At 72.6% G+C, this 228,117-nt stretch carries 205 protein-coding genes, 1 tRNA gene and 2 pseudogenes (2 of these 208 running past the window's edge); 129 read left to right on the forward strand and 79 right to left on the reverse strand.

The window, feature by feature from the left end; all coding sequences use genetic code 11:
• Window positions 1-703, reverse strand: the 5' portion of a protein-coding gene (gene nadA, locus ABZ780_RS14330) for a quinolinate synthase NadA (protein ID WP_357486238.1). It extends 497 nt beyond the left edge of the window; only the first 703 of its 1,200 coding nucleotides appear in the window; it begins with the start codon at window positions 701-703; the stop codon falls past the left edge of the window.
• A gap of 68 nt (window positions 704-771) precedes the next feature.
• Between nadA and ABZ780_RS14335 the strand changes: the two genes are divergently transcribed.
• The 3 genes from ABZ780_RS14335 (at window position 772) to ABZ780_RS14345 (ending at window position 3,627) form a co-directional block, all read left to right on the forward strand.
• A complete protein-coding gene (locus ABZ780_RS14335; protein WP_357486239.1) occupies window positions 772-1,911 on the forward strand; it encodes a glycerate kinase in 1,140 nt (379 codons plus the stop codon).
• A gap of 181 nt (window positions 1,912-2,092) precedes the next feature.
• Window positions 2,093-2,461, forward strand: a complete 369-nt coding sequence (erpA, locus tag ABZ780_RS14340; RefSeq protein ID WP_357010816.1) for an iron-sulfur cluster insertion protein ErpA — start codon at window positions 2,093-2,095, stop codon at window positions 2,459-2,461.
• 188 nt (window positions 2,462-2,649) lie between these two features.
• A complete protein-coding gene (locus tag ABZ780_RS14345) occupies window positions 2,650-3,627 on the forward strand; it encodes a carbohydrate kinase family protein (protein ID WP_357486241.1) in 978 nt (325 codons plus the stop codon).
• A gap of 133 nt (window positions 3,628-3,760) precedes the next feature.
• Here ABZ780_RS14345 and ABZ780_RS14350 read toward each other — a convergent pair whose 3' ends face one another.
• Window positions 3,761-3,994 carry a sulfurtransferase TusA family protein gene (locus tag ABZ780_RS14350; RefSeq protein ID WP_357486242.1) on the reverse strand — a complete coding sequence of 78 codons (234 nt, stop codon included), beginning with the start codon at window positions 3,992-3,994 and terminating at the stop codon, window positions 3,761-3,763.
• On the reverse strand, window positions 3,991-5,142 hold the full coding sequence (locus ABZ780_RS14355) for an aminotransferase class V-fold PLP-dependent enzyme (RefSeq protein ID WP_357486243.1): 1,152 nt from the start codon (window positions 5,140-5,142) through the stop codon (window positions 3,991-3,993). The genes ABZ780_RS14350 and ABZ780_RS14355 overlap by 4 nt, the downstream gene beginning before the upstream one ends.
• A gap of 288 nt (window positions 5,143-5,430) precedes the next feature.
• Between ABZ780_RS14355 and coxB the strand changes: the two genes are divergently transcribed.
• Window positions 5,431-6,402, forward strand: coding sequence for a cytochrome c oxidase subunit II (coxB, locus tag ABZ780_RS14360; protein WP_357010824.1), 972 nt, complete (start codon window positions 5,431-5,433; stop codon window positions 6,400-6,402).
• A gap of 9 nt (window positions 6,403-6,411) precedes the next feature.
• Window positions 6,412-6,837 carry a cytochrome c oxidase subunit 4 gene (locus tag ABZ780_RS14365; RefSeq protein WP_357010826.1) on the forward strand — a complete coding sequence of 142 codons (426 nt, stop codon included), beginning with the start codon at window positions 6,412-6,414 and terminating at the stop codon, window positions 6,835-6,837.
• 166 nt (window positions 6,838-7,003) lie between these two features.
• On the opposite strand, the gene ABZ780_RS14370 is transcribed toward ABZ780_RS14365, so the two are convergent.
• The 4 genes from ABZ780_RS14370 to ABZ780_RS14385 all read right to left on the reverse strand — a co-directional run bounded on the left by ABZ780_RS14370 (window position 7,004) and on the right by ABZ780_RS14385 (window position 10,010).
• Window positions 7,004-7,210 carry a hypothetical protein gene (locus ABZ780_RS14370; protein ID WP_357486244.1) on the reverse strand — a complete coding sequence of 69 codons (207 nt, stop codon included), beginning with the start codon at window positions 7,208-7,210 and terminating at the stop codon, window positions 7,004-7,006.
• A gap of 172 nt (window positions 7,211-7,382) precedes the next feature.
• Window positions 7,383-8,426, reverse strand: a complete 1,044-nt coding sequence (gene trpD, locus ABZ780_RS14375; RefSeq protein WP_357486246.1) for an anthranilate phosphoribosyltransferase — start codon at window positions 8,424-8,426, stop codon at window positions 7,383-7,385.
• Window positions 8,427-8,515: 89 nt separating this feature from the next.
• On the reverse strand, window positions 8,516-8,911 hold the full coding sequence (locus tag ABZ780_RS14380; RefSeq protein WP_357486248.1) for a hypothetical protein: 396 nt from the start codon (window positions 8,909-8,911) through the stop codon (window positions 8,516-8,518).
• A gap of 109 nt (window positions 8,912-9,020) precedes the next feature.
• The gene (locus ABZ780_RS14385; RefSeq protein WP_357486250.1) at window positions 9,021-10,010 is read right to left on the reverse strand and encodes a cytochrome c oxidase assembly protein; all 990 of its coding nucleotides are present in this window, start codon (window positions 10,008-10,010) and stop codon (window positions 9,021-9,023) included.
• A gap of 108 nt (window positions 10,011-10,118) precedes the next feature.
• On the opposite strand from ABZ780_RS14385, the gene ABZ780_RS14390 reads away from it, so the two are divergent.
• The 5 genes from ABZ780_RS14390 (at window position 10,119) to ABZ780_RS14410 (ending at window position 15,292) form a co-directional block, all read left to right on the forward strand.
• Window positions 10,119-10,718, forward strand: a complete 600-nt coding sequence (locus ABZ780_RS14390) for a heme-copper oxidase subunit III (protein WP_357010836.1) — start codon at window positions 10,119-10,121, stop codon at window positions 10,716-10,718.
• A 72-nt stretch (window positions 10,719-10,790) separates the two neighbouring features.
• The gene (locus tag ABZ780_RS14395; protein ID WP_357010838.1) at window positions 10,791-11,627 is read left to right on the forward strand and encodes a cytochrome c; all 837 of its coding nucleotides are present in this window, start codon (window positions 10,791-10,793) and stop codon (window positions 11,625-11,627) included.
• Window positions 11,628-11,691: 64 nt separating this feature from the next.
• Window positions 11,692-12,780 carry a Rieske 2Fe-2S domain-containing protein gene (locus ABZ780_RS14400; protein ID WP_357010840.1) on the forward strand — a complete coding sequence of 363 codons (1,089 nt, stop codon included), beginning with the start codon at window positions 11,692-11,694 and terminating at the stop codon, window positions 12,778-12,780.
• Complete coding sequence (locus ABZ780_RS14405; RefSeq protein ID WP_357486252.1) at window positions 12,777-14,408, forward strand: cytochrome b N-terminal domain-containing protein; 1,632 nt, start codon at window positions 12,777-12,779, stop codon at window positions 14,406-14,408. The genes ABZ780_RS14400 and ABZ780_RS14405 overlap by 4 nt, the downstream gene beginning before the upstream one ends.
• 194 nt (window positions 14,409-14,602) lie before the next feature.
• A complete protein-coding gene (locus ABZ780_RS14410) occupies window positions 14,603-15,292 on the forward strand; it encodes a DUF4142 domain-containing protein (protein ID WP_357010844.1) in 690 nt (229 codons plus the stop codon).
• 91 nt (window positions 15,293-15,383) lie between these two features.
• Here ABZ780_RS14410 and ABZ780_RS14415 read toward each other — a convergent pair whose 3' ends face one another.
• The 5 genes from ABZ780_RS14415 to ABZ780_RS14435 form a co-directional block, all read right to left on the reverse strand.
• Window positions 15,384-15,671 (reverse strand): Lrp/AsnC ligand binding domain-containing protein, encoded by a 288-nt coding sequence (locus ABZ780_RS14415; RefSeq protein WP_357010846.1) that lies wholly within the window; start codon window positions 15,669-15,671, stop codon window positions 15,384-15,386.
• 83 nt (window positions 15,672-15,754) lie between these two features.
• A complete protein-coding gene (locus tag ABZ780_RS14420; protein ID WP_357486254.1) occupies window positions 15,755-16,609 on the reverse strand; it encodes a sugar phosphate nucleotidyltransferase in 855 nt (284 codons plus the stop codon).
• Complete coding sequence (locus ABZ780_RS14425) at window positions 16,606-17,148, reverse strand: NUDIX domain-containing protein (RefSeq protein WP_357010850.1); 543 nt, start codon at window positions 17,146-17,148, stop codon at window positions 16,606-16,608. The genes ABZ780_RS14420 and ABZ780_RS14425 overlap by 4 nt, the downstream gene beginning before the upstream one ends.
• Window positions 17,149-17,201: 53 nt before the next feature.
• The gene (locus tag ABZ780_RS14430; protein ID WP_357486407.1) at window positions 17,202-18,995 is read right to left on the reverse strand and encodes an HD domain-containing protein; all 1,794 of its coding nucleotides are present in this window, start codon (window positions 18,993-18,995) and stop codon (window positions 17,202-17,204) included.
• 128 nt (window positions 18,996-19,123) lie between these two features.
• Entirely contained in the window at window positions 19,124-20,878 is a 1,755-nt protein-coding gene (locus tag ABZ780_RS14435; RefSeq protein WP_357010852.1) for a DEDD exonuclease domain-containing protein, read from the reverse strand.
• 127 nt (window positions 20,879-21,005) lie between these two features.
• On the opposite strand from ABZ780_RS14435, the gene ABZ780_RS14440 reads away from it, so the two are divergent.
• From ABZ780_RS14440 to ABZ780_RS14455, 4 genes are all read left to right on the forward strand, one after another.
• Complete coding sequence (locus tag ABZ780_RS14440) at window positions 21,006-22,439, forward strand: NYN domain-containing protein (protein ID WP_357486256.1); 1,434 nt, start codon at window positions 21,006-21,008, stop codon at window positions 22,437-22,439.
• Window positions 22,440-22,642: 203 nt separating this feature from the next.
• Complete coding sequence (locus ABZ780_RS14445) at window positions 22,643-22,861, forward strand: hypothetical protein (RefSeq protein ID WP_357010856.1); 219 nt, start codon at window positions 22,643-22,645, stop codon at window positions 22,859-22,861.
• A gap of 188 nt (window positions 22,862-23,049) precedes the next feature.
• The gene (locus tag ABZ780_RS14450; RefSeq protein WP_357486258.1) at window positions 23,050-24,309 is read left to right on the forward strand and encodes a M48 family metallopeptidase; all 1,260 of its coding nucleotides are present in this window, start codon (window positions 23,050-23,052) and stop codon (window positions 24,307-24,309) included.
• Window positions 24,306-25,430 carry a glycosyltransferase family 4 protein gene (locus ABZ780_RS14455; RefSeq protein ID WP_357010860.1) on the forward strand — a complete coding sequence of 375 codons (1,125 nt, stop codon included), beginning with the start codon at window positions 24,306-24,308 and terminating at the stop codon, window positions 25,428-25,430. The genes ABZ780_RS14450 and ABZ780_RS14455 overlap by 4 nt, the downstream gene beginning before the upstream one ends.
• Window positions 25,431-25,437: 7 nt before the next feature.
• Here the strand turns inward: ABZ780_RS14455 and ABZ780_RS14460 are convergent, their stop codons facing one another.
• The 7 genes from ABZ780_RS14460 to ABZ780_RS14490 form a co-directional block, all read right to left on the reverse strand.
• The gene (locus tag ABZ780_RS14460) at window positions 25,438-26,106 is read right to left on the reverse strand and encodes a lysophospholipid acyltransferase family protein (protein WP_357010862.1); all 669 of its coding nucleotides are present in this window, start codon (window positions 26,104-26,106) and stop codon (window positions 25,438-25,440) included.
• A gap of 22 nt (window positions 26,107-26,128) precedes the next feature.
• A complete protein-coding gene (locus ABZ780_RS14465; protein WP_357010864.1) occupies window positions 26,129-26,713 on the reverse strand; it encodes a TetR/AcrR family transcriptional regulator in 585 nt (194 codons plus the stop codon).
• Window positions 26,714-26,791: 78 nt separating this feature from the next.
• Window positions 26,792-28,450 (reverse strand): bifunctional diguanylate cyclase/phosphodiesterase, encoded by a 1,659-nt coding sequence (locus tag ABZ780_RS14470; RefSeq protein ID WP_357011225.1) that lies wholly within the window; start codon window positions 28,448-28,450, stop codon window positions 26,792-26,794.
• A 79-nt stretch (window positions 28,451-28,529) separates the two neighbouring features.
• On the reverse strand, window positions 28,530-29,339 hold the full coding sequence (locus ABZ780_RS14475; RefSeq protein ID WP_357010866.1) for an SAM-dependent methyltransferase: 810 nt from the start codon (window positions 29,337-29,339) through the stop codon (window positions 28,530-28,532).
• Window positions 29,340-29,522: 183 nt separating this feature from the next.
• Window positions 29,523-30,191, reverse strand: a complete 669-nt coding sequence (locus ABZ780_RS14480) for a response regulator transcription factor (RefSeq protein WP_007072219.1) — start codon at window positions 30,189-30,191, stop codon at window positions 29,523-29,525.
• Window positions 30,192-30,198: 7 nt separating this feature from the next.
• The gene (locus ABZ780_RS14485; protein ID WP_357010868.1) at window positions 30,199-31,890 is read right to left on the reverse strand and encodes a GAF domain-containing sensor histidine kinase; all 1,692 of its coding nucleotides are present in this window, start codon (window positions 31,888-31,890) and stop codon (window positions 30,199-30,201) included.
• Window positions 31,891-31,904: 14 nt separating this feature from the next.
• Window positions 31,905-33,719: an AMP-binding protein gene (locus tag ABZ780_RS14490; protein ID WP_357486260.1), complete on the reverse strand. Its 1,815-nt coding sequence runs from the start codon at window positions 33,717-33,719 to the stop codon at window positions 31,905-31,907.
• 187 nt (window positions 33,720-33,906) lie between these two features.
• On the opposite strand from ABZ780_RS14490, the gene ABZ780_RS14495 reads away from it, so the two are divergent.
• The 6 genes from ABZ780_RS14495 to ABZ780_RS14520 all read left to right on the forward strand — a co-directional run bounded on the left by ABZ780_RS14495 (window position 33,907) and on the right by ABZ780_RS14520 (window position 39,271).
• Window positions 33,907-34,362 (forward strand): SRPBCC family protein, encoded by a 456-nt coding sequence (locus ABZ780_RS14495; protein ID WP_357010872.1) that lies wholly within the window; start codon window positions 33,907-33,909, stop codon window positions 34,360-34,362.
• A gap of 31 nt (window positions 34,363-34,393) precedes the next feature.
• On the forward strand, window positions 34,394-35,086 hold the full coding sequence (locus ABZ780_RS14500) for a hypothetical protein (RefSeq protein ID WP_357486262.1): 693 nt from the start codon (window positions 34,394-34,396) through the stop codon (window positions 35,084-35,086).
• Window positions 35,087-35,157: 71 nt separating this feature from the next.
• Window positions 35,158-36,105 carry an ROK family glucokinase gene (locus ABZ780_RS14505; RefSeq protein WP_357486264.1) on the forward strand — a complete coding sequence of 316 codons (948 nt, stop codon included), beginning with the start codon at window positions 35,158-35,160 and terminating at the stop codon, window positions 36,103-36,105.
• 10 nt (window positions 36,106-36,115) lie between these two features.
• A complete protein-coding gene (locus tag ABZ780_RS14510) occupies window positions 36,116-36,820 on the forward strand; it encodes an endonuclease/exonuclease/phosphatase family protein (RefSeq protein ID WP_357010878.1) in 705 nt (234 codons plus the stop codon).
• Between the two features lie 114 nt (window positions 36,821-36,934).
• The gene (locus ABZ780_RS14515; protein ID WP_357486266.1) at window positions 36,935-38,341 is read left to right on the forward strand and encodes an NAD(P)-binding domain-containing protein; all 1,407 of its coding nucleotides are present in this window, start codon (window positions 36,935-36,937) and stop codon (window positions 38,339-38,341) included.
• Window positions 38,342-38,476: 135 nt separating this feature from the next.
• Entirely contained in the window at window positions 38,477-39,271 is a 795-nt protein-coding gene (locus tag ABZ780_RS14520) for an alpha/beta fold hydrolase (protein ID WP_357011227.1), read from the forward strand.
• Between the two features lie 18 nt (window positions 39,272-39,289).
• Here ABZ780_RS14520 and ABZ780_RS14525 read toward each other — a convergent pair whose 3' ends face one another.
• Together ABZ780_RS14525 and ABZ780_RS14530 are read right to left on the reverse strand one after the other, a co-directional pair.
• A complete protein-coding gene (locus tag ABZ780_RS14525) occupies window positions 39,290-40,774 on the reverse strand; it encodes a trehalose-6-phosphate synthase (RefSeq protein ID WP_357486268.1) in 1,485 nt (494 codons plus the stop codon).
• 158 nt (window positions 40,775-40,932) lie between these two features.
• The gene (locus tag ABZ780_RS14530) at window positions 40,933-41,793 is read right to left on the reverse strand and encodes a DUF308 domain-containing protein (protein WP_357010884.1); all 861 of its coding nucleotides are present in this window, start codon (window positions 41,791-41,793) and stop codon (window positions 40,933-40,935) included.
• Between the two features lie 277 nt (window positions 41,794-42,070).
• Between ABZ780_RS14530 and ABZ780_RS14535 the strand changes: the two genes are divergently transcribed.
• Window positions 42,071-42,379, forward strand: coding sequence for a hypothetical protein (locus ABZ780_RS14535; protein WP_357486270.1), 309 nt, complete (start codon window positions 42,071-42,073; stop codon window positions 42,377-42,379).
• Between the two features lie 123 nt (window positions 42,380-42,502).
• On the forward strand, window positions 42,503-43,195 hold the full coding sequence (locus ABZ780_RS14540) for a lysophospholipid acyltransferase family protein (protein WP_357010888.1): 693 nt from the start codon (window positions 42,503-42,505) through the stop codon (window positions 43,193-43,195).
• 7 nt (window positions 43,196-43,202) lie between these two features.
• On the opposite strand, the gene ABZ780_RS14545 is transcribed toward ABZ780_RS14540, so the two are convergent.
• Window positions 43,203-46,727: an adenylate/guanylate cyclase domain-containing protein gene (locus ABZ780_RS14545; protein WP_357486272.1), complete on the reverse strand. Its 3,525-nt coding sequence runs from the start codon at window positions 46,725-46,727 to the stop codon at window positions 43,203-43,205.
• A gap of 161 nt (window positions 46,728-46,888) precedes the next feature.
• Here ABZ780_RS14545 and ABZ780_RS14550 point away from each other — a divergent pair, with 161 nt between their 5' ends.
• Window positions 46,889-47,086, forward strand: a complete 198-nt coding sequence (locus ABZ780_RS14550; RefSeq protein ID WP_357010892.1) for a hypothetical protein — start codon at window positions 46,889-46,891, stop codon at window positions 47,084-47,086.
• Between the two features lie 93 nt (window positions 47,087-47,179).
• Here ABZ780_RS14550 and ABZ780_RS14555 read toward each other — a convergent pair whose 3' ends face one another.
• Window positions 47,180-47,872: a Crp/Fnr family transcriptional regulator gene (locus ABZ780_RS14555; RefSeq protein ID WP_030337710.1), complete on the reverse strand. Its 693-nt coding sequence runs from the start codon at window positions 47,870-47,872 to the stop codon at window positions 47,180-47,182.
• A gap of 296 nt (window positions 47,873-48,168) precedes the next feature.
• Here ABZ780_RS14555 and ABZ780_RS14560 point away from each other — a divergent pair, with 296 nt between their 5' ends.
• The 5 genes from ABZ780_RS14560 (at window position 48,169) to ABZ780_RS14580 (ending at window position 51,739) form a co-directional block, all read left to right on the forward strand.
• Window positions 48,169-48,666, forward strand: a complete 498-nt coding sequence (locus tag ABZ780_RS14560) for a polyadenylate-specific 3'-exoribonuclease AS (RefSeq protein WP_357486409.1) — start codon at window positions 48,169-48,171, stop codon at window positions 48,664-48,666.
• Window positions 48,667-48,743: 77 nt separating this feature from the next.
• Complete coding sequence (locus ABZ780_RS14565) at window positions 48,744-49,247, forward strand: pyridoxamine 5'-phosphate oxidase family protein (protein WP_357486274.1); 504 nt, start codon at window positions 48,744-48,746, stop codon at window positions 49,245-49,247.
• Between the two features lie 170 nt (window positions 49,248-49,417).
• Window positions 49,418-50,446: a 6-phosphofructokinase gene (locus ABZ780_RS14570; protein ID WP_053658323.1), complete on the forward strand. Its 1,029-nt coding sequence runs from the start codon at window positions 49,418-49,420 to the stop codon at window positions 50,444-50,446.
• Window positions 50,447-50,520: 74 nt separating this feature from the next.
• Window positions 50,521-51,339 (forward strand): pyrroline-5-carboxylate reductase, encoded by an 819-nt coding sequence (gene proC / locus ABZ780_RS14575; protein ID WP_357010896.1) that lies wholly within the window; start codon window positions 50,521-50,523, stop codon window positions 51,337-51,339.
• A 49-nt stretch (window positions 51,340-51,388) separates the two neighbouring features.
• Window positions 51,389-51,739, forward strand: coding sequence for a DUF2203 domain-containing protein (locus ABZ780_RS14580; RefSeq protein WP_357010898.1), 351 nt, complete (start codon window positions 51,389-51,391; stop codon window positions 51,737-51,739).
• A 12-nt stretch (window positions 51,740-51,751) separates the two neighbouring features.
• Here ABZ780_RS14580 and ABZ780_RS14585 read toward each other — a convergent pair whose 3' ends face one another.
• Together ABZ780_RS14585 and ABZ780_RS14590 are read right to left on the reverse strand one after the other, a co-directional pair.
• Complete coding sequence (locus ABZ780_RS14585) at window positions 51,752-52,423, reverse strand: class F sortase (protein ID WP_357010900.1); 672 nt, start codon at window positions 52,421-52,423, stop codon at window positions 51,752-51,754.
• On the reverse strand, window positions 52,396-53,244 hold the full coding sequence (locus ABZ780_RS14590; protein ID WP_357010902.1) for a DUF4397 domain-containing protein: 849 nt from the start codon (window positions 53,242-53,244) through the stop codon (window positions 52,396-52,398). Before ABZ780_RS14590 ends, ABZ780_RS14585 begins: the two co-directional genes overlap by 28 nt.
• 213 nt (window positions 53,245-53,457) lie before the next feature.
• On the opposite strand from ABZ780_RS14590, the gene ABZ780_RS14595 reads away from it, so the two are divergent.
• On the forward strand, window positions 53,458-55,059 hold the full coding sequence (locus ABZ780_RS14595; protein ID WP_357010904.1) for a glycosyltransferase 87 family protein: 1,602 nt from the start codon (window positions 53,458-53,460) through the stop codon (window positions 55,057-55,059).
• Window positions 55,060-55,087: 28 nt separating this feature from the next.
• Here the strand turns inward: ABZ780_RS14595 and ABZ780_RS14600 are convergent, their stop codons facing one another.
• Window positions 55,088-55,762 (reverse strand): NADPH-dependent F420 reductase, encoded by a 675-nt coding sequence (locus ABZ780_RS14600; RefSeq protein ID WP_357010906.1) that lies wholly within the window; start codon window positions 55,760-55,762, stop codon window positions 55,088-55,090.
• 403 nt (window positions 55,763-56,165) lie between these two features.
• The gene (locus tag ABZ780_RS14605; protein WP_357010908.1) at window positions 56,166-56,657 is read right to left on the reverse strand and encodes a glutathione peroxidase; all 492 of its coding nucleotides are present in this window, start codon (window positions 56,655-56,657) and stop codon (window positions 56,166-56,168) included.
• A 201-nt stretch (window positions 56,658-56,858) separates the two neighbouring features.
• On the opposite strand from ABZ780_RS14605, the gene ABZ780_RS14610 reads away from it, so the two are divergent.
• The 4 genes from ABZ780_RS14610 to ABZ780_RS14625 all read left to right on the forward strand — a co-directional run bounded on the left by ABZ780_RS14610 (window position 56,859) and on the right by ABZ780_RS14625 (window position 61,765).
• Complete coding sequence (locus ABZ780_RS14610; protein WP_357010910.1) at window positions 56,859-58,484, forward strand: glycosyl hydrolase family 18 protein; 1,626 nt, start codon at window positions 56,859-56,861, stop codon at window positions 58,482-58,484.
• Window positions 58,485-58,662: 178 nt separating this feature from the next.
• Window positions 58,663-59,169 (forward strand): nuclear transport factor 2 family protein, encoded by a 507-nt coding sequence (locus ABZ780_RS14615; protein ID WP_357486276.1) that lies wholly within the window; start codon window positions 58,663-58,665, stop codon window positions 59,167-59,169.
• Window positions 59,170-59,257: 88 nt separating this feature from the next.
• On the forward strand, window positions 59,258-60,664 hold the full coding sequence (locus ABZ780_RS14620) for a class II 3-deoxy-7-phosphoheptulonate synthase (protein ID WP_357010914.1): 1,407 nt from the start codon (window positions 59,258-59,260) through the stop codon (window positions 60,662-60,664).
• Window positions 60,665-60,733: 69 nt separating this feature from the next.
• Window positions 60,734-61,765, forward strand: a complete 1,032-nt coding sequence (locus tag ABZ780_RS14625; protein ID WP_357486278.1) for a GntG family PLP-dependent aldolase — start codon at window positions 60,734-60,736, stop codon at window positions 61,763-61,765.
• 171 nt (window positions 61,766-61,936) lie between these two features.
• Here ABZ780_RS14625 and ABZ780_RS14630 read toward each other — a convergent pair whose 3' ends face one another.
• Both ABZ780_RS14630 and pknB read right to left on the reverse strand, forming a co-directional pair.
• Complete coding sequence (locus ABZ780_RS14630; protein ID WP_357486279.1) at window positions 61,937-62,803, reverse strand: deoxyribonuclease IV; 867 nt, start codon at window positions 62,801-62,803, stop codon at window positions 61,937-61,939.
• Window position 62,804: 1 nt separating this feature from the next.
• Window positions 62,805-64,790, reverse strand: coding sequence for a Stk1 family PASTA domain-containing Ser/Thr kinase (gene pknB / locus ABZ780_RS14635; protein WP_357010920.1), 1,986 nt, complete (start codon window positions 64,788-64,790; stop codon window positions 62,805-62,807).
• A gap of 199 nt (window positions 64,791-64,989) precedes the next feature.
• Between pknB and ABZ780_RS14640 the strand changes: the two genes are divergently transcribed.
• A complete protein-coding gene (locus ABZ780_RS14640; RefSeq protein ID WP_357010922.1) occupies window positions 64,990-65,379 on the forward strand; it encodes an Rv2175c family DNA-binding protein in 390 nt (129 codons plus the stop codon).
• 71 nt (window positions 65,380-65,450) lie between these two features.
• Here ABZ780_RS14640 and ABZ780_RS14645 read toward each other — a convergent pair whose 3' ends face one another.
• The gene (locus ABZ780_RS14645; protein ID WP_357010924.1) at window positions 65,451-66,533 is read right to left on the reverse strand and encodes a polyprenyl synthetase family protein; all 1,083 of its coding nucleotides are present in this window, start codon (window positions 66,531-66,533) and stop codon (window positions 65,451-65,453) included.
• Window positions 66,534-66,542: 9 nt separating this feature from the next.
• Window positions 66,543-66,926: a helix-turn-helix domain-containing protein gene (locus tag ABZ780_RS14650; RefSeq protein ID WP_357010926.1), complete on the reverse strand. Its 384-nt coding sequence runs from the start codon at window positions 66,924-66,926 to the stop codon at window positions 66,543-66,545.
• Between the two features lie 245 nt (window positions 66,927-67,171).
• On the opposite strand from ABZ780_RS14650, the gene metF reads away from it, so the two are divergent.
• A complete protein-coding gene (gene metF, locus ABZ780_RS14655) occupies window positions 67,172-68,089 on the forward strand; it encodes a methylenetetrahydrofolate reductase [NAD(P)H] (RefSeq protein ID WP_357010928.1) in 918 nt (305 codons plus the stop codon).
• Window positions 68,090-68,133: 44 nt separating this feature from the next.
• Window positions 68,134-68,823, forward strand: coding sequence for a CDP-alcohol phosphatidyltransferase family protein (locus ABZ780_RS14660; RefSeq protein ID WP_357010930.1), 690 nt, complete (start codon window positions 68,134-68,136; stop codon window positions 68,821-68,823).
• Between the two features lie 10 nt (window positions 68,824-68,833).
• Here the strand turns inward: ABZ780_RS14660 and crtI are convergent, their stop codons facing one another.
• The 6 genes from crtI to ABZ780_RS14690 are packed head-to-tail and all read right to left on the reverse strand — an operon-like array spanning window position 68,834 to window position 74,096.
• Complete coding sequence (gene crtI, locus ABZ780_RS14665; RefSeq protein ID WP_357010932.1) at window positions 68,834-70,321, reverse strand: phytoene desaturase family protein; 1,488 nt, start codon at window positions 70,319-70,321, stop codon at window positions 68,834-68,836.
• Window positions 70,322-70,332: 11 nt separating this feature from the next.
• Window positions 70,333-71,460, reverse strand: coding sequence for a glycosyltransferase family 2 protein (locus tag ABZ780_RS14670; RefSeq protein ID WP_357486281.1), 1,128 nt, complete (start codon window positions 71,458-71,460; stop codon window positions 70,333-70,335).
• The gene (locus ABZ780_RS14675) at window positions 71,457-72,314 is read right to left on the reverse strand and encodes a carotenoid biosynthesis protein (protein WP_357486283.1); all 858 of its coding nucleotides are present in this window, start codon (window positions 72,312-72,314) and stop codon (window positions 71,457-71,459) included. Before ABZ780_RS14675 ends, ABZ780_RS14670 begins: the two co-directional genes overlap by 4 nt.
• On the reverse strand, window positions 72,311-72,862 hold the full coding sequence (locus ABZ780_RS14680) for a GNAT family N-acetyltransferase (RefSeq protein WP_357486285.1): 552 nt from the start codon (window positions 72,860-72,862) through the stop codon (window positions 72,311-72,313). The genes ABZ780_RS14675 and ABZ780_RS14680 overlap by 4 nt, the downstream gene beginning before the upstream one ends.
• Window positions 72,859-73,611 carry a monooxygenase gene (locus tag ABZ780_RS14685; protein WP_357486286.1) on the reverse strand — a complete coding sequence of 251 codons (753 nt, stop codon included), beginning with the start codon at window positions 73,609-73,611 and terminating at the stop codon, window positions 72,859-72,861. The genes ABZ780_RS14680 and ABZ780_RS14685 overlap by 4 nt, the downstream gene beginning before the upstream one ends.
• The gene (locus tag ABZ780_RS14690) at window positions 73,608-74,096 is read right to left on the reverse strand and encodes a YbaK/EbsC family protein (protein ID WP_357010942.1); all 489 of its coding nucleotides are present in this window, start codon (window positions 74,094-74,096) and stop codon (window positions 73,608-73,610) included. The genes ABZ780_RS14685 and ABZ780_RS14690 overlap by 4 nt, the downstream gene beginning before the upstream one ends.
• A 430-nt stretch (window positions 74,097-74,526) precedes the next feature.
• Between ABZ780_RS14690 and ABZ780_RS14695 the strand changes: the two genes are divergently transcribed.
• The 9 genes from ABZ780_RS14695 to ABZ780_RS14735 all read left to right on the forward strand — a co-directional run bounded on the left by ABZ780_RS14695 (window position 74,527) and on the right by ABZ780_RS14735 (window position 85,359).
• Window positions 74,527-74,976, forward strand: coding sequence for an SAV_6107 family HEPN domain-containing protein (locus ABZ780_RS14695; RefSeq protein ID WP_357486287.1), 450 nt, complete (start codon window positions 74,527-74,529; stop codon window positions 74,974-74,976).
• An 87-nt stretch (window positions 74,977-75,063) separates the two neighbouring features.
• Entirely contained in the window at window positions 75,064-75,789 is a 726-nt protein-coding gene (locus ABZ780_RS14700; RefSeq protein ID WP_357486289.1) for a hypothetical protein, read from the forward strand.
• Window positions 75,786-77,690, forward strand: a complete 1,905-nt coding sequence (locus ABZ780_RS14705; protein ID WP_357486291.1) for a DNA polymerase Y family protein — start codon at window positions 75,786-75,788, stop codon at window positions 77,688-77,690. The genes ABZ780_RS14700 and ABZ780_RS14705 overlap by 4 nt, the downstream gene beginning before the upstream one ends.
• Window positions 77,691-77,837: 147 nt before the next feature.
• Window positions 77,838-81,272 carry an error-prone DNA polymerase gene (locus ABZ780_RS14710; protein WP_357486293.1) on the forward strand — a complete coding sequence of 1,145 codons (3,435 nt, stop codon included), beginning with the start codon at window positions 77,838-77,840 and terminating at the stop codon, window positions 81,270-81,272.
• A gap of 93 nt (window positions 81,273-81,365) precedes the next feature.
• Window positions 81,366-81,542, forward strand: a complete 177-nt coding sequence (locus ABZ780_RS14715) for a hypothetical protein (protein ID WP_357010952.1) — start codon at window positions 81,366-81,368, stop codon at window positions 81,540-81,542.
• A 55-nt stretch (window positions 81,543-81,597) separates the two neighbouring features.
• Window positions 81,598-82,365, forward strand: coding sequence for a methyltransferase domain-containing protein (locus ABZ780_RS14720; RefSeq protein WP_357010954.1), 768 nt, complete (start codon window positions 81,598-81,600; stop codon window positions 82,363-82,365).
• Window positions 82,362-83,522, forward strand: coding sequence for a nucleotide pyrophosphatase/phosphodiesterase family protein (locus tag ABZ780_RS14725; protein WP_357010956.1), 1,161 nt, complete (start codon window positions 82,362-82,364; stop codon window positions 83,520-83,522). The genes ABZ780_RS14720 and ABZ780_RS14725 overlap by 4 nt, the downstream gene beginning before the upstream one ends.
• A 62-nt stretch (window positions 83,523-83,584) precedes the next feature.
• Complete coding sequence (locus ABZ780_RS14730; protein ID WP_357010959.1) at window positions 83,585-84,844, forward strand: DNA polymerase IV; 1,260 nt, start codon at window positions 83,585-83,587, stop codon at window positions 84,842-84,844.
• A gap of 116 nt (window positions 84,845-84,960) precedes the next feature.
• A complete protein-coding gene (locus tag ABZ780_RS14735) occupies window positions 84,961-85,359 on the forward strand; it encodes a DUF3040 domain-containing protein (RefSeq protein WP_357010961.1) in 399 nt (132 codons plus the stop codon).
• A 204-nt stretch (window positions 85,360-85,563) separates the two neighbouring features.
• Here the strand turns inward: ABZ780_RS14735 and ABZ780_RS14740 are convergent, their stop codons facing one another.
• From ABZ780_RS14740 to ABZ780_RS14750, 3 genes are read right to left on the reverse strand one after another with little or no spacing between them, the layout of a single operon-like run.
• Window positions 85,564-88,032, reverse strand: a complete 2,469-nt coding sequence (locus ABZ780_RS14740; protein WP_357010963.1) for a DUF3488 and transglutaminase-like domain-containing protein — start codon at window positions 88,030-88,032, stop codon at window positions 85,564-85,566.
• A gap of 16 nt (window positions 88,033-88,048) precedes the next feature.
• Window positions 88,049-89,347, reverse strand: coding sequence for a DUF58 domain-containing protein (locus tag ABZ780_RS14745; protein WP_357010965.1), 1,299 nt, complete (start codon window positions 89,345-89,347; stop codon window positions 88,049-88,051).
• Window position 89,348: 1 nt separating this feature from the next.
• A complete protein-coding gene (locus ABZ780_RS14750) occupies window positions 89,349-90,401 on the reverse strand; it encodes a MoxR family ATPase (protein ID WP_357010967.1) in 1,053 nt (350 codons plus the stop codon).
• Between the two features lie 424 nt (window positions 90,402-90,825).
• Here ABZ780_RS14750 and leuS point away from each other — a divergent pair, with 424 nt between their 5' ends.
• A complete protein-coding gene (gene leuS / locus ABZ780_RS14755; protein WP_357010969.1) occupies window positions 90,826-93,666 on the forward strand; it encodes a leucine--tRNA ligase in 2,841 nt (946 codons plus the stop codon).
• Window positions 93,667-93,974: 308 nt separating this feature from the next.
• On the opposite strand, the gene ABZ780_RS14760 is transcribed toward leuS, so the two are convergent.
• From ABZ780_RS14760 to ABZ780_RS14770, 3 genes are read right to left on the reverse strand one after another with little or no spacing between them, the layout of a single operon-like run.
• A complete protein-coding gene (locus ABZ780_RS14760) occupies window positions 93,975-94,661 on the reverse strand; it encodes a VTT domain-containing protein (RefSeq protein WP_357010971.1) in 687 nt (228 codons plus the stop codon).
• The gene (locus tag ABZ780_RS14765; RefSeq protein WP_357010973.1) at window positions 94,658-95,377 is read right to left on the reverse strand and encodes a glutamine amidotransferase; all 720 of its coding nucleotides are present in this window, start codon (window positions 95,375-95,377) and stop codon (window positions 94,658-94,660) included. The genes ABZ780_RS14760 and ABZ780_RS14765 overlap by 4 nt, the downstream gene beginning before the upstream one ends.
• A complete protein-coding gene (locus tag ABZ780_RS14770) occupies window positions 95,367-96,614 on the reverse strand; it encodes a MurT ligase domain-containing protein (protein ID WP_357011231.1) in 1,248 nt (415 codons plus the stop codon). Before ABZ780_RS14770 ends, ABZ780_RS14765 begins: the two co-directional genes overlap by 11 nt.
• Window positions 96,615-96,970: 356 nt before the next feature.
• Between ABZ780_RS14770 and mraZ the strand changes: the two genes are divergently transcribed.
• The 25 genes from mraZ (at window position 96,971) to ABZ780_RS14895 (ending at window position 123,785) form a co-directional block, all read left to right on the forward strand.
• The gene (gene mraZ, locus ABZ780_RS14775) at window positions 96,971-97,402 is read left to right on the forward strand and encodes a division/cell wall cluster transcriptional repressor MraZ (RefSeq protein WP_357010975.1); all 432 of its coding nucleotides are present in this window, start codon (window positions 96,971-96,973) and stop codon (window positions 97,400-97,402) included.
• A 203-nt stretch (window positions 97,403-97,605) separates the two neighbouring features.
• Window positions 97,606-98,646, forward strand: coding sequence for a 16S rRNA (cytosine(1402)-N(4))-methyltransferase RsmH (rsmH, locus tag ABZ780_RS14780; RefSeq protein ID WP_357010978.1), 1,041 nt, complete (start codon window positions 97,606-97,608; stop codon window positions 98,644-98,646).
• 59 nt (window positions 98,647-98,705) lie between these two features.
• Window positions 98,706-99,311, forward strand: coding sequence for a hypothetical protein (locus ABZ780_RS14785; RefSeq protein WP_357010980.1), 606 nt, complete (start codon window positions 98,706-98,708; stop codon window positions 99,309-99,311).
• A gap of 3 nt (window positions 99,312-99,314) precedes the next feature.
• Window positions 99,315-101,531 carry a penicillin-binding protein 2 gene (locus ABZ780_RS14790; RefSeq protein WP_357010982.1) on the forward strand — a complete coding sequence of 739 codons (2,217 nt, stop codon included), beginning with the start codon at window positions 99,315-99,317 and terminating at the stop codon, window positions 101,529-101,531.
• Between the two features lie 52 nt (window positions 101,532-101,583).
• Window positions 101,584-103,146, forward strand: a complete 1,563-nt coding sequence (locus tag ABZ780_RS14795) for a UDP-N-acetylmuramoyl-L-alanyl-D-glutamate--2,6-diaminopimelate ligase (protein WP_357010984.1) — start codon at window positions 101,584-101,586, stop codon at window positions 103,144-103,146.
• Window positions 103,143-104,537: a UDP-N-acetylmuramoyl-tripeptide--D-alanyl-D-alanine ligase gene (murF, locus tag ABZ780_RS14800; protein WP_357010986.1), complete on the forward strand. Its 1,395-nt coding sequence runs from the start codon at window positions 103,143-103,145 to the stop codon at window positions 104,535-104,537. The genes ABZ780_RS14795 and murF overlap by 4 nt, the downstream gene beginning before the upstream one ends.
• A complete protein-coding gene (gene mraY / locus ABZ780_RS14805) occupies window positions 104,534-105,658 on the forward strand; it encodes a phospho-N-acetylmuramoyl-pentapeptide-transferase (protein WP_357010988.1) in 1,125 nt (374 codons plus the stop codon). The genes murF and mraY overlap by 4 nt, the downstream gene beginning before the upstream one ends.
• Window positions 105,659-106,193: 535 nt before the next feature.
• On the forward strand, window positions 106,194-107,603 hold the full coding sequence (locus ABZ780_RS14810; RefSeq protein ID WP_357486411.1) for a putative peptidoglycan glycosyltransferase FtsW: 1,410 nt from the start codon (window positions 106,194-106,196) through the stop codon (window positions 107,601-107,603).
• On the forward strand, window positions 107,603-108,709 hold the full coding sequence (murG, locus tag ABZ780_RS14815) for an undecaprenyldiphospho-muramoylpentapeptide beta-N-acetylglucosaminyltransferase (protein ID WP_357486295.1): 1,107 nt from the start codon (window positions 107,603-107,605) through the stop codon (window positions 108,707-108,709). The genes ABZ780_RS14810 and murG overlap by 1 nt, the downstream gene beginning before the upstream one ends.
• Window positions 108,706-110,256: a UDP-N-acetylmuramate--L-alanine ligase gene (gene murC / locus ABZ780_RS14820; RefSeq protein WP_357010992.1), complete on the forward strand. Its 1,551-nt coding sequence runs from the start codon at window positions 108,706-108,708 to the stop codon at window positions 110,254-110,256. The genes murG and murC overlap by 4 nt, the downstream gene beginning before the upstream one ends.
• Complete coding sequence (locus tag ABZ780_RS14825; protein WP_357486297.1) at window positions 110,253-111,071, forward strand: FtsQ-type POTRA domain-containing protein; 819 nt, start codon at window positions 110,253-110,255, stop codon at window positions 111,069-111,071. Before murC ends, ABZ780_RS14825 begins: the two co-directional genes overlap by 4 nt.
• 245 nt (window positions 111,072-111,316) lie before the next feature.
• Window positions 111,317-112,432 (forward strand): cell division protein FtsZ, encoded by a 1,116-nt coding sequence (gene ftsZ / locus ABZ780_RS14830; RefSeq protein ID WP_357010996.1) that lies wholly within the window; start codon window positions 111,317-111,319, stop codon window positions 112,430-112,432.
• A gap of 9 nt (window positions 112,433-112,441) precedes the next feature.
• Window positions 112,442-113,185 carry a YggS family pyridoxal phosphate-dependent enzyme gene (locus tag ABZ780_RS14835; protein WP_357486298.1) on the forward strand — a complete coding sequence of 248 codons (744 nt, stop codon included), beginning with the start codon at window positions 112,442-112,444 and terminating at the stop codon, window positions 113,183-113,185.
• Window positions 113,186-113,375: 190 nt separating this feature from the next.
• Window positions 113,376-114,071 (forward strand): cell division protein SepF, encoded by a 696-nt coding sequence (sepF, locus tag ABZ780_RS14840; RefSeq protein WP_357486300.1) that lies wholly within the window; start codon window positions 113,376-113,378, stop codon window positions 114,069-114,071.
• A gap of 30 nt (window positions 114,072-114,101) precedes the next feature.
• Window positions 114,102-114,407, forward strand: coding sequence for a YggT family protein (locus tag ABZ780_RS14845; RefSeq protein WP_355593008.1), 306 nt, complete (start codon window positions 114,102-114,104; stop codon window positions 114,405-114,407).
• A 44-nt stretch (window positions 114,408-114,451) separates the two neighbouring features.
• On the forward strand, window positions 114,452-115,255 hold the full coding sequence (locus ABZ780_RS14850) for a DivIVA domain-containing protein (RefSeq protein ID WP_357011002.1): 804 nt from the start codon (window positions 114,452-114,454) through the stop codon (window positions 115,253-115,255).
• An 80-nt stretch (window positions 115,256-115,335) separates the two neighbouring features.
• Window positions 115,336-116,094, forward strand: a complete 759-nt coding sequence (locus ABZ780_RS14855; protein WP_357486302.1) for a hypothetical protein — start codon at window positions 115,336-115,338, stop codon at window positions 116,092-116,094.
• An 11-nt stretch (window positions 116,095-116,105) separates the two neighbouring features.
• Window positions 116,106-116,411 carry a DUF167 domain-containing protein gene (locus tag ABZ780_RS14860; protein ID WP_357011007.1) on the forward strand — a complete coding sequence of 102 codons (306 nt, stop codon included), beginning with the start codon at window positions 116,106-116,108 and terminating at the stop codon, window positions 116,409-116,411.
• Window positions 116,412-116,433: 22 nt separating this feature from the next.
• Window positions 116,434-117,933: a potassium/proton antiporter gene (locus tag ABZ780_RS14865; protein WP_357011009.1), complete on the forward strand. Its 1,500-nt coding sequence runs from the start codon at window positions 116,434-116,436 to the stop codon at window positions 117,931-117,933.
• 226 nt (window positions 117,934-118,159) lie between these two features.
• Complete coding sequence (locus tag ABZ780_RS14870) at window positions 118,160-118,579, forward strand: TraR/DksA C4-type zinc finger protein (RefSeq protein ID WP_357011011.1); 420 nt, start codon at window positions 118,160-118,162, stop codon at window positions 118,577-118,579.
• Between the two features lie 65 nt (window positions 118,580-118,644).
• On the forward strand, window positions 118,645-119,262 hold the full coding sequence (gene lspA, locus ABZ780_RS14875; RefSeq protein WP_357011013.1) for a signal peptidase II: 618 nt from the start codon (window positions 118,645-118,647) through the stop codon (window positions 119,260-119,262).
• Window positions 119,259-120,203 (forward strand): RluA family pseudouridine synthase, encoded by a 945-nt coding sequence (locus tag ABZ780_RS14880; protein ID WP_357486304.1) that lies wholly within the window; start codon window positions 119,259-119,261, stop codon window positions 120,201-120,203. Before lspA ends, ABZ780_RS14880 begins: the two co-directional genes overlap by 4 nt.
• Window positions 120,204-120,245: 42 nt before the next feature.
• A complete protein-coding gene (locus ABZ780_RS14885; RefSeq protein WP_357011017.1) occupies window positions 120,246-121,259 on the forward strand; it encodes a hypothetical protein in 1,014 nt (337 codons plus the stop codon).
• A gap of 74 nt (window positions 121,260-121,333) precedes the next feature.
• On the forward strand, window positions 121,334-122,917 hold the full coding sequence (locus tag ABZ780_RS14890; RefSeq protein ID WP_357011019.1) for an AAA family ATPase: 1,584 nt from the start codon (window positions 121,334-121,336) through the stop codon (window positions 122,915-122,917).
• Between the two features lie 70 nt (window positions 122,918-122,987).
• A complete protein-coding gene (locus ABZ780_RS14895; protein WP_357486306.1) occupies window positions 122,988-123,785 on the forward strand; it encodes a DUF2567 domain-containing protein in 798 nt (265 codons plus the stop codon).
• Here the strand turns inward: ABZ780_RS14895 and ABZ780_RS14900 are convergent.
• On the reverse strand, window positions 123,700-124,404 hold the full coding sequence (locus ABZ780_RS14900; protein WP_357011023.1) for an LON peptidase substrate-binding domain-containing protein: 705 nt from the start codon (window positions 124,402-124,404) through the stop codon (window positions 123,700-123,702). The two genes, ABZ780_RS14895 and ABZ780_RS14900, sit on opposite strands and share 86 nt — an antisense overlap.
• A 106-nt stretch (window positions 124,405-124,510) precedes the next feature.
• Here ABZ780_RS14900 and hisD point away from each other — a divergent pair, with 106 nt between their 5' ends.
• From hisD to hisF, 12 genes are all read left to right on the forward strand, one after another.
• Window positions 124,511-125,833, forward strand: coding sequence for a histidinol dehydrogenase (gene hisD, locus ABZ780_RS14905; protein ID WP_357486308.1), 1,323 nt, complete (start codon window positions 124,511-124,513; stop codon window positions 125,831-125,833).
• Window positions 125,830-126,939 (forward strand): histidinol-phosphate transaminase, encoded by a 1,110-nt coding sequence (locus ABZ780_RS14910; protein WP_357486310.1) that lies wholly within the window; start codon window positions 125,830-125,832, stop codon window positions 126,937-126,939. Before hisD ends, ABZ780_RS14910 begins: the two co-directional genes overlap by 4 nt.
• A complete protein-coding gene (hisB, locus tag ABZ780_RS14915; RefSeq protein ID WP_357011029.1) occupies window positions 126,936-127,547 on the forward strand; it encodes an imidazoleglycerol-phosphate dehydratase HisB in 612 nt (203 codons plus the stop codon). The genes ABZ780_RS14910 and hisB overlap by 4 nt, the downstream gene beginning before the upstream one ends.
• Window positions 127,547-127,717, forward strand: coding sequence for a hypothetical protein (locus ABZ780_RS14920; RefSeq protein WP_357011031.1), 171 nt, complete (start codon window positions 127,547-127,549; stop codon window positions 127,715-127,717). Before hisB ends, ABZ780_RS14920 begins: the two co-directional genes overlap by 1 nt.
• A 7-nt stretch (window positions 127,718-127,724) precedes the next feature.
• Window positions 127,725-128,357, forward strand: coding sequence for an imidazole glycerol phosphate synthase subunit HisH (hisH, locus tag ABZ780_RS14925; RefSeq protein ID WP_357011033.1), 633 nt, complete (start codon window positions 127,725-127,727; stop codon window positions 128,355-128,357).
• Window positions 128,358-128,393: 36 nt separating this feature from the next.
• Entirely contained in the window at window positions 128,394-128,717 is a 324-nt protein-coding gene (locus ABZ780_RS14930) for a hypothetical protein (RefSeq protein WP_357011035.1), read from the forward strand.
• Between the two features lie 14 nt (window positions 128,718-128,731).
• Window positions 128,732-129,457 (forward strand): bifunctional 1-(5-phosphoribosyl)-5-((5-phosphoribosylamino)methylideneamino)imidazole-4-carboxamide isomerase/phosphoribosylanthranilate isomerase PriA, encoded by a 726-nt coding sequence (priA, locus tag ABZ780_RS14935; RefSeq protein ID WP_357486312.1) that lies wholly within the window; start codon window positions 128,732-128,734, stop codon window positions 129,455-129,457.
• On the forward strand, window positions 129,454-129,843 hold the full coding sequence (locus ABZ780_RS14940) for a RidA family protein (RefSeq protein ID WP_357011039.1): 390 nt from the start codon (window positions 129,454-129,456) through the stop codon (window positions 129,841-129,843). The genes priA and ABZ780_RS14940 overlap by 4 nt, the downstream gene beginning before the upstream one ends.
• Window positions 129,844-129,927: 84 nt before the next feature.
• Window positions 129,928-130,374, forward strand: coding sequence for a MarR family transcriptional regulator (locus ABZ780_RS14945; protein ID WP_357011041.1), 447 nt, complete (start codon window positions 129,928-129,930; stop codon window positions 130,372-130,374).
• A 5-nt stretch (window positions 130,375-130,379) separates the two neighbouring features.
• Window positions 130,380-130,811 carry an organic hydroperoxide resistance protein gene (locus ABZ780_RS14950; RefSeq protein ID WP_357486413.1) on the forward strand — a complete coding sequence of 144 codons (432 nt, stop codon included), beginning with the start codon at window positions 130,380-130,382 and terminating at the stop codon, window positions 130,809-130,811.
• 46 nt (window positions 130,812-130,857) lie between these two features.
• A complete protein-coding gene (locus tag ABZ780_RS14955) occupies window positions 130,858-131,856 on the forward strand; it encodes an NADP-dependent oxidoreductase (RefSeq protein WP_357486314.1) in 999 nt (332 codons plus the stop codon).
• A gap of 76 nt (window positions 131,857-131,932) precedes the next feature.
• On the forward strand, window positions 131,933-132,700 hold the full coding sequence (gene hisF, locus ABZ780_RS14960; protein ID WP_357011045.1) for an imidazole glycerol phosphate synthase subunit HisF: 768 nt from the start codon (window positions 131,933-131,935) through the stop codon (window positions 132,698-132,700).
• Between the two features lie 6 nt (window positions 132,701-132,706).
• Here hisF and ABZ780_RS14965 read toward each other — a convergent pair whose 3' ends face one another.
• Window positions 132,707-133,168: a hypothetical protein gene (locus tag ABZ780_RS14965; protein WP_357486316.1), complete on the reverse strand. Its 462-nt coding sequence runs from the start codon at window positions 133,166-133,168 to the stop codon at window positions 132,707-132,709.
• A gap of 377 nt (window positions 133,169-133,545) precedes the next feature.
• Window positions 133,546-134,133: pseudogene (locus ABZ780_RS14970) on the reverse strand (hypothetical protein); the annotation flags it as partial.
• 59 nt (window positions 134,134-134,192) lie between these two features.
• On the opposite strand from ABZ780_RS14970, the gene ABZ780_RS14975 reads away from it, so the two are divergent.
• Window positions 134,193-135,650: a PLP-dependent aminotransferase family protein gene (locus tag ABZ780_RS14975; RefSeq protein ID WP_357011051.1), complete on the forward strand. Its 1,458-nt coding sequence runs from the start codon at window positions 134,193-134,195 to the stop codon at window positions 135,648-135,650.
• Between the two features lie 94 nt (window positions 135,651-135,744).
• Here the strand turns inward: ABZ780_RS14975 and ABZ780_RS14980 are convergent, their stop codons facing one another.
• The 3 genes from ABZ780_RS14980 to ABZ780_RS14990 form a co-directional block, all read right to left on the reverse strand.
• Window positions 135,745-137,571, reverse strand: coding sequence for a long-chain fatty acid--CoA ligase (locus ABZ780_RS14980; RefSeq protein ID WP_357486317.1), 1,827 nt, complete (start codon window positions 137,569-137,571; stop codon window positions 135,745-135,747).
• Between the two features lie 136 nt (window positions 137,572-137,707).
• A complete protein-coding gene (locus tag ABZ780_RS14985; protein WP_357011055.1) occupies window positions 137,708-138,463 on the reverse strand; it encodes a terpene synthase family protein in 756 nt (251 codons plus the stop codon).
• Window positions 138,464-138,785: 322 nt separating this feature from the next.
• Window positions 138,786-139,418, reverse strand: a complete 633-nt coding sequence (locus tag ABZ780_RS14990) for a TIGR03085 family metal-binding protein (RefSeq protein ID WP_357486319.1) — start codon at window positions 139,416-139,418, stop codon at window positions 138,786-138,788.
• A gap of 161 nt (window positions 139,419-139,579) precedes the next feature.
• On the opposite strand from ABZ780_RS14990, the gene ABZ780_RS14995 reads away from it, so the two are divergent.
• The 3 genes from ABZ780_RS14995 to ABZ780_RS15005 all read left to right on the forward strand — a co-directional run bounded on the left by ABZ780_RS14995 (window position 139,580) and on the right by ABZ780_RS15005 (window position 144,249).
• The gene (locus tag ABZ780_RS14995; RefSeq protein WP_357486321.1) at window positions 139,580-141,469 is read left to right on the forward strand and encodes an ABC transporter ATP-binding protein; all 1,890 of its coding nucleotides are present in this window, start codon (window positions 139,580-139,582) and stop codon (window positions 141,467-141,469) included.
• Window positions 141,470-141,642: 173 nt separating this feature from the next.
• Complete coding sequence (locus ABZ780_RS15000; RefSeq protein WP_357486323.1) at window positions 141,643-143,424, forward strand: ABC transporter ATP-binding protein; 1,782 nt, start codon at window positions 141,643-141,645, stop codon at window positions 143,422-143,424.
• 75 nt (window positions 143,425-143,499) lie between these two features.
• Window positions 143,500-144,249 carry a DUF2470 domain-containing protein gene (locus ABZ780_RS15005; protein ID WP_357011063.1) on the forward strand — a complete coding sequence of 250 codons (750 nt, stop codon included), beginning with the start codon at window positions 143,500-143,502 and terminating at the stop codon, window positions 144,247-144,249.
• 33 nt (window positions 144,250-144,282) lie between these two features.
• Here the strand turns inward: ABZ780_RS15005 and ABZ780_RS15010 are convergent, their stop codons facing one another.
• The 6 genes from ABZ780_RS15010 to ABZ780_RS15035 all read right to left on the reverse strand — a co-directional run bounded on the left by ABZ780_RS15010 (window position 144,283) and on the right by ABZ780_RS15035 (window position 148,427).
• Window positions 144,283-145,140 carry an RNA polymerase sigma-70 factor gene (locus tag ABZ780_RS15010; protein WP_357011065.1) on the reverse strand — a complete coding sequence of 286 codons (858 nt, stop codon included), beginning with the start codon at window positions 145,138-145,140 and terminating at the stop codon, window positions 144,283-144,285.
• Window positions 145,141-145,211: 71 nt separating this feature from the next.
• A complete protein-coding gene (locus ABZ780_RS15015) occupies window positions 145,212-145,583 on the reverse strand; it encodes a sigma factor (RefSeq protein WP_357011067.1) in 372 nt (123 codons plus the stop codon).
• Between the two features lie 4 nt (window positions 145,584-145,587).
• Complete coding sequence (locus ABZ780_RS15020; protein WP_357011069.1) at window positions 145,588-146,022, reverse strand: hypothetical protein; 435 nt, start codon at window positions 146,020-146,022, stop codon at window positions 145,588-145,590.
• 232 nt (window positions 146,023-146,254) lie between these two features.
• On the reverse strand, window positions 146,255-146,851 hold the full coding sequence (locus tag ABZ780_RS15025) for a TetR family transcriptional regulator (protein ID WP_357011071.1): 597 nt from the start codon (window positions 146,849-146,851) through the stop codon (window positions 146,255-146,257).
• A gap of 53 nt (window positions 146,852-146,904) precedes the next feature.
• Window positions 146,905-147,660 (reverse strand): ABC transporter permease, encoded by a 756-nt coding sequence (locus ABZ780_RS15030; protein WP_357486324.1) that lies wholly within the window; start codon window positions 147,658-147,660, stop codon window positions 146,905-146,907.
• Window positions 147,657-148,427 carry an ABC transporter ATP-binding protein gene (locus ABZ780_RS15035; protein ID WP_357486325.1) on the reverse strand — a complete coding sequence of 257 codons (771 nt, stop codon included), beginning with the start codon at window positions 148,425-148,427 and terminating at the stop codon, window positions 147,657-147,659. The genes ABZ780_RS15030 and ABZ780_RS15035 overlap by 4 nt, the downstream gene beginning before the upstream one ends.
• A gap of 29 nt (window positions 148,428-148,456) precedes the next feature.
• On the opposite strand from ABZ780_RS15035, the pseudogene ABZ780_RS15040 reads away from it, so the two are divergent.
• The 4 genes and pseudogenes from ABZ780_RS15040 to ABZ780_RS15055 all read left to right on the forward strand — a co-directional run.
• Window positions 148,457-149,287: pseudogene (locus ABZ780_RS15040) on the forward strand (hypothetical protein); the annotation flags it as partial.
• Between the two features lie 168 nt (window positions 149,288-149,455).
• On the forward strand, window positions 149,456-149,887 hold the full coding sequence (hisI, locus tag ABZ780_RS15045) for a phosphoribosyl-AMP cyclohydrolase (RefSeq protein ID WP_357011237.1): 432 nt from the start codon (window positions 149,456-149,458) through the stop codon (window positions 149,885-149,887).
• Between the two features lie 58 nt (window positions 149,888-149,945).
• Window positions 149,946-151,499 (forward strand): anthranilate synthase component I, encoded by a 1,554-nt coding sequence (locus ABZ780_RS15050; RefSeq protein WP_357486327.1) that lies wholly within the window; start codon window positions 149,946-149,948, stop codon window positions 151,497-151,499.
• Between the two features lie 114 nt (window positions 151,500-151,613).
• Entirely contained in the window at window positions 151,614-152,213 is a 600-nt protein-coding gene (locus ABZ780_RS15055) for a Trp biosynthesis-associated membrane protein (protein ID WP_357486329.1), read from the forward strand.
• Window positions 152,214-152,263: 50 nt separating this feature from the next.
• Here the strand turns inward: ABZ780_RS15055 and ABZ780_RS15060 are convergent, their stop codons facing one another.
• Window positions 152,264-152,536: a hypothetical protein gene (locus ABZ780_RS15060; protein ID WP_357011081.1), complete on the reverse strand. Its 273-nt coding sequence runs from the start codon at window positions 152,534-152,536 to the stop codon at window positions 152,264-152,266.
• Between the two features lie 487 nt (window positions 152,537-153,023).
• Here ABZ780_RS15060 and trpC point away from each other — a divergent pair, with 487 nt between their 5' ends.
• The 3 genes from trpC to trpA are packed head-to-tail and all read left to right on the forward strand — an operon-like array spanning window position 153,024 to window position 155,908.
• Window positions 153,024-153,827 (forward strand): indole-3-glycerol phosphate synthase TrpC, encoded by an 804-nt coding sequence (trpC, locus tag ABZ780_RS15065; protein WP_172862221.1) that lies wholly within the window; start codon window positions 153,024-153,026, stop codon window positions 153,825-153,827.
• A 37-nt stretch (window positions 153,828-153,864) separates the two neighbouring features.
• Window positions 153,865-155,103 (forward strand): tryptophan synthase subunit beta, encoded by a 1,239-nt coding sequence (trpB, locus tag ABZ780_RS15070; RefSeq protein WP_357486331.1) that lies wholly within the window; start codon window positions 153,865-153,867, stop codon window positions 155,101-155,103.
• A gap of 1 nt (window position 155,104) precedes the next feature.
• Window positions 155,105-155,908 carry a tryptophan synthase subunit alpha gene (gene trpA / locus ABZ780_RS15075; RefSeq protein ID WP_357011085.1) on the forward strand — a complete coding sequence of 268 codons (804 nt, stop codon included), beginning with the start codon at window positions 155,105-155,107 and terminating at the stop codon, window positions 155,906-155,908.
• A gap of 144 nt (window positions 155,909-156,052) precedes the next feature.
• On the opposite strand, the gene ABZ780_RS15080 is transcribed toward trpA, so the two are convergent.
• Window positions 156,053-156,604 carry an NUDIX hydrolase gene (locus tag ABZ780_RS15080; RefSeq protein WP_357486332.1) on the reverse strand — a complete coding sequence of 184 codons (552 nt, stop codon included), beginning with the start codon at window positions 156,602-156,604 and terminating at the stop codon, window positions 156,053-156,055.
• Window positions 156,605-156,704: 100 nt separating this feature from the next.
• Between ABZ780_RS15080 and lgt the strand changes: the two genes are divergently transcribed.
• Both lgt and ABZ780_RS15090 read left to right on the forward strand, forming a co-directional pair.
• The gene (gene lgt, locus ABZ780_RS15085) at window positions 156,705-157,889 is read left to right on the forward strand and encodes a prolipoprotein diacylglyceryl transferase (RefSeq protein WP_357486334.1); all 1,185 of its coding nucleotides are present in this window, start codon (window positions 156,705-156,707) and stop codon (window positions 157,887-157,889) included.
• Between the two features lie 16 nt (window positions 157,890-157,905).
• Entirely contained in the window at window positions 157,906-159,093 is a 1,188-nt protein-coding gene (locus tag ABZ780_RS15090; protein WP_357011091.1) for an FAD-dependent monooxygenase, read from the forward strand.
• 13 nt (window positions 159,094-159,106) lie between these two features.
• Here ABZ780_RS15090 and ABZ780_RS15095 read toward each other — a convergent pair whose 3' ends face one another.
• The gene (locus ABZ780_RS15095; RefSeq protein ID WP_357486336.1) at window positions 159,107-159,952 is read right to left on the reverse strand and encodes a GNAT family N-acetyltransferase; all 846 of its coding nucleotides are present in this window, start codon (window positions 159,950-159,952) and stop codon (window positions 159,107-159,109) included.
• Between the two features lie 146 nt (window positions 159,953-160,098).
• On the opposite strand from ABZ780_RS15095, the gene gltB reads away from it, so the two are divergent.
• From gltB to ABZ780_RS15110, 3 genes are all read left to right on the forward strand, one after another.
• Window positions 160,099-164,835 carry a glutamate synthase large subunit gene (gene gltB / locus ABZ780_RS15100; RefSeq protein ID WP_357486338.1) on the forward strand — a complete coding sequence of 1,579 codons (4,737 nt, stop codon included), beginning with the start codon at window positions 160,099-160,101 and terminating at the stop codon, window positions 164,833-164,835.
• Window positions 164,828-166,363: a glutamate synthase subunit beta gene (locus ABZ780_RS15105; protein ID WP_357486339.1), complete on the forward strand. Its 1,536-nt coding sequence runs from the start codon at window positions 164,828-164,830 to the stop codon at window positions 166,361-166,363. Before gltB ends, ABZ780_RS15105 begins: the two co-directional genes overlap by 8 nt.
• 173 nt (window positions 166,364-166,536) lie before the next feature.
• Window positions 166,537-167,934: an MFS transporter gene (locus ABZ780_RS15110; RefSeq protein WP_357486341.1), complete on the forward strand. Its 1,398-nt coding sequence runs from the start codon at window positions 166,537-166,539 to the stop codon at window positions 167,932-167,934.
• A gap of 175 nt (window positions 167,935-168,109) precedes the next feature.
• Here ABZ780_RS15110 and ABZ780_RS15115 read toward each other — a convergent pair whose 3' ends face one another.
• Window positions 168,110-169,642 carry a M1 family metallopeptidase gene (locus ABZ780_RS15115; protein WP_357011102.1) on the reverse strand — a complete coding sequence of 511 codons (1,533 nt, stop codon included), beginning with the start codon at window positions 169,640-169,642 and terminating at the stop codon, window positions 168,110-168,112.
• Window positions 169,643-169,843: 201 nt separating this feature from the next.
• On the opposite strand from ABZ780_RS15115, the gene ABZ780_RS15120 reads away from it, so the two are divergent.
• From ABZ780_RS15120 to ABZ780_RS15135, 4 genes are all read left to right on the forward strand, one after another.
• A complete protein-coding gene (locus ABZ780_RS15120; RefSeq protein ID WP_357011104.1) occupies window positions 169,844-170,641 on the forward strand; it encodes an SGNH/GDSL hydrolase family protein in 798 nt (265 codons plus the stop codon).
• A gap of 157 nt (window positions 170,642-170,798) precedes the next feature.
• Window positions 170,799-173,354 (forward strand): FtsK/SpoIIIE domain-containing protein, encoded by a 2,556-nt coding sequence (locus tag ABZ780_RS15125; RefSeq protein WP_357011106.1) that lies wholly within the window; start codon window positions 170,799-170,801, stop codon window positions 173,352-173,354.
• A 2-nt stretch (window positions 173,355-173,356) separates the two neighbouring features.
• Window positions 173,357-174,274 carry a hypothetical protein gene (locus ABZ780_RS15130; protein ID WP_357011108.1) on the forward strand — a complete coding sequence of 306 codons (918 nt, stop codon included), beginning with the start codon at window positions 173,357-173,359 and terminating at the stop codon, window positions 174,272-174,274.
• 101 nt (window positions 174,275-174,375) lie between these two features.
• Complete coding sequence (locus ABZ780_RS15135) at window positions 174,376-174,639, forward strand: DUF6244 family protein (protein WP_357486343.1); 264 nt, start codon at window positions 174,376-174,378, stop codon at window positions 174,637-174,639.
• A gap of 176 nt (window positions 174,640-174,815) precedes the next feature.
• On the opposite strand, the gene ABZ780_RS15140 is transcribed toward ABZ780_RS15135, so the two are convergent.
• Window positions 174,816-175,802 carry an SEC-C domain-containing protein gene (locus tag ABZ780_RS15140; RefSeq protein WP_357486345.1) on the reverse strand — a complete coding sequence of 329 codons (987 nt, stop codon included), beginning with the start codon at window positions 175,800-175,802 and terminating at the stop codon, window positions 174,816-174,818.
• A gap of 104 nt (window positions 175,803-175,906) precedes the next feature.
• Window positions 175,907-177,373: an MFS transporter gene (locus ABZ780_RS15145; protein WP_357486347.1), complete on the reverse strand. Its 1,467-nt coding sequence runs from the start codon at window positions 177,371-177,373 to the stop codon at window positions 175,907-175,909.
• Between the two features lie 220 nt (window positions 177,374-177,593).
• On the opposite strand from ABZ780_RS15145, the gene ABZ780_RS15150 reads away from it, so the two are divergent.
• Both ABZ780_RS15150 and ABZ780_RS15155 read left to right on the forward strand, forming a co-directional pair.
• On the forward strand, window positions 177,594-178,172 hold the full coding sequence (locus tag ABZ780_RS15150; RefSeq protein ID WP_357011116.1) for a helix-turn-helix domain-containing protein: 579 nt from the start codon (window positions 177,594-177,596) through the stop codon (window positions 178,170-178,172).
• 198 nt (window positions 178,173-178,370) lie between these two features.
• Complete coding sequence (locus ABZ780_RS15155; protein WP_357011118.1) at window positions 178,371-179,156, forward strand: alpha/beta fold hydrolase; 786 nt, start codon at window positions 178,371-178,373, stop codon at window positions 179,154-179,156.
• Between the two features lie 57 nt (window positions 179,157-179,213).
• On the opposite strand, the gene ABZ780_RS15160 is transcribed toward ABZ780_RS15155, so the two are convergent.
• Window positions 179,214-180,086, reverse strand: coding sequence for an aldo/keto reductase (locus ABZ780_RS15160; RefSeq protein ID WP_357011120.1), 873 nt, complete (start codon window positions 180,084-180,086; stop codon window positions 179,214-179,216).
• 277 nt (window positions 180,087-180,363) lie between these two features.
• Here ABZ780_RS15160 and ABZ780_RS15165 point away from each other — a divergent pair, with 277 nt between their 5' ends.
• The 3 genes from ABZ780_RS15165 to ABZ780_RS15175 all read left to right on the forward strand — a co-directional run bounded on the left by ABZ780_RS15165 (window position 180,364) and on the right by ABZ780_RS15175 (window position 183,419).
• The gene (locus tag ABZ780_RS15165; protein ID WP_357011122.1) at window positions 180,364-180,729 is read left to right on the forward strand and encodes a YciI family protein; all 366 of its coding nucleotides are present in this window, start codon (window positions 180,364-180,366) and stop codon (window positions 180,727-180,729) included.
• A 360-nt stretch (window positions 180,730-181,089) separates the two neighbouring features.
• The gene (gene pyk, locus ABZ780_RS15170) at window positions 181,090-182,538 is read left to right on the forward strand and encodes a pyruvate kinase (protein WP_357011124.1); all 1,449 of its coding nucleotides are present in this window, start codon (window positions 181,090-181,092) and stop codon (window positions 182,536-182,538) included.
• A complete protein-coding gene (locus ABZ780_RS15175) occupies window positions 182,535-183,419 on the forward strand; it encodes an acyl-CoA thioesterase II (RefSeq protein WP_357486349.1) in 885 nt (294 codons plus the stop codon). The genes pyk and ABZ780_RS15175 overlap by 4 nt, the downstream gene beginning before the upstream one ends.
• Before the next feature lie 80 nt (window positions 183,420-183,499).
• On the opposite strand, the gene ABZ780_RS15180 is transcribed toward ABZ780_RS15175, so the two are convergent.
• Window positions 183,500-184,162 carry a YceI family protein gene (locus ABZ780_RS15180; RefSeq protein WP_357011128.1) on the reverse strand — a complete coding sequence of 221 codons (663 nt, stop codon included), beginning with the start codon at window positions 184,160-184,162 and terminating at the stop codon, window positions 183,500-183,502.
• Window positions 184,163-184,421: 259 nt separating this feature from the next.
• Here ABZ780_RS15180 and ABZ780_RS15185 point away from each other — a divergent pair, with 259 nt between their 5' ends.
• Together ABZ780_RS15185 and ABZ780_RS15190 are read left to right on the forward strand one after the other, a co-directional pair.
• The gene (locus ABZ780_RS15185; RefSeq protein ID WP_357011130.1) at window positions 184,422-184,886 is read left to right on the forward strand and encodes an Rrf2 family transcriptional regulator; all 465 of its coding nucleotides are present in this window, start codon (window positions 184,422-184,424) and stop codon (window positions 184,884-184,886) included.
• A 150-nt stretch (window positions 184,887-185,036) separates the two neighbouring features.
• Window positions 185,037-185,954, forward strand: a complete 918-nt coding sequence (locus ABZ780_RS15190) for a sulfite exporter TauE/SafE family protein (protein WP_357011132.1) — start codon at window positions 185,037-185,039, stop codon at window positions 185,952-185,954.
• 429 nt (window positions 185,955-186,383) lie between these two features.
• On the opposite strand, the gene ABZ780_RS15195 is transcribed toward ABZ780_RS15190, so the two are convergent.
• Window positions 186,384-187,820, reverse strand: coding sequence for a pyridoxal-dependent decarboxylase (locus ABZ780_RS15195; protein WP_357486350.1), 1,437 nt, complete (start codon window positions 187,818-187,820; stop codon window positions 186,384-186,386).
• Between the two features lie 259 nt (window positions 187,821-188,079).
• Here ABZ780_RS15195 and ABZ780_RS15200 point away from each other — a divergent pair, with 259 nt between their 5' ends.
• Entirely contained in the window at window positions 188,080-190,371 is a 2,292-nt protein-coding gene (locus ABZ780_RS15200; RefSeq protein ID WP_357486352.1) for a cellulose binding domain-containing protein, read from the forward strand.
• Window positions 190,372-190,570: 199 nt separating this feature from the next.
• Here the strand turns inward: ABZ780_RS15200 and ABZ780_RS15205 are convergent, their stop codons facing one another.
• Both ABZ780_RS15205 and ABZ780_RS15210 read right to left on the reverse strand, forming a co-directional pair.
• Complete coding sequence (locus ABZ780_RS15205; RefSeq protein WP_357486354.1) at window positions 190,571-191,581, reverse strand: LLM class flavin-dependent oxidoreductase; 1,011 nt, start codon at window positions 191,579-191,581, stop codon at window positions 190,571-190,573.
• Window positions 191,582-191,653: 72 nt separating this feature from the next.
• A complete protein-coding gene (locus ABZ780_RS15210; RefSeq protein WP_357486356.1) occupies window positions 191,654-192,133 on the reverse strand; it encodes an Lrp/AsnC family transcriptional regulator in 480 nt (159 codons plus the stop codon).
• 83 nt (window positions 192,134-192,216) lie between these two features.
• Here ABZ780_RS15210 and ABZ780_RS15215 point away from each other — a divergent pair, with 83 nt between their 5' ends.
• A complete protein-coding gene (locus tag ABZ780_RS15215) occupies window positions 192,217-193,395 on the forward strand; it encodes an aminotransferase class I/II-fold pyridoxal phosphate-dependent enzyme (RefSeq protein ID WP_357486358.1) in 1,179 nt (392 codons plus the stop codon).
• A gap of 352 nt (window positions 193,396-193,747) precedes the next feature.
• Here the strand turns inward: ABZ780_RS15215 and ABZ780_RS15220 are convergent.
• Window positions 193,748-193,830: transfer RNA gene (locus ABZ780_RS15220), tRNA-Leu, on the reverse strand.
• 82 nt (window positions 193,831-193,912) lie between these two features.
• Between ABZ780_RS15220 and ABZ780_RS15225 the strand changes: the two genes are divergently transcribed.
• The 8 genes from ABZ780_RS15225 (at window position 193,913) to polA (ending at window position 204,001) form a co-directional block, all read left to right on the forward strand.
• Complete coding sequence (locus ABZ780_RS15225) at window positions 193,913-194,533, forward strand: response regulator (RefSeq protein ID WP_357011144.1); 621 nt, start codon at window positions 193,913-193,915, stop codon at window positions 194,531-194,533.
• Window positions 194,534-194,589: 56 nt separating this feature from the next.
• Window positions 194,590-195,786, forward strand: coding sequence for a hypothetical protein (locus ABZ780_RS15230; protein ID WP_357486359.1), 1,197 nt, complete (start codon window positions 194,590-194,592; stop codon window positions 195,784-195,786).
• Between the two features lie 368 nt (window positions 195,787-196,154).
• Window positions 196,155-197,306: a branched-chain amino acid ABC transporter substrate-binding protein gene (locus ABZ780_RS15235; RefSeq protein ID WP_357011148.1), complete on the forward strand. Its 1,152-nt coding sequence runs from the start codon at window positions 196,155-196,157 to the stop codon at window positions 197,304-197,306.
• A gap of 66 nt (window positions 197,307-197,372) precedes the next feature.
• Window positions 197,373-198,356 carry a branched-chain amino acid ABC transporter permease gene (locus tag ABZ780_RS15240; protein WP_357011150.1) on the forward strand — a complete coding sequence of 328 codons (984 nt, stop codon included), beginning with the start codon at window positions 197,373-197,375 and terminating at the stop codon, window positions 198,354-198,356.
• Entirely contained in the window at window positions 198,353-199,531 is a 1,179-nt protein-coding gene (locus ABZ780_RS15245; protein WP_357011152.1) for a branched-chain amino acid ABC transporter permease, read from the forward strand. The genes ABZ780_RS15240 and ABZ780_RS15245 overlap by 4 nt, the downstream gene beginning before the upstream one ends.
• Complete coding sequence (locus ABZ780_RS15250) at window positions 199,524-200,465, forward strand: ABC transporter ATP-binding protein (RefSeq protein ID WP_357011154.1); 942 nt, start codon at window positions 199,524-199,526, stop codon at window positions 200,463-200,465. The genes ABZ780_RS15245 and ABZ780_RS15250 overlap by 8 nt, the downstream gene beginning before the upstream one ends.
• Window positions 200,452-201,165, forward strand: coding sequence for an ABC transporter ATP-binding protein (locus ABZ780_RS15255; RefSeq protein ID WP_357011156.1), 714 nt, complete (start codon window positions 200,452-200,454; stop codon window positions 201,163-201,165). Before ABZ780_RS15250 ends, ABZ780_RS15255 begins: the two co-directional genes overlap by 14 nt.
• 136 nt (window positions 201,166-201,301) lie before the next feature.
• Window positions 201,302-204,001, forward strand: coding sequence for a DNA polymerase I (gene polA / locus ABZ780_RS15260; RefSeq protein WP_357486361.1), 2,700 nt, complete (start codon window positions 201,302-201,304; stop codon window positions 203,999-204,001).
• 1 nt (window position 204,002) lies between these two features.
• On the opposite strand, the gene ABZ780_RS15265 is transcribed toward polA, so the two are convergent.
• The 4 genes from ABZ780_RS15265 to ABZ780_RS15280 all read right to left on the reverse strand — a co-directional run bounded on the left by ABZ780_RS15265 (window position 204,003) and on the right by ABZ780_RS15280 (window position 206,124).
• On the reverse strand, window positions 204,003-204,350 hold the full coding sequence (locus ABZ780_RS15265) for a DUF3140 domain-containing protein (RefSeq protein WP_357486363.1): 348 nt from the start codon (window positions 204,348-204,350) through the stop codon (window positions 204,003-204,005).
• Complete coding sequence (locus ABZ780_RS15270; protein ID WP_357486365.1) at window positions 204,337-204,558, reverse strand: DUF2945 domain-containing protein; 222 nt, start codon at window positions 204,556-204,558, stop codon at window positions 204,337-204,339. Before ABZ780_RS15270 ends, ABZ780_RS15265 begins: the two co-directional genes overlap by 14 nt.
• Window positions 204,559-204,610: 52 nt before the next feature.
• Window positions 204,611-205,213 (reverse strand): Uma2 family endonuclease, encoded by a 603-nt coding sequence (locus ABZ780_RS15275; RefSeq protein WP_357486367.1) that lies wholly within the window; start codon window positions 205,211-205,213, stop codon window positions 204,611-204,613.
• 104 nt (window positions 205,214-205,317) lie between these two features.
• Window positions 205,318-206,124, reverse strand: a complete 807-nt coding sequence (locus tag ABZ780_RS15280) for a class I SAM-dependent methyltransferase (RefSeq protein WP_357486369.1) — start codon at window positions 206,122-206,124, stop codon at window positions 205,318-205,320.
• Window positions 206,125-206,515: 391 nt separating this feature from the next.
• Here ABZ780_RS15280 and rpsA point away from each other — a divergent pair, with 391 nt between their 5' ends.
• Together rpsA and coaE are read left to right on the forward strand one after the other, a co-directional pair.
• A complete protein-coding gene (rpsA, locus tag ABZ780_RS15285) occupies window positions 206,516-208,024 on the forward strand; it encodes a 30S ribosomal protein S1 (protein WP_357486371.1) in 1,509 nt (502 codons plus the stop codon).
• Window positions 208,025-208,265: 241 nt separating this feature from the next.
• The gene (gene coaE / locus ABZ780_RS15290) at window positions 208,266-209,447 is read left to right on the forward strand and encodes a dephospho-CoA kinase (RefSeq protein ID WP_357486373.1); all 1,182 of its coding nucleotides are present in this window, start codon (window positions 208,266-208,268) and stop codon (window positions 209,445-209,447) included.
• A 34-nt stretch (window positions 209,448-209,481) separates the two neighbouring features.
• On the opposite strand, the gene ABZ780_RS15295 is transcribed toward coaE, so the two are convergent.
• The gene (locus tag ABZ780_RS15295; RefSeq protein ID WP_357486375.1) at window positions 209,482-211,245 is read right to left on the reverse strand and encodes a hypothetical protein; all 1,764 of its coding nucleotides are present in this window, start codon (window positions 211,243-211,245) and stop codon (window positions 209,482-209,484) included.
• Window positions 211,246-211,545: 300 nt separating this feature from the next.
• Between ABZ780_RS15295 and uvrB the strand changes: the two genes are divergently transcribed.
• Both uvrB and ABZ780_RS15305 read left to right on the forward strand, forming a co-directional pair.
• Window positions 211,546-213,654 carry an excinuclease ABC subunit UvrB gene (uvrB, locus tag ABZ780_RS15300; RefSeq protein WP_357011172.1) on the forward strand — a complete coding sequence of 703 codons (2,109 nt, stop codon included), beginning with the start codon at window positions 211,546-211,548 and terminating at the stop codon, window positions 213,652-213,654.
• 195 nt (window positions 213,655-213,849) lie between these two features.
• On the forward strand, window positions 213,850-214,707 hold the full coding sequence (locus tag ABZ780_RS15305; protein ID WP_357011174.1) for a helix-turn-helix transcriptional regulator: 858 nt from the start codon (window positions 213,850-213,852) through the stop codon (window positions 214,705-214,707).
• A 139-nt stretch (window positions 214,708-214,846) separates the two neighbouring features.
• Here the strand turns inward: ABZ780_RS15305 and ABZ780_RS15310 are convergent, their stop codons facing one another.
• The gene (locus tag ABZ780_RS15310; protein ID WP_357011177.1) at window positions 214,847-215,140 is read right to left on the reverse strand and encodes an antibiotic biosynthesis monooxygenase family protein; all 294 of its coding nucleotides are present in this window, start codon (window positions 215,138-215,140) and stop codon (window positions 214,847-214,849) included.
• 330 nt (window positions 215,141-215,470) lie between these two features.
• Between ABZ780_RS15310 and ABZ780_RS15315 the strand changes: the two genes are divergently transcribed.
• Window positions 215,471-216,469 carry a TerC family protein gene (locus ABZ780_RS15315; RefSeq protein ID WP_357486377.1) on the forward strand — a complete coding sequence of 333 codons (999 nt, stop codon included), beginning with the start codon at window positions 215,471-215,473 and terminating at the stop codon, window positions 216,467-216,469.
• Between the two features lie 37 nt (window positions 216,470-216,506).
• Here ABZ780_RS15315 and ABZ780_RS15320 read toward each other — a convergent pair whose 3' ends face one another.
• Together ABZ780_RS15320 and ABZ780_RS15325 are read right to left on the reverse strand one after the other, a co-directional pair.
• The gene (locus ABZ780_RS15320; protein ID WP_357011181.1) at window positions 216,507-217,424 is read right to left on the reverse strand and encodes an NlpC/P60 family protein; all 918 of its coding nucleotides are present in this window, start codon (window positions 217,422-217,424) and stop codon (window positions 216,507-216,509) included.
• 58 nt (window positions 217,425-217,482) lie between these two features.
• Window positions 217,483-218,580 carry a dipeptide epimerase gene (locus tag ABZ780_RS15325; RefSeq protein ID WP_357011183.1) on the reverse strand — a complete coding sequence of 366 codons (1,098 nt, stop codon included), beginning with the start codon at window positions 218,578-218,580 and terminating at the stop codon, window positions 217,483-217,485.
• 44 nt (window positions 218,581-218,624) lie between these two features.
• Between ABZ780_RS15325 and ABZ780_RS15330 the strand changes: the two genes are divergently transcribed.
• The gene (locus ABZ780_RS15330) at window positions 218,625-219,422 is read left to right on the forward strand and encodes a tyrosine-protein phosphatase (RefSeq protein WP_357011185.1); all 798 of its coding nucleotides are present in this window, start codon (window positions 218,625-218,627) and stop codon (window positions 219,420-219,422) included.
• On the opposite strand, the gene ABZ780_RS15335 is transcribed toward ABZ780_RS15330, so the two are convergent.
• The 3 genes from ABZ780_RS15335 to typA all read right to left on the reverse strand — a co-directional run bounded on the left by ABZ780_RS15335 (window position 219,391) and on the right by typA (window position 222,994).
• Window positions 219,391-220,092: a lysoplasmalogenase gene (locus ABZ780_RS15335; protein WP_357486379.1), complete on the reverse strand. Its 702-nt coding sequence runs from the start codon at window positions 220,090-220,092 to the stop codon at window positions 219,391-219,393. The genes ABZ780_RS15330 and ABZ780_RS15335 overlap by 32 nt on opposite strands.
• Window positions 220,093-220,146: 54 nt before the next feature.
• A complete protein-coding gene (locus ABZ780_RS15340) occupies window positions 220,147-221,007 on the reverse strand; it encodes a serine hydrolase (protein WP_357486380.1) in 861 nt (286 codons plus the stop codon).
• Window positions 221,008-221,125: 118 nt separating this feature from the next.
• Window positions 221,126-222,994, reverse strand: coding sequence for a translational GTPase TypA (typA, locus tag ABZ780_RS15345; protein WP_357011192.1), 1,869 nt, complete (start codon window positions 222,992-222,994; stop codon window positions 221,126-221,128).
• Between the two features lie 133 nt (window positions 222,995-223,127).
• Here typA and ABZ780_RS15350 point away from each other — a divergent pair, with 133 nt between their 5' ends.
• Window positions 223,128-224,525: a DedA family protein gene (locus ABZ780_RS15350; RefSeq protein WP_357011194.1), complete on the forward strand. Its 1,398-nt coding sequence runs from the start codon at window positions 223,128-223,130 to the stop codon at window positions 224,523-224,525.
• A 33-nt stretch (window positions 224,526-224,558) separates the two neighbouring features.
• Complete coding sequence (locus tag ABZ780_RS15355; protein WP_357011196.1) at window positions 224,559-225,443, forward strand: transglycosylase SLT domain-containing protein; 885 nt, start codon at window positions 224,559-224,561, stop codon at window positions 225,441-225,443.
• Between the two features lie 58 nt (window positions 225,444-225,501).
• On the opposite strand, the gene ABZ780_RS15360 is transcribed toward ABZ780_RS15355, so the two are convergent.
• The gene (locus ABZ780_RS15360; protein ID WP_357486382.1) at window positions 225,502-227,619 is read right to left on the reverse strand and encodes an efflux RND transporter permease subunit; all 2,118 of its coding nucleotides are present in this window, start codon (window positions 227,617-227,619) and stop codon (window positions 225,502-225,504) included.
• Between the two features lie 119 nt (window positions 227,620-227,738).
• On the opposite strand from ABZ780_RS15360, the gene ABZ780_RS15365 reads away from it, so the two are divergent.
• Window positions 227,739-228,117, forward strand: partial view of a MarR family transcriptional regulator gene (locus ABZ780_RS15365; protein WP_357011241.1) — the 5' portion only. Its footprint extends 137 nt past the window's final position; 379 of the gene's 516 nt are visible here — the first part of the coding sequence; it begins with the start codon at window positions 227,739-227,741; its stop codon lies beyond the right edge, outside the window.

Consider the following 228,117-nt stretch of genomic DNA (forward strand, 5'->3'; position numbering starts at 1 on the left):
TGAGCCCGCCACCGGGCTTGTGCGGGTCGTAGAGCACACAGTCGTCCAGCGACAGGCCCATCTCCAGCACGGCCGTGTTGCGGCCCAGGTGCTGGTCGGGCAGGAAGAGCACCTTCGACCCCTGCTCGAACGCCCAGTCCAGGGCGCGCTTGGCGTTGGAGGAGGTGCAGACCACGCCGCCGTTGCGGCCCACGAAGCCCTTGATGTCGGCCGACGAGTTCATGTACGTCACCGGAACCGTGTCACCGGCGATGCCCAGCTCGGTCAGCGTGTCCCAGGCGGCCTCGACCTGACCCAGCACGGCCATGTCCGCCATCGAACAGCCCGCCGCCAGGTCGGGCAGGATCACCCGCTGGGCGTCGGTGGTGAGGATGTCGGCGCTCTCGGCCATGAAGTGCACGCCGCAGAAGACGATGTACTCCGCGTCCGGGCGGGCCGCGGCCTCCCGGGCCAGCTTGAACGAGTCGCCGGTCACGTCCGCGAACTGGATCACCTCGTCGCGCTGGTAGTGGTGCCCCAGCACGAAGACCTTGCTGCCCAGCTTCGCCTTCGCCGCCGTGGCCCGGGCCACCAGATCGGGATCGCTGGGCGCCGGCAGATCGCCCGGACATTCCACGCCACGCTCGGTGTCGGGGTCGCTGCCCCGGCCGAGCAGCAGCAGAGCCGTCGCCGTGTTCGAGGGTTCCACCCAGGTCGAAGTCACGTGATCCATGGTCCCACAGCGCGAGCACGGCGCAGCTCCGCTCGGTGTGGGCTGCCACACTGCTCGGCATGCGTGTGCTGCTCTGCCCAGACAAGTTCGCCGGCACCCTGCCCGCGCCGGAGGTTGCCGCCGCGGTGGCCGCCGGGTGGCGCACCGTCGCCGCCGAGGATGACCTGCTGATCCGGCCCCTCGCCGACGGTGGGCCGGGCTTCGTGGAGGTGCTCGCCGATGCCCTCGGCGGCCGGCGGGTGCCGGTGCCGACCGTCGACCCGCTGGGCCGGCCGGCGGCCGGTGAGATCCTGCTCACCGTCGACGGCGCGACCGCCTACCTGGAGAGCGCCCAAGCCTGCGGCCTGCACCTGCTCGCCCCTGCCGAACGCGACCCGAAGACCACCACGTCGTACGGGCTGGGCCTGCTGGTGACCGCCGCGGTGGAGAGCGGCGCCCGCACGGTGGTGATCGGGCTGGGCGGCTCCGGCACCAATGACGGTGGCGCCGGCATGCTGGCCGCGCTGGGCGTGACCCCGCTCGACGCCGCCGGCGCCGCGCTGCCGTACGGCGGGTCCGCGCTGGCCGCGGTCGACGCGTTGGATGGCGCGCCCCGGCTGCGCGGTGCCCGGCTGGTCGCCGCCACCGACGTGGACAACCCGCTGCTCGGCCTGCACGGCGCGAGCAACGTGTTCGGCCCGCAGAAGGGTGCCGACCGGGCCGACGTGCTGCTGCTCGACGCCGCGCTGGAGCGTTTCGCGGCAGTGCTGGAGCGGGACCTGCCCGGCTGCCCGGCAGGGCTCGGCGCGCTGCCCGGCGGCGGGGCGGCCGGCGGCCTCGGCGCGGCCATCCTCGCGCTCGGCGGCGGCTGCGAGTCGGGCATCGGCCTGGTCACCCGGGCCACCCGGCTGGACGCCGCGCTGGACAACGCCGACCTGGTGATCACCGGTGAGGGCTCCTTCGACCACCAGTCGCTGCGCGGCAAGGTCGTCGCCGGGGTGGCCGGTGCCGCCCGCGACCGGGGGGTGCCCTGCGTGGTGGTGGCCGGCCAGGTCAGCACCGGCCGGCGGGAGGCTGCCTCGGCGGGGGTGACCGACGCGTACAGCCTGGTCGAGCACTTCGGCGGGGAGGAGGCCGGTGGGCTGGACGCCGCGCTCAGTCGGCCCGCGGACGGGCTGCGCGAGCTGGGCGCCCGACTGGCTCGGCAGTGGAGCCGCTGAGCGCTCCGCGGGCCCGGTCGACACCGCCGCGTCCGGGGCGACCTGCGGTGCCGGTCCCGCCACGCGGGTGAGTCCGGCCGGGGCGGCGTACGATCGGAACTGGACCACAACCGGGAATCACTGGACGGCGCGCGGCGTTGGCTAGTGCGTCCGGACCCAAACCGCGCAGGGAGACTTCCACGTGACCACGCCAGCGCAGACCGAGTCGACCGAGGCCCAGGCCCCTACTTCCGTCGTCCTCACCGACGTCGCGGCGCAGAAGGTCAAGGCTCTGATCGAGCAGGAGGGCCGCGACGACCTGCGGCTCCGCGTCGCGGTGCAGCCGGGTGGCTGCTCCGGCCTGCGGTACCAGCTCTTCTTCGACGAGCGTTCGCTCGACGGTGACGTCGTCACCGACTTCGATGGCGTCGGGGTCGTCGTCGACCGGATGAGCGCCCCCTACCTGTCCGGCGCGACGATCGACTTCGCCGACCGGATCGACGCCCAGGGCTTCACCATCGACAACCCGAACGCGGGCAACTCCTGTGCCTGCGGTGACTCGTTCAACTGAGTCGCGCCACACACCAGCACGAGGCGGGGCCGTCCTTCGGGGCGGCCCCGTCGTCGTGTCGGGGTGCCGGTGGGAGCGGTCCCGGCTCGCCGGTTACCGGCGGGTTGCCGTTGTCCGACCGAGCGGACACCACGGGGTTGCCGGGCCGGTAGGCTGACCGCGCCCTGCTCCCGACCCCGAGGGTTGACATGAAGATCGCCGTGACCGGCTCGATCGCCACCGATCACCTGATGAGCTTCCCCGGCCGGTTCGCCGACCAGCTCATCGCCGATCAGCTGCACAAGGTTTCCCTCTCCTTCCTGGTGGACGACCTGGTGCTCCGCCGTGGCGGGGTGGCGGCGAACATCTCCTTCGGCATGGCGCAGCTCGGGCTGCGTCCGGTGCTGCTCGGTGCGGTGGGCGCCGACTTCGCCGACTACCGCTCCTGGCTGGAGCGGCACGGCGTGGACTGCGACTCGGTGCACATCAGCGAGGTGGCGCACACGGCCCGGTTCGTCTGCACCACCGACACCGACATGTGCCAGATCGCCTCGTTCTACGCCGGCGCGATGAGCGAGGCGCGCAACATCGAGCTGGCTCCGGTCGCCGAGCGGATCGGCGGCCTGGACCTGGTGCTGGTCAGCGCCAACGACCCGGAGGCGATGCTGCGCCACTCGGCCGAGTGCCGCACCCGCGGGTACGCGTTCGCCGCCGACCCCTCCCAGCAGCTCGCCCGGATGCCGGGCGAGGACGTGGTGGCGCTGATCGAGGGCGCCGAGTACCTGATGACCAACGACTACGAGAAGTCGTTGCTGCAGAGCAAGGCCGGGCTGAACGACGACCAGCTGCTCGACCTGGTCAAGGTGCGGGTCACCACGCTGGGCAAGGACGGCGTCGAGATCGCCGGGCGGGGCATCGACCCGATCCACGTGCCGATCGCCCGGGAGATCCGCGCGGTCGATCCGACCGGGGTGGGCGACGGATTCCGCGCAGGCTTCTTCACCGCGCTCTCCTGGGGCCTCGGCCTGGAGCGGGCCGCCCAGGTCGGCTCGCTGCTCGCCACGCTGGTCCTGGAAACCGTCGGGACCCAGGAGTACGACGTCCGCCGCGACCTGTTCGTCAAGCGCCTGGCCGAGTCCTACGGCGACACCGCCGCCGACGAGATCCGCCCCCACCTCCTGCCCTGACCCACCAGCCCCACCCCGGTCACCCCGGTCACCCCGGTCACCCCCGCGATCTTGCACTTTGTGACGCTGATACGCGCGTTATGCCCTTTTTGCCCGGGCAGAAACTGCAAGATCGCGTGGGTGGGTAGGGCGGTTAGTGGGTTCGGCGGATGTCGTAGGCGGGGCCGTCGGGGCCGGTTATGGCCGCGAGGAACTCCTGGCCGCGCATCCGGCACCACGCGGGAAGGTCCACCGCTGCCGCCGGGTCGTCGGCGAGCACCCGCACCACCGTGCCCACCGGCACCTCGGGCATCCGTCGGGCCGCCGCGATCACCGGCAGCGGGCAGCGCTGGCCCCGGCAGTCGAGCACCTCGTCGGGCATCGTCACAGCCCCACCACCCCGGCCTCGGCGCGCAGCCCGGCGACGATCCCGGGCAGCTCGGCGAGGAACCGCTCGACGTCCGCCTCGGTCGTCTCGCGGTGCAGGCTGACCCGGACGTTGCCGTGCGACAGCACCCCCATCGCCTCCAGCACGTGCGACGGCCGCAGCGTCGACGAGGTGCAGGAGGAACCGGACGACACCGCGAAGCCACGCCGGTCCAGCGCGTGCAGCAGCGTCTCGCCGTCGACGTACAGGCAGGAGAACGTCACCAGGTGGGGCAGGCGCAGCACCGGGTCGCCGACCACCTCCACGTCGGGCACCTCCGCCGACACCCGCTCCCGGATCCGGTCCACCAGCGGTGCCAACCGGGCCTGCTCCGCCGCCGCGTCGGCCGCCGCCGCGCGCAGGCTCGCCGCCGCCGCCACCACCGCGGGCAGGTTCAACGCCCCGGGGGTACGCCCACCCTCCCGCTCGTCGGCCGGCCACGGCGACTCCCAGCGGGTGCCCTTGCGCACCGCGAGCACCCCCACCCCGGGCGGGCCACCCCACTTGTGCGCGCTGGCGGTGAGCACGGACCAGCCGGCCGGCAGCGGCACCCGCCCGACCGACTGCGCCGCGTCGACGTAGAGCGGCACCCCGACGTCAGCGCAGGCGGCCGCCGCCTCGGCGACCGGTTGCACGGTTCCCACCTCGTGGCTCGCGGTGATCAGCGCGGCCAGCGCGACACCGGGCACCCGGACGGCGTCCGACCAGGCAGCCAGATCCAGCCGGCCCCGCCGGTCGACCGGCACCGGGTTGGCGGTGCCACCCGCCGCGACGTGCCGCTCGGCGGCGTGCAGGACGGCGGAGTGTTCGATCGCCGAGTGCACCAACGTCGACCCCGACCGGCGCCGCCCCGCCAGGCCACCGAGCACCGCCGCGTGTGCTGCCGTCGTACCGCTGGGGGTGAAGGAGACCTCGTCGGCGCGGACGCCGAGCGTCTGCGCGGTGGCCTCGCGGGCGGCGTCGAGCAGTTGCCGAGCGCGACGAGCCTGGGTGTAGAGCTTGCCCGGATCGGCCCAGCCGTCCTCGAGGGCGGCCAGCAACGCCTGCCGGGCGACCGGATGCAGCGGCGCGGCGGTCGCCGCGTCGAGATAGACCGGGGACGCGCTCACGGTCTCGCCTTTGTTCGCGGCTGCGGGGCTCGCAACCCCGGCTCGCTCCTCGCGCTCACGGTTCTGCCTTTGTTCGCGGCTGCGGGGCTCGCAACCCCGGCTCGCTCCTCGCGCTCACGGTTCCCAACGCTATCGCGGCGGTATGCGCAGGATCCCCCCGATGGGGGCGGAGAGTGACCCCACCACGGCCGAGCCCGTCATGGTCGAGTAATCTGCGACCGTCGGTGACGCCTTTGCCGCCGGTGCTGACGGAAGACGCATCGCGGCGCGCTAGGGAGGCAGGACCAGGTGGTCGCAAGGAGTTCGGAGGTACGGCCGTCGGCCGTACGGCACAGCGCTTCCCCAGGGGTAAGTGGACGCCGGGGACGTGGTGCTGGTCGGTTGGCCGGGCTCGGTCTCGGTGGCGTGGCGCTGCTGGTCCTGCTCACGGGTTGTGACGTGGGCCGGACGTTCGGCGGCTTCGGTTGGCCGCAGGGCGGCATCACGCCGGAGTCGCGGCGGATGTACGACCTGTGGATCGCCTCCTGCATCGCCGCGCTCGTGGTCGGGGTCTTCGTGTGGGGCCTGATCTTCTGGTGCGTCGTGCGCTACCGCAAGCGGGGCAACGCGCTGCCGGTGCAGACCCGCTACAACCTGCCGATGGAGTTCCTCTACACCATCGCGCCGATCCTGATCGTCTCCGTGCTGTTCTACTACACGGCGATCGTGCAGACCGACGTGGACAAGCTGTCGAAGAACCCGGACGTCACGGTCGAGGTCGTCGCGTTCAAGTGGAACTGGCAGTTCAACTACCGCGACGGGCAGGGCCCGGACGCCCGCACCACGGCGTCGACGCTCGGCACCAGTGACGTCATCCCGGTGCTGGTGCTGCCGACCAACCGGTCCATCCGGTTCGAGGAGACCAGCCGCGACGTCATCCACTCCTTCTGGGTGCCGGAGCTGCTGTTCAAGCGGGACGTCTTCCCGGGCAACGTCCGCAACGTGTTCGAGGTTTCCAGCCTGGACGCCGAGGGCGCGTACGTCGGCCGCTGCGCCGAGCTGTGCGGCAGCTACCACGCGTTCATGAACTTCGAGCTGCGTGTGGTCTCGCCGGAGAAGTACGACCAGTTCCTGGCGGCCAAGCAGGGTGGCAAGTCCACCCAGGACGCGCTGTCCGAGATCGGTGAAGAGCCGTACGCGGAGACCACGCGACCGTTCGACACCCGGCGGACGCAGAGCAACTTCAACCCGGACGACGCTCCGGCCTTCCCGGGAAGCTGAGGCAGCCGCATGAAGACCGAGTGGCGTATCTTCCTGATCATCGCCGGGTTCCTCTTCGGCGCCACCATCCTCTACGGCGTCTGGACCCACGGTGAGTCCGGCGGCGTCGAGTGGGTGGGCACGGTCGCCCTGCTGCTGTCGTTCCTGCTCTGCACGATGTGCGGTGGGTTCTTCTGGTTCGTCTCCCGCCGCATCGACCTGCGCCCGGAGGACCGCCCGGACGCCGAGATCGCCGACGGCGCCGGTGAGGTGGGCTTCTTCAGCCCGGGTAGCTACTGGCCGTTCGGCCTGGCGATGGCCGCCTCGATCGCCGCGCTGGGCCTGGTGTTCTGGCAGTACTGGCTGATCGGCGCCGGCATGCTGGCGGTCATCTTCGCCGTCTGCGGGCTGCTGTTCGAGTACTACACCGGCACCCGGCGTACCGCAGAGCACTGATCCATCCGGCCGCGCTCGCGGCCGACCCGTACCGCCACGAAGGCCCGCACCCCGATGGGGGAGCGGGCCTTCGTCGTGATCAACTCCACCTCGGCGATGCGGGGGTGACAGCGCGGCGGGATGCCCCCACGTCGGCGATCTGGCGTCGATCGCGACGCCGCACACCTCAGGCGGCGTGGCGGCGGGTGCGCTGGGGGCGTTGGCGGTCACCCAGGCGGGTGACACGGGAGGCGAACGTGGCGAGGACCACGGCGGCGCCGCAGTTGGTGCAGATCAGCTCGGGACAGTCGGTGCCGTGGCCGTCGACGCAGGGCGGCGCCTCGAACAGCGTCACGCCCTCGCAGACGTCGCAGTGGAGCTCGCGGTGCGACACGGGCGTCTCCTTTTCAGTCCAGGTGAACCGCCCCGGATGCGACAGCGGCGCACAGCGGAAACGGAGAACTACTCGGCTGTAGTTTCACACGCGGGTACGACAAATCCCCACGCACCGTCGCCGGAAGCAGCAAGGGTCACGAGTCGAGAGCGACCGGGCCGCCAGGCGCGCGTCAGGCGGTGGCGGTCTCGATCCAGCGGTCGAGGGTGGCCGCCGCCGCACCGGAGTCGATCGACTCGGCGGCGCGGTCCAGGCCGGCGCGCAGCGCCTCGGTCAGGTCGCCCTCCAGCGAACCCTGGGTGGCCAGTGCCGCCGCCGCGTTGACCAGCACCGCGTCGCGCACCGGACCGGTCTCGCCGGCCAGCAGGCGACGGGCCACGTCGGCGTTGTACGCGGCGTCACCGCCGCGCAGGTCACCGAGGGTGGACCGGGGTACCCCCAGGTCCGTCGCGTCCAGCACAGCCTCACGTACGGTGCCGCCCTGAGCCGCCCAGACGCGGGTCGGCGCGGCGGTGGTGAACTCGTCCAGCCCGTCCTCGCCGCGCATCACCAGCACGGAGTCGCCACGAGCGGCGAACACGCCGGCCATCACCGGCGCCATCCGCGTGTCGAAGCAGCCGACGGCACCGGCGCGAGGCCGGGCCGGGTTGGTCAGTGGGCCGAGGAAGTTGAACACGGTGGGGACGCCCAACTCCCGGCGTACCGGCCCGGTGTGCCGCATCCCGGGGTGGAAGCGGGCCGCGAAGCAGAACCCGATGCCGGCCTCGGTGACGCAGCGCACGATCGCGTCCGGGTCGAGGTCGAGCGGGATGCCGAGGAATTCCAGCAGGTCGGCGGTGCCGCAGGAGGAGGACGCGGCCCGGTTGCCGTGCTTCACCACCCGGACGCCGGCGCCGGCCACGACCAGCGCGGCCATGGTGGAGATGTTGACCGTGTGCGCGAGATCACCGCCGGTGCCGACCACGTCCAGGGCGGTCGAGCGCAGCTCGTCGGGGAGGTCGACCGGGACCGCCCGGCTCAGCATGGTCTCCACCAGACCGGCCAGCTCAGCCGAGGTCTCGCCCTTGGCCCGCAGCGCCACCGCGAAGCCGGCGACCTGTGCGGCGCCCGCCGAGCCGGCCATGATCTCGCCCATCGCCCACGCCGTGTCGGCGGTGGACAGCTCCTCGCCGCGCAGCAGCGAGGTGAGCAGGTGCGGCCAGGTCCGATCGCCCATGACGGGCCTCCCGAGCGTACGAAGTGCGGGTGGGCTGGAACCGGCGCCGATCTCTCCGGCGCCGTGTCGGTGCCGGAGAGCGGGGGACGTCAGGCGGGTGCGTGCGTCCGCAGCAGCTCGGCCACCGTGCTGCCGGTGGTCACCGGGTCGAGCGGGTGCACCAGCGTCGCGTCGACCTCGGCGTACGCGGCGAGCCATCGGTCCGCGGCGCGGGCGATCACCAGGCAGGTCGGCGGCGCGTCGTCCCGGTCGTCCTTGATCTGCCGGGCGATGCCGATGCCGCCGCCCGGGCTCGCCTCACCGTCGAGCAGCAGCAGGTCGATCTCGTAGTCGTCGACCAGGCGGATCGTCTCGGCGTAGGTCGACGCGTCCACGAACTCGACCTGCAACCCGGGTGCGGGCCGGGTGCCGACAGCGAGCCGCATCCGGTCACGGACCTGCGGGTCGTCGCTGTAGAGCAGGACGGTGCAAACTCGATCGCTCATGTGCCGGCACTCCGCTTCCACCTCGTAGCTGCCCGCAGATCGTACCGGTCCACGTGACGTAGCCGACACGCCGCCCGCCGCCGCCCGTCCGGCGTACCGTCGGCGCAGCTCAGGCGGTCGCGGCGTCGGCGGCGCGGTCGCGGGCCTCCTGGCGGTCCAGCTCGCGGTCGAGTCGGCGGGCCTCCCGCTCGGACTGTTTGATCCACTGCACGACCAGCACCGCGATCATCGTCACGCTGACGAATTCGCCACCCGCCCACAGGATGCCGCCGGCCAGCACCTGGTCGGCCTTGGGGTCGGCCCAGCCCAGGTTGAGCGACGGGTACCAGTCGCCGCCGAAGAGCGTGCTGCTCTGCATGATGGTGAGCCCGAGCACGGTGTGGAACGGCACGGAGAGCAGCATCAGCAGCGCGCGTGCCGGGTACGGCCAGCGGCCGGGCAGGGGGTCGAGGCCGAGCAGCGGCCAGAAGAAGACGCAGCCGGTCATGATGAAGTGCGCGTGCACCAGCTCGTGTGCCCAGGCGTGTTCCAGCGTGTAGCGGTACAGGTCGCTGAAGTACAGCACGAACGGGTTGACCACGAAGATGGCGAACGCCACCAGCGGGAAGCTGTAGACGCGGGCGACGCGGCTGTGGACGATCGCCAGGAGGCGCTTGCGCGGCCCGACCGGCAGCGTCCGCAGGGCCAACGTCATCGGCGCGCCCAGCGCGAGGAAGATCGGCGACACCATGGAGAGCACCATGTGCTGGACCATGTGCACCGACAGCAGCGCGGTGTCGTAGGCGTGCAGCCCGCTGACCGTGACCAGCGCGATGCCGCCCAGGCCCGGACCGAGGAAGAACGCGGTACGCGCGATCGGCCAGCGGTCGCCGCGGACGCGCAGCCGGTGCACCCCGTAGAGGTAGAGGCCGGCGGCGAGCACCAGGCCGAGGGCCAGCCAGCTGTCCAGCCGGGTCTCGGTCAGGACCGTGCCGACGGTGAACGGTGGCGGGGTCGCCTCGGCGCTGGCGGCCAGGGTGGACGAGCCCGCCGGGGTGGCCGCGAGCACAGCGGCCGGGACGGCCGAGGTGGCGGCGAGGATCGGATCGACGTGCAGCACGCTTTTCAGGCTAGGCCAGGCGAACCGGACCCTGACGGTCGGCCCACGGAAGGCGCAGGTTTGCCACCCCGCTGATCGCCGCCCCCGGTCAGGGGCAATAATGACGGCGTGACTGCGGCCCCAGCCATTGACAAGAGCCGGATCCACTCTCTGACACGACCCAACATGGTCAGCGTCGGGACGATCGTGTGGCTCTCCAGTGAACTCATGTTCTTCGCGGCGCTCTTCGCGATGTACTTCTCCATCCGCGCGGCAGCGCCGGAGCAATGGGAGAAGCACACCGAGGTGCTGAACATCCCATACGCGACCACCTTCACGGTGATCCTGGTCCTCTCCTCGGTGACGTGCCAGCTCGGCGTCTTCGCGGCGGAGAAGGGCGACGTGCACGCGCTACGGCGCTGGTTCACCGTCACGTTCGTGATGGGCCTGATCTTCGTGCTCGGCCAGCTGAACGAGTACCGCGAGCTGGTCCACGAGGGCATCAAGATCAACGCCGACGGGTACGGCTCGATGTTCTACCTGACGACCGGCTTCCACGGCCTGCACGTGGCCGGTGGTCTGGTCGCCTTCGTCATCTTCATGGTCCGCACGACCATGGGCCGGTTCACTCCGGCGCAGGCGACCTCGGCGATCGTCGTGTCGTACTACTGGCACTTCGTCGACGTCGTGTGGATCGGGCTGTACGCCATGATCTACTGGCTTCAGTGATCTTGGCGCGTCACGAACCGCGCCGCTGCTTCGTCCCCTGAGACAAGGTCCAACCGGTTAAGGACACCGCTCATGACTTCTGACAACGACCGCCGACGCGGCCTGCTCGCGCGGTTGCGCGAGCGGCCCGCCGCGCGCAGCAGGGGCCGCCGCCGGCTGGGCGCCGCAGTCCGGCTGATCGCCGCGCTGATGCTTGCCGGCGGTGCCTACACCGTCTTCGCCCCCGGTGCGCAGGCGCAGGACAACCCGCCGATGACCGGCGCCGCTGCCGAGGGCAAGGCGCTGTTCGACGTGAGCTGTGTGACCTGCCACGGACGCAACGCCCAGGGCGTCGAGGGTCGCGGGCCGAGCCTGGTCGGCGTCGGCGGGGCCTCGGTCGAGTTCCAGGTCAGCTCCGGCCGGATGCCGATGGCCCGGCAGGAGGCGCAGGCGCACCGCAAGCCCCCGCTCTTCACCGACGAGCAGACCCGTCAGCTCGCCCAGTACGTCCAGGAGCTCGGCGGCGGTCCGGTCGTTCCGGAGGGCGACGTGCTCCGCGACGGCGCCAACGTGGCGGCCGGCGGCGAACTGTTCCGGATCAACTGCTCGCAGTGTCACGCCTTCGGCGGCGGCGGTGGTGCCCTCTCCTCGGGCAAGTTCGCCCCGAGCCTGCACCCGGCGACCGACCGGCAGATCTACGCGGCGATGTTGAGCGGCCCGCAGAACATGCCGGTGTTCGGCGACAACCAGCTCCGGCCGGAGCAGAAGGCCGACATCATCGCCTACATCCAGGAGACGCTGAAGCACGACCAGGACCCGGGCGGGTTCAACCTCGGTCGGTACGGGCCGTCCACCGAGGGCCTGGTGATCTTCCTGGTTGGCATCGTGGCGCTCGTCTTCGCCAGCCTCTGGATTGCGGGCAAGTCGTGACCGAGCGGACCATCAGATTCCGTGCCGTGGTGCCGCTCGGCGCCACCCGTAGCGAGGTGACGGCATGAGCACCCACACCGAGCACCAGGCCTCGCAGGGCCCGGAGCCGCTCGACCTGAACGACCCCAGGCTGACCCGGTTCGACATCGTCCGCGAGGGCGCTCGTCGGGACGACATCGAGATCGTCCACTACGAACCGCAGGTGCTGCCCGGCACCAAGGCCGAGCGTCGGCTGACCCGGGTGGTGGCCGCGTTCTTCCTGATCACCGGCCTGGCGGCCACCGCGTTCCTGGCCATCTACATCTGGTGGCCGTGGCAGTACGAGCCGGGCCGCGGTGGCGACAAGCTCTACACGCCGCTGCTCGGCGCCACCCTCGGCGTGGCGCTGCTCGCCGTCGGCTTCGGCATCCTGACCTGGGGCAAGAAGTTGCTGCCCAAGGAGGTCTCGATCCAGGACCGGCACGAAGGCCAGGTGGACGCCGAGGGCCGCACCATCACCGGGCAGACCATGCTCTACATGGCCGACGAGCTGGGTGTGAAGCGTCGCCCGCTGCTGGGCATCTCGCTGCTGGCCGGTCTCGCGCCGGTCGCCGCGGTCGCCGCGGCGCCGCTGGTCGGTGGGTTGATCTCCAACCCGCACAAGAACAACCAGATGTTCCGCACCGGCTTCTCTCCCGCGGAGGGTGGCCAGCGGATCCGCCTCGTCCGCGAGGACGGCCGGCCGATCCGTCCGGCTGACGTCAGCGCCGGCGGTCAGCTGACCGTCTTCCCGGGCATCGACCACGGCGTGAGCAACCTGCACGCCGACTCGCCCACGCTGCTGATCCACCTGCGGGACTCCGACGCGCAGGAGTCGCGCCGGGCCAACGAGCGGATCGGCCACGGCGACTACATGTGGGGCAACTACGCGGCGTTCTCCAAGATCTGCACGCACGCCGGCTGCCCCGCCAGCCTGTACGAGCAGCAGACCAACCGGCTGCTCTGCCCGTGCCACCAGTCCCAGTTCCTGATCACCGACAACGCCAAGCCCGTCTTCGGCCCTGCCAGCCGGCGGCTGCCGCAGCTGCCGATCGAGGTGGACTCCGAGGGTTTCTTCGTGGCGAAGTCCGACTTCACCGAGACCGTCGGGCCTGATTTCTGGGAGCGGCCATGAAGCGTCGAAAGCTTGACCTTGCGGCGACGCCGGGCAAGGCCGCGGTGGGAGTGGACGACCGCTTCCAGGTGGCCACCCCGCTGCGCAAGCTGCTGAACAAGGTCTTCCCGGACCACTGGTCCTTCCTGCTCGGCGAGATCGCGCTGTTCTCGTTCGTCGTGCTGCTGCTGACCGGTGTGTTCCTCACCTTCTTCTACGAGCCGGCGATGACCGAGGTGGTCTACAACGGCAGCTACGCCCCGTTGCAGGGCACCCCCATGTCCGCCGCGTACGCCTCCAGCCTGGACATCTCGTTCGACGTCCGCGGTGGCCTGGTGATGCGGCAGATGCACCACTGGTCGGCGCTGCTGTTCATGGCCGCGATCGTCGTGCACATGCTGCGGGTCTTCTTCACCGGCGCGTTCCGCAAGCCGCGCGAGACCAACTGGATCATCGGCTCGCTGCTGTTCTGGGTCGGCTTCCTGGCCGGCTTCACCGGCTACTCGCTGCCGGACGACGGCCTGTCCGGCACCGGCCTGCGGATCGCCTCGGCGATCATGCTGTCCATTCCGGTGATCGGCTCCTGGGTCACCTCGTCGGTCTTCGGCGGCGAGTTCCCCGGCACGATCATCATCAGCCGGTTCTTCATCGCCCACGTCCTGCTCGTCCCGGGCCTGCTGGTCGCGCTGATCAGCGTCCACCTGGGCCTGGTCTTCAAGCAGAAGCACACCCAGTGGCCCGGCCCCGGCCGGACCAACAACAACGTGGTCGGCGAGCGGATGTTCCCGCGCTACGCGTTGAAGCAGGGCGGCTTCTTCATGGTCGTCTTCGGCGTCATCGCGCTGATGGGCGGTCTGTTCCAGATCAACCCGATCTGGCTGTTCGGCCCGTACGAGGCGTGGGTGGTTTCGGCCGCCAGCCAGCCCGACTGGTACGTCATGTTCCTCGACGGCTCGACGCGACTCATGCCGGCCTGGGAGATCAACATCCCGATCGGTGACGGGTACGTCATCCCGCCGCTGTTCTGGCCGACGGTGGTGCTACCCGGCATCCTGGTGGGCCTGTCGACGATGTACCCGTTCCTGGAGGCGCGGCACCTCAAGGACCGCAAGAGCCACAACCTGCTCCAGCGTCCCCGCGACGTTCCGGCCCGGACCGCGCTCGGCGCCATGGCGGTGTCGTTCTACATCGTGCTGACGCTCTCCGGCGCCAACGACGTGATCGCCGACAAGTTCCAGATCAGCTTGAATGCGATGACCTGGGCCGGCCGGATCGGCCTGCTGATCCTCCCGCCGCTGGCGTACTACGTCACCTACCGGCTCTGCCTGGGTCTGCAGCAGCACGACCGGGAGGTGCTCGCGCACGGCGTGGAGACCGGCATCATCCGGCGTATGCCGGACGGTCGGTTCGTCGAGGTGCACCAGCCGCTCAGCGCGGCGAACGGGCACGGCGACGGCCACGGCGAGCTGGAGTACGTCGGCTGGGTGGTGCCGAAGAAGATGAACCGGCTCGGGGCCCTCGGCCCGGCGGTCCGGGGCTTCTTCTACCCGATCGAGAAGCCGGTCGAGGCGCCGGTTTCGCCGGGGCACCCGCCGGTCGAGGCCCGACCCGAGCACGAGGAGATCGGCAGCGGCGAGAGCCGTCGCTGACCCCCCGAACGCTGCGTCACGTGGCGCCCGCCGGACTCCGGCGGGCGCCACGCCGTTTACCGGCCTTCGTCGCCCAACCGGCCAGGAGTCGGACGGCCGACGCGGGACCGGTCGACCCCGCGCGACGGGCGATCGCAGGAATAACCCCGGTGAGCCGGGTATCCGTGCGGTCCAACGTCTCTAGGGGGGGAAGCATGTTGGGTATCAAACGCCTCGGCCTGTTGGCCGCGCTGGTACTGGTCGGCGTCGCGCCGGCTGCGGCCGCGCAGGCCGCGGCGCAGCCGTCGACGCAGGACACCCAGTATCTGCAGGCGCTGCACCAGGTGAACCTGTTCGAGATCACCGCCGGTGGCCTGGCCGAGCAGAAGGGCCAGGACCAGGGGGTGAAGGACCTGGGCGCGATGTTGAAGACCGACCACACGTCTCTGGACCAGACGGTGCAGCAGACCGCGTCGCAGCTCAGCGTCGAACTGCCGAAGGAACCCACCGCCGACCAGCAGGCGGTCATCGACAAGCTGAACAACGTCAGCGGCGCGGAGTTCGATCGGCTCTGGGTGACCAGTGAGCTGGCTGGCCACGTCCAGGCCATCCAGGCCACCCAGACGGAGATCTCGCAGGGCTCCGACCAGTCGGTGGTCCAGTTGGCCCAGACCGCCCTGCCGACGCTGCAGGCGCACTATGACGAGCTGGTCCAGCTCGCCAACCAGTTGGGTATCCCGGTCCCGCAGACCAGCGCCAGCGGTACGCCCAGCCCGGGTGGCACCGGCACTGAGTCGCCGGCTCCGGGTGGCACCGGCACCGAGTCGCCGGCCCCGGGTGGCACCACCGAGTCGCCTGCGCCGGGCGGCGGCACCACCGAGACGCCGGCTCCGAGCGTGAGCTGACGTAGCGGCAGCAAGGACGGCCGGTTCACCCGCTCGGGTGGACCGGCCGTCGTGTGTCCGGGTCGGCCCGGGCCGTGGAACGCCGACGGCGTCAGTCGGCGCTGGCCAGGCCGATCGCGAAGGCCTGCTCCAGGTCGTGCTGGGAGTACGCCCGGAACGCGATGTGCGACTCGGTGTTCAGCACGCCCGGCACCTTGGAGATGCTGCCCGCGATGACCTGGGCGATCTGGTCGAACTCGCGGACCCGGACGATGGCGATGAGGTCGACGTGCCCGGCCACCGAGTAGACCTCGCTGACGCCGGGAACGTTGGCCAGGGTCTCCGCCACCTCGGGGATCGCGTCGGTGGCGCAGTCGATCAGCACGATCGCGGTGATCACGGCACATTGCTCCGTTCGTTGGCGTCGTCGCCCATGCTAGATGTTTTCCCACCGGGTCGAGCCGGGGGTGGAGCCATCGGGGCTCAGCAGGGCACGGTCAGGTCGTCGCCGGCCCGGACCACGTCCCGCAGCCGCTCGCCGTCGCGCACGGTCGCGCCGGGCCACACCACCGTGCGGCACACGTCGCCGTCCACCCGCGCACCGGCGCCGACCACCGATTCCACACAGCGACCGGTGACCGTCGCCGAGGGGTCGACCAGGACGCCACCGGCGGCGGCGTGCAGGTTCGCCCTCAGGTAGTCGGCGGGGGTGCCGGTGTCGTAGAAGGTGCCCCGGTAGGGCACCACCTCCAGCGCGCCGGCCGCCTCGGCTGGCCGCCAGACGGCGTGTACCAGGTCGGAGAGGACCACCGGCAGGTCACGGACCAGCCGCCAGGGCAGCAGCGACAGGCCGGTGAAGCAGTGCCCGGCGAAGGTGCCAGGTGCCGCCGGGTCGGCGGCGGGCTGACCGAGCAGGCGTACGGTGTGCCCGTCCCAGCCGTCCAGCATCGCGGCCACGTCCGGGCCCGGGGGAGCGGCCGGGTCGGCCAGGTACGCGTCCGCGTTGCCGACCAGCACGGGCCGTCCGTCGATCCAGTCCCTCAGGTTGGCCAGGCCGCCCGCGGTGCCGAGCGGGTCACCCGGCTCTACCGACAGGTGAGCCCGGTCGTCGACGTGCGCGACCACCTGGTCGGCGAGGTAGCAGGCGTTCACCGCGACCCGGGCCGGGCCGGCCAGGCCGAGCCCCGCCAGCCGGGTCAACGCGTGGTCCAGCAGTGGCACGTTGCCCACCGGGCAGAGCGCCTTGGGCACCCGTTCGGTGAGCGGGCGCAGCCGGGTGCCCTCGCCGGCGGCCAGCACCACCGCGCAGACGTCCGCCGGCCCGCCCGCCCCGGTCATGGCGCGGTGTCGGGGATCGGTGGCGGGAACTGCCCGGCCAGCGGCCCGATGTCGTAGTAGGCGAGCAGTCGGGCGGTGGGCCAGGTCAGCTTGGGCAGGTCGTCCAGCGGGTGCCACGCGGCCTCGAAGACCTCCGCGCCGTCGACCGCCAGCGCGGTGTCGGACGCCGGCACCTCCGTCTCGAAGACCATGTCCACCCAGCCCTTGGCGTGCACGATCGCGTTCGGCACCGCCGGGCGCAGCCGCGACGGTGGGAGCCGGATGCCGGACTCCTCGAACAGTTCGCGCGCCGCGCCCACCACCGGCGCCTCGGCCCGATTGAGCAGGCCGGCGGGGAGCGACCATCCCCGGCCGGGCGGCTGACGCAGCAGCAGCAACCGGCCCGCGCCCGTGGCCTCGGCGTCGCGGACCAGGGTGACCGCGCCGACGATGTACTTCGGCACGGCCAGCCGGACCAGGCGCCGGCGCACCGGCAGCGGCAGCCGGTAGAAAGCCTGGTAGAAGATGGCCCGACCAGTGGCGCGGGAACGGGGGATCATGACCCCAGGCTAGTGGTCACGAATGTCCCTCGGATGCCGTGGGGCCCGGCCGGTCACTGCCGATGGTCGACCAGGTCGATGAGCTGGCGCACCACGGTGTCGGGTTCGAGCACCCGGTCGAAGACCGCGACCAGCAGGGTCTCCAGGTCGGGGTAGCCCAGCTCCTCGGAGAGCCGCAGCAGCGGCAGGTCGCTGGCGAGGCCACGGTTGTGCTGGCGCAGGGCCAGCCCGATGGTGGCCCGACCCAGGCGGACCTTGTCGCTGATCGTGATGCCCGGCTCGGTGTGCTCGGCGAACCAGCGGTTGATCTGCATCTGGGCGTGCGGCGACTTGACGAAACTGAGCCATTCGCGGCGCGGGCCCCGCCGTTCCTCACCGGCCTCGAAGCCGCTGTCGCCGTCGTTCTCGGTGAAGATCTCCACCACGTCGCCCTCGTCCAGCTCCGAGCTCAGCGGCGCGAGCCGGCCGTTGATCCGGGCGGCGAGGCAGCGGTCGCCCCGCTCGCTGCCCAGCTCGTAGGCCACGTCGACAGGCGTGGCACCGGCCGGCAGCACCACCTGACGCCCGTCGGCGAAGACCTGGATCTGACCCTCGGCGAGGTCGCAGCGCAGCGACTCGTAGAACTGCGCCGGGTCGGCGGCGTCCGGCTCCCAGTCGAGCACCCGGCGCAGCCAGTCCAGCTGCTCGGCGCGGGCCGCCGCGCCGCCCCGGCCCGAACGCGGAAAGCGGAAGTCGGCGGCGATGCCGTACTCGGCCGACCGGTGCATCTCCTCGGTGCGGATCAGCACCTCGACCGTGCGGTTCTGTGGGCCGCAGATGCTGGTGTGCAGTGAGCGGTAGAGGTTGTTCTTCGGTGAGGCGATGAAGTCCTTGAAGCGGCCGGGGACCGGTCGCCAGGTGCCGTGGATCGCGCCCAGGGCGGCGTAACAGTCGGTGGCCGGGCCGTCGACCACCACCGAGATGCGGGGCAGGTCGTACGGGGCGGTGTGACCGCCGGCGACGGTGTCCTTCCAGATCGAGTAGAGGTGCCGGGGGCGCGGGGACACCTCGGCGTCGACCCGGCTGCGGCGCAACGCCACCCGGGTCCGGGTCACCACCGAGTCCAGGTACGCGTCCCAGCCGGGCCGGTCGTGCACGTGCCGGGCCAGCCGGGCGTGCTCGTCGGGCTCCAGGTGCAGCAGCACCACGTCGTCCAGCTCACGCTTGAGGCTCTGGATGCCCAACCGGTCGCAGAGCGGGACCAGCACCTCCTGGGTCTTGCGGGCGATCCGTTCCCGCGACGCGGCGGAGCGCACACCGAGGGTCCGCATGTTGTGCAGCCGGTCGGCCAACTTGATGATCAGCACCCGGACGTCCTTGGCGGCCGCGACGATCATCTTGCGGATCGTCTCCGCCTCGGCGGCCTTGCCGTAGAACGCCTTGTCGAACTTGGTCACCCCGTCGACCAGGTGGGCCACCTCGCCGCCGAAATCCTCGGAGAGCGCCTGGAGCGTGTAGCGGGTGTCCTCGACGGTGTCGTGCAGCAGCGCCGCCACCAGGGTGGTGGTGTCCATGCCCAGCTCGGCGCAGATCTGCGCCACCGCGAGCGGATGGGTGATGTACGGTTCGCCGCTCTTGCGGAACTGCCCGCGGTGCATGTTCTCCGCGATGGTGTACGCCCGGCGCAACACCGCCGGGTCGGTGCCGGCGTGGATGCTCCGATGGGTGCGAACCAGTTGGGTAACCGGGTCGGAGTCGGTGGTCGGCCAGGTGAGTAACGACCGCAGGCGGCGGGTCAGTGGCAGCTCACCCGACTGGGTCGGCAGGGCGCCCCCCAGGGCGGCGCCGTGTCCGGCGTCGACGTCCACGAGGGACACCTCCTCACCCCGGCTCCGCGCCCGCCGGACCCGGCGGACGGGAGCAGGCCCACGAAACGGGCAGGACTGCACTCCTCTAACAGCCTAAGCGAGCCGACGTAGTCCGATCGGACACTTGGTCATGAGCGTTCGGTCGAGAGTTGGTGGGATGCTCCGCTCTCGGCCTTCGCCAGCAGGTCACGGAAGCGGCCCGCGCCACCGGCTGGCGAGGACCATCCGGAGGACATCTCGACGAGCCGGGTCTCCGATCGCTCCAACCAGGACAGGATGCGTTCGGACTCCTCCGCCGTGGCCGACGGCACCGGGCCGTGCCCGCCCGGCACCGTCTCGGCGGTGGCCCGGATGGTGGTCAGCGTGGGTCGCGGGTGAACGCCCGGCGGGGACACTCCCGCGCCGGCCAGCCGGCCGTGCCGGACCAGGGCCAGCTCCCAGCCGCCCCGAGCGGCCGGCCGGGCGGCGGCCAGCTCGGCGATCCCGGTCAGCGCGGCCAGCCGTTGCATCCGCAGGGTGGCGCGCAGCACCGCGGCCAGCCGGGACCGCGTCACGGCGGCCTCCTCGTAGCGCTGGTCGCGGGAGAGCACCTCGATCCGGGCGAGCAGCGCGTCCACCACCACCTGCGGGTCGCTGGCGGTCGCGGTGCGAAACGGCGCCGCCGCGCGGTCGTCGTACTCGTCGGGGGTGATCTTGTGCTCGCAGGGTGCCGGGCAGCGACCCAGCTCGGCCAGGGCGCAGGCCGGCGTGACGGTGCGCAGCGAGAGCCGGTGCGTGCACTGGCGCAGCGGCACGGCGTCGTGGAAGCCGGCGGCGGCCAGCTCAGCGGACCGCCGGGAGGTGAAGGGCCCGAGATAGGCGGTGTCCGCGGGGGAGATCTCACGGACGATCGACAACCGGGGGTACGGGCCGTCGGTCAGCTTGAGCCAGACCATGCGCTCCGGGTATTTCGACCGCCTGTTGTACGGCGGCGCGTGCGCGGCGATCAACCGCAGCTCGCGGACCTCCGCCTCCAGCGAGTGCGCGCACTCCAATGCCTCGACCCGCTCGGCCGCGGCCAGCATCTCGGAGATCCGGGCGCGCTTCTCGCCGGCGGTGAAGTAGCTGCGCACCCGGGTCGCGATGTCGCCGGAGGTGCCGACGTAGAGCGGCCGGTCGTCGGCCGCCCGGAAGATGTAGACCCCGGGGACCTTCGGCAGCCCCTCGGCCAGGTGGCGCTTGCGGCGCTGGGTCGGGGTGACGGCGCGGGCGAACTCGATGGCGTCGCCGACGGTGTCCACCCGGTGGCCGCCGAGCCGGCCGATCAGCCCGTGCAGCACGTCGACGGTGGCCTTCGCGTCGTCGAGCGCACGGTGGGTGGGCTGGGTGGCGGTGCGGAAGTAGGCCGCCAGGGTGCCCAGCTTGCGGTTGGGCACCTCGTCGCGGGTCAGGACCCGACGGGCCAGCGCGGCCGTGTCCAACACGCGGGGACTGGGCCAGCGGTAGCCGTGCTTCGCGCAGGCGGCCTTGAGGAAGCCCACGTCGTAGGGGGCGTTGTGGGCCACCAGCACCGCGTCGGCGATGAACTCCAGAAAGCTCGGCAGCACCTGCTCGATCGGCGGCGCCGGCACCAGCATGGCCTGGGTGATCCCGGTCAGGACGGTGATGAACGGCGGGATCGGCTGCCCCGGGTTGACCAGGGTGGCCAGCACGCCCAACTGCTCGCCCCCGCGCACCTTGACCGCGCCGATCTCGGTGATGCCGCCGCCGTCGGGCGCTCCACCGGTGGTCTCCAGGTCGACCACCACGAAGGTGGTCGCATACAGGGGCAGTGCCGGGTCCACCCCGCCCGCCGCCGGGTCGAGACCGGCCAGTGACTCCTGGACGTACTCCGCCTGTGCCATCGGCGGCACGCTAGCGCCCCGGTCCGACACTCCCGGCACAGCGGCCTCACCAGTAACCATGGGGCTAGGATGAGAGATCGGCTCACTCACCGGGCGGTGGGCCCACCAACGGTGGGAGACTTGCCACATGCCCCTCACCGAGCCGTACGACGACCACCTCCCGCAGGAGGATCCGGTCGTGGGCGACGGTGCCGTGGGCGACCCGGACATCAGCGAGGATTCCGCCGAACCAGCCGGTGGTGAGCCGGCGGTCGAGCCGGAGCCCACGTTGCCCGAGCCGGTCCGACAGCGGATCGTGGCGCTGACCGCCGCCGTGCTGCCCGCCCTGCCCGCCGACGAGGTTCCGGTGGCGCTGCGCCGGGTGGCCAAGTTCGCCCCGAACCGGCGGGCCCGGCTCGGCGCGCCGGCCATCGCCGCCCAGCTCGCCGCTGATCCGCTGTTCCGGCAGCGGGTCACCGCCCGGGTGCTGACCGACGCCGGCGACCTCGGCGCGGCCGTGATCGAGGGCACCGCGCCGGCCGCCGCCGACCCCGTCGAGGTGGCCGCGCTGGCCTACCTGGCCCGGCCCCGCGGCTGGCGCCAGTTGATCGATGCCAGCGGCGCGGCGGTTCGCGCCGAGGCCGACAGCGCGGTCGTCGCCGAGCTGGTCCGCGAGGCCGAGCAGCGGGCCACCCGCGCCGAGCACGACCGGGCGGTGGCCCGGGTCGAGGCCGAGAAGCTGCGCGACGAGCTGTCGCGCGTCCGTGAGGAGCTGGGCCAGCTCCGCGAGGAGTCCCGCCAGCTGGCCCGTACCCTGCGGGAGACCCAGGCCCGCGAGCGCAAGGCCACCGAGCTGCTGGCCACCGAGCGGGGCCGGGCGGCGCGGGCGAGCGCCGACGTGGACGCCGAGCTGCGTCGCGCCCGAGCCCGGCTCGCCGAGGCGGAGGCGGCGGCCGGGGTGGCCCGCGCCAGCGCCAAGGAGGCGCGCTCGGTCGACGACGCGCGGCTCTGGCTGCTGTTGGAGACCATCGGTCAGGCCGCCGTCGGGCTGCGCCGCGAGCTGGCCCTCGACCCGGTGGACAAGCTCCCCGCCGATTTCGTGGCCGACGCGTTCGCCGAGCAGCCGGGCGCCGCCCCGGCCGGTCCGGCCGCGCGTGCCCGCGACACCGACGATCCGGCCCGGCTGGACCAGCTGCTCGCCCTGCCCCGGGCGCACCTGGTGGTCGACGGCTACAACGTCACCAAGCGCGGCTTCGGCGAGATGTCCCTGGAGCAGCAGCGCAAGCGTCTGATCACCGGGCTGGGCGGGATCGCCGCGCAGACCGGCGACGAGGTCACCGTCGTGTTCGACGGGGCGGAACGGATGCACGGGCTGCCACCGGCGCCGCGCGGCGTCCGGGTGCTCTTCTCCCGCAAGGGCGAGACGGCCGACGAGCTGATCCGACGGCTGGTCCGCGCCGAACCGGCGGGTCGGCCGGTCGTGGTGGTCTCGTCCGACCGCGAGGTGGCCGACGGGGTCCGCCGGCACGGCGCGTACCCGCTGGGGGCCGACTCGCTGCTGCGGCGGCTCGCCCGCTCCTGACCTCGACCCCCGGCGTTGTCGACACGGTCGGGGTGTCGGACCGGCCGGGATACCCCGATATCGCTGATCTGGAGTGGATCTCGCCCGCAACGGTCGGTGCGGACGGTTCTGTCGTACCCGGTGGATAGCGTCGATGTGACCGACGGTGCTCGGCCGGCGACGACAAGGCGCGGGCCGGCATCGCGAGCCGATCAGGAGGCGTGATGCTCATCGACTGCGACGGGTGCGCGAAGCGGGGCACGGGCTGCTCCGGCTGCCCGCTGGCCGCCCTGTTCGACGAGACGTCCCCGGCGGCCGGGCTGGTCGCCGCCGAGGTCGAGGCGATCGAGGTGCTCGCCCGAGCCGGCTTCGACGTGGAGGTGCTGGCCGCGCCCGCGCGCCCCGGCACGGCCCGCCGCCAGGCCCGCCGCCGGGTCGCCTGAGCGCGGCACGCCGGGCGTCCGGCGCGGGACCGCCGCCACGCCGCCCGCCCGGTCGGCTGAGCGCGACACCGCGCCCGGTGCGGGGTTTTCGCGGGCCATAGGATGGGCGGTCACGGCGGGAGGAGCGGCGGCATGAGCGGGGTACGACGCGGCGGCAGCCAACCCGTCGGCGGCGCGGCGGTGCCCCGGTGACACCGCGCGGCTGGGCGCTGCTGACCCTCGCCGGGTTGACCGTGGCGCTGGTGGTGATCGCCGCGCTGCTCATCCCGTGGCACCGGCCGCCGGCACCCCGCGCCGACCAACTGGCCGCGCTGCGCGACCTCCCGGCCGAGCAGGTGGCCCGGGGGCGGGAGTTCCGCGCCGCGCTGCGCCCGGGCGGGTACGCGGCGCTCGCCGTCGGTCTGCTGATCGCCCTCGCCCTCGGCCTCACCCCGCTGGGCAGCCGCCTGGTCGAGCTGGTGGGCCGGCCGTTCGGTGGGCACTGGATCGCGCAGGCGGTGCTCGGCGGGCTCGCCGTGGTGCTCGTCGCCGACCTGCTCACCCTGCCGTTCTCCGCCTGGCGGCAGAGCGTGCTGACGCGGTACGGGCTGAGCACCAACGGCTGGAGCGGTTGGGCCGTCGACCTGCTCAAGTCGTACGCCGTGAGCGCGGTGATCGGCGCGGTCGCCCTGTTCGGCTTCTACGCGGTCATCCGGCTCGCGCCGCGCGGGTGGTGGGCGGTCGGCGCGGCCGGCGCCGCACTGCTGGTGGTGCTGCTCTCGTTCGTGCTGCCGGTGCTCGTGGAGCCGGTGTTCAACCGGTTCACCCCGATGGAGCAGGGGCCGCTGCGCACCGAGTTGATGAGCATGGCCGCCCGCGACGGGGTGCCGGTGCGCGACGTGCTCGTCGCCGACGCCTCCCGGCGCACCAGGGCGGTCAACGCGTACGTCTCCGGTCTCGGGCCGACCCGGCGGGTGGTCGTCTACGACACGCTGCTGCGCGAGGCCACCCCGGCCGAGGTCACGGCCGTCGTGGCGCACGAGTTGGGGCACGCGAAGGACTCCGACGTGGCGGTGGGCACGCTCACCGGGGCGTTGGGCGCGGCGGCGGCGGTGGTGGCGCTCTACCTGCTCGGTTCGTGGGGGCTGCTGCTGCGGCTGGCCGGCGTCGATTCGGTCGCCGATCCGCGCGCGTTCCCGCTGCTGGTCGCCCTGGTCACGGTGGCCGGTCTGGTCGCGGCGCCGGCGCAGGCGCTGATGTCCCGCCGGGTGGAGGCGCGGGCCGACGCGCACGCGCTCGCGCTCACCCGTGACCCGGTTGCCTTCGAGTCGATGCAGCGTCGCCTCGGCTCGGTCAACCTCGGCGATCCCGATCCACCGCGCTGGGAATACCTCTATTCGGCCTCGCATCCGTCCACCGTGGAGCGGATGGCCGCCGCCCGCGCGTACGCCCGGGAGGCCGGCCGATGAGCCGCACGTTGCTGATCACCAACGACTTTCCGCCCCGCCCCGGCGGGATCCAGTCCTTCGTGCACAACCTGGCGGTGCGTCAGCCGGCCGGCTCGGTGGTGGTGTACGCGTCGAGCTGGCGGGGGGCGGCGAAGTTCGACGCCGACCAGCCGTTCGAGGTGGTCCGGGAACGCACCCGGGTGCTGCTGCCCACCCCGCTGATCGCCCGGCGGGCGGCCCGGCTGGCCCGCGCGTACGACTGCGACACGGTGTGGTTCGGCGCGGCCGCGCCGCTCGGGCTGCTCGCCGCGGGTCTGCGCCGCCGGGCCGGGGTGCGTCGGGTGGTCGCGCAGACCCACGGCCACGAGGTCGGCTGGGCGGCGTTGCCCGCCGCGCGTCCGGCGCTGCGCCGGATCGGCCGGGGCGTCGACGTGACCACCTACCTCGGGGAATACACCCGCAGCCGGTTGGCCCGGGTGCTCGACGGCGTGACCGACCTGCGCCGGTTGGCGCCCGGGGTGGACGTGGACACCTACCACCCCTCGGTGGATGGTGAGCCGGTCCGCGTCCGGCTGGGGCTGGCCGACCGGCCGGTGGTGGTCTGCGTGTCCCGGCTGGTGCCGCGCAAGGGGCAGGACATGCTGATCCGGGCACTGCCGGAGATCCGCCGCCGGGTGCCCGACGCGGCGCTGCTGATCGTGGGCGGCGGGCCCTACCGGGCGACGTTGGAGAAGTTGGCCCGGCAGGCCGGGGTGGAGCGGGACGTGGTCTTCACCGGCTCGGTGCCGTCGGCCGAGCTGCCGGCGCACTACGCGGCCGGCGACGTGTACGCGATGCCCTGCCGCACCCGCAACCGTGGCTTGGACGTGGAGGGGCTCGGCATCGTCTACCTGGAGGCGTCCGCGACCGGTCTGCCGGTGGTGGCGGGCGACTCCGGGGGCGCGCCGGACGCGGTCCGCGAGGGGGAGACCGGGTTCGTGGTCCCGGGGCGGGACGTCGCCCAGCTCGTCGATCGTGTGTCCCGGCTGCTCGCCGACCGCGATCTGGCCCGCCAGTTGGGCGCGGCGGGCCGGGCGTGGGTGGAGCGGGAATGGCGCTGGGAGGCGCAGGCGCAGCGGATGACGGCCCTGCTCGCCGGCTGACCGCCGCTCAGGTGCGGGCCGGCCGTGGCGGGGCGTGGTGGGGCACGTACTCCTGGCCGGTGAGTTGCTGGATCGCGGCCATCACCTCGTCGGTGATGGTCCGGATGTCGCGTGGTCCGTTGATCCGGTCGGCGACGGAGATCGGCGGGCCGAACCGCAGGCTGATCGGGTGTCGGCGGGGCAGCCGGGCGTCGACGGGCAGCACCTCGGCGGTGCCGAGCACGCCGACCGGGATGATCGGCACTCCGGCGTCGCGGGCCAGTCGGGTCATGCCGGTCCGGCCTCGGTAGAGCCGTCCGTCCGGGGAGCGGGTGCCCTCCGGATAGATGGCGACGAGGCCGCCGGCACGCAGCACCGGCACGGCGGCGTCGAGGGCGCTGAGGGCCGCCCGACCGCCGCCGCGTTCGACCGGGATCGCGCCCATGCCGTGGACGATCCGTCGGTTGAGCCAGCCGCCCGGACCACGCCCGGTGAAGTACTCGGACTTGGCCCAGAAGGTGACGTGCCGGGGTGCCGCGGTGACCAGGAACAACTCGTCGGCGACGGACAGGTGGTTGCCGGCGAGGATCGCGCCGCTGTGCCGGGGCAGGTGCTCCAGCCCGTGCACCTGGGGTCGCCAGCCCAGCCGTAGGGCGGCGCCGACGGTCAGCTTGGTGAGGTCGTACAGCAGGGGCACGGGTTCTCCGGGTGGTCGGGGTTCAACTGGTGGCGGGGCCGAGGTGTGCGTCGAGTGCGGCGTGCAGCAGGGCGTCGTCGTCAGTGGTGTCGGTGGCCAGCGGCAGGCTGCCCCACGCCCAGAGTTGGGCGATGCCGTGCAGGTTGGCCCAGAGGGCGCCGGCCAGCACCGGGACGGGGGCGTCCGTCGGCCGGCGTACCTGGGCCACCAGGTCGGCCAGGTCGGCGAAGAGCGGCAGGCTCGTCTCGCGCAGCCGCAGGCGGCCGCTGGCCAGCAGGTCGTGCCGGAACATCAGCTCGAACATGCCGCGGTGCTCCGCCGCGAAGTCCAGGTACGTCCGGCCCAGGGCCACCAGTCGGGTACGCGGGTCCGGGCCGGCCTCGCGCATCGTCTGCTCCACCCGTGCGGTGAGGTCGGCGAAACCCTCGCGGGCGATGGCGGAGAGCAGGTCGACGTGGGTGGGGAAGTAGCGACGTGGGGCGCCGTGGGACACCCCCGCCCGGCGGGCGATCTCCCGAAGCGACACCGCCGACTGGCCCTCGCGCAGCACCAGGTCCACCCCGACGGCCACCAACCGGGCCCGCAGACTCGCGTCCTCCACGCTCATAGACAGTGTCTACCAGTTTGCGTAGACACTGTCTATGAGCGTGCGGGGGAGATGTCACACAGCGTCCGGCCAGGCCGGTCAGCGGATGCGGGCAAGAATGCGGTCGGCGGGGGCGGGCGGGCCGAAGTGCCAGCCCTGCGCGGCGTCGCAACCGATCGCCCGCAGCCGCTCGGCCTGCCCGGCGGTCTCCACCCCCTCGGCGGTGACCGTCAGGTCCAGCGCGTGCGCCAGCGAGACCAGCGACGCGAGAATCCGCTCGTCGGTGCGCCCGACCGCCGGCGACCGCAGGCCGGCCACGAACTCCCCGGCGACCTTCAGCTCGGTGACCGGCAGGTCCCGCAGGTACGCCAGATTGCTGTAACCGGTGCCGAAGTCGTCGATGGCGATCCGCACCCCGAGGTCGGCCAGCACCCGCAGCGCGCGTACCGGCTCCTCGGCGGTGCTCATCATCGTGCTCTCGGTGATCTCCAGTTGGAGCCGCTCCGGCGGAAGCCCGGTCTGCCGGAGCAGGGCGAGCACGTCCTGCACCAGGCCGGGCCGGTGCACCTGCCGGACGGCCAGGTTGACGCTCACGAACGGTGCCTGCGCGCCGCCGGCCGACCAGGCCTCCGCCTCCCGGCACGCCTCGGCCAGCACCCAGCCGCCCAGTTGCACGATCAGGCCGGTCTCCTCGGCCAGGCCGATGAAGCTGTCCGGCCGCAGCACGCCCAGCTCCGGGTGGCGCCAGCGGACCAGCGCCTCCACGCCGAGCAGCCGGCCGTCGCGCAGCGAGGTCAGCGGCTGGTAGTCGAGGTAGAACTCGCCACGGTCGAGGGCTGCCGGGATGGCCGCGGAGAGGGCGTACCGGGCCAGCTCGCGGCGGTTGCGCTCGGCGTCGTAGAGCGCCCAGCGCGCCCCGCCGGCCGCCTTCGCCCAGTGCAGGGTGCTGTCGGCGGCCCGCATCAGGTCACTGGGGTCGGCCCCGGCGACCTGGCGCTCGACGATGCCGATGCTCGCCGAGACCTGCAACTCGTGCCCGTCGACCGACCTCGGTGCCCGGACAGCCGCCAGAGCCGCCTCGGCCACCTTCACCATGTCGTCGGTGCCCCCGCTGCCCTCCACCAGGATGACGAACTCGTCCCCACCGAGCCGGGCCACCAGGTGCTCGCCGAGGGTCTGGCGCAACTGCTCGGCCACCATGGTCAGCAGCTGGTCGCCGACCTGGTGCCCCAGGCTGTCGTTGACGACCTTGAACCGGTCCAGGTCGAGGAAACACACCCCGACGCGCTGGGCGCCCCGACCCGGCTCGTTGAGCGCGGCGGTGAGCCGCTCGGTGAACAGCGTCCGGTTGGGCAGGCCGGTGAGCGGGTCGTGGGTGGCCTGGTGGCGAAACCGCGCCTCGCTGGCCCGCAGGGCGCGCTCGGCCTGCGTCCGGGCCATCATCGCGGCCCGGCGGATCGACTCCTGCTCGTCGAGCGTCCGGTCCCGCAAGGCGCGGGCGTAACCGGTCGCCACGGCGGCCAGCAGCCGCGCCATCCGGTCCTCGACGTCCTCGGCCACCAACCCCAGGTCACGCACGAGCCGCAGCTGGATCACCTCGACGGTACGACCCAGCCCCTCCGCGGAGGCGATGTGCGCGGCGACCAGCTCGGCGCCGACCCGGTGCCCGGCTCGCAGGTCGAACGGCTCGGCGAGCAACGCGCCGGCCAGTTGCCCGGTGAGCCGCTGCAGCAGGGCCTCGAGCTGGGCCTGGGTCATCGGCAGGTAGCTCGTGCCGGAGACCGCCTTGGCCCAGGCACGGGCGAAGGTGCCCGGGTGGGTGTCCGCCCCGGGCGACTCACTCACCGAGTCGCCCGACGCCGCCCATGAAGACCGCACGCTCGGCGTCCTCTGCGCTCTCCGGAGTGTCCGGTCGCCACTGCGGCACCCAGACCACGCCCGGGTCGACCAGCTCGAAGCCGTCGAAGAGCGCGATCAGCTCGGCTCGGCTGCGGACCGAGAGCGGATTGTCGGTGCGCTGGTAGACCCGCTCCGCCTCGGCCCGCTCGTCGGCGCTGCGTCCGTCGTCGCTGGCCTGCGACAGCACCAGGTAGCTGCCGGGGGCCAGCGCGTCGCGCAGGGTCCGCAGCAGCTCCGCCGGCCGGTCTTCGTCGGGGACGAAATGCAGCACGGCCACGATCATCACGGCCACCGGCTGACTCAGGTCGAGCAGCTTGCGAATGTCCGGGTGGGCCAGGATCCGCTCCGGGTGCCGCAGGTCCTCCTGCACCACCACGGCGCGGTCGTTGCCGGCCAGGATCTCCCGGCTGTGCGCCACCGCGACCGGGTCGACGTCCACATAGACCACCCGAGACCGCGGGTCGATCCGCTGGGCGATCTCGTGCACGTTGCCGACCGTGGGGATGCCCGAGCCGATGTCCAGGAACTGTCGAACGCCGGCCTCGGCGAGGTGGCTCACCGCGCGACGCAGGAACGCCCGGTTGGCCTGGGCCATCAACGGCGCCTGCGGGACGGCGGCCACCATCGCCTGAGCCGCCGCTCGGTCGACGGCGAAGTTGTGCGAGCCGCCGAGGTAGTAGTCGTACATCCGCGCGACGCTCGGGCGCTCGATGTCGATGGTGTCGGGTGCCCAGTCCGGCCGCTGCATGCGCTCACCCCTTGAGTCCGCGATGCGGGCGTCGCCCGCGCGGGTATTGTGCCCCCGTCGGGACCGCCAGACCATAGCCTGCCGCCAGGTTGCCCTCAACAGCGGTCGATACGCGAAGTCCGCGCCGGCGGGAAGCGGGCGCGGACTTCGGGCGGAGCGTTCCGCTCGACGAGCGGGTGGGGGTCAGAACTTCGGGGCGTCCGGTGCCTCAAGCAGGCCCAGCCGCAGCGCGGTCATCAGCGCCTGCGCCCGGTTGGCGGCCCCGAGCTTCTCGTAGAGCTTGGAGATGTGCGTCTTGGCCGTCGACTCGCTGACGAACAGCTGCTTGGCGATGCCCGCCACGCTCATCCCGTCGGCCAGCAGTCGCAGCACCTGCCCCTCGCGGGGGGAGAGCTGCGGACCGGACGGCGCGAGTCGACGCTTCATCGCCTCGGCCAGGTCGGCGGCGGTGAACGCGCTGGGGGAGGAGGCGGCGTGCCGCGCGGCGGCCACCACCTCGTCGGCCGGCGCGGTCTTCGGCACGAACGCGCTCGCGCCGGCCTCCAGAGCCCCGAAGAGCTGGTCGTCGCCGGCGTACATGGTCAGCACCACGATGCCCATCGACGCGCTGGACTTGCGCAGCGCCCGGGTTGCCTCCAGGCCGCTGCCGTCGGGCAGCCGCAGATCCATGATCACAACGTCCGGCTGTAGGGCACCGGCCTGGCGTACCCCCTCCGCCGCCGTGGCGGCCTCACCGACGACCTCGAACTGGCGGTCGCGCTCGAAGGCGTGCCGCAGGCCCTTACGAATGAGGTCATGATCGTCGACAAGGAGGACCTTGGTGCGGGTGGCCGGTGTCGGACTTGTGGTCATCCTTGGGTTACTCCCCTTCTGATGCTGCGCTACCGCGCACGTTATCGCGCCGGGACGAGGTGCCAAGAACCACCGCCACGGTCGTGCCGCTGGGCTGCCGCGGCCTGATCTCCAACCGGCCCCGGATACGTTCCGCCCTCTCGGCCATGATCGCAAGACCGTACCGCCCGTCGGGGCGCTGGTCAGCCATCCCCTGACCGTCATCCGACACTTCAATTTGCGCGTAGGGGGGATCAACCTCACATGTGACCCAGAGGTTGGACGCCCCCGCGTGCTTGCGTGCGTTGGTCACCGCCTCCTGGGCGATGCGCAGCAGTTCGGCCTCGGTGGCGGCCGGGAGCCGAGCGGTCGACTCGTCCAGCGACAGGTGCACCCGCAACCCGCCGGAGGCACCCACCGTCCGAGCGTACTCGGCGATCGCCGCGGCCAGCCCACCCTGGCGGTCCACCTCACTGCGCAGCTCGAACAGGCTCAGCCGCAGCTCGGTGATCACCCGCGTCACCTCGGCGCGCAGCGTCCGCAGCGCCTCAGCGGTCTCGTCCGCGTCGTCGAAGACGGTGGCCAGGGCGTTGTCGATGCCGTAGCCGACCATCACCAACTCCTGTGCCACCCCGTCGTGGATCTCCCGGGCCAGCCGCTGGCGCTCCTCGTTGGTGGCCAGCGAGCGGACCTCGTCGAAGAGCAGCGCCGCCTCCAGCCGCAGCGCCGCCGGCTGGGTCAGCCCGGTCACCCGGGACACCACCGGGGGCGGGTACGCGTGCGCGGCGTCGGCCTCCAGCACCACCAACCCCACCGTGCGTACCCCGGCGACCAACGGGACGATCAGCGCGGAGACGTCACCGCCCCGGTGCGAGCGGGACTGCGACCGCGCCGCCGTCTGCGCCTGCTGACTGGCCCAGGCGTCGGCGATCGCCGAGTCCGCGTCGAGCGTCGTCTCCCAGTCCACCCGGTCCACACCGGCCTGGGCGAGCACCACGAGCCGCCCGCCTCCGCTGGCCGACAGCACCGCGCCCCGGTCCGCCCGGGCGACCGTGCGCAGCTCCTCCAGCAGGTGCTCGGAGATGCCGCCCGGGTCCAGGGTCGCGCCGGGCAGTTGCCGGGCCACCGTACGCAGCTGGGTCAGCAGCCGGGTCGCCTCGGCGTACGGCTGCGGCTTGCTCTCGGCGCGTACGGCGATCATCCGGTGCAGGGTGCTGGCGGCGTAGAGCCCGAACGTGGCCAGGACCAGCCACTGCGCGCAGACCGCGAGGTAGCCGACCTGGCCGAGTTGACGCCCGTCGCCGACCTCCGTCAACGCGCCGCTGACCAGCAGCGTGGCGGCGGCCACCACGAGCAGCGCGGCGCTCTCGGCGAAGCGGCGACGCAGCGCGGTGACGGTCACCGGCACCGCCAGGTAGGGGAGCACCGCCGAGGCGCCGAGCCCGCCGACCGTGCCGTCGGTCGACGCGACCGCGGCCACCTGGCTCGCGGCCAGCCCCAGCACCACGACCTCGGCCATCCGGCTCAGCGGCCCGATCAGCCGGTGCTGCGGGGCCAGCAGCGCGGGCAGCCCGGCGACCGCCAGCAGCGCGATCCACCACAGCTCGGCGACGTCGCTGGTGGCGAACAGGGTCAGGATCGCCACCAGCGCCAGCATCACCAGGCGGGCGGCCAGGGCCAGGGGATGCGGCTGTGGTGCGGCTGTTGTGGATGCGGGCACGTGACGGATGGTAGTCAGCCTCGATAGATATCGGCGATTTCCGCCGCGTACGTCTTGTGCACGACCTGTCGCTTGACCTTCATCGACGGCGTCATTTCACCGGTGGCCTCGGTGAAGTCCTGGGGCAGGATCCGGAAGACCTTGATCGCCTCGGCCTTGGAGACGGCCTGGTTCGCGGTGTCGATGGCGGACTGGATCTCCGCCCGCAGGGCCTCGTGCTCGCGCAGCTGGTCGACGGGGGTGCCGGGGGCCAACCCGGCGCTCTCCAGGAACGCCGGCAACGCCTCCTCGTCGACGGTGACCAGCGCCGCGATGAACGGTTGGCGGTCGCCGACGACGACGCACTGGCTGATCAGCGGATGTGCCCGGACCAGGTCCTCCAGCACGGCCGGGGCGACGTTCTTGCCCGCGGCGGTGACGATCAGCTCCTTCTTGCGGCCCGTGATGGTGAGGTAGCCGTCGTTGTCGAGCTGGCCCAGGTCGCCGGTGCGGAACCAGCCGTCGGGGCTGAGCACCTCGGCGGTCGCCACCTCGTTGTGCCAGTAGCCCTGGAAGATCAGCTCGCCGGCGATCAGGATCTCGCCGTCGTCCTCGATCCGCACGGTCACGCCGGGCAGCGGCCGGCCGACCGTGCCGATCCGGGTGCCGGTGGGCAGGTTCGCGGCGGCCGCGGGCGAGGTCTCGGTCAGCCCGTAGCCCTCCAGGATCGTCACGCCGATGCCGCGGTAGAAGTGACCGAGCCGGGCGCCCAGCGGCGCGCCGCCGGAGATGGCGTCGCGGCACCGGCCGCCGAGCGCCGCGCGCAGCTTGCGGTAGACCAGCCGGTCGAAGACCGCGTGCTGGGCGCGCAGCGCCAGGCTGGGCCCGCGCTGCGTCTCCAGCGCCTCGCTGTACGCGATGGCGACCTGCTCGGCGCGGGCGAAGATGCCGCCCTTGCCGCTGGCCTCGGCCTTCTGCTTGGCCCCGTTGTAAACCTTTTCGAACACCCGGGGTACGGAGAGCACGAAGGTGGGCCGGAAGTCCTGTAGGTCGGCGACCAGGTTCTTGGTGTCGGCGCAGTGGGCCATGGTGGCGCGGGCCTGCACCACGCCGATCTGGATGAGCCGGGCGAAGGCGTGCGCCAGCGGCAGGAAGAGCAGGGTGGCCGCGCCGGCGTTGAACAGGTTCGGCAGCACCGGCACCGCGTTGGCGATGTCGGCGTACATGTTGCGGTGGGTCAGCATGCAGCCCTTGGGCCGGCCGGTGGTGCCGCTGGTGTAGATGATGGTGGCCAGGTCGCTGGCGCGGACGCCCTTGCGTCGCTGCTCCACCTCAGCCAGCTCGACGGCGGCGCCGGTGTCGACAAGTTCGTCGACCGCGCCCAGCTCGATCTGCCAGACGTGGTCCAGCTCGGGCACCCGGTCGCGTACTCCGGCGATGAGGTCGGCGTGCACGCTGGTCTCCACCACCACGGCGACCGCGCCGGAGTCGGCGAGGATCCAGGCGGCCTGCTCGGCGCTGGAGGTTTCGTAGATCGGGACGGTGACCGCGCCGGCCGTCCAGATGGCGTAATCCAGCAGCGTCCACTCGTAGCGGGTGCGGCTCATCAGCGCGACCCGGGAACCGGGCTGGATGCCAGCGGCGATCAGCCCGCGGGCCACCGCCGTCACCTCGTCGCGGAACTGCAGACAGGTCACTTCCGCCCAGGTGGTGCCGGTGCCGTCGGCGGACGGGGTGGCGCGGGCGAACTGGACTGCGTCCGGTGCGACCTCGGCGTTGTCCCAGACCGGGTCGGTGAGGTTGGCCGCCTCGCCAACGGTGACGATCGGCGGAACAGAGAACTCGCGCACCTGCACTCCTTCGTGCTCGCACTGGCCAGGCGGCCAGCCGCCCGGGGGTGGCGGCACTGTCGAAACTACCCGGCGGGCGGAACGGATGGCACAGGCAGGATGCCTGTTGGGGCTCGTGGCGGCCGGTTCGGCGGGTGGTCGGGGGCGGCGCGGCGCGCGGGAGGTACCCGCCGGGTAGCCTTCGCCCATGGCGGACTCCTCCACCCAGTCGATCATCATCGGCGCGTCACCGGACCGGGTGGCGGCGGTCATCTGTGACTTTTCGCGGTACCCGGAGTGGACCGAGGCGGTGCGGCACGCCGAGGTGATCGAGGAGTACGAGGACGGCTACGCCAGCCAGGTGCGTTTCACCATCGACGCCGGGGTGATGGCCGACGAGTACGTGCTCGCCTACGAGTACGCCGAGGACATCTCGCGCATCGAGTGGCAGCTGGTCGCTCCCTCGAAGATGCAGAAGAGCCAGCGCGGCTCGTACGACCTGGTGGCCAACCCGGACGGCAGCACCACGGTGACCTACACCCTGGAGGTCGAGCTGTCCGTGGGGATGCTCGGCATGTTCCGGCGCAAGGCCGAAAAGATGATCATGGACACTGCGTTGAAGCAGCTCAAGCGCCGGGTAGAAACACCCGGTGCGGCGCAATGACGTGTCCGGCAGCACGGTAGGGGAGCCGAGGGTGGGGGAAACGGATCCGGGTTCGGCCCGGGAAGAGGCGGAACGGCTTGTCGCCACCCTGCTGGCGGGGGCGCGACTGGCCTCCAGCGGGGCGGCGGGTGGTGCGTTCGGCCCGTTGGGCGGGATGTTGTCCGGTGTCCTCGGTCACAGTGCCGCACCGGGCGGCGGCTCCGGCGTCGGCGGTGGTTTCGCCACCGGTTCGGCCGAATGCTGTGTCTGCCCGGTCTGTCGCGGCATCGCCGCTTTACGTGACCCGAGTCCGGAATTCGCCGAGCGGCTCGCGACCGGAGCCGGCGACCTCGCGGCCGGCGTGGCCAGCCTGCTCCGCGCGTTTGCCCCGAGCGAGTCGCCCGCGTCGCCCTCCGCGCCGACCCCGCCGGCACCTGCGGGAACGGCCGCCCCGAGCAGCGGCGGCGAGGCGCCGCAGGCCGACCCGGCCGACCGGCCCGGCACCTCCGATGACGATCACGTGTGGCGCGATGCCACCCGCAGCGGGCATGATTCTCAGCCGGCGCCGGAGCGAGATGTCTGGTCGGTCGCCACCCGGACGGCGGACGCACCCGCCCCGGCCGCCGCAGCACCCGTCGACGAGGCCGGGTCGGTGGCCGCACCGGCACCGACCAGCCGACCCGTGGTGCCCGCATCGCGGGTGCCCGACGACACCGGTGCGGACGCACCGGGCGACGTCGCCTGAGCGCGGGACAACCTGACCCGGACCGGCGTGCCGTCGGCGCGTGGGCCGGACAGCAGAGGGGAGCGGCAGCGGTGACGCTGACCATCGGAGTCGACGTCGGTGGCACGAAGGTGGCCGGCGGTGTCGTGGACGACACCGGCAAGGTCCTCGTGCAGGCCCGACGGGACACTCCCGCCGATGACGTCGGCAAGACCCGCGACGTCATCATCGAACTGGTCAGCGAGCTGGCTGCCGAGCACACGGTGGAGGGCGTCGGCATCGGTGCGGCAGGCTGGATCGACGCCCACCGCTCCACCGTGCTCTTCGCCCCCAACCTGGCCTGGCGCGACGAGCCGCTGCGCGAGTACGTCAGCAGCGCCGTCGGCCTGCCGGTGATCGTGGAGAACGACGCCAACGTGGCCGCCTGGGCCGAGTTCCGCTACGGCGCCGCCCAGGCCGCCGACGACTCCATGGTCATGTTCACCATCGGCACCGGCGTCGGCGGCGGCATCGTGCTCGGCGGTGACCTGGTCCGTGGCGCGCACGGCATCGCCGCGGAGCTGGGCCACATGCTTGCCGTGCCGGACGGCCACCAGTGCGGCTGCGGGCGGCTGGGCTGCATCGAGCAGTACGCCAGCGGCAGCGCCCTGGTCCGCTTCGCCCGGGCCGGCGCCCGACAGGAGCCCCAGCGTGCCGCCGCGCTGCTGGACCTGGCCGGTGGCGAGGCCGAGGCGATCACCGGCCCGATGGTGACCGCCGCCGCGCAGGGCGGCGACCCGGTCTCCGCCGAGGCGTTCGCGCAGATCGGCCGCTGGCTGGGCACCAGCCTCGCCGACATGGCGCAGATCCTCGACCCGCAGGCCCTGGTCGTCGGCGGTGGCGTGATCGACGCCGGTGACCTGCTGCTCGGCCCGACCCGCCGCTCCTACCTCGACTCGCTTGCCCAGCGGGGCCGCCTGCCGGTGGCCGAGGTGCTCCCCGCCGAGTTGGGCAACAGCGCCGGGGTGATCGGCGCGGCCGACCTGGCCCGGCGGATCTGAGGCGGTCGGGATGGGCCAGGGCTCGGGCGTACCACTGCGGGTGGTGTCGTACAACATCCACAGCCAGCGCGACGACACCGCCGCGTTGGCGGCGGTGGTCCGGGCCGCACGGCCGGACGTGGTGATCGTGCAGGAGGGGCCGCGCCGGTTCCGGTGGCGGCAGAAGTCCGCCTCGCTGGCCGAGTCGTTCGGCCTGGTGGTGGCCGCCGGCGGGCTCCCCGCGTTGGGCAACCTGCTGCTGACCAGCCTGCGCGTCCAGGTGTCGGGCACCAGGTGTCAGCGCTTCCCGCTGACCCCGGGCCGGCACCTGCGCGGCGCCGCGTACGCGCAATGCCGGGTCGGCGACGCCCGGTTCACCCTCGCCGGCTCGCACCTGTCCACCGACCCGGCCGAACGTCCCGGGCAGGCCGCCGAGTTCAAGCGCGGGCTGGACGCGGCGAGCGGCCCGCTGGTGGTCGGGGCCGACCTGAACGAGGGGCCCGACGGGCCGGCCTGGGCCACGGTGGCGCACGGGTTGACCGACGCGGCGGTCGCGGCCGACCGGGCGGACCGGCTCACCTACTCGTGCGCGGACCCGCGCCGACGCATCGACGCGCTCTTCGTCGACCCACGGATCGCCGTGGTCGACTACGACGTGGTGGACACCCCGCAGACCCGGCGGGCCAGCGATCATTTTCCGGTCCTGGTGGACCTGCTGCTGCCCAGCTCCGGCTGACGCCTCGCCCGCAGGACCCGCCGATCGGTCCGCGTCGGGGCTGGACATCCGGCTCCGATGTGGGGAGGATTTCGCGGCGACCGGCACCCGTGCCGCACAAAAGGAGATGTCCCGGTGTCCACCTCCACCGACCACGGCCGGCCCGACCCGGAGGCGACCCCGTCCGCGCACAGTCGCGACGACCGCCCGCTCTCCGACCGGGGCGACACGGTCTGCGTCATCGGGGCCGGGGCCAGCGGCCTGACGGCCATCAAGAACCTGCGTGAGCACGGCTTCGGGGTGGACTGCTACGAACGGGAGACCGGGGTCGGCGGCGCCTGGAACTGGCGGCACGACCGCAGCCCGGTGTACGCCAGCACCCACCTGATCTCGTCGAAGCCGTTCACCCAGTTCCCCGACTTCCCGATGCCGGACTCCTGGCCGGACTACCCGCACCACAGCCAGCTGCTCTCGTACTTCGAGCGGTACGCCGACCACTTCGACCTGCGGTCGCACATCTGGTTCGGCACCGAGGTGGTGCGGGTCGAGCCCGCCGAGGGGGACCGCTGGGACGTGACCACCCGCTCCACCGGCGGGTACGGGCCGGAGCGCACCTCCCGCTACGCGGCCGTGCTGATCGCCAACGGGCACAACTGGTCACCGAAGCTGCCCCGCTACGAGGGGCTCGAAGAGTTCCGTGGCGAGATCATGCACGCGTCGTCCTACAAGGACCCGGCGCAGTTGCGCGGCAAGCGGGTGCTGGTGGTCGGCGCCGGCAACACCGGGTGCGACATCGCCGTCGAGGCCGCGCAGCAGGCGTCGCGCTGCTGGCACTCCACCCGGCGCGGCTACTGGTACGCCCCGAAGTACGTCGCCGGTCGCCCCGCCGACCAGGTCAACGACTCCCTGCTGGCGCTGCGGGTGCCGCGGCGGGTCCGCCAGTGGCTCTACCACTGGACGCTGCGGCTGACCGTGGGCGACCTGACCCGTTTCGGCCTGCCCAAGCCCGACCACCGGGTGTACGAGACGCACCCGATCGCCAACAGCCAGCTCGTCTACTACGTGGGCCACGGCGGGATCGGCCCGGTGCCCGACGTGGCTCGGTTCCACCCGTACGCGGTGGAGTTGGCCGACGGCCGCGAGATCGACCCCGAGCTGGTCATCTTCGCCACCGGCTACCTGCCGCGCTTCGAGTTCCTCGACGCGTCGGTGTTCGGTGACAGCGCCGGCACGGGCCGGCCCACGCTGTGGCTCAACGCCTTCACCCCGGGGCATCCGACGCTGGCGGTGGCCGGCCTGGTGCAGCCGGATTCGGGGATGTTCACGCTGGCGCACTGGCAGACGGTGCTCTTCGCCCGGCTGCTGCGGGCTCGGCGGGACCGGCCGGAGCGGGCTGCGGCGTTCGCGCAGCGGACGCGTGACCGGGCCGGGGAGCGCTACTCCGGACAGGTCAAGGAGAGCAGCCGGCACTGGTTCGAGGTCGGCCACGCCGACTACCTGCGCGCCGTCCAGCGCGCCCTACACGACCTGGAGGGCAAGTGAGCGCGAGGAGTGAGCTTGCGTGCCCCGCAGTCGCGAACGAAAGGCTGGGCCGGTGAGCGCGAGGAGTGAGCTTGCGAGCCCCGCAGTCGCGAACGAAAGGCTGGGCCGGTGAGCGCGAGGAGTGAGCTGCGGATCATGCGGGGCCGGGAGTGGTCCCGTCCGGTCCGGCCGGCGCGGCGTGAGGTGGTCAGCGCCGTTCCGGAGCTGGAGCAGGGGCGGCCTCCGTTGCTCTTCGTGCCGGGTTTCGGGCACGGCGCGTGGGCGTTCGCCGAGCACTGGTTGGGGCACGCCGCGTCGCGGGGCTTTCCGGCGTACGCGATGAGTCTGCGGGGGCACGGCGGCAGCGAGCCGGCGCCGGAGGCGACGCTGCGGGCGTACGCCCACGATGTGGTCCAGGTGGCGGCGGGCCTGCCGCGCCAGGCGGTGCTGGTGGGGCACGGCGCCGGGGCGTTGGTGGTGGCGCACGCGCTGGCCCGTTACCCGGCGCGCGGCGCGGTGCTGGTGGCGCCGGTCTTCGGCGGCTGGGGGATGTTCGGGACGGCGGTGCGCCGCAACCCGGCCGGCACGCTGCCGGCGGTGTTCGGGGGGCCGCTGCGGCTCAGCCGCGGGCAGCTGTTCAGCCGCGAGTTGCCCGACGAGGAGGCGCGGCGGTACACGGCGCGGCTCGGCCGGGCGGGCCGGCGGGCGCAGTGGGCACTGCTGGGCGAGCCGGAGGCGGAGCCGCCGGTGGGTGCGCCGCCGGTGCTGGTGCTGGGCAGCCCGGACGACCGGGTGGTGCCGTCGTCGACGTTGACCCGGGTGGCCCGCCGCTACGGTTCGGCGCCGCTGCTCTTCCCCGGGATGGGGCACGACCTGATGCTCGACGTGCGGTGGGCGGAGCCGATCGACGCGATCCTGGACTGGTTGGAGAAGGAGCCGGTGGCGCGCTGAGCGAGCGGCGGCCGCGGGTCAGCCGGTGGTGTGCTGGGTGGCCCGGTCGGCGGGCCGGGGCACCCGGGCGGTGCCGTCCGGTGTGCCGTCGGTGCTGGTCAGGCGACCGACCAGGGCGCCGTTCTCGTCGAGGGCGCTGAGGTAGGAGCGGGCCCAGGCTCGGATGTCGTGCTCGTGCAGGTGGGCGCGCATGGCCCGCATCCGTTCGGTGACGTCGGTCGGGCTGGCCCGCAGGGCCGTGCACAGCGCCTGCTTGAGCCCCTCCAGGTCGTGCGGGTTGACGAGGTAGGCCTGGGAGAGTTCGGCGGCGGTGCCGGCGAACTCGCTGAGCAGCAGTGCGCCCGTGTCGTCGACCCGGGCGGCGACGTACTCCTTGGCGACCAGGTTCATCCCGTCGCGCAGCGGGGTCACCGCCATCACGTCTGCGACCCGGTAGAGCGCGGCCAGCTCGGCCCGGTCGAAGGGCTGGGTGAGGTAGTGGATGGCCGGTTCGCCGACCCGGCCGAACTCGCCGTTGATCCGGCCCACTTCGCGTTCGATCCGTTCGCGCAGGATCTGGTACTGGCCGACTCGTTCCCGGCTCGGCATGGCGACCTGGACGAGCACCGTGTCGCGAACCTTCACGTCGCCACTGGCGAGCAACTCGCTGTAGGCCTTGAGCCGCTGCTCGATGCCCTTGGTGTAATCCATCCGGTCCACGCTGAGGATGACCTGCCGGGGGTCGCCGAGGTCCTGGCGGAGCCGGCGGGCCCGGGCGGCCACCTCGGGGCGGGCGGCGAGGGCGGCCATCTCGGTGGTGTCGATGGAGACGGGGAACGCCCCGATGCGGACCACCCGGTTGTCGATCCCGATCCGGCGGTCGGTGGCGGGCAGTTCCAGCACCCGGGTGACGAGTTGGGCGAAGTTGTGCGCGGCCTGGGCGCGCTGGAAGCCGACCAGGTCGGCCCCGAGCATGCCCCGCAGCAGCTCGGCCCGGCGGGGGAGCTGCATGAACAGCTCCGGCGGGGGGAACGGCACGTGCAGGAAGAACCCGATGCGCAGGTCGGGTCGCAGGGCGCGCAGTTGCCCGGGGACCAGTTGCAGGTGGTAATCCTGCACCCAGACCACCGCGCCCGGCTCGGCCACCTCGGCGGTCGCCTCGGCGAAGCGCTGGTTGACCCGCTGGTAGGCCTCCCACCACCGGCGGTGGTGTTCCGGCTGCTCGACGGCGTCGTGGTAGAGCGGCCAGAGGGTGGCGTTGGAGAACCCCTCGTAGTGGTCGCGAAGGTCTTCGTGGCTGAGTGGGACGGTGTGCATCCGAACGCCGTCCACGTCCGGCAGCGTGGGGGCCGGCCCGGTGCCGCCGGCCCAGCCGACCCAGGTGGCCGGGGTGTGTCGCAGCAGCGGGTGCAGCGCGCTGACCAGCCCACCGGGGCTGCGGCGCCACTCGCAGGCCCCGTCCGGCGCCTGGTTGTCGTCGATGGGGAGGCGGTTGGCCACCACCACGAGGGAACTCTGTCGCATCTCGGGCATTCCGATCAGCAGAGGACTGACCGCCACGAGCAAGGAAAAACCGGTCAGTCAGCGGGGGAAGTGACGTACAACGGTATTCCTACTGACAGTAAGTTACACCATTGTTACGCCCCGGGCGGGGCGGGGTCGTCCCGGGATGCGGTCGGGCGTCAGACGACGGCGCCGTTGCCCGGATCGTCGTCGTCCTCGTCACCGGGGCGCAGTCGCCAGATCAGCGTGACGAAACCGGCCAGGATGCCGGTGAAGCCGAACAGGGTGACCGCCGAACGGTCGATGGGGAGCAGCCACGGGAAGAGGAAGAGCACGAACCCGACGACCACCGCGAGCGTGCCGATCACCGCGTACTTGGAGAACCGGGGCAGCGGCGGCGGTGGCGGCGGGTGGTAACCCTCGTCCTCGTCGTCGTCGGGCAGGTCGGCGCCGAAGGTGTCCAGCCCGTCCAGCAGCGACGGCTCGTCCGGCCGGGGGCCCCGCCCGACCGAGATTCCGGAGAAGTCGGTGGCCGACGGCAGTCGGCGGACGTCGGTGGCGGTCGGCCCGGCCTCGTCGGTGCCGGCACGGGCGAGTGGGCCGGCGGCTGGTTCGTCCCGGGTCTTGCGGTCGTCCCGGTCGTCGACGTCCTCCGCGGCCGGCCACGGGTGGTCGCCGGCCGTCGAGGCGGTGTGGAAACCGGCCACGATCCGGGCCCACTCGGCGTCGATGTCCGGCTCGTCGCGGGCTGGGGGCTGCTCCGGGGCCGTCTCGTCGGCGAGCTGGGTGAGGTAGTCGCGTGCGGTGGTCAGGTGCGACCGGTCGACGTAGAGCCGGTCGACCGGTCGGGCCGGAACGGTGGTGGTGCGGGTGACCGGGTTGAGGTCGGCAGACGGTTGCAGGTAGGCGGCTATCCCGCCGGCGGCCAGCACGTCGAGCAGGTGCTCGCCGACGCGCGGATCGACGTCGCCGACGACGGCGTACTCGCTCGCGTCGAGCCCGTTGTCCCGCCGTCCCCGGCGGGCCCCACCCGCTGACACCCGGACATCCTCCTCAACGCGCCGTGCGGCGCGGCCGGCCCTGCCCCCTCGGCGTCCGTCCGCACGCCGTGCTCTGAATCGTGACACGTCAGGGGTCGGTTCCGGGAGTGCGTTGTGTCGCGTCTTCCAAAGTCACGGCCGCTGCCGCAGGTCGCGGCAGGGCGCCAATGTCCGTTCTTGCGCGACCAGTGCTATCTCGACGATCGTTGACGCGGGCAACTCGACACGCCGAGCCCGCCCTGCCGAGCTGTCATCGAACGGGACTGGGGAGGCGCACGTGGCTGCTGATGAGTACGAGGAACTGGACATTCCGCCGCAGTTCCAGACCTTCGCCGACCGCCACCACCTGGAGTACCGGCAGACGCCACCCGGCATCGCCCTCTATCTGGGCCTCGCCGCGATTTTCGTGGGGGCGCTGTTCAGCGCGGCCCCGAAGGTCGCCGACGACCGGATCATCGGTTACCTGTTGCTGGGCGGCGGCGCCGTGCTCCTCGTCGCCTCCCGGGTGCTGCACAAGCGCAAGCAACGGCGGGAAGATGCGCTGTACCGCGAATACCTACAGTGGAAGAAGGAGCAGGGCGGGTAGCCGCGTGCGAGGTGCCCACTTGGTCCGTTGTGGTGCGGCTCCGGGCTTCGTAGGCTCGACCGTGACGGGCGACGCTTGCGGGCATGGCGCGCCGTCGCGGGCCCACCACGGGAAAGGACGCCGGTGCTCTACTGGCTGCTGAAGTACGTCATCCTCGGTCCGCTGCTCAAGCTGATCTTCCGTCCGCAGGTGGAGGGTCTGGACAACGTGCCGGCGACCGGCCCGGTGATCCTGGCCAGCAACCACCTCTCCTTCTCCGACTCGATCTTCACCCCGCTGATCACCCGGCGGAAGGTCACCTTCGTGGCCAAGGCCGAGTACTTCACCGGAAAGGGGATCAAGGGCTGGCTGACCAGGATGTTCTTCGTCGGCACCGGCACCATCCCGGTGGACCGCTCCGGCGGCCGGGCGGCCCGTGCCGCACTGGACACCCAGTTGCAGGTGCTGCGCGCCGGGGGAGTGGCCGGCATTTACCCCGAGGGCACCCGCTCCCCGGACGGGCGGCTCTACCGGGGCAAGACCGGGGTGGCCCGGCTCGCGCTGGAGAGTGGCGCGGTGGTGGTGCCGGTGGCAATGCTCAACGCCGACCAGATCCAGCCGCCCGGCAAGCTCATCCCCAAGATCGCCCGGGTGCGGATCCGCTTCGGCGCCCCCCTCGACTTCTCCCGCTACGAGGGGATGGCCGGTGACCGGTTCGTCGAGCGCGCGGTCACCGACGAGATCATGTACGAGCTGATGGAACTCTCCGGCCGCGAGTACGTCGACATCTACGCGCAGAAGCTCAAGCAGCTCGCCCCCGCGCCGGTGGCCGCCTGACCCACGCTCAGCAGGCCACCGCCGGCCCGGTCGGGCTGATCGGCCGCCCGGCCAGCGCGAGCAGACCCGGGGCGTTGTTGCGCAACGCGAAGGTGCCGACCTCGGCACGCGCCACCCGGGCGGCTGCCGGCTCGCCGGCGCGGGTCAGCTCGGCCGCCGCGAGCGCCAGCGCCAGCGCCCGGTCACTGGCGTCCGGGATCCGGCCGTACGTCTCGGCGGCGGCCAGGTGCAGCTCGGCCGCGCGCCGGTGGTCGCCGTCGGCCGCGGCCACCGCCGCCGTCACGGTCCGCAGCGCCGCCTCCGACCACGGCGTGCGATGACCCACCCGGTCCAGCATCGCCCGGACCCGCACCGAGGCGTCCCGCCCGGCCAGGGCGGCGGCGTACGCGGCAGCGGCGATCCACTCCCCGCTGGCCAGGGCCGGCACCTCCGACCAGGACCGATCCAGCTCGTCGATCAGCTCTGCCGCCTCGGCGCCACGGTCCTGCAACGCCCGGCAGAGCGCCGCCATGCCCAGCATCGTCCAGCGCAGGCGGTGGAACCCGCTGCGTCGCGCGGTGTCCAGCGCGTCGACCAGGTCGCTCGGATCATCGTCGTCGCGCAGCACCAGCAGGCAGCAGCGCAACCCCCGCACCTGCATGTCCCAACTGCCGGTCGGAGTGTCCACGAACGCCTCCGCCGCCGCGAGCAGCCGGCCGAAGTCACCCTCGAACCAGGCCCGCATCGCCTCCGCCGAATAGCTGGTGGTCAGCGTCTGGCCGCTGGCCGTCCGGGCCGGCGCTGCCGAGAGCAGGGCGTCCGAGCGCAGCCAGTCACCCTCCTCGCGGATCGCCCAGGCGAGGTTCTGGGTGGCCCGGGGCAGCGCGAGCAGCTGACCGGCCCGCGCGAACTCGACGACCGCGTGCAGCTCGTCCAGGCCGATCCGGTCGCCGGCCTGGTAACGGGCGGTGGCGGCGGTGATCCGGGCGTTGGTGCGGGTCTCGGTCAGGCCCAGCCGCTCCGCGATCTCCGCCGCCGTGTCGGCCGCCGCCACGGCCAGGTCCCGCTCGTAGTTGAGCATGTGCAACCGGCCCAGCTCGGCGTACGCGTCGGCCTTCTGCGAGCTGTCCGGCAGCGGCTCGAACAACTGGACCGCGCGGTCGAGGCAGACCAGCGCGTCGGCGCGGTCGGCGCGCAGCCAGGCCGCCTGGCCGAGCAGCGTCCACGCCCGGGCGGCGCAGGCGTCGTCGCCGTGCGCCAGCAGCCGGTCGGCGAGCGCGTGCACCTGCTCGGGCCCACCGCCGGAGAGGAACCCGTTGCCGTCGCGGTAGAACGAGATCTCCGTGCTGAGCAGCTCCAGTTGGAGCCGGCCCACCGGGTCACCGTCGTCGGCCAGGCCGAGCGCCCGGCCCGCGTGGCTCGCCGCCGCGTCCAGCCCGTGCAGGGCGTACGCCCGGCGGGCTGCCCGGTGCAGCGCCTGCCGCGCCGGCGCCGCATAACGGCGGACCTGCATGCCGAGCGAGCGGGCGATCTCGTGGGCCGCCCAGCGGTGGTGGGCGAGCACCTCCGCCAGGTCGGTGTCGCGGCTGTGCGACAGCGCGTCGAGCCAGTCCGCCGCCCGCTCGTGTCGCGCGACCCGCTCGGTGCGCGGCAGCCGCTGGTAACAGACGTCGCGCACCAGCACGTGCCGGAACCGGAACTCCGCCTGCCCGGCCATCGTCGACGCCGCCTGCTCGTGCACGAAGTCGCGCTGCTCCAGGCGGCGGAGCGAGCGTTCGACCGACTCGACCGGCTGCCCCAGCGCCGCCGCCACCGCACCCGGCCAGAACTGCACCCCGACCACCGAGGCGGCCAGCAGCACCGCCCGGTCCTTGGCGTCCAGCAGGTCCACCCGGTTGGCGATCACCGCGTGCACGCTCTCCGGCATGGTCAGTTCGAGCTGCTTGTCCAGCGACCACCCCCGCCCGGACTGGCGCAACGCGCCCTGCTCGATCAGCATCCGGACGTACTCGTGGGCGTAGAGCGGATTGCCGCCGGCCACCTCGATGAGCGGGCTGAGCATGTCGGCGGAGAACGCCGCCTGGCCGAACAGGTGCGCGTACAGGGCGGCGATGCCGGTGTCGCGTAGCGGCGGCAGGGTGATGGTCACCGAACCGGTGATCGTGCCGGCCCAGCTCGGATCCCGGTCGACCAGCTCCGGGCGGGCGGTGCAGAGCAGCAGCAGCGGCACCTCCCGGGCCGCCGCCCCGAGCAGCTCCACGAAGCGCAGCATCGCGTCGTCGGCCCAGTGCAGGTCCTCGAAGACCAGCACGGTGGGGCGCCGGGCGGCCAACGCCAGCAGGAAGCGCCGCCACGCGGACTCCGCCTCCTCGGCCGGCAGCGGCGTGCCGGGCAGCCCGACCAGCGGGCGCAGGGCGTCCACCACCCGGTCCCGTTCGCCCGGCCCGATCAGCTCACCGACGGCGGTGGCCAACCGCTGGGCCGCGCTGCCGGCCGGGTCGGTGTCCAGGATGCCGGCCTCGGTCTTGACGATGTCGGCGAGCGCCGCGAACGTGACGTTCTCCCCGAACGGCGGGCATCGCCCGGTCCGCCAGGTCAGGGGCTCGTCGACCAGCCGGCCGGTGTGCCGGTAGAGCTCCCGCAGCAGCCGGCTCTTGCCGATGCCGGCTCGGCCGAAGATCGTCACCACCTGCGGCAGCCGGTCCCGCAGCGACCGGTGCAGGGCGTTGACCAGCATGCCCAGCTCGTGCTCCCGGTCGACCAGCGGCGTGGTGTCCGGCTCCCGATCGGTGGGCTGGCGGCGCAGCGGAGACAGGGCGAGCCACACCTCGGTCGGCGACGACCGACCGCGCAGCGTGACTGGGGGCTGCTCCTCGTAGCGGATGGCGTCCTTGGTCAGCGCGTGCGTGTTGCCGCAGACCAGCACTCCGCCCGGTGGCGCGACGGACTGCATCCGCGAGGCGGTGTTCACCACGTCGCCGGCCACGATCGCCTGCCCGCCGTCGCGGGCGGCGGCCACGTCGACCAGCGCCTCGCCGGTGGCCACCCCCACCCGGAACCGCAGCTCGGTGCTGCCGGTCGGCGCGAACCGGGTGAGCACCCGTTGCAGCTCCAGCCCGGCGCGTACGCAGCGCAGCGCGTCGGTCTCGGTGGCGATCGGCGCGCCGAAGAGCGCCATCACCGCGTCGCCGATGTACTTCTCCACCACCCCGCCGTACTGGCCGACGACCCGGCGGGCGGCGGAGAAGAAGCCGGTCTGCATGCCACGGACCTGCTCCGGGTCGGCCCGCTCGACGTACGGGGTGAAGTCGATCAGGTCGACGAAGAGCACACTCACCCGCCGGCGGTCCTCCTGGGGGGTGACGGCGGCGGGTCGGTCCGCTCCCGGCCGAGGCGACCCGCACGAGGTGCAGAACGTGACGTCCGAGGCGAGCGGGCGCAGGCAGTGGGGGCAGACGGCGCCCAGCTCGGCGCCGCAGCCACCGCAGAAGCGGTCGCCGTCGGCGGCCGTGCGTCCACAGCGCTCACACTGCGCGGCGATGACACCCTCCACTGGCGGACCGGTCGACGCCAAGGGCGTCCCGTCAGACGGAGTATCACCGTCGGGACCGCTGTCGGGTACCGGCCTGTTGGCTTGTGGACAGTCCACACGGGGGATTCGCGGACTACATTCAGTCAGCCAATCTCGATCAGCGACCAGAGGGGGACAGGTCAATGGTGTACGTCAAGTTGGAGAGCGACTGGACCGACGGCAACGGGGTCAGCCACTCCGCGGGCGAGTCGGTGGACGTCGACGCCGCCACGCTCGCCACGCTCCAGGCCGAGGGCATCGTCATCGAGCAGTCCCACGGCCCGGGTGGCGACGGCAAGGGTCCGGACAAGTGGGCCGGGCCGGGCAGCTCCGGAGTCTGATCCGGCGCCGGTGACACGACGACGCGGCCGGGTCGCCCTCGGGTGACCTGGCCGCGTCGTGTTCGTCTCTGTGTGCTGCCCGCTCCCGGCGGGTCAGCGGTCGTTCATGCCGGCACGGCGGCGCAGCGCGGCCACGTCGGTGACCACGATGCGGCGGCCCTCGGTGCGCAGCCAGCCGCGGCTGGCGAACGAGCCGATCGCCTGGTTGACGCTCTGCCGGGAGCCGCCGGCCATCTCGGCCAACTGGCTCTGGTTGAGCTCGATCGTGATCATCGGGGCCTGACTCTCGCCGGCCAGCCGCACCAGCGTCTTGGCCACCCGGCCGGGCAGGTCCAGGAAGACGTGGTCGGCGTTCTGCTCGGTGAGCCGGCGGATCAGCCCGCCCAGCGAGCGCATCACCGCGTCCAGGATGCGCGGGTTGGAGTGCACCAGCTCCATGAACGCCCCCCGGGAGAGCGCGAGCGCCGCGCAGTCCTCGATGGCCTCGGCCGAGGCGGACCGGGTGGAGGCGTCGAGCAGGGAGACCTCACCGAGCACGTCCGGTGGACGGATCACCGACAGCACCGCCCGCTCGCCCGTGGGTGCGGTGCGGAAGACGGCCACGGCGCCCCGGCGCAGGACGATCAGCGACTCACCCGGGTCGTTCTCCACGAAGAGCAGTTGGCCCTTGCGGTAGGTACGGGGGACGGCGGCGGCGATCACGCGCTGCCGCACCTCGGGTTCCAGTCCAGCGAACATTTCGACACCCGTGAGCGCATCACCCGGCTCTGGCAGGCGAACCTCCACGGCCCAACCCCTCCCCGGTCAAGGACCACAAATTCGCTCACCGGGCGAAACCTGATGGCCCAGACAAGGTGAACTGACACCGATTTGGCGTCCGGTTAGCGATACACATCAGATCATGACGGTCCGGTCGCTTGCTGTACACCCCTCGAAGCACTTCCGTGACCGTCTCGACCTGCGGCGTACCTCCGTTGTGGGTGCCGGCCGTGGTCCGTGGCCCGGATCGCCGCTGAGCTGCGGTGATCCGTCTGCGGGCCCCGCCGGGAGGCGTCCGACGGCGGTGGGCGAGGATGGCCGGAATGGTGTACCGCTACTTTTACGACTGCGAATTCATCGAGGACGGGCGGATCGTCGATCTCGTCTCGATCGGTGTCGTCGACGAGTACGGCCGCGAGTTCTACGCGGTCTCCACCGAGTTCGACGACTCCCGAGCCGTGCCCTGGGTCCGGCGCAACGTGCTGGACAAGTTGCCCTCGCCCGCGGACCGGGCCTGGCGTTCCCGCGAGCGCATCCGCGACGACCTGTACGACTTCCTCGTCGAGCCGGTTCGGGACCGGCCGGGGGAGCAGCTGGAGCTGTGGGCCTGGTACGCCGCGTACGACCATGTGGTCCTCGCCCAGCTCTGGGGTGCGATGCCGGCGCTGCCCCGGGAGATCCCCCGGTTCACCAAGGATCTGCGCCAGCTCTGGGACGACCGGGGTCGGCCGCCCCTGCCGGACGCGGACGCGGCCCGGCACGACGCCCTGGTCGACGCCCGGCACAACCTGGCCCGCTGGCGGGCGATGACGACCCGCTGAGAGTCGTCGTACCTTTGCAGGTTTGACCGGTTCTGTCCCGGGCATCGGTCCGACGAGTCGAGCCGAGGGAGACCGCCATGAGCAACGAGCCGACCAACGCCACCGAGGCCCGCGCCCGGGTCACCGAGCTGGTCCGCGACGCCCGGATCTGCATGCTGACCACGATCGCCCTGGACGGCCGGCAGGTGAGTCGACCGATGGGGCTGCAGGAGGCCGAGTTCGACGGAGACCTGTGGTTCTTCGCCTCCGCCGACTCGGCCAAGGTCCGTCAGATCCGGGTGAACCCGGAGGTCAATGTCGCGTTCTCCGACCAGAAGCGCAGCGCCTGGGTGTCGGTCTCGGGCACCGCCACCGAGGGGTTCGACCGGGCCCGCGCCGAGCAGTTGTGGAATCCGGTGTTCAGGGTGTGGTTCCCGGACGGGCTGGACACCCCCGGTCTGACGTTGATCAAGGTGCACGCCAGCTCCGCCGAGTACTGGGACTCGCCGAGCAGCACCGTGGTCAACCTGTTCGGGTTCGCCAAGGCCGTCGTCACCGGCCAGCCGCCAGCGCCCGGCGAGAACCACGAGGTGACCTACTGATCCGCGGCTGGCGTGGAGCCGCCCGGGGCGCGCTGTCATCGCACAGGCAGGCCGACTACAGTGCGCAGTGACGGCCCGCCCCGGGCCGGCAACGGCGCCGATGGTCTGACCTGACACATATCCTGGGGCAAATCGGGCTTTACCTGATGCTCCAGGAGGATGAGCGGATCATGCGTATCGGCGTGCTCACCGGCGGCGGCGACTGCCCAGGTCTCAACGCGGTCATCCGGGCGGTGGTCCGCAAGGGCGTCGCCACTTACGGTCACGAATTCGTGGGCTTCCGGGACGGTTGGAAGGGCCCGCTGGAGGGTCTGTCCCGTCCCCTGGAGATCGCGGACGTCCGCGGCATCCTGCCCCGCGGCGGCACCATCCTCGGCTCGTCCCGCACGAACCCGTTCAAGATCGAGAACGGCGTCGAGCGGATCAAGGACAACCTCGCCAGCCAGGGCGTCGACGCGCTCATCGCGATCGGCGGCGAGGACACCCTGGGCGTGGCCACCAAGCTCTACGAGCTGGGCGTGCACGTCATCGGCGTACCCAAGACGATCGACAACGACTTGGGCGCCACCGACTACACCTTCGGCTTCGACACCGCGGTCAACATCGCGATGGAGGCCATCGACCGGCTGCACACCACCGCGGAGAGCCACCACCGCACCCTGGTCGTCGAGGTGATGGGCCGGCACGCCGGCTGGATCGCCCTGCACGCCGGCTTGGCCGGCGGCGCCAACGTGATCCTGCTGCCCGAGCGGCAGTTCGACGTCGACCAGGTGGCCGGCTACGTCGAGAAGCGCTTCCAGCACCAGTACGCCCCGATCGTGGTGGTCGCCGAGGGCGCCCAGCCGCTCGACGGCCAGATGGTGCTCGCCAACCAGGAGCTGGACTCGTTCGGCCACGTCCGCCTCGGCGGCATCGGCCAGTGGCTGGCCGAGCAGTTGGAGGCCAAGACCGGCAAGGAGGCCCGCACCGTGGTGCTGGGCCACATCCAGCGCGGTGGCACCCCGACCGCCTTCGACCGGGTCCTCGCCACCCGCCTCGGCCTGCAGGCCATCGACGCGGTCCACGAGGGCGACTGGGGCAAGATGGTCGCGATGCAGAGCACGGACATCGTCCGGGTGCCGCTGGCCGACGCCACCCGTGAGCTGAAGACCGTGCCGCTGGAGCGGTACGCCGAGGCTGAGGTCTTCTTCGGCAGCTGATCAACACCTACGGCGGCGCGACGGGCCCACGGGTCCGTCGCGCCGCGACCCGAGGCGAGGGGAGTACGGCCGAGATGTCAGCCGGGGTGCACACGGTCGCGGTGATCGGCGCGGGCAAGATCGGTGAGCTGATGCTCTCCGGGCTGCTGCGCTCCGGATGGCCGGTGGACCGCCTGCTGGCCACCGCCCGCCGGCCGGCCCGTGCGGAGGAGTTGACCGCCCGCTACGGCGTCCGGGTGGTCGACAACCTGACCGCCGTGGACGAGGCGGCAGTGCTCGCGGTCTCGGTCAAACCGCAGGACGCCGGCGCTCTGCTGGACGAGATCGGCCCCAAGGTGCCCGCCGACAAGCTGGTCATCTCACTCTGCGCCGGGCTGCCCAGCAGCTTCTTCAACCGTCGGCTGCCCGAGGGCACCCCGGTGGTCCGGGTCATGACCAACACCCCGGCGCTGGTCGACGAGGCGATGACGGCCATCTCGGCGGGCACGTACGCCACCGGGGCGCACCTGGCGCTGGCCGAGGAGATGTTCAAGCCCCTCGGGCAGACGATCCGGGTGCCCGAGTCACAGCAGGACGCGGTCACCGCGCTCTCCGGCTCCGGCCCGGCCTACTTCTACCTGCTGGTCGAGGCCATGATCGACGCCGGCATCCTGCTCGGGCTGCCGCGCCAGGTGGCGCACGAGCTGATCGTGCAGACCGCGATCGGCTCCGCCGTGATGCTGCGCGACTCCGGCGAGCACCCGGTGAAGCTGCGCGAGGCGGTCACCTCGCCGGCCGGCACCACCATCTCGGCGATCCGCGAGCTGGAGAAACACGGCGTACGGGCGGCGCTGCTCGCCGCGCTGGAGGCCGCCCGGGACCGCGCGCGGGAGCTGGCCGCCCAGGCCGACTGACGTCCGCGCGGGACCGTGCGCGACGGGTGCGTGCCGCATACTGGCGGGCGTGTTCACACTCGCCCAGGCCCGGCACCTGGTGGCCACCCTGCAGCCGCGTGTCGACGAGTTGATCCGGCTCCGCGCCGACCTGGCCGAGCTGCGCGTCGACCTGGCCGACCACGGCGTCAGCGCGCTCGGCGGAATGGCCGAGGTGAAGGGGCTGGAAGCCCGCCTGCACGGCGTCGTCGAGGAGCTGCACTCCCACGACATCCAGGTCAAGGGCATCGCCCCGGTGCTGCTCGACTTCCCCGGCGAGCGGGCCGGCCGCGCCGTGCTCTGGTGCTGGCTGGAGGGCGACTCCGACGTGCGCTGGTACCACCGGGCCGAGTGCGGCTTCGCCGGCCGCCGCCCAATCTGACGCCACGGCGGCTCAGCCGATGGCGGCCTCACTCACCGCGAACACCACCACATTGTCCCGGTAGTGCCCGCGCCGCCGGTCGAACTCGCCCCCGCAGGTGACCAGGCGCAGCTCCGGGCCGGGCGTCGGCCCGTAGACGGTGGCCGTGGGGAACCCGTCCTTGCGGGTGCGCAGCGACCCGGTCACCCGGAACGACAGCCACCGCCCGCCGCGCCACACCTGCACCCGGTCGCCGGGGCGCAGCTCGCCGAGCCGGGCGAAGACCGCCGGGCCGCGCCGCGAGTCCAGGTGCCCGGCGAGCACCGCCGGGCCGGTGTCGCCGGGCGCCGGGCCGCCGCCGTACCAGCCGGCGGTGTCGAAGTCGGCCGGCGGGACCAACGCGCCGCTGCCGTCCAGCCCCAGCACCGTGAGCGGCGAGTCGACGCCGATGCGTGGCACGCGTACCCGCGTGGGTGGCCCCTGTGACGCGGGCCCGGCGGCCGCCGACGGGCAGGCGTCGGCGCAGCCGGGGTGCCAGCTCGCGGTGGGCGGCGGTGGGCCGGTGGTGGCCAGCCCGACCCCGGTGCCGGCGGCCAGGCAGACCGCCGCGCCGGCCGCGACCAGCGCGACCAGCGGCACCCGACGGTCGCGGTGCCGTCGGATCGCGGACCCGGTGCTCACCAGGTGGTGCGCCGCCGGCGCCACAGCAGCAGGCTCGCGGCCGCGGCCGCCGCGGCCAACCCGCCGGCCACCAGGGGGTACGCGCCGAACCCGGCGGTGCCGCCCGCGCCGGTGTCCACCCCACCGGCGGGTACGACGGTGCCGCCCTCGGCGTCGCGGCGCAGCTCGGCGGTGAGACCGCCCTGCTTGCCGTCGAGCACCAGCAGTGAGTAGACCGCGCCTCCGGTGAGCTGCACCTCGGCGTCGGTGCTCGGCCCGCCGGCGCCGGTCAGCCGCAGCCGCCAGGCACCCGGCTCGACCTGCTGGTACTCGGTGGTCGTGGCGAACTGCACGCCGTTGGCGATCATCGGTCCGTCGGCGGCGGCCACGTCGAGCACCGGGGTCCGCACCGACGCCTGCACGACGCGGACCTTGGCCCGGCCCTGAGTGGGCGCGCTGAGATCGTCGTGGAGCACGCGCAGCCCCAGGTCGGCGTGGCGGCCCACACCGGCCACCGTGTACGCCTCGCCGCTGCTCACCGCGACCTCGGTGGTGAGCACCGGGGGCTCGCTGGCGGGGGTGCCGGCCTCGCGCATCGCCACCGCGTAGCGGCCGGGCGCCAGCGCCAGGTAGTCGGAGACCACGCCATAGCCGACACCGGGGAAGACCTGCGGCTTCGCGGCGTCGGGGGCGGCCAGGTAGACGTCCACGGCGGGGGTATCGGGGGAGAGGTGGGCGAGCCGGACGTAGCCGACGGTGTTGGCGCTGGCCGCCGTCGGCGTGCCGGCGGCGGCGAGGGTGGCGCCGAGCAGGAGCGCGCCAGCGCCGGCCAGCAGCCGGCGGGGCACGGTGCGGAGCGTGTGCATGTGGCCTCCGGGGGCACGTTCGGTGAGCGGGCAGCAACCCAGGGAAACAGAGTCCCGTGTACGGGACTGCGGCGCAAGTTGTGCGCGCGAAGTTTCTTGCCGCTGCCGCTGCCGCTGCCGCTGCCGCCGCTGCCGCCGCCGTCGCTCGGCGCGTTACCCGCACCGGGCGGGCACGGGACTGCTGGCGGCGTCGCGCCCGATTATCATCGGTCGATGCGGGATCGCCGGGTGGCGCTGGCGTGGTCGGCCTTCGTGGTCGTCGCGCTGGTGTCCTGTGTGCTCGTGCTGCGGCGCCCGGACCGCCTCTCCGACCTGCACATCTACTACGGCGCGCTGTCCGATCTGCACGCCGGTCGACCGCTGTACGGGTACGTGGCGGCGAACGGCGGCCCGTTCACCTATCCGCCGTTCGCCGCGCTCGTGCTGGGGCCGATCACCGCCGTCAGCGAGGGCGTACTGCAAGGGATCTGGCTGGTGGCGACCTGCGCGGCGGTCGTCGCCATCGCGGGGTCGGTCGGCGTCGCGTTGACCACCAGACGGTCCCGGCGCCCGCTCGTCGTGGCGGTGGCGGCCACGGTGCTGATGCTCTCCGCGCCGGTGCAGAGCAACCTGCGCTTCGGCCAGGTCAGCGTCTTCATCGTGCTGATGGCCCTGCTCGACGGGATGGGCGTCGTCCCACCCCGACTGCGCGGGGTGCTGGTCGGGATTGCCGCGGCGATCAAGCTGACGCCGCTGCTGTTCGTGGTGTATTTCCTCGCCACGGGCCGCTACCGCGACGCCGGTCGTGCCGCGGCGACGTTCGTGGCCTGCGCCGGGCTCGCCGCGATCGTGCTGCCCGGGGAGAGTTGGACGTACTGGACCGAGGCCGTGCGGCAGACCTCCCGGATCGGCAATCTGGCCTCGCTGGGCAACCAGTCCGTGCACGGGATGCTGCTGCGCGTCGGCGTCGACGAGTCGACGCTGCCCCTGCTCTGGGCCGGCCTGGTGGCGCTGATCTGCGCGGTGGCGCTGCTGCGCGCCCGGCAGTTGACGACGCAGGGCCGACCGGCGCACGGCGCGGTGCTCGTCGGCTGCGCCACCGTGGCCGCGTCCCCGGTGTCCTGGACCCACCACCAGGTGTGGCCGGTGCTCGCCGCGATGCTGCTGATCGGTGCGTCCGGGGTGACCCGGCGGGTAGCCGGGGCGGCGCTGCTCGGCACGATGGTCGTCTCGTTGGGCGCGGCCCTCAGCCCGGTGTCGGTGCGGCCGGGCGTGCAGTTCCTGTTCGAGAACGCCCGCGCTCTCGGGGTGTGCCTGCTGTGCCTGGCCGGCTTCGGGGGCGTCGCGGTGGCCGCCTCCCGGACGACCCGGCGACCCGCCGCCGGCCGAGCCTGGCTGCGGGTGGGCATCACGGCCACGGTGGCGCTCGCGTTCTTCGCCGTGCAACCGCTGCCCGCCGGAGCGGACCCGACCTTCAAGGCGTACACCCTCGGCGACGTGGTCAACCCGCGATACTTCTTCGTCTGCCGTGGCCCGGCCGAGTGCGCCGCCTACGCCACCGACGCGCCGGTCACCTTCGGCACCCGCGCCGAGAAGACCAAGGTACGGGTCAACGGCGTGGTCTCCCCGGAGGTGGCCCGGTTGGAGTACTACTCGGCCCCGGGCGGGGCGCCCCGGGCCATCCCGCTGCTCGACGCGTACCCGGGAACGCGCACGTTCTCGTTCCGGTCGGCGAACATGGCCCAGGGGCGGCTCGTCGCGTACGCCTCGGACGGTCAGCCGATCGCCAGCTACGACGAGGAGTTGGCCGCCGCCCTCCGCACGACCACCCGGTAGGCGGTCACACGGAGGGCGGCGGTGCTGCTCAGCGGGTGGCGGCGGCCAGCAGGGTCCGCAGCTTCTCGGCGTCGGCCGGGGCCGGGTGTTCCCAGTTGGCCGGGTCGGCGGAGTAGAGCGTGCCGTAGGCCGGGGTGTCCGGCTGGTAGCGCCACCCCTCGTCCAGCGACCCGGCGTCGACGGCGTCGTAGCCGATCCGGTCCAGGAAGGCGGTGACCTCGGCCTTCGCGGCGGCGTCGTCACCGGCGATGGCGAGGGCGCTGCGGTCGGCCGCGCCGGCCGGCCGGGCCAGCGAACCCAGGTGCTTGAAGAAGATGTTGTTGAAGACCTTGACCACCCGAGCCTCGGGCAGGTGCTGCTGGAGCAGTTCGCTGCTGGTGATCTCGCCGGCGTCCAGCTCCGGCATGGTGCCGTCGCGCTGCGGGTAGTAGTTGTTGGTGTCGATGACGACCTTGCCGGTCAGCGGCTCCACGGGCACCGCCCGGTACGCCTTCAGCGGCACGCTGACCACCACCAGGTCACCGACCTGCGCCGCGCCCTGTGCCGTGCCGGCGCTGGCGTGCTCGCCCAACTCCTCGACCAGCCCGGTGAGCGTCTCGGGCCCCCGCGAGTTGCTCAACACGACGTCGTAGCCGGCGGCCACCGCCAACCGGGCCACTGTGCCGCCGATGTTGCCACTGCCGATCAGTCCCACAGTTGTCATGCTGGTCCCCAACTCCGTCCACCCGTGACACATTCCCGACCGGCGCGGTGGGTAATTCGGTTGCCGGGGCGTCGACAGTCCCCCACAGGCCCTCGGAATGCGCTGCCTCGCCGAGGATCGCGCGACCTTCACCGCCAGCACGGACGCATGGCTGCGCCGCGACCCGGTCCAGCACAACGTACTGCCCGAGCTGGCCAAGAATCGGCTCCCCGGTGACGTGCCACCCGTCCGGTAACGAGCGCCCCGCCCCGCCCCCCGCCCGTGCCCCCGCCCCGGCCGCGCCCCGCGCCCGCGCCCCGCCCCCCGCTCGCGTCGATCATGGAGTTGTGGTGGGGGAGGAGTCCGGCAAGATATCGCATACCGGGCACCACAAGTCCATGATCGACGCGGTCGGGAGGGTTGGTTACACCTCGGCGGGGAGCACCTTGTTGATGGCCGCGCGCAACTCGTCGGCGTCGGGTTCGACCGTCGGGGCGAACCGGGCGGCGACCGTGCCGTCGGGGGCCACCAGGAACTTCTCGAAGTTCCAGCGGACGTCCCCGGTGTGCCCGTCGGCGTCCGGGGTGTCGACCAGTGCGGCGTAGAGCGGGTGCCGGTCCGATCCGTTGACGTCGACCTTCTCGGTCAGCGGGAAGGTGACGCCGTAGTTGACCTGGCAGAAGTCGCTGATCTCGGCGGCGGTGCCCGGCTCCTGCCCGGCGAACTGGTTGCACGGCACGCCGAGGACCACCAGGCGCTCGGCGTAGGTGTCCGCGAGGGCCTGGAGCCCGGCGTACTGCGGGGTGAGGCCGCAGCGGGAGGCGACATTGACCACCAGCAGCGCGCGGCCCCGGTACTGGGCGAGGTTGGCGGGGCCGCCGTTGAGGGCGTCGATCGGGATGTCGAAGACGGTCATGGACCCGAGGCTACGCGCGGCGCATCGAGGTCGCCGGGAAGGGCGGGCGGCGGGCCGGCGGGCATCCGGCGAGGGTCCGGCGAGTGCAGTCCACGCACCAAGGGAAATCGAAACATGCACATCTTGACGAAGTGATGACCTCGTGAGTACGGTCTCAGCAATCTCTTTTGGAAAGTTTCCTAACAGTTCGGGAGACGCCTCATGAAAAGATCGCTCCGCCGGGCCCTCTGGGCCGGTGCCGTGGTCGCCGTGACCGTCGCAGCGGTGCCGATGACCACCGCGTTCGGCGCCGGCACGGTCACCACCACGTTCACCAAGGTGCAGGACTGGGGGACCGGTCACGAAACGAGGGTGACCGTCACCAACGGGTCGAGCGCCAGCGTCAGCACCTGGCGCATCGAGTTCGACCTGCCGTCGGGCACCACCATCAGCAGCGCCTGGGACGCCGACGTGACCAGCAGCGGCAACCACTACGTCGCGGTCAAGAAGAGTTGGGCCGGCGCGCTCGCCCCGGGCGCCTCGTTCAACTGGGGCTACAACGGCGCCGGCGCGTACAAGGCGCCGCTGAACTGCACCATCAACGGCGCACCGTGTGGTGGCGGCACCCCGACCACCCCGCCGACCACGGCACCGCCGACCACCACCCCACCCACCACGGCGCCGCCCACGACCGCTCCGCCCACCACGCCACCGCCGACCACCACCCCGCCGGGTGGCAAGAAGGTCGTCGGCTACTTCGCCGAGTGGGGCGTCTACGCCCGCAACTACCACGTCAAGAACATCCAGACCAGCGGCTCCGCCGCCAAGCTGACCCACATCCTGTACGCCTTCGGCAACACCACCGGTGGCCGCTGCTCGATCGGTGACAGCTACGCCGACTACGAGAAGGCGTACACGGCGGCGGACAGCGTCGACGGTGTCGCCGACACGTGGGACCAGCCGCTGCGCGGCAGCTTCAACCAACTGCGCAAGCTCAAGCAGATGAACCCGCACCTCAAGGTCATCTGGTCCTTCGGTGGCTGGACCTGGTCCGGCGGGTTCACCCAGGCCGCACAGAACCCGGCCGCCTTCGCCGAGAGCTGCTACAACCTCGTCGAGGACCCGCGCTGGGCCGACGTCTTCGACGGGATCGACGTCGACTGGGAGTACCCGAACGCCTGCGGCCTGACCTGTGACAGCAGCGGTCCGAACGCGTTCAAGAACGTGATCAGCGCGCTGCGGACGAAGTTCGGCTCCAACGCCCTGGTCACCGCCGCCATCACCGCGGACGGCAGTAACGGCGGCAAGATCGACGCTACCGACTACGCCGGGGCCATCGGCAACCTCAACTGGCTGATGCCGATGACCTACGACTACTTCGGTGCCTTCGCTGCCCAGGGTCCGACCGCCCCGCACTCGCCGCTGACCTCGTACACCGGCATCCCGCAGCAGGGCTTCAACTCCGACGCCGCGATCCAGAAGCTCAAGAGCAAGGGCGTACCGGCCAACAAGCTGCTGCTCGGCATCGGCTTCTACGGTCGGGGCTGGACCGGGGTCACCCAGGCCGCACCGGGTGGCAGCGCCACGGGCGCGGCACCGGGCACCTACGAGGCCGGCATCGAGGACTACAAGGTCCTCAAGAACACCTGCCCGACCACCGGCACGATCGCTGGCACCGCATACGCCAAGTGCGGCAGCAACTGGTGGAGCTACGACACCCCGTCGACCATCAACGGCAAGATGACGTACGCGAAGAACCAGGGCCTCGGTGGCGCGTTCTTCTGGGAACTCTCCGGTGACACCAGCAACGGTGAGCTCATCGGCGCCATCAAGGGCGGTCTCGGCTGAGCCGAGGGCCGACGCACCACCCACACGGCGGGGAGGGACCGCACCGTCTCTCCCCGCCCGTGACGAAGCGGCCCGGTCGACGCAACGCGTCGGCCGGGCCGCCGGCATTGGGCGGTTCCGCCCGGATGTGGCAGACTCGCGGCTCGGCACGTCTCGATCCCCGTCGACGGAGGTGGTCATGCGCCCGATCCACCGCAGGCTGGCGGCGACCGCCGCCGGGCTCGTCCTGCTCCCGGCCGCCCTGGTCGGTTGCGGGATGGGCGGCGACGAGGACGAGGCGGCCAAGCCCGAGCGGGCCCCCGCCGAGGAGGCGGCCACGCGGTCCCGCGAGCGTGTGCAGGCGTACCTCGACGCGATGACCGCCAAGGACGTGGCCGCCGGCCGGAGTCAGCTCTGCGCGCTGCTGCACGACGGCTTCGACGTCGCGGCCACCGGCCCCAACGGCGACTTCGCCGACCACTTCACGGTGCCCGAGGCGACGATCACCGACGTCCGGTCCGGGCCGCGTGGTCAGGAGGTCAGCGTGTCGGTCTCGATCACCGCGGGCAAGAGCAAGATCACCCGGCCGTTGGTGTTCACCGTCACCCGTGACGGTGGCGACTGGTGCATCGCCGAAGAGGCGCCGGGCGGCGCACCGGCCGCCGGTGCGACGCCGCAGGGCGCCGTTCCGTCCCCCGTGTCCTGATTCGCGGTCGCCGGGATCGACCTCCCAACGTGCGGAACCGTCCCCCTCGGCGCTCGGCCGCACCGGGGGTCGCCGTACGCTTTCTGTCATGCGCCATGAGTGGCATCAGCTGAGCCATCCCGGGTTTGGTAACCCGGGTCTGCAGACCAGTCGTCCGACCGCGGACTCCGCCGAGGACGCCGCCCTCGGCCTGGACCGATGGCGGGAGCTTCCCCGCGAGCAGGTCCCGCCGTGGTCCGACCCGGCCGCCGTCGCCGAGGTCTGCAAGGTCCTCGACACCGTGCCGTCGGTCGTCGCGCCCTACGAGGTGGACCAGCTCCGGCAGAAGCTGGCCCTCGTCTGTGAGGGCAAGGCGTTCCTGCTCCAGGGCGGTGACTGCGCCGAGACCTTCGCCGACAACACCGAGAGCCACCTGCTGGCCAATGCCCGCACCCTGCTCCAGATGGCGATCGTGCTCACCTACGGCGCGTCGCTTCCGGTGGTCAAGGTCGCCCGGGTCGCCGGCCAGTACACCAAGCCCCGCTCGCTGCCGACCGACGCCCGTGGCCTGCCCGCCTACCGCGGCGACATGATCAACTCGCTGGAGGCCGACCCGGTCGCCCGGGTCGCCGACCCGCAGCGCATGATCCGGGCGTACGCCAACTCGGCGGCGGCGATGAACATGCTGCGGGCGTACCTCGCCGGTGGCCTCGCCGACCTGCACGCGGTGCACGACTGGAACAAGGGCTTCGTGAAGAACTCCCCGGCGGGGGAGCGCTACGAGGCGATCGCCCGGGAGATCGACCGAGCGCTGGCCTTCATCCGGGCCTGCGGGATGACCGACGACGAGGCGCTGCGGACCGTCACCCTCTACTGCTCCCACGAGGCCCTCGCCCTGGAGTACGACCGGGCGCTCACCCGGGTCTCCGACAGCCGGGCGTACGGGCTCTCCGGGCACTTCCTGTGGATCGGCGAGCGCACCCGACAGATCACCGGCGCGCACATCGACTTCATCTCCCGGATCGCCAACCCGATCGGCGTCAAGCTCGGCCCGACCACCTCCCCGGACGAGGCGATCGAGCTGTGCGAGAAGCTCAACCCGGACAACATCCCCGGCCGGCTCACCCTGATCAGCCGGATGGGCAACCACCGGGTACGCGACGCCCTGCCGCCGATCGTGGCGAAGGTGACCGCCGCCGGCGCCAAGGTGGTCTGGCAGTGCGACCCGATGCACGGCAACACCCACGAGTCGTCCAACGGCTACAAGACCCGGCACTTCGACCGCATCGTCGACGAGGTGCTCGGCTACTTCGAGGTGCACCGGGGCCTGGAGACCCACCCCGGTGGCCTGCACGTCGAGTTGACCGGCGAGGACGTCACCGAGTGCCTCGGCGGCGCCCAGGGCATCGAGGACCTCGACCTGCCCGACCGGTACGAGACCGCCTGCGACCCGCGACTGAACACCCAGCAGTCGCTGGAGTTGGCCTTCCTCGTGGCGGAGATGCTCCGTGGCTGACGCTGCGGACCCCTCTGTCGGCAGCCGAGAAGAATGACCGACCCGCAACCGGCGGTCGAAAGGATGACTGTGGCTGATCTTGTTGACCTGCGCTCCGACACGGTGACCCGGCCCACTGCCGGGATGCGGGAGGCGATGGCCACCGCCGAGGTCGGCGACGACGTCTACGGCGAGGACCCGACCGTCAACGCCCTCGAAGCCGAGGTGGCCGCGCTGTTCGGGCACGAGGCGGCGCTGTTCGCCCCGAGCGGGTCGATGGCCAACCAGATCGCCCTGCAACTGCTGGTGTCGCCCGGCGACGAGCTGCTCTGCGACGCCGACGCGCACGTGGTCACGTACGAGATCGGGGCCGCCGCCGCGTACGGTGGCATCTCCTCGCGGACCTGGCATGCGGTCGGCGCGGACATCGACCCGGAGGTGGTGGCCGGGATGATCCGGCCGGACGGCTTCTTCGCCGTCCCCACCCGCGCGATCGCCGTCGAGCAGACCCACAATCGCGGCGGGGGTGGGGTGATCCCGCTGGCCACCCTGCGGGATCTGCGCGCGGTCGCCGACGACGCGGGCCTAGCGCTGCACTGCGACGGCGCCCGGATCTGGCACGCGCACGTCGCCGACGGGGTGCCGCTGATCGAGTACGGCCGGCTCTTCGACACGCTGTCGGTGTGCCTCTCCAAGGGCCTCGGTGCGCCGGTCGGCTCGCTGGTCGTGGGCAGCGCGGAGAAGATCGAACGGGCCCGGATGATCCGCAAGCGGATGGGCGGCGGCATGCGTCAGGCCGGCATCCTCGCCGCCGCCGGTCGGTACGCGCTCGCGCACCACGTCGACCGGCTGGCTGACGATCACGCGAGGGCGGCCCGGCTCGCCGAGGCGGTCGCGCCGTTCGGTGTGCTGGCCACCACGGTCCGTACCAATCTGGTCGCGCTGGATCTGACCAAGCACGCCCTGGACGCCCGCGCCCTGGCCGCCGCCGCGCGGGCCGAGGGTGTGCTGATCTCAGTGCTCGGCCCCCGCACCGCCCGCCTGGTAACCCACCTGGGCCTCGACGACGAAGGCCTGGACCGAGCGCTAAAAGCCCTACCCCGCATCCTGGCCGCCGCCTAACCCCACCCCGCCCCCCGCCCTGCCGCCCGCCCTGCCGCCCCCTCGCCCCTCCCTGTTGATCATGAAGTTATTGCCACTAGTGCCGGCGGGTCATGGCAATAACTTCATGATCAACGGGCGGAGCAACGGGCGGAGCGACGGGCGGAGTTGGGGTGGGGGCGGGGTCGGGGGCTAGCGGGACAGGCGGGTTAGGGTCTGGATGTCGGCTGTGTGGCCTACGTGCTTTTCGCTGGGGGTCTCCACGACCATCGGGACGCCGGCGGTGGCCGGGTGGGCCATCAGTTCGGCGAAGGCGGGCTCGCCGATGGTGCCCTTGCCGATGTTCTCGTGCCGGTCCCGGGTGGAGCCGCACAGATCCTTCGAGTCGTTGGCGTGCACCAACCGCAGCCGGTCCGCACCCACCGTGGCCACCAGCGTGTCCAGGGTCGCCGTCATGCCACCCTCGGCGGCCAGGTCGTGCCCGGCGGCCCAGGCGTGGCAGGTGTCGAAGCAGACCCCGAGCATGGGGTGCCGGTCCACCGCGTCCAGGTAGGGCCCGAGGTGCTCGACCCGTGAGGCGAGCGACCGGCCGCCGCCCGCGCTCGGCTCCACCAGCAGCATCGGCCCGCCGGCCTCGGCGGCCCAGTCGAGCAGGGGCAGCAGCTCTTGGCGGACCTGCCGCATCGCCGTCTCGGCGTACCCCTCGTCCACCGAGCTGCCGGCGTGGAACACCACCGCCCGGGCACCGATCGCCACGCCCCGGCGTAGCGCGTGTGCCAGCGTCTGTGCCGACTTCTCGACCGTGGCCGGCGTGGGGGAGCCCAGGTTGACCAGCAGCGAGGCGTGGATGAACGCCGGGATGCCCCGCTCGGCGCAGCCGTCGCGGAACAGCGCGTCCTGCGTCGGATCGCCCGAGGGCAACGCCCAGCCCCGCGAGTTGGAGACGTAGACCTGCACCACCTCGGCGCCGGTCGCGTCGAGGTACGGCAGGGCGGCTCTGGCGAGCCCACCGGAGGTGGGGGTGTGCGCGCCGACCGGGCGGGAACGGGTCACCGGCATGTCAGAGGCACCCGATGGTGACCTGGGTGCCCGGCGGCACCTGCGAATTCTCGCCCGGGTTCTGGAAGCGCACGGTGGCGTTCGGGTTGAACTGGACCGCCACCGGGAAGCCCTGGCCCTCCAACACCTGCTTGGCCTGCTGGCAGGGCAGGTCGACGACGCGGGGCACGACGACCAGCGGCGGCCCCTTGCTGACATCCAGCTTGACCTGGGCGCCCTTCTCCACGCCGGTGCCGTCGGCCGGGCTCTGGCCGAGGATCTCGTCCTTGGGCTTGTCGGAGTCCTTGGGGGTCTCCACCGGCACCAAGCCGAGCCCGGCCAGGGTGGCACGGGCCTCGGTCAGGCTCTTGCCGACCAGATTCGGCACCGACACCGGTGCCCGGCCACGGCTCAGAATGAGGGTGATCTTCGTGCCCGGCTTGACCTCGGCGCCGACCTTCGGGTTGCTGTCCAGGACGACGCCGGCGGGCAGGGTGTCGTCGTAGCGGGCGGTGCCCTTGGCCACCACCAGCTTCGCGTTGACCAGGTCCGCCTCGGCCAGCTCGTACTCCTTGCCGATCACGTCCGGCACCGGGAAGCGCTCCGGGCCGAGGGAGAGGGTCAGGGTGATCACGCCACCCTTGACGATCTTGGTGGTCGACGCGGGGCTCTGCTCCAGCACGCTGTCCTTCGGGGCCGTCTCGTCAAAGCGCGGCTCCCCGTACGCCAGGGTCAGACCGGCACGCTCGGCCTGCGCCTGCGCGTCGGCCTTGCTCAGGCTCACCAGTTGCGGTGCGGCCGTGTAGCGGCCGGAACCGAACCACCAGCCGCCGATCGCGGCCACCAGCCCCAGCGTCACCACCACGGCCGCGACGGCCAGCCGGCCCCGCGGGTTGCCCATCACCGTGCTGCGCAGCGCGGCGAGTCGGGCACCCAGGCCCTCGGACGGCTCCGGGGCGGCCCGCCGTCGACCCGGCCCCTGGCCACCGCCCTCGGGCAGGCGGGCCCAGGCCGGACGCTCGGCCGGGCGGACCGTGGCGACCATCATCGTCGGCTGGGAGACCGGCGTCTCGTCGGCCACCCGGTGGATCACGGCGGTGCTGCTGTTGACGTCGCCCAGTTGGTCCCGGGCGAACTGCACCTCGGCCAGCAGGGCCCCGGCGTCGGCGGGCCGGGCGTCGGGATCGCGCCGGGTGGCCCGCTGAACCAGGCCGTCGAGGACCGACGGCAGGCCGGGCACCAGCGTCGAGGGCGCCGGTACGTCGCGGTCGACGTGCTGCCAGGCGACGTCCACCGGGCGGTCCCCGTCGTAGGGCACCCGGCCGGTGAGCATCTCGAACAGCACGATCCCGGCGGAGTAGACGTCCGTGCGCGGGTCGGCCCGACCCTCGGTGACCAGCTCCGGGGCGACGTACGCCACGGTGGCCATCAACTGGTTGCCCTGCTCGTCGTCGGCGCTCGCCTCGACGGCGCGGGCCAGCCCGAAGTCGGCCACCTTGACGACGCTGTCGACCAGGTTGGCGACGCCGCCGGTGGGTGCCTCGGCGACCAGCACGTTCTCCGGCTTGACGTCGCGATGCACCAGGCCGGCCCGGTGCGCGGCGGCGATCGCGGCGAGCATCTGCTCGACGATGGCCAGGGCCTCGTCCGGGTTGAGTCGGCGTCGCTCGGCCAGCACGTCGCGCAGCGTGCGACCGCGGACGTACTCCATCACCAGGTATGGCAGGCCGGCGTGGGTGCCCTGGTCGTAGACCGCCACCACGTTCGGGTGGGTCAGCCGGGCGATGGTCTTCGCCTCGTCGGTGAACCGGGCCACGAAGTTGGCGATGCGGGCCCGCGCCTCGGACGCCTGGGTCGGGTGAATGATCTTGACAGCGACGGTGCGCTCAAGGCGTTCGTCGGTTGCGGTGTACACGGTCGCCATGCCGCCACGGGCCACGCGACCGCGAATGCGGTAGCGCCCGTCGATCAGCGAGCCCAGCAACGTGTCGGCGACCTGTGTGTCCATCGGCAGGGAGTCTATGTGTCCAGGGGGCGAAGGTTGAACAGGATGCTACAGGCCGGGGTCACACCCGGGCCGTCCTGTCGAGGTCGGGGCGCTCGGTCCGGCCCTGATCCGCTGCTCATGCCGGGTCCCGGATCGGGCGCGGACGGGCCGTTCGGGGTGCCGGTGGCTCCCCGCGGCGGCGGCGTGGCAGGGTGATCGGGTGACCGAACCCGTACCCGATGAGGCCGTGCCCGGCCCCGAGCTCGCCGGCCCCACCGACCCGGCCGGCTGGCTCACCCTGCCCGACGTCGCCGAGCGCCTCGACGTGTCAATCAGCAAGGTGCACCAGATGATCCGCGACCGGGAGCTGCTGGCGGTCCGCCGCGACGGCATCCGCCGGGTGCCGGCGGAGCTGGTGGCCAACGATGTGGTGCGCAAGCACCTGCCCGGCGTGCTCAACCTGCTCTCCGACAACGGCTACGACGACGAGGCGGCGCTGCGCTGGCTCTACGAGCCGGACGACACCCTGCCCGGCGCCACCCCGGCCGCCGCCCTCTCCGGCGACCAGGCCCGCGAGGTCAAACGCCGAGCCCAAGCCCTCGGCTTCTGACCCCTCTCATCCCCGTTGATCATGAGGTTGGCGGCACCCGCGCCGGCAATCTCATGATCAACCGGAGGGGGTTAGTCGGTGCGGCGGGTGGCGGCTATGGCCAGGTCGACCAGGGCCTGGCGGGCCTCGGTGTCGAGGTCGACAGCGGCGAGAGCCGCCAGCGCGGTGTCGGTGAGTGTGACGATCCGTTGCTCGGTGCGGGCCAGTGCCCCGCTCGCGGTGATCAGCTCGCGGAGCCGGGTCACCCCCTGCTCGTCCAGGGCCGGGTCGCCGAGCCGGTTCAGCAGCAACTCCCGGCCCGCGTCGTCGGTGGCCTCCAGGGCCGCCGCCACCAGGTAGGTGCGCTTGCCCTCGCGCAGGTCGTCCCCGGCCGGCTTGCCGGTCTGCGCCGGGTCGCCGAAGACCCCCAGCACGTCGTCGCGCAGTTGGAACGCCTCACCCAACGGCAGCCCGTACGCCGAGTAGGTTGTCCGTACGTCGTCCGTCGCGTCGGCCAGCGCGGCGCCGAGCAGCAGCGGCCGTTCGACCGTGTACTTCGCCGACTTGTACCGGGCGACCTTGCTGGCCCGTTCCACCGACGTGTCCCCGGTGACCTGGGTCAACACGTCGAGGTACTGCCCGACGGTGACCTCCGTGCGCATCTCGTCGAAGACCGGCCGGGCACGGGCCACCGCCCGTAGATCCAGACCGGCGGAGTGCAGCAGCTCGTCGGACCACACCAGGCAGAGGTCGCCGAGCAGGATCGCGGCCGAGTCACCGAACCCGTCCGGGTCACCGCCCCAGCCGGCCGCCCGGTGCTGGGTGGCGAACCGCCGGTGCACCGCCGGCTCACCGCGGCGGGTGTCGGAGCGGTCCATCAGGTCGTCGTGGATCAGGGCGCTGGCCTGCACGAACTCCAGCGCGGCCAGGGCGGTGAGGACCTGGTCGGAGTCCACCCCGCCGGCACCCCGGAACCCCCAGTACGCGAAGGCCGGCCGCAGGCGCTTGCCGCCGCCGAGCACGAACGCCTCGATGGCCTCCGCCACCGGGTTGAGGGCCTGGTCCACCCGGGTCAGCCGCGCCCGCTGGCCGGCCAGGAACTCGGTGAGGGCCTTGTCGACCCGCTGCCGCAGGTCGGCGCGGTCGACGGGGGACACGGGAGCAGCGTGGGTCACGCCACGACGCTAGCGGGTCGCCACGGCCCGCGTTGTACCGGCACGTGGTCCGTTTTGCGCGGACCGGGCCCGCCCGCCCGGCCGTGTGCCCGCCGTGCCGGCCCGGCCCGGCCCGGCGGCCCGCGCCGGACCGGCTCGTCGGGCGCTCGCGGCGGCCTCGGCGAGCACCACCAGCGGCACGTCCAGCACGACGGCGAGCCAGCCGAGCCAGAACCCTCCCGGTATGCGTCGTTGCCGCTCCCACCGGGACACCTCGTGCCTGCTCAGGGTCGGCACGCCGGCGGCGGCGCACAACTCGGCGGCGGTGCGCTGCTGGCTCCAACCCCGGGCGAGTCGGCACCGGGCCAGGAGCGGCCCGAGCGGGGTGGGGCGCGGTGGTGTGGGCGAGGTCATCGGGCCTCCCGGCGGGGCGTCGGCGCGGCGGCACCCGCTCGCCCACGGGCGAGACCGGAGCCACTCTCGGCTGTGCGACCCCCGCGCCGGATCTCGGGCCGCCCCCGCCGCCCCTCCCGCGCCACCCCTTCCTACCCCGGGGGTACGACGGCTTTCCCCCGCCGGACCGGCACGCGCCCGCCGAACTGTGGGAGGCGGTGGGAAGCACCTGGGTGTCGATGGCCCCGCCAGCTAGAGTCGGGGACGTGGCGCTCGGTCTTCCCTCGGTCCTCCCCAATCCCCAGCCGGCGATCGGGGAGCTCATCCGTGACCGTCAGCCGACCTTCTCGTTCGAGTTCTTCCCGCCCAAGACCGAGGCGGGAGAGCTGCTGCTCTGGCAGGCCATCCGCGAGTTGGAGTCGCTGCGCCCGTCGTTCGTGTCGATCACCTACGGGGCGGGCGGCTCGACCCGGGACACCACCGTCGCGGTGACCGAGCGGATCGCCACCGAAACCACCCTGCTGCCGATGGCCCACCTCACCGCCGTCGACCACTCCGTGGCCGAGTTGCGGCACGTGATCGGCCGGCTCGCCGGGGTGGGGGTGCGCAACGTGCTGGCGGTGCGTGGTGACCCGCCCGGCAACCCGGGCGGCGAGTGGGTCCGGCACCCCGAGGGCGTCGACTACGCCGAGGACCTGGTGCGCCTGGTACGCGACTCCGGCGACTTCAGCGTGGGCGTGGCGGCCTTTCCGTACAAGCACCCCCGCTCGGTCGACGTGGCCAGCGACACCGCGCACTTCGTCCGCAAGTGCCGGGCCGGCGCCCAGTTCGCGATTACGCAGATGTTCTTCGACGCCGACGACTACCTGCGGCTGCGTGACCGGGTGGCCGCGGCCGGCTGCGACACCCCGATCCTGGCCGGGGTGATGCCGGTTACCCAGATCCGCACCATCGAGCGGTCGGTGCAGCTGTCCGGGGCGCCCTTTCCGACGGCGCTGGCGGCCCGCTTCGAGCGGGTCGCCGACGATCCGGAGGCGGTCCGCCAGCTCGGCATCGAGCAGGCCAGCGAGATGTGCCGTCGGCTGCTGGACGAGGGCGTGCCGGGCATCCACTTCATCACCCTCAACCGGTCCACGGCGACCCGCGAGGTCTGGCAGAACCTCAAGGCCGGCGCGCGGGTGTGAACACGGGGTCCGCGACACCTGATGCTCGGCACGACGGTTGATCCGTGGTGGGCACACAGCTGAACTGGGACCAGTACGCCACGGCGTGGGCGCGGCTGCACGGCGGGTTCGACCCTCGGGCCGCCGCGCCGGTGGTCCGCGCCTGGCTGCGGTTCTCCTACCACGTCGGGTATGTGCTGGGCCGGCTGCGGGTCGGCCCCACCGCGGTCACCGTGGCCGGGGTGCTGCTCTGCTTCTGCGTACCGTTGCTGGCCACCCGGCCGGCGGACGGGCCGTTCCTCGGCGCGCTGTTCGTGCTGCTCGCCGCGGTGGCCGACAGCGTTGACGGGGCGGTGGCGGTCGCCACCGGCCGCACCACCCGGCTCGGCTACGTCTACGACTCGGTCGCCGACCGGCTCGGCGAGGTGGCCTGGCTGCTGGCGTTCTGGCTGGTCGGCGCGCCGGGCGCGCTGGTCGTCGCGGGCGGCGCGTTGTCCTGGCTGCACGAGTACGTCCGTGCCCGCGCGGTCTCCGCCGGGATGCGCGAGATCGGCGCGGTGACCGTCGGCGAACGACCCACCCGGGTGTCGGTCGCGCTGGCCGGGCTGCTGATCGCCGGGCTGGCCGGGTTGATCGAGCCGGATCTGGCCGCTGGCACCATCACCATGGCGACCGCGGTGTGGGTGCTGCTGGCCGGCTTCGGTTTGGGGCAGTTGCTCTCCACGGTCCGCCGCGCGCTGCTCGACGCCGGCTGAGCGACAGGGCTTACCAGGCGGGGCCGATCTCGTCGGCGACGATCTGCGCGGAGAGGGTCACCATCGGCAGGCCACCGCCCGGGTGGCTGGAGCCGCCCACCAACCACAGGCCGTGCGCCGGACCCCGGTTGGCCGGGCGGAGCAGCCCACCGGCGGTCCCGTAGATCACGCCGCCGGGCGCTCCGGTCGCCGCGTCCAGGTCGGCCGGGGTGCGGACCTCGCGGAACAGCAGCCGGTCGCGGACGTCCACGCCGCGCTGCGCCAGCACCTCCAGGATCCGGTCGGCGTACGCGTCGGCCAGCCCCGGGCGTCGCCAGTCGACAGCGCCACCGGAGGTGCCCTGCCGAGCGGCGTTGACCAGCACGAACCACGCCTCGTGCCCGGCCGGGCGGACCATCGGGTCGTCGGCGACGGTGACGAACACCGTCGGGTCGACCGCCGGCCGGGCCCGTACGCCCCGCCCCGGATCACCGAAGACCGCGTCGAACTCCGCGTCGTAGTCGCGCGGGAAGAAGACGTTGTGGTGCGCCAGCCCGGTGCTGCCGGAGACGCCGAGCAGCAGCACGAAACCGGCCAGGCTGCGGTCGCTCAGCCCGGCCAGCCGACGCGCGTGCGGCAGCAGATCACGGTAGACGGTGAGCGCGTCCACGTTGGCCACCACCACGTCGGCGGGCACCGGCGCGGCGATGCCGGCGAGGCGTACCCCGTGCACCCGGCCGCCCGCCGCGTCGATCCGGGTCACCGTGGCGCCGGTCTGCACGACCACGCCGAGGTCCAGGCAGCGGGTCAGCAGCGCGTCGGCGAGCGTGCCCAGCCCGCCGCGCAGGTACCAGCCGCCGAAGGTCAACTCGGCGTAGGGGACGGCGACCAGCGCCGCCGGCGCGCGGCGCGGGTCGGCGCCGGTGTAGGTGGCGTACCGGTCCAGCAGCATCCGCAGCCGCGGGTCGGACAGGTGCCGGCGGCCCAACCCGCGCAGGGTGCGGCCCGGCGCGATGGCGGCCAGGTCACCGACGCGCCAGGCCAGCGACGCCAGGTCGCGGGGGGAGTCGACGGCGCGGCGCAGGATGTCCCGCGAGGAGGCGTTCCACACCCGGGCGGCCCGGCGCCACAGCCGCTGCCAGTCGGCCGCCGCCCGGTCACCGAAGGCGGCCCCGATCCGGTCGGCGAACTCCACCGGATCGGCGCAGGAGTCCAGCGCGGGACCGTCGCCTCCGAAGACGTGCCGGACGATCGGGTCCAGCGGCGCCAGGTCCAGGTATTCGTCGAGCTTCGCCCCGGTCGCCTCGAACAGGTCGTGGAAGACCTCGGGCAGGGTGAGCAGGCTCGGCCCGGTGTCGAAGTGGAACGACCCGGCCGGGGTGTCGTGCACGTACCGGCCGAGCTTGCCTCCGACGGTGTCGGCGGCCTCGAAGACGGTCACCTGGTGCCCGGTTGCGGCCAGCCGGGCGGCGGTGGCCAGGCCACCCACCCCGGCGCCGACGACCACGATCCGCGCCATGCCGCGTCCTCCTAGCTGACCGGGCGGCCCCGCCAGGTCAGGCGGTGTCGCTTTCGCAGATGGTACGACCGCAGGGTCAGCCAACCGAGGACCACGACCGACACGGGGTGTGCGAGCGCGTCGGGCCACCACCGGCCCCCCGTCGACCGGGCGGTGAGCACCCGCCCGGCCACCCCGAGCAGGTAACCGGCCAGGCCCACGGCGGCCACCCCCGGCGCGCCGGCCACCACGCCGGCCAGCGCGACCAGCGGCGGGGCGGTGTAGAGCAGGAGCAGCATCGCCACCACGACGGCCGCCGCGCCCGGATGCCCGAACGTCGCCCACAGCGACTTCGAGTACCCGTCGCGCAGTTGCGGCCAGTCGTCGTACATCCGGCAGGTGGCCAGGCGGGAGCCGTCCGCCAGGGCGATCCGCCCACCGGCCCGCTTGACCGCCCGGGCCAGCTCGACGTCCTCCAGGATCTTGTCGGCGACCGCGACGTGCCCGCCGGTGGCGGTGTAGCCGGCCCGGTCCAGCACCAGGAACTGCCCGCCCGCGGCGGCCAGCGACGGCCGCCGCGAGCGTTCCATCGCGCGCAGCGGCAGGAACGTCAGCCAGAGCCACTGGAGCAGGGGCTGCACCAGCCGGTCGGCCGCCGTCGCCACCACGATCCGGGGGTACGGCGACAGCAGCGTCGCGCCGGCGGCGCGCAGTTCGGTGACGGCGGCGGCCACGGCGTGCGGGGCGAGCACCACGTCGGCGTCGACGAAGACCAGCACGGTGGCGGCCGGGTCGGCCCGGGTGGCCAGCTGCCAGCAGGCGTGTGGTTTGCCCAGCCAGCCCGGCGGCGGGGCGACCCCGCTGAGCAGGGTGACCCTCGGGTCGTCGCCGACCACCGCGCGGACCACGTCGGCGGTGCCGTCGGTGGACCCGTCGTCGAGGACAACGATGCGCAGGTCGGGCACGCCCCGCTGGGCGAGCAGGGCGCGCAGGCAGTCGGTGACCCGGGCCGCCTCGTCGCGCAGCGGCAGCAGCACGGCCACCGGCTCGTCGATCTCGTCCGGCCGGTCGGTGGGCCGGCGCAGCCAGCGGGCGGCGTTGAGCCAGGTGTGCCCGGTCAGCGCGGCAACGGCGACCAGCAGGACCAGCAGGACGGTCATCGGGTCGCGTCGACGCCGGGGCGGGCCGGCTGGTGGTCGTCCCGGAGCGTGTCGCCGGCCCGGCGGGCGCGCAGCAGGGTCACCGCCAGCGGTACGGCGGTCACCGCCATCCCGGCCGCGCCCCAGAGCGCCGAGGCGGGCAGGTCGAGGAAGACCGCGTGGGCCAGGATGCTGGAGAAGTACGTCCACAGGTAGAGCGCGAACATCGGGTGATCGCGCTGGTCGGTGCGTTCGACGGCCGGGCCGGCCAGTGGGCGCAACGCGCTCATCATCAGCACCGCGAAGAGCAGCCAGCCCAGGTAGTTGCTGACCGGGATGCCGGGCAGGCCGGGCAGCGCCGGGGTGGCGTTGCGCCAGACCCAGTAACCCTCGGCGACCATCTGCGGGTCGAGGAAGAGATCCCAGGCGGCCAGCCCCACCGTGGCCAGCGCGATCCGCCCCACCCACCGGCCGGCCGTCGAGGCGTTGCCGCTGGCCGTCGGGCCGCTGCCGCCGGTCAGGCGGACTGCGGCGAGCCAGGCCGGCCAGGCCATCCAGGTCCAGGCCAGCGGGATGATCAGCGGCACCCCGGCCAGCTTGGGGCCGAGCTCACCGGAGTAGTCGTAGCTGCCGAACGGCACACCGGTGGCCACCCCGATCGCCTCGATCGCGAACCCTCCGCCGGTGGCCACCGCGACCAGCGCGGCCGCGACCCGGGGCCCTCGACTGAGCAGCGCGTGGCCGACCGAGAGCAGCCAGCCGAGCACGACGGTGGCCACGGTCAGCCCGGCCCGGGTGTCGCCGGTGGTGAGCGGGTAGCAGATCTGGGCGAGCACCAGGACGCCGAGCAGCGTCCAGGAGATCCGCCGGGTCATGACGCCGGTGGATCGAGCGGCAGGTCCCGCCCGAGCACGCCGAACGGCCGGTCGTCGCCGGGGAAGTGGAAGTCGCGCAGCACGTCGACGAAGCCGAACCGCCGGTACAGCCGCCAGGCCCGCGAGGTCTGCTCCTCGGCCTCCGGGGTGGACAGCAGCGTGGTGTCGCCCTCGGCCATCGTGAGCAGCGCCCGCAGTTGGCCGGCGCCCAGCCCGTGCCCCTGCGCCGGCGGCCGGACGTGCAGCTCGACCACCTCGAAGCAGTGGGTGAGCCAGCGCTGCCGGGTCGGGGCGTCCAGTGCCCTGTGCACCTGGTCGTGCCACCACTGGCCGGGGCCGCCCAGGTAGCCGTAGCCGAAGCCGGCGAGGTGCCCCTCGCTGGTCAGGCTGGCCACGGCCCGGAAACCGGGCCGGCGGACGTGGGTGGCGATGTAGCCGCGCCGGGCCTCCAGCAGGTCGGTGCGGTATCCCATCGCCTCGCCGTAGACGGCCACCACGTCGTCCAGCCGTCGGACGAGATCGTCCGGCGTCCAGCGCACCAACCTCATGCCCGTCCATCCTTCACCGTTGCGGGGTCGCCGTCGACGACCCACCCGAGCACCGTCCGGTCGCCGACCACGTCGCGTACCTCGAACCGGGCGAACAGCTCCTCGGCGTACCAGCCCGCAGTGGGGGTTCGCATGATCGCCGCCCGATGCTCCGGGTGACGGTACGCGAACGCCACCAGGTCCGTCGGGTCGCGCCACACGCTGACCGTGCCCTGCCAACCCAGCGGAGCCTCACCGACGCCGAACCGGGCCAGCAGCCCGGGCGCGTCGCGCAGGGCGGCGGCCACCGGCGGGATCGCCCGCCAGAAGGTGGCCGCCCGGCGGGCACGCAACCGGGCCCGGGTCAGCGCCAGGACCGGGCCGGTGACCCGGCCGCCCGGCGGCTCGCCGAACGGCCGCTGGCCGGACCACTCGCCCCGGCTGCTCAGCGGGCGCAGGTCGACCCGGGCCTGGGCGAGGGCGATCCGCGCCCAGGCGCGCCCGACCGGCGAGTCGTCGAAGCCGGCCGCCGCGGCGGGGGAGTCCCACACGGTCAGCGCCGCCCACCGGGTCAGGTCGGCGTCCGCCGGCCCGAAGCCGGTGCCGGTCCCGGTGCCCAGCAGCTTGCCGAACCGGACGCCGGGCAGGGCCCGCAGCCGGCGCGGGTCCACCGCCATCCTGGTCAGCGCCCGGGGCAGCGCGCCCCGGGCGGTCCGCCACACGTGCAGGGTGACCAGCTCCGGTACGGCGTTGCTGGTCCGCTCGCTCACGCCACCTCGGCCGGTGTGCCGGCGGTGACCCGCAGCAGCTCGGCGTAGGTGGTCGGGAAGACCGCCTGCGGTACGCCGCCCGCGGCCCAGATCTCCGGGTACGCCGCCAACGCCTGGTCCACCAGGGTGCGTAGCGCCTGCGGGTGCCCGAGCGGGGCGACCCCGCCGATCGGCTGCCCGGTGTGCGCCCGGACGAACTCCGGGGTGGCCCGGCGCAACCGGGTGACCCCGATCGACGCGGCAAGTCCGGCGGTGTCCACCCGGTGCGCGCCGGAGGTGAGCACGAGCAGCGGCTCGCCGTCCGCGTCGAAGATCAGCGAGTTGGCGATCTGGCCAACCTCGACGCCGAGCGCCTCGGCGGCCGCCACCGCGGTGTGCACCGCGTCGGGCAGCAGGCGGACCGTGCTGGGTCGGCCGGCGCCGTCGAGCGCACCGGCGCCGTCGAGTGCGTCCTGCACCGCCCGTACGTTCGGGTGTGGCTGCATGTCGCCATTCTTCACGGTCCGCCCGCGAACGGTTCAGCCGGCGCGTCACACGTTGCGTTTTCGTCGGAGGGGAGGTGTACTGTCAACAGCAGTTAGAACGAGTGTTCGATTGCCTCGTACGCTCGTTCCAACCAGCCGGAGCGCGGTGTTTCGCGGCGCCAGCTCCGGGCGGTGCGGCTCCGCGGGCCGCACCTGGGTTTCCGGGCAGTCGCGAGCCCGGTCCCGACAGGCAGGAGCGTCGCCCGCCGCCCACGACCCCCGGGCGGCGGGCGACGAACCCGCCGGTACGCCGGCCGGGTGTGGTGTGGGGAAGCATCCACACCCGGCCGGCCATCCCCGGTGCGTCTTCCTCCGCACCACCCGACCTCGGCGTCTCGCCGGCGGCACCTCTGCGCCGGTCGACGCCCCGGCCACGTGGAGGAGACAGTCCATGCCGACCAACCCGGCTCAGGCACCGACGGTGCCGGCGCACGTGTTGCCGCACCGCACCCCCACCCAACTCCTCACGTTGGCCCGGCGCGGGCTGGTCGAGGCCGGCCAGACCCGCCCCGACGGTCTGCGCTACGCGGCCGCCCACCTGGCGGCGCTGCGCGCGGCGGCCGCCCTGCTCGCCGCCCGGGCCCGGCCCGCGCCGAGCCGGCGCAACCGGATCACCAGCGTCTGGGTCCTGCTCTGCGCCGTCGCCCCCGAGCTCGACGAGTGGGCGCGCTTCTTCGCCGCCGGGGCCAGCAAGCGGGCCGCCGCCGAGGCCGGCATTCCGCGGGTGGTCAGCGCCCGGGAGGCCGACGACCTGCTCCGCGCGGCCGAACAGTTCGTCACGGTGGTGGAGACCGCGCTCGGCGTGGCCCACCAGCCGGCCCTGGACGGCCTCGTCGCCTGACCCCGTCGTGACGTCGGCCGTCCGGCGGCCGGCGTCACGACGTGCCGGTCCTGATCTGTTCCACAGCAACGACGGGGGGTTGGTCCGATGGCGGGCCGCATGGTGGTCGGTTCCGCCGCTCTGGCCGATCTGGTCCGTCCGGCGAGCGCACCCGATCCGGTCGGCGGCCACCGGGTGCTACCGGTGGCGCCCGAGCTGACCGGCCTCCTGCCCAACCGAGGTCTGCGCCGGGGCAGCACCATCGCGGTCACCGTCGGTCAACCCCGGCACAGCGGTGGCACCTCGCTGGTGCTGGCCCTGCTCGCCGAGGCATCCCGAGCTGGCTCGTGGTGCGCCGTGGTCGGCGTGCCGACGTTCGGCGCGGGCGCGGCCGCCGAGCTCGGCATCGCCCTGGACCGGCTGGCCCTGGTGCCGAATCCCGGTCCCGAGTGGGCCACCGTGGTCGCCGCGCTGATCGACGGGGTGGATGTCGTGGTCACCGCCGTACCGGCTGCCGTCTCCGCCTCGGTCGCCACCCGGCTGGCCGCCCGGGCTCGGCAGCGCGGCAGCGTGCTCGTCCCGTACGGCCGGTGGGACGGCGCGGACGTGACGTTGCAGGTGGTCCGCGGGTTCTGGGAAGGGCTCGGTCAGGGTCGGGGGCGGCTGCGTCGCCGGGAGGTCACGGTCTCGGCGCGGGGGCGCGGAGCGGCCGCCCGACCCAAGGAGATCAAGGTCTGGCTCCCCGGTGACGAGCTGACCCGGGTGATCCCCCGGACGGTGCGGTCGACCGTGGGCCGACCAGCCGTGCCGCTCGCCCTGGTCGGGCGGGGATGACCGGCTCGCCGATCCGGACCCTGCTGCTGTGGTGCCCGGACTGGCCGGTGCTCGCCGCCGAGATCGTCGACGGGGTGCCGGCCACCGGGCCGGTCGCCGTGCTGCACGCCAACCGGGTCGTCGCCTGCTCCGAGCGGGCCCGCGCCGAGGGGGTGCGCCGAGGGCTGCGCAAGCGGGAGGCGCAGGGCCGTTGCCCACAGCTCACCGTCGTGGAGTACGACCCGGGTCGGGACGCCCGGGCGTTCGAGCCGGTGGTCGCCGCCGTGGAGGAGGTGGTCGCCGGCGTCGAGGTGGTCCGTCCGGGTGCCTGCGCGGTGGCCGCCCGGGGTCCGAGCCGTTACCTCGGCGGCGAGGAGGCGGCCGCCGAACGACTCATCGAGCACGTCGCCCAGTCGTGTCTGGTGGAGAGCCAGGTGGGCATCGCCGACGGGGTGTTCGCCGCGGGGCTGGCCGCCCGCGCGGGCCGGGTGGTGCCGCCGGGTGGGACGCCGGCGTTCCTGGCCGGGCTGCCGGTCGAGGCGCTCGGCCGGTCGGCACTGGCCGATCTGCTGCGCCGGCTGGGGGTACGGACCCTCGGTGACTTCGCCGCACTGCCGGCCGGCGACGTGCTGGCCCGGTTCGGGTTCGACGGCGCACTGGCCCACCGGCTGGCCGCCGGGCGGGATCACCGCCCGCTCGCTGTCCGGCAGCCGCCGACCGACCTGACGGTGACCGCCGAGCACGACGAGCCGATCGACCGGGTCGACGCGGCGGCGTTCGCCGCCCGCGCGCTCGCCGAGCGGTTGCACGACCGGCTCGCCGGGCACGGGCTGGCCTGCACCCGACTCGGCATCGAGGCGGTCACCGCGCACGGGCAGGAATTGCACCGGGTGTGGCGGCACGACGGTCTGCTCACCGCCGCGGCCATCGCCGACCGGGTGCGCTGGCAGTTGGACGGTTGGCTTTCCGGCAGCAACGGCCGCGTCGGCGCCCGACCGGCCCGGCCGACGGCCGGCATCATCCGGCTGCGACTGGTCCCGGACGGGGTGATCGCCCAGGCTGGCCTCCAGGCCGGCCTCTGGGGGGAGACCGGCGAGGAGCGAGAGCGCGCGCACCGGGCGTTGAGCAGGGTGCAGGGCATCCTCGGCCCGGAAGCGGTGGTCACCGCGGTGCTCGGCGGCGGGCGTTCCCCGGCCGACCAGGTGCGACTGGTGCCCTGGGGCGACGAGCGGCTCCCCGACCGTCCCGGCCCACCACCGTCGCCGCCGGAGGAGCCGTTCGCTACCGCCGCTGGCCGTGCTGCGGACGCTGGCGGGGTTGCGGGCGCTGGTCGTGCTGCGGGTGTTGGCGGGGTTGCGGGCGCTGATCGTGCTGCGGGCGCTGACAGCGTTACTGGTGCCGGCGGGGTTGCGGAGGCTGGTCGGGCTGCGGGCGCTGACAGCGTTACTGGTGCCGGCGGGGTTGCGGGCGCTGGTCGTGTTGCGGGCGCTGACAGCGTTGCTGGTGCCGGCGGGGTTGCGGAGGCTGGTCGGGCCGTCGGTGCAGGTCGGGCTACGGGCGTTGGTCGGGCTGCTGGCCGCGGTGGGGGCGGAGTGCCGCCGTGGCCCGGTCGGCTGCCGCGGCCCTCGCCGGCGGTGGTGCTGCCGAGCCCACTCGCGGCGACCGTGCACGACGCCGCCGGCGAGGCGGTGGTGATCAGCGCGCGGCTGGCGGTGAGCGCTCCGCCCGCCCGGCTGGTGGTCGGCACCGGTCGACCGGCGGAGATCGTCGGCTGGGCCGGCCCGTGGCCGGTGGACGAGCGGTGGTGGGCTCCGGCCGAGGCGCGGCGGCGGGCCCGGTTCCAGGTCTGTCTGGCCGACGGCACCGCTCTGCTGCTCGCCGTCGAGGCTGGGCAGTGGCTGGTGGAGGCGATCTATGACTGAGTGCCGGGCCGTGGGTCCGGCCGGCCGGAAGCCCCCCAGCCTTGATCGACTCCACATCGCCGAAGTGGGGCTGTCCGAATGGGTGGGACACCCCCACTTCGGCGATGTGGAGCCGATCATGCTCGGGATCAGCCGGGAGTGGCGGGGATGAGCTTCCACAACCCGAAGATGCCCTGGTCGGAGCTGGAGCGGGTGCTCTCCGGGCGGGCTGGCGACGGGCGGGCTGGCGACGGGCGGGTCGGCGACGGGCGGGCTGGCGACGGGCGGGCCGGTGGTAGGTCGGGCGGCGGGCGGCCGCGCGAGGAGCGGCACCTGCACGTGGTGGACCCGCTCGCCGTGGACGCCGACGGTGGGGACTCCCCGGCCTGGAGTCGCCGCCGCGAGCAGTACCAGCCGCCGGAGCTGACCCGCCCCGACGGTGTGGTGCCCTATGCGGAGCTGCACGCGCACACCAACTTCAGCTTCCTCGACGGCGCCAGCCACCCGGAGGAGTTGGCCGAGGAGGCGGCCCGGCTGGGGCTCACCGCGCTCGCCGTCACCGACCACGACGGCTTCTACGGGGTGGTCCGGTTCGCCGAGGCGGCTCGTACGTTGGGCCTGCCGACCATCTTCGGCGCGGAGCTGTCCCTGGGGCTGCCCGGCCCGCAGAACGGCGAGCCCGACCCGCACGGCGCGCACCTGCTGGTGCTCGCGCACGGCCACGAGGGGTACGCCCGGCTGGCCACCACCATCGCCCGCGCCCAGCTGCGCGGCGGGGAGAAGGGCCGCCCGGTCTACGGGGAGCTGGAAGAGGTCGCCGCCGAGCTGCGCGACCACGTGTTGGTGCTGACCGGCTGCCGCAAGGGGCACGTGCCGGCGGCGCTGCTCACCGAGGGTGTGGACGCGGCGGCCCGTGAGCTGGACCGGCTGACCGCGTTGTTCGGCGCGGAGACGGTGGCGGTGGAGCTGACCGACCACGGCCACCCCGTCGACGCCGACCGCAACGACGCGCTCGCCGAGTTGGCCGCCGCGGCGGGGCTGCCGACGGTGGCCAGCAACAACGTGCACTACGCCACGCCGGGCCGGCGTCGGCTGGCCACCACCGTCGCCGCCGTGCGGGCCCGGCGCAGCCTGGACGAGATCGACGGATGGCTGCCTGCGGCGGCCACCGCTCACCTGCGCAGCGGCGCGGAGATGGCGGCCCGGTTCGCCGCGTACCCGGGCGCGGTGGCCCGAGCGGCGGAGTTCGGCGCCGAGTTGGCCTTCGACCTCCAACTGGTCGCGCCGCGGCTGCCGGCGTACCCGGTGCCGCCGGGGCACACGGAGATGAGCTGGTTGCGCAAGCTGACCGCCGACGGCGCGCGGGAGCGCTACGGGCCACCGCAGGCGCATCCGGCCGCGTACGCGCAACTCGACCACGAGCTGAACATGATCGAGGAGTTGGGCTTCCCCGGCTACTTCCTGGTGGTCTACGACATCGTCGCGTTCTGCCGCGAGCAGGACATCTACTGCCAGGGTCGGGGCTCGGCGGCCAACTCGGCGGTCTGCTACGCGCTGCGGATCACCAACGTGGACGCCGTCCGGCACCGGCTGCTCTTCGAGCGGTTCCTCGCCCCCGAGCGGGACGGCCCACCGGACATCGACGTGGACATCGAGTCCGACCGTCGGGAGGAGGTGATCCAGCACGTCTACACCCGGTACGGCCGGGAGCACGCCGCCCAGGTCGCCAACGTCATCTCCTACCGGCCCCGGTCGGCGGTGCGGGACGTGGCCAAGGCGTTCGGCTTCTCACCCGGGCAGCAGGACGCCTGGAGCAAGCAGATCGACCGGTGGGGCTCGGTCGCCACGGTCGACGTCGAGGGCATCCCGGAGCAGGTGGTGGAGTACGCCAACGAGTTGCAGACGTTCCCCCGGCACCTGGGCATCCACTCCGGCGGCATGGTGATCTGCGACCGGCCGGTGATCGAGGTCTGCCCGGTGGAGTGGGGGCGGATGCCCGGGCGCAGCGTGCTCCAGTGGGACAAGGACGACTGCGCCGCGGTGGGCCTGGTGAAGTTCGACCTGCTCGGCCTCGGCATGCTCTCCGCCCTGCACTACGGCTACGACATGATCGGGTCCCGGCTGGACCTCGGTGACATGACGCTGGACGACCCGGAGGTCTACGACATGCTCTGCCGGGCCGACTCGGTCGGGGTGTTCCAGGTGGAGAGCCGCGCCCAGATGGCCACCCTGCCCCGGCTCAAGCCCCGCGAGTTCTACGACCTGGTGGTCGAGGTGGCGCTGATCCGGCCCGGCCCGATCCAGGGCGGCTCGGTGCACCCGTTCATCCGGCGCAAGAACGGCCAGGAGCCGGTGACGTTCGCGCACCCGTTGATGCGCAACGCCCTGGAGAAGACCCTGGGTGTGCCGCTGTTCCAGGAGCAGTTGATGCAGCTCGCCATCGACCTGGCGGGTTTCGACGCGGCCGAGGCCGACCAGTTGCGCCGGGCGATGGGCGCGAAGCGTTCGGTCGAGCGGATGACCCGGATCGCCGACCGGCTCTACGCCGGGATGGCCGAGCGGGGCATCACCGGCGAGCTGGCCGACGACGTCTACCGCAAGCTCACCGCGTTCGCCAGCTACGGCTTCCCGGAGAGCCACGCGATGAGCTTCGCCTACCTGGTCTATGCCAGTTCCTGGCTCAAGCGCTACCACCCGGCGCCGTTCCTGGCCGCGCTGCTCAACGCCCAGCCGATGGGCTTCTACTCTCCACAGACCCTGGTCGACGACGCCCGCCGGCACGGGGTGGAGGTCCGCCGCCCCGACATCAACGCCAGCGGCGCGAAGGCGGTGCTGGAGTCCACCCCGGACACCCGGTGGGGCAGCGGGCCGGGGGAGCCGCCGCACGCCTGGGGGCTGGGCGGTCCGGCGGTCCGGCTCGGGCTGTCCAGCGTGCGTACCCTCGGGGCTGACGTGGCCGAGCGGATCGAGGCCGAGCGGGCGGCGGGGCCGTACCGGGACATGCCGGATCTGGCCCGGCGGGTCGGTCTCACCGCCACGCAGTTGGAGGCGCTGGCCACCGCGGACGCCTTCGCCTGTTTCGGGCTGACCCGGCGGGAGGCGCTCTGGGCCGCCGGCGCGGCGGCCCAGGACCGGCCGGGCCGGCTGCCCGGCACGGTGACCGGCGCGGCGGCGCCCACGCTGCCCGGGATGGAGGCGGTGGACCGGCTGGTCGCCGACGTGTGGGCCACCGGGTTGTCGCCGGAGAGCCATCCGGCCCGGTTCATCCGGGGTCAGCTCGACGTGCTCGGCGCGGTGCCGATCGCCCGGCTCGGTCGGGTGGAGCCGGGGCAGCGGATCCGGGTCGGCGGCATCGTCACCCACCGACAGCGCCCGGCGACCGCGGGCGGGGTCACCTTCCTCAACCTGGAGGACGAGACCGGGATGCTCAACGTCACCTGCTCGCCGGGGCTGTGGCAGCGCTACCGGCGGGTGGCCCGGACCAGCGCCGCGCTGGTGGTCCGGGGGCGGTTGCAACGGCACGAGGGCGTGACCAACCTGGTCGCCGACCGGTTGGACGCCATTGAGCCGCCGGTCAGCCCCGCGTCCCGTGACTTTCGTTGATCCAGTGATCCACATTACGGTTTCCGATGCCGTTGAGCGGGAGACTCGTCCTGAGCGGGCAGAGCCGCCCGTGATCCATGAGGGGAATGAACAGTGCTGGGGAATCACGCGTACACCGGTGGCATCGCCAACTCCCGACGGACCCGGCTCGGCGCGGGTTGGATGCCGTCGCACCTCGCCGATCCTCGCGAGTACGAGGTGACCAACGGCCCGGTCGCCAACGAGCGGCGGTCCCGCGCGGAGGACGAGGTCGAGGGCACCGAGTCCTGACCCGCCGACGCGCCGCGTCCCGCCTGCCACACGGCCGCGATGGTGACTGGACCGGGTGACTAGGCTCGACCGAGTGGAGCAGACCCGAGGCCGGTTCGCCGGGCCGCCGCTGACCCCCCGTACCGCCGTGATCTGGTCGGTGCTCCGCGCCGAGCTGGACCGGCGCGGCGACGCCGAGCTCACTGTGCTGGACGTGGGCGGCGGCACCGGCGGTTTCGCCGTCCCGCTGGCCCGGGCCGGGCACCGCGTCACGGTGGTCGACGCCAGCCCCGACGCGCTGGCCGCGCTCACCCGCCGGGCCGCCGAGGCCGGCGTGGCGGACCGGATCGCCGCGGTACAGGGCGACGGGGACGCCCTCGCGGGGCTGGTCGAGCCGGCCGGCGTCGACCTGGTGCTCTGCCACGCCGTGCTGGAGGTTGTCGACGACCCGACGCCGGTGGTGACCGCGCTGGCCACCGCGCTGCGCCCCGGCGGCGCTGCCAGTGTGCTGGTGGCCGGCCGGGCCGCCGCCGTGCTGGCCCGCGCGATGAACGGGCATCTGGACGTCGCCGCGGCGCTGGCCGCCGATCCGGACGGCACCGCCGGTGCGCGGGACACCCTGCGCCGACGCTACGACGCCCCCGGCGCCGCCGCGCTGCTCACCGCCGCGGGGCTCGTGGTCGAGGAGATCCACGGGGTACGCGTGCTCGCCGACCTGCTGCCGGCCACGGTCGCCGACGGGCAGTCCGCCGCCCTGGTCGAGCTGGAAGGAGCGCTGGCCGCCCAGCCGCCGTACCGGGACCTGGCGGCCCAGCTGCACCTGTTCGCCCGCCGGCCGGCATGACCGTCACGCCGGCGCCGCTGACCGTCCTCGGCCCGGACCACGGCGGCGACCGCCTCGCCGATGTGCTGCCCAGCGCGCTCGCCGTGCTGGGCGTGCCCGGCTCGCCCGATCCGCTCGGGCTGGTCCCCGCGCTGGCCGGGGTACGCCGGGTCGCCGTGCTGCTCGTCGACGGGCTCGGCTGGTACCAGCTGCCGACCGCCGCGCCGCACGCGCCGACCCTCGCCGGGCTGGCGGCGACGGTGGCCCGGCCACTCATCGCCGGCTTCCCGTCCACCACCCCGACCAGCCTGGTGTCGCTGGGCACCGGCGTCGCGCCGGGCGCGCACGGGGTGCTCGGCTTCACCGTGCGGGTGCCCGGCACCGACCGGGTGCTCACCCACACCGACTGGGCTGCCGACCCGTCGCCGCTGCGCTGGCAGCCGGTGCCCACCCAGCTGGAGCGGGCTCGCGCCGCCGGGGTGGCGGTGAGCGTGGTGAGCCGGCCGGAGTTCGGCGGCAGCGGGTTGACCCTGGCCGCCAACCGGGGTGGTGACTTCCGGGGCGCCGCCGGTGCGGACGCGGTGGCCGCCACCATGCTGGCCGCGCTGGCCGCCGGCCCGGGGCCGACCCTGGTCTCCGGCTACCACGCCGACCTGGACCGGCACGGCCACCTCAGCGGCGTCGACTCGGCGCCCTGGCGGATCGCCGCCACCGAGGTGGACACTCTGCTCGCCCGGTTGGTCGACGGGCTGCCGTCGGACGCGGCGCTGCTGGTGACCGCCGACCACGGCCAGCTCGACATTCCCGCCGCGCACCGCTTCGACCTGGACACCGATCCGCGACTGCGCGCCGGTGTGCGGCTGGTGGCCGGTGAGGCCCGGGTGCGTTACCTGCACGTCGAGCCGGGCGCGGTCGACGACGTGGTGGCCGCCTGGTCCGAGGTGCTGGGTGCCGCGGCGCGGGTGCACACTCGGGACGAGGTGGTGGCCAGCGGGTGGTTCGGGCCGGTGCCCGAGGAGCACCTCGATCGGATCGGCGACGTGGTGGTGACCTGCAACGACACGTACGCCGTCATGGCCACCCGCACCGAGCGGCCGATGGCGTCCCGGTTGGTGGCGTACCACGGGGCGGACACCGCCGCCGAGCTGACCGTCCCGCTGCTGGTCGTGCGGGGCTGACCGGCCCACGGTCCGGCCGGTCGGCGGCTGGTGCTGTCGTACCCCCGGGTTAACCTGCCGGGATGGGCCGCAGCCAGTCGTTGCCCCGGGGCGACGATCCGCGCTTCGGGCCGGACGCCGACGACTCCGACAGCCCGATCCTGCACGTCGACATGGATGCCTTCTTCGCCGCCGTCGAGGTGCGCCGCCGCCCCGACCTGCGGGGCCGGCCGGTGGTGGTCGGCGGCGTCGGGCCGCGCGGCGTGGTCAGCTCGGCCAGTTACGAGGCCCGCCGCTACGGCGTCCGCAGCGCCATGCCGACCAGTCAGGCCCGTGCCCGCTGCCCGCACGCGGTCTACCTGCCCCCGGATTTCAGCGCCTACACGGCCGCCTCCCGCGCGGTCATGCAGATCTTCCGGGACGTCACCCCGCTGGTCGAGCCGCTCTCCCTCGACGAGGCGTTCCTCGACGTGACCGGGGCCCGCCGACTGTTCGGCTCCCCGGCGACCATCGCCCGGCTGATCCGCCGCCGGGTCGTCGACGAGCAGGCGCTGACCTGCTCGGTCGGGGTGGCGCCGAGCAAGTTCGTGGCCAAGCTGGGCTCTACCCGGGCCAAACCCGACGGCCTGCTGGTCGTGCCGCCCGGGCAGGTCCTCGACTTCCTGCACCCGCTGCCGGTCGACGCGCTGTGGGGGGTGGGGGAGCGGGCCGCCGAGGCGCTGCGCCGGCTCGGCCTGGCCACCGTCGGCGACCTCGCCGAGGCCCCGGTGGGCATGCTCCGCCGGGCGGTGGGCGCCGCGTCGGCGGCGCACCTGCACGAGCTGGCCTGGGGGCGTGACCCGCGTCGGGTCAGCCCCGAGCAGGTCGACAAGTCGATCGGCGCCGAGGTGACCTTCGACGCCGACGTGGCCGACCCGGTGGAGATCCGCCGCGCCCTGCTGGCGCTCAGCGCGAAGGTCGGTGTCCGGTTGCGCGGTTCCGGGCAGATGGGGCGCACCGTGTCGCTCAAGGTGCGGCTGGCCGACTTCCGCACCGTCAGCCGCTCCCGCACTCTCGGCGCGGCCACCGACACCGCCCGCGAGATGTTCGACACGGTCTGGGCGTTGTACACCGCGCTCGACCCCGGTGAGCGGGTTCGGCTCGTCGGTGTCCGGGTGGAGGGGCTCAGCCCGGCGCAGGGCGCGCCCCGGCAACTCACCCTCGGCGCGCCCGAGCGCGGCTGGCGTGAGGCGGAAGCTGCCGCGGACGCCGCTGCTGCCCGATTCGGGCGGTCCGTCATAGGTCCGGCCAGTCTGTTAGGCGACCCTGACGCCCGCAGAAAGGAAAATCCACCCCACCCGTAGGTCGTCCCGCTTTCCGAGGCGCGACCCCCCTCGTAGACTTGCGGGTAAGCAGCCGGTTGGCTGCCACGGTCTGTCGGCCCGAGTGGGCCTGACCAACGTGACCGGGGAGGAGTGCCGTGCCGCTCTCTGAGCACGAGCAGCGGCTGTTCGAGCAGATCGAGCAGTCGCTTGCCGAGGACCCCAAATTCGCCTCGGCCGTGCGCGCCAGCGATCCGCGCTTCCACGCGCGGCGTCGCCTGCTCGTCGCTGCTGGCGTGATCATCGCTGGCTTGGCTCTACTGGTCTATGGCGCGGTGATCAAGACCCCGCCGCTGGCGGTGGCGGGCTTTGTCGTCATGCTGGCGTCGGCCGCGTTCGCGGTGCAGTCGCACCGGCGGGCGCAGTCACCTGACCTGCACGTGGTGGGTGGCACGACGAGTCGTCGTCGTCCCCGCGGTGGCCGATCCGGCCGCCGGTCGTCGATCCTGGACCGGATGGAAGACAGGTGGCGGCAGCGCCCGGAGGGCCACCGCTGAGCCCGTCCCGCCACTGAGGCGGGCCGTGCGCCGCGACGAGCGGGTCACCGGGGGACAGCCCCGGCGACCGCTGTCATATCCGTGCGCCCTCTGCCTGGCGACCCGTGCGATGCCCCGGTTACACCGGGTCAGGAGTTGCCGACAGGTGCGCCCCGGTCGGGGCGACGGTCGGTCGACCGCCGCCCCGAACTCGACGGGCGCAGCTCAGCGGGCCGCGCGGCCGGCCAGGATCCGACGCGGGCTCCAGCGCAGGAGCCGGTAGCGGACCCGCCCGGTCAGCGCCACCAGGCGCCCGGACGTGTCCGCCAGGCCGATCCGCCAGCGCAGCAGCACCGACGGCGGCAGCACGGCGGCGAGCAGTCGGGTCCGCCGGTCCGCCCGGGTGGCGAGCGCGCCACGGACCGCGCGCACCGCCGGCAGCAGCGGCTCACCGGTCAGCGGGTCCCGCGCGTACCGGGCCCGCTCCTCCGCCCGGCCGAGCAGCCGCGCCGCCCCGACCGCCGCCGTGTCGTCGGCGAGGGCGTCCCGGACCAGCCGGTCCGCGGTCGCCCGGGGAGTCTCGGTCCGGTCGACCTGGACCTTGAAGTCCACCAGTGTGTCGAGTAGCTCCGCCCAGGCGGCGTGCGCGTCCGCGCGGGCACGGCTGGCATCCGGGCCGACCACCACCACACGTGTCCCGTCGGCCGGCTGAACCTCGCCCGTGGTGCCGGCCACCGTCGCACCGGCCCGGCCACTCCGCCGCCGGCGCAACGCCAGTCGGCGCAGAGCCGGCGTCGCCAACAACGCCATCAGGGCCAGCAGGCTGGCCGCCCACCACGGCCACACCGGTGCCTGCTCGGCCGGCCTCTCACCGGCGAGGGAGATCCCGGAGTCGGTGTCCCGGTCGGCGTTGTCCGGGCCGGCCGGCCCGGCCGACGCGTCGGGGCCCGTCGGGGTGTCCGTGGTGCCGGTCTCCGGCGTGGACGGCTCCGGAGCGTCCGTGTCCGGCGCCCAGGCCGACCGGGTGGAGCCCGGCACGCCGTACGCCGGGGTCGCGTCGAACGGCACCCAGCCGATCCCGTCGAAGTACACCTCGGTCCAGGCATGCAGGTTGAGGTTGGTCAGCGTGTACGTGTTGCCATCGCGCTTGTTGCCGTTGGTGAACCCGAACGCCACCCGGGCCGGGATGCCCGCCGAGCGGACCAGCCAGGCCATGGCCGCCGCGTACTGCTGGCAGTAGCCGACCTTGTTGGTCAGGAAGTTGACGATGTCCTGGCCGCTGCTGCCGCTCTCGGTGCTGAGCCGGTAGCTGAACCCGTTGTCCGACGAGAAGTGCTGGTAGATCGCCAGCACCCGGTCGTAGTCGGTGCGCTTGCCCTGGATCAGCCCTTTGACCAGCTCCTCCACCTCGGGCACCGAGCCGGGGGTGGCGGTGAGCTGGCGGCGCACCGGGTGGTCGGCCGCCAGCGGTTGGGCGGCCCGCAGCGCGGCCGGCGTGTACGTCGAACGGATGTAGTCGAAGGAGTACTCGCGGCCCCGGGAGTTCTCCCGGTTGGAGAAGACGACCTGCTGGTTGGGGTCGTAGAGCCAGTTGCTGTTCAGGTCCTCGGTGCGGACCGGCTCGGCGTACACCGGCATGAGGGACATGCTGAGGCTCTTGGTGACCTCGACGGTCGCTCGGTACGGGGTCTGCTGCACTCCTCGGCCGGCCCGCTCGGTCGGGTCCGGCAGGTCCCGGTTGGCCGGACGGCCGCTCGGGTTGCGGGCCTGGAAACCACTCGGGCGCAGCTCGTCGGCGACCGCGTAGCGCAGGTAGAACGGGTTCGGCTCGGAGGTGGTCACCCTGACCAGGTCGGCCACCTCGGACTGGTTGAGCTGGCCGGCGAGCGAGGCGAACAGGTCGATCCGACCCGACGACACGCCCGACCCGGCCCGGCCGTTGCCGTTGCCCGTGCCGCCACCGAGCCGGTCGAGCAGCCCACCGGTCATGCCCGGCACCGCCAGCGGCAGCGCCACCGCCAACACCACCCCGACCACCGCGAGCCGGCGGCCGGCCGAGGCCAGCGGCGAGGCCTCCCACACGTCGACGTCGCGGCCGTCGCCGGTGAACCGGCGGCCGAACCGTCGGACCCGGTCGACGTTGTCGGTGACCAGCAGCCACAGGTAGCCGGCGGCGCCCACCACGAACGGCAGCGGGGGGACGCTGTCCACGTAGACGGCGACCGGCACCGAGTAGATGGCGAGCATCGGCAGCCCGGCCAGCGCGGGCCGGCGCAGACCCACGGCCAGCACGTCCACGAGCACGGCCACCCCGCCGACACCGAGCACGGTGATGAACAGCAACGGGTCGGTGTCCGGAACCTTGACGCCGTACGAGCGCATGTCCTCCATCGAGCCGCCGAGCAGGTCGGCGAAGTGCCCGAACGTGGCCGGCGTGGGCAGGATGGCGAGCAGCTCGCTGCCACTGGGGAACAGCCAGGTCAGGGCGAGCACCAGTGCGGCCAGCATGCCGAGCACCTGACCCCAGAGCGGTGCCCGGACCAGCCGCGTCAGGGCGGCGACCCCGGCCACCACGGCGACCGCGATGGCGGACTGCATCAGCCATGTCCAGCTCTGGAAGATGGCCGACAACGGCGCGGCGGCGAGCAGCGTGGCGGCGGCCGCCACCGCGCCGATGTTCCGACTGGCGATCATGAGGGGGACCTTCCGTTCATCGCACGCCGCCGGCGACCGTCTCGGCCAGCGCGGCGCGCATGGCGAAGCCCTGGGAACCCCGGCCCGCCTGTGGCCAGAGCACCGGCAGCCGGCTGCCGTGGTCGACGCCGACCACCCGCCAACCGCTCTGCACCATGGCGAGCACGGCGGCGCCGTGCGCGTGCTCCGCCTCGGCGCGGGCCTTCTCCGGCAGGCTGAGCCACGCGGAGCTGTTCAACAGGAACCCGACGCAGGTCGCGCCGTTGCCGCGCAGCCCGGCCAGCAGCTCGGCCTCGGCCACGCTCACCGCACCGAACAATCCGATGATCAGACCGCCGTCGGAGCGCTGCCGGACCCGCTGCACCAGACCGGCCAGCTCGGCCCGCTGGTCCAGCCGGACCTCGGCCAGATGATCGAGCAACACACCGTCGCCGCCGCCCTCCGAGGCGTCCACGTCCACCCCCGAGCCGGTGACCAGGCGCAGCTTGTAGCCGGCCTGGCGCAGGTGCACGGCGATGCTCGCGGCGGCGGAGACCGCCCACTCGAAACTCGCCGTCGGGCCGTCGCCGCGGTGGCCGTACGCGCGGGTGTCCAGCACGACCGTGGCCCGGCTCTCCCACGGCTGCTCCTCGCGGCGCACCATCAGCTCCCCGGTGCGCGCCGTCGACTTCCAGTGCACCCGGCGCAGGTCGTCGCCGCGCCGGTACTCCCGGGTCGCCGCGTCGTCCTCCCCGTGCACCGCCACCGACCGGGCCCGGCTGTCGCCGCTGCCCGCGTACTCCCCGGGGAGCCGGACCGACGGCAGCGGGGTGACCTGCGGGATGACCGTCAGGTGGTCGGTGCTGGGGAAGGCCCGGGTCAGCTCGCAGAGACCGAACGGGTCGGTCATCCGGACCACCAGCGGGCCCACGTCGTAGCGGCCGCGCACGTCGGCGCGCACCGTGTACGCCACCGAGCTGGCCTGGTGTGCGCCGAGCCGCTCCAGGACGACCCGTGGCCGGCTGCCCAGCGCGTAGGGCAGCCGATCCTCCAGCAGCAGCGTGCCGGTGGGCAGCCGGGACAGGTTCTGCAGGCGCAGCACCACCCGCGAGTTGGCCCCGACCGGCACCCGGTGTGGGTCCAGCGAGCGGTTGCAGGCCAGCTTGTAGCGGCTGCGCCCCACGTAGGCGGCGGCCAGCAGCGGAAGGATGGCCAGCAGCACGGCCACCCGGAGCAGGTCCTTCTCGCCGAGGATGACGGCCGAGAGGGCCGCCGCGACCGCGGCGGCCAGGAACGAGCGCCCGCGGGTGGTCAGCCCGCGCAGCCCGGCACGCACGTCACGGCCTCCGCGGCTCGTAGGGCGCGCGACCGTTGCCGGTGGCGGGCCGGGTGTCGTAGGGGTTGCGCTGCCGGTCGTGCGGCAGCGGCAGTCGGTGCACCAACTCGGAGACGATCGCGTCGGTGGTGCGCCGGGCGAGCTGCGCGTCGGCCGTCGGGATGATCCGGTGCGCCAGCACCGGCACCGCCAGGGCCTGCAGGTCGTCGGGCAGGACGTAGTCGCGGCCCTCCAGGGCGGCGACCGCCCGGGCGGTGCGCAGCAGTTGCAGGGTCGCCCGGGGGGACGCGCCGAGGCGCAGGTCGGGGGCCTCGCGGGTGGCGGTGACCAGGTCGATCGCGTACTGCTTGACGGCGTCCGCGACGTGCACCTGCCGGACGGTGGAGATGAGCTGCCGAACGATGTTCGCGTCGGAGACCGGGCGCAGCTCGTGCAGCGGGTCGGTGGCGCCGTGCCCGTCGAGCATGGCCAGCTCGGCGTTCACGTCCGGGTAACCCATCGCGATCCGGGCGGTGAACCGGTCGCGCTGCGCCTCGGGCAGCGGGTACGTCCCCTCCATCTCGATCGGGTTCTGGGTGGCGATGACCATGAAGGGGGTCTGCAGCTGGTAGGTCACGCCGTCGACGGTGACCTGGCGTTCCTCCATGCACTCCAGCAACGCCGACTGGGTCTTCGGCGACGCCCGGTTGATCTCGTCGCCGACGACCAGGTTGGCGAAGACGGCACCCGGACGGAACTCGAAGTCGTGCGTCTCCTGGTTGTAGACGCTGACGCCGGTGACGTCGCTGGGCAGCAGGTCGGGGGTGAACTGGATGCGCCGCACCGTGCAGTCGATGGACCGAGCGAGGGCCTTGGCCAGCTTGGTCTTGCCGACGCCGGGAACGTCCTCGATGAGGAGGTGCCCCTCGGCGAGGAGGACAGCCAGGGCCAGCCGCACGGTGGCGGTCTTGCCCTCGATGACCTGCTCGATGTTGGACACGATGGCCTCGCTGGCGGCACGGAACTCGTCGTGCGGCAGTAGGCCGCCCACCTCGTCCCAGGTCTGTTGTGTCACGGGCCTCCTCCTCGTCGCCGTCACGGCAGCTCTGTAGAGAGCACCTGGACCCGCCGTTGGGTTCGCGACGTCGAGCCTCGTTTGCCGCAGGATTCTCACTGGCCTCTCAGGCTAACCATGTTTGTCGTTATCGCCGACCCCCGCAGGTAGTCGGTCGGTTACGTACGGATATTCGCCGAGTCGGGGGACCGATCCCGGGCATCGCGGGTCACGGTCGGCCGGCCGGGCGACGGGGTACACTGCCGGACATGGCCGGAGTCTTCCTGCTTCTTACCGGGCCGTGCTGATGCGCTGAAGGCGCGACAGCACGGCGGCCCCTCCTGCGCGAGGGGCTTTTTCGTGCCCGCCGCCGGCTCGTACCCGGCGGCGCCGAGAGGACCGGCCCGGCGGTGCCGAGACGAAGCGAAGCAAGCGAGGAGAGACGATGAGTGAGGCAGCCGCACCGGCGGGCGACATTCCCCCGTTCCGGTACACCGCGGCCCTGGCCGACGAGATCGAGATTCGTTGGCAGGACATCTGGGCGCGCGAGGGCACCTTCCACGCACCGAACCCGACCGGCCCGCTGGCCGACCCGACCCACCCCCGCGCCGGCGCGGAGAAGCTGTACGTGCTGGACATGTTCCCGTACCCGTCCGGCGCCGGCCTGCACGTGGGCCACCCGCTGGGCTACATCGGCACCGACTGCTACGCCCGCTACCAGCGGATGGCCGGCCGCAACGTGCTGCACGCGATGGGCTTCGACGCGTTCGGCCTGCCCGCCGAGCAGTACGCGGTGCAGACCGGCACCCACCCCAGGACCACGACCGTCGCGAACATCGAGCGGTACAAGGCGCAGCTGCGCCGGCTGGGGCTGGCGCACGACGAGCGGCGCTCGGTGGCGACCATCGACACCGACTTCTACCGCTGGACCCAGTGGATCTTCCTGCAGATCTTCAACTCCTGGTACGACCGTGACGCCGCGAAGGCCCGGCCGATCGCCGAGCTGATCGCCGAATTCGAGGGCGGTAACCGGCCGACCCCGGACGGCCGGCCCTGGGCCGAGCTGAGCGTCGCCGAGCGCCGCCAGGTCGTCGACGACCACCGGCTGGCGTACGTCTCGCAGGCCCCGGTCAACTGGTGCCCCGGGCTGGGCACCGTGCTGGCCAACGAGGAGGTCACCGCCGACGGGCGCTCCGACCGGGGCAACTTCCCGGTCTTCAAGCGCAACCTGAAGCAGTGGATGATGCGGATCACCGCGTACGGTGACCGGCTGCTGGACGACCTGGACAGCCTGGACTGGCCCGAGCCGATCAAGCTGATGCAGCGCAACTGGATCGGTCGCTCCACCGGCGCGCACATCGACTTCCCGACCGCGCAGGCGCCGGTGCGGGTGTTCACGACCCGACCGGACACCGTCTTCGGGGCCACCTACATGGTGCTGGCTCCCGAGCACGAGCTGGTCGACGCGCTGGTGCCGGCCGCCTGGCCGCAGGGCACCAGGGACGTCTGGGCCGGCGGGCACGCCAGCCCTCGGGCGGCCGTCGAGGCGTACCGCAAGGCCGCGGCGGCCAAGACCGACGTCGAGCGGCAGTCCGACACCAAGGAGAAGACCGGCGTCTTCATCGGCGCGTACGCCACCAACCCGGTCACCGGCGGGCAGATCCCGATCTTCATCGCCGACTACGTGCTGGCCGGCTACGGCACCGGCGCGATCATGGCGGTGCCCGCACAGGACGAGCGGGACTGGGCGTTCGCCGAGGTCTTCGAGCTGCCGATCGTGCGTACCGTGCAGCCGGCGGAGGGCTTCGACGGCAAGGCGTACACCGGTGACGGCCCGGCCATCAACAGCGCCGCGCCCGAGCGCGGCCTGGACCTGAACGGCCTGGGGGTCACCGACGCCAAGGCGGCGACCATCGCCTGGCTGGAGGCGAACGGCCACGGTACGGGCGCGGTGACCTACCGGCTGCGCGACTGGCTGTTCTCCCGGCAGCGCTACTGGGGTGAGCCGTTCCCGATCGTCTACGACTCCACCGGCGCGGCCATCGCCCTGCCGGAGGAGATGCTGCCGGTCGAGCTGCCGGAGGTGGACGACTTCTCGCCGAAGACGTTCGACCCGAACGACGCGGACTCCAACCCGGAGACCCCGCTGTCGCGTCGCCGCGACTGGGTCGAGGTGGAACTGGACCTGGGTGACGGGCCGAAGCGCTACACCCGCGAGACCAACGTGATGCCGCAGTGGGCCGGCTCCTGCTGGTACGAGATGCGCTACCTGGACCCGACCAACTCGGAGCGGTTCGTCGACGCCGAGAACGAGCGGTACTGGATGGGCCCGCGCGCCGACGGCGACTGCGGGGGCACCGACCTGTACGTCGGCGGCGCCGAGCACGCCGTGCTGCACCTGCTGTACGCGCGGTTCTGGCACAAGGTGCTGTTCGACCTGGGGCACGTGTCGTCGTTCGAGCCGTTCCGCAAGCTGTTCAACCAGGGCATGATCCAGGCGTACGCGTACACCGACTCGCGTGGCAGCTACGTGCAGGCCGAGGAGGTCGTCGAGCGCGACGGCGCCTACTTCCTGGATGACGAGGTGGTCAACCGCGAGTACGGCAAGATGGGCAAGTCCCTGAAGAACGTGGTCACCCCGGACGACATGTGCGCCGCGTACGGCGCGGACACCTTCCGGGTGTACGAGATGTCGATGGGCCCGCTGGAGGTGTCCCGCCCCTGGGAGACCCGGGCCGTGGTCGGCTCGTACCGGTTCCTGCAGCGGGTCTGGCGGGCCGTCATCGACGAGCAGACCGGCGCGCTGCGGATCACCGACGACCCTGCCGACGAGGCGACCCGCCGGCTGCTGCACAAGGTGATCGACGGCGTCCGGGGCGACATGGACGGCATCCGGTTCAACACGGCGATCGCCAAGCTGATCCAGCTGACCAACGGGCTGACCGGGCTGGCGGCGACGCCCCGTGAGGTGGCCGAGCCGCTGGTGCTGATGGTGGCGCCGTTCGCCCCGCACGTGGCCGAGGAGCTGTGGCGCCGGCTGGGTCACGAGACCTCGCTGACGTACGCGGACTTCCCGACCGCCGACCCGGCACTGCTGGTGGCCGACACGGTGACCTATCCGGTGCAGGTCAACGGCAAGGTCCGTGGCCGCATCGAGGTCCCAGCCGACTCGCCCGAGGAGGCCGTACGCGCGGCAGCCCTGGACGCGGTGGCGTCCTCCCTGGCCGGCAAGGAACCCCGCAAGGTCATCGTGGTCCCGGGCCGAATGGTCTCCGTAGTCGCCTAACGCCTTCGCCGCCCCGGCGGGCGGGCCGGCGTGAACGATAGACATCGCGACGTCTGCCGAGGCGGGACGTCGAGATGAGCGTGATGTCTCACAGACATATATATGTCTGTGAGACATCACGCTCATTGGTGCGCCGGCCGCCGCGCGCCGGCATCGACCGGTCCGGACCTCCCGGCGACGGAGACACCCAGCAGCAGTGGCACCTGGTCCAGACGAAGCCACCGCCGGTTCGACCCGAGCCGTTTCGTTGGGCCGCCCGGGTCGCCGTCTATCGCGGCGTCGTTTAGGCGTAAAACGGGTTCCGCGGGTCAGCCGGTCGGGCTCGCAGCGCTCCGTCGTTGGGCGCGCCACCACTGGCGGACCAGCACCAGGCTGGCGATCAGGCCGAGGCTGGCCGGGGCGGCGGCGTACCAGTTGACGTGGCCGGGGGAGCTGACCGCCGCGCCGATCGCGGCGTAGCCGAACGCGGTCGGCGCGGACGCGATCACGCTGCCGGTCAGGAACGGCGCCAGCCGGGCGGCGGTGGTGCCGTAGCCGTAGCTGACCAGCCCGAAGCCGGCGATCGGCAGCAGCCGGACGGTGACCACGCCGAACACGCTCTGCCGCGCGAACCACCGGTCGAGGCGGGCCAGCCGGCCACGGACCCGCTCGGCGACGAACTCCCGGCCGAGCAGCCGGCCGACCGTGAAGCCGATCGCCGCCGCCACCAACGCGGCGCTCAGGGCGTAGGCGGCGCCTTCGAGGGGACCGAAGATCGCGCCCGCGGCGAGCGTGATGAAGGTCCGGGGGACCAGCGCGACCAGCAGCAGCGCTCCGCCGAGGATCGCCGCCACGGGGGCGAGGGCCCCGAGCCGATCGTCCAGCTGGGGAAGCTGCGCCGGATCGGGTCGGGGCACCAGGAGCAGCAGCAGGCCGCAGCCGCCGATCAGCAGGATGAGCAGGGCGAACCGGGCGGCCGACGGCTGCCGCAGCAGCCGCCGGACGGCACGGATCATGCCCGAGCGGCGGCCACTGCGGAGCGGCGCTCGTTGCGCAGCCGGTCGGACCAGGTGTCGTCCAGCGGCGGCAGTTGGTGCGCCCCGGTGGCCCAGCGCAGCAGCAGGTCGGCCAGGGCCGGGTTGCGGGCCAGCGCCGGGCCGTGCGAGTAGGTGCCGAGCAGCTTGCCGCGCCAGGCGCCCTCGGTGTTGCCGTCGTTGCCCACGCCGGCGGTGACCCGGGCCAGCGGGGAGACCTCGGGGCCGAGGTGGGTGCGACCACCGTGGTTCTCGAAACCGGTCAACGCGGGAAGCCCCAGGCGTGGATCGATCTCACCGGCCAGCTCGCCGACGGCCCGGCTGGAGCCACGGTCGGACTGCAGGTCCAGCAGCTCCAGGCCGCGGCACTGCACGCCCTTGGCGAAGAACGAGGTGCCGAGCAGCTGGTAGCCGGCGCAGACGCCGAACACCACGGCGCCCTGGGAGACCGCCCGGTGCAGGCCACCATCGGCGATCAGCCGCTGCGCGCCCAGCGCCTGCGGGCCGTCCTCGCCGCCGCCGACGAGGTAGATGTCGGCGGTCGCGGGCAGTTGCTGGTCGGAGCGGACCTCCAGCACCTCGACCGGCATGCCGCGCTGGCGGGCCCGCCGGGCCAGGATCAGCGCGTTGCCCCGGTCGCCGTAGGTGGAGAGCAGGTCGGGGTAGATCCAGACGATGCGCAGGCTCTCAGTTGACACGGTCCAACTCCGCTCGGATGTCCTGGAACGCGGTGTAGTTCGCGATGACCTCCAGCCGCCCCGGCGGGACCGACCGGATCGCGTCGTCGAAGGTGCGCACGTGCTGGAACGGCACGTCGTTGACGTCCAGACGGACCGCCAGGTCGTACGCCCGGTCGCCGGTGATCAGCACCTGCCGTCCGCGCAGCGGGGCGAAGTCGACGTCGAAGAGCCAGGAGGTGTCCAGGCCGTCGGGGTCGCGGGCGTTGATGGAGAGCAGGGTCGGCGCGTCGTCGGCCATGTCGAACGCCTCCAGCCAGCTGGCCGGGTTCTTGGCCAGCAGCAGCCGGATGTTGCGCCCGTCCTTGTCGACCTGCGCGTAGCGGCCGGCCACCGACGTGACGATGCCGAGGCGGGACACCGCGTCGACGGGGCGTACGCCGAACTCGGCGGCCACAGCCAGCGCGGTCGCCGCGTTGCCGAGGTTGACCTTGCCGGGTAGCTGGAGGGAGACCTTGTGCCAGGCGCCGGTGGGGTCGAGCACGCCCTCGTCCTCGACGACCCACTGCGGCTCCGGTCGGCGCAGCGCGCAGCCGGTGCACCACCACTGGTCGCCGGAGCGCTGGATGGTGGAGCCGCACTCGGGGCAGACCCAGGAGTCGTCGTGCCAGCGCTGGCCGGCGCTGAACCAGGTCACGTGCGGCGGGTTGATGCCGCGGGCCGGGTCGGCCGGCGGGGTGGCGGCCCACACCACCATCGGGTCGTCGGCGTTGGCCACCACCCGTACGTCGGTGTGCCGGACCAGCGCCGCACGCCAGAGCTGCGCCATCATGGCGACCTCCTTGGCGCGGTCGAGCTGGTCGCGGGAGAGGTTGAGCAGCGCGACCACGTGCGGCTCGGTCGCCTCCAGCACCTGGGCGAGGTAGTGCTCGTCGACCTCCAGCACCGCGTACGGGGTGCTGCCGGCCTTGGCCAGCGCCGAGGTGTGCCCGGTGGGCATGTTCGCGCCGAAGGAGTTGGTGGCGACCCGCCCGAGCACGCCGACCGCGGCGGCGGTCAACCGGGTGGTGGTGGTCTTGCCGTTGGTGCCGGAGACGAGCGCGATGGCGCGCCCGGCCGACAGGTGCGCCAGCAGATCCGGGTCGATCTTCAGCCCGATCCACCCGCCGATCACCGAACCGTCGCCACGCCCGGCCGCCCGGGAGAGCGCCGCGGCCGTCCGTGACACGGAGCTGGCCACCTTCGCCCGTAGGGGCATTTTCGCGTCCGTCACGCGAGCGAGGTTACCGGACCGACCGCCCCGCCAGATCGCCGCCGACGCCGAACCGTTCGGCCGTGGCGGGTGTGTGGGCGGCCGGGTCGGCCTCCACCGGACGGAGTCGATCTATGTCGGAAAGCGGACCACGCCGGGTGGGCGCTCGGGCCCTCCACTCCGCTCCACCCCGTGTGACGTGCGGTTTTGCTCGCCGATCGGCCGCGCCACGCGGGCGATTCTGGTTGCAGGTGGAGGGAAGTGGAGTAGAGTGGGGCCCAATGGTGAGGCCGGGAGGGCTCACCGGCCCGGGGGGTCAGCGGCGCCGCGAACGCCGCTCAAAGGGCGAGGGGGTTGGGCCGATGTTCCTCGGCACCCATACTCCGCGCCTGGACGACAAAGGCCGGTTGATCCTTCCGGCCAAGTTTCGGGATGAGCTGGCGGGGGGTGTCGTGGTCACCAAAGGGCAGGATCGCTGTCTCTATGTCTTTCCGACACCCGAGTTCCAGCGCATCGCGGAGCAGTTGCGGGCGCAGCCGATGACGCACAAGGCGGCCCGGGCCTACAGCCGGGTCTTCTTCGCCAGCGCGCACGACGAGGTGCCGGACAAGCAGGGCCGGGTGACCATTCCGGCCCACCTGCGGGAGTACGCCGCACTCGACCGGGACCTGGTCGTGATCGGCGCGAGCACGCGGGTGGAGATCTGGGACAAGGCCGCCTGGGAGACCTACCTCGCCGAGAGCGAAGACGACTTCGCCGACATCGAGGAGGGGGTGCTGCCCGGCGGACTGTAGGGCGGATCGGCGCCCGACGTACTGCGAGATCTCCAGCCGCTTTCGAGTTCCTGGCATCCCTTCCCCGGTGCCAGGCGCACGATCCAGTCATCGGGTTCGCCCGGTGGACGGCGGGAGCGGATGGGGATCTGGCGGTACGACGGCAGCGCCGTCCGACGACAGACGCAGGAGAAGAACGGACGTATCAACCAGTGGGGGTCAACATGGGGGAGCTACGCGGCACGCACGTGCCGGTGCTGCTCGAGCGGTGCCTCGAGCTGCTGGCCCCCGCGCTGGGTCGAGGCGGCCGGACTGTTCACGTCGACGCGACGCTCGGCTTGGCCGGGCACGCGGAGGCGGTGCTCGAGGCGCATCCGGAGACGGTCCTGATCGGGCTCGACCGGGACACCGAGGCACTCGCTCACGCGCGGGTCCGGTTGGCACGTTTCGCCGACCGCATCCACCTGGAGCACGCCGTCTACGACGAGTTGCCCGACGTGCTGGCCCGGCTGGGTTATCCGGGCATCGACGGGATCCTGTTCGACCTGGGTGTCTCGTCGTTGCAGTTGGACGCGCCCGACCGCGGGTTCGCCTACGCCCAGGACGCGCCACTGGACATGCGGATGGACCAGACGCGGGGGGTGACCGCCGAGGAGGTGGTCAACACCTACGCGCATCCGGACCTGGCCCGGGTGTTGCGGGTCTACGGCGAGGAGAAGTTCGCCGGCCGGATCGCCTCGGCGATCATCCGGCAGCGGGAACGCGCCCGGATCACCTCGTCCGCGCTGCTGGCGGAGCTGGTTCGGGACTCCATTCCGGCACCAGCGCGACGAACGGGTGGACACCCGGCAAAGAGAACGTTTCAGGCTTTACGGATCGAGGTAAACAGAGAGCTGGCAGCGCTGGAGGCAGCGCTGCCGTCCGCGCTCGACGCACTGACCGTGGGCGGTCGCATGGTGGTCCTGTCCTACCACTCGCTGGAGGACCGGCTCACCAAGGCGGCGCTCGCGGACCGGGTCCGCAGTAAGGGCCCGATCGACCTCCCGGTCGAGCTGCCCGGGTCCGGTCCGACGTTCCGGCTGCTCAGCCGGGGCGCCGAGCTTCCCGGGGAGGCGGAGGTCGCCGCGAACCCGCGCGCCGCCTCGGTGCGGCTGCGGGCAGCGGAACGACTCGATCCGAACGCGACAGAGCAAGGGCGGACCGACCGCGAACGGTCCCGCCGACGGGTGAAGGGGATGCACCAACCGGGGACGGGGTCTGCGTGATCCGTGGGGGGTCCGCAGACGACGACCCGCAGAGGGACGGATGTTGAGGGGGAGGGGACATGAGCATTGACAAGCGCGACCGCCGGGGCATCACCGGCGGCGGGCAGCGCGCACCGCGGTCGGGGGGCCGGACCGCGGCGGAGCGAGCCACGCGCGTGGAGAACGCTACGCCACGCATCGATCGAGTCAACCGGCAGGGGGAGGCTCGCGCCCGGGGGGCGCGCGAGTTCCCGACGCAGGGCAGCGCCGCGCTGCGACCGGCCGAGAAGGCCGCCGCCGCGTCCAGCGCCCGCCCGCCCCGGCTGCGGGTGGCGCCACCGCCGCCGGTGTCGGTGCCGCGCGCTCCGTTCGCGGCGCTGATCGTGGTGCTGGTCGTCGGCGGGGTGCTCGGCATCCTGGCGGTCAACACCAAGATCAATGAGAACGCGTTCCGGCTGGAGAAGCTGCAGCAGCAGCAGGCCCGGCTGGATCTGGAGAAGCAGCAGCTGGACAAGCAGATCGCCGAGGCGAAGGCGCCCGGCAACCTGACCGCCGAGGCGCGGCGGCTGGGCCTGGTGGACGCTGGCGAGCCGGCGTACATCCGGATGCCGGACGGCAAGCCCATCGGCGTGCCGAGGCCGGCGACCGGCGAGCCGTCGGTGACCAGTCAGGGTGCGGGAGGCTGACCGGTGCCACCAAGGTCGGACGAGCCGCGCCGGGATCCCAAGGGGTCCCGGCGCGGCTCTTCGCGTGACGCCACACCCGCCGACGAGGAGCCTCGGGCCGGCGAGCCGGGCATCGGGGGCATCTCCGGCGCACGGGCGTACACCCCGAGGGGTCGGACGGTCCGCGAGGAGCGCGGCACGCCGGCGCGCAGCGGGGGTGCCGAGCAGCGGCGTACCCCGCGCAGCACCCGGTCCGGCGACCCGTTCCGGCCGGCGTTGCAGGTGCTCGACGGCGGTCGCGCCGCGGCCCGTTCCGGCCGGCGGGCCGCCCCGGCGGCCGGTCGCGGCGGCGTCGTGCGAACCGTCGCGCCGCGTACCCCGCGCGGCCCGGCCGGCGACGAGCCGCCGCCGCGCCGCCGGACCACGCCGAGGACGCCCGGCCGCGCCAGCCGTGCCGACCGCCCGGCGGCCCGGCGGCCGTCCCGCAAGCCGCCGCGCCCGCCGAAGCTGGCCGACCCGCGCCTGCGGCTGCGGCTGGGCACCGTGCTCACCCTGGCCCTGTTCGTCACCATCGGGATCCGGCTGATCTTCCTGCAGGCCGTCGACGCCCCGGCGTACGCAGGCGGCGGCGTCGCCGACCGGACCCGCACGGTCGAGCTGCCCGCGCCGCGCGGCGCGATCTACGACCGCACCGGCGAGCCGCTCGCGCACAGCGTCGAGGCGCGGTACGTCTTCGCCGACCCGACCGAGATCACAGACGAGGCCGCCACCGCGAAGGCGCTCTCCCCGCTGCTCGGCATCCCGGCGTCGAAGCTCACCGCGCTGATGAAGCCCCGCAAGCTGGAGAACGGCAACCCGTCCCGGTTCGAGTACCTGGCCCGGGGGGTCGAGATCCCGACCGCCAAGCAGGTGTTGGCGCTGGAGCTGCCCGGCATCGGGGTGCACCGCGACGAGCGCCGCGAGGTCCCCGGCGGTGACCTGGCGGCCAACCTGATCGGCTTCACCAGCCAGGACATGGTCGGGTTGGAGGGTCTGGAGGCCCGCTACAACGAGCAGCTCGCCGGTCAGGACGGCAAGCGGGTGTACGAGGCCGGCCTGGGCGATCTCGCCGCGCCCATCCCGGGCGGCTACAGCAGGACCACGCCGGCCAACCCGGGCAGCTCGCTGTGCCTGACCATCGACCGTGACCTGCAGTTCAAGACGCAGCAGATTCTCAGCGCGGGGATGGCGCGGCAGCACGGTGGCACCGCCGCCGCGGTGGTCATCGACGTGCCCACCGGCGAGGTGCTGGCCCAGGCGAGCCATCCCACCTACGACGCCGCGAAGCCGATCCCGAGCGACCCGGTCGCCCGGGAGGACGCCGCGACCAGCTTCGTGGTCGACCCCGGCTCGGTGCACAAGGCGATCACCTACGGCGCGGCGCTCCAGGAGGGGGTGATCACCGCGGACACGACGCTGCCCATCGCGAACAGCATCAAGAAGGGCGACACCTGGTTCTCGGACACCCACCGGGCCAACGGCCGGCAGATGAGCGTCCCGGGGATGCTCGCCTACTCGTCGAACGTCGGCACCATCACCATCGCCGACCGGCTCGGCCCGGACCGGCTGATCGACTACCAGAAGCGGTTCGGGCTGGGCCAGCCCACCCGCGAGGGCCTGCCCGGCGAGGCCAGCGGGCGGCTCCTGCCCGCCGACGAGTGGAGCGAATCGTCGCGCGGGTCGGTGCCGATCGGGCACAGCGTCGACGCGACGCCACTGCAGATGGCCGCCGCGTACGCCGCCATCGCCAACGACGGCACGTACGTGCAGCCGCACCTGGTCAAGGAGACCATCGACCCGGACGGCAAGCGCACCCCCGGACCGACCCCGGTGACCCGCTCGGTGCTCAGCCCGCAGAACGCGGCAGCCCTGCGCACCATGCTGGAGGCGGTCACCACGGTCGACGGCGCCACCGGTCTCGCCGCCGCGGTCCCCGGCTACCGGGTCGCGGGCAAGACCGGCACCGGCTGGCGGCTGGTGGACGGCAAGAAGCAGCCCGGCGAGGTGTCCTCCTTCATCGGCATGGCACCCGCCGAGAAGCCCCGGTACGTGATCGCCGTCTTCGTGTACGCGCCGGGCGGCGGGGGCGCGGCGATCGCTCAACCGGCCTTCCGGGACATGATGCAGTTCACGCTGCGTCACAACCGGATTCCGCCTTCCGCCAGTGGTTCGGCACCCAAGTTCGTGGTCTATCCGCGCTGAGCAGCAATGGCGGGACATCATCGGTGAGTGCCGACGAACCACCGGGGCGGCTGTGCGGCCGGAACCGGACGACCGGGTAGGGTCTGACGCCGTGCCCGGCAATCCACGTCCACGTACCGTGACCGGAATTCGGCTCGGTGATCTCGCCGTCCGGCTCGCTGTCGACCTCCCGGCGGACGCCGCCGACGTGGTCGTCACCGGGGCGACCCACGCCAGCCAGGAGGTCCGCCCCGGCGACCTGTACGCGGCGTTGCCCGGCGCCCGCCGGCACGGCGCGGAGTTCGCCGCCGGCGCCGCCGAGGCGGGCGCCGTGGCCCTGCTGACCGACCCGGCCGGCGCGGAGCTGGCGGCGGGGACCGGCCTGCCCGCCCTGGTGGTGCCCGACCCGCGTGCGGTGCTCGGCGAGCTGGCCTCGGCCGTCTACGGCGACCCGACCGCCGCGCTCACCGTGATCGGTGTGACCGGCACGGCGGGCAAGACCTCCACCGCGTACCTGATCGAGTCGGGGCTGCGCGCGGCTGGGCACACCACCGGGCTGATCGGCACCGTGGAGACCCGGCTCGGCGACCTGGTGATCGACAGCGTGCGTACCACCCCCGAGGCGACGGACCTGCACGCGATGCTGGCGACCGCCCGGGAGCGGGGGGTGACGGCCGTCGTCATGGAGGTCTCCAGCCACGCGCTGGCCATGGGCCGGGTGGGCGGGGTCCGCTTCGCCGTGGGCGGCTACACCAACTTCGGCTCCGATCACCTGGACTTCCACGCCGACAGCGCCGACTACTTCGCCGCCAAGGCGCAGCTCTTCGACGGTCGGTGCGCGGTCGAGGTGCTCAACCAGGACGACCCGGCGCTCAAGCCGTTGTACAAGCCGGCGACTGTCACCTACTCGGCGGCCGGCGACCCGAGCGCGACGTGGTGGGCCGACGGCGTCGACGGCGAGGGGTACGCGCAGCGGTTCGCCGCGCACGGCCCGGACGGCGTCACGCTGGCCGCCGGGGTGGCGCTGCCCGGCCGGCACAACGTGGCCAACGCGCTGCTGGCCATCGCCACGCTGGTGGGCGCCGGGGTGGACCCGGCGACCGCGGCGACCGGCGTGGCCGCCTGCGGTGGCGTACCCGGCCGCCTCCAGTTGGTCGACGTCGTCGGGCCGGTGCGCGGGGTCGTCGACTACGCGCACAAGGCCGACGCGATCGTGGCGGCGCTGGCGGCGCTGCGCGAGCTGAGCGCCGGCCGGTTGATCTGTGTGATCGGTGCCGGTGGAGACCGGGACCGGGGTAAGCGGCCGGTGATGGGCGCCGCCGCGGCGGAGGGAGCCGACGTGGTGCTGGTGACCGACGACAATCCGCGTACCGAGGATCCGGCGGAGATCCGCGCCGAGGTGCTCGCCGGGGCGTACCAGGCCGGCGCGGCCGCCCGGATCATCGAGGTGGCCGGTCGTCGGGCCGCGATCGACGAGGCGGTCCGGCTGGCCGGGCCGGGTGACGTGGTCGCGCTGCTCGGCAAGGGCCACGAGCGGGGCCAGGAGGTGGCCGGCGAGGTGCTCCCGTTCGACGACAGCGTCGAGTTGGCCGACGCGCTGCGGGCCCGGTTCGGCGACCCGGCGGGTCAGCGGTGATCGCGCTGAGCCTGGCCGAGGTGGCCGAGGCGGTCGACGGGCGGCTCGTGGCCGCCGACCCGACCGTCACTGTCACCGGCTCGGTCGAGTTCGACTCGCGCAAGGTGGGGCCCGGTTCGCTCTTCGTGGCCTTCCCCGGGGAGAAGGTCGACGGGCACGACTACGCGGCGACGGCGGTGGCGGCCGGCGCGGTGGCGGTGCTCGGCAGCCGCGAGGTGCCCGGGGTGCCGATGGTGCTGGTCGACGACGCCCTGGCCGCGATGGGCCGGCTGGCCCGCGCCGCGGTGGACCGGCTGCCCGAGCTGACCGTGATCGGCGTGACCGGTTCCTCGGGCAAGACCACCACGAAGGATCTGATCGGTCAGCTCACCTCCCGGCTCGGGGCCACGGTGGCACCGCCCGGCTCGTTCAACAACGAGCTGGGGCACCCGTACACCGCGTTGCGGGCCGGGCCGGACACCCGCTACCTGGTGATGGAGAAGGGCGCCCGCGGGGTGGGGCACGTGCGCTACCTCTGCGAGCTGGTGCCGCCCCGGATCTCGGTGGTGCTCAACGTCGGGACGTCGCACATCGGCGAGTTCGGCTCGCAGGAGGCGATCGCCCAGGCCAAGGGCGAACTCGTGGAGGCGCTGCCGTCCGACGGGCTGGCCGTGCTGAACGCCGACGACCCGCGGGTGGACGCGATGGCGAGCCGCACCGTGGCCCGGGTGGTCCGCTACGGCGAGGCGTCGGACGCCGACGTACGCGCCGAGGACGTCACGCTCGACGAGCGCGGGCACCCGTCGTACACCCTGGTCACCCCGGAGGGGCGCACGCCGGTGCGGCTCGCGTTGACCGGCCGCCACCAGGTCGGCAACACCCTCGCCGCCGCCGCGGTCGCCCGGGAGCTGGGCATGCCGCTGGCCGAGCTGGCCACGGCGCTCGGCGAGCTGCGGCTGGTCTCCACCCGGCGGATGGACGTCTTCGACCGGCCCGACGGGGTCACGGTCATCGACGACTCGTACAACGCCAACCCGGCCTCGATGGCGGTCGCGCTGCGGGCGCTTGCCAGCCTCGGAGAGGGGCGGCGTACCGTCGCGGTGCTCGGTTACATGGCCGAGCTGGGCCCGTTCGAGCGGGACGGCCACCGTGAGGTCGGCCAACTCGCGGCCGAGCTGGGTGTCGACCGGCTGCTCGTGGTGGGTGAGCCGGCCGCGCCGATCCACGACGGCGCGACAGCGGTAGCGAACTGGGGAGGAGAGTCGGTGCTGCTCACCGATCAGGCGGCGGCCGTCGAGGTGCTGCGGGGCGAGCTACGGCCGGACGATGTCGTCCTGGTCAAGGGCTCCCGGTACCGGACCTGGGAGGTTGTCGACGCGCTGCGCGCCGACGCCGGGGAATCCACCCGATGAGGGCGGTCATCGTCGCCATCGGGGTGGCCTTCCTCGTCTCGCTCTTCTGCACCCCGATCGCCATCAAGGTGTTCACCCGGCTCAAGGCCGGTCAGCCGATCCGCACCGACGGCCCGGCCATGCACCAGACCAAGAAGGGCACGCCCACGATGGGCGGCGTGGTCTTCATCCTGGCCACGGTGATCGCGTACGTGGCCGGACACCTGGCGCTGACCACCCTGCCGGATCAGCAGATCGCGCAGGTGGAGCCGACCATCACCGCGCTGGTGCTGCTGGGGCTGATGGTCTTCTCCGGTGCGGTCGGCTTCCTCGACGACTTCCTCAAGGTGCGCAAGCGCAACAGCGCCGGGCTGAACAAGCGCGGCAAGCTGCTCGGCCAGATTCTGGTCGGCGCGGTCTTCGGCGTGGTCGCGTTGTACTTCCCGAGCACGATGACCGACGCGTCGGGCGCGGTGACCAACACCGAGACGGTGGGCAGCACCACGCTGAGCTTCATCCGGGACATCGACGCCCTGGAAGTCAGCAAGGTCGGCGCGGTGATCATCTTCATCTTCGTGGTGATGGGCGCGACGAACGGGGTGAACCTCACCGACGGTCTGGACGGTCTGGCCACCGGCGCCTCGGTGATGGTCCTCGCCGCGTACGCGTTGATCGCGTTCTGGCAGTACCGGCACTGGTGCGCCGACCCGAACTACACCCAGCCCTACTGCTACGAGGTGCGCGATCCGTTGGAGATCGCGCTGATAGCCGGGGCCGCGGCCGGGGCCTGTGTGGGCTTCCTGTGGTGGAACACGTCCCCGGCGCGGATCTTCATGGGTGACACCGGGGCGCTGGGGCTGGGCGGCCTGATCGCCGGCATGGCGATGTCCACCCGGACCATCCTGCTGCTGCCGATCATCGGTGGCCTCTTCGTGATCATCACGATGTCCGTGGTGATCCAGATCATCTCCTTCCGGACCACCGGTAAACGTGTGTTCCGGATGTCGCCGCTCCAGCACCACTTCGAGTTGGCCGGTTGGAGCGAGGTCAACATCGTGGTCCGGTTCTGGATCATCGCCGGCATCGGCGTGGCCATCGCGCTGGGCCTGTTCTACAGCGAGTTCCTGGCCAACATGACCTGATCCCGCCCGTTCCCCGCGATCTTGCACTTTCGGTCCCCCGAATGCCCCGTTCTGCGGCTTGCGTCCGGGCAGGAAGTGCAAGATCGACGGGGTGGAGTGGCCGACACGCCGGGGGTGTCGTTTGGGCTCGCCCGACGCGCGTAGCGGTGATGATGTCGGGGTGGGGGAGGAACGAGGCACCGAGGGCAGGACAGGCGGCCGGCCGCGACGATCACCGGGTGCGCGGCGTACCGCTGCGGCTCCGGTGGCGCCGCCCGGGCCGGACGACGCGCCAGGGCCAGACGACGAGCGTGGGCCGGATCCCAGGCGCGGGCCGGACGGCAGGCGCGGCCCGGATCCCAGGCGCGGCACGGACAGCCCGCGCGGCCCGGACGACACGCTTGGTTCGGACGGCTCGCTCGGTTCGGACGGCTCGCACGGGTCCGGAGACAAGCGGGGGGCGGACAGGTCCCGTGGGGCGGTGCCGGGTGCGGCGCCACGGGAGCCGGAGGCCGCCGCGCCGGTGCCGCTGAGCGCGCTGGACGCGGCCGGTGGGCTGGCCGCGCTGCGCGGCCTGCTGGACCGGCCGCTGGCCTCCTACTACCTGCTGCTGTCCAGCGCCGGCCTGCTGCTGCTGATCGGGTTGACGATGGTCTTCTCGGCGACCAGCGTGCGCGACTACGCCGAGGGTGGCAACGCCTCGGCGTCGGTGACCAAGCAGGCTATCTTCGCCGTGATCGGCATCGGGGCGTTCTGGGTCTGCCAGCGCCTGCCCGCGAGCACCTACCGGTCCCTGGGCCGGCCGCTGCTGTTCACCGCGATCGGGCTGCTGCTGCTGCTCAACCTGCTGCTCGCGTACGCCCGGCTGACCGACCAGGACTCCGCCCGGATCGGCCCGATCGAGGCGCGGCTGCTCTGGCTGTTCATCGGCGGGATCCAGGTGCAGCCCTCCGAGTTGGCCAAGTTCGCGCTGGTGTTGTGGGGCGCGCACCTGGTCGCCCGCAAGGGCGCCGCGCTGGGCTGGTGGCGCGAGCTGGCCACCCCGCTCTTCCCGGTGATGGGGCTGCTCTTCGTGCTGGTCGGCTACAACGACGTGGGCACCATGCTCTGCCTGCTGGCCCTGGTGGTCGGCCTGCTCTGGGCCGCCGGGGTGCGGATGCGGGTGTTCGGCGCGCTGACCGTGATCGGTCTGCTCGGCGTCGGCCTGCTCATCGCGGTGGCCTCGCTGGGTGCCGGCTCCGGTCAGCGCGGCGCGGAGAACTACCGGCTGGCGCGGCTCACCCTGTTTCTCAACCCGCCGCCACCGGACCAGTGCGGGGACCCCTGCTACCAGTTCTACCAGGGACGACTGGCCATCGAGCACGGCGGCTGGTTCGGCGTCGGGCTGGGCAAGAGCAGCCTCAAGTGGGACTGGCTGCCCGAGGCGCACAACGACTTCATCTTCGCGATCATCGCCGAGGAGCTCGGGGTGATCGGTTGCGCGGTGGTGCTGAGCCTGTTCTCGGTGCTCGCGTACACCGGGCTGCGGATCGCCCGACGGGTCGACGACCCGTTCCGGCGGCTCGCCGCAGCCGCCGTCACCACCTGGCTGGTGAGCCAGGCGGTGATCAATATCGGTGGGGTGGTCGGGCTGCTGCCGATCACTGGTCTGCCGCTGCCGTTCATCTCCGACGGCGGAAGTGCCCTGGTCGTGACGTTGGCCGGGATCGGCATGCTGGCGTCCTTCGCCCGCGCCGAACCCGATGCGGCCAGAGCACTGCATGCCCGTCCGCCGGCCCGGTGGGTCCGACTACTCTGGGCCCCGTTGCCGCCGCTTCCCGGCCGGCGTCGCCGGCCGGCGACGCCGCCGGCTGGCCGAGGGTCCGTGCCCCGGTCCCGTGAGCGGCGACAGGACGACCAGGCCGCACCGCGCGGCGCCCGGCAGGGCCGGAGTCGCGCGGGTTCGGCGAGCGAGAGGAGACGCTGATGGGTCCGCTGCGTTCGGTGGTGCTCGCGGGAGGTGGCACCGGGGGGCACATCTACCCGCTGCTCGCCTTCGCCGACTGCCTGCGCCGACACGACCCGGGCGTCCGAATCACCTGCCTCGGCACACCGAAGGGCATGGAGAACGAGCTGATCCCGCCGCACGGTTACGAGCTGCGGCAGATCCCCGCATACCAGCTGCCCCGGTCGGTCAACATGAACCTGGTCCGCACCCCGGGCCGGATGTGGACCGCGGCCCGCGCGGCGGGCAAGGTGATCGACGAGGTGCGGGCCGACGTGGTCGTCGGCTTCGGCGGGTACGTCTCGGTGCCGGCCTACCTGGCCGCCTGGCGGCGTGAGCTGCCCATGGTGATCCACGAGGTGAACGTGCCGCCGGGGGTGGCCAACCGGCTGGGCATGAAGTTCACCAAGAACATCGCGGTCGGCTTTCCGCACCAGCCGAGCCAGGCCGAGGCGCTGCGCCACGCCACAGTGGTCGGGGTGCCGCTGCGTCGCTCCATCGCCGCACTGGACCGGTACGCGCTGCGCGACGCCGCCCGCGCCCACTTCGGGCTCCGCCCGGACCTGCCGGTGCTCTTCGTCGCCGGCGGCTCGTCGGGCGCCCGCTCGGTCAACCTGGCGGTCTCCGGGGCGGCCAAGGAGTTGGCCCGCAACGGCGTGCAGGTGCTGCACGTGATGGGTGCCCGCAACGAGCCGGTGCCGATCCCCACCGACCTGCCGGTGCCGTACGTGACGCTGCCCTACCTGTCGGAGATGGAGCTGGGTTACGCCGCCGCCGACCTGATGCTGGCCCGGGGCGGGGCGATGACCGTCGCCGAGGTGGCCGCGATCGGGCTGCCCACGATCTTCGTGCCGTACCCGCACAGCAACCAGGAGCAGAAGCGCAACGCGCTGCCGGTGGTCGAGGCCGGCGGAGGGCTGCTGGTCGACGACGCCGAGCTCACCCCGGACTGGCTGGAGCGGGCCGTCATTCCGCTGATCCGCGACCCGCAGCGGCTGTACGCGATGGGCGCCGCGGCGTCGGCGTACGGGCGGCGCGACGGTGACGAGGCGCTGCGCTCCTTCGTCGTCGAGGCGGTGGCCCGATGACCGCGCAGTTCACCCCGGCCGGCACGCTCACCGCCGAGGACCTGGGCACCATCCACCTGATCGGGGTGGGTGGCGTCGGCATGAGCGGGCTGGCCCGGCTCTTCCTCACCCGGGGCATCCCGACCTCCGGCAGCGAGCTGCGTGAGTGGCCGTCGCTGGCCGGCCTGCGGGCGCTGGGCGGGACGATCCACATGACGCACGAGGCGACCAACCTCGACGGCGTGGACACCGTGGTCTACTCCTCGGCCATCCCGCAGGACCACCTGGAGCTGGTCGAGGCGCGTCGGCGCGGCCTGCGGGTGCTGCACCGCTCGGAAGCCCTCGCCGCGGCGATGACGGGCCGCCGTGCGATCGCGGTGGCCGGTACGCACGGCAAGACCACCACCACGTCGATGGTGACGATGGTGCTCCAGCAGGCCGGCGTGGACCCGTCGTTCGTGATCGGCGGGGAGATCTCCGAGGTCGGCTCGGGCGCCCACCACGGCACCGGCGAGCACTTCGTGGTCGAGGCGGACGAGAGTGACCGCTCGTTCCTCATCTACCGCCCGTACGTCTCGATCATCACGAACGTCGAGGCGGACCACCTGAACACCTACGGCGACTACGCGACGCTGGAGGCGGCGTTCGTCGAGTTCGCCCGGCTCACCGACCCGGACGGGTTCATCATCACGTGTGCCGACGACCCGGGTGGTCGGCGGTTGGCCGCGACGCTGCGCGCCGAGGGGCGCCGGGTCCACACGTACGGCGCGGCCGACGACGCCGACCTGCGGCTGACCGAGATCGTCTCCTCGGCGCGGGGAGTGCGCTACCTGGCCGCGATCGACGGCCGGTCGCTGGGCGAGTTCCGGCTGCCGGTGCCGGGCCGGCACATGGGGCTGAACAGCGCCTCGGCGGTGCTGGCCGCGTACCTGCTGGAGTTGCCGTTGGAGGCCGCGGAGGCGGCGCTGGCGGTCTTCCCCGGCGTGCGGCGGCGCTTCGAGCGCAAGGGCGTCGCGGACGGCGTGCTGGTCTACGACGAGTACGCCTACCACCCGACCTCGATGACGCTGGCGATGCAGACGCTGCGCGAGGTGGCCGGGGACGGGCGGCTGATCGTGGTCTTCCAGCCGTACCGGCTGTACCGGACCCGGGACTCGCAGGCGGAGATCGCCGAGGCGCTGGCCATCGCCGACGAGGTGGTGCTGCTGGAGGTCTTCGGGCCGGGCGAGCTGCGTCAGCCCGGTGAGGGGTCGGCGGCGCTGATCGAGGCGGTGGCGTTGCCCGCCGAGCGGAAGGTGTTCGTCGACTCGTGGGAGGCGGCGCCGGTCGAGGTGGCCCGCCGGGCCCGATCCGGGGACGTCGTGGTGACCATGGGCGCCCCGCCGATCTCGCTGATGGGTGACGAGTTGCTGGCCGCCCTGGGCGCGCGGAGTTCCGGCTCCGCGTCGAGGGCGACAGTCGATCCGGTGGCGATCGGCCAGCCGGTGCCCGGCGGGTCCACCGCCGGTGGCGATGGTGCGGCTCTCGGCACCGTCGCACCGGACGGCGCGGCGCCCCCGGCCGGATGAGCCCCGGCCCCGCCCGCGGGCGGACCAGCGCCGCCGAGGGCGGCACCCCGCGACGTGGGCCGGTGCGGCGGTGGCAGCTGGTCCGGGCCGGCAGCGACGCGGTGCCGCCGTCGACCCGCCGGTTCATGGCCCGCGCCCGGCAGCGCCGGATGCGCGCGGCGCTGCCGTGGGCGGTGGCCGCTGGGGTGCTGGCGCTGCTCGGGCTGGTCGCCTGGACGGTGCTCGGCACCGGGTTGTTCGGGGTCCGCGAGGTGACGGTGGAGGGCGCGAAGCTGGTCACCGCGGTGCAGGTGCGCGACGCGGTGGGGGTGCCCGACGGGGTGCCGCTGGCCCGGGTTGACCTGGCCGCCGCCGAGCGCCGGGTCGGCGCGCTGGCGCCGGTGGAGCGGGCCACGGTGTCCCGGGACTGGCCGGGCGCGCTGGTGGTCCGGGTGACCGAACGGACCCCGGTGGCGGCGGTGCCGCAGGGGGAGGCGTTCGCCCTGATCGACCGCAGCGGCGTGGCGTTCCAGACGGCGGCCCGCCGACCTGCCGACCTGCCGCTGGTGCGGGTGACCCGGCCCGCCGCCGACGACCCGGGCACCCGGGCCGCGCTGGAGGTGCTGGTGGCGTTGACCCCGCAGCTGCGCGCCGAACTGGTGGATGTGAGTGTGGAGAGCCTGGCCCGGATCAGCCTGCGGCTGCGCGGGGACCGCACGGTGGTCTGGGGTGACGCGACGAGGGGTACGGACAAGGCCCGGGTGGCTACCGCGCTGCTCGACGAGGACGCCGACCGGATCGACGTGAGCGCGCCGGACGTGGTGACCTTCCGCTGATCGGAGAGCATCCGGGGACGTGATGAGTCGCGCTCCGGCGGCGACACGCCGGTCAGGTCCTTGGCTCATCGGGCGGTGGCGCTTACGTTGCCCCGAAGAGGATCAGTGGTTGACATAACTGTAAGCCTCTAGTAGAGGGTTAGGGTTCACCTCTGGCCCTCGCTGGTGACAGCTGTCGTCGGCCGCTGGGCTGGCCACGCCGTACCCGGTCGGCCGAAGCCAATCTCGAAGGGAAAGGACCGGAGATGACACCTCCGCACAACTACCTGGCGGTCATCAAGGTCGTCGGCATCGGGGGCGGCGGGGTCAACGCCGTCAACCGGATGATCGAGGTTGGGCTCAAGGGCGTCGAGTTCATCGCGATCAACACCGATGCCCAGGCGCTGCTGATGAGTGACGCCGACGTCAAGCTCGACGTCGGCCGGGAGCTGACCCGTGGGCTGGGCGCCGGGGCCAATCCGGACGTGGGCAAGAACGCCGCCGAGGACCACCGCGACGAGATCGAGGAGGTGCTCAAGGGCGCCGACATGGTCTTCGTGACCTGCGGCGAGGGCGGCGGCACCGGCACCGGCGGCGCGCCCGTGGTGGCCAACATCGCCCGCAAGCTCGGCGCGCTGACCATCGGCGTGGTGACCCGGCCGTTCTCCTTCGAGGGCAAGCGTCGCCAGGTGCAGGCCGAGACGGGGATAGACGAGCTGCGCAACCAGTGCGACACCCTGATCGTCATCCCGAACGACCGGCTGTTGGCACTCGGCGATCGCGGCATCAGCATGATGGACGCGTTCCGCACCGCCGACCAGGTGCTGCTCTCCGGTGTGCAGGGCATCACCGACCTGATCACCACCCCGGGTCTGATCAACCTGGACTTCGCCGACGTCAAGAGCGTGATGAGCGGCGCGGGCAGCGCGTTGATGGGCATCGGCAGCGCCCGTGGGGAGAACCGGGCGGTCGAGGCGGCCGAGGCGGCCATCTCCAGCCCGCTGCTGGAGCAGAGCATGGACGGCGCGCGTGGCGTGCTGCTCTCCATCGCCGGCGGCTCCGACCTGGGCCTGTTCGAGATCAACGACGCGGCCCAGCTGGTCACCGACGCGGCCCACCCGGACGCCAACATCATCTTCGGTGCGGTGATCGACGACGCGCTCGGCGACGAGGTCCGCGTGACGGTCATCGCGGCGGGCTTCGACGGCGGTACGCCGGCGTACAAGGCGGCCGAGCCGACCCGCAAGACCAACACCAACCAGCCGGCGCCGCAGAGCACTCCGGTGCCCCCGCCGGCCACCCTGCCGGCGCCGACCCAGTCGCCGCGCCGCGTGCTCTTCGACGACGTCGACGTGCCCGACTTCCTCAAGAACGGGTCCTGAGCACCGCCGATGACTGACAGCTCAGCCATGGCACGACCGGACCGGCGCGCCGAACTCGCGGCCGGCCTGGCCCAGGTGAGGGCCCGGATCGCCGACGCCTGCGCGGACGCGGGCCGGGACCGCGCCGAGGTCACGATGATCGCGGTGACCAAGACGTACCCGGCCGACGACGTGCTGGCGTTGGCCGGGCTCGGGGTGACCGACATGGGGGAGAACCGCGACCAGGAGGCGGCCGGCAAGGCCGCCGAGGTGGCCGCCGCCGGGGTGAACCCGCGCTGGCACTTCATCGGCCAGCTGCAGCGGAACAAGGCCCGCTCGGTGGTCCGGTACGCCGACGTCGTGCATTCGGTGGACAGCGCGCGGCTGGCCCGGGCGCTGGCCTCGGCGGCGGCGGACCGGGAACGGCCGCTGGACGCTCTGGTGCAGGTGAGCATCGACGGCGACCCGGCCCGCGGTGGGGCACTGCCCGGGTCGGACGACCCGGGCGTCGGGCTGGAGGCGGTGGCCGAGGCGGTGGCCGACGCGCCGGCGCTGCGGCTGGCCGGCCTGATGGCGGTCGCGCCGCTGGGCTGGCAGCCGGAGCGGGCCTTTGCCCGGCTGGCCGAGGTGGCCGAGGCGTTTCGGACGGTCCATCCAGGGGCGACAGCGTTGTCCGCGGGAATGAGCGGCGACCTGGAAATCGCGATCCGATATGGCGCGACACATGTCCGCGTCGGTAGCGCGTTGCTCGGAATGCGTCCCACGCTGCGGTAGCCTGACCGCGAGACATGCAAATTACATCAGTGTTGTTTCAGGGACGGCGTCCCCTTGTCGGGGGTTGTGGCGTGCGACGCGAATCGCGCGCCAGGGGATTGCCGTTCCGGTCCGATGGGCATGGTTGTCCACTCGCGACCGGCGACATGGCACGGGGGCGAGTGCCGCACGGCGGACGGAAGGGCGCGGGATGGGTGCACTGCGCAAGGCGGGGGTCTGGCTCGGTCTGGTCGAGGAAGACGACGAGCGGGCCTACGACGACGGTGGCTACGACAAGGGTGGCTACCGTGATTCGCGGTACCGGCAGAGCCGGTACGCCGAGGAGTTCGCCGACGAGGACGACGACGACACCGAGGAGCCGCCGGCTCCCCGGCCGCGGGCGAGCGAGCGGGGTCGGTTCTCCGAGCGGGCGAACGGGCGGGCCAGCGAGTCCGACCGTGGTGACGGTGAGCGTCCCGAGCGACTCGAACGGTCCAGCGTACGGTCGATCACCCGGTCGTCGGCCGGTGAGAGTTCCGGCGCGCTGACCTACCACACGCGCGACAATCTGGCTCTCGCGCCGCAGGCCACGACGCGCGAGCGTGCCGTCGCGCCCGAGGAGGAGCAGCGCTACCAGATCACCACGCTGCACCCGACCACCTACCGGGAGGCGCGCACCATCGGTGAGCACTTCCGCGACGGCGTGCCGGTGATCATCAACCTCACCGAGATGGATGAGGCCGATGCCCGCCGTCTGGTTGACTTCGCCGCCGGTCTGGCCTTCGGGCTGCGCGGTACGATCGAGCGCGTGACCAATCGGGTGTTCCTGCTCTCACCGGCCAATGTCCAGGTCACCGCGGAGGACAAGGCCAAGATCGCTGAGGGCGGTTTTTTCAGCCTGAGTTGACCCCGCCCGACCCGAGGGACGTCGCTGACCGTGTTGTCGATCTTGCTGCAAGTGTTGTATCTGGTCCTTTATGTCTTCCTGCTTGTTCTTCTGTCCCGGTTCGTGTTGAGCGCCGTCTTGCAGTACGGCCGTCGATGGCAGCCGGGCCGTGGCGCATCGGCCGGACTGGAATCCGTGTGGAGCGTCACTGATCCCCCTCTCAACGCGTTGAGGCGTGTGATCCCTCCGCTGCGAATTGGTACCGTGAGCATCGACCTGGCCTCCCTTGTGCTCCTGGTTATCCTGTTCGTGCTGATGGAGTTCGTGTTAGGGCCGTCGATCAGGGCATCTGCCTGATGACCGACGCGCTTTCGCGGCCGCAACTGACCCGAGGAGTTTCGATGCCGCTGACCCCGGCCGACGTACACAACGTCGCCTTCAAAAAGCCGCCGATCGGCAAGCGGGGGTATGACGAGGAGGAGGTCGACGCCTTCCTGGACGAGGTCGAGCGCGAGCTCGCCCGTCTCATCGAGGAGAACAACGAGCTGCGCGCCCAGGTGGAGCGCGGTGGCCGTGGCGGTGCCCCCGCCGGCCCCGGCGGCGACGCCCGACTGGCGGCGGAGCTCAACGACGTCAAGGCCCAACTGGACCGGGTGCAGCGCGACAAGTCCGCTGCCGAGCAGGCCGCCCGCGCGATGCAGGCCGAGCTGGAGCAGGTCCGCGCGACCGGCGGTCCCGGCGCGGTCACCGGTGACGGTGAGCAGCAGGCCCTGCGCGTGCTGATGATGGCCCAGCGCACCGCCGACGACCACGTGTCCGACGCGCGTCGCGAGGCCGACCAGCTCCTGTCCGAGGCCCGCAGCAAGGCCGAGGAGGTGACCCGCGAGGCTCGCGCGAAGGCCGACGCCCTGGAGCGGGACGCCCGCCAGCGGCACCAGGAGGCCATGGGCGGCCTGGACGCCAAGCGCACGGCGCTGCAGAAGCACATCGAGGAGCTCAAGCAGTTCGAGCGCGAGTACCGCACCCGGCTCAAGGCGTACCTGGAGAGCCAGCTGCGGGACCTCGACGGTCGCGGGCAGGGCCTCGAAGCCGAGATGACCCGCTCCGAGGCGGGCCGGGTCGCCGGTGGCAACGGGCTGGCCGCGGCGGGTCTCGCCGGTTCGTACGGCGGGGGGCGCTCCGGCGCCCTCGAATCTGGACGCTGAGCACCGGCCGGCGATCGCTGTCCGCAGATGGTGACGGTCGCCGGCCCTGCTTCACGGGTCCGACGCGGCGGGGGTGAGCCGTGATAGTTGCGAGTCTTCTGCTCATCCTCGTCGCTGTGGTGCTGCTGGTGCTCGGCCTGGCCGGTGGCTCCAGCGTTATGTTGACCATCTCCATCGGGGCCAGCCTGCTGGCTGCCGTGGCGTTGGTGGTGGGCGCCCGCCAGGCTGCCGCCAACCGCGCGACGGTGGACCCGGGTCGGCCCGGCCCGCGAATCCCCCCGACCTCTCGCCCGGCCAGCCGGTCCGGGCGGGGTGTCGCGTACGGGACGCCGCTGGTCGAGCCGGACGTGCCGGTTCAGCACGTACCTTCGACGGTCGGTAACGGCGGCACCGGGTGGCGGCAACCACCCGAGCCGCCGTTCGACCCCGACGCGCCGTTCGACACGGCCCCGCCGTTCGAGCCCACGTCGCCGTTCGAGCGCGAGTCGCCGTTCGGCCCCGCGGCCGACGGCACGCCGTCGCGCTCCTCGCCCGTCAGCCCGGCGTCGCCCTTCACGGCGCGCACCGCCGAGGCGCCCGGTGCTCCGGTCGCCGACTTGCTGGCCGACGAGCCGGCCGAGCAACCGATCACCCCCGCCGAAGCGGCCCGGGTGGCCCGGCTGCCCAGCCCCGTCGACGTGGTGGACGGGCGCCCCCGCTATCACCTTGCCGGCTGCCCGCACCTCGTCGGCCGACTGCCGGAGACTCTCCCGGTCGCCGAGGCCGTCGAGCTCGGCTTCACGCCGTGCGCGGACTGCGCGCCGGCCACCGCCCTGCTCGCCGACGCCCGGCCGATCTGAAAGCCGCGCCGGTGCCCCCGCAGGACACGCTCACAGTGGCGGTGCGGGTGAAGCCCGGCGCCTCCCGGGACCGGGTCGGTGGCCGCTTCGACGGCCCGCACGGCCCCGCCCTGGTGATCGCGGTGCACGCGCCGGCCGTGGACGGCCGGGCCACCGAGGCGGCCCGCCGTGCCCTCGCCACCGCGTTGGGTGTCCGGCAGGCCACGGTGTCGCTGCGTGCCGGCGCGGCCAGCCGGGACAAGCTCTTCCTCGTCGACCGGCCAGGCCCGGAGCTGTCCGAGGCGCTACGCCGACTGCGGGACGGATCCGCCGGGTGAGGAACGCCCGGGCGAGGCAATCATGACGCCCGGGCTGGATGTCGCGCTGCTGCTCGGGGCGGCCGTGCTGCTGGTGGCCGTTGGCGCGGTCCGACTCTCCAGTCGCTTCGGGGTGCCCAGCCTGCTCGTCTATCTGGCGATCGGCGTGGCGATCGGCGAGGGCGGGCTGGGCATCCGCTTCGACGACGTCGAGCTGACCCGGACCCTCGGTTTCTGCGCGCTCATCGTCATCATCGCCGAGGGCGGCCTGACCGCCCGGTGGAGCACGCTGCGGCCGGTGCTCGGCTTGGCCTCCGCGCTCTCCACGGTCGGAGTGGTCGTCAGCATCGTGGTGGTCGGTGTCGCCGTACACCTGTTGTTGGGGTTGGACTGGCGGCTGGCGTTGCTCTACGGCGCGGTGCTGTCCTCCACCGACGCGGCGGCCGTCTTCGCCACCCTGCGTCGGCTGCGGCTGCCGCCCCGGCTGGTGGCCACGCTGGAGGCCGAGTCCGGCATGAACGACGCTCCGGTGGTGCTGCTGGTGGTGCTGCTGTCCCACGAGGGCTGGGCGCATCCGTGGTGGTACGAGGTCGGGCTGGTCAGCTACGAGCTGGTTGTCGGTGCGGCGGTGGGCGTGGGGGTGGGCCTCGCCGGCGCCTGGGCGCTGCGCCGGGCGGCCCTGCCCTCGGCCGGGCTGTACCCGATCGCGGCGGTGGGCATCACCGTGCTGGCGTACGCCGCCGGCGCGGTGCTGCACGCCTCGGGGTTCCTCGCCGTCTACGTGGCCGGGGTGCTGCTGGGCAACGCCCGGCTCTCGCACCGGCAGGCGATTCTCGGCTTCGCCGACGGGTTGGCATGGCTGGCCCAGATCGGGCTGTTCGTGCTGCTCGGGTTGCTGGTCTCGCCGGGCCGGTTGGACGCGGCGGTGCTGCCGGCGGTGGTCGCCGGGCTGGCGCTGGTGCTGCTGGCCCGGCCGCTGTCGGTGGCGGTGTCGGCGTTGCCGTTCCGGGTCGGCCTGCACGAGCAGGCCTTCCTGTCCTGGGCCGGGCTGCGGGGTGCGGTGCCGATCGTGCTGGCCACCATTCCGCTCTCCGAACGGGTGCCCGGCGCGGATCGCCTCTTCGACGCGGTCTTCGTGCTGGTGGTGATCTTCACCCTGGTGCAGGCCAGCACGCTGGGGCCGTTCGCCCGCTGGCTGGGGACCACCGCGCCGGCCGAGGCCACCGAGATCCACGTGGAGACCGCGCCGCTGGAGCGGATGCGGGCGGATCTGCTGCAACTAGAGGTGCCGCCGGGGTCGCGGCTGGCCGGCGTGCACGTCGACGAGCTGCGGCTGCCGGTGGGCGCTTCGGTCACCCTGGTGCTGCGCGACGGGGTGGGTTTCGTGCCCGGCCCGGACACCCGGCTCAAGACCGGCGACAGCCTGCTGATCGTCGCCATCGGTGGAGTGCGCGACGCCACCGAACAGCGGCTGCGGGCGGTCAGTCGGCGGGGTCGGTTGGCCCGGTGGTTTGGCGAGTACGGAGATGAGGCCGTCCGTTGATCTGCTAGCGTTCCCTTTGTCCCAGTTAAGCAGTGCTCGGGGCAGTTGAGCGGTGCGACGGTGCGGCACGTTGTCGGACGCCTGTACGTTCCGTATTCTTGCGAACCTCCGGAGTGCGCGGCCGAGTGTGGCCGTGCGCCCCTTTTCCTACATAGGGGACGCCTTGGTCGGCGCCCCCTGACCAGGCGCTGCGGACCACGCGGCGCCGCGGCCGAGGGAGCGACCCATGGCGAAGCCAGCCGACACCAGGACCGCCGGCCGCAAGCCGGTGGCCAAGGCCACCCGCAGCGCGGCGGAGACCGAGAAGATCCGTGGGGCGTTGGCGGCGCGGCGGGACGAGCTTCGCGCCGAGTACGATCAGACGCTGAGCGAGATCACCGAGCTGCAGCGCGATCGGCTGACCGACTCGGCCGGGGACGACCAGGCCGACACCGGCACCAAGACGTTCGAGCGGGAGCAGGAGATCTCTCTCGCCAACAGCATCCTGGAACGGATCACACAGGTCGAGCGCGCCCTGGAGCGCCTCGACGAGGGTGGTTACGGCTGGTGCGAGCGGTGCGGCAACCCGATCCCGGTCGAGCGCCTCGCCGCCTTCCCGTCGGCGACCCTGTGCGTGACGTGCAAGCAGTTGGCGGAGCGGCGCTGAGACCCCGTTCCCCATCTGCGATGAGACGGTGAGCGATCACCGCCGAGACTGTCGATGGGGAGCGCATGACCGCAGCACCGTCCGAGGAACCCGGCCGTACCGACCCGGGTGGCGGCAGAGCCCGGCGCCGGGCCGTCGTGATCCTCACCGGGGTCGCCCTGGTGTCCCTGCTGACCGATCTGCTCACCAAGCACCTCGCGCTGGCAGGGTTGACCGACCGGGAGCCGGTCCGGGTGCTCGGCGGGCTGGTCTACCTGAGCCTGACCCGCAACAGCGGCGCCGCGTGGAGCATCGGCTCGGACTACACCTGGGTGTTTCCGCTGATCACCATCGGCGTGGTCGGCTGGATCGTCTTCATGGCGCTGCGGCTGCGCTCACTGCCGTGGGCGATCTCCCTGGGCCTCGTGCTCGGCGGCGCGCTGGGCAACCTCACGGACCGGATCTTCCGGGCGCCCGCACCGCTGCACGGGCACGTCGTCGACTTCGTGAGTGTCTTCGGGCCATACGGCGAGTACTTCCCGGTGTTCAACGTGGCTGACAGTTCGTTGTTCTGCGGTGTGGTGCTGGCCGTGCTGCTGGAGGTGACCGGCCGTCAGCGCGACGGTCGGCGGCTCGGCCGGGACGGCAAGCCGATCGATGCGAGCGCCGCCACCGAGGGCGCCGACCAGAAGGAGCGGGCATGACCTCCGCGTTCGCCGCTGGCGGCGACCACCGTTCCCTGCCCGTGCCCGACGGCCTCGACGGAATGCGCCTGGACCAGGCGGTGGCGCGGTTGTTCGGCCTGTCCCGCACCGCCGCCGCGGCCCTGGTCGACGCGGGGGATGCCCTGGTCGACGGCGCCGCCCGACCCAACTCGCACAAGGTCAAGGCCGGCTCCTGGCTGGACGTCACGCTGCCCGCGCCGGTCGCCCCGCCCACCGTGGTGCCGCAGGCGGTGCCCGGCCTGCGCGTGGTGTACGCCGACGACGACATCGTCGTGGTGGACAAGCCGGTCGGCGTGGCCGCGCACCCCAGCCCCGGCTGGACCGGCCCGACGGTGATCGGCGCGCTCGCCGCGATCGGCCACCGCATCTCCACCAGCGGCGCCGCCGAACGGCAGGGTGTGGTGCACCGGCTCGACGTGGGCACCACCGGCATCATGGTGGTGGCCAAGAGCGAGCAGGCGTACACGTCGTTGAAGCGGGCCTTCAAGTACCGCGAGGTGGACAAGGGTTACCACGCGGTGGTGCAGGGCCACCTGGACCCGCTGCGGGGCACCGTCGACGCGCCGATCGACCGGCACCCCACCCACGACTACCGCTGGGCGGTGGTCTCCGGTGGCAAGCCGAGCATCACCCACTACGACACGCTGGAGGCGTTCCCGGCTGCCAGCCTCGTCGACGTCCGGTTGGAGACCGGCCGGACCCACCAGATCCGGGTGCACTTCTCCACCCTGCGGCACCCGTGCGTGGGTGACCTCACGTACGGTGCCGATCCCACCCTCTCGGCCCGTCTGGGTCTGGCCCGACAGTGGCTGCACGCTCGCGAATTGAGCTTTACGCACCCCCGAACGGGGGACGAGGTCCGGTTCGTCAGCGACTACCCTGACGACCTGGAACGTGCGCTTGAGATCCTTCGTGACTGAGCGGCGACCGCCCGACACCCACCCGACGAGGGGATCCAGCCCGTGCGCGCCGGCGACCTGCTGCGGCAGTTGGACCAACGGCTGCTGCCGCCGCTGACCCGTGCGGTGGCCCGGCTGGCCGACCGGTCGGCGCGGTCCAGCGTGCTCACCTGGGCCGCCGTGCTGTCCGTGGCGGCGGTGCTGGGCACCGCCGTCTGGGCTGCCGACGATCGACCGGTGGGCGATCGGACGGTGGGCGAGGTGACCCGGGTCGGGGTGTCCGACGGCGACTCCGTCCCCGGCTACCTGCGCTCCGCCGCGGCCGACCTGGCGGCCCTGCCCTCGGCCGCACCGGCCGCCGGCGACGGGACGTACGCCCTGGTGACGCTGGACGCGTACCTGCCACCGCAGCGACTGGCCGAGGTGCTCGGCGACGTCGGAGTCTCGGCGGTCTTCGGGCGGGTGCCGCTGCCGGGCCGGCAGACCGAGATCGTCAAGATCCCCGCGCTGCGGGTGCCGGACGACGTGGTGGTCGGGATGGCGCAGGTGGCCGCCCGTAAGGACGGCGAGGCCGCCGACTACCGGGCCAGGGCCGCCGCGCTCGACGGCGACGCCGCCGACCGCGAACTGCGCGAGTGGTACCACACGAGTGCCGAGGTGGCGAGCGCCGAGGCGTCGGCGTACCGCACCGGCTGCGCCTGCGTCTACGCGGCGGTGGTGCGCGCGGCGCCGCAGGTGCTGCGGGGTGTGGCGTCCCGGCCGGCCGTGCGGGCCGTCGACCCGGCCCCCGAGGTGTACCGACTGGACCGCACGGTCTTCACCGCGCCGCTGCCCGAGCAGCGCGACGTGGTCCGTCCGCCGGCCGACACCGGGCCGGCACCGACCCCGGCCCCGACGGGCGAGTCGATCACGCCGGCGCTCCCGGTGCCGGTGGGCGAATCGTCGGAACCCGCACCGGTCGTAACGATTCCGTCACCGGAGCGGTCCTCGGTCGCGCCCACCGAACAGGCTCCCACGAGCGTCACCACCTCCCCGGACGTCACCGGCGCCGGGCCGCTGGAGCCCTCCCCGTCGTGATCCGAGTCGGGTGGTGTGCGTACTCCGGTGTGGTCCGAATAGGGTTTCGTTCGTAGCCTGTCAGACGGAGATCGATGGCGCTGGGAGGGCGGGCCGTGGAGGGCAGTGAGACCGGCTGGGGCCGGCCGGCCGAACCAGCACCGAGGTGGCGGGCATTGTTGGACCGCGCCCGGCTGGGTGGCCGCGCCGCGGAACAGGCCGAGCCCGACCGCCGGGCCGACGAGCCGCCGCCGGACCCCCTGCCGCGGCGCGCGGCACCCAACGGCTACGCCGGGCGGGCACCGGCCATCGGGCATCCGGCCGAGCTGACGTACGGCCAGGACCCCGGTTACCGGGCCGAGGCGACCTACCGGGTGGACCCCGCCTACCGGTCGGAGCCGGACTATCGCGCCGAGCCCGCCTACCGACCCGAGCCCGGCTACCGCGCGGAGCCGGACTACCGCGCCGAGCCCGCCTATCGGTCCGACCCGGCGTACCGGTCCGAGCCCGCCTACCGGTCGGAGCCGGACTTTCGGGCCGATCCCGCCTACCGGGCCGAGCCGGGCTACCGCACCGAGCCGGACTACCCGGCTGAGCCGGAGCCGCGCCGGGACGCGCCGGTCGAGTCGCGGTACGCGCTACTGGACAACGGCTACCGGCAGGGCGGGCCTCCACCAGAGTCCCGGTACGCGCTGCTGGAGACCGGTTACCGGCCGGACACCGGCTATCCGGCGTCGGCGCCGGTCCCGCCGGCACCCGCCGCGCCGGTCCCGCCGCCTGCCCCGCCGGTGACCCCGCCGCCGGTCGGCTCGGCGCTCGCCGAGCGCGGTTACCCGGCCCGCATCGAGTGGCGCCCGCAGGGCGTCGACCAGGAGGTGGAGCGCGCCACCGGGGTGCTCCGCCGCGACCTGGGCACGCCCCGGGTGTTCGCGTTCGCCAACCCCAAGGGCGGGGTGCACAAGACCACGGCCACCGTTCTCGCCGCCGCCACCGTCGGCAGCGTTCGCGGGCGCGGCGTGCTGGCCTGGGACGACAACGAACTGCGGGGCACCCTCGGGCTGCGCGCCGGCAGCGCCCGACACGCCCGCACCATCCGGCATCTGATCAGCGACCTGGCCCAGATCGAGATCCTGGAGGGCTCGACCCTGCTGGAGCGGCTGGACGACTACCTGCGGCACGCCTCCGACGGCTCGTACGACGTGCTGGCCGGCGAGGAGAGCCCACGCTTCGCCCAGCGGCTGGACCAGTTCACCGTCAAGCGGGTGCTGGAGCTGCTGCGGCGTACCCACGACGTGGTCTGTGTGGACACCGGCAACAACGTGGAGAGTCCCAACTGGCGCACCGTGATGCAGGCCGCCGACCAACTGGTGGTGACCACCGTGCCGCGGGAGGACGCGGCGTTCAGCGCCGACTGGATGCTCGACCTGCTGCACGAGGTGGGCATGGGCGAGCTGGCCGACAACGCCGTCACCCTCATCTCCTGCCCGACGCCGGGGCGCTCGCCCCTACAGGACGACCTGGAACGGCACTTCGCCACCCGCACCCGGGCGGTGGCCGTGGTGCCGTACGACCCCGCGCTGGAGACCGGGTCGTCGATCGAATACCACCAGCTCCAGCCGGAGACCCGACAGGCGTGGCTGCGCGCCGCCGCGATCATGGCGGAGCCGTTCGCCCGGTGACCGGTCACGTCATCGGCGGGAGCGCCGACGACCGTGCACGGCCCGGGCGGCGAGCTGAGAGGATCATCGGGTGAACCCCGACAGTCCCGAATCCGATCGGCCCGCGCCGCCCGGCGACGAGCCGTCCGTACCCCCGGCGTCCGCGGAACCGCTCGCCCAGGACCAGAGCCTGAGCGGTACGCCGCCGGACACCGACGGGCTCATCGGCCCCCTCCCGGTGGGCCCGCCGCGCCGACCGGGCCGGATCGGGGCGACGGTGCTCGGCGCCGCGCTCGCGCTGGCCGTGCTGGGTGCGCCCCTCGGGCTGCTCTGGGCGGCGCTCGCGCCGGACACTCCGGTGCTCAAGACCGCCGAAGGCGCCATCTACGCCGAGCCCCAGCCGGAGCAGCCGATCGCCGCGGACGGCTGGTTCAGCCTCGTCGGGCTGGCCTTCGGGGTGCTCGCGGCGCTCGCCCTGTGGTTCCTGCTGCGGCGCTGGCGCGGCCCCGTCGGGCTGCTCGGCGCGGTGCTGGGCGCGCTGGCCGCCGCGCCCGTGGCCTGGCAGGTGGGGCGCCGGATCGGCCTGGGGACCTACGACCGGCTGCTGGACACCGCCCCCGCCGGGCAGGCCTTCACCAAACCCGCCGACCTGCGTGCCGGTGGGGTCGACTGGCTGCTCGGGGTGCTGCCGGTGCCGCACGGCAACCTGCTGCTGCCGGCGTTCGGCGCCGCCGTCACGTACACGCTGCTGGCCGGATGGTCACGCTGGCCGTCGCTGCGGCCCGAGCCCGACCCGGCGGCCCTCAGTTGGGCGTCGGCGGGGACGCCAGTTCCGCCAGCGGCACCGGAACCGCCCGCACCTGGCGCAGCAGAGCCGCCTCGCGGTTGAGCAGCCGCAGTTCGGCGCGGAGCCGGGCCGCGGTGTCGTCGATCGCCAGCAGCCGCTGCCGGTCGTCCACGGTCAGTGCTGCGGTGGCCGCCACCAGGTGGGAGAGCACGGTCGGGTCCTCCGGCAGCTGCTCGGAGATCTCCTCCGGGTCAGCGCGGATCAGCCCGAGATACTGCCGGAACACCGAGATCACCCGCGCCGCCAGCAGGTCGGCCACCTCGTCCGGCCCGGCCGGCTCGGGCAGCCACTCGACCTCGGCGGTCAGGTAGGGCGCGGCGGCCTCGTCGACCTCGGCGATCCGAAACCGGCGTCGGCCCACCGTGACGATGTCGAAGCCGCCGTCGTCCAACTCGGTCACCTGGCGCAGCTCGGCGGTGCAGCCCACCTCGTGCAGGGTGACCTCGCCCACGCCGGGCGTCGGGCGGCCACCGGGCCCGGTGGCCGCGACCTCCCACCCGGCCTGGATGGCGACCACCCCGAACTCGCGCGGCGCGCCCTCCGGCAGGTCGACCAGATGCCGGACCAGGGCGCGGTAGCGCTCCTCGAAGATGTGCAGTGGCAGCACCAACCCGGGAAAGAGCACCGTTGCGAGCGGAAACACCGGCAGCCGTGCGGTCACGTGGTCGAGCCTAACCAATACCGCCCGCGACGGCGTGGTCCGGCTCACCGTCCCGCCGACCGGGCAGCTCGGGTGGGCGGCCGGCCCGCCGCCTAGACTCGCAAGCGTGCTGAATCGGATCGACCTGCGCGGTGGCCTCGGTGACCCGCGCCGCCTGCTGCCCCGTGCCCAGCTCGACGTGTCCGTGGCCGTCGAGCGGATCAAGCCGCTCGTGGAGGCGGTCCGCGAGCATGGGTACCCGGCGATCCGGGAGGCAAGCGAACGGTTCGACGGTGTCTCGCCGGAGGTGCTGCGGGTGCCGGTCGAGGCGATCGCCGAGGCCGAGGGGGTGCTCGACCCGGCCGTACGCGCCGCCCTGCTGGAGTCGATCAGCCGGGCTCGTCGCGTGCACGACGACCAGCGGCGCACCGACCACACCACCCAGGTGGTGCCGGGCGGCACGGTCACCGAGCGGTGGCTGCCCGTCGACCGGGTCGGCCTCTACGTCCCCGGCGGGCTGGCCATGTACCCGTCGACCGTCGTGATGAACGTGGTGCCGGCCCAGGCGGCCGGGGTGCGCTCGCTGGTGGTGGTCAGCCCGCCGCAGAAGGACAACGACGGCCTGCCCGACCCCCGGGTGCTCGCCGCGTGCGCGCTGCTCGGCGTCGACGAGGTCTACGCGGTGGGCGGCGCCCAGGCGGTGGCGATGCTGGCCTACGGCTCGGCGGTCGACCCGGCCGGTGAGCTGCGGTGCGAGCCGGTCGACCTGATCACCGGCCCGGGCAACATCTGGGTGACCGCCGCCAAGCGGCTGCTGCGCGGCGTGGTCGGCATCGACGCCGAGGCCGGGCCGACCGAGATCGCCATCCTGGCCGACGACACCGCCGACGCGGCGCACGTCGCCGCCGACCTGATCAGCCAGGCCGAGCACGACCCGCTCGCCGCGAGCGTGTTGGTCACCCCGTCGCTGGCGTTGGTCGAGGCGGTCGAGCGGGAGCTGGCCCGGCAGGTGCCGGCCACCAAGCACACCGAGCGGGTGACCACCGCGCTGACCGGTGAGCAGAGCGGCGTCGTGCTGGTCGACGATCTTGAGGCGGGGCTGCGGGTGGTCGACGCGTACGCGGCCGAGCACCTGGAGATCCAGACGGCCGACGCGCGGGAGTGGGCGCTGCGGGTGCGTAACGCCGGGGCGATCTTCGTGGGCGCCTGGTCGCCGGTGTCGCTCGGCGACTACTGCGCCGGCTCCAACCACGTGCTGCCCACCGGTGGCTGTGCCCGGCACTCCTCGGGTCTGTCGGTGCAGTCCTTCCTGCGCGGTGTGCACCTGATCGAGTACACCGAGGCCGCCCTGCGCGAGGTGGCCCCGCACGTGGTCACCCTGGCCAACGTGGAGGACCTGCCCGCGCACGGCCAGGCCGTCCAGGCCCGCTTCCCGGGAGGGCCGGCGTGACGAGCCTCGACGACCTGCCGATCCGCGACGACCTGCGCGGGCTGACCCCGTACGGGGCGCCGCAGCTGGACGTGCCGGTGCGGCTCAACACCAATGAGAACTCCTACCCGGTGCCGGAGCCGGTGGTCGACGCGATCGGCAAGGCCCTCGCGGCCGAGTTGCGCGAGCTGAACCGCTATCCGGACCGCGACGCCGTGGCGCTGCGCGCCGACCTGGCCGACTATCTCGGGCACGACCTCAGCGTCGAGCAGGTGTGGGCGGCCAACGGCTCCAACGAGATCCAGCAGCAGCTGCTGCAGGCGTTCGGTGGCCCGGGTCGCAGCGCGCTCGGCTTCGTGCCGGCGTACTCGATGCACCCGCTGTTGGCGCTCGGCACCGGCACCCGGTGGGTGCCGGCGCGGCGCGGCGTCGATTTCGGGCTGACCGCCGACGAGGCGGTGGCCCAGGTCCGCGAGCACCGGCCCGACGTGGTCTTCCTCTGCTCGCCGAACAACCCCACCGGCACCGCACTGGACCCCGCGGTGGTCGCCGCGGTGCTCGACGCGGCACCAGGCATGGTGGTGGTCGACGAGGCGTACGCCGAGTTCGCCCGGCCCGGCACGGTCAGCGCCCTCGCGGTGCTGCCCGGGCATCCGCGGCTGGTGGTCACCCGGACGATGAGCAAGGCGTTCGGGTTCGCCGGCGGCCGGCTGGGTTACCTGGCTGCCGACGCGGCGGTGGTCCAGGCGGTGCAGTTGGTCCGGTTGCCGTACCACCTGTCCGCGCTGACCCAGGCCGCCGCCCGCGCGGCGCTCGCGCACCGCGACGCCCTGCTCGGTACGGTGAGCGCGATCATGGTGCAGCGGGACCGGATCGTGACGACGCTGCGCGGGCGCGGTCTTCGGGTGGCCGACAGCGACGCCAACTTCGTGCTGTTCGAGGTGGGGGGCGACCAGGCGACCGCCTGGCGTGCCCTGCTGGAACAGGGGGTGCTGGTCCGCGACGTCGGCCTGCCGGGCTGGCTGCGCGTGACCGCCGGCACCCCGGCTGAGACCGATGCTTTCCTTAGCGCGATGGAGACTGTGAGCTTGCGCGCCCCGCAGTCGCGACCGAAAGGCAAGACATGAGCAGGACCGCCCGGGTGGAGCGGATCACCAAGGAGACCAAGGTTCTCGTCGAGATCGACCTCGACGGCACCGGGACGGCCGAGATCAGCACCGGCGTGGGCTTCTACGACCACATGCTGCACCAGATCGCCCGGCACGGCGGCTTCGACCTGACCGTGCAGACCGTGGGTGACCTGGAGATCGACGCGCACCACACGATGGAGGACACCGCGCTGGCTCTGGGCGCCGCGTTCGACCAGGCGCTGGGCGACAAGGCGGGCATCCGGCGGTACGGGTCGGCGACGGTGCCGATGGACGAGGTGCTGGTGCGGGCCGCGGTGGACCTGTCCGGCCGGCCGTACGTGGTGCACGACGAGCCGCTGCTCGCGCCGTACATCGGGCCGGTGTACGCGACAAGCATGACCCGGCACATCTGGGAGTCGTTCGGTCAGGCGGCCCGGGTCACCCTGCACGTCGACGTGCTGCGGGCGGCCCGCCCGGGTGGTCACCCGGACGCGCACCACGTGGTGGAGGCGCAGTTCAAGGCGGTGTCGCGGGCGCTGCGGGAGGCCACCGCGATCGACCCGCGGGCGGCGGGCGCGATTCCGAGCACGAAGGGTGCTCTCTAATGGGTGGCGCGTTGCCGACGTTGTTGCTGATCCTGGCCGGGGTGCTGGTGGGTGGCACCTGGTCGTTGTACCGGCAGGGCGCGCCGAAGGTCGCCGTGCTGATCACCGCGGTGCTCGCGGTGCTCGCCACGGTCGCCGGGGTGCTGCGGCTGCTGCCGGGGGACGGGTGAGCGCACGATGAGTGACGTGGTGGTGCTGGACTACGGCTCGGGCAACCTGCGGTCGGCGGAGCGGGCGTTGGCGGCGGCCGGGGCGGCCGTGCGGGTGACCGACGACCTCGCCGCGGCGGCTGCCGCTGATGGTCTGGTGGTGCCCGGCGTGGGCGCGTACGCGGCGTGCATGGCCGGCATCGAGGCGCTCGGCGCGGGCCCGGTGATCGCCGAGCGGGTCGCGGCGGGCCGGCCGGTGCTCGGCATCTGTGTGGGCATGCAGGTGCTCTTCGAGTACGGCGAGGAGCACGGGGTGGTGACCAAAGGGCTGGGTCTGCTGCCCGGTGGGGTGACCCGTCTGGCCGCTGCCCGGTTGCCGCACATGGGCTGGAACACGGTGCGGGCAGCCCGGGGTTCGGTGCTGTTCGCGGGCCTGCCAGCTGGGAGCCGCTTCTACTTCGTCCACTCGTACGCGATGGGTGACCCGGCGGCGTTGGCGGCGTCCGGCGCCACGGTGACGACGGCCCACCATGACACCGACTTCGTGGCCGCGGTGGAGCGTGGGCCGCTGTCGGCTGCTCAGTTCCATCCGGAGAAGTCCGCCGACACCGGTGCCGCGCTGCTGCGCAACTGGCTTGCCACGCTGCCCAGTGGTGACTGAGCGCAGTCGCCCGCTGCCTGGTCGCGGGGTGTCGCGGTGAGCCGGGAACGCGCCCGTCGCCGCGCGGAGCGGGAGGCGGTGCTGGCCCGGGAACGGGTGGTCCGGCAGCGTCGGGTGGCCCGCCGGCAGCGCCGTCGGGCGCTGGTTCGCCGGTTGACGCCGCAGGTGCGGCGGGGCCGGTCGGGTCGGCTGGCCCGGCACACCCGGGGTGAGCGGGCCGCGATCGTGCTGCTCACCGGGGCGGCGATGATTCTGATCTGGACGTTCGTCGACAACCTGGCGTTGCGTATCGCGCTGATCGTGCTGTTGCTGCTCGTACTGCCGGCGATCGTGGTGATCGCCTTGGACCGCCGTACCTGATCGAGGAGAAGACCTTGAGCCTCACCCTGTTACCCGCCGTGGATGTCGCCGACGGCCGGGCTGTCCGGCTCGTGCAGGGCGCCGTCGGTAGCGAGAGCATCTACGGTGACCCGTTGGACGCCGCGCTGGCCTGGCAGCAGGACGGCGCCGAGTGGATCCACCTGGTCGACCTGGACGCGGCCTTCGGTCGGGGCACCAACGCGCACCTGCTCGCGGAGGTGGTGCGTCAGTTGGACGTGAAGGTGGAGTTGTCCGGTGGCATCCGCGACGACGAGTCGCTGCGCGCGGCGTTGGGCACGGGGGCGGCGCGGGTGAACATCGGCACCGCCGCCCTGGAGGACCCGGAGTGGTGTGACCGGGTGTTGGGGGAGTACGGCGACCGGGTCGCCATCGGGTTGGACGTGCGCGGTCGTACCCTGTCGGCGCGGGGCTGGACCCGCGACGGCGGCGACCTGTACGAGGTGCTGGAGCGGCTGGACAAGGCGGGCGCGACCCGGTACGTGGTCACCGACATCACCAAGGACGGCACGATGCGCGGGCCGAACCTGGAGCTGCTGCGCGAGGTGTGTGCTCGTACCGACCGGCCGGTGATCGCGTCGGGTGGCGTGTCCACGTTGGACGATCTGCGGGCGTTGTCCACGCTGGCGCCGCTCGGGGTGGAGGGTGTGATCGCGGGCAAGGCGCTCTACGCGGGTGCTTTCACGGTGGCCGAGGCGCTGCGGACGTTGGCCGAGGCGTGACGGTCACCCGCCTCGGTTCGGGCGGCCCGTGGGAGCAGCAGTATGGCTACTCGCGGGTGGTCCGGGCCGGCGACCGGGCCTTCACGGCGGGCTGCACGGCCACCGTGGAGGGTCGGGTGGTGCACGTCGGTGACGCCGCCGCGCAGACCGCGCAGGCGCTGCGGATCGCGCTGGACGCGCTCGCCGAGGTGGGGGCGGAGCCGGGCGACGTGGTCCGGACCCGGATGTACGTGACGGACCGCCTGCACGCCGATGAGGTGGGCCGGGCGCACAACGCGGTCTTCGGCGCGGTGCGGCCCGCCGCGACGTTGGTGGTGGTGGCCGGTCTGCTGGACCCGGAGCATCTGGTCGAGGTGGAGTTGGAGGCGTACCTCGGCGATCGCTGAGGTCGGCCCGGCGGTGACCGTCGTTCCGGCCGATCCGCGGCCCGATAGGTTGTGCGCAACTTAATTGTGGGCTACGGTTCCCCGGTGACCGATGATCTGCTGTTGCGCCGGCAGGTGTGCTTCGCGCTCTACGCCGCGTCGCGCGCCCTCACCGACGTCTACCGGCCGATCCTCGACGAGTTCGGGCTGACCTACCCGCAGTACCTGGTGCTGCTGGTGCTCTGGGAACGCCCCGACGACGCCCCCACGGTCTCCGAGCTGGGCGCCGAGCTGCGGCTCGACTCCGGCACCCTCTCCCCGCTGCTCAAGCGGTTGGAGACGGCGGGCCTGGTGGTGCGGCGGCGGTCGGCGCGCGACGAGCGGCGGGTCGAGGTGGGCCTCACCGAGGCGGGCCGGGCGCTGCGGGAGCAGCTCTGCGACGTCCCGCTGCGGATCGCGCAGGCCACCGGGCTGGGCCTCGGTGAGCTTGTCGCGTTGCGCGACACCCTCACCCGGGTCACCGACACCATCCATCGACAGAAGGAGCAGTGAGCATCATGCAGGTTCTCTACACCGCATCCGCGACGGCCAGCGGCGACGGCCGGAACGGCCACGTCGAGACCTCCGACGGCACCTTCACGCTCGACCTCGCCGTGCCGAAGGAGATGGGTGGCACCGGTGGCGCCGCCAACCCCGAACAGCTCTTCGCCGCCGGCTACGCGGCCTGCTTCCACGGCGCTCTGCGGCTGGTGGCCCGCCGGGCCAAGGCCGACGTGACCGGCTCCGTCGTCGCCGCCGAGGTCGGCATCGGCCCGAGCGGCAGCGGTGGCTTCGGGCTCACCGTGCAGCTCGTCATCGACCTGCCCGCGGTGTCCCGCGAGACCGCCGAGCAGATCGTCGAGCAGGCCCACCAGGTCTGCCCCTACTCCAATGCCACCCGCGGCAACATCGACGTCGCGCTGACCGTCCGCGAGACCCTGCCCGCGTGACGTCGCCCGCCCAGCCCCCGACCGCGGACGAGAGGACACCCACCCCGTGACCAGCAACCGCGAGATCCACCTGGCCAGCCGCCCCCACGGCTGGCCGACCGAGGACACCTTCCGGCTCGTCGAGATCGACGTGCCGACGCCCGGCCCGGGCCAGATCGTGGTCCGCAACCAGTACATGTCCGTCGACCCGTACATGCGCGGGCGAATGAACGACGTCAAGTCGTACGTGCCGCCGTTCGCCCTCGACGCGCCGCTCGACGGGGGCGCGATCGGCGAGGTGGTGGCCAGTGAGGCGGCGGACGTCGCCGTCGGCGACACCGTCCTGCACGGGCTGGGCTGGCGGGAGTACGCGCTGCTCAACGCCAGCTCCGCCCGCAAGGTCGACCCGAGCCTCGCCCCGGTCAGCGCGTACCTGAGCGTGCTGGGCATGCCCGGTCTGACGGCGTACGCCGGGCTGCTGGAGGTGGCCGCGATGAAGCCCGGCGAGACGGTCTTCGTCTCCGCCGCGGCCGGCTCGGTGGGCAGCCTGGTCGGTCAGATCGCCAAGCTCAAGGGCGCCGGCCGGGTGATCGGCAGCGCCGGCTCGCCGGCCAAGGTCGAACGGCTGCGGGCGCTGGGCTTCGACGCCGCGTTCGACTACCACGACGGCCCGGTCCGTGACTCGCTGCGGGCGGCCGCCCCGGACGGCATCGACGTCTACTTCGACAACGTCGGTGGCGACCACCTGGAGGCGGCGATCTCGGCGATGAAGCTGCACGGCCGGGCCGCCATCTGCGGCATGATCGCGCAGTACAACGACACCGAGCCGCCGGCCGCACCGCGCAACCTGGCGCTGGTCATCGGCAAGCGGCTCACGCTGCGCGGCTTCCTGGTCGGCGACCACGGCCACCTGCGCGAGGCGCTGGTCCGTGACGTCGCCGGCTGGCTGCGCGAGGGCACGCTGTCCTACGACGAGACGATCGTGGACGGCATCGAGAACGCCCCGGCGGCGTTCCTCGGCCTGCTGCGCGGCGACAACCTCGGCAAGATGCTCGTCCGGGTGTGAGTCCCGATCCGACGCGGGGTGGTGGCCGGCCTCACAGGTCTGCCACCGCCCCGCGTGCGGAGGATAGGCTCGCGGCATGACGGTGGCGGTGCGCGTGATCCCCTGCCTGGACGTGGACGCGGGACGGGTGGTCAAGGGGGTCAACTTCCTCGACCTGCGTGACGCCGGCGACCCGGTGGAGCTGGCCGCCGCCTATGACAGGGCCGGCGCCGACGAGCTGACCTTCCTCGATGTCACGGCGTCGTCCAGCGACCGGGGCACCATGCTCGACGTGGTGCGCCGCACCGCCGAGTCGGTCTTCATCCCGCTGACCGTCGGTGGCGGGGTCCGGCAGGTCGCCGACGTCGACACGCTGCTGCGCGCGGGCGCCGACAAGGTCGGCGTGAACACGGCCGCCATCGCCCGACCGGAGCTGATCGCCGAGATCGCCGACCGGTTCGGCCGGCAGGTGCTCGTGCTCTCCCTCGACGTGCGCCGCGCGCCGGCCGGCGGCACGCCCAGCGGCTTCGAGGTCACCACGCACGGCGGTCGGCGTGGCACGGGCATCGACGCGGTGGAGTGGGCGCGGCGGGGCGCTGAGCTGGGCGCGGGGGAGATCCTGCTCAACTCGATGGACGCCGACGGCACCAAGGCGGGCTTCGACCTGGAGTTGATCGGCGCGGTGCGGGCTGTGGTGGACGTGCCGGTGGTGGCCAGTGGCGGCGCCGGCGAGGTGGGGCACTTCCCGCCGGCGATCGGGGCCGGCGCGGACGCGGTGCTCGCCGCCAGCGTCTTCCACTTCGGTGAGCTGACCGTGGCCGAGGTCAAGGACGCGCTGCGCCGCAGCGGTCACCCGGTGCGCTGAGCCCAGTCAGTGCCCGCCGGGGTGCCCCTCCGGTGACCGGCGGGGCGTGGGGATCGAGCGGACGGTGTATTCCTGCACGGCCGCCGCGTGATCTTCCTCGTCGAGGATCCAGTCGGCGCGACCGGGCTCGCGGCGGCGGCTCAACACACCCTGCACCGTGTCCACCATGGTCGCCACCCCGGCGCGCGGCCGGGAACGCCAGAGTTGCTCGCCCTCGGCGGTGATCCGGAACCAGCCGTCGGCGACGGTGACCAGCCCGGCGCCGACCAACCGCTGGACGGCGGCCTCCACCTCGTGCCGCTGTGGAATCGCGTGGTTGAGGTGGTCGGCGGTGGACAGCACGTCGGTCAGACGGACGCCCTCCGGACGGCGGCTGGTCGCGGACCGTCGGTGCCGCCCGGCTCCGCTCGCGATCACCAGCGACACGAAGATCCAGGCGTCCGTCCAACGCCAACCGTTGTCCCCCATGCAGAGATGATGACGGCGAGCGTCGCGGAAGGGAACACCCACCCGCGAACGTGCGCTATTACACCCCGTGGCGTGCCGGCCCGGGGACCGTCGGTGAGGGCTCAGCCGGTCGGCGCCACCGGCTCGACACCTTCCGTGGCGGACGGCCCGACGCTCTGCCTGCCCGGCGCGGGCGCGGCGTCCGTCGGGTGACCCGCGTCCGGCGCGGCGCCTACCGCGTTGCCCGCGGCGGTGCCGGGTGCGAGGGCGACGTCCGATCGCTGGTCCGCGGCCGGTGCGGGAGCGGTGTCCGACGGGTGCTCTGCGGCAGCGGCCGGTGTGGGAGTGGCGTCCGTCGGGTGGTCTGCGGCGGTGTTCGGTGTGGGCACCGCGAACAGCGGGAGAAACAGTTGCGTCAACGGGCCGATGGCCAGCGCGTAGGCGAGGGTGCCCACGCCTACCGTGCCGCCGAGCAGCCAGCCCAGCGCGAGCACCATGATCTCGATGGCGGTACGCACCAGCCGGACCGACCGACCGGGCCGACGGGCCACGAAGCCCGTCATCAGCCCGTCGCGCGGGCCGGGGCCCAGATGGGCGCCAAGGTAGAGGGCGGTCGCCGCGCCGTTGCCGACGATCCCGGTGATCAGCAGCGCGATCCGCACGCCGAGCGGTCCACCGCCTGGCAGCAGGGCCAGGGTGGCATCCACGACCAGACCGATCACGACCACGTTGCTGACCGTGCCCAGGCCGGGCCGCTGTCGCAGCGGGATCCAGAGCAGCAGCACCACGACACCGACGAGGATCGTGACGGTGCCGAAGGAGAGCGTGGTCAGCTCGGACAACCCCTGGTGGAATACGTCCCAGGGGTTGAGGCCCAGGTCGGAGCGGATCATCAGGGCCATGCTGACCCCGTAGAGGACGAGCCCGACGTAGAGCTGGGTGAGTCGCCGCACCGGCCGATGCCGCAGATTGCCAATCAGTGCCATGCATGCCACCCTAGGTGCCAATCCTCCCGGAGGAAGAAGCCAATATCCGAGGAGTGGCTATGGCAGGTCAGGTGAGAGGCGTCCAATTGGCCCGCCTGCTCGGGCAGTGGCATGCCCTGCCGGGCCGCCGCCGCAGCCCCGACTACGCGGCCCTGGCCGGCGCGGTGCGCGGGCTGCTCGCCGACGCCCGGCTGCCGCTGGGCGTCCGCCTCCCGGCCGAGCGAGAGCTGGCCGAGGCGCTGCGGATCAGCCGTACCACGGTCACCGCCGCCTACCGGGAGCTGCGCGAGACCGGGCACCTGGCCAGCCGTCGGGGCGCCGGCAGTTGGACGATGCTGCCCGCCAACCACCGGGTGGCCAGCACCGGGCTCTGGACCCCGCTGGACGACCGGGAGATGATCGACCTCGGCGTCGCCGCGCTGGCCGCCCCGCCGCAACTGCTCGGCGCGGCTCGGGCCGCCACCGAGGACCTGCCCCGCTATCTGGGCGGGGCCGGCTACCACCCGACCGGCATCATCGAGCTGCGCGAGGCGATCGCCGACGGCTACACCGCCCGGGGCCTGCCCACCTCGGCCGACCAGATCATGGTCACCAGCGGCACCCAGCACGCCCTGGACCTGGTGCTGCGGCTCGCCCTGCCCCCCGGCGGGAGCGTGCTGGTCGAGTCCCCGACGTACCCCAACGCGCTCGCCGCCCTGGCCGGCCGGCGGGCCCGGATCACCACCCACGGGCTGTCCGTCGACGCCGGCGGCTGGGAGCCCGACCTGCTGCTGGGCAGCCTTCGGCAGACCCGGCCCAAGCTGGCCTACCTGATCCCGGAGTTCCAGAACCCGACCGGGCATTTGATGCCGTCCGCGCTGCGCGAGCGGGTGGTGGCCGCCGCCCACGCCGTCGGCACCGACCTGATCGTCGACGAGTCCTTCGTGGACCTGCCGCTGGACGGCACCGAGCTGCCCCCGCCGATGGCCGCGTTCGACCGGCACTCCCGGGTGGTCAGCATCGGTGGGATGAGCAAGCCGTACTGGGGTGGCCTGCGGATCGGCTGGGTCCGCGCCTCCGCGCCGCAGGTGCAGCGACTGGCCGCCGTCCGGGTCGGCGTGGACATGTCCAGCCCGGTGCTCGACCAGCTGGTAGCGGTGCACCTGCTCGACGACGCGGCCGCGATCGTCGCGGCCCGCCGGGTCCAACTCGCCGCCCAACGCGACGCGCTGCTCGGCGCGCTGGCGCACCAGCTACCGGACTGGCGGGTGAGCATCCCGCGCGGCGGCGTGACACTCTGGGCCGAGCTGGACGGCCCGGTCTCCAGCGCGCTGGCCCGGGCCGCCGAGGAGGTCGGAGTCCGCTTGGCGCCCGGCCCCCGGTTCGGTCTGGACGGCACCCTGGAGCGTTTCCTGCGGCTGCCGTTCACCCTGCCGGCCACCGACCTGGTGGAGGCCGTGGGGCGGATCGCCACGGTCCGCTACGACCTGGACCGCGCCGGCCGGCAGCGGTGGCGAGAGCCCTCCGTCATCGCCTGAGCCCGACCCGTCGCCTGAGCCCCGACCATCGCCTGTGCCGGCTGAGTCGCCGGTGGCTCCGCACCCGAGCGGTGCCGAGCCACCGGCGGTCGACTCAGAGCTCTGCGAGGGTGCCCGAGTACATCTTGTCGATCTCGCTGGCGAAGTTGCTCTCCACCCCACGCCGCTTGATCTTCAACGACGGGGTGATCTCGCCGTCCTCGATGGTCAGGTCACGCGGCAGGATCGCCACCTTCTTGATGGTCTCCCAGCGGTTGAGCTTGGCGTTGAGCTGGGCGACGTACTCCTCGACCATCGTCTGGGCCTCCTGCGAGGTCACGATCTCGGTGTAGCTGCGCCCCTCCAGCGGGCCGCCGGCGACCCAGCCCTGGATCGCGTCCGGGTCCAGCGTGACGAGCATCGTGCAGAAGTTGCGGGCCTGACCGACCACGACCGCCTGTGAGGTGTACGGGCAGATAGCCTTGAACATCCCCTCGATGTGCGACGGCGCGATGTACTTGCCGCCCGAGGTCTTGACCAGGTCCTTCTTGCGGTCGGTGATCCGAAGGTAGCCCTGCTCGTCGAGGGTGCCGATGTCGCCGGTACGGAAGAAGCCGTCCTCGGTGAACGCGGCGGCGGTCTCCTCCGGCAGGTTGTGGTAGCCGCGCATCACCGGCCGACCACGCACCAGGATCTCGCCGTCGGTGTCGATCCGGCACTCCAGGTCACCCATCGCCTGGCCCACCGTGCCGATCCGCAGCCCCGACGGCGGGTTGACGAAGTTGCCGGCGCTGGTCTCGGTGAGGCCGTAGCCCTCGGAGATCGGCAGGTTCGCCGCCGCGAAGAAGGTGGCGATCTCCGGGCTGAGCGGAGCCGCACCGGAGACCAGCACCCGCATCCGGCCGCCGAGGCGGGCCTGGAGCTTGCTGAAAACCAGCTTCTCGGCCAGCCCGTACCGCAGCTTCAGCCCGCCCGGCACCGGCTTGCCGGCCTGCTCCAGGGCCACCTTCTCCTTGCCGACCCGGACGCCCCAGGCGAAGATCTTCGCCTTCGCGCCACCGGCGCCCTGCGCGGTGGTCACGGCCCGGTTGTAGACCTTCTCGAACACCCGGGGAGCGCCGCACATCAGCGTCGGACGGATCACCGACAACAGGTCGACCAGCTTCTCCACCCGACCGTCGACGTAGGTCGGCAGCCCGACGTGGATGGCGCCGCAGAGCAGCGTCTTGCCGAACGAGTGGGCCAGCGGCAGCCACAGGTACTGCAGGTCGTCGTCGCGCAGCAGCCCGACCTCGGCCTGCGCCACAGCCTCCCAGCACCAGCCGCCGTGCAGCAGCTCGACGCCCTTGGGTTGACCGGTGGTGCCGGAGGTGTAGATCAGGGTGGCCAGGTGGTCCGGGCCGATGCCGGCCACGAGCATGTCGATCAGATCCGGCTCGGCGGCCAGCGCGACGGCGCCCCGCTCCTCCAGTTCGGCGAGGGTGAGCTGGGGCACCGCAGCGGCGGGGTCGGCGGCACCGTCGAAGAGCACCACGTGGGTCAGCGCGGGCAGGGCCGCTCCCGCGATCTTCGCGGCCTGGGCGGGGTTCTCCGCGAACAGCACCCGCGAGCCGGAGTCGGCGATGATGAACGTCGCGTCCCCCGGCTCGGTGGTCGGATAAACGGTGGTGGTCGCCCCACCGGCACACATGATGCCGAGGTCGGCGACCACCCAGTCCAGTCGGGTGCTGGCGAGGATCGCGACCGGATCCTCCTGGCCGACGCCGAGCGCGTGCAGGCCGGCGGCGACCGCCTTGGCGCGCTGACCGACCTGCTCCCAGGTCAGCCAGTTGGGGCCCGAGTCGTCGGGCAGTGGTGACGCGAAGGCGTGCTGGTCGGGGGTCGCCGACACGCGCTTGAGAAACATGTCCGGGATGGAGCGGTACGGTACATCGAGAGCCATCGCTGTAGCCGCCTTCGGGGGTGGTGGCGTGACGGTCGTCACGTCAAACGGTTACCGAAGAGTATTGCCTGGCACCGTGCATCGGCTAGCCCTGGAGATCATGCGGCTGCCCGTCCCACCAACCGGTTCCGATGATTCAGGCGTACCGGGCAGCCATCACTGACCAGTCGTAGGTGGCACGCACCCAGTTGCGTCGGGACGCGAGCGGCTCGTGCAGCCCGTCGTCACCGCTGGCCAGCAGCGCCTCCTCGGCATCCAGGTACGCCGCCAACCCTCGGTTGAAACGGTCCGCGGCAGCTCGCAGCGCGTCCGCCTCATCCAGACCGCCCTCCTGGGCGATGACCGTCACCAGGTTGTGCGCGTCCGGGTCGGAACGACTCTCCTTGCCGTAGGAGAAGAGGTCGTTGCACCAGCAGACCAGGTCGACCGCCAGCAGGTCCAGAGCCGTCAGCGCCGGATCGGCGCGCCGCGTCGGCCCCGGTGGTCGCCCCGACGCCAGGTCGGTCAGGGTGAGGCAGGGGTGGACGCCGCCGATGTGTCGCCGCAGCTGGACGTACTCCGTGACCCCGGGGACCCGCTGGCGCTCCCGGTTGGCCGCCTCCCAGAGCAGCGCCAGCAGATACTCGCGCAGTTGGCTGACGAACCGCAGCAGCAGCGCCGAGCGGCCCTGCGCCCGGGTCCGGCGGCACAGATCGTGCAGCGCGGCCCCCAGCGGACCGGCTCCGGTCGGCGGTGGCGCGGCCGGATCACCGCACCGGTCCAGCACGTCGAGGAGAGCCCCGATGGCCGGCGCCAACCGGCCCGGGTTGGTCCCGAGGCCGTCCTCGTCGCAGGCGTCGTCCATGACGAAGAGCCAGGAGATCAGGTCGGCGAGTAGCCGTACCCCCTCCACTGGCCCGTCTGGGCAGGCCCGGCCGGCTAGGCCGGCGGCATCCGCCCGTTGCAATCGATGAACCCGATGTCCGGAATCGACCAGCCCGAACGTGCGCGCCCATTCGACGCTCTCGTTCGCCACCCGGTCCGTGGCCTGATGGCGCCCTCCCACAAAGGAAGGTTCCCGTAGCGCCGAAATCGCGAAACTACGCATGCTCCGCCCCCACTTCATGCCGCCCCGGCGCGGAACGGCGCGGTGAAGCGTACGGGAGAAGGCATCGTTGCGCATCGTTGGGAGTGCGCAATCCGTGGAAGTTCCGCGACCGATTCGGTACAGACAGTCACATACCCAGGCTGGCGTCACGCAGTTGCCGCGTGGACGCCGCCGGACCATCCAGCTGAACCCGGGCCACCCTCTGCCGCCCGGAGAGGAACAGAGTCAACTCGGCCGGGGCGCCGACCAACCGCAGCGGCTCGCCGCCACGGCCGACGGAGATCTCGCCGTAACCGGGCGCCTGGACGTACAGGTCGGCCGGAAAGCGGCGCAGCGTCATCCGGGCCAGTGGGCCGGCCCGCTTCCAGAGCGTGGCCTGCAGGCCACGTGGCAACTCGCGCGGCTGCCACCCCGATGCGGCCCGCCGCACGTCCTCGTGGTGGATGAAGAACTCCACCGTGTTGACCAGTTCGTCGGTCAACGGGTTGCTGACCGGGCTCCACACCGGCGGCCGGCGCACCTGCGCCACCAGCTCCGGGTAGGGCCGGGCAGCGATCCGCCGACGGACCCGTTCGGCGTACGCGCGCAGCGGCGCCAGCAGGATCCCGCCGGCCGCGTCCGGTCGGCGTTCACGCAGCACCAGGTGCGCGGCGAGGTCACGGGTCGCCCAGCCCTCGTTGATGGTCGGGGCGTCCGGCCCGAGGGCCAGCAGGAGATCGGCCAGCGACTCGCGCTCGGCTCGGGCGTACCGCGGCGGCATGGCCCGATCGTAGGCCCGGATGCCCCGCACCGCGCGTCGGGCATATTCCCGGTTGGCGCGCCGTCCGGTACGTGACCGTCGACATATCCGGTCCGGGTCGTCGTGTTGGCGGAGACCGGTAAGGATGAGGGAGATAATTGTGGCTTACGGCGGGGGATGGCGTGGCGAGCGGGACAAGTCGGGACGTGCTCGGCCGAGGGCTGGGAGTCCTCCGGCAGGCGATCCGGGAACAGCCACGGATATTCGCGGTGGCCGTGGTCGGCAGCGTGTTGTTCGGCGGGATGGTCATCGCCAGCGCGTACGTGGTGGGCGGGGTCGTCGGTGACGTGGTGATACCGGCCATCGCCCGCGGCCAGGTGGCCACCGGCACCCTGGCGCTGGCCGCGGTCGCGCTGTTCGGGATCAGCGTGCTGCGGGTGGTGGGCATCTTCGGCCGCCGGCTCGGCGCCGGTTACATGCAGTACCGCCTCCAGGCCGCCTACCGACGCCGGGTCACCCGCCGGTACCTGGACCTGCCGCTGTCCTGGCACCACCGCAACGCCACCGGCACGCTGCTCTCCAACGCCAACTCCGACGTGGAGGCGGCCTGGTATCCGATCGCGCCGCTGCCCTTCGCGGTCGGCACGTTGGTGATGCTGGTCGGCGCGATCGTCTCGCTGTTCGCCACCGACTGGGCGCTCGCCCTGGTCGGTCTCGCGGTCTTTCCCGCGCTGTTCGCGCTCAACGTGGTCTATTCCCGCCGGATGGCGCCCCGACAGGCCCGGGCGCAGCGGCTGCGCGCCGAGGTCAGCGAGATCGCCCACGAGAGCTTCGACGGCGCGCTGGTGGTCAAGACGATGGGCCGCGAGGCGCAGGAGACCGCCCGGTTCGCCGGTCGTGCCCGCGAACTGCGGGACGCGCTGATCTCGGTCGGCCGGCTGCGCGGCGTCTTCGACCCGCTGCTGGAGACCCTGCCCAGCCTCGGCACCCTGGCGGTGCTGGTGGTCGGGGCGTTCCGGCTGCGGCAGGGCGCGATCAGCGTCACCGAGCTGGTCAGCGTCGCCTTCCTCTTCACCGTGCTGGCCTTCCCGGTGCGGGCCATCGGCTGGGTGCTGGCCGAGCTGCCGCGCAGCGTCGCCGGCTGGGACCGGGTCCGCCGGGTGCTCGACGCCACCGGCGAGATGCCGTACGGGTCGCGCGTGCTCGACCCGGCCATCTCCGGCCCGGCCACCCTCACCTTCACGGACGTGCACTTCTCGTACCCGCCGGCGGAGGCGCACCAGACCGGCGCGCAGGTGCTCGGCGAGGTCGGTTTCACCGTGCCCGCCGGCCGGACGGTGGCCCTGGTCGGGCCGACCGGCGCCGGCAAGTCCACCATCGCCTCGCTGGCGGTGCGCCTGGTCGACCCGGACGCCGGCACCGTCGAGTTGGACGGGGTGGACGTGCGGGACCTGACGGCGGCGTCGCTGGCGGGCACGGTCGCCCTGGTCGCGCAGGTGCCGTTCGTCTTCGACGACACCGTCCGCGCCAACATCGCCCTCGACCGGCCGGGCATCGATGACGAGGTCGTTTGGGCGGCGCTGCGGCTGGCCGAGGCGGACGGGTTCGTCGCGGCGCTGCCCGACGGACTGGACACCATGGTCGGTGAGCGCGGCACCTCGCTCTCCGGTGGGCAGCGGCAGCGGCTCACCCTGGCCCGTGCGTTGGCGGGGAGCCCACGTCTGCTGGTGCTCGACGACGCGACGAGCGCCGTGGACCCGCGCGTGGAGGCGGCCATCCTGGCCGGTCTGCGCTCGTCGGCGGGCGAGCCGGGAGCGCCGGCCGCGTCGATCCTGGTCGTCGCGTACCGCCGGGCGACCATCGCGCTGGCCGACGAGGTCATCTACGTGGAGCAGGGCCGGGTGGTCGCCCGGGGCACGCACACCGAGTTGCTGGCGACTGTGCCCGGGTACGTGGACCTGGTCACCGCCTACGAGCAGGCGGAGGTCGAACGGGCGCAGGAGCGCGCGTACGACGAGGTCGCGCCGTTGCCGTCGGGCCTGGAGATCGAGAACGAAAGGCAAGCCCGGTGAGTGCGAGGAGTGCAGCGCAGCGGAGCCCCGCAGTCGCGAACGAAAGGCAAGCCCGGTGAGTGCGAGGAGTGCAGCGCAGCGGAGCCCCGCAGTCGCGAACGAAAGGCAAGCCCGGTGAGTGCGAGGAGTGCAGCGCAGCGGAACCCCGCAGTCGCGAACGAAAGGCCGGTTCGGTGAGCGCGCAGACTGATGAGCGGGCGGCGAAGTCCGAGACGACCTGGCAGACGTTCCGGCGCGGGTTGGCGCTCTCGCCGGAGCTGCGGACGGGGCTCGCGGTCACGTTGGCCCTGGCGTTGGTCTACATGGTGGGCCGGGTGGCTGTGCCGGTGGCGGTGCAGCAGGGCATCGACCGGGGCATCATCGGTGGCCTGAACCTGAACGTGGTCTGGTCGGTGGCGGCGATCACCGCGGCGATCCTCACGGTCACCACGGTCTGCGGTTACCTGATGATGCGTCGGCTGTTCACGGTCAGCGAGACGGCGTTGGCGAATGTGCGGACGCGGGCGTTCCGGCATGTGCACGACCTGTCGATGTTGCACCAGCAGTCGGAGCGGCGTGGTTCGTTGGTCTCGCGGGTGACCAGCGACGTCGACCAGATCACCCAGTTCCTCCAGTGGGGCGGGGTGATCCTGCTGGTCAACCTGGGTCAGCTGGTGGTGACGACAGCCGTCATGTTGGCGTACTCCTGGCAGTTGACCCTGGTGGTGCTGGTGGCGTTCCTGCCGGCGGTGTTCATCATCCGGCAGTTGCAGCGCCGTCTCGGCGCGGCGTACGCGACGGTGCGTCAGCGCACCGGGGCGCTGCTGGGCGCGATCGGTGAGAGCGTGGTGGGCGCGCCGGTGATCCGGGCGTACGGCATCGCGGGGCGTACCGCGCGGCGGTTGGACGACGCCATCGACAGTCAGCGTCAGGCCCAGCAGCGGGCGATCCGGATCAGCATCGTGGGCAGCTCGGTCGGTGAGCTGGCGGCCGGGGTGGCGCTGGCCGGCGTGGTGGTGCTCGGGGTGACGCTGGGGGTGGACGGCACGCTGTCGATCGGGCAGCTGACCGCGTTCCTGTTCCTGGTGACGCTGTTCATCCAGCCGGTGCAGATCGCCACGGAGGTGCTGAACGAGGCGCAGAACGCGATCGCGGGTTGGCGGCGGGTGCTGGACGTGCTGGACGTCGCTCCGGACGTGGCCGACCCGGGGGAGCAGGGGCGGGATCTGCCGGGTGGTCCGTTGGACATCCGGTTCGCCGGGGTGCGGTTCGCCTATCCGGGTGGCCCACCGGTGCTGCACGACATCGACCTGGAGATCCCGGCGAAGAGCCGGGTGGCGGTGGTGGGGGAGACCGGCAGCGGCAAGACGACCTTCGCGAAGCTGCTGACCCGGTTGATGGACCCGTCGGCGGGTGCGGTGCTGCTGTCGGGGGTGCCGTTGTCGCAGGTTCGGTTCGAATCGCTGCGGTCCCGGGTGGTGATGGTGCCGCAGGACGGGTTCCTCTTCGACGCGACGGTGGGGGACAACGTCCGCTTCGCCCGGCCGGACCTGACCGACGAGCAGCTGAGCACCGCGTTCACCGAGCTGGGCCTGGCGGACTGGCTGGATGGCCTGCCGGCCGGCCTGGACACTCCGGTCGGTGAGCGCGGTGAGGCGCTCAGCGTCGGGGAGCGGCAGTTGGTCGCGTTGGCTCGGGCGTACGTGGCGGACCCGGATCTGCTGGTGTTGGACGAGGCGACAAGCGCGGTGGATCCGGCGACGGAGGTGCGTCTGCAACGCACTCTGGAGGCCGTGACGCGGGGGCGTACGACGCTCGCGATCGCGCACCGGCTCTCCACGGCGCAGGCGGCCGACGAGGTGATCGTGGTGGACCGGGGGCGGATCGTGCAGCGCGGCCCGCATGACGAGTTGGTCCGTGACGCCGATTCGGTCTACGGCCTGCTGTACGCGTCCTGGCTGGAGCAGACCCGGTAACGGAGGCGCAGGTGGACGTGGTGGGCTGGGTGCTCTACGCTCCGAGTTAGGTAAGCCTAACCAAAGGGGGTGCCCATGCGGCCCAGTCCTGCCGAGACCGTTCGTACTCTCGTCGCCGGTTGGCTGCCCGGCCTCATCCACCTGGCCCACCGGCCGGGCCCGCACCACGCCCGGCACGTGACCGACCCCGACGGGCGGGTTCTGCTGCTGGTGCCGATCGCCAGCCACCTCGCCGCCGCGTTGCAGCCCGACGGCGGAAACACCGACGTCGCGGTGGTCCTCGACGTGCTCGACCTGCCACCGGCGGCCGGCGCCCCCGGGCTGGGCCGGGCCTGGGTCTCCGGTTGGGCCGCCGAACTGCACGGGGACGAGGCGCGCTCCGCGGCTGTCGACTTCGCCACGGTCGAGCCGACAGGTGACCTGCTCGACGTGGGGACCCGGTTCCGGCTGTTCCGCTTCGAGGTGGCCGAGGTCCGCTGGGAGCGGGCCGGGGTCGTGCAGCGGATCGACCCGGGGGAGTACGCCGAGGCGGAGCCGGACCCGGTGCACCCGGTGGAGGCGCTGCTCCTGGCCGATCTCGCCGATCGCGACACCGCCGAGGTGACCGACTACCTGCGTCAGCAGCTCGGGTTGACCGAGCAGACCCCGGACGGGCCGCCGCGGGTGGTCCGCATCGATCGGTACGGCCTGGTGGTCGCCCTCGGTCGCCCCGGCGCCCGCCGTCGTGTCCGGCTGGCCTTCCCGTGCCCGGTGGCCGGCCCGGACGAGCTGGACGGGCTGCTTCCGACGCTGCGCCGCCGGGCCGAGGCGCGTCCGCCCCGCTGATCGGCGGCCCACCGCCGCCCGGCACCGGCGTGGTCATCGCTGGAACTGGGTGAGTTTCTGCGGGTTGAGGATGATCAGCACTTGTTCGATTCCGGCGGGTGAGGCATCGATAGTGACAATCGCGGCAGCTGTTCCGGCCCGCGACAGGAGGATCGCCGCCTGGCCGTTGGATTCGACGATCTCCAGCGACAGGTCGCTGCCGAACTTCCGGACCAGCCCCACGATGTAACGCGCGACGTTGTCGCGTCCGACGACGGGTACCGGTGCGGCCCGGACGGTGCCGCCGCCGTCGGCGTAGGAGATGGTCGTCTCGGTGAGCAGTTTCTCGAGCTGACCCAGGTCCCCGGACCGGGCGGCGGCGAGGAAGGCCCGCAGCAGACGGCCGTGGTCCGCGCGGGCGACCGGATCGTGCCGCTCCTGGGCCAGGTGCTGACGGGCGCGTCGGCCGAGCTGCCGCGCGTTCGCCTCGCTGATGCCGAGCACCTCGCCGATCCGCCGGAACGGGTAGTCGAACGCCTCGCGCAGCACGTACACCGCCCGCTCGGCCGGCCTGAGCCGTTCCAACAGGAGCAGTACGGCAAGTTCGAGCGACTCGTTCCGTTCGGCCCGCAATAGTGGGTCGGCGGAGGTGTCGACGGGCTCGGGCAGCCACGGACCGGGATACAACTCGCGTCGGGCGCGAGCCGATGTCGCGGCGTTCAGGGCAAGGCGGGAGGTCGTCGTGACCAGAAACCCGATCGGGTCCCGTACCTGGCTGTGATCGGTCTGCTGCCACCGGAGCCAGGCGTCCTGCACGACGTCCTCCGCCTCCGCGACGCTGCCGAGCATCCGGTAGGCGATGCCGAAGAGCCGGGGACGGACCGCTGCGAACACCCCTAGCGCGTCGATCACTGTCCCCTTTTCTCCAGCAATATCCGCTTGTTGAGTACCAGGGCAAACGTGGATACCCCGGTCCGGCCGTACTACAGCCTCGGAGCATCTCGCCAGACGCGCCACTGTCGAGGCGGAGAGCCCGCGAGATGAGGGCGACCGGCTCGGCCGGCGGTCTGCTCGCCGGCACGGAGCGGAGACGATTCGAGCAGATCGACACAGATCCGCACGAGCGTGCCGACGAGCCAGGTGACTGGTCTGTCGATGCTGTCCTGTTGGTCGTCCGGCATCGTGTACCAGCGGACGTACGTTTCCCGTACCGCGCGTTCCGCGGCGCCGGCCGAGCCGAGCAGGCGATATGCGAGGTTCTTGAGGAAGCGTCGTTCGGCGACGACGGCGCAGAACGCGCTGGGTAGGGCAGCTGAATCAGGTGGCCGGGCGTGTTCGGGAACAGGGGCTGGCATCGCGTCAGTGGGCGATCGGAGCCGGCACGAGGCCGCGCTGAGCCGCTCGACGGTCACGCAGCACCGTCAGCAGGATGATCACCAGGCCGAGGAACGCCACGGCCGCGTTTGCGGTGGTGAGGAGGATCGCCTCACCGACTGTGGCGTTCTCCAGGTTCGTCAGGTGGTAGAAGAAGTGCGGCACCGCGAAGATCGAATAGGCTGCCGCGGCGGGGATGACGAAATGGGCCTTGGGCTTGACTGCCGCGATGCCCAGCAGCAGCGCGATCGCCAGTGTCGCGGTGCCGAAGTCCCGCGCGTAGTGCTCACTGAACGGCGGCGTGAGGTCCACTGTGGGGAAGTCCGTGTAGAAGCTCGCCGGCCATATCGCGTTCCAGGCCCCGACGACGAGCTCGTCGACGAACAAGACCGCCAACGCGATGCGGATGATGATGGTCACGGGTGCTGCCTCCCTGCACTGTCCCGGCCCGACGTCCGGAGGTGTCGCCACCCCGAGAGACGCCAGCCGACGCAACCAGACACGTCGGACACCAGCGCCCGGTGGTGGGCGGGTTGTCACCAGGTATGGACCGAACAGCTCTCTCATTCGTGACAGGCCGCCGAGCGGCAGGCCCCGCTGTCACGAATCGCGGCGCCCGCTCGGTCCACCCCCGGACCGCGGCCTTGATCGCCTAGGTCGGCAGCGGCCCGGTCAGGTACCGCTGGATGGTCGGTCCGATGGCGGCGACAAGGGTCTCCGGGTCCGCCGAGGCGACCGGCTCCATCCGGACGACGTGGCGCATCAGGGCCAGGCCGATCATCTGGGTGGCCACCAGGGAACCGCGCAGCGGCAGCTCGTCCCTGTCGACGTCAAGCTGCTCCAGCACCCGCCGCAGGACCTGGGTGGTGACGAATTCGCGCAGCAGGCGGGCGGTCCACTCGTTGCTCACGGCGGAGCGCAGCAGCGCCTGCGCCGCAGTACCGGCCGGAGAGTCCCACACGCCGAGGAAGTTGCGCACCAGCCGCTCGCCGACGCCGTCCTCGTCGCCGGCGAGCACCGTCGGCACCAGCTGACCGGGGTCGACCGGGAAGTTCATCGCGGCGAGGAACAGCTGGTCCTTGCTGCCGAAGTAGTGATGCACCAGCGCCGGGTCGACCCCCGCCGCGCTGGCGATGGCACGGATCGAGGCGACGTCGAAGCCACGATCGGCGAACGCCGTGCGTGCCGCGTCGAGGATCGCCTCCCGGGTGCCCGGGTTGCCGGGTCGCCGACCGGTTCGCCGCGTCATCGTCGCCCTTCGTTTGGTTCCACAGGCGCAGCCGCACCACGGCCGCGCAGGTCTCAGCCGGTACGTCGGCGCAGGGTGGCCGCCGCGAGCACCAGCGCCAACACCACCGCGCCGAGCACCACCGCCACGTCCCGCCACATCGTGCCGGTCGTTTCGGCATGCGCGCCGACCTCCTGCAACGCCTCGACGGCGTACGACAGGGGGAAGACGTTACTGAGCGCCTGGAGCCAGCCGGCCATCTGGTCACGGGCCACGAACAGGCCGCACAGCAGCAGTTGAGGGATCACCACGACCGGCAGGAACTGTACTGCCTGGAACTCGGTGCGGGCGAAGGCGCTGCAGAGCAGCCCGAGAGCGACGCCGAGCACAGCGTTGACGACCGCGATCCCGATCACCAGACCGCTGCTGCCGGCCGTCTCCAGATCGAAGATCCAGTACGCCACACCGGCGGCGACCGTGGCCTGCACTGCGGCGGCCAAGCCGAACGCGATGCCGTACCCGAAGAGCAGGTCGAGCTTGCCCAGCGGGGTGGTGAGCAGGCGCTCCAGGGTGCCGGAGGTGCGTTCCCGGAGCATGGCGATGCTGGTCACCAGGAACATGATCACGAAGGGGAAGACGCCCAGCATCACCAGGGCGACCCGGTCGAACGTGGACGGTTGTCCGGGCGGGGTCGGCTGGTCGACGTACATGAAGTAGACGAGGGTGAGCAGGGCGGTCGGAACCACAAGGAGCAGCGCGATGGTGCGCCGGTCGTGCCGGAGCTGGCGCAGGATGCGATCGGTGGTGGCCGCCAGGATCCGCGGGTTCACGACGCCTCCCGTCCGGTGCCCGAGGTCCGGCCGAGGGTTTCCGTCGGGCCGGAGCGGGCCTCCTCGGCGCGGATCAGCCGCAGGAACGCCTCGTCGAGGTCGTCCACCCCGGCGGACGCGCGGATCGCTGCCGGGCTGTCGTCGGCGATCAGCCGTCCCGCGCGGATCAGCAGCAGCCGGTCGCAGCGCGCCGCCTCGTCCATCACGTGGCTGGACACCAGCAGGGTGGTGCCGGCGGCGGCCATCGCGTGGAACCGGGCCCACAGGTCGGCGCGCAGCACCGGGTCCTGGCCGACTGTCGGCTCGTCGAGGATGACCAGCTCCGGGTCGCCGACCAGGGCGCAGGCCAGGGAAGCCCGGCTGCGCTGGCCGCCGGAGAGGGTGCCAACGAGTTGGGTGGCTGCGGCGGCCAGCCCGACATCGGTGACCGCCTGGTCCGCCTCGGCGCGACCGCGTCCGTGCAGGGCCGCGAAGTAGCGGGCGTTCTCGCGCACGGTCAGGTCGGCGTAGACGCTCGGCGCCTGGGTGAGGTAGCCGACCTGGTGCCGCAGCGCGGGAGCACCAGCCGGCTGGCCCAGCACGGTCACCGTCCCGGACGTGACCACCTGCACGCCGACCACCGCGCGCAGGAACGTGGTCTTGCCGCTGCCGCTGGGGCCGAGCAGCCCGGTGACGGCGCCGCGCGGAACGGTGCAGCTGATGCCGTCCAGCACCCGCCGGCCGCCCCGGTCGACCACCAGGTCACGGACCGCTATCGCGTCGGTCATCCCGTACCTCCGATGAAATTCAACACCCGATGAACTCAACGCTAGATGAGATATCGAGCCCACGCAATGCGGCCTACCGCACCCAACGGAAGAACGGGCAGTACGCTTCGGATCGGACACAGAGTCCGCCATCGGGCATTGCGTACCGAACGGACGTACGGCACGATGGCGCGGTGGGTCACGCTCCGTTACCGCACGGCGGGTTTCTTGAGGACTGGGCCGCGCGTCTGCGGCAGGCTGCCGACCGGCCGGTCGTCGGCATCCTGCTGCGCGGCAGTCACGCCCGCCGGGCGGCCACCGCGCACAGCGACGTCGACCTCGACGTGCTGGTCGGGGGCGCACCGTACGCCGCCCGCCGCGCATACCTGACCGAGACCGCCGGCCGGGTCACCCATGTCTCGGTGGCCGCGCGTGACGTCCGCTCCTGGGTGCACCGGCTCGGCGAGCCGGCCGACTGGGCGTTCGGGTTGCCGGTCACCGCGCCGGCCCGGCTGCTCTGGGCCGACCCGCACTGGCGGCCCCGCATTGACCTGCCGGTGCTCTGCCAGCCCGCCGAACCGCCCCGGTTGGAGGAGCTGATCGCCGTGCTGGGCAAGGCCGCCGCCGCACGGGCCGCCGACGACCGCGTCGGGGTCCGGCTCGCCGTGGCGGACCTGGCGCGGTTGTGCCCGTCGGTGCTGCGCCCGGCGAACCCCTCGGTGCGGGTGCACTCCCGCCGGGCGGCGTTCGCGGCGGCCCTGGAGCTGCCGGTCGCCCCGCCCGGTTACCGGGAGGACATGCTGCTCTGCCTCGGGCTGCGCCCGGGGGCCAGCGGGCAGCTCTGGGCCGCCGCCGTACGGCTGGTCGCCGGCATCCTGCCGCTGGTCCGGCCGTACGCCGAGGAGATCGCCGAAGCGGCCGGCACCGACCTGGCGGACGCCCTGGTCGACGGCCGGCTGGACCGTTACGTGGCCCAGCTCGCCCGGCCGGTCCACCTCCGGTGGGAGCCGTCGCCGGTGCCCGCGCCGCGTGCGGGACAATGGGTCACTGTGCCCGTACCTGACGCGCCGCTGACCGGCGTCCCCAGCGATCCGAGCGGCGCGTCGGCTGCCGTGCCGGCCCGGCCGTCCCGGCTCGACCCGGCCATCGCGGAACGGCTGCGCCGTACCCCCGACGGCCTGGTCGCCGCCGTGGTCCGCGCCCACGACTCCGGCGAGGTGTTGATGGTCGCCTGGATGGACGACGAGGCGCTGCACCGCACCCTCACCACCGGCCGGGCCACCTACTGGTCGCGCAGTCGGCGCGAATACTGGGTCAAGGGCGCCACCTCCGGGCACCACCAGTACGTCCGCTCCGTCGCCCTGGACTGCGACGGGGACGCGCTGCTGGTCAGCGTGGAACAGGTCGGCGCGGCCTGCCACACCGGGCACCGGACCTGCTTCTTCACCGAGTTGCCCGTCACCAGCCCGGAGGCACGGTGACCGCGCGGGACGCGGCGCGCCGCAGCCCCGCCGCCGCGAACGAAAGGCAGGCTCAGCCATGACCGACGGCGCGGTGAGCCCCGACCCGGTCACCTTCACCGAACTGGCGGCACGCTGGCGGGTGGTGCCGGTCATCCGGCGCCTGCTGGCCGACGCGGAGACTCCGGTCGGGGTCTACCGCAAGCTGGCCGGCGGCCCCGGCACGTTCCTGCTCGAATCGGCCGAACAGGGCGTCGGCTCGGCCGGCATGGCGTGGTCGCGGTACTCGTTCATCGGCGTGCGCAGCAGCGCCACGCTCGTCGAGCGCGACGGTGTGGCGACCTGGCTCGGCCAGCCGCCGGCCGGGCTGCCCACCGGCGGTGACCCGGTGGAGGTGCTGCGGGAGACCGTCGCGGCGCTGGCCGGCCCGGTCGGCGACGAGGCCGGCGGAATGCCGCCGCTGACCGGGGGCATGGTCGGCTACCTCGGCTACGACTTCGTCCGCCGCTTCGAGCGGCTGCCCGAGCTGACCGAGGACGACCTCGGCGTGCCGGAGCTGGGCATGATGCTCGCCACCGACCTGGTGGTGCTCGACCACTACGACGGCTCGGCGATCCTGGTCGCCAACGCGGTGCTGCCGCCGATGGACACCGCGGACCGCGATGCGCAGGTCACCGCCGCGTATCACCACGCGGTGGGACGGCTCGACGCGATGACCACCGCGCTGTCCCGACCCATCCCGCCGATGATCTCCACGGTCGAGCGTCCGCCTGCCGGTGAGGTCCGGTGCCGTACGCCCGACGGTGGCTATCCGAAGGCGGTGGAGGCGGCCAAGGAGGCGATCCGGGCCGGCGAGTGCTTCCAGATCGTGCTGTCGCAGCGTTTCGAGCGGGAGACCCACGCCGATCCGCTGGACGTGTACCGGGTGCTGCGCACCAGCAACCCCAGCCCGTACATGTACCTGCTGCGCTTCGACGGGTTCGACATCGTCGGCTCGTCGCCGGAGGCGCACCTGAAGGTCACCGCCGGCTCGGACGGGCGACGGCGGGCATTGCTGCACCCGATCGCGGGCACCCGGCCGCGTGGCGGCACCGCGGCCGCCGACGCCCGGCTCGCCGCCGAACTGCTCGCCGACCCAAAGGAACGGGCCGAGCACGTGATGCTGGTCGACCTGGGCCGCAACGACCTGGGCCGGGTCTGTGAGCCGGGCAGCGTGGAGGTGCCCGAGTTCGCCACCATCGAGCGGTACAGCCACGTGATGCACATCGTCTCGACAGTGATCGGCACGCTGCGTGACGATCGTTCGGCGTTCGACGCGCTCGCCGCGACCTTCCCGGCCGGCACGCTGTCCGGTGCGCCCAAGGTGCGCGCCATGGAGATCATCGAGGAGTTGGAGCCGGTCCGACGCGGCCTCTACGGCGGCACGGTCGGCTACTTCGGCTTCGGTGGCGACCTGGACATGGCGATCGCCATCCGGACCGCGCTGATCCGCGACGGCCGCGCGTACGTGCAGGCGGGCGCGGGGGTGGTCGCCGACTCGGATCCGGTCGCCGAGGACCAGGAGACCCGCGCCAAGGCTGCGGCCGTGCTGGCTGCGATAGCAGCCGCCGAAACGTTACGGCCGGCCCGGTGAGCGCGAGGAGTGCAGCGCAGCGGAGCCCCGCAGTCGCGAACGAAAGGCAGACCCGGTGAGCGCGAGGAGTGCAGCGCAGCGGAGCCCCGCAGTCGCGAACGGAAGGCAGCCCCGATGAGTGTTGGCGACCGGCTGGAGGCCGGGGGTCGGGCTGCGTCGGGTCGGCGTCAGCTGACGTACGCGGTGCTGCTCGGCCTGGTTGGCGCGGCCCTGGCGCTGTGGGCGGCGACCCGGAGTTGGTCGGTGGAGTTGACCGTGCGCCCGGCTCCGCTGCCGCCGGTGCGCGAGGTTCGCAGTGGGGCTGCCCTGCTGCCGTGGCTGCCGGCGTTGGCTCTGGTCGCGTTGGCCGGTGGGGGCGCGGTGCTGGCCACCCGGGGTTGGCTGCGCCGGATCGTGGGTGTGCTGCTCGGGGTGCTCGGCCTGGCCGTGGCGGTCGGCGGCGGGTACGGGCTGGTCGCCGACCTCGACGGTGTGGTGAGCCGGCAGTGGCCGGCGCTCTGCCTGTTGGGCGGCCTGCTGGCCGCCGTGGGCGGTGGGTGGACCGCGCTGCGGGGCGACGCCTGGCCGGCGATGGGCGCCCGGTACGAGCGGCCGACGCGAACCGTCACGGAGAGTGAGTCTGCGGCGGTCGCACCGCCCGGCCCGATGGCCGGGCGGCGGACCACCGAGGCGTGGGACGCGCTGGACCGGGGCGAGGATCCGACGGCCGGCTGACGCGACGGCCGTCGGCTCGACGCGCAGCCGGTGTGGCCCCTGAGGGTTGGTCAGCCGACGGGCTGGTGCTCCCGCTGCTGCTGGCGGCGTGCGGCGGCGCGGGCGGCGGCCAGCTCGGCCACCAGCCGGTCCAGTTCGGCGCGCTTGTCGGCGCGGGCTCGGTCGGCGCAGACCGCCTCCCAGGCGTTGCCGCGCGCTGTGCGCACGCGGGCCTCGCCGACGACGGCCCGTTCCAGGGTGTGCACCACCCCGACGGCAAGTGACGCCACGGTCCGCGAGATGGTGGTCAGCCCGATGCTCGGGTTCGGCTCGGCAATGCTCATTGGTCACCCCACACGAGGAGTTGGCGACGGTCGGGCAGGTCGCCATCGAGTCTGCCCGAGGACGATGCTGACCGGCTGACGTTTCGCCGGGGTGACCGCCCGGTCAACTGTCTCGTCCCGGCCCTGACCTGGGACCGGCCGTTCGGCCTTGAGTTCGCTCACAGTATCGATCGACGTCGTTGTGGGCGGGCGTCGACCCGGAACCAGTGGCATGATCGATGGGTCGGCCCGGTTCGACCGGGGCCGCCGGGCTCCCGTCGGATGGCGGCGGTCGATACCGGAGGTGGCGCTGCGTGACATCCCGTTCACGGCAAGTCGGCCATTATGCCGCAGCCCTTTTCGTGAGCAGCGCCATACCCCCGGCCTCCCGGCGTCGGTCGGCTGCCCCTAGCATCGGCCCATGACACCCGGAGAGGGGAGTCCGTTGGTGACTGCTGAGCATGCGCACGCGGAGGGGGACGACGCCGGTCAGGCAGCGTCCGTAAGCGTGCTCGACGAGATCCTGGCTGGCGTGCGTGAGGACGTCGCCCGACGCCAGGAGCAGGTTCCGTTGGAGCGGATCCGTGAACTGGCTGCGGCGGCGCCGCCGCCGCTGGACGCGTACGCGGCGCTGCGTAAGCCCGGCGTCGCGGTCATCGCCGAGGTGAAGCGCTCCTCGCCGTCGAAGGGCCGGCTGGCCGAGATCGCCGATCCGGCCGATCTCGCCGTCGACTACGCGGCCGGCGGTGCCCGGGCGATCAGCGTGCTGACCGAGGGGCGCTGGTTCGGCGGCTCGTTGGACGACCTCGCGGCCGTCCGGGCCGCGGTCACCGTGCCGGTGCTGCGCAAGGACTTCGTGGTCTCCAGCTACCAGGTGCACGAGGCACGCGCCCATGGCGCAGACCTGGTCCTGCTGATCGTCGCCGCGCTCGAACAGAACGTGCTGATGGGCCTGCTGGAGCGGATCGAGTCGCTGGGCATGACCGCTCTCGTCGAGGTGCACGACGAGGAGGAGGCCGACCGTGCCCTGGAGGCCGGCGCGCAGGTGATCGGGGTCAACGCCCGCGACCTGCGTACCCTGGAGGTCGACCGGTCGGTGTTCGAGCGGATCGCGCCCGGCCTGCCCAGCAGTGTCGTCAAGATCGCCGAATCGGGCGTCCGTGGGCCGCACGACCTGATCCGGTACGCCTCCGCGGGCGCCGACGCGGTCCTCGTCGGCGAGGGCCTGGTCACCCAGAAGAGCCCCCGCGAGGCGGTCGCCGAGCTGGTCAACGCCGGCAACCACCCGGCAACGCCCCGGCCGGTGCGCTGACCCGCGCCGGTGTGACGCCCCACCGAGAGGATTTCCGATGAGCGCCGATGCGCTGGCCCCGGTGGCCGGCTCGCAGCCCGACTCCGCCGGCCACTTCGGCCGCTTCGGCGGTCGGTTCGTGCCCGAGGCCCTGGTGGCCGCGTTGGACGAGCTCGACGGGGCGTGGCGCACGGCGATGACCGACGAATCCTTCCGGGCCGAGTTCGGCGCGCTGCTGCGGGACTACGCGGGTACGCCGTCGCTGCTCTACGAGGCCCGGCGGTTCTCCGCGAAGGTCGGGGCGCGCGTGCTGCTCAAGCGCGAGGACCTCAACCACACCGGCGCGCACAAGGTGCGCAACGTGCTCGGCCAGGCGCTGCTCACCAGGCGGATGGGCAAGACCCGGGTGATCGCGGAGACCGGCGCCGGTCAGCACGGCGTGGCCACCGCGACGGCGGCCGCCCTGTTCGACCTGGAGTGCGTGGTCTACATGGGCGAGGTCGACACCGAGCGGCAGGCCCTCAACGTGGCCCGAATGCGGATGCTCGGCGCCACCGTCGTCCCGGTCACCACCGGTTCGCGCACCCTCAAGGACGCGATGAACGAGGCGATGCGTGACTGGGTTGCCAACGTCGACGAGACGCACTACCTGATCGGCACCGCCGCCGGGCCGCACCCGTTCCCGGCGATGGTCCGAGACTTCGTCCGTGGCATCGGCGACGAGGCCCGCCAGCAGTGTCTCGACCTCACCGGCGCGCTGCCGGACGCGGTGACCGCCTGCGTCGGCGGCGGCTCCAACGCGCTGGGCATCTTCCATGCCTTCGTCGGCGACGAGGACGTGCGGCTGTACGGCTTCGAGGCCGGCGGCGACGGGGTGACCACCACCCGGCACGCGGCCAGCATCACCGGCGGGTCCGCGGGCGTGCTGCACGGCGCCCGCACGTACGTGCTGCAGGACGCCGACGGGCAGACGCTGGAGTCGCACTCGATCTCCGCCGGTCTGGACTACCCGGGCGTCGGGCCGGAGCACGCCTGGCTGCACGACACCGGCCGGGCCAACTACCTGCCGGTCACCGACGACGAGGCGATGGCCGCGTTCGAGCTGCTCTGCCGCACCGAGGGGATCATCCCGGCGATCGAGAGCGCGCACGCGCTCGCCGGCACCGTCACGCTGGCCCCGAAGCTTGCCGCCGAGCTGGGCCGGGAGCCGACCATCGTGGTGAACCTCTCCGGGCGGGGCGACAAGGACGTGCACACCGCCGGGGACTACTTCGGCATCCTCGACAAGGAGCGGTGAGATGAGCCGGATCGGGGTGGCCTTCGACAAGGCCCGAGCCGACGGACGGGCCGTTCTGGTCGGCTGCATGCCGGCCGGGTTCCCGACCGTCGAGGGCAGCATCGCGGCCATGACGGCGATGGTCGAGGCCGGCGTCGACGTCATCGAGGTGGAGATCCCGTACTCCGACCCGGTGATGGACGGGCCGGTCATCCAGAAGGCCAGCGACATCGCGCTGGCCGGCGGCGTCCGTACGGCGGACACGCTGCGCATCATCGAGGCGGTCGCGGCCACCGGCGCGCCGGTGGTCACCATGACCTACTGGAACCCCGTCGAGCGGTACGGGGTGGACGTGTTCGCCCGCGACCTCGCCGCCGCAGGCGGGACCGGCCTGATCACCCCGGATCTGATCCCCGACGAGGCGGACGAGTGGCTGGCCGCCTCGGACGCGCACGGGCTGGACCGCACCTTCCTGGTCTCGCCGTCGTCCACCGACGCCCGGTTGGCGATGACCGTGGAGCACTGCCGTGGCTTCGTCTACGCCACCGCCGTCATGGGGGTCACCGGCGCCCGTGCGCGTACCTCCGATGCCGCTCCCACCCTGGTCTCCCGGGTCCGCGCGGTCACCGACCTGCCGGTCGGTGTCGGTCTGGGCGTGGGCACCGGCGCGCAGGCCGGCACGGTCGCCGGGTACGCCGACGGAGTGATCGTCGGCAGCGCGCTGATCCGTTGCCTGCTCGACGCGCCATCCGAGGCCGAGGGGCTGGCCGCGCTGCGTACCCTCAGTGCCGAACTCGCCGAGGGCGTCCGCAACCCCGTCCGCTGACCACTGCGGTGCTCGGCCGCCCTCCGCCGCCGTCCAGGCGCTGCGCGACGCCAGGGCGGGCGTAGGTGCTCGATCGCGTGATGCCCGCCGGGTCGCCTGCCCGCAGGCAGAGAACGCATCGAGGTGCGTGCGGGGCCGGTGCGGTCACTGTCGCAGTGGCGGGCCCGGCGCCACTGCGCCGCGCTGCTCCGGTGGCTGCCCCGCGTTGGCGTGAGCAGCTACCGGTGGCGCTGCCGGATCCGGGGAGCCGGGCGTCCCCCAGCCGTCGCGAAGCACCCCGGAGCGGCCGGCGACCGCGTCGGCGACGGCTGCTCGGGTCAGCGGGGTGACCGCCTCGGGCAGCGCGGTGGGGGTGTGCCAGGACAGCCGGCAGCCCGGCGGCGGGTCGGCGCTCGGCCCGATCTCCGCCGCGCGTGCGCGGAACACGTGCACCAGGATGTCCGGCAGTGGCCCGGCACGCCCGGCCAGCGTGTTCGCCGTGGGGCTGCTCAGGTGGTAGACCCCGACCAGGTCGACCAGTTCGATCTCCCAGCCGGTCTCGGCGCGGATGTCCCGCAGCGCCGCCCGCACCGGACTCTCCGCCGGGCGCAGCCGGCCGCCGGGCAGTGCGTACCGGCGCTCGCCCTGCCGGCAGAGCAGCACCCGGCCGGTGTCGTCGGTGACGACCGCGGCGACCGCCCAGGTGAGCGTGCTCATGGACAAAGAGCCTACGGCGGCGCAAACCAGAAGTCATCGGGATGGCCACCGGTGGCCCGGGGTGCCGCTGTGGGGGCGGACAGCGGTAGCGTGTGCACCCGTGACCTACGCCTCGCTGTCCCCCCAGGCGGCCCTGCCCAGTCCCAGCACCGCGGTCTGGCAGCTCGGGCCGGTTCCGATCCGGGCGTACGCGCTGTGCATCATCGTCGGCATCGTGCTGGCCTGCTGGGTCACCGAGCGCCGCCTGCGCCAGCGGGGTGTCGCGCCGGGAGCGGTGCTCGACATCGCCGTCTGGGCAGTGCCCGCGGGCATCATCGGCGCCCGGATCTACCACGTGCTCACCTCACCGGAGAAGTACTTCGGCGCCGGTGGTGACCCGATGAAGGCGTTCGCCATCTGGGAGGGCGGTCTCGGCATCTGGGGCGCGGTCGCCGGTGGCGCGGTCGGCGCCTGGATCGCGGCCCGACAGCTCGGCATCCCGTTCACGGTGGTGGCCGACGCGTTGGCCCCCGGTCTGCCGCTGGCCCAGGCGGTCGGGCGGGTCGGCAACTGGTTCAACAACGAGCTGTTCGGCGGCCGGACCACCCTGCCGTGGGGTCTGGAGATCCACCGGATGGACCCGGACAATCCGGGGCACGCGTTGCGGGACGACGCGGGCCAGCCGATCCTCGAACCGGGCCTCTACCAGCCGACGTTCCTCTACGAGGCGCTGTGGAACCTCGGCGTGGTCGCGTTGGTCCTGATCCTGGACCGCAAGCTGCGGCTCGGACGGGGCCGGGCGTTCGCGCTCTACGTGATGGGCTACACCGTCGGCCGGTTCTGGATCGAGCTGATGCGCACCGACGACGCCAACCAGATCCTCGGTGTCCGGCTCAACGTCTGGACGGCGGCCCTGGTCTTCCTCGGCGCGTTGATCTACTTCGTGCGGGTCCGCGGCCCCCGGGAGTATCTGATCCCGCTCGGCGCGGCGGCCACGCCGACCCCGCCCGCGACGTCCGACCTGTCCCAGGTCGACCTCTCCGAGCGGGAGACCGGCGCGCAGGCTGCCGCCCCGGAGGGCTACCGGGTGGTCAGCGAAGAGCAGTTCCACGCCTGGCGGGACACCGGCGTGGCACCGCCCGAGCCGGCCGACGACGACGTCAGCGCCGAGGGCGACGAGCCGACCGGCGGGGCCGCGACCGGCGACCGAACGCCGACCGACGGCACGGCGGCCGGCACGCGGGAGGCACTCGACGGCGACCGGGCCGACGCCACCGGCGCACGCCCCGCCGACCGGGACAGCTGAGCGGGGGCCGATACCGATGCGCAGCGCGGTGGTGGTCGGTGCCGGGGTCGGTGGCCTCGCGGTCGCTGGCGCGCTGGCCCGCTCCGGTTGGCAGGTCACCCTGCTGGACCGCGCCGAGCGGGTCCGCCCCGAGCCGACCGCCGTCGTGCTCTGGCCCAACGGTGTGCGCGCGTTGCAGGCTCTCGGCCTCGGCGCCGGCCTGGCCGCCATCGCCACCCCGCTGCCCGACGGCGGTGTCCGCCGCCCGGACGGGCACTGGCTGGTGCAGCCTCGACCGACGTCCGTCGAGCGGATGCCGGTGGTGGTGCACCGGGAGGACCTGCACGACGCGTTGATCGCCGGGCTCGGCGAGCGCGTCGAACTGCGCACCGGCGTGACCGTGCGCCACGTCCGGGTCGAGCCGGGTGAGCGGCCGGGCGTCAGCGACGGACGGCACACCATCGAGGCCGATCTGGTGGTCGCCGCTGACGGCACGGACAGCGTCATCCGCCGCCAACTGGCTCCCGAATCCAGGGTGGTCAGCTCCGGCTGCGCCGCCTGGCGTGCCGTCATCCCCTGGTACCGGGCACCCCGGCTGCCCGCCGACCAGCCGATCGCCGGCGAGGTCCTCGGCGCGGGCTACCGGTTCGTGGCCGCCTCGCTGGGCGAGCGCGGCTCCTCGGGCGGCTCCACCCGGGGTGGCATCTACTGGGTGGCCACCGCAGCCGGCGCGCCCCGCCCGGAGCCGCCGGAGACCCAGCTAGCCCTGCTGCGCCGCTGGTACGCGGGCTGGCCGGCGCCGATCGCCGATTTACTCGACGCCACTGACCCGACCGACCTCGTCCAGCAGGAGGTCCGCGAGCTGCGCCCGTTGCCCCGCGCGTACGGCTTCCCGGCCGGGCCGGGCGGCGTGGTGCTGCTCGGCGACGCGGCGCATGCCATGCCGCCGCACCTCGGCCAGGGCGCGTGCCTGGCGTTCGAGGACGCCGCCACGCTTGCCTCACTGCTGCGCGAGGCCCGACTGCCCGACGCGGTGCAGGCGTACGACCGGGTGCGTCGCCCCCGGGCGGCGACGGTGGTCCGGCAGACCCGGCGCATGTCGGCGGTGCTCCAGACCCGGGGCCGGTTGGCGCTGCGCGCCCGGGACGCCGCACTCGGCACGATCAACTCGCGGCTGCTCTCCAGCGCCGCCGCCTCCGCCGCCCAGTGGCGTCCGCCGGCGTGACCCGTCCCGATGCTCAGGGAATGAGGGCGGCGGGTTCGGCGATGCAGGCGGTGCCGACGCGCCGGAAGCCGACCCGCAGGTAGACCCGGGCGATCTCCTCGCTGCCAGCGGACAGGAAGACGAGGTCGGTGCCGGCGGCGAGCAGTTCCCGGGCGAGGGTGGCGGTCAGCGCGGCGCCCATCCCGCGACGGCGGGCGACGGGCAGCGTGGCCACCCCGGCGATTTCCGCGACGTCGTCCACCCGCATCGCCATGCCGCTGGCCAGCGCACCCTCGGTCGGCGTGCCGGCCAGGGCGGAGATCCGTCGGCCGTCGGCGATCCGGGCACGCTCCTCGTCCAGCGCGGCCAGCTCCAGCTCGGTGACCGCCGCGTCCCGTTCGGCCGGCCCGGCCTCCCCGGGCGCGGTGCCGGCCGCGCTGAACGCCACGGCGGCCACCGCCCGCCGTGCGGCGACGTCGGCGGCGAAGTCGGGTGAGTCCGCCGCCAGCACCCGCACCGGTACGTCGGACAGCGTCGCCGGGTCCGGCAGCGCGGCCGGATCGAGCACCATCAGCGGCGCCTCCAGCACGCTCAGCCCCGCAGAGCGGGCGACCGCCAGCAGGTCAGGGGTGGTGTCGTGCACCCACTCGAAGGCCTCGGGCAGGCCCAACTTGCGCTGTCGCTCCCGCACCGAGGTAATGTCGGCCAGGGACGGCGGCTCGTTGGCGCCGATCCGGGGCCGGGCGTAGAACGGCCAGCCGGTGCCTTCGCGGACGAACAGCACCAACGCGCCATGTTCTTCCGCGTCGGCGACGTCCCGGGGCACAGCGTCGTAGAAGCGTTCCAAACGGTCGAAGACGTCCTTGTGTAGCGGATCCACCGCGCGAGACTACACGTCCCAGACTCTGGACGGTGTGATCAATCTTGAGTGCCCTTGCGCTTACCCCCCTAACGTAGACTCAATAGACCCCACGGGCCGACGTCGTCCCTCACCATGATCCAACCTGAGTGACGACAGGAGGCCCGGTGGCCTTTCCGTACCCGCAGAGCCCACAGGCTTTGCCGACGCCCGGCCCCCGCCCGTCCGCCCAGGGTCTCTACGACCCGGCGCAGGAGCACGACGCCTGCGGAGTGGCCTTCGTAGCGGACCTGCACGGCCGGCGGTCGCACTCGGTCGTCGCCAACGGGCTCGGAGCGCTCTGCCGGCTGGACCATCGCGGCGCCCGGGGCGCGGAGCCCAACACCGGCGACGGCGCGGGCATCATGATCCAGGTCCCGGACGCGTTCCTGCGCGCGGTGGCCGACGTCACGCTTCCGCCAGCCGGCGAGTACGCCACCGGCCTGGTCTTCCTCCCCGACGACGACGCCGCCGAGGCTCGCGCCCGCCGGGTCATCGAAAAGTACGCGGTCGTCGAGGGGGCTGACCTCCTCGGCTGGCGGGACGTGCCGATCGAGCCGACCGGGCTCGGCGAGACCGCCCTGGCGGCGATGCCCAGGGTCCGGCAGGTCTTCCTCGCCGCGCACCGGCTCACCGACTCGCCCGCCGGCCGGGCCGGCTCCCCGCTGCGCGGCATCGACCTGGACCGGGTGGCGTTCTGCCTGCGCAAGCAGGCCGAGCGGGAGACCGCCGAGCGGGGCGTGCCGGCGTACTTCCCGTCGCTGTCCAGCAGGACCATGATCTACAAGGGCATGCTCACGCCCGACCAGCTCCCGGCGTTCTACCCGGACCTGCGCGACGAGCGCGTGGACAGCGCTATCGCTCTCGTGCACTCCCGGTTCTCCACGAACACGTTCCCGTCCTGGCCGCTGGCGCACCCGTACCGGTTCATCGCCCACAACGGCGAGATCAACACGATCCGCGGCAACCGCAACTGGATGCAGGCCCGCGAGGCGCTGCTGCGCTCGCCGAACCTGCCGGGCAACATCCGGCGGGTCTTCCCGGTGTGCACCCCCGCCGCCTCCGACTCGGCGAACTTCGACGAGGTCCTGGAGCTGCTGCACCTGGCCGGCCGGAGCCTGCCGCACGCGGTGCTCATGATGATCCCCGAGGCGTGGGAGAACGACCCCGGCATGCAGCCGGACAAGCGGGCCTTCTACCGCTTCCACGCGAGCCTCATGGAGCCGTGGGACGGGCCGGCGTCGGTGGCGTTCACCGACGGCGAGATCGTCGGCGCGGTGCTGGACCGCAACGGGCTGCGCCCGGGGCGCTGGTGGCAGACCGCCGACGGCCTGGTCGTGCTGGGCTCCGAGGCGGGCGTGCTCGACCTCGACCCGGCCCGTGTGGTCGCCAAGGGGCGGCTCCAGCCGGGCAAGATGTTCCTGGTCGACACCGTCGCCGGCCGGATCGTGCACGACGACGAGATCAAGTCCGAGCTGGCCGCCGCCCAGCCGTACGACGAGTGGCTGCACGCCGGGCTGATCGAGCTCGACGATCTGCCGGCCCGCGAGCACACCGTCTACACCCACGACTCGGTCCGGCGCCGCCAGCAGACCTTCGGCTACACGCAGGAGGAGCTGAAGATCCTGCTCGCGCCGATGGCCCGTACCGGCGCCGAGCCGATCGGCTCGATGGGCACCGACACCCCGATCTCGCCGCTGTCCACCCGGCCGCGACTGCTCTACGACTACTTCCACCAGCTCTTCGCCCAGGTCACCAACCCGCCGCTGGACGCCATCCGTGAGGAGCTGGTGACCAGCCTGGCGTCGACCATCGGGCCGGAGGGCAACCTGCTCGACCCGGGTGCGGCGAGCTGCCGGCAGATCGTGCTGCCGCATCCGATCATCGACAACGACGAGCTGGCGAAGATCCTCTCCATCGACGAGGACGGTGACCTGCCCGGCTTCAAGGCGGTCCGGGTCTCCGGCCTGTACCGTATCCGGGAGGGTGCCGCCGGCATCAAGGCCCGGCTCACCGAGATCTGCCGGCACGTCTCCGAGGCCATCGAGGACGGCGTCCGCATCCTGGTGCTCTCCGACCGGGACTCCAACGCCGATCTCGCGCCGATCCCGTCGCTGCTGCTCACCGCGGCCGTGCACCAGCACCTGGTGCGGGAGCAGACCCGCACGCAGGCGGCGCTGATCGTCGAGTCCGGCGACTGCCGGGAGGTGCACCACGCGGCCGTCCTGATCGGGTACGGCGCGGCGGCGGTCAACCCGTACCTGGCCTTCGAGTCGGTGGAGGACATGATCGCCACCGGCGCGCTGACCGGTGTCGAACCGGCTGCCGCGGTGCGCAACTACGCCAAGGGGCTCGGCAAGGGCGTCCTGAAGATCATGTCGAAGATGGGCATCTCGACGGTCTCGTCGTACTGCGGTGCTCAGGTCTTCGAGGCGGTCGGGCTGGACACCCGGTTGATCCACCGCTACTTCCGGGGCACCCCCAGCCGCATCGGCGGGGTGGGCCTGACCGGCGTGCACGCCGAGGTGGCCGCCCGGCACGCGCTGGCCTGGCCGCCGGCCGGCACCGCCGTCTCCGACCGGCTGGAGGTCGGCGGCGAGTACCAGTGGCGCCGTGAGGGTGAGCTGCACCTGTTCAACCCGGAGACGGTCTTCCTGCTCCAGCACGCCACCCGCAGCCGGCAGTACGACGTCTTCCGGCAGTACACGGCGAAGGTCGACGCGCTCGCCGCGCAGGCCGGCTCGCTGCGCGGGCTGTTCACCCTGCGCACCGGGGTCCGCCCGGCGGTGCCGATCGAGGAGGTCGAGCCGGCCACCGAGATCGTCAAGCGGTTCGCCACCGGCGCCATGTCGTACGGGTCGATCTCGGCGGAGGCCCACGAGACGCTCGCCATCGCGATGAACCGCCTCGGCGGCAAATCCAACACCGGCGAGGGCGGCGAGGACGTCGATCGGCTGCACGACCCGCTGCGCCGCTCGTCGGTCAAGCAGATCGCCAGTGGCCGGTTCGGTGTCACAAGCGAATACCTGGTCAACGCCGACGACCTCCAGATCAAGATGGCCCAGGGCGCCAAGCCCGGCGAGGGCGGCCAACTGCCCGGCAACAAGGTCTGGCCGTGGATCGCCCGGACCCGGCACGCCACCCCCGGCGTCGGCCTGATCTCCCCGCCGCCGCACCACGACATCTACTCCATCGAGGACCTGGCCCAGCTCGTCCACGACCTGAAGTGCGTCAACCCGGCCGCCCGGGTGCACGTCAAGCTGGTCAGCGAGGTGGGTGTCGGCACCGTCGCCGCCGGGGTGGCCAAGCTCAAGGCCGACGTCATCCTGATCTCCGGTCACGACGGCGGCACCGGCGCGTCCCCGCTGAACTCGCTCAAGCACGCGGGCACCCCGTGGGAGCTGGGGCTGGCCGAGGCGCAGCAGACGCTGCTGCTCAACAAGCTGCGCGACCGGGTCACCGTGCAGGTCGACGGCCAGCTCAAGACCGGTCGGGACGTGCTGATCGCGGCGCTGCTCGGCGCGGAGGAGTTCGGCTTCGCGACCGCGCCGCTGATCGTCTCCGGCTGCGTGATGATGCGGGTCTGCCACCTGGACACCTGCCCGGTGGGCATCGCCACCCAGAACCCGGTGCTGCGTGAGCGGTACACGGGCACCCCGGAGTTCGTGGAGAACTTCTTCCTGTTCCTCGCCGAGGAGGTCCGCGGGTACCTGGCCGAGCTGGGTTTCCGGTCGATCGAAGAGGCGATCGGGCAGACCGAACTGCTCGACGTGGCCCCGGCGGTCACGCACTGGAAGGCGCACGGGCTCGACCTGGCGCCGGTCCTGCACCTGCCGGAGTTGCCCGCCGGCGCCGCCCGGCGTGGCGTGCGCGCCCAGGACCACGGCCTGGAGCACTCCCTGGACAACGAGCTGATCGCATTCGCCCGTCCCGTGCTCTCCGCTGCGGAGTCCCGGGCGGAGGCGGCCAGCGTCGAGGCCTGGGACTCCGCCCAGGTGACGCCGGTACGTGTCGAGGTGGCGGTGCGCAACGAGCACCGCAGCGTCGGCGCGATGCTCGGCGGTGAGGTGACCCGCCGGTTCGGTGGCGCAGGCCTGCCCGACGACACCATCGAGTTCGTGCTGCACGGCACGGCGGGGCAGTCGTTCGGCGCGTTCCTGCCGCACGGGGTGACCCTGCGGCTGCACGGCGACGCCAACGACTACGTGGCCAAGGGCCTCTCCGGTGGGCGGATCATCGTCCGCCCGGACGCCGCCGCGCCGTTCCTCGACGCCGACGCCGCGCCGGGCAACCGTGCCGAGGACCAGATCATCGCCGGAAACACCATCCTGTACGGAGCCACCGCCGGCGAGGTCTTCCTGCGTGGCCGGGTGGGGGAGCGGTTCGCGGTGCGCAACTCCGGCGCGACCGCGGTGGTCGAGGGTGTCGGCGACCACGGCTGCGAGTACATGACCGGCGGGACGGTGGTGGTGCTCGGCGCGACCGGCCGTAACTTCGCCGCCGGCATGTCCGGCGGTACGGCGTTCGTGTACCGGCTGGACCGGTCCCGGGTCAACGCGGAGCTGGTCGACCTGACGCCGCTGGGCGAGCAGGAGCAGGCCCTGCTGCACGAGCTGGTCCAGCGGCACGTGGCCGAGACCGGTTCGGCGGTCGCCGAGGATTTGCTCAAGCGCTGGCCGGAGGCGGTGGCCGAGTTCACCGCGGTGGTGCCCCGCGAGTACCGCCGGGTGCTGGAGATCATGCGGGCCGCCGAAGCCGCCGGCCTCGACGTCGACGACGCGGTGATGGGCGCGCTCAGCGCACCCTCGGCCGCGCCCGTGCCGCCCGCTTCGCGGGTGGTTGCCCAGGAGGTGGCCCGTGCCTGACCCGAACGGTTTCCTGCGCTACGACCGGCGACTGCCGGCCCGCCGTCCGGTGTCGGTGCGGATCAGCGACTGGCGTGAGGTGTACCCGCCGGCCGGCGAGGAACTGGTCCGCGAGCAGGCGACCCGGTGCATGGACTGCGGCATCCCGTTCTGCCACGACGGCTGCCCGCTGGGCAACCGGATTCCGGACTGGAACGACCTGGTCCGCACCGGCAGCTGGGACGCCGCCGTGGAGTCGCTGCATGCCACAAACAACTTCCCGGAGTTCACCGGCCGGCTCTGCCCGGCGCCCTGCGAGGCGGCCTGCGTGTTGGGCATCGCCGGTGGGCAGCCGGTGACCATCAAGCAGGTGGAGGTGGAGATCGCCGACGCTGCCGCGGCGGGTGGCCTCCTGCCCCGCCCGGTGCCGGCGCCGTCCGGCCGGTCGGTCGCCGTGGTCGGTTCCGGGCCCGCCGGCCTCGCTGCCGCGCAGCAGTTGGCCCGCGCCGGTCACGCGGTGACGGTGTACGAGCGCGACGACGCGATCGGTGGCCTGCTCCGGTACGGCATCCCGGACTTCAAGCTGGAGAAGCGGCACGTCGACGCCCGGTTGGCGCAGCTCTCCGCCGAGGGGGTGCGTTTCCGCACCGGCGTGAACGTCGGCGTGGACGTCACCGCCGAGCAGTTGCGCGCCGAGCATGACGCCGTGCTGCTGGCCTGCGGCGCGTTGCAGGGCCGGGACACCCCGGAGACCCCGGGGCGGGCGCTGCGGGGCGTACACCAGGCGATGGCGCATCTGGTCGCGGCCAATCGCGCGGTCGCGGCAGCGGCCACCGACCTGCCTGGCACCGCCGTCACCGGCGAGGGCCGGGCGGCCCGGGCGGTGCTGCCGGACGGCACGCCGATCGACGCGGCCGGCAAGCACGTGGTGATCATCGGGGGCGGTGACACCGCCGCTGACTGCCTCGGTGTCGCGCACCGGCAGGGTGCCGCTGGTGTGCACCAGCTCGACCTGTACCCGCAGCCTCCGAGCGAGCGCGACGAGGCGCGGGACCCGTGGCCGACCTGGCCGTGGCTCCTGCGCAGCTACCCGGCGCACGAGGAGGGCGGCGAGCGGGTCTTCGCGGTGGCGGTGCAGGAGTTCGTGGACGACGGCACCGGCCAGGTGCGGGCGGTCCGGATCGCCGAGGTGACGGTGCAGAAGCAGGACGGTCGGCGGGTGGTCACCGTGGTGCCGGGCTCCGAGCGGGAGTTGCCGGCGGATCTGGTGCTGTTGGCGATCGGCTTCGAGGGCACCGAGCAGCAGCCGCTGCTGGCCCAGTTCGGCGTGACCCGCAACGCGCGGGGCGCCATCGACGCCCGGGACGACTGGCAGACCGACGCCGACGGGGTGTTCGTGGCCGGCGATATGCACCGGGGTGCCTCGCTGATCGTCTGGGCCATCGCCGAGGGTCGTGCGGTGGCCGCCGCCATCCACGGTTACCTCGGTGGTGTCGGTGCTCTGCCGGCCCCGGTGGGTCCGGCCGCGCAGGCTCTCGCCGCGCGGTGAGCTGAGTGCGTCCGGTCGGTGTGGCGGCAGCGCTGCCCACCGGCCGGACGTCTCCGCTGGTGAACCCACTCACAAACCTGGGCAAATGGGTTTAGGCCGGCAAGACTTGTCGGCTGCCGAACCGCGCCGCGATCGGCATGAATGATCATGCAGCCGATCGCTGGAGGTTCGTCGTGGCCCGAGGTGCCACCTTCGCCGCGCTGCGCCACCGCAACTACCGGATCTGGGCCCTCGCCGGGTTCGTCTCCGTCATCGGCACCTGGATGCAGGTCCTCGGAGTCAACTGGTACGTCCTGAAGGCAACCGGTTCGGCGACGTCCATGGGCTTCACCGTCCTGCTCCAGGCGGCGCCCACCCTGCTGCTCAGCGTCTGGGGCGGTGTGCTGGCCGACCGTCTGCCCGCCCGCCCGCTGCTGATCGCTGCCCAGGTCGCCCACGCGGCACTCGCCGCCGGACTGGCGGCGGTCGCCCTGACCGGGGTAGGTGGCATGCCGCTGATCTTCGCGATCTCGTTGGCCACCGGTGCTGTCTCGGCGATCGAGGGCCCGGTGATGGGACGCTGGGCCTCTACGCTGGTGGACCGGGAGACGCTGGGCAATGCCCTGGCGCTCGGCTCGCTCACCAACTCCGCCGGCCGCATCCTCGGCATGAGCCTCGGCGCCGTCGTGGTGGCCGCCGTCGGCCCCGGACTGCTGTTCGGCATCAACGCGGCGAGCTTCGCCGCCGTGGTGGTGGCGCTGTTCGCCATACGACCGGGGGCCCTGCCCGCTCAGGCGGTGCCGAGCGCGGGCCCGACCCGCGGCGGTGCCCGCGCCGGATTCGCCTACCTGCGCGGGCAGCCGGTGCTGCTCCTCGCGCTCGCCCTGTCGTTCGTGCTCGGCAGCCTGGGCCGCAACTACCAGGTCACGATGGCGGCGATGAGCGACGGGCCGCTGGACGCCGGCGCGTCCGGCTACGGTTTCCTGTCGACCGTGTTCGCCGTCGGGACGGTGTTGGGCGCGTTCGTCGCGGCCCGTCGGCGTTCACTGGGCTACCGGACCCTGGTCGCCGCGGGCCTGCTCGCCAGCGGACTGCAGATCGTCGCCGGCCTCGCACCGGGGACCTGGAGCTTCGCCGCGATCATCCTGCCGATCGCCGCCGCTGCGGTGATCATCGACACCACCGTCGGCACCCGCGCCCAACTCGACACCGACGGCGCGATGCGGGGCCGGGTGCTCGCCGCCCTGGCGGTCACCGGCTCGGTCTCCGCTGCGGTCGGCGCTCCACTGCTCGGCTGGCTCGCCGAACACGCCGGACCACGCCAGACACTCATCCTCGCCGGTTCCGCCGCGGCGATCGCCACAGTGGCGGCGGCGGTCGCCCTGGACCGCCAGCGCAACCGCGCGACCACCCTCACGCTGGTCGTGCCGCAACCGCGCCATCCGGTACGACGGGTGGCGTTCAGGGTGGCGCGTATCGCCCGGCCGAGCGGCGCGGTCTGTGCCATCGCACCCGCCCGGCCCGGTTCGGCGGTGTCCGGCTCGGGGCTGGTCGGTTCGGCCGTGTCCCGCCAGGTGATCGACGCGCGGTGATCGACTCCAGGTCGCCGACATCGCGGTATCGAGTTATCGGGATGCCGCGATGTCGGCGATATGGAGTCGATCAACCAGTCGAGGCTGGACGCGCGGAAGGCCCACCGCGTGGGCGGCGGGCCTTCCGGGTCGACGGGTCGACGGGTCGACGGGTCGACGGGTCGACGGGTCGTGCCTAGTGCGACAGCAGGTGGTGGGACTCGCGGATCTTGACCCAGGACTTCGGCTCGGCCGGCGGAGCGGCCTTGCGGGCGGCACTGGCCACGTCGGGTCGGCCGGCGGTGAACAGCCAGGTGGTGAACAGGTCGTCCAGGTCCAGTCCGGAGATCCGTTCGGCCAGGGCCTGGAACTGCGCGATGGTGCCGTTGCCGTACCGGTGCTCGGTGGCCCAGGTCGGCAGGATCTCGAAGAACGCGTCGTCACCGACGGCTAGCCGTAGCTGGTGCAGGGCCATCGCGCCCCGGTCGTAGACGGCGTTGTCGAAGATCCGAGCCGCACCCGGGTCACCGGGCAGCACCTGCCAGAACTCCGAATCGGCCGGGTAGCTGGCGTAGGTGAAGTCGAAGAGCTCCTGCGCGGTGCCCTCCCACTGCTCCTCCGACCACAGCCACTCGGCGTACGAGGCGAAGCCCTCGTTGAGCCAGATGTCGCGCCACTCGGCAACGGACACCGAGTCGCCGAACCACTGGTGGGCGTTCTCGTGAACCACCACGTACGTGTTGGCGCCGCGACGCCAGAAGCCCGGCCCGTACACCGGTCGGGTCTGCGTCTCCAGGGCGAAGCTGATGCCGTCCACCGGCCCGGCCACGCCACCCTGCGCCTCGAACGGGTACGGGCCGAAGATCCCGCTGCACCAGTCGACGATCTCGGCGGTCCGCTCGATGCTGGCCCGCGCGGCCGGCCCGAGCGCGCCCAGCGAGGTGCTGTACGCGTTGATCACCGGCTGGCCGCTCGGCGTGGTGTCGGTGACGATGTCGTACTGGCCGATGGCCATGAAGGCCAGGTAGGTGGCGGTGGGGGAGGTGGTCCGCCAGATCCACCGGGTGCGGTTGCCGGCCTCGGCCAGCGGCGGCCGTGGCTGCACGCCGTTGCTGATCACCTCGACCCCGGTGGGCACCGAGACGGAGATGTCGAAGGTGGCCTTGTCCAGTGGGTGGTCGTTGCTCGGGAACCACCACCACGCCGCCTCGGGCTCGTTGACCGCGAGCGCGCCGTCGTCGGTACGCGTCCAGCCGGTGTAGCCGCCGACCAGCGTCTCCGACGGGATGCCGTCGTAGCGCACCACGATCGTCAACTGCTGGCCTCGCGTGATGGTGCGGGCCGGCGTGACCACCAACTCGTGCACGCCCTCGGTGCTGGTGCTGGCCTCCCAGCCGTTGACCCGCACCGACTCGACGTCGAGCAGGAAGTCCAGGTTGAACCGGGAGAGGTCCTGTGTGGCGGTGGCGAGGATCGTGGTGGTGCCGGTGAGTCGGTCGGTGGCCGGCTCGTAGCGCAGCCGGACGTCGTAGTGCGAGACGTCGTAGCCGCCGTTGCCGTAGTCGGGGAAGTAGCTGTCGCCCAGGCCGGGCGCGCCGGGTTGCGGCGCGACCGTGACGACGGGCCGGCCCCAGGCGGTCGGCGCGGCCTGGCCAGGAGTGCCGGCGAGCATGGTGCCGGCGGTGGTGAGGGTCAGGGCGGCGGTGGCCGCCGTGAGGACACGTCGCACGGTGTGGACTCCCTCCATCGGGGTGTACGCCACGCCAACCTAATCGACAACTGTGAACGTCGCTGCCCGCCAGGCAGTGATGACGGGCTATTCCATTGATCTGTTTGTTTCGCTAGCATTACCGCCTAGTAACAACTGCTTCGTCCCTGGCCACGCGCGCGGTCGCAGGATCCCACCACCCCTGTCCTGTGGAGGTCCGTCATGCCCCACCGCCCGCTGGCCCGCGCACTCGCCGCGCTGGTCGCACTCTTCGCCGCCGCCCTCGGCGCCGTGCTCGTTCCCGGCACCGCGCAGGCCGCCGCCGTCAACTACGTCGCGCTCGGCGACTCCTACTCCTCCGGTGTCGGCGCCGGCCCGTACGACTCGTCCGGCTGCCTGCGCAGCCAGAAGTCGTACGCCCCGCTCTGGGCGGCCGCCCACGGCGTGACCAGCTTCAACTTCCGGGCCTGCGGCGGCGCGGTCACCGCCGACGTGCTCAACGACCAGGTCAGCGCGCTCAGCGCCAGCACCACCCTGGTCACCATCACCATCGGTGGCAACGACGCCGGCTTCGTCAACGTCATCACCAGCTGCCGGTTCGGCAGCACGTCGTCCTGCACCAACGCCGTCAACACCGCCAAGACCTTCGCCACCTCGACCCTGCCCGCCCGGCTCGACGCCACGTACGCCGCCATCCGCACCCGGGCGCCCAACGCCCGACTGATCGTCCTCGGCTACCCGCGCCTGTTCGAGACGAGCTCCTGCGGCTGGTTGGCGATGAGCACCTACAAGCGCACCATCCTCAACGAGGCAGCCGACGTGCTCGCCTCGGTCACCGCGAGCCGGGCCAGCGCGGCCGGCGCCACCTTCGCCGACACCCGCAGCTACTTCTCCGGGCACGGCGTCTGCGCCGGCGACCCGTGGATCAACGACATCTCCGGGTTGATCGAGGCGTACCACCCGGACGCCGACGGCTACCGCTACGGCTACCTGCCGGCGCTGAACGCGGTCACCGGCTGACCCGCACACCGTGCCCTGGCGGCCGACGGTCCACCCCGGACCGTCGGCCGCCGCGCGCCGACCCGGCCCGTCCACACCCGCGTCGGTACTGTGCCGGTGTCACCGCCGTCCGTTAGGGTTTCGGCGAACCGGACGGCCGTGGCGTGGGAGGCAGAGCGTGGGCAGGCTCGCGTCGGCGTACGGGCAGGCGGCCACCGCCCACCGGGCGGCCCGCGCCCACCTCGACACCGCCCGGGGCGCGCTCGGCGCGGCACCGGCTCCCACCCCACCGGTCGGCGGGAGCGACCTGGTGGCCCGACTCGCGCGCCTCGGCGGCGCGCTGGCCACCCCCACCCCGGGCGCCACCGGGCTGACCGACGCGCCGGCCGCCGTGCGGATCGGCGAGGCGTCCACCCCGGACGGCGGCTTCCCGGTGCTGGTGCCGCTCGGCGGCGGGCACCACCTGGCGCTGGACACCGACGCCCGGGACCGCCGGGTCGCCGCGCTGCTGCGGGCGCTGGTGCTGCGGCTGGTCGCCACCGCGCCGCCCGGCCAGGTCCGGGTCGCCGGCATCGACACCGCCGCGTTGGGCGCGACCTTCGGGCCGTTGCGCCCGCTGCTCGACGCCGGCGTGCTCGACCCGCCGGCCACCGGCGACGCCGAGGTGACCGCCCTGCTGGACGCCGCCGAACGGCACGCCCGCGCCGCGCAGCACGCCGAGCCGCACACCCGGCAGCTTCTGCTGGTGGTGGCCACCGCCGCCCCACCGCCGCGCGAGCTGGCCCGGCTCGCCGCGCTCACCCACGCCGGCCCGGCCGCCGCCGTCTGCGTCCTGCTCGCCGGCCATCCGTCCCGGCTGCCCGGTGAGACCTCGCCGCCGCTGGGCGGCACCACCGCCATCCGGCTCTTCGAGGGGTACGCGCACGTCGGCGACCCGCCGGGCACCCCGTTCAGCGCCGACGGCGGGGGCCTCGCCGCACCGGTGCAGCTCGACGGCGACCCGCCGCCGGCCTCGGTACGCGCGCTCGCCGAGCACCTCGGCGCCGCCGCCCGCCGCTCCGAAGCGCTGCCCTTCGCCGAACTGCTGCCCGAGCGGCGCTGGGCCGAGTCCGCCGGCAACGGGCTGCGTACCGTCATCGGTCGGGCCGGCTCCGCGCCGATGCCCGGCGCCTTCGACACGCCACTGACGGTTGCCTTCGACGACGCCACCCCACACTGGCTGGTCGGCGGGCGCACCGGCGCCGGCAAGACCGTCTTCCTCCTCGACGTCCTCTACGGGCTGGCCGCGCGTTACTCGCCGGCCGAGTTGCAGCTCTACCTGCTCGACTTCAAGGAGGGCGTCAGCTTCACCGAGTTCGTGCCCACCGGGCGTGACCCGTCCTGGCTGCCGCACGCCCGCGCCGTCGGCATCGAATCCGACCGCGAGTACGGCCTCGCCGTGCTGCGCGAGCTGCGTCGGGAGGCACAGCGCCGGGCCACCACCCTGAAACGGCACGGTGTCACCAAGCTGGCCGACCTGCAGTCGGCCAACGCGTTGCCGCGCATCGTGGCGGTCATCGACGAGTTCCACGTGCTGCTCGCCGGCAACGACGCGCTGGCCCGCGAGTCCGTCGACCTGCTGGAGGAGTTGGCCCGCAAGGGCCGCTCCTACGGCGTACACCTGGTGCTGGCCAGTCAGAGCATGACCGGCATCGAGGCTCTCTACGGGCGGGCCGAGGCGATCTTCGGGCAGTTCGCGCTCCGGGTGGCGCTGCCCGGCGGGGGCGGGGTGCTCGACCCGCTCAACGACGCCGCGGCGGCCCTGCCGATCGGCTCCGCCGTGGTCAACACCGCCGCGGGCGCGGTCGGCGCCGACACGGTGCTGCGCTTCCCCGACGCCCACGCCGCATCCGCCGACCTCGCCGCGCTGCGCCACGAGCTGTGGCAGGCCCGGCCGCCGGGCTCGCGGCCACCGGCGGTCTTCAGGGGGTACGAGGCGGCGCGGGTCGAGGACGATCCCACCTTCGCCGGGTTGCGCCCCGGTGGCCGCCGCCCGATGGCCCTGGTCGGGCGGACGGTCGACGTGCACGGCACCACCGCGCTCTTCCTCATGGACAGCACCCCGGGCCGGCACCTCGCCGTCGTCGGCACCACACCGGGCGGTGCCGACGTGCTGCGTGCCGCGACACTCAGCCTGGCCCGCCAGCACATCTCCGGTGACGCCCGGTTCCAGCTCGCCTCGCTGGTCAGCGCCGCCGAACCGGTCGCCGACGAGACCACAGCCGCCCTGCGCGCCGCCGGTCACCCGGTGCACCGCCTGGACGCGGCCGGGCTGCGCGACCGGGTCGCCGCGCTGGCCGCCGAGCCCGCCGGCCGCGAATACCTGGTGGTGTTCGGCATGGACGCCGCCGCGCCGGTCCTCGGAGCGGTCGACCCGGTCACCTTCCGCTCCGGCCTCGACGACCTGCGCACCCTGCTGCGCCACGGCCCGGCCCAGGGGATACACCTGCTCGGCTGGTGGCGCGGTCTGCGCCGGCTCGCCGACGACCTCGGCGGCACGCAGAACCGCGACGACGTCGCCTGCCTCGTCGCGCTCAACGTGCCCGGGCCCGAGCTGGCCCTGCACCTCGGGGTGCACGACCTGGCCTACACGCCGCGCGCCGACCGGGCGCTGCTTGTCGACCGGCACGACCAGCGCACCAGGTTGATCGTGCCCTTCGCCCGGGACGGGCACGAGCCGGACGGGGAGCGTTGACGGTGTCCTTCGAGGAGTACGCGGCGCTGGCCCGACAGCTCGCCGAGCAGCGCCGCACCGGCGAGCGGGACGCCGCGGCCGAGTCCGAGCGTCGCCGTGACCTGCACGCCACCGCCGACTACCTGCACCAGCGGTTGACCGCCCAGGGGCACCGCCTCGACCAGTTGGGCCGCGCGATCGGCCTCGACCAGCCCCCGACAGCCCCTGCCGCGGACCCGGCGCCCGGGTCCGGGCCGCCGCCGGGTTCCGGGCCGTCGGGTTCCGGGCCGTCGTCGAGTTTTGGGCCGGCTCCGCGTTTCGGGTCGACCGGGGGCTCTGGCGCGGGGTTCGGGTCGGTCGGGGTGCACGGATCCGGGGACGGTGGGTCCGCCGGCGCAGCGGGCGTGTCGGGGCGGTCGGGTGTCGAGGCGTACCCCGAGCTGCCGGCGGGGGAGGCGCGGCTGGCGCTGCCGACGGCGACGAGCCCGGCGGGCGTCGGGGTGCCGGCGCAACGCGCGGCGGCGGTCGACCCGGCGACGGAGCTGGAGCTGGCGCGGCGGATGGCCGACGAGGCGGACCGGCACGGGCAGCAGGCCGAGTTGCTGGCCCAGCGGCCGGCGCTCCTGCCGACGTGGTCACCGCTGGCGCGGGCGGTCGCCGTCTACGCCGGGTGTGGGGCAGCCGCCGGGGTGCTCATGCTGACGCTGGTGCTCGCCTCCGGGGTGGGCCTGGTCGACGGGTTCACCCTCGGCGCGTGGATCTGCGCAGGGCTGCCGGCGCTGGCGTTCTTCGGCGGTTATCTGGTGCTCGGTCGGTGGGGGAGGCCCGCCATGGTCGCCGGTACGCCGCCGCGCTACCTGCCGTTGGGGTTCCTGATCTGTTTCCTGCTGGTGCCGCTGGGCTACTGCGGTTACCTGCTGCTGTTCCGCGCCCTGCGCTGAGGCGCTCGCCTGGTCGCGCCGGGTGCGTGGATCTCGTACGCTCCGATGTGGTCTCCGCCGGTGCGGTGGTGGAGGCGATGGTCGACCAGGGGAGGGTGCGCGTGAGCGCAGCACAGATCATCGCCAGGTTGGCGGCGGCGGCGCAGAAGCTCGACGAGGCGAAGGCCAAGACCGCAGCGGCGGCACAGGACGCGGCCGAGGCACGGGCGCTCGTCGCCGGAGCGCTGGAAGGCATGGCCGCGGGCCCGCTGGTCGGCATGATCGACGCGTACCGGCAGGCCCTCGCGCAGGCGTCGCAGGGCGGCGACCCGGCCAAGCAGCACGTGCAGGAGACGATCGCGAAGGTCCGCGCGTTGGGAAACTGACCCACGGGTGGTGGCAGCACAGCCAGGCCCCTCCGGCGCAGCGGGTCGCCGATACGGAGAGTGACGCCGTCCGGCCCGGATGTGGTGGGAAGCGTGATGTCTGTGAGACATCTAGATGTCTCACAGACATCACGCTCACAAGGGACATGGCCCGGAGCCGAGGGCTCCGGCGAACGTCAGGCGCGCGAGCGCGGCAGGCAGCACTTCTTGTACTTGCTGCCCGAGCCACACCAGCAGGTGTCGTTGCGGCCGGGCGGCCAGGCTGTCACGCCCGCCTCGTCGAGACTGTCGGCGTACTCGTCGAGGGTCTCCTCGTCGGTGGGGTCGCCGCCGGCGCGTTCGGCGAAGGCCGCCAGACCGGCGACGGTGCCGGCGACCACGCCCAGGTCCGCGCCGCCCAGGTTGGCGGCCTCGGCGAGGGCCCGTTCGATCTGGGCGCGGTGCTCGTCCCAGGTGGCGGGGTAGGTGTCGACCAGCGCGGGCCAGCGCAGCAGCAGCGCGGTGAACTCCGCCGGCGGCCAGAACAGCAGCGTCGCCGGGCCGTCGTCGAGCGCGTCGAGCGCGTGGTTGCTCGCGGCGCGCAGCCGGTCGGCGAGGTTGTCGTACTCGTCGTGCGGCAGGCCCATCTCCTCGCGCAGGTCGTGTCGCCGCTGGGTCAGGCCGTAGATCATGGCGGCGGCCTCGTCCTGCGCGTCCTCGGAGGCGTGCTGCTGGGCCCGGGTCCGTTCCAGGATCGCGTCCAGCGCGGCGGTCAGCCATTCCAGCGCCGTCTCGGCGTGGCCGGATTCGGCGAGCTCGTCGACGAGGTACGTGGCGTCGGGGTTGGTCTCCAGCAGGGGCCGCAGGTCGGTCAACTCGGCCAGGCCCTCGTCCTCGCGGCCGAGGCGCAGCAGCAGTCCGCCGCGCACCGATCGGGCGTACGCGTCCTCGTCGGGCTGTTCGGCGATGGCGCGGGTGGCCAGCGCGAGCGCGTCGGCCAGGTCGCCGGCCTGCTCCAGGATGTCCGCGGCGACCAGCAGCGCGTACCCGGTGTCGTCGGGGTCGGCAACCCGCCCCTCGTCGACGGCGCTCACCAGCTCGGCGGCCAGCGCGGCCGGGTCCGGGCTGGTCGATCCGAGGGTGCCGATCTCGTCGATGCGGTCGGTGGTCAGCAGTTCGGGCATGGGCTCATCCTGAAGACGACGGACGTTGGGCGGGGAAGCGGCCAGCGTACTCCCGGACGTGTCGCAGCCCGGGCGGCTCACCGCCCGGGCTGCGACACGGACCCTCAGCGGGTCGCGGGCAGGGCGGCGAACTCGCCGGCTAGCTCCGACTCGACGAACGTCGTGGTGGACGGCCGGCGACCGGCCGACGCCCGCCGGGCGGACGGGACGGCGAGGGCCGCGAGCGCGGCCGCCAGGGCGATCGCGGTGAGGACGAGAAACCCGGCAGTGAAGCCGGCCTCCCGGGGTAGCCCGTTGGCCTGCGGGTTCGCGGTGATCACGCCGCTGACCACGGCGGCGCCGATCGCGCCGCCGATGGTGCGGATGTTGGCGTTCATGCCGGTCGCGACGCCGGTCTGGCTGGCGGGCACGCTGCCGACGATCAGGTTGGCCATCGAGGCGAAGGCCAGGCCGATGCCGAGGCCCACCAGACCGCCGGCGACGGCGACCTCCCAGCGGGTGTCGTGCGCGACGGCCAACATCGCGGAGGCGGCCACGTTGAACGCGGCCCCCGTGGCGAGCTGCGCCTTCGCGCTGAACACCGCCTGCAGGCGGCCGGCGACGAGCCCGGCGACGAACATCGCGACCAGCATCGGCAGCATGAGCAGGCCCGCCTGGCTGATGCTGGCGCCGAAGCCGTAGCCGGCGACGGTGGGGGTCTGCACGAACTGCGGCAGGAAGGCGTACACGGAGAACATCGACGCGCCGTAGAGCAGGGCGACGAGGTTGGTGGTCCAGACGCCGGGCAGGCGCATCATCCGCATGTCGATCAGCGGGTTGGACGAGCGCACCTCGGCGACCAGCCAACCGACCAGGAGCACCACGGCCAGCGCCAGCAGTCCGAGCACCCGGGCGGAGGTCCAGCCCCAGGCGGCGCCCTGGCTGATCGGCAGGAGCAGCGCGACCAGCCAGCCGGAGAGCAGCAGGGTGGCGCGCCAGTCGATCCGGCCGGGGGTACGCACCGGCGACTCGGGCACGAACAGGTGGGCGGCCACGGCGGTCAACCCGACCACGACCATGGGGATCCAGAACAGCCACCGGTAGTCCAGCGCGGTGACGATCGGGCCGGCCAGCACGACGCCGAGGCCACCGCCGGCGGCGACGATCGCCGAGATGGCGGCGACGGCGCCGGAGACCCGCGCGGCGGGGAACTCGTCGCGGATGATGCCGAACGACAGCGGGAAGACCGCGCCGCCGATGCCCTGTACGACCCGGGCGACGATGAGGACGCCGATGGTCGGCGCGACGGCGGCCAGCAGGCAGCCGAGGGCGAGCGCGGCGAGTGAGACGACGAGCATCCGTTCCTTGCCGACCATGTCGCCGACCCGCCCGAGGATGGGCGTGAAGATCGACGCGGACAGCAGGTAGGCGGTGAGAACCCAGGTCACGGTGTTCTGCGAGGTGTGCAGGTCTTGCTGGATGGTCGGTAGTACCGGGGTGATCAGCGACTGGAGCATCGCGAAGAACCCGGCACCGGCCGCGAGCACGGTGAAGGTGAGCCGACGCGAGCTGCGTCGGGAGGTCACTGCCACGAGAGGAAACTCCCTGATGACGTACGGAAGGAGGCTTGTCGGCCGTCGTTCGTGACGGGCCGGATGTCGGGTCCCGGGCGATCGGGGTGGCCAGGCGGCGATCGGGCGGGTTCCCGAGGTAAGCTAAGCGGAGGCAGGCCTCCGGCATTCCGGAGGGGTGCCTCCACTAAGCTAGCGGAGGGTTCCCTCCGGATGCAACCAGGGTGAGGTGACGTACGTCATGACCAGCGCCGGCCAGGTGCCCGAGGTCTTCGCGCAGCGACCCAAGCGGGCCGACGCGCGGCGAAACTACGACGCCCTGATCGCCGCTGCGCGCGACGCGTTCGCCGAGAACGGCGCCGCCGCCTCCCTGGAGGACGTGGCCCGGCGTGCCGGGGTGGGCATCGGCACGCTCTACCGCAACTTCCCGACCCGGCGGCACCTCTTCGAGGCCGTCTACGTCGAGGAGGTCCGGGCCCTCAGCCGCTCCGCCGAGGACCTCGCCGAGGTGCCGCCGTGGGACGCCCTCGTCGCCTGGCTGCACCGGTTCGTCGCGTACGTCGCCACCAAGCGGGCGCTCGCCGAGCAGTTGCTGCAGGACTCCGAGATCTTCCGGAGCTGCCGCACCGAGATCTACGCCGCCGGCCAGCCGCTCATGGCGCGCGCCCAGGCCGCCGGGGTGGTCCGCGACGACATCGACTTCGACGACGTGGTGCGGCTGATCAGCGGCCTCACGATGGCCCAGTTCCCGTCGTCCGAGCAGCGTGACCGGGTGCTCGGTGTGGCCCTCGACGGCCTGCGCGCCGGAGCTGCCGGCTGACGAGGCGACGGCCCCGCGCATGTCCGATATGGAGCGCGGCGGAATGCCCGTTTACACCCTCGCCGGAACAACGGGTTACCCGCGCGTAACAAGTCATTGACGTTTCTAAATTGTTGCGGGCATCATCGTCGCACGGTCGACCGGACACCCCCACCCACCTGCCCGGTTCGCCGGGTGCCTCCCCCCGGAGGTGCGGCCATGCTGCTCCGAAAGACCGTCCTCGTGCTGTCCCTCGCCACCGCCGTCGTGCTCACGGCCGCCCCCGCGGCCACCGCCGCCCCCGCCCCGACCGCCCCCGCCCCGGCCGCCGTGGTCGGCGCGGCGGCGGCCAACCCCGTCATCGTGGTCGGCGGGCTCAGCGGCATCGCCGTCGCGTACGAGCCGATCGCCTCCCGGCTGCGCGCCGACGGCTACCGGACCTTCATCTATCAACTGCCCGGGCTGGGCCTCGGCGACATCCCCACCTCGGCCCGCGCGTTCGCCAGCTACGTCGAGCGGGTGCGCGCCAGCACCGGCGCGGCGAGCGTGGACGTCGTCGCACACTCCGAGGGTGGTCTGGTCAGCCGCTACTACCTCAAACGGCTCGGCGGCACCGCCAGCATCGGCCGGTACGTCAGCCTGGGCACGCCGCACTACGGCACGTACGTCGCCAACATCGTGGCGTTCCTCGGCCTGGGCAACTGCGCCGGCGTCGTGGCCTGCCAACAGATGACCATCGGCTCCGCGTTCCTCGCCGACCTCAACGCCGGCGACGACACCCCGGGAGCGGTGCGCTACACCACCATCCGGACCCTGCAGGACGAGCTGGTCCGGCCGACCGGGAACGCCGCCGTCAACGACGGTGCCACGAACGTGCTCATCCAGACGTACTGCCCGTTGCGGGTGGTCGGGCACCTCGGCCTGGTGCTCGACGGCACCGCGTACACCCTCGTGCGCGGCGCCCTGGTCGACGGCCCGGTGCGACCCAACTGCCTCGCGGTCTGACCTCGCCCGGGTGGGGGTGGTCCCGGCCGGGACCACCCCCACCCCGGCAGCGGGTGCTCAACTCGCCTTGCTCAGCGCCTCGAACTCGTCGTCGGTGAGCCGCACGTCGCCCGCGGCCACGTTCTCCTCCAGGTGCGCCACCGAGGACGTGCCGGGGATCGGCAGCATCACCGGGGAGCGGCGCAGCAGCCAGGCCAGCGCGAGCTGCGCGGGCGTCGCGCCGTGCCCGGTGGAGATGGCGTCCAGCGGGCCGCCCGGCCGGGCCAGCTCACCGGTGGCGATCGGGAACCACGGGATGAACGCGAGGTCGTTGCGCTCGCAGTACTCCAGCACGTCCTCGGCGCTGCGGTTGGCGAGGTTGTACAGGTTCTGCACGGAGACGATCTCGGTGATCGCCCGGGACTCCTCGATCTGCTCGACGGTCACCTCGGACAACCCGATGTGCCGGATCTTGCCCTCCTCGCGCAGCAGCGCCAGCTCGCCCAACTGGTCGGCGAGCGGCACCTGCCGGTCGATCCGGTGCAGCTGGTAGAGCGGAATGCTGTCCAGGCCGAGGTGGCGCAGGCTCAGCTCACACTGCTGGCGCAGGTACTCCGGGCGGCCCAGCGGGCGCCAGTCGCCGGGACCGGAGCGGCTCAGGCCGGCCTTGGTCGCGATCACCAGGTCGTCGGCGTACGGGTGCAGGGCCTCACGGATCAACAGTTCGGAGACGAACGGGCCGTACGAGTCGGCGGTGTCGATGAAGGTCACGCCCAGCTCGACGGCCCGGCGCAGCACCCGCAGCGCCTCGGCCGGGTCCTTCGGGTCTCCCCAGACGCCCGGCCCGGTGAGCTGCATCGCCCCGTAGCCGAGTCGATTGACGGTGATGTCGCCCCCGATCCGGTACGTGCCGGACGCCTTCGCGGGCTGCTTGCTGATATCGGTCGCCATACGCGGATCCCCAATCGTCTTCGTCGTGGCGGGGACGACGCGCCCTCCCACCACGTGATCATCCCCCGGGATGGGGGAGTCATGCGGCCGCCCGGTCGATTGTGCGCGGCGACACGACACCCCCGCGCCCCGGCCGGCGTCGCCCTCGACCCGGGGACCGACCAGGGTGAGTTGCGCCGAGCGGCCGGTGTCGCCGTTGCCGGCGTGCGACGCTGGGCGCGTGCCGGTGCGGCGGGCTCGGGCGGCCGGGCTGATGCGGGCCGGCGGAGGGAGCACCATGGCGGAGGTGCCGCAGGTCGACTTCGCGCTCGACACGTACGAGTGCATCGTGATCTATCCCGGTGCGGCCGGACGGGCCCTGCCCGCCGAGACGGTGCAGCGGTTGCAGGCTGAGCACGCCGAGCACATGCAGGCGTTGCAGCGCCGCGGCATCGTCCTGGTCGCCGGCTCGATCGACGGGACCACCAGCAACCCGGAGCCGCCGATCGGCTTCGGGCTGGCCCGCACCGGCAGCGTCGACGACGTGCGCAGCGTGCTGGAGGCCGACCCGGCGGTGCAGGCCGGCCTTTACCGGATCGACGTGCTGACCTTCCTCTGCCCGGCCGGGTCGCTGGAGTTTCCGCTGGTCAAGACCGGCAGCTGAGCGGCCGACGCATCGGCGTCTGTCGTGATGGCGACGGCGTTCGGCCGCCTGCCGGTGCTACGGTCGCGCCCAGCGAGGGCCGGGGCATCCGGTGCCGCTCCGACCCCCGTGACCTGCTCACCGAGGTGCCCAGCCGGCCTCCGTCGGTGCACCGGCGGTGAGCTTGGGCCGGGAGCACCCCGACAGCGGGTGCCGATGGAGGCGTACGATTCCCGGCGCGCGGTCGCCGTTGCCCGTCGCCACAACGTTCCCGGTGCGGTTCCGCCCGCCGGCCCGACGCGAACCACGCGTCGTTGGACAAAAGTTCCACTGCCTGCAAGGGGTCGGCCCCGAGTCCGACCTGAAGGAGAGACTAGCCTGATGGGCGTGACACGCCGCGCGAAGATCGTCTGCACTCTTGGTCCCGCCACCTCGTCCCCGGAGCGCATCCGGGGTCTTGTCGAGGCCGGCATGAACGTGGCAAGGCTCAACTTCAGCCACGGCAGCCACGCCGACCACGAGGCGGTCTACCGACTGGTTCGGGAGGCGTCCGAGGCGGCCGGTAAGCCGGTCGCCGTCCTCGCCGACCTGCAGGGGCCCAAGATCCGGCTCGGCCGGTTCGCCGACGGCCCCCACGAGTGGCGCACCGGCGACTCGGTCGTGATCACCGGCGATGACATCGTCGGCACCAAGGAGCGGGTCTCCTGCACGTACCGCAAGCTGCCGCAGGAGGTGCGGGCCGGTGACCGTCTGCTGATCGACGACGGCCGGGTCGCCGTCGAGGTCACCGACGTCACCGGCAACGACATCCGCTGCCTGGTCACCGAGGGCGGCCCGGTCTCCAACAACAAGGGTGTCTCGCTGCCCAACGTGGCGGTCAGCGTGCCCGCGATGTCGGAGAAGGACGCCGAGGACCTGCGCTTCTCCCTGGGGCTGGGTGTCGACCTGGTGGCACTCTCCTTCGTCCGCTCGGCCGAGGACATCAAGCTCGTCCACGGCATCATGGCCGAGGAGGGCGTGTTCCGGCCGGTGCTGGCGAAGGTCGAGAAGCCAGAGGCCGTGGAGAACCTCGAGGCCATCGTGCTGGCCTTCGACGGCGTCATGGTCGCCCGTGGTGACCTCGGTGTCGAGATGCCGCTGGACGAGGTTCCGCTGGTGCAGAAGCGGGCCGTGCAGTTGTGCCGGGAGAACGCCAAGCCGGTCATCGTGGCCACCCAGATGCTCGACTCCATGATCGAGAATTCCCGGCCCACCCGGGCGGAGGCCTCCGACGTTGCCAACGCCGTGCTCGACGGCGCGGACGCGGTGATGCTCTCCGGCGAGACCAGCGTCGGCAAGTATCCGGTGCTGACCGTCAGCACCATGGCCAAGATCGTCACGACGACCGAGTCCGGCTCGATCGGCGTGCCCCGGTTGCAGCACGACCCGCGCACCCACGGTGGAGCGCTCACCGTGGCTGCCTCGTCGATCGCCCGGGCCATCAACGCCAAGGCGCTTGTCGCCTTCTCGCAGACCGGCGACACCGTTCGACGGCTCTCCCGACTGCACTGCGACCTGCCGCTGCTGGCCTTCACCCCGGTCCCCGAGGTGCGCGACCAGCTCGCCCTGAGCTGGGGCGTCGAGACCTTCCTGATGCCCTTCGTGCAGCACACTGATGACATGTTCCGTCAGGTGGACCAGGCGCTGCTCGGCCTCAACCGGGCCAACCCGGGCGACTACGTGGTGATCGTCGCGGGCAGCCCGCCCGGCACCCCCGGCTCGACCAACACGCTGCGCGTCCACCAGTTGGGCTCGCTGGTCGACGCCGCGTCGGCGCGGGCGTTGCAGTGAGCGACGGCCAGGCCGCAGTCGGCCAGGCCGCCGTGGACCAGCTGTTGGAGGTGCTGGACCTCGATCCGATCGGGGAGATGACCTTCCGGGGGATGAGCCCCCGGGTCGGCCCACAGCGGGTGTACGGCGGCCAGGTGGCCGGTCAGGCGCTGGTCGCCGCCGGCCGCACGGTCGACCCGGAGCGGTTCGTGCACTCGCTGCACGGCTACTTCGTGCGCCCTGGCGATCCCGTCGAGCCCATCGAGTACCAGGTGGAGAACATCCGCGACGGCCGATCCTTCTCGGTCCGCCGCGCGGTCGCGCTCCAGCACGACAAGCCGATCTTCTTCATGTCGGCGTCCTTCCAGCGGGCCGAGGAAGGGCTGGACCATCAGACCGTGTCTCCGCTGGACGTGCCGGCGCCGCAGGACGTGCCGACGATGTCGGACCGGCTCGCCCGTTATCCCGAGCGCCTGGGCATCTGGGGTCAGATTCCCCGCCCGATCGATGTGCGCTACGTCGGCGAGCCCGGCTGGGTCCGTCCCGGCGACCGGCCGGCCGACCCGCACCAGCGGGTCTGGATGCGCGTCGACGGCAAACTGCCCGACGATCCGCTGCTGCACGCCTGCCTGCTCACCTACGCGTCGGACCTGACCCTGCTGGACTCGGTGCTCTCCATGCACGGGGAAGTGTGGGGGCCGGGCGGCGTGGTCGGCGCGAGCCTCGACCACGCGCTGTGGTTCCACCGGCCGTTCCGCGCCGACGAGTGGTTCCTCTACGACTGCTGGAGCCCGTCCGCGTCCGGTGCGCGAGGGCTGGCCACCGGCCGGATGTTCACCACCGACGGCCGGCAGATCTCCAGCGCCGTGCAGGAGGGCCTGCTGCGCCGCGTCGGCGACTGACGCTCGCGGTCATCCCCGCCAGGTGTGCGCTCGTACAGACGAGGCGTCGTGGCGGGGACGACCGTTGGGCGTCACGCGGGTCACGCCTGGTGGATGGCCTCGCCGGCGATCTCGATCTGGACGGTCTTGCCGACCAGAACACCGCCGCTTTCCAGCGCGACATTCCAGAGCAGACCGTAGTCCTCCCGGTTGATTTCGGCGTTCGCGCTGAAACCGAAAATGTTCTGTCCGTACGGGTCACGGCGGGCGCCGCCGAAATTCACCTGTAGGTCAACGGCCCGCGTGATCCCCTTCACAGTCAATTCGCCGGTGAGTACGAATCGTCCGGCGTCGGGCTGGGGTGGCGGATTGTGACCTCTGCCTCGTCCGCCGAGTCGATTGCTGCGCAGGCGGGCCCAGTAGAAAATCGGGTCCTCATTGCTCTGCCAGTTGATACCCGTGCTTCGATATTCGAGCGTGGAATAGCGCTCCACGTCGAGGAAGTCGGCACTCTTGAGGTGGGTGTCCCGATCCGCGCTGCCGGTGGTGATGCTCGCCGCCTGGATGGTAGCGGTCACGCTGGAGAGCAATGGGTCCTCCGCCACGGAGATCTCCGCGGTCGCCTCGGCGAACTCGCCGCGCACGGGGCTCACCATCATGTGCCGGGACAGGAAACCGATCCGCTTGTGCGCCTGATCGAGGCGATAGGTGCCGGCGACCGGGATGGTCATGCCATCCCAGATGCGTGTGGCGACATCGGTCATGGTGTTGCCTTCCCCCCGGATGGAACCCGGGTGTTTATCAATGTGCTGCCCGAGCCCCCGCATACGGTCAGACAGTAGTGCGTGCCACCCAGCATAGGGACGCGCCGAATCAGCTTCCCGGGCCCCCGAGGGCGGCGAATCGTCACCTATCTCACCGATAGGCCTCGGAATCCCGCGCCGTCAGATATGCGTCGATGCCTGACCGATTGGCCGAGGGCCGCCCGTCCGGGCGGACGACCAGCGGGCTAACCTTGCCGACATGCGTCTCTCCGCCCGGGTCGACTATGCCCTCCGCGCGGCCGCCGAACTCGCCGCGACGGCCAGTGGCCCCGGGCGTGGCCGGCCGGTCACGGCCGACCAGATCGCCCGGGCTCAGGAGATCCCGCCGAAGTTCCTGGAGAGCATCCTGCTTCAGCTGCGCCGGGGCGGCATCGTGCACGCCCAGCGCGGCCCGGAGGGCGGCTACTGGCTGGCTCGCCCGGCCGAGGAGATCTCCCTCGCGGAGGTGATCAGGGTGATCGACGGGCCGCTCGCGCACGTCCGTGGGCAGCGCCCGGAGCAACTCGGCTACCACGGCCCGGCCCGTGCACTGCAGGAGGTCTGGATCGCGCTGCGGGCCAGCGAACGGGAGATCCTGGAGCTGGTCAGCGTCGCCGATGTGGCCGCCGGCACCCTGCCTCCCCGGATCACCGAACTGGTCGCCGACCCCCGAGCCTGGATCTGACTCCGGCTCCTGTCGCGCCGCGCCGCGCCGCGCCGCGCCGCCGCACCGCTCGGCGACGTCCCATCCACCGATCAGACACTTGACCGCGGCTGCCTCGTGGCGCATTGTCGACCAAGTTGATAGGAGATGCCGAAAAGCTAGGGGGCGCTCGTGCGCAAGCTGCTGGTCCTCGCTCTGGTCGGGCTCGCGGCGCAACTGGTCGACGGCTCGCTCGGTATGGCGTACGGGCTGACCTCGTCCACCCTGCTGCTGCTCGTCGGGGTCGCACCCGCCGCCGCGTCGGCCTCGGTGCACCTGGCCGAGATCGGCACCACCCTGGCCGCGGGCGTGGCGCACTGGCGCTTCGGCAACGTCGACTGGCGGGTGGTGACCCGCATCGCCCTTCCCGGCGCGGTCGGCGCGTTCGCCGGCGCCACCCTGCTCAGCTCGATCTCGACCGAGGCGGCCGCGCCGTGGATGGCCGGCATCCTCTTCACACTCGGCGCGTACCTGCTGGTTCGCTTTGCCCGGCCACTGCGCACCGACCGGATCGGTGGGCGGCTGCGCGGGCGATTCCTCGGCCCCCTCGGCTTGGTCGCCGGCTTCGTCGACGCCACCGGCGGCGGAGGCTGGGGCCCGGTCGCCACCCCGGCGCTGCTGGTCTCCGGCCGTCTGGAGCCGCGCAAGGTGATCGGCTCGGTCGACACCGCCGAGTTCGTGGTGGCGGGCGCGGCGAGCGTCGGCTTCCTGATCGGGCTGGGCACCGAAGGGTTCCTGCTGCCCATTGTCGCCGCGCTGCTCGTCGGCGGCCTCATCGCCGCCCCGCTGGCCGCCTGGCTGGTGCGAATCGTGCCGGCTCAACTGCTCGGCGCGGCGGTCGGCGGCGTGATCGTCCTGACCAACGCCCGGACCCTGGTCCGGGCGGCTGAGCTGGACGGCCCGGTCGGCCCCGCGCTCTACGCCCTCCTGGCCGTCGGCTGGTTGGCCGCGTTGGTGCTGGCCGTGCGCGCCCTGCGCCGAACCCGCGCCGCCGCCACAGCGAGCGTCCCCCCGACCCCGAGGGAGCCGGCACAGCCGGCAGCCCGCTGACCCTGCTGACCCTGCTGAGCCCCGCCGAGCCCCGCCGAGCCCTGCGGACGATTCCACGGGCCTGCCCGTCCGGGTGTCGTTACCTGTCGTGACAGTCGACCGCCGGCACTGCATGCACCTCGCTCCCTTTGCTCTGCTTACCTATACGCAACACCGCGCTGACCAGCGCGTCTCTCCGGTGGGACGGTCGCTGCTCCCGCCGGCCGCGATGACTTTCGGTAACTGGTGCGTGGGTGTAAGCAGAGCAAAGGACGCCAACCATGCTTCGGCTGCCGCAGGTGGGCAGCCGCTCCGCGAGAATGCGGACCGCCAGAGCATCGGAACCGCCAGCGGCCGTGCGGGCATGGGGCACCCGGGCGAGCCGCCGGCCGGGCGGTCAGCGGCCCTTGCGGCCAGGCACGTATCGGTCAGCGGCCAGGCCCATCTCGGTCAGCGGGGGAGCAGGTCGTCGGCCGCGCGGGTCAGCAGCGCCCACGCCTCGTCGACGTGCCGCTCGGCGGTCTGCGGCGAGCCGACCGCCAGCCGCAGCGTGTACCGGCCGTTCACCCGGGTGTGGGTCAGGTACGCCCGTCCGGTGCGGTTCACCCGGGCCAGCAGCTCGGCATTGGTGTCGTCGTCGGCGCGCAGCCGGAAGCAGACCAGCGAGAACGGGTGCGCCGCGGCCAACTCGAACCGGTCGTCGGAGCGGACCTGGTCGGCGAACCGGGCGGCCAGCGCCACCCCGGAGCGAATGTGGGCGCGCAGCCCTTCGGCGCCGTACCAGCGCAGCACGAACCACAGCTTCAGCGCCCGGAAGCGGCGGCCCAGCGGGACCTGCCAGTCCCGGTAGTCGATCACCGCACCCGACTCGGAGGCTGCGTTGCGCAGGAACTCCGGCAGCACGGTCAGCGCCTCGATCAGCTCTCCACGGTCGGCCACCCAGAACGCGTCGCAGTCGAAGCCGGTGAGCAGCCACTTGTGCGGGTCGAAGCAGTACGAGTCCGCGTACTCCAGGCCGGCGTGCGACCAGCGCAGCTCGGGGCAGACGGCGGCGGACCCCGCGTACGCGGCGTCCACGTGCAGCCAGATCCCGTACTCGGCGCAGATCGCCCCGATCTCCGGCAGCGGGTCGACGGCGGTGGTGGAGGTGGTGCCGATGGTGGCGACCACGATGGCGGGTACGTCGCCGGCGGCCAGGTCGGCCTCGATCGCGGCCCGCAGGGCGTCCGGGAGCAGCGCCTGGGTGGCCGGGTCCACGTCGACCGCGCGAACCCCGTCGGTGCCCAGCCCGGCGATCCGCGCGGCCTTCTCGATGGAGGAGTGCCCGTGCACGGACGTGTAGGCGCGGTAGCGCCGGTCGATGCCGGCGTCGCGCCAGCGGCCCCCGCTGGCCCGGTGCAGCGCGGCGAGCGTGGCCACCAGGGTCGCCGAGGAGGCCGAGTCCTGGATGACGCCGCCGCCGGCGCCGGTCGAGCGGAACCTCGGTGGCAGGTCCAGCAGTTGGGCCAGCCAGTCCATCGTCACCGTCTCCAACTCGGTGCAGGCCGGGCTGGTGGCCCAGAGCATGCCCTGCACGCCGAGCCCGGAGCTGACCAGGTCGCCGAGCACGCTCGGGCCGGAGGTGTTGGCTGGGAAGTAGCCGAAGAAGCCAGGGTGCTGCCAGTGGGTCAGCCCGGGCACGACGATGCTGTCAAGGTCGGGCAGGACCGCTTCGATCGGCTCGCCGACGGTCGGCGGCGCGGCGGGCAGGGCGCTCGCCACCGTGCCCGGCGGGTCGGCCGGGGCGACCGGTCGCTGCTCCAGCGTGGCCCAGTAGTCGGCGATCCAGTCGACGACGGCGTGGCCGGCTCGGCGGAACTCGTCGGGGTCCATGTGGGGAACGCTCACCGAATGAGTTGATCAGGCATCGGTCGTCGGAACAAGACCGGCCGGTGAGTGCCGGGCGACGGCAGGGTGTGACGGTCATCGATATTGCGGATCGGAAAGCGCTTGCCATACGATGCGCCTTGAGCCGAATCCGTGAGTTCCAGGGCGCCTCACCCGATCAGATCGCCGTCCGTCGCCGTCGTGGCGGGCCGTCCACCGTGCCTCCCGGGCAGGGCAGGTGGTCCCACAGCGGTCACCACCGGATCCCCGGAGGCAGTTCATGCACCCGTCCAAACAACGGCTGATCCTGCTCGCCGCCACGACTGCGACCGCCGTCGTGGCCGGCACCGTCGGCACTGTCGTCGCCTCGGCCGCCGCTATCGGCTGCCGGGTCGACTACCAGGTCGCCAACCAGTGGCAGGGCGGCTTCGGCGCCAACGTCACGATCACCAACCTGGGCGACCCGGTCAACGGCTGGGCGCTGACCTGGTCGTACGCCGCCGGGCAGCAGGTCACGCAGGCGTGGAACGCCGCCGTCACCCAGTCCGGCGCCCAGGTCACCGCCCGCAACGTCGACTACAACGCCGCCATCGCCACCAACGGCACCGCCGGCTTCGGCTTCAACGGCTCGTGGACCAGCAGCAACCCGGCACCGACCAGCTTCGCGCTCAACGGCGTGACCTGTACCGGCGCGCCCCCCACCAGCGGCCCGACCACGCCAGCGCCGACAACCCCACCGCCGACAACGCCACCGTCCACCACCCCGCCGCCGACGACGCCACCGCCGACCACCCCACCGCCCACGACGCCACCGCCCGCCGGCGGCGTACTGCAGATGGAGAACCTGGACCGGGGGCTCGTCAGCGTCCGCTCCGGCAACGGCAACCTGGTCTCCTGGCGGCTGCTCGGCACCGAGACCTCCGGGGTGTCGTTCAACCTCTACCGGGGCTCGACCCGGGTCAACTCCAGCCCGATCACCGGTGCCACCAACTACCTCGACAGCGGCGCGGCGGCCGGCTCGGCGTACACCGTGCGGGCCGTGGTGGGCGGTGCCGAGCAGGCGGCGTCGGCGCCCGCGCTCCAGTTCGGCGACGGCTACCTGGACGTGCCGTTGCAGGTCCCCGCCGGGGGCACCACCCCCAGTGGGGAGAGCTACACCTACAGCGCCAACGACGCCTCCGTCGGTGACCTCAACGGTGACGGCAGCTACGAGATCGTGCTCAAGTGGGACCCGTCGAACGCCAAGGACAACTCCCAGTCCGGCTACACCGGCAACGTCTACGTCGACGCGTACACCCTGACCGGCACCCGGTTGTGGCGCATCGACCTGGGTCGCAACATCCGCGCCGGAGCCCACTACACACAGTTCCAGGTGTACGACTACGACGGTGACGGCCGCGCCGAGGTGGCCATGAAGACCGCCGACGGCTCCCGCTCGGGCACCGGCCAGGTGATCGGCTCGTCGTCGGCGGACCACCGCAACTCCAGCGGCTACGTGCTGGCCGGTCCGGAGTACCTGACCATGTTCGACGGACGCAACGGCGCGATCCTGTCCACCGTCAACTACGACCCGCCGCGCGGCACCGTGTCGTCCTGGGGCGACTCGTACGGCAACCGGGTGGACCGGTTCCTCGCCGGCACGGCCTATCTGGACGGACAGCGCCCTTCACTGATCATGGCCCGGGGCTACTACACCCGTGCGGTCATCGCCGCGTGGGACTTCCGCAACGGGACGCTGACCAAGCGCTGGACGTTCGATTCGAACTCCTCCGGCAACGGCGCCGCCGCCGGTCAGGGCAACCACCAGCTCTCCGTCGCCGACGTCGACGGTGACGGCCGCCAGGAGATTGTGTACGGCGCCGCCACCATCGACGACAACGGCCGGCTGCTCTACTCGACCGGCAACGGGCACGGCGACGCCCTGCACGTCGGCGACCTCGACCCGGGTCGTGCCGGCCTGGAGGTGTTCAAGGTCGACGAGGACGCCAGCAAGCCCAGTTCCTGGTTCGCGGACGCGCGTACCGGTCAGATTTTGTGGTCCACGCCGGCCTCGGGCGACAACGGCCGGGGCGTCTCGGCGGACATCTGGGCGGGCAGCCCTGGCGCCGAGTCGTGGTCGTCGGCGGTTTCCGGGCTGGCCAACACCCGGGGTCAGAACGTCGGCCGCAAGCCGTCGTCGGCAAACTTCCTCGCCTGGTGGGACGGCGACCCGGTGCGGGAGCTGCTCGACGCCACGAAGATCGACAAGTACGGCACGGGCGGGGAGACCCGGCTGCTCACCGGCAACGGCGTGGCGTCGAACAACGGCACCAAGTCCACGCCGGCGCTCTCCGGTGACATCCTGGGCGACTGGCGCGAAGAGGTGATCTGGCGGACCAGCGACAGCCGGGCGTTGCGCATCTACAGCACGCCCACGCCGACCAGCACCCGGATCTACACGCTGATGCACGACCCGCAGTACCGCGTGGCTATCGCCTGGCAGAACACCGCCTACAACCAGCCGCCACACCCGGGGTTCTTCATCGGTGACCAGATGGCGAACCCACCCGTCCCGAACATCCACCTACGTTGATCTGACTCTGGCGATCCTCATCGGGTTCGCCTAAGGTGGCAGGCACCGGGCCGCAGCCGCGGAATCCGCACAGCTCCGGCCCGGTGCTCCACACCGCGGCAATCCCGACCCGTCCCGACCGGGGTTGCCGTACCACCACCGGCATCAACGTTAGGCACCGTCCGGGTCGCGGGGGTGACGCTGACGTGAAGATCGTGTTTCACGCGTCCCGGCGCAGACCGCCCGCCACCTGCTCGGCGATCAACTCGTACGAGCGCACCCGGTCCTTCACGTCGTACACCAGCGTGGTCAACATCAGCTCGTCCGCGCCCGTGCGCTCCTGCAGCTCGGTCAGCTGCCGACGCACCGTCTCCGGCGAGCCCATCGCCTGACCGTCGCGCCGCTGCAGGACGAACTCCCGCTCGATCTCGGTGTACGGGTAGGCCGCCGCCTCATCGGGCGTGGACAGCGGCTCCGGCCGACCGGAGCGCAGCTTCAGAAACGACAGGGCGCTCGGCCCGGTCAGCCACTCGGCCCGCTCGTCGGTCTCGGCGCACACCGCGTTGACGGCCACCATCGCGTACGGCTTGTCCAGCCACTGCGACGGCCGGAAGTTCTGTCGGTACAGCGCCAGCGCAGGCAGCGTGTTCGCCGAGCTGAAGTGGTGCGCGAACGAGAACGGCAGACCGAGCAGGCCGGCGAGTTGGGCGCTGAAACCGCTGGACCCGAGCAGCCACACGGCCGGCTGCTCACCCTGACCCGGCGTGGCGATGATCTGCCCGGGGCGTTCCCCGCTGAAGTAGTTCATCAGGTCGGCCAACTCGCGCGGGAAGCCCTCCGCCGACAGCCCCTCCATGGTGCGGCGCAACGCCAGCGCGGTCACCTGGTCGGTGCCCGGCGCCCGGCCGATGCCCAGGTCGATCCGGCCCGGGTGCAGTGCCTCCAGGGTGCCGAACTGCTCGGCCACCACCAGCGGCGCGTGGTTGGGCAGCATCACCCCACCCGACCCGAGTCGGATCGTCGAGGTGTTCGCGGCCAGGTGCGCCAGCAGCACCGCCGGGGCCGAGCTGGCGATGGCCGGCATGTTGTGGTGCTCGGCCACCCAGAACCGGTGGTAGCCCAACTCCTCGGTGCGCCGGGCCAACTCGGTGGTGGCCTGCAGCGCGGCGCCGGCGGTGGTCCCCTTGGCGACCGGGGCAAGATCAAGAACAGACAACGGTACGGTGATCACACGCGTGGCCAACCCGCCGCCGGCCGGTTTTGTTCCGGCCTCGCCGTGTTCGTCGGGCAACTCACCCGCTGCTCAGCCCATCCCACGGGCCTGTTCGAAGATCAAACTCGTCTGCGTGTGCTGCACCACCGGGTCGACCGCCAGGTGATCCAGCACGAAGTCCCGCAACGCGTCACCCGACGCCGCCCGTACGTGCAGCACGTAGTCCTCCGCGCCGGCCACGTGGAACACCGACACCACCCCGGGCAGCCGCACCGACCGGGCCCGGAACGCGTCCACCGCCGCCCGCTCGTGCGCGGTCAGTCGCACCGACACCAGCGCCTGCAACGGCAAACCCAGTGCCGCCGGGTCCACCTCGGCGTGGAACCCGCGGATCGCCCCGCGCTCGCGCAGCGCCCGGGTGCGCGTCAGGCATGTGGACGGCGCCACCCCCACCCGCTCGGCGAGGGCGTTGTTGGGCAGTCGGCCGTCCGCCGCCAACTCGGTCAGGATCGCGCGGTCCACCTCGTCGAGGGGCGAATTCGACCGCACATCGTTCGGCTCAGGGGGCATCCCACCATCCTCGCCCGAACCAAACGGCGAATCCAGTGCTGGCGACAGAATTATCTGCCAATCCATTGCCGACACGGCACCGGATGTTCGACGCTACCGCCATGATGACGGTGGACACCCAGGCTGTACACGCCGGCCGCGACGACCTGCGCACGCTCGGCGTGCACGTACCACCGATCGACTTCTCGACGACCAACCCACTGCCCTCGGTCGACGACGGCGGCAACGCCTACGAGCAGCTCGCCACCGGCGGCACCCTCCCCGCCGAAGGCGGCGCCGTCTACCAACGGCTCTGGAACCCGACCGTGGCCCGCTTCGAGACCGCCCTCGCCCAACTGGAGGGCACCGCCCAGGCGGTCGCCTTCGCCAGCGGCATGGCCGCCCTCACCGCCACCCTGCTCGCCGCCACCCGCGACGGCCAGCGCCACATCGTCGCCGTCCGGCCCCTCTACGGCGGCACCGACCACGTCCTTGCCACCGGTCTGCTCGGCACCACCGTCACCTGGGCCCACCCCGACGAGGTCGCCGCCGCCATCCGCCCGGACACCGCGCTGGTCGTCATCGAGACGCCCGCCAACCCCACCCTCGACCTCGTCGACATCGCGGCCCTCGCCACCGCGGCCGGCGACGTCCCGCTGCTCGTCGACAACACCGTCGCCACCCCCGTGCTGCAACAACCCGCCCGCCACGGCGCCGCCCTCGTCCTGCACAGCGCCACCAAGAGCATCGGCGGCCACGGCGACGTCCTCGCCGGCGTCGTCGCCTGCGACGCCGAATGGGCCACCCGACTGCGCCAGGTCCGCGCGGTCACCGGCGCGATCCTGCATCCCCTCGGCGGCTACCTCCTGCACCGCGGCCTGCAAACCCTGCCGCTGCGGGTCCGCGCCCAGCAGGCCAGCGCCGAGAAGCTCGCCGGCTGGCTCGCCGACCACCCCGCCGTACACCGGGTGCACCACCCCTCGGTGTACGACCCGGCGGCGCTGGTCGGTCGGCAGATGGCCGGCCCTGGCAGCCTGCTCGCCTTCGAGGTGCGCGGCGGCGCACCCGCCGCGGCTGCCGTCGCCGGCGCCTGCGAGCTGATCACCCACGCCGTCTCCCTCGGCGGCGTGGACACCCTCATCCAGCACCCCGCCTCGCTCACCCACCGGCCCGTCGAGGGCGACGCGAAGCCCGCCGGCGGCCTGCTGCGCCTCTCGGTCGGCCTGGAGGACCCCGAGGACCTGCGCGCCGATCTTGCCCGCGCGCTCGACGCGATCGCCTGACCGGCGCGGTCGGTCAGGCTTTATCCACTCCATGTCGCCGATCTGGCGGTGTCTCCGGTGGGGGATGGCGCCACATCGGCGATACGGAGTCGATCAGGCCGGGCGGATACCCGTAGGCGGGCGGGGTCGGTCGGATTGTCGACATCTGGCAGGCAGGCGGTGAAAGCACCGTGGCCGGTGCCGAACGTCGCGGGTTCGGGCCGATCGACGCACCACTGCCGGACCGTGGTGTCCGGCAACGAGGCGTGTGGGCCGTCGAGCGGATGTCGCGCCTGCGAGCGGGGAGGGCGTGGCCTGTGCCCGCATCGGCGGTGGACTCACGCCCACCTGGTCGAACAGGTGTATGACAAAGTGCCGGGAGCGGGATTCGAACCCGCAAGCCCTTTCGGGCAGAAGTGTTTGAGACTTCCGTGTATGCCGTTCCACCATCCCGGCGAGTGCGGCTTACTGTACCCGACTACGCTTCTGCGGGAGCATGGGTGGTAGCCGTGCAGAAACGATGGTGGGGGTAGGGCTGGTGGCCGAGATACCGACGGATACCGAGCGCAGGCGCGTGCTGATCGCCGAGGACGAGGCGCTGATCCGGCTGGACCTCGCCGAGATGCTGGTCGAAGAGGGCTACGAGGTGGTCGGGGAGGCCGGTGACGGCGAGACCGCCGTCCGTCTCGCCGAGGAGCTGAAGCCTGACCTCGTCATCCTCGACATCAAGATGCCGATCATGGATGGGCTGGCCGCCGCCGAGCGGATCGCCGGCGCCCGGATCGCCCCGGTGATCATCCTGACCGCGTTCAGCCAGCGCGACCTGGTGGAGCGGGCGCGGGCGGCGGGCGCGATGGCGTACCTGGTGAAGCCCTTCCAGAAGAGCGACCTGGTCCCGGCGGTGGAGATCGCGCTGTCGCGCTACTCGGAGGTCGCGGCCCTGGAGGCGGAGGTCGCGAGCCTGACCGACCGCCTGGAGATCCGCAAGACGGTGGAGCGGGCCAAGGGCGCGCTGATGACCACCTATGGGATGACCGAGCCGCAGGCGTTCAAGTGGATCCAGCGCACGGCGATGGACCACCGGATGACCATGAAGGAGGTCGCCGAGCGGATCCTCACGGAGACCGCCGGCGGCGAGGCGCCCCAGCCGACCGTCTGAGCGCCCGGCGCACGCGGAGGGCACACCGCACGGTGGTCGGTGGCTAGCATCGACAGATGTCCGTCCGACAGGTCGTCGCGGTGTTCGGCCTCTTCGCACTGCTGCTCGCCGGTTGTGACGGCCCGGCGCCGCCGACCGGCGACGGGTCGTCCGGGCCGACGTCGGCCGCCGCGTCGGCGCTACGGCCGGGCTGGCAGGCGCTGACACTGCCGGCGCCGCCGGGCGACGCCGGCCGATTGCTGGTACGCGACCTGGCGGCCTGTTCGGGGCGCTGGTTCCTGGTCGGCGGCGTCGCGGACACGGGTGGCGGCACCCGTCCAGCAGCGTGGACCAGTGTGGACGGTACGACGTGGACGTCGCTGCCCGTGCGCGCGGATTCCTTCTACGGCCGGCAGAACGTGCTCTCCTCAGTCGCCTGTCGCGACGGGACGGCGGCGGTGATCGGCGCCAAGGTCGGTGGGGCGCACGGTTATCCGCGGATCAGCACCTGGCGGCAGCGGGCCGACGGCGCGTTGGTCGAGGTGCAGGCGCCGTTCGAGACGTACGGCGGGCCGAAGGCGGTGAACGTGTCCCGGCTGGCGGCGGGTCCGCCGGGCTGGCTGATCGTCGGCAATCGCTCGGCGGGCGCGGCCTCCTGGGTGTCGGCGCCGGACGCGGCGGAGTTCGCGCTGGTGGAGGGCGCGCCGGAGCTGGCGAGTGACGCCGTGGGGGTGACCTGGGCGTTCGACGCGGTGGCGGTGCCGGCGGGTTGGTTGGCGGTGGGTGGCTTGCTGCCGGCTGGCCGGATCGACCGGGATCCAGCGGTGTGGTCGTCGCCGGACGGGCGGTCCTGGCGGCGCACGGTGTTGCCGGGCGGCTCGGAGTACGAGGAGTTGCAGCGGGTGGCGCTGGTCGGTGGGGTGCCGGTGGCGGTCGGGCTGCGCGGGGCGACGTTCGGCGCGTGGCGGCAGGAGGCGGGGGGCTGGGTGGCCGCGGGGGCGTTCGGTCGGCGGTCCTCCTCGGGTGTGCCGGTGGTGGCGTCGCTGGTGGCGGCGGGGGATCGGTTGTTCGCCGCGGTGGCCGACGGAACGCGATACTCGGTGTGGGTGTCGGCGGACCGGGGTGGGTCGTGGCGGCAGGCCGCGATGCCGCTGGAGGCCGGGGCGGGTGCCGATCGCGATGTGGCGCTGGTGGCGGTGGGTGACCGGTGGTGGTTGGCGGTGGACGATGGGTCACGGGCCGGTCTGTGGTCGGCGAGCGGGCCGGGCGCCTGATGGCGGGGTGTGTCGGCGGCGTACCGGCCCGGCCGAGCTGACTGCTGGACGTTTTTACAGTTCAGGCGGTGTTCAGGCGGCGTTTACCGGCACGGACAAGGGTGTCTGAGTCCCATCCGGACGCGGACTTAAGGACCGATCGACGGATTCACCTGTTACGGGCATCGACTGGATTGCGTACGTCTTCGTAACGGTTTCGCAGACCCCCCGTTCAGGCCTTCCACGACGGTGTGCGGTGTCGGTACGCTCCGCCATCACGAGCCGTAACGCAGGGGGAGTCTCTGCGGGGTGGGTGGAATTGCGGGTCTGCTGCTGTCGCCGTCGCTAACGGGTCAGCCGCGTCCGCATCTGGAGGAGGTCAGGAAGCCGTGAGGCGAAGCTATGTACGAGCGCTGGGAACTGTCGCGCTCGCCGCGTCCCTGGTGGTCGCTGCTGGGTGCCAGGATTCCGGTGGCGAAAGCGGTGGGACCGCGTCCGGTGACTGCGGTGGCAAGATCGCGATCTTCGGCGCGTTCACGGGTGACAACGCGGGTCTGGTGATCCCGTCGCTGAACGGCGCCAAGCTCGCCGTGAAGCAGTTCAACGAGGCGAACCCGGACTGCAAGGTCACCATGCAGGAGTTCGACACCCAGGGTGACCCGGCTGTCGCGACCCCGTTCGCGAACCAGATCGCGGGGGACAACTCGTTCCTCGGTGTCATCGGTGGTCACTTCTCCGGTGAGTCGGACGCCACGATGCCGATCTACCAGGCCGCTGGCCTGGCGATGGTCAGCCCGTCGGCGACCCGCACCGACCTGACCCAGAAGGGCAACACGTCCTTCTACCGGGTCGTCGGCAACGACGGCACGCAGGCCGGCGCGGTGGCGAGCTACCTGAAGACCCAGAACGCGCAGAAGGTCTTCCTCGTCGATGACGCCAGCGCGTACGGCGCGGGCATCACCGACGAGCTGGGCAAGCAGCTCGGCCCGCTGGTGGTCAACAAGGACAAGATCCAGGAGCGCCAGGCGCAGTTCGACGCCACCGTCTCCAAGATCCGCTCCGCTGGGGCGGACTTCGTCTTCTACGGCGGTTACACCCGTGAGGCCGCTCCGCTGGTGAAGCAGATGCGTGCCGCCGGTGTCCAGGCCAAGTTCGTCGGCCCGGACGGTCTGTACGACCCGGCGTTCCCGGCGGGTGCCTCCGGCGGTGCCGAGGGCTCGATCATCACCTGCCCGTGCCTCCCGGCCGACAAGGCCGGCGGCACCTTCTCCGCCGACTACCAGAAGGAGTACGGCATCCCGCCGGGCTCCTACGGCGCTGAGGGCTTTGACGGCGCGAAGGTCTACCTGGACGCCTTCAAGGACGGCAAGAAGACCCGGGCCGACATCCTGGCGTACGTGAAGTCGTACGACAAGCAGGGCGTGTCGAAGTACATCAAGTTCGATGCCAAGGGTGACGTCGACCCGTCGAAGGTCGTCATCTGGGCCTACCAGATCAAGGGCACGGCTATCGAGCCGCTGCAGGAGCTCAAGCTCAGCTGACGCCCAGGCACTGGAGTGCGGCCGGGGTCGACCACCCCGGCCGCACTCGATTCAAGGAGACCCCCGGTGCATTTCGATGAACTGATCGGCCATCTCGGCCAGCACACGGTCGACGGCCTGTCCAAGGGCGCCATCTACGCCCTGATCGCCCTTGGCTACACCCTCGTCTATGGCGTCCTTCGTCTGATCAACTTCGCGCACTCCGAGGTTTTCATGGTCGGCACCTTCGCGGTGCTGATCCTCTGGAACCAGCTCGGGGTGGAAAATAACCCTCCTATCGGCCAGGCGATCCTGTTCCTGCTGCTCGGTCTGGTCGTCGCGGCCGTCGCCTCCGGCGGAACAGCTCTGGCTCTGGAGCGGATCGCGTACCGACCGTTGCGGCGCAAGAACGCGCCGCCGCTGATCTTCCTGATCACCGCGATCGGCCTGTCGCTGGTCTTCGTGGAACTCTTCGGGCAGGTGCTGCCCAAGCTGCTGGGCAACGTGCTGCCGGCGGCGTTCGGTCGGCCCCGGCAGATTGTCGGTATGCCGACGATCATCCAGCAGGAGACCCTGTTCACCATCGGCAACACGGCGATCACGAACATCCAGCTGATCGTCTTCGTGTCGGCTGTCGTGATGATGGCGCTGCTGGACTGGTTCATCAACCGCACCCGGTACGGCCGGGGTGTGCGAGCGGTGGCACAGAACCCGGAGACCGCCGCGCTGATGGGGGTCAACCAGGAGCGCGTGATCATGCTGATCTTCGTGCTCGGTGGCATCATGGCCGGCGCTGCCGCTCTGTTGTGGAGCATGCGGTTCGGTTTCACCCAGAACAGCATCGGGTTCGTGCTCGGCCTCAAGGCGTTCACCGCCGCGGTCCTGGGCGGCATCGGTAACCTGCGCGGCGCGCTGCTGGGCGGCCTGTTCCTCGGCATCGTCGAGGTCTACGGCGCCACGCTCTTCGCGTCCAACTGGGAGGACGTCATCGCCTTCGTGGTGCTGATCGTGGTGCTGATGTTCCGGCCCACCGGCCTGTTGGGTGAGTCGCTCGGGAGGGCCCGCGCATGATCGACAAAATCCGTTCCGCTGACCGCCGTCGTGTCGGCCTGCTGAACTCGGTCGGTGACCGCTGGCGGGCGTTGCCGAGGTGGCAGAAGGCCGTCGGCGTGGTCGCTCTGCTGGTCTTCCTGTACCACCTGCCGTATCTGGGGAAGCTGCCCGGCGGTCTCATGATCCCCGGTCTGAACAACCTGCGTACCGACTCGATCGAGGGCGGCAACAACTGGGCGGGCGTGCTCTTCGTCTGCGCCATCTACGTGCTGGTCGCGATCGGCCTGAACGTCGTGGTCGGCCTCGCCGGTCTGCTCGACCTGGGCTACATCGGCTTCTTCGCCATCGGCGCCTACAGCGTGGCGCTGTTCGGCTCGGTGAACTCGCCGGTGGTCAAGTGGATCCAGCAGGAGTTCGACCTGCCGCCGACCTGGGCGGTGACCTGGGGCATCTGTCTCCTGCTCGCGATCGTGCTGACGATGATCTCCGGGGTGATCCTGGGCTGGCCGACGCTTCGGCTGCGCGGTGACTACCTGGCGATCGTGACGCTCGGCTTCGGTGAGATCATCCGGATCGTGGCCCGCAACGCCACCGGGGTCACCAACGGCCCGGTCGGCATCTCGGCCATTCCCGGCCCGGAGGGCCCGCCGTCGGCGGACAACAAGGTCTTCGGTCTGATCGACGCGAAGCCCTGGTACTGGCTGGCGATCACCTTCGTACTGCTGATGGTGGTCCTGGTCCGCCGGCTGGAGCACAGCCGGGTCGGCCGGGCGTGGCTGGCGGTCCGCGAGGACGAGGACGCCGCCGCGGTGATGGGCGTGTACCCGTTCAAGTTCAAGCTCTGGGCGTTCGCCATGGGCGCGGCGCTCGGCGGCCTGTCGGGCTTCCTCTTCGGCAGCCGAAACGCGTTCATCGACCCGACCCAGTTCAACGCGAACCTGTCCATCCTCTTCGTCGCCATGGTCGTGGTCGGCGGTTCCGGCAACATGATCGGCGTCTCGCTCGGCGCGGTGCTGTTGGCGTACCTGCCGGAGCGGTTCCGCGACTTCGCCGACTACCGTTGGCTGGTCTTCGGCCTGGCCATGGTGCTGGTGATGATCCTGCGTCCGCAGGGCCTGATCCCCAGCCGGCGGCGAGCCCGCGAGTTGAAGGATCGCGCGGCCGAGGCAGAGGAGGCGCCCGCTCATGTCTGACCAGACCACCAGCACCGCGACGCCGAAGATCCCGACTCAGCCGGGGCCTCGGAAGGTGCTGCTCGAAGTCGACGACGTCACGCTCCGCTTCGGCGGCGTGGTCGCCCTCGACAAGATCAATTTCCAGATCTACGAGGGTGAGATCCTCGGTCTCATCGGGCCGAACGGCGCCGGCAAGACCACCAGCTTCAACGTGATGACGGGGGTCTACAAGCCGACCTCCGGTGCGGTCCGGTTCCAGGGCCAGAAGGTGACCGGCCGCAAGCCGCACCAGATCAGCCAGCTGGGCATCTCCCGGACGTTCCAGAACATCCGTCTCTTTCCGGAGATGACGGCGTTGGAGAACGTCATGGTCGGCACGGACTCCCGGCACAAGACCAGCGTGCCCGGGGCGCTCTTCCGGGTGCCTCGGCTCCGGCCGAAGCCACACGAGTTGCCGCAGGTCACCGCCGAGGCGGGCATCCGGCGGACGTGGCAGGAGACGCGCCGGTCGTTCGCCAAGACGTTCGGCCTGTCCCGGCACATCCTCGAGGAACGGGCAGCCGAGGCCAAGGCGCTGGAGCTGCTGCGCTTCGTCGGGATCGCCGACCGGGCCAACGACGAGGCGCGCAACCTCCCGTACGGCTACCAGCGTCGGTTGGAGATCGCCCGCGCGATGGCCACCGAGCCGAAGCTGATCTGCCTGGACGAGCCGGCCGCCGGCTTCAACCCGGCGGAGAAGGAGGAACTGCTCACCCTGATCCGGAAGATCCGCGACATGGGCCTGACCGTGCTGCTCATCGAGCACGACATGCGGCTGGTCATGGGGGTCACCGACCGGATCGTGGTGCTGGAGTTCGGCCGCAAGATCGCCGAGGGTGCGCCCACGGAGGTCAGCCGCGATCCGAAGGTGATCGCCGCGTACCTGGGGGAGCCCGCCGATGACGCTGCTTGATCTCGAGAACGTCTCCGTCGCCTACGGCCGGATCGAGGCGCTGCACGGCATCAGCCTGAGCGTCAACGAGGGTGAGGTGGTGGCCCTGATCGGCGCGAACGGCGCCGGTAAGACCACCACCATGCGGGCCATCTCCGGGACCCGGGCGCTCGCCGGCGGCAAGATCACGTTCAACGGCGAGGACATCAGCAAGCTCCGGGCCGACCTGCGGGTCGTCCGGGGGTTGTGCCAGTCCCCGGAGGGTCGGCAGATTTTCCCGGGTATGACGGTCATGGAGAACCTGGACATGGGGGCGTACACCCGGCGGGACTCCGCCGGCATCGCCGCCGACCTGGACCGGGTGTTGACCCTCTTCCCGCGGCTGCGCGAGCGGCGCAAGCAGGCCGGCGGCACCCTGTCCGGCGGCGAGCAGCAGATGCTCGCGGTCGGTCGGGCGCTGATGAGCCGGCCGAAGCTGCTGCTGCTCGACGAGCCGTCGATGGGTCTGGCCCCGCTGGTGATCCGGCAGATCTTCGACATCATCACGGAGATCAACCAGCAGGGCACCACGATCCTGCTGGTGGAGCAGAACGCCCAGCAGGCGCTCTCCCGGGCGCACCGCGGCTATGTGTTGGAGACCGGCCGGATCGTGAAGGAGGGGTCCGGTCAGGACCTGCTGCACGACCCGTCGATCAAGGAGGCGTACCTCGGCGTGGCCTGAGCCACCTCGTCCGGCGGCCGGCCGTCCCCTCGCGGGGGTGGCCGGCCGTCGGCGTTGACGCCGGCTGTCCGTTTTCGCGTCCGGGGCCCGGTGCCGCCACCCGGGGATGTCGGTCCGACGGACTAGAGTCGCTGCCGTGACAGCTACGACGCCGCGCCTGCTCCTCGTCGACGGACACTCCCTGGCCTACCGGGCGTTCTTCGCCCTGCCGGTGGAGAACTTCTCCACCACGACGGGTCAGCCGACCAACGCCGTCTACGGCTTCACCTCGATGCTGATCAACGTGCTGCGCGACGAGCAGCCCACCCACATCGTCGTCGCCTTCGACGTCTCCCGCCGCTCCTTCCGCACCGACAGGTACGCGGAGTACAAGGCTGGCCGCAGCGAGACGCCGACCGACTTCAAGGGCCAGGTCAGCCTCGTCAAGGAGGTCCTGGCCGCACTGCAGATCCCGGTGGTGGAGAAGGAGGGCTTCGAGGCCGACGACGTCATCGCCACGCTCGCCTGCCAGGCCCGCGACCAGGGCATGTCGGTGCTGATCAGCAGCGGCGACCGGGACGCGTTCCAACTCGTCGACGACCAGATCACCGTCCTCTACCCACGCAAGGGCGTCTCCGACCTCGCCCGGATGGACCCGGCGGCGATCGAGGCGAAGTACGGCGTCGGGCCCCAGCAGTACCGGGACCTGGCCGCGTTGGTCGGCGAGACCAGCGACAACCTGCCCGGCATCCCCGGCGTCGGCCCGAAGACCGCCGCCAAGTGGATCACCATGTACGGCGGGGTGGAGGGCGTGATCGCCCGCGCCGACGAGATCAAGGGCAAGGCCGGCGACAGCCTGCGCGAGCGGCTCGCCGACGTGATCCGCAACTACGAGATCAACCGGCTCGTGTCCGATCTGGAGCTGCCGCTGCGCCCGGAGGACACCCGCTGGACCGGTTGGGACCGCGAGGCGGTGCACCAGGTCTTCGACACCCTGGAGTTCCGCATCCTGCGCGACCGCCTCTACCAATATCTGGAGGCCGTCGAGCCCGAGGCCGAGTCCGGCTTCGACCTCACCGGCGAGCTGCTCACCGAGCCCGGCGCGCTGACCGCCTGGCTGGGCACCCACGCCCCGGTCGGCACCTCGGTCGGGCTGGCCGTCAAACTCGACACCGGCCCCAACCGCCGGCACACCGCCTCGATCACCGGCCTGGCGCTGGCCACCGCAGGTGGCGCGGCCGCCTGGATCGACCCCACCGGCCTCGACGCCACCGACGAGGGCGCGCTGGCCGGCTGGCTGGCCGACGCGCAGCGGCCCAAGGTGCTGCACGACAGCAAGCCGGCCGTGCTGGCCTGCTCGGCGCACGGCTGGGAGTTGGCCGGCGTCATCCGCGACACCCAGATCGCCGCGTACCTGGCCCGCCCCGACCAGCGGTCCTACGATCTGACCGACCTGGCGCTGCGCTACCTGCACCGCGAGCTGCGGGTGGACACGCCGGAGACCGGCCAGCTCACCCTCGACGGGCTGGGCGACGAGGGCGTGGCCGAGCAGAACCTCATGCTCCAGGCGCGGGCCACCCTCGACCTGGCCGATGCGATCGACGCCGAGCTGTCCCGCGATGGTGAGCAGTCCGCCCGGCTGATGGCCGGGGTGGAGCTGCCGCTGATGCGGGTCCTCGCCGGCATGGAGCGCACCGGCATCGCCGCCGACACCGACTACCTGTCCGAGCTGGAGGCGCACTTCGCCGCCGAGGTGAAGGCCGCCGCGCAGGGCGCGTACGAGGCGGTGGGCCGGGAGTTCAACCTCGGCTCGCCCAAGCAGTTGCAGGAGATCCTCTTCACCGAGCTGGGCCTGCCCAAGACCAAGAAGATCAAGACCGGCTACACGACCGACGCCGACGCCCTGCAGTGGCTCTACGCGCAGCAGCCGCACCCGGTGCTGGCCCACCTGCTGCGCCACCGCGACGTGGCCAAGCTCAAGTCGACAGTGGACGGTCTGCTCAAGTCGGTCTCCGACGACGGCCGGATCCACACCACCTTCAACCAGACGGTGGCGGCCACCGGGCGGCTCTCGTCCACCGAGCCCAACCTGCAGAACATCCCGATCCGCACCGAGGAGGGCCGACGCATCCGCCGGGCCTTCGTCGTGGGGGAGGGGTTCGAGTGCCTGCTCACCGCCGACTACAGCCAGATCGAAATGCGGATCATGGCGCACCTCTCCTCGGACGACGCGCTGATCGAGGCGTTCAACTCCGGCGCCGACTTCCACGCGGCCACCGCCTCGTCGGTCTTCGGGGTTCCGGTCGACGAGGTCACCCCGGACCAGCGCCGCAAGATCAAGGCAATGAACTACGGCCTGGCGTACGGGCTGAGCGCGTTCGGGCTGTCCCAGCAGCTCAGCATCGGCACCGAAGAGGCGCGCGGGCTGATGGAGAACTACTTCGCCGGCTTCGGCGGGGTGCGCGACTACCTGCACCAGGTCGTCGCCCGAGCCCGCCAGGACGGCTACACCTCGACCATCCTCGGTCGCCGCCGCTACCTGCCCGACCTGGTCAGCGACAACCGGCAACGCCGCGACATCGCCGAGCGGATGGCCCTCAACGCCCCGATCCAGGGCTCGGCCGCCGACATCATCAAGGTGGCGATGCTGCACGTCGACACCGCGCTCGGCGAGGCTGGCCTGCGCTCCCGCATGCTGTTGCAGGTGCACGACGAGCTGGTCTTCGAGGTCGCCCCCGGTGAGCGCGAGACGCTGGAGGCGCTTGTCCGACGGGAGATGGGCGCCGCGTACCCGCTGTCGGTGCCGCTGGAGGTGTCGGTGGGCGAAGGCCGGGACTGGAACAGCGCCGACCACTGAGTTACTTCAGCGGGTCGTGGCCCCAGTTCATGAGGGACCAGCGCCATTTGGTGTCGCGGACGTCGCCGGAGGGGCGTTGGGCCATGTGTCGGCGGACGTACCCGACGACCTTGCGCATGTGCTTGTAGTCGCCCTCGGACAGGTCGGCACGCTTGCGCCGCAACAGGTTGACGATCTTCCGCCCGGAGTCGTGCCCGACCGACTCGCCGCCGCCCGCGTGGCCGCCCTTGTGCCAGCCGACCTGCTTCGACTCGTCGGTCTCCAGCCAGGACGACAGCTCACCGGGCTTCATGTTCACCGCCTCGGTGAACTCCCGGTAGGTGTCGCGCCCCTCGTCACGACCGCTCATGACGCAGCACCTCGGGTCGGTGGGCCACGTCCCGGCCCGAGTCGTCGTTGCGGATCCGGTACTGCGGCTCGTCCTCGGACGCGTTCACGGTGTGGCCGCGTACGTGCGTCCGATCGGTCAGCTTCTCCCTGACCACGCCGTGCGCCCGGCCGCTGTGACTGGCCCAGGAGACGTGGTCGCCCTCGCGGAATTCCCTCTGCTCGGCCATACGCTCCGGCTACCCGGCACCGCCGGGGCGAAACGGCGGCCGAGCCGACCGACTACGGCTTGATCTCGGTGATCGGAAGTTTGATCTCGAACGGTTCGGTCAGCTCGATCACGTCGGCGCCGTCGGCCGCCAGCTCGTACTGCCGCTCGCCGCCAGGGCCCACCCGGTCGCCGATCCGGTAGGCGTAGACGTGCACCGGGTCCTGCTCGATCCGCCAGTAGAAGGGGATGCCGGCGGCGGCGTACTCGCCGGGTTTGGCGAAGCGGTCGATCCGCCGCGTGCCCGGCGAGACGATCTCCACGGCGAGCACAACGTCCGCCGATCGCAGCATGGACTGATCAGCCGGCACCTCGGCGCGGTACAGCAGGACGTCCGGCTGCCGGCTGGTGTTGAAACCGAGCCCGACGCCGACGGCCTGGGCGACCCGGAGGTTGCTGGGCGCGTGAGATTGGAGCCACAGACGTACCAGGAATGAGATGTCCTGGTGGCCCAGGGTGGGGGAGGGGGTCACCTGGATAACACCATCGACGAGTTCGACGCGGGGAGCGTCGTCCGGCAGGGCGAGCAGGTCCTCCAGCGTGTAGTCGGCACGCTGCTGCCGCATCGGGTCCGGACACCAGGGGCCAGGTGGTGTCGGGATGGGCTCCGCGCTCATAGGGCGAGCCTACGGCCCATCGATGGGACAGCGCCTCAAGCAACGCGAGGTGGGTCGCCGCCTCCAACTGGGTGGATGCAGGTCGGACTGTGGGTGCGACGCGCTCAGGCGGCCGGCTTCTCGGTGACGAAGATGGCGGTGCCGGGGAAGAGCCGGCCGCGCAGCGGGCTCCACTGCCCCCAGATCCCCTCGTGCCCCTCCGGCCACTCCGGCTCCACCAGATCCAGCAGCCGGAACCCGACGCCCACCAGCTCGCGGATCCGGTCGCCGAGCGTGCGGTGCTGCTCGACGTAGGTGGCCACGCCGAACTCGTCCTGCTCCACGTAGGGGGAGCGGTCGAAGTACGAGTGCACGGCCGTCAGCCCGCCCTCGCCCGGGTCGTCGAGGAAGATCCACCGCATCGGGTGGGTCACCGAGAACACCCACCGACCGCCGGGGCGCAACACCCGGTGCACCTCGGCGAGCAGGGCCGCCGAGTCGTCCACGAACGGGATCGCGCCGAAGGCGGTGCAGGCCGTGTCGAAGGATTCGTCGGCGAACGGTAGGGCGAGCGCGTCGGCCTGCACCAGCGGTACGCGTACCCCGCTGCGGTCGGCGGCCTGTGCCGCGTGCCGCAACATGCCGGCGGACAGGTCGAAGGCGACCGGCCGGGCGCCCTGGGTGGCCAGCCAGCGGGCGGCGGCCGCCGCCCCGCAGCCCACCTCCAGCACCCGCCGCCCGGACACGTCACCGAGCAGCCGGGCGTCGGCCTCGCGCAGACCCTCCGGGCACCAGACGAAGTCCACGTCACCGAGGAACGCGCCGTGCTCGGCCTGGTAGTCGTCGGCGTCGGTGTCCCACCAGCCGCGGTTAGCCCGCCGAGCCTCGGCGTCACCCACCCGGCGCCGGGTCACCCGGCTGTCGTCATCCACCGGGCTCACGCTAGGCCCCGCCGTGGCCAGGTCAAGCGGTGGGCGGGGCCGACCCGCCGGGCCGGTTCGGCGCACCTTCTCGCTGGTGCCCCCGGGGCCGCTGTGACACACGAGACACCAGAGGTGGTTTCCGGGCGATTGTTCGGCTTTCGCAGGTCATCACACGGCGAGGAGAAGGGAGGGCTTGCACGCTGTGGTAATGCGCACGGTAGGCTAGACGATGCGCTCGCGGATCGTGTGTCTCGGCAGGGAGCAGGTGCGCGGTCGACGGAGCACATCATGATCTCACTAGGCGATCGTTCGGTGTGCCCGGCGACGGATCCGCTGGCGCGAACAGGTCACCGCGACACCAGCCTGCTGTGACAACCCACCGACCGGAGCAACCGCCCACATGACGAGCAGCATCGAGGCCCCCTCGAGCGCCACCCGGGTCACCCACGACGATCTCGGTTCCGAGGAGGCTTTCCTCGCCGCGATCGACGAGACCATCAAGTACTTCAACGACGGCGACATTGTCGAAGGCACCGTCGTCAAGGTCGATCGGGACGAGGTCCTGCTCGACATCGGCTACAAGACCGAGGGTGTCATCCCCTCTCGGGAGTTGTCGATCAAGCACGACGTGGACCCCGCCGAGGTTGTGACGGTTGGTGACCACATCGAGGCCCTGGTCCTCCAGAAGGAGGACAAGGAGGGTCGTCTGATCCTCTCCAAGAAGCGGGCGCAGTACGAGCGGGCCTGGGGCACGATCGAGAAGATCAAGGACGAGGACGGTGTCGTCCGCGGCTCGGTCATCGAGGTTGTCAAGGGTGGCCTCATCCTCGACATCGGGCTGCGCGGCTTCCTGCCCGCGTCCCTGGTCGAGATGCGGCGCGTGCGTGACCTGCAGCCGTACGTCGGGCGTGAGCTCGAGGCCAAGATCATCGAGCTGGACAAGAACCGCAACAACGTGGTCCTGTCCCGCCGGGCCTGGCTGGAGCAGACGCAGTCCGAGGTGCGCACCGAGTTCCTCAACAAGCTGCAGAAGGGCCAGGTCCGCAAGGGCGTCGTGTCCTCGATCGTCAACTTCGGCGCCTTCGTGGACCTTGGCGGCGTCGACGGTCTGGTGCACGTCTCCGAGCTGTCCTGGAAGCACATCGACCACCCGTCCGAGGTCGTCGAGGTGGGCCAGGAGGTCGAGGTCGAGGTCCTGGACGTCGACCTGGACCGCGAGCGCGTCTCGCTGTCGCTGAAGGCGACGCAGGAGGACCCGTGGCGGCAGTTCGCCCGCACCCACGCGATCCAGCAGATCGTGCCGGGTAAGGTCACCAAGCTGGTGCCGTTCGGTGCGTTCGTCCGGGTGGACGACGGCATCGAGGGCCTGGTCCACATCTCCGAGCTGGCCGAGCGCCACGTGGAGATCCCGGAGCAGGTCGTCCAGGTCGGCTCCGAGGTCATGGTCAAGGTCATCGACATCGACCTTGAGCGTCGCCGGATCTCGCTGTCGCTCAAGCAGGCCAACGAGGGCTTCGTCGAGGGCGAGGAGCACTTCGACCCGACCCTCTACGGCATGGCCGCGACGTACGACACCGAGGGCAACTACATCTACCCGGAGGGCTTCGACCCGGAGACGGGCGAGTGGCTCGAGGGGTACGACAAGCAGCGCGAGACCTGGGAGAACCAGTACGCCGAGGCTCGTCAGCGCTGGGAGGCCCACACCAAGCAGGTGCAGACCTCTCGGGCCGCCGACGCCGAGGCTGCTGCCAACCCGACTCCGGTCGTTCCGGCCGCTGGCGGCGGCGGCGGTGGCACCACCTCCTCGTCCAGCCCGGCCCCGAGCAGGCAGGCCGAGGAGCCGGCCGGCACGCTGGCCACCGACGAGGCGCTCGCCGCACTGCGGGAGAAGCTCGCCGGCGGTAAGTGACCCGCTGAACGACGAAGGGCCCCGTCCCCGCGATCTTCGGATCGTCGGGGGCGGGGCCCTCGCCGTTCCCGCCGCGCAGTCTCGGCCACCAGATCGTGCTCGATCGTGGATGTAGGGGCCTCCGGTCGGCCGGGATGCCACTACATCCTTGATCGACCGATCTGACCCTGCCCGTGCCCCGCGGACCCGTTGTACGGGGGTGGATGTGGCGGCGGGATTCGTGATCCGGTTGACTGGTCGGGTGCTGAGGGTGGGGTTGACCGGCGGTATCGGGTCGGGCAAGAGCGCGGTGGCTGCGCGGCTGGTCGAGTTGGGTGCGGTGCTCATCGACGCGGATCGCGTCGCGCGGGAGGTCGTCGCACCGGGCACCGAAGGGCTGGCCGAGATCGTCGCCGCCTTCTCCGAACGGGTGTTGGACGCCGACGGCGCGCTCGACCGCGCCGCGCTGGGCGCGGTGGTGTTCGCCGACGAGGCCGCCCGCCGCCGGCTGGAGGCGATCACCCACCCCCGGGTCCGCGCCCGTACCGCCGAGCTCATGGCCGCGGCGGCACCGGACGCGATCGTCGTGAACGACGTACCGCTGCTGGTGGAGGTGGGGCTCGCGCCGACGTACCACCTGGTGGTCGTCGTGCAGACGGCCGTCGCGACCCGACTGGAGCGACTGACGCGTAACCGGGGGATGGACCGCGCGGAGGCCGAGCGCCGGATCGCCGCGCAGACCGACGACGCGCGTCGCCGCGCGGCGGCGGACGTGGTGTTGACCAACGACGCGAGCCTTGCGGCGCTGCACGCCGCCGTCGACGCGCTGTGGCGGCAGCGGCTGCAGCCCTACGAGCACAACCTGCGGGAGCGGCGGGTGGTCCCGCCGGGTGAGGGCCGGGTGGCGAGGAGCGACCCGAGCTGGCCCGAGCAGTACGCACGGCTGGCCGCCCGGATCCGTCACGCGCTCGCCCCGGCCGACCTGCGGATCGACCACATCGGCGCGACCGCGGTGTCCGGCTCCGCCGCCGCCGACGTCATCGACGTGCAGGTGGCCGTGCCCACCCTCGCCGACGCCGACGGGGCACTGGCCGACCGGCTGGCGAACGCCGGGTTCCCACGGGTGCCGGGGCACTGGTGGGACGACCCGCGTCCGGCCGGCCAGGGCCGGTGGGAGAAGCGGCTGCACGGCAGCGCCGACCCGGCCCGGCCGGTGCGCCTGCACGTGCGGGCGGCCGACTCCCCGGGCTGGCGGTACGCGCTGCTGATGCGCGACCACCTGCGCGCCGATCCGGATCAGCGGGCGGCGTACCTGCTGCTCAAGCGGGATCTGGTCGAAGCGGCACCGGACGTCGGCGGCCCCGGCACGGCCCGCGATCCCTGGTTCGACGAGGAGTACCTGCGGGCCGAGCAGTGGGCCGCGCAGACTGGCTGGCGGCCCTGAGCGGAACCGGCCAGCGCGCCGGGTGAGCGGTGGATCAGCGGACGCTCGGCCGTGGCGGGCCGCCCGGTCGGGTGGTGGCCGCCGGGCGGGGCGGCGGGCTGAGGCGGGGCACCACGGCCGGACTGAGGTTCAGCTGTGCCCACGCGCCGGCGCCGGTGTGCAGCTCCACCCGGCGCAGCGACCCGTCCCGCTCGATCCAGTAGCGCAGCCGTCCGGCGGCCGTGCGCAGCTCCACGACGTCCACGATCCGCCCGTCGGCGACGTCCTCGCGTACCCGTACGGCCGCGCCGCGTTGCCCCACCGGCCCGGCGGCGGCCACCGCGGCGTCGACCAGCCGGTCCAGGTCGTCCCCGCCCGACCGGGTGAGCCGCCACGACCCTCCGGGCGCCGGCAGCGGCGGCCGGCCCGGCGTCTCCGCGGTGCCGCCGCCACCGGCCTCGGCCGGCACGTCCGCCCGGGACAGACCGGCCGCGTCCCGGCGCAGCAGGGTCCGGCGGTCCGGTACGCCCAGGTCGGCGACCGCCAGGTACGCGGTGCCGGCGGTCCAGCTCAACCAGCCCGAGCCCCGCAGGTTGGCGTCCGTGCCCACCGGCGCGCTCACCGTCACCGTGGCACCGCCCTGGGCTCGTAGCCGGGCCGGCAGCCGGGCCACCCGTCGCTGCTCCGCGTCGGTCAGGGCGCGGGGCAGACCGGGGCGGCCACCGAGCGCGTCCACCGGGCGCAGCGTGGGCCGGTCGATCCGGTTGAGGAGCACCGTGACGGGGCCGACGCCGGGCAGCCGGGTCGTCAACTTGTGCAGTCGCGCATCCTGGTCCAGCCAGTAGCGGGTCGACCCGTCCGGCGCGGCCCCGGCGGTGGTGCCGCCCGGCGTGCTGCTGTCCGGCGTGGTGCCGCCTGGTCTGGTGCCGCCCGCGGCGGGTGGGGCCGTGGGCAGCGGTGCCGACACGACGTCCACCGGCCCGGCCGCGAGCACCTCCCGGGCGACCCAACGGGCGTCGCCGTCCGCCGAGTCCGGGCGGTCGGCGGTGAGGCTCCGGAGCAGGTCGAGGACCGGCGCCAGCCCCGCACCGGGCGTCAGCCGGTGCAGCCGCCAGCGGTCCGGAGGTGGCACCAGCGGCGGCGCGGCGGGGGTGGGCACGGCGGTCGGGTCCGGTCGGATCACCAGCACCGACCCGGTGCTCTGCAACAAACCCCGGTCGACGCCTGCCCCCGGCCCGCCCACGTCCAGGTAGAGCAGGGGCTGCGACCAGTCCACCCACCCCACCAGTTCGGTACGGGCGGCGCCGGTCCCGGCGGTGACGTGCACCCCGGAGCGCAGGTCCCGCAGGTTGGTGACCCGCATCGCGGCCAGTCGCTCGGCCTCCGCGACGGTCAGCGGCCGGGCCGGCTCGGGAGGGTCGGGCGCCCAGCTCAGCAGCCCGATCACCAGCGCCGTCGCGGACGTCACCGCGGTCAGCCCGAGCAGCAGCAGCACCGTACGTCGGCGGCGGCTCGCCGGGGACGAACCGACGGCGTCCGTGTCGGTGGCGTCGGTGGCGTCGGCGGTGCGGCTCATCCGGGCGGAAGGGCCGCTGGTGCCCGCACCCCCGCCGGTGGGGGCGGCGCCCGCCGACCGGCCGGCGGTGGCGGCTGCGGCGCTCGCCGAACCGGTGCGGTGCCGGCCGGTGCCGGGCCGGCCCGAGTCGGCGCCCGCGCCGGGCCGGCCGGTGCCGCGTCGGCCGCTGGGGGTGCCGGTGTGGTGGCGCCGGGACGGGTCCCCGGGATCGGACTCGGGTGCCGGGGTCGCAGAGGTGTCCACGGATGTGAAACGGGCGGGACGGTGCCGGGGTGACGAGCAGGGGCGCTCGCGGCGGCCGGTCTGCGCCATGAGCGCGACCACACGGGTGCGCACGCCGGATGGGCCGGGTGCTGCGACCGCTGTGCCGGGGGCGGCCCGCCGTGATGACGGCGTGGCCACCGGCCCGGTCGGCCGCCGCGAGCGGCCTACATGAAGAGGGTAGTCCCGGTGACATGTGCCACACAATGGGAATATCGAAGCCGATCACGTACCCTGCGCGACGGCCCGAACCTGTCGGACCTCCGGCGTACCGTTGACGTCATGGCGCTCGACATTCCCCGGCTCGACGGCCGCTTCCAGGTCGTCAGCGACTTCCAGCCGGCCGGTGACCAGCCGGCCGCCATCGACGATCTTGAGCGGCGGGTTCGGCGCGGCGACCGCAACACGGTGCTGCTCGGCGCGACCGGCACCGGAAAGAGCGCCACCACGGCGTGGCTGATCGAGCGGTTGCAGCGCCCGACCCTGGTGCTCGCCCCGAACAAGACGCTCTGCGCGCAGTTGGCCAAGGAGTTCGGCGAGTTGCTGCCGGACAACGCGGTCGAATACTTCGTCTCGTACTACGACTATTACCAGCCCGAGGCATACATCCCGCAGACCGACACCTACATCGAGAAGGACTCCTCGATCAACGAGGAGGTCGAGCGGCTGCGGCACTCGGCGACGATGTCGCTGCTCACCCGCCGCGACGTGGTCGTCGTGGCGACCGTCTCGGCGATCTACGGCCTGGGCACCCCGGAGGAGTACCTCGACCGGGCGATCCGGGTCGAGGTCGGCCAGGAGGTCGACCGCGACCAGCTGCTCCGGCGGCTGGTCGACATCCGCTACACCCGCAACGACATGGCCTTCCAGCGGGGCACCTTCCGCGTCCGGGGCGACACGCTGGAGATCATCCCGGCGTACGAGGAGTTGGCGGTCCGCATCGAGATGTTCGGCGACGAGGTGGAGAAGCTCTATTACCTCAACCCGTTGACCGGTGACGTGGTCCGCGAGGTCAACCAGTTGGTGATCTTCCCGGCGACCCATTACGCGGCCGGCCCGGAGCGGATGGAGCGGGCCATCCGCGACATCGAGGCGGAGCTGGCCGAGCGGCTGGCCGAGTTGGAGCGGCAGGGCAAGCTGCTGGAGGCGCAGCGGCTGCGGATGCGCACCACGTACGACATCGAGATGATGCGGCAGGTCGGTTTCTGCTCCGGCATCGAGAACTACTCCATGCACATGGACGGGCGGCTGCCCGGCAGCCCACCGCACTGCCTGCTCGACTACTTCCCGGACGACTTCCTCACCGTCGTCGACGAGTCGCACGTGACGATCCCGCAGATCGGCGGCATGTACGAGGGCGACGCGTCGCGTAAGCGGATGCTCATCGACCACGGTTTCCGGCTGCCCAGCGCCGCCGACAACCGGCCGTTGCGCTTCGACGAGTTCCTGGAGCGGGTCGGCCAGATGGTCTACCTCTCCGCGACCCCCGGCACGTGGGAGATGGAGCAGGCCCAGGGCGAGTTCGTCGAGCAGGTCATCCGCCCCACCGGCCTGGTCGACCCGCAGGTCGTGATCAAGCCGACCAAGGGCCAGATCGACGACCTCATGCACGAGATCAAGCTGCGGACCGACGCCGACGAGCGGGTCCTCGTCACCACTCTGACCAAGAAGATGGCCGAGGATCTGTCGGACTACCTGCTGGAGAACGGCGTCCGGGTGCGTTACCTGCACTCCGAGGTCGACACGCTGCGCCGGGTGGAGCTGCTGCGCGAGCTGCGTCAGGGTGAGTACGACGTGCTGGTCGGCATCAACCTGCTCCGCGAGGGTCTGGACCTGCCCGAGGTGTCGCTGGTGGCGATCCTCGACGCCGACAAGGAGGGCTTCCTGCGCAGTGGTCGCTCCCTGATCCAGACCATCGGGCGGGCCGCCCGTAACGTGTCCGGCCAGGTGCACATGTACGCCGACAAGATCACCCCGTCGATGGCGGCGGCGATCGACGAGACCGACCGGCGTCGCGCCAAGCAGATCGCGCACAACGAGGCGCACGGGATCAGCCCCGAGCCGCTGCGTAAGAAGATCCACGACATTCTGGACGACATCTACCGCGAGGCGGAGGACACCGAAAACTCCCGCGTCGGCGGCGCGGCGCGGCAGCTTTCGCGGGGCAAGGCGCCGGTCAAGGAGACCCGCAGCCGCAGTCGGTCCGCTGCCGCCACCACCTCCCGGGAGGGCATGGCCCGCGCCGACCTCGCCCAGCTCATCCAGGAGCTGAACGACCAGATGCTGGCCGCCGCCCGCGAGTTGCAGTTCGAGCTGGCGGCGCGGATCCGCGACGAGGTCTCCGACCTGAAGAAGGAGCTGCGCGGGATGGACGTCGCCGGCGTGAAGTGACCGCCCCGGGCCGGGCTGGCATCGAAGAGGGCGGTCCGGTGGGTGCGACCCGGCGACCACGGTCGAGAACCGGTCGAACGGCAGGTACGGCGCTGTTCGACCGGTTCACCGCACTGACCGTTTGATTGCGGTGTGCGAGCGAGCTATTGCACTGGGTGATCGTCCTGCGTACGCTCCCTCGATGGGGAGGCCGGGATGCCGTTGCCAACAAGTCCTGTCATTCGACGCGCACGGCTCGGCGCCGAGCTGCGCCAGCTACGCCGGCGTGAGGCGCTGACCCTGGAGCAGGTCTGCGACCGGTTGGGTTGGGCCTCGACGTCGAAGCTGTCCCGCATCGAGCTGGGCCAGAGCCGTCCGGACCTCGCCGACGTGCTGGATCTGCTCGACGTCTACCAGGTGCCGGTGTCGGACCGGGACGCGCTGATCGTGATCGCGCGGGACGCGGCCACCAGCCGTGGCTGGTGGAAGACGCTCGGCGAGATGAGTGAGCGCCAGCGCGTCTACGCCGAGTTGGAGGCGGGGGCGGCCCACATCGTCGAGTTCCAACCGGCGGTCGTGCCAGGGCTGCTCCAGACACCGGCGTACGCCAGGTCCCGGGTCGCCGCTGGTGCTCTGGTCGCGCCGAAGGTCGACGTGGAGGCGGAGGTGCGCGCCCGGGCGCTGCGGCAGGAGGTGCTGCGCCGGGCCGACCCGCCCCGCTACACGGCGGTGCTCGCCGAGGCGGTGTGCGAGCCGGGTGACCTGCCGGTCGCGGTCTGGCGGGAACAGCTGCGACACCTGGTGGCCGTGACCGGGCTGGCGCACGTGACGGTGCGGCTGCTGCCGCGCGGGGCGTCCGGCGACGGGCTGCACCCGCTCACGCCGTACTCGTGGTATGCCTTCCCCGACCCGGAGGATCCGCGCACGGTGATGCTGGAGGCGTTGACGACCGACGTCCGGCTGGCGACGACGCTCGACGTCGAGCGGTACGAGCGGATGACCGAGGCGCTGTTGGCGGCTGCGCTGTCACCGGAGGAGACGGTCACGGCGCTGGCCCGGCGCGTCGGCGAGTGAGCGCCGTCGGGTGAGCGCCGCCGGGTGACGCGCACGGCGGCACGCCGCGCGGTCACCGGGCCCGGCGCCCCCGAGCCCGTCGGGACCGGGGACCGACGCGTGCGGTGCGCACGATAAACCTGGGGTACGACAGCTCCACTCAGGCCGGTACGTCGAGGAAGTGCTCGACCAGCGGCGGCCCGGCGAAGTGCGGCCCGATCAGGTCACGCCACTGCGCGAACCGCTCGGTGGCCCGGAAGTTCTCCTCGTGCGCCTCGACCGAGTCCCATTCGACCAGCAGCACGAACCGGGTCGGGGACTCGATGCCACGGGTCATCCGCACCGAACGGCAGCCGGGGGTCCCGGCGAGGACCGGGTGACCCTGGGCGTACGCGGCGACGAACGCGTCCTCGTGTCCGGGTAGTACGTCGATCAGCGCAACCTCTAGCACCATGGGGGAAGCCTCCCACGGGGTGGGGGAGCGCGGGTGCCGAGGGTCCGTTCCGCGGGGCGGTGGCTGCCCACCGGCTGCCCGAGGTGTGATCACGGCGAGTGGTGGGCAACAATGGTCCGCGCGGAGGGGAGTATTCCCTCGCGACGAAGTCGTCAGCACGGTCGATCGTCGGAACGTCGGCGTCGACCCGGCTTCGTCGGTCGCCGTCCGATCGCGGGCGGGGACGGAAGAGACCTCCGACAGTCACCAGAGTGAGCGACAGCGGCACACCGGCCCTCCCGGGGGCGTACGGTGTGCCCGACGCCGCGTGTCTGCCGGAGGAATGAAACGTTGGACGTGTCCGGACTGGTGTGGGCGGGGACTCTCGTCGCACTGACTGCGGTGCTGCTCGTCGATCTGTTGATCATCGGCAGGCGCCCACATGAGCCGAGCGTGCGGGAGTCGAGCCTCTGGGTCGCCTTCTACGTCGGTCTGGCCCTGCTCTTCGGCGTCGGCGTCTGGCTGACCTCCGGGGCCAGTGCGGCCGGGCAGTTCTACACCGGCTGGCTCACCGAGTACAGCCTCTCGGTGGACAACCTCTTCGTCTTCGTGATCATCATGGCTCGCTTCGGGGTGCCCCGGCCGTACCAGCAGAAGGTGCTGCTTGTCGGCATCGTGCTGGCGTTGCTGATGCGCGGCGGCTTCATCGCCGCGGGCGCGGCGCTGATCAGCCAGTTCTCCTGGGTGTTCTACATCTTCGGGGCGTTCCTGATCTACACGGCGGTGAACCTGGCTCGTCAGGGCGAGCCGGACGAGGACGAGTTCTCCGAGAACGTGCTGATCCGGTGGAGCCGCAAGGCGCTGCCGATCTCCAAGACGTACGACGGCGCGAAGCTGGTCACCCACGAGGGCGGTCGCCGAGTCTTCACCCCGCTGCTGATCGTGATGATCGCCATCGGCACCACCGACCTGATCTTCGCCCTGGACTCGATCCCGGCGATCTTCGGCATCACCCAGGAGCCGTACCTGGTCTTCACCGCGAACGTCTTCGCGCTGATGGGTCTGCGCCAGCTCTACTTCCTGCTCGGCGGCCTGCTCAACCGACTGATCTACCTGAGCTACGGGCTGGCCGTCGTGCTGGGCTTCATCGGGGTCAAGCTGGTGCTGGAGGCGCTGGCCGACAACAACCTGCCGTTCATCAACGGCGGGGAGCACGTCGGCTGGGCGCCACACATCCCGATCTGGCTCTCCCTGCTGGTCATCGTCGGCACGCTGGGCGTCGCCACCGTCGCCAGCCTGGTCAAGTCCGGCCGGGACCGACGCCGTGAGCTGGCCGAGGCCCGACGCTGAACCACCCCCGGCCGGGTGCCCCGAGGCGCCCGGCCGGTCAGACCCGGTGCACGCCGACCAGGGTCGCGGCGCGGTCGGCCGGCATCGGCTCCTCCAACACCCGCCGCCGCCGGTAGCAGGCGTGCAGCATCCGCCGGTTGCCGCGACCCCCGGCGACGGCGGTGACGATGCCGATGTGGTGGATCTTGCGGCCGGGGCGGGCGAAGAAGTAGAGGTCGCCGGGGCGCTCCGCGCCCAGCGGCAGCGGGTTCGTCGCCACCGCCTGGTCGTCGGCGTCGCGCGGCAGCAGCACCCCGAACCGGCGCCAGGCGAGGTGCACGAGGCCCGAGCAGTCGATGCCGTGTGCGGAGAGCCCGCCCCAGACGTAGGCCACGTGCAGCAGCCGCTGGGCCACGGCGAGCACGTCGGCGGGGTCGGGTGGCCCGACCGGCGTCGGGACGAGCTGGCTGTCGGAGAGCCAGAGCGGCGTGGCCCGACCGGGGACGTGCACCGGCCGCCAGCCGCCACGCGCCGGGCCGGCCGGGACGAGGCGGGTGCCGACGACGACGCCGGGCAGCACCACCGGCCCGTCCGGGTCGGCGCGCAGTCCGGTGACCGTGGCGTCCACCACCAGCGGGTCGCCCGTGACGGCCGGGCCGACACCGACCAGTTGGTCGGCGGGGAGCCAGCCCGGGTAGCCGCGCGGATCGAGCTTGGCCGCCGGTTGTTCGACGGCGACCACGCGCGCCCACCCATCCGGGCGTAGCTCGCTGACGAGGACCCGCTCGCCGAGCAGGAGCTGGCTCAGCACACAGTCGCCCACCTGCTGGTCGGTGTCCATGCCGGAGACCCAGGCCGGGATGTCGGCGCCGGCGGTGAGCGCCGGCCCGTCGATCGACCGGACCGCCTCGGGGGAGGACCACAGCGTCGCGACCGCGACCCGGACGAGGGCCTCGCGGCCCGGTTGGAGCTCCACGTCAACCCCCAGCTCGTGTTGGCTGTCAGGGAAACTCTATGAAAGAAAGCAACGACCATCAACCGTGAGTCTGAATCTTTACTTCAGCAAGGCCGGAGATGCCGAGCCCGGGCGCGTCCGGCAGCACCACGGTCGGCCCCTCGTACCGGATGCCACCCCGCACCGGCGACCAGGCCAGCCACCAGGCGGCATCCAGGTCGGAGACCGCCGTGGTGCCGTACGCGGCGACCAGACTCGCCGCCGCGCCGATGCCGACCTGGGTCTCCATCATCGAGCCGACCACCGTGCCGAGCCCGTGCGCGTCGGCCAGCTCCAGCAGGGTGCGCGCCGGCTGCAGCCCACCGCACTTGGCCAGCTTGACGTTGACCAGGTCGGCGGCCCGGCGGCGGATCACCTCCACCAGGTCACGGGTCCCGAAGACCGCCTCGTCGGCCAGGATCGGCACGGACACCCGGTCGCTGACCCAGGCCAGCCCGTCCAGGTCCCAGCGGGCCACCGGCTGCTCGACCAGCTCCACGTCCAGCCCCGCGTCCTCGATACCGCGGATCACCCGGACCGCCTCGCGCGGCGTCCAGCCCTGGTTCGCGTCGAGCCGGATCCGAGCGCCGGCGCCGACCGCCGCCCGGACCGCTCGTACCCGGTCCAGGTCGCCTGCCGCGTCCGTGCCGACCTTCAGCTTCAGCACGCCGAAGCCGTCGGCCTGCCGCTGGCGCGCGGCCGACGCCAGGTCCACCGCGTCGCCCGCCGCCAGCGTGACGTCCGTCGGAACGCGCAGGGTCGTGCCGCCGAGCAACCGCACCAGGGGTACGCCCAAACGCCGCGCGGCAAGGTCGTGCAGCGCCACGTCCACCGCCGCCTTCGCCGCCTCGTTGCCGACCACCGCGCGTCGCACCTCGGCGCAGCGGGCCACCAGGTCGTCCGGGTCGCGTCCGGTGAGCAGCGGCCCGAGCAGCTCCCGGACACACGCCTGCGCTCCGGCGACCGACGCGCCGGTGACCTGCCAGACCTGCGGTGCCTCGCCGAAGCCGGACCGGCCATCGGCGTCGATCAGTTCGACGATCAGGGTGTCCACCGTGGTCGTTCGGCGCAGCGCGGTCACGAACGGGGTGTGTAAGGGGGCAGAAACCCGGTGGGTGCGTACCGCCGAGATCGTCATGTGGGGCACCCTATACGCAGGCACGCGGCGGAAGGGGACACCGGATGACCGGGCGGGACTGGGCGATGGTCGGCGCGCCGAACGCACGTGACCTGGGCGGCCTCGTCGCCGTCGACGGCCGGCGGGTGCGCTCGGGACGGTTGATCCGCACCCCGGCGCTGGGCCGGCTCACCGACGAGGACCTGCCGGTGCTCGCCAAGCTCGGGCCGACCTGCGTGCTCGACCTGCGCGACGGCTCCGAGATCGCGGTCGCCCCGGCGGACCGGCTGGCCGGCGAGCCGCGCGTCCTGCACCTGCCGATACACGACCCGGACCACCCGGTCTTCACGTACGTCTCGGCGGTGCTGCTCGGCCACGACCTCGACGCGTACGCGGAGCTGGCCCGGCAGGGCACGGCGGGGGCGATGGCCGAGATCTACCGGTGGTTCGTCACAGGCGAGGCGGCCCGGGTCAACTTCGGCGCGGCGGTACGGCTCGCCGCCCAGCCGGAGAACCTGCCGTTGGTCTACCACTGCTCGGCCGGCAAGGACCGCACCGGCTGGCTCACCGTCATCCTGCTCAGCGCGCTCGGCGTGGACGAGGCCGACATCCGCGCCGAGTACCTGCGCAACAACGAGCTGACCGACAGCCTCCGCGCGGTGCTCATCGAGGCGATGCGGCGGCGACAACCCACACTGGACGTCGACGCGGTGCTGCCGGTGCTGGAGGTCCGGACCGAATACCTCGACGCCGGCTACCAGGAGGTGCACCGGCTGCACGGCTCGTTCGACGGCTACCTGCGTGACGGGCTGGGGCTGACCGACGAGGTCCTCACGGCGCTGCGGGCGCAACTGCTGGAGTGACAGCCGCACCGGGCGGCGCGGCGGCGCGGGTAACCCGTCCGACGACGATCAGCGCCTGACCGGCCGCGTACGTCGCCATCACCAGCACCGGCGCGCCGGGCGGCTGGGCCACCCCCGCCACCCCGGCGGCGATCAGCAGGTCGGAGCCGAGGAACAGCGCGGCCCCCAGACCGACCCGCCAGCCCTGGGTCACGGCGGTGGCGGCCATCGCCGCCAGCGCGAACGCGTACCCGGCCACCGGAACGGCCAGCCCGGCGTCGGTCAGCCCCGCCCACATCCAGGCCAGCGCGACGACGGTCAGCACCGCGTACCCCAGCGGGACCGCGACAAGCGGCGGACGGCGCAGCGCGGTCGCGGCGCCGTGCCGGGTGAAGGCCACGAGGTAGCAGACGTGGGCGGCGAGGAAGAGGACCATGCCGGCGATGAACCAGCCGGTGCCGTCGCCCAGCAACGCCACGTCGCCGCCGGTGGAGAACGCCAACGCGGCGAGCACCAGCCGGTCCGGACGGGCGCCGCGCTCGGCGGTGGCCCGCCAGAGGTACGCGGCCAGCAGCGGCATCAGCAGTGGCTTGGTGAGCAGCTCGGCGACACGGCTGTCGACGGCGTTGGCCAGCAGGTTCGCCGCGGTCACGGCGAGGAAGGCGACGAGCAGGACACGGCTGCGGGGCATCAGCGGCTCCGAGGTGGGGGGTGGGAGCAGCCTAGCCGGGTCGACGGGTGCCGGTCAGAGCCGGTGGCGGGCCGCCCAGACCTGGGCCGAGATGTGGGCGATCAGACGACAGACGTCGTCCTCGACCTCCTCGCCGCCGGACCCGCCGTCGGCCAGGTCGGTGGTGGTGCACACAGCGATGACGTACGGCGGTGCGTCGTCGGGCAGCACCACGCCGGCGCCGTGGCGCACACCGCGTACCCAACCGTTCTTGTGCGCGATCCGGGTGCCCTCCGGCAGGCCGGCGGCCAGGTCCTCGCGGTGCTCCTGGGCGAGCAGCACGTCCAGCATGTCGGCGCAGCCGGCAGGTGAGGCGAGCCGGCCGGTGGCCGCGGCCCCGGTGGCCAGCGCACCCAGCAGGGCGGCCAGGTCGGCGGCGGTGACCGCGTTGGTGATGCCGGCCTCGCGGGCGGCGAAGTCCTCGATGCCCCGGCCGGTGACACTGTGCCGGGCTCCGGCCAGCGCCCACACCTCGGCGACGGCGGGCAGGCCGACCTGCCCGATGAGCAGGTTGGTGGCCAGGTTGCTGGACCGCACGATCATCCGTTCGGCGAGCCAGCGCAGCGGCGCGCTGCCGCCGACCCGCTCCCACACCGCGTCGTCGTTGTCGTAGTGCGGTGCGCAGGAGAACCGGGGCGCGCCGGGCTGGGCCGAGTCGAACTCGTTGACCACCGGGACGTCGCCGTCCAGCTCCAGCGTGCCGGCCTCGGCGGCGCGGTGCAGGGCGGCGAGCACCGCCACCTTCATGGTGCTGGCGGCGTAGTGGGCGGCGTCCGCGTGGCGGGTCCAGGTCGGCGGCGCGTCGAGTCGACCCACGTACGCCGAGACGGTGCCCGGCACCCGGTCCAGGTGGGCGTCGAGATCATCCCAGGTCATGCCGGTGACCGTAGCGGATCACCGGCGGTTCGGTCGGCCGGCCGCGTACCCCCGTCGGAAAACGGACGGGCGCGTCGGCCGCAAGCGGCCGACGCGCCCGGTACCGGACGTCGGTGGGTCAGCCGGCGTGCTTGCGGCGGGCGGCGGCCCGACCCCGCAGCTGCTGGTCGAGCACCACCTTGCGGATGCGAACCGCGGTCGGGGTGACCTCGACGCACTCGTCCTCGCGGCAGAACTCCAGCGCCTGCTCCAGCGAGAGCTTGCGCGGCGGGATCAGCTTCTCGGTCTCGTCGGAGGTCGAGGCCCGCATGTTGGTGAGCTTCTTCTCCTTGGTGATGTTGACGTCCATGTCGTCGGAGCGCGAGTTCTCGCCGACGATCATGCCCTCGTACACCTCGGTGGTCGGGTCGACGAAGAGCTGGCCGCGCTCCTGCAGGTTGATCATCGCGAAGGCGGTGACCGCACCGGCCCGGTCCGCGACCAGCGAACCGTTGTTGCGGGTCCGCAGCTCGCCGAACCACGGCTCGTACGACTCGAAGACGTGGTGCAGGATGCCGGTGCCCCGGGTGTCGGTCAGGAACTCGGTGCGGAAGCCGATCAGGCCACGCGCCGGGACCAGCCACTCCATCCGGATCCAGCCGGTGCCGTGGTTGACCAGCTGCTCCATGCGGCCCTTGCGGGTCGCCAGGAGCTGGGTGATCGCGCCCAGGTACTCCTCGGGGGCGTCGATGGTGAGCCGCTCGACCGGCTCGCAGGTCTTGCCGTCGATCTCCCGGGTGACCACCTGCGGCTTGCCGACGGTCAGCTCGTAGCTCTCCCGGCGCATCTGCTCGACCAGGATGGCCAGCGCCAGCTCGCCGCGGCCCTGCACCTCCCAGGCGTCCGGCCGCTCGGTGGGCAGCACCCGCAGCGACACGTTGCCGACCAGCTCCTTGTCGAGCCGGTCCTTGACCATCCGCGCGGTGACCTTGGAGCCCTTGACCCGGCCGACCAGCGGCGAGGTGTTGGTGCCGATGGTCATCGAGATGGCCGGCTCGTCGACGGTGATCAGCGGCAGCGCCACCGGGTTCTCCACGTCCGCGAGGGTCTCACCGATCATGATCTCGGGGATGCCGGCGACGGCGATGATGTCGCCCGGGCCGGCGCTCTCGGCCGGCTTGCGCTCCAGGCCTTCGGTCATCAGCATCTCGGAGATGCGGACCCGCTGGGTGCTGCCGTCGGTGCGGCACCAGGCCACCGTCTGGCCCTTGCTGATCGTGCCCTGGCGGATCCGGCACAGCGCGAGGCGGCCGAGGAACGGCGAGGCGTCGAGGTTCGTCACGTGCGCCTGCAACGGCGCGTCCTCCTCGTACGCGGGTGCCGGGATGGTGTCCAGCAGGGTGCGGAACAGTGGCTCCAGGGAGTCGCTGTCGTCCGGCACCGAGCCGTCGGCGGGCTGGGTCAGCGAGGCGATGCCGTCGCGGGCGCAGGCGTAGACGATCGGGAAGTCGATCTGCTCCTCGTCGGCGTCCAGGTCGAGGAAGAGCTCGTAGGTGTCGTCCACGACCTCCTTGATCCGGGCGTCCGGACGGTCCACCTTGTTGATCACCAGGATGATCGGCATGCGCGCCCGCAGCGCCTTGCGCAGCACGAAGCGGGTCTGCGGCAGCGGCCCCTCGCTGGCGTCGACGAGCAGCACCACGCCGTCGACCATGGTCAGGCCGCGCTCGACCTCGCCACCGAAGTCGGCGTGACCGGGGGTGTCGATGATGTTGATGGTGACCGGGTCGGAGCCGTCCGCCGGCAGGTAACGCACGCCGGTGTTCTTGGCCAGGATGGTGATGCCCTTCTCCCGTTCCAGGTCACCGGAGTCCATCACCCGCTCGGTGGTCTCGCCGCGTGCGCCGTACGCGCCGGCCTGCCGCAACATGGCGTCGACCAGGGTGGTCTTGCCGTGGTCGACGTGAGCGATGATGGCGACGTTGCGGAGGTCGGTGCGAAGCTGCATACCCTCTATCCTTCCGCCTGCGCTCGCGCAGGCTGCGTCGGGGTCACCCCCAGGTGCCCCTGATCTATGGTGAAACTGCTGTCCGGGTCGTTACCCCGGCTGGCATGCTGGCTCCCGTGTCCCGGGGGCCTGAGTGCACGACCTGCTGACCGTGGTGCAGGGTCTGCCCACCCTGTGGATCTACCTGGTCGCCGCGCTCATCGTGGCGGGCGAAACCGCGGTGATCTTCGGCCTGCTGGTGCCGGGCGAGGCTACCCTGCTGCTCGTCGGCTTCCTCACCTACAACGGTACCTTGCGGCTCGGGCCGGCGTTGCTCGCGATGATCGCCGCGGCGGTGGTCGGCGACACGCTGGCGTTCCGCGCCGGTCGGCGGTACGGCCCGAAGTTGCGTGCCGGGCTGGGCCACCGGGTCGGGCCCGAGCGGTGGCGCCGGGCCGACACCATGCTCGCCCGGCTCGGTGGTCGGGGCGTGTTCGCGGCCCGCTGGGTGGCCTTCGCCCGCACCCTGGTTCCCCGGCTGGCCGGCTCGGCCGGCATGTCGTACCGGCGGTTCGCCCCGTGGAACCTGGCCGGCGTCATCACCTGGGTGGGCGGCTCCGTGCTGCTCGGTCATCTCGCCGGTGAGTCGTACGACACGGTCTCCCGGCTGCTCGGTCGGGCCACCGGCGCGGTGCTGGTGCTGCTGGCCGGGCTGCTGGGTGTGGTGCTCGCCGGGCGGTGGCTCGGTCGGAATCCCGACCCGGTGCGCGCCCTGCTGTCCCGGGCCGGGGCGTTGCCTCCGGTGCGCTGGCTCAGCGCCCGCTACGGGATCCTGTTCTTCCTGTTGGCCATGCGGATCGGGCCGGCCTGGACGCTGCTGCTCAACCTCGCCGCCGGGTTGCTGCTGCTCTTCGCCACCGGGTTCGCCATCGCCGGTCTGCTCGCCGTCGCGGTGGGCAACAGCGGGTTGGCCGCGCTGGACGGGGCGATCGCGAGCTGGTTCGCGGCCCGCCGGACGCCGGACGCGGCCGACGCCACCCTGATCGTGGTGTCCCTGGTGCGCGGGTGGGTGTTGATCGTGCTGGTGGCCCTGGTGGCGGCGGTGCTGGCGTGGCGCAATCGACCGTGGCGGGCGGATCTGCTCAGCGTGGTCGGCACGGTGGGCGCGTTCGTGCCGCTGGTGGTGTTGGCCGTGGTGGCCGAGTTGACCGGCTCGGCCGGCAACGAGACCCGGTTCCCGACGCAGAACGCGGTGGTCGCGGCAAGTTTTTGCACCCTGGCGTGGCTGGTGTCGCGCAGCGCCCACTGGCCGGTGGCGGTGACCGCGTGGACGGCCGCCGCCGCAGGCGTGCTGGGGGTCGGCGGCGCGCGGCTCTACCTCGGGTTGGACACGGCGAGCGGCACGGCGGCGGCGGTGCTGCTCGGTGTGCTGTGGACGGTGGTGTTCATGGTCGCCTGGGCCACCCGGGACCGGGCGATGGGCGATCGGGAGCAGCCGACCGACCCGGTGCGGCCACCGCAGGGGCCCCGACGACCGGTCGAACCTTGCTAAGTTGCGACGACTGTCACACGGGGGAGGAACGCAATGCGTGGACGGACCGCCCAAGTGGGTGCCGTGCTGCTCGCCGGGCTGCTGCTCGCCGGCACGGCGGCCGGCTGCGCCGACCGGGGGGAACGCCCGTCGGGCCAGGCCGCCCCCGTGTCGGTCACCGAGGAGCCGACCGTCGACCCGGTCGATGAGGCGATCGTCGAGCCGAGCCCGTCGGTGAGCGCCGTGGAGTCGATCGGCGTGGCGCCGAGCCGCAGCGCGTCAGCGTCCCCCACGCCGTCGAAGAAGCCGACCCGACCGAAGACCACGGCGCCGAAACCCCGCGCGGTGGCCAAGCCGCCGACCGAGACCCAGGTCCCGCCGGCGCCCCCGAAGCCCGCCCCGGTGTCCTGCAAGCCCTCGTACAAGGGCACCCAGGCCAGCCGGGCCGAGGCGAAGGCCGCGCTGGCCGACGCGGCGGCGCGCACCTACTGGCCGACCTCCGCACCGGACATCAAGGTCCCACTCAACCTGGTGAAGGCCACCGCGTGGCAGGAGAGCGGCTGGCAGTCCAACATCTACGCGTGCGACGGCGGCGTCGGGCTGATGCAGGTGATGCCGGGCACGGCGACCTGGATGAACCAGCGGTTCGAGCAGCGCTACGACATCGCCGACTACCGCGACAACGCGTACCTGGGCGCCAACTACCTGGCCTGGTTGACCAAGTACATCGGCGACATGTACTTCGAGTCCGACTTCCGACTCGACGCGGGCCTGTGCACCGCCGAGCTGGATTCCTGCCTGCTCAACGCGGTGATCGCGGCGTACAACTACGGGCACGGGGCGGTGGCGCGGAAGGGGGAGCCGCTGACCATCCCCAACCCGTCCTACGTGCGCAACGTGCGGGCGCTGATGACCGAGTGCGTCTGTCTGGACTACTGAGCGCGCGAACGGGGGCGGGGTCGGGTGGTCCCCGGCCTCGCCCCCGTCGCGTGGGCGGTCAGTCGCGTGCGGTCACCGGCTCCGGCGTGGTCTCTTCCCGTCGCGCGTCGATGCGCCCCGGCCACCAGAAGCGGTCGCCGAGCAGGAACGCCAGTGCCGGCACCAACACCGTGCGGACCAGCAGGGTGTCCAGGAGGACGCCGATGCAGACGATGATGCCGATCTGGGTCAGCGTGATCAGCGGCAGCACGCCGAGGACGGCGAACACCGCGGCGAGCAGCACTCCGGCGCTCGTGATGACACCGCCGGTGACGCGCAGCGCGGAGAGCATCCCGGCGCGGGTGCCGGCCGTGCGGGCGTCCTCCCGAGCCCGGGTGACCAGGAAGATGTTGTAGTCCACCCCGAGTGCCACCAGGAACACGAAGGCGAGCAGCAGCACGCCGCTGTCCAGAGCCGGGAAGTCCAGCACGTGGTCGAAGAGCAGCCACGCCGCACCGAGGCTGGCAAAGAACGACGCGATCACGGTGAGGACCAGCAGCACCGGCGCGAGCAGGCCCCGCAGCAGCAGCACGAGCACGGCGGCGACCAGCAGCAGGATGATCGGCAGGATGAGCCGCAGGTCCCGGTCGTTGGCCTCGTCGGAGTCGTAGGTGGCGGCCACGGAGCCACCGACGATCGCCCCGGACGGCGCATCCGCGCCCGGTGCGGCGGGCGGCGCGGAGTCGGGAACGGCGACCACTGCCTCGCGGAGCGCCTCGATCGCCCGGTCGGAGGCGGCGGTGCCGGGCTCCGCCTCCAGCACCACGTCGACCTGGGCGACAGCGTCACCGGCGTCGGAGGGGCGGGCGGAGGCCACGCCGGGCACGTCGGCGGCGACGTCGGTGACCGCCCGTACCGCCGCCGGGGTGGTGATCACGGTCACCGGTTGGGTGCTGCCGGCGGGGAAGGCCCGGGCCAGGGTCTGCGCACCGGTGACCGCCTCGGGCTGGGCCCGGAACTGCTCGGTCTCCGACAGGCCGGTGCGGATCCCCAGCCCACCCAGCGCCAGGCCGCCGAGCAGCACGATGGCGAGCACCGCGACGACCGCCGGGCGGCGTTCCACGGCGCTGCCGAGCCGGCCCCAGATCTTGCCTTCACGGGCCGGTCCGCCGACCCGGGGGACGAACGGCCAGAACAGGCCGCGACCGAAGAGCACCAGCACGGCGGGGAGCACGAACAGGGCCGAGGCCATGGCGAGGACCACACCCGTGGCGCAGGCCACCGCCAGTGCCCGGTTGGTCTCCTGCTCGCTGAGCAGCAGGGTCAGCACGCCGAGGACCACTGTCGAGCCGCTGGCCAGGATCGGCTCGGCGGTGCGGCGTAGTGCCGCGCGCATCGCGGCGAACCGGTCCTCCTCGCGTCGCAACTCCTCGCGGTAGCGGGCGATGAGCAGCAGCGCGTAGTTCGTGGCGGCGCCGAAGACCAGCACGCTGGCGATGCCCGTGACCTGGCCCGCCTGGAGGTGGATGCCGACGGCCGGGACGATCGTGTCCACCGCCCGCAGGGTGATCTGCTCGGTGGCGGCGACCACCACGAGCGGCACGATCCACAGGAACGGGCTGCGGTACGTGATGAGCAGCAGCACCGCGACCACGGCCGCGGTCACCGCGAGCAGGGTGATGTCGGCGCCGTCGAAGACCGAGGACAGGTCGGCGGTGAAGGCGGGGGAGCCGGTGACCTCGGCTTTCATTCCGTCCGGCAGGCCGGAGAGCGTGGCGCGCAGGTCATCGACCTTCGCGGTGACCGCCTCCTGACCACCGTCGGTGGTGACGGGCACGGCGAGCAGCGCGACAGAGCCGTCCGGGGAGACCTGCGGCGGGCTGACCTGCCCGCCCACGGCGAAGCGGGCCAGGTCGCCGGATCGGGCGGTGAGGGCGGCCCGGTCGGCCTCGCTCAACGCGCCGCCGTCGTCCCGGCTCACCACCACGATGGCGGGTTGGACCTCGCTGGACGGCAGTTGCTCCTGTAGGCGCTCCACCTGGGTCGACTGCCACTGCACCGAGAGGCCGGTAGCCGAGACCGGTTTGGGGTTGTCCGGCTGGGGCAGAGCGAAGACGACCACGCCGACGACGACGGCGACGGCCACAGTGATCCAGGCGGCCAACCGCCCGCGAGCGACCCTGGTGAACACAGACATCAGTTACCTTAGGTCCTTCGAAAGTCGAGTATCTTGATTACCGAGATTATCTAGGGCTACTCTAAGCTGCAACTCGGGAAACGAGATGGGGGTAGCGGCGCGACGTGGCAACTCACGGCATGTACCGGCGGCGGGACACACCCCGAGAGCGGCTCGTTGCCGAGATCACCACGGACCTCCGGCGGTACGCGGCGGACGCCCAGCAGGTTGGCCACGCCTTCGCCAACCTGCACGGGCTGAACCCCACCGACCTCCACGCCCTGATCGCGGTCATGGACGCCGAACTGCTCGGTGACCCGATCACCCCCGGGCGCCTCGGGGAGCATCTCAACCTCTCCTCCGGCTCCATCACCGCCCTGATCGACCGGCTGGAGCGGGCCGGGCACATCCGCCGCGACCGGGACACCGCCGACCGGCGCAAGGTGCTGCTGCACTACGCCGACCAGGGCGCCGCGCTGGCCATGGAGTTCTTCCGGCCCCTGGGCGCACGCACCGACA

This window comes from Micromonospora sp. NPDC047467, assembly GCF_040643095.1.
Classification (GTDB): domain Bacteria; phylum Actinomycetota; class Actinomycetes; order Mycobacteriales; family Micromonosporaceae; genus Micromonospora.

What these genes read in the sequence shown, in the direction of transcription:
- ABZ780_RS15335 (WP_357486379.1), bottom strand. Translation starts at nt 220,092, where the DNA reads ATGCCCCGCAGCCGTGTCCTGCTCGTCGCCTTCCTCGCCGTGACCGCG.
- ABZ780_RS14445 (WP_357010856.1), top strand. Translation starts at nt 22,643, where the DNA reads ATGCTCATCGACTGCGACGGGTGCGCGAAGCGGGGCACGGGCTGCTCC.
- ABZ780_RS15035 (WP_357486325.1), bottom strand. Translation starts at nt 148,427, where the DNA reads ATGACCGACGCGATAGCGGTCCGTGACCTGGTGGTCGACCGGGGCGGC.
- ABZ780_RS14365 (WP_357010826.1), top strand. Translation starts at nt 6,412, where the DNA reads ATGAAGACCGAGTGGCGTATCTTCCTGATCATCGCCGGGTTCCTCTTC.
- ABZ780_RS15270 (WP_357486365.1), bottom strand. Translation starts at nt 204,558, where the DNA reads ATGGCCGAGCAGAGGGAATTCCGCGAGGGCGACCACGTCTCCTGGGCC.
- ABZ780_RS14520 (WP_357011227.1), top strand. Translation starts at nt 38,477, where the DNA reads ATGCGGGGCCGGGAGTGGTCCCGTCCGGTCCGGCCGGCGCGGCGTGAG.
- ABZ780_RS14590 (WP_357010902.1), bottom strand. Translation starts at nt 53,244, where the DNA reads ATGCACACGCTCCGCACCGTGCCCCGCCGGCTGCTGGCCGGCGCTGGC.
- ABZ780_RS15330 (WP_357011185.1), top strand. Translation starts at nt 218,625, where the DNA reads ATGACCGGGCGGGACTGGGCGATGGTCGGCGCGCCGAACGCACGTGAC.
- rpsA (WP_357486371.1), top strand. Translation starts at nt 206,516, where the DNA reads ATGACGAGCAGCATCGAGGCCCCCTCGAGCGCCACCCGGGTCACCCAC.
- hisF (WP_357011045.1), top strand. Translation starts at nt 131,933, where the DNA reads ATGACGGTGGCGGTGCGCGTGATCCCCTGCCTGGACGTGGACGCGGGA.
- ftsZ (WP_357010996.1), top strand. Translation starts at nt 111,317, where the DNA reads ATGACACCTCCGCACAACTACCTGGCGGTCATCAAGGTCGTCGGCATC.
- leuS (WP_357010969.1), top strand. Translation starts at nt 90,826, where the DNA reads ATGAGTGAGGCAGCCGCACCGGCGGGCGACATTCCCCCGTTCCGGTAC.
- ABZ780_RS14880 (WP_357486304.1), top strand. Translation starts at nt 119,259, where the DNA reads ATGACCTCCGCGTTCGCCGCTGGCGGCGACCACCGTTCCCTGCCCGTG.
- ABZ780_RS14850 (WP_357011002.1), top strand. Translation starts at nt 114,452, where the DNA reads ATGCCGCTGACCCCGGCCGACGTACACAACGTCGCCTTCAAAAAGCCG.
- ABZ780_RS14965 (WP_357486316.1), bottom strand. Translation starts at nt 133,168, where the DNA reads ATGGGGGACAACGGTTGGCGTTGGACGGACGCCTGGATCTTCGTGTCG.
- ABZ780_RS14950 (WP_357486413.1), top strand. Translation starts at nt 130,380, where the DNA reads ATGCAGGTTCTCTACACCGCATCCGCGACGGCCAGCGGCGACGGCCGG.
- trpD (WP_357486246.1), bottom strand. Translation starts at nt 8,426, where the DNA reads ATGGGCGATCGGACCTGGCCGCACCTGCTCACCTCGCTGCTGCGCGGC.
- ABZ780_RS14730 (WP_357010959.1), top strand. Translation starts at nt 83,585, where the DNA reads ATGGGCCGCAGCCAGTCGTTGCCCCGGGGCGACGATCCGCGCTTCGGG.
- ABZ780_RS14615 (WP_357486276.1), top strand. Translation starts at nt 58,663, where the DNA reads ATGCGCCCGATCCACCGCAGGCTGGCGGCGACCGCCGCCGGGCTCGTC.
- ABZ780_RS14680 (WP_357486285.1), bottom strand. Translation starts at nt 72,862, where the DNA reads ATGAGGTTGGTGCGCTGGACGCCGGACGATCTCGTCCGACGGCTGGAC.
- ABZ780_RS14740 (WP_357010963.1), bottom strand. Translation starts at nt 88,032, where the DNA reads ATGATCGCCAGTCGGAACATCGGCGCGGTGGCGGCCGCCGCCACGCTG.
- lspA (WP_357011013.1), top strand. Translation starts at nt 118,645, where the DNA reads ATGACCGCAGCACCGTCCGAGGAACCCGGCCGTACCGACCCGGGTGGC.
- ABZ780_RS15140 (WP_357486345.1), bottom strand. Translation starts at nt 175,802, where the DNA reads ATGCCCGAACTGCTGACCACCGACCGCATCGACGAGATCGGCACCCTC.
- ABZ780_RS15160 (WP_357011120.1), bottom strand. Translation starts at nt 180,086, where the DNA reads ATGGCGACCGATATCAGCAAGCAGCCCGCGAAGGCGTCCGGCACGTAC.
- ABZ780_RS14650 (WP_357010926.1), bottom strand. Translation starts at nt 66,926, where the DNA reads ATGACCTCGCCCACACCACCGCGCCCCACCCCGCTCGGGCCGCTCCTG.
- ABZ780_RS14710 (WP_357486293.1), top strand. Translation starts at nt 77,838, where the DNA reads ATGAGCTTCCACAACCCGAAGATGCCCTGGTCGGAGCTGGAGCGGGTG.
- ABZ780_RS14890 (WP_357011019.1), top strand. Translation starts at nt 121,334, where the DNA reads ATGGCGCTGGGAGGGCGGGCCGTGGAGGGCAGTGAGACCGGCTGGGGC.
- ABZ780_RS14620 (WP_357010914.1), top strand. Translation starts at nt 59,258, where the DNA reads ATGCGCCATGAGTGGCATCAGCTGAGCCATCCCGGGTTTGGTAACCCG.
- ABZ780_RS14345 (WP_357486241.1), top strand. Translation starts at nt 2,650, where the DNA reads ATGAAGATCGCCGTGACCGGCTCGATCGCCACCGATCACCTGATGAGC.
- ABZ780_RS14400 (WP_357010840.1), top strand. Translation starts at nt 11,692, where the DNA reads ATGAGCACCCACACCGAGCACCAGGCCTCGCAGGGCCCGGAGCCGCTC.
- trpA (WP_357011085.1), top strand. Translation starts at nt 155,105, where the DNA reads ATGAGCCGGATCGGGGTGGCCTTCGACAAGGCCCGAGCCGACGGACGG.
- ABZ780_RS15340 (WP_357486380.1), bottom strand. Translation starts at nt 221,007, where the DNA reads ATGACCTGGGATGATCTCGACGCCCACCTGGACCGGGTGCCGGGCACC.
- sepF (WP_357486300.1), top strand. Translation starts at nt 113,376, where the DNA reads ATGGGTGCACTGCGCAAGGCGGGGGTCTGGCTCGGTCTGGTCGAGGAA.
- ABZ780_RS15255 (WP_357011156.1), top strand. Translation starts at nt 200,452, where the DNA reads ATGACGCTGCTTGATCTCGAGAACGTCTCCGTCGCCTACGGCCGGATC.
- pyk (WP_357011124.1), top strand. Translation starts at nt 181,090, where the DNA reads ATGGGCGTGACACGCCGCGCGAAGATCGTCTGCACTCTTGGTCCCGCC.
- ABZ780_RS15050 (WP_357486327.1), top strand. Translation starts at nt 149,946, where the DNA reads ATGACCGACGGCGCGGTGAGCCCCGACCCGGTCACCTTCACCGAACTG.
- ABZ780_RS15180 (WP_357011128.1), bottom strand. Translation starts at nt 184,162, where the DNA reads ATGACCGATGTCGCCACACGCATCTGGGATGGCATGACCATCCCGGTC.
- ABZ780_RS14335 (WP_357486239.1), top strand. Translation starts at nt 772, where the DNA reads ATGCGTGTGCTGCTCTGCCCAGACAAGTTCGCCGGCACCCTGCCCGCG.
- ABZ780_RS15155 (WP_357011118.1), top strand. Translation starts at nt 178,371, where the DNA reads ATGCTGCTCCGAAAGACCGTCCTCGTGCTGTCCCTCGCCACCGCCGTC.
- ABZ780_RS15025 (WP_357011071.1), bottom strand. Translation starts at nt 146,851, where the DNA reads ATGACGCGGCGAACCGGTCGGCGACCCGGCAACCCGGGCACCCGGGAG.
- ABZ780_RS14410 (WP_357010844.1), top strand. Translation starts at nt 14,603, where the DNA reads ATGTTGGGTATCAAACGCCTCGGCCTGTTGGCCGCGCTGGTACTGGTC.
- mraY (WP_357010988.1), top strand. Translation starts at nt 104,534, where the DNA reads ATGAGGGCGGTCATCGTCGCCATCGGGGTGGCCTTCCTCGTCTCGCTC.
- ABZ780_RS15080 (WP_357486332.1), bottom strand. Translation starts at nt 156,604, where the DNA reads ATGAGCACGCTCACCTGGGCGGTCGCCGCGGTCGTCACCGACGACACC.
- ABZ780_RS14395 (WP_357010838.1), top strand. Translation starts at nt 10,791, where the DNA reads ATGACTTCTGACAACGACCGCCGACGCGGCCTGCTCGCGCGGTTGCGC.
- ABZ780_RS14825 (WP_357486297.1), top strand. Translation starts at nt 110,253, where the DNA reads ATGAGCCCCGGCCCCGCCCGCGGGCGGACCAGCGCCGCCGAGGGCGGC.
- ABZ780_RS14510 (WP_357010878.1), top strand. Translation starts at nt 36,116, where the DNA reads ATGGGCCAGGGCTCGGGCGTACCACTGCGGGTGGTGTCGTACAACATC.
- ABZ780_RS14630 (WP_357486279.1), bottom strand. Translation starts at nt 62,803, where the DNA reads ATGCCGGTGACCCGTTCCCGCCCGGTCGGCGCGCACACCCCCACCTCC.
- rsmH (WP_357010978.1), top strand. Translation starts at nt 97,606, where the DNA reads ATGGGGGAGCTACGCGGCACGCACGTGCCGGTGCTGCTCGAGCGGTGC.
- ABZ780_RS14980 (WP_357486317.1), bottom strand. Translation starts at nt 137,571, where the DNA reads ATGGCTCTCGATGTACCGTACCGCTCCATCCCGGACATGTTTCTCAAG.
- ABZ780_RS14595 (WP_357010904.1), top strand. Translation starts at nt 53,458, where the DNA reads ATGCGGGATCGCCGGGTGGCGCTGGCGTGGTCGGCCTTCGTGGTCGTC.
- ABZ780_RS15360 (WP_357486382.1), bottom strand. Translation starts at nt 227,619, where the DNA reads ATGTCTGTGTTCACCAGGGTCGCTCGCGGGCGGTTGGCCGCCTGGATC.
- ABZ780_RS15120 (WP_357011104.1), top strand. Translation starts at nt 169,844, where the DNA reads ATGCCCCACCGCCCGCTGGCCCGCGCACTCGCCGCGCTGGTCGCACTC.
- proC (WP_357010896.1), top strand. Translation starts at nt 50,521, where the DNA reads ATGTCAGCCGGGGTGCACACGGTCGCGGTGATCGGCGCGGGCAAGATC.
- ABZ780_RS15305 (WP_357011174.1), top strand. Translation starts at nt 213,850, where the DNA reads ATGCCGTTGCCAACAAGTCCTGTCATTCGACGCGCACGGCTCGGCGCC.
- ABZ780_RS15005 (WP_357011063.1), top strand. Translation starts at nt 143,500, where the DNA reads ATGCGGCCCAGTCCTGCCGAGACCGTTCGTACTCTCGTCGCCGGTTGG.
- ABZ780_RS14865 (WP_357011009.1), top strand. Translation starts at nt 116,434, where the DNA reads ATGACGCCCGGGCTGGATGTCGCGCTGCTGCTCGGGGCGGCCGTGCTG.
- ABZ780_RS14675 (WP_357486283.1), bottom strand. Translation starts at nt 72,314, where the DNA reads ATGACCCGGCGGATCTCCTGGACGCTGCTCGGCGTCCTGGTGCTCGCC.
- ABZ780_RS14565 (WP_357486274.1), top strand. Translation starts at nt 48,744, where the DNA reads ATGAGCAACGAGCCGACCAACGCCACCGAGGCCCGCGCCCGGGTCACC.
- ABZ780_RS14495 (WP_357010872.1), top strand. Translation starts at nt 33,907, where the DNA reads ATGGCGGACTCCTCCACCCAGTCGATCATCATCGGCGCGTCACCGGAC.
- ABZ780_RS15230 (WP_357486359.1), top strand. Translation starts at nt 194,590, where the DNA reads ATGTCCGTCCGACAGGTCGTCGCGGTGTTCGGCCTCTTCGCACTGCTG.
- ABZ780_RS14610 (WP_357010910.1), top strand. Translation starts at nt 56,859, where the DNA reads ATGAAAAGATCGCTCCGCCGGGCCCTCTGGGCCGGTGCCGTGGTCGCC.
- ABZ780_RS15165 (WP_357011122.1), top strand. Translation starts at nt 180,364, where the DNA reads ATGGCGGAGGTGCCGCAGGTCGACTTCGCGCTCGACACGTACGAGTGC.
- ABZ780_RS14475 (WP_357010866.1), bottom strand. Translation starts at nt 29,339, where the DNA reads ATGCAGCGGCCGGACTGGGCACCCGACACCATCGACATCGAGCGCCCG.
- ABZ780_RS14425 (WP_357010850.1), bottom strand. Translation starts at nt 17,148, where the DNA reads ATGATCCCCCGTTCCCGCGCCACTGGTCGGGCCATCTTCTACCAGGCT.
- ABZ780_RS14700 (WP_357486289.1), top strand. Translation starts at nt 75,064, where the DNA reads ATGGCGGGCCGCATGGTGGTCGGTTCCGCCGCTCTGGCCGATCTGGTC.
- mraZ (WP_357010975.1), top strand. Translation starts at nt 96,971, where the DNA reads ATGTTCCTCGGCACCCATACTCCGCGCCTGGACGACAAAGGCCGGTTG.
- ABZ780_RS14600 (WP_357010906.1), bottom strand. Translation starts at nt 55,762, where the DNA reads ATGACAACTGTGGGACTGATCGGCAGTGGCAACATCGGCGGCACAGTG.
- ABZ780_RS15150 (WP_357011116.1), top strand. Translation starts at nt 177,594, where the DNA reads ATGACCAGCGCCGGCCAGGTGCCCGAGGTCTTCGCGCAGCGACCCAAG.
- ABZ780_RS14725 (WP_357010956.1), top strand. Translation starts at nt 82,362, where the DNA reads ATGACCGTCACGCCGGCGCCGCTGACCGTCCTCGGCCCGGACCACGGC.
- ABZ780_RS15055 (WP_357486329.1), top strand. Translation starts at nt 151,614, where the DNA reads ATGAGTGTTGGCGACCGGCTGGAGGCCGGGGGTCGGGCTGCGTCGGGT.
- ABZ780_RS14560 (WP_357486409.1), top strand. Translation starts at nt 48,169, where the DNA reads ATGGTGTACCGCTACTTTTACGACTGCGAATTCATCGAGGACGGGCGG.
- ABZ780_RS14470 (WP_357011225.1), bottom strand. Translation starts at nt 28,450, where the DNA reads ATGACCCAGGCCCAGCTCGAGGCCCTGCTGCAGCGGCTCACCGGGCAA.
- pknB (WP_357010920.1), bottom strand. Translation starts at nt 64,790, where the DNA reads ATGGACACACAGGTCGCCGACACGTTGCTGGGCTCGCTGATCGACGGG.
- trpB (WP_357486331.1), top strand. Translation starts at nt 153,865, where the DNA reads ATGAGCGCCGATGCGCTGGCCCCGGTGGCCGGCTCGCAGCCCGACTCC.
- ABZ780_RS14605 (WP_357010908.1), bottom strand. Translation starts at nt 56,657, where the DNA reads ATGACCGTCTTCGACATCCCGATCGACGCCCTCAACGGCGGCCCCGCC.
- murG (WP_357486295.1), top strand. Translation starts at nt 107,603, where the DNA reads ATGGGTCCGCTGCGTTCGGTGGTGCTCGCGGGAGGTGGCACCGGGGGG.
- ABZ780_RS15310 (WP_357011177.1), bottom strand. Translation starts at nt 215,140, where the DNA reads ATGGTGCTAGAGGTTGCGCTGATCGACGTACTACCCGGACACGAGGAC.
- ABZ780_RS14480 (WP_007072219.1), bottom strand. Translation starts at nt 30,191, where the DNA reads ATGACCACAAGTCCGACACCGGCCACCCGCACCAAGGTCCTCCTTGTC.
- ABZ780_RS14705 (WP_357486291.1), top strand. Translation starts at nt 75,786, where the DNA reads ATGACCGGCTCGCCGATCCGGACCCTGCTGCTGTGGTGCCCGGACTGG.
- hisB (WP_357011029.1), top strand. Translation starts at nt 126,936, where the DNA reads ATGAGCAGGACCGCCCGGGTGGAGCGGATCACCAAGGAGACCAAGGTT.
- ABZ780_RS15245 (WP_357011152.1), top strand. Translation starts at nt 198,353, where the DNA reads ATGATCGACAAAATCCGTTCCGCTGACCGCCGTCGTGTCGGCCTGCTG.
- ABZ780_RS15090 (WP_357011091.1), top strand. Translation starts at nt 157,906, where the DNA reads ATGCGCAGCGCGGTGGTGGTCGGTGCCGGGGTCGGTGGCCTCGCGGTC.
- ABZ780_RS14870 (WP_357011011.1), top strand. Translation starts at nt 118,160, where the DNA reads ATGGCGAAGCCAGCCGACACCAGGACCGCCGGCCGCAAGCCGGTGGCC.
- ABZ780_RS14525 (WP_357486268.1), bottom strand. Translation starts at nt 40,774, where the DNA reads ATGCGACAGAGTTCCCTCGTGGTGGTGGCCAACCGCCTCCCCATCGAC.
- murC (WP_357010992.1), top strand. Translation starts at nt 108,706, where the DNA reads ATGACCGCGCAGTTCACCCCGGCCGGCACGCTCACCGCCGAGGACCTG.
- hisH (WP_357011033.1), top strand. Translation starts at nt 127,725, where the DNA reads ATGAGTGACGTGGTGGTGCTGGACTACGGCTCGGGCAACCTGCGGTCG.
- ABZ780_RS14435 (WP_357010852.1), bottom strand. Translation starts at nt 20,878, where the DNA reads ATGGCACAGGCGGAGTACGTCCAGGAGTCACTGGCCGGTCTCGACCCG.
- ABZ780_RS15200 (WP_357486352.1), top strand. Translation starts at nt 188,080, where the DNA reads ATGCACCCGTCCAAACAACGGCTGATCCTGCTCGCCGCCACGACTGCG.
- ABZ780_RS15060 (WP_357011081.1), bottom strand. Translation starts at nt 152,536, where the DNA reads ATGAGCATTGCCGAGCCGAACCCGAGCATCGGGCTGACCACCATCTCG.
- ABZ780_RS14550 (WP_357010892.1), top strand. Translation starts at nt 46,889, where the DNA reads ATGGTGTACGTCAAGTTGGAGAGCGACTGGACCGACGGCAACGGGGTC.
- ABZ780_RS14670 (WP_357486281.1), bottom strand. Translation starts at nt 71,460, where the DNA reads ATGACCGTCCTGCTGGTCCTGCTGGTCGCCGTTGCCGCGCTGACCGGG.
- ABZ780_RS14440 (WP_357486256.1), top strand. Translation starts at nt 21,006, where the DNA reads ATGCCCCTCACCGAGCCGTACGACGACCACCTCCCGCAGGAGGATCCG.
- typA (WP_357011192.1), bottom strand. Translation starts at nt 222,994, where the DNA reads ATGCAGCTTCGCACCGACCTCCGCAACGTCGCCATCATCGCTCACGTC.
- ABZ780_RS15265 (WP_357486363.1), bottom strand. Translation starts at nt 204,350, where the DNA reads ATGAGCGGTCGTGACGAGGGGCGCGACACCTACCGGGAGTTCACCGAG.
- ABZ780_RS14975 (WP_357011051.1), top strand. Translation starts at nt 134,193, where the DNA reads ATGGCAGGTCAGGTGAGAGGCGTCCAATTGGCCCGCCTGCTCGGGCAG.
- ABZ780_RS14420 (WP_357486254.1), bottom strand. Translation starts at nt 16,609, where the DNA reads ATGACCGGGGCGGGCGGGCCGGCGGACGTCTGCGCGGTGGTGCTGGCC.
- ABZ780_RS15215 (WP_357486358.1), top strand. Translation starts at nt 192,217, where the DNA reads ATGTTCGACGCTACCGCCATGATGACGGTGGACACCCAGGCTGTACAC.
- ABZ780_RS14690 (WP_357010942.1), bottom strand. Translation starts at nt 74,096, where the DNA reads ATGCAGCCACACCCGAACGTACGGGCGGTGCAGGACGCACTCGACGGC.
- ABZ780_RS15275 (WP_357486367.1), bottom strand. Translation starts at nt 205,213, where the DNA reads ATGAGCGCGGAGCCCATCCCGACACCACCTGGCCCCTGGTGTCCGGAC.
- ABZ780_RS14760 (WP_357010971.1), bottom strand. Translation starts at nt 94,661, where the DNA reads ATGATCCGTGCCGTCCGGCGGCTGCTGCGGCAGCCGTCGGCCGCCCGG.
- ABZ780_RS15210 (WP_357486356.1), bottom strand. Translation starts at nt 192,133, where the DNA reads ATGCCCCCTGAGCCGAACGATGTGCGGTCGAATTCGCCCCTCGACGAG.
- ABZ780_RS15250 (WP_357011154.1), top strand. Translation starts at nt 199,524, where the DNA reads ATGTCTGACCAGACCACCAGCACCGCGACGCCGAAGATCCCGACTCAG.
- ABZ780_RS14570 (WP_053658323.1), top strand. Translation starts at nt 49,418, where the DNA reads ATGCGTATCGGCGTGCTCACCGGCGGCGGCGACTGCCCAGGTCTCAAC.
- ABZ780_RS14455 (WP_357010860.1), top strand. Translation starts at nt 24,306, where the DNA reads ATGAGCCGCACGTTGCTGATCACCAACGACTTTCCGCCCCGCCCCGGC.
- ABZ780_RS15355 (WP_357011196.1), top strand. Translation starts at nt 224,559, where the DNA reads ATGCGTGGACGGACCGCCCAAGTGGGTGCCGTGCTGCTCGCCGGGCTG.
- ABZ780_RS14380 (WP_357486248.1), bottom strand. Translation starts at nt 8,911, where the DNA reads ATGAGCGATCGAGTTTGCACCGTCCTGCTCTACAGCGACGACCCGCAG.
- ABZ780_RS14770 (WP_357011231.1), bottom strand. Translation starts at nt 96,614, where the DNA reads ATGCCCCTACGGGCGAAGGTGGCCAGCTCCGTGTCACGGACGGCCGCG.
- ABZ780_RS14990 (WP_357486319.1), bottom strand. Translation starts at nt 139,418, where the DNA reads ATGCCGCCGCGGTACGCCCGAGCCGAGCGCGAGTCGCTGGCCGATCTC.
- ABZ780_RS14465 (WP_357010864.1), bottom strand. Translation starts at nt 26,713, where the DNA reads ATGAGCGTGGAGGACGCGAGTCTGCGGGCCCGGTTGGTGGCCGTCGGG.
- ABZ780_RS14405 (WP_357486252.1), top strand. Translation starts at nt 12,777, where the DNA reads ATGAAGCGTCGAAAGCTTGACCTTGCGGCGACGCCGGGCAAGGCCGCG.
- uvrB (WP_357011172.1), top strand. Translation starts at nt 211,546, where the DNA reads ATGGCGCTCGACATTCCCCGGCTCGACGGCCGCTTCCAGGTCGTCAGC.
- ABZ780_RS14920 (WP_357011031.1), top strand. Translation starts at nt 127,547, where the DNA reads ATGGGTGGCGCGTTGCCGACGTTGTTGCTGATCCTGGCCGGGGTGCTG.
- ABZ780_RS14835 (WP_357486298.1), top strand. Translation starts at nt 112,442, where the DNA reads ATGACTGACAGCTCAGCCATGGCACGACCGGACCGGCGCGCCGAACTC.
- ABZ780_RS15185 (WP_357011130.1), top strand. Translation starts at nt 184,422, where the DNA reads ATGCGTCTCTCCGCCCGGGTCGACTATGCCCTCCGCGCGGCCGCCGAA.
- ABZ780_RS14695 (WP_357486287.1), top strand. Translation starts at nt 74,527, where the DNA reads ATGCCGACCAACCCGGCTCAGGCACCGACGGTGCCGGCGCACGTGTTG.
- ABZ780_RS14785 (WP_357010980.1), top strand. Translation starts at nt 98,706, where the DNA reads ATGAGCATTGACAAGCGCGACCGCCGGGGCATCACCGGCGGCGGGCAG.
- ABZ780_RS15325 (WP_357011183.1), bottom strand. Translation starts at nt 218,580, where the DNA reads ATGACGATCTCGGCGGTACGCACCCACCGGGTTTCTGCCCCCTTACAC.
- crtI (WP_357010932.1), bottom strand. Translation starts at nt 70,321, where the DNA reads ATGGCGCGGATCGTGGTCGTCGGCGCCGGGGTGGGTGGCCTGGCCACC.
- ABZ780_RS15015 (WP_357011067.1), bottom strand. Translation starts at nt 145,583, where the DNA reads ATGCCAGCCCCTGTTCCCGAACACGCCCGGCCACCTGATTCAGCTGCC.